This window comes from Sanguibacter sp. Leaf3 (assembly GCF_001425965.1).
GTDB classification, from domain to species: domain Bacteria; phylum Actinomycetota; class Actinomycetes; order Actinomycetales; family Cellulomonadaceae; genus Sanguibacter; species Sanguibacter inulinus.
In genome coordinates this window covers 796651-1027336 of record NZ_LMRH01000002.1, presented here as the reverse complement: position 1 = coordinate 1027336, position 230686 = coordinate 796651, and the positions used below count along the sequence as shown (strand labels likewise).

The window sequence follows — 230686 nt, the reverse complement described above, 5'->3', positions numbered from 1 at the left end:
CCAAACAGGGACCCTGCGCGGTCATCGAACTTGTTGGGCTGTTCTTTGTCCGCGAACGCCACCATCCAGAGGGCGATAAGCGGATCAGTGGAAACGTCAAGGAGAGGTGTCGCGGCGCCGTAGTGCTGAAGGTGAGCAAGGAGTGCTAGGTCGGGGAGGAGGGTCTCGCTCTGGCGATCGAGATGCGCGGTCCGCGCGTGGAGCAGGAGGTTGGCTGTTGCTGATTTTACTGTCTCCTCGGTCTGGTCAAAAGTTGATTTGCGGACCCGAGTATGGACTGACGGCTCAATTCCGTGAGTGTGATCGGCCTGCCCCCTCCATAGCCAAACTTCGTCCTGGAATGTTGTATGCATCCATGATGCGACGGAGAGAATCTTTCGAGCTTTGTGTTCCGCACTTCCTTTAGGGCTCCACGAAATCATCTAGCGACCTTCCCTGTTCTTTGGTGCGTTCGTACGGCCTGCGGGTCAGTCGTTCCCATACTCGTCACCCCAGTCCCGCGTGTCCTCCACCACGGTGAGGAAGGTCTCGGGGAGCCCCGCTTGGGTGATGTACATGGTCCCGTTGAGGACGAGTCGGCACGTCGGACAGCTGAAGTAGTCCGAAAATACCTCCAGGTTCACGAGGCCCTCGTACTCGTCGTATCCCGAATCGGGAGATCGAATCTCTGAATTCTCGACGTCGTCTCCTTCTATGGTCCCGATGGCTCCACAGGCAGGGCAAGTCTCGGTTTCGTTGTATGAGAGAGAGGCCGTGAGGTAGGCCGGACTGGAGAACTCGCGGGCGGTAGCCTCCGTCATCCTCCCCGACTTCTTCATCGCGAGGCGCTGTTGCGCGTGATTGATGAGCATCTCCACCCGATCGGCAACATTCTTCCGGTTCTTGTCGAGGTGGCTTTCAACCACGCTCTCCCGCTCGAATCCAACGAAGTCGTCGATGGTGCGGTCGAGTGCGTTGATCAGGATGAGTGCCTGTGCCCAGAACTTCGGCCACCAGGCTTCGGCCGGGATGGGGCTGAAGCGAGCTGAGGCGCCGTGGAGATAGTTGTTCCGCGCCCCGGTGATCGCCTTCGCCTCCTTCTCACTGAAGGGCTTGAAGGCCTTGCTGCATCGGCTGTATAGCGTGTGCGCTGGGATCGACTTGAACTGCGCGTCTCCCTCGATGAGGCCTGCGGCTGTGAGCAGGTTGTCCCCATCCTCGGAAGGTGTCGCGATGAGAAGTGGGGAGCGCTTCGACAGAGCAGCTTTCGCCAGCAGTTCGAGCGACAGGGAAGCCCAGAGCGCCTGCTCGTCGAAGGATCTAGGTTCATCATCCATCGCGTGGTTGATGAAGAGGCGCGCCTTCATCCAAAGCGCGTGGTGATCGTACGAGGCGATCATGATGTCTTCTCTACTCGATAGGCCAGCCGCGTGAGCGACCTACCTTCGTCCCCTGCCGCCACCGAGCCGCGCGCGTGAAGTGCGCGCTTGTTATCGATGAGCAGGACCAGATTCTCGGTGTCCCATGAGAACGGGTGGGCGTTCGCCAGCTGCTCCTCGAAGTACCTGGAGACTTCTCGGGCCCTCGCGTCGAGTGGTGTCATGCAGCCGGGGTCGTACCTCATGCGACCCCGGCTGAGGGCTGTGGTCAGAAAAGTGTCTTTCCCGGCATCGACCCGGAAGACGCCTGAGTAGATGCCCTTCGGGGTCGTGTCGTAGGTGACGTCCTTGAAGAGGTACGTAGGTGTTGAGGACGGTGCCTCGCCCATCAGCACGATGAGGTCTGGTGGCTCTGGGGTGTGAGCGCCGTCCGTGTGCAGCGGTTGGGCCCCGAGGCCGTACGTTGCGCTCATCGACGCCGGGTGCGCGTCTTCGGCGGACAGCGGCCGCAGAACCGTCTCCGGCGTGGTGTCGTCGCTTCGCTGCTTGATTGCGGTCCACCCCTGAGCGCGGGTCATCCAGGAGAGCTCTGCGAGAGTGCCGATGCTGCTCGACCACCCGTTCTTTCTCGCTTCCTTGTACATCACTGCAAGGTCCATCCGATGAACATATCGGCAGTCGCTCACGGTTTCGGCTGCACACGCTCCGCAGGGATCCACGCGAACCAGGTTTCACCCCAGCCGCCATCGTCGGGCTGCTCGACCAGGACCACCCTCGGGGCCGTGGCCACGACATCTACGTCGTACACGCGCACCACGCCGTCGAAGCACCCCGCCTCGGCGATGGCGGCACGCGGCGCGATCATCCGCCAGCGCCTCGGCGTCGGAGTGACTGGCCTCAGGAGGCGTCCGAAGTGACGTCCCGTGCCGGTGACGAACTCGCCCTCCATAGCCCTCCTTTCGAACGTGCGTTCGAACAGCCTACCGGCGCCAGTTCCCCATTCACGGTGGGGTGCTACCATGTAGTAGGTAATAGCCGTTGAGTAGTAGACCCGCCACCGGAGGAGACAGCATGACCGAGATCGAGACGACCCCGACAGCACCCGCACCCACTCGCCTTCAGGCGGACGGGAGGCCCATCATCCTGACCGTGACGTGGCTAGTCGGGCTCCTGGCTCTCGCGTCCTTCGCTGCGGGTGTACCGGGGCTGGTGGCGGTCGGCCGGTGGGCGCTGCTTCCTGGACCCATGGCTTTCCTCGTCCCGGTCCTCCTGGACGGCGGGATTCTGGTGATGTCTCTGGTTGCCACTGTGAACAGAGCGAGAGGAGACCGGAGTGCGTTCGCGTGGTCGGTCCTCGGGGCCTTGACCTTGGCTTCCATGGGGGCGCAGATCGCCCACGTTCTGAGCGAGCCGTCGGCGGGTCCATGGACGGCGATCGCTGGGGCAGCCCTCGCTGCGAGCTTCCCCGCTCTCGTCTTCGGATCCACGCACGCCCTCCTGCAGATCGCTCTGGCGCCAGCCCCGGCGAAGCGGAACGCTCGCCGCGCGAAGGCCACCAGCAAGGCCGTTCCTGCCCCTGCGGCGGCCCGGAAGCGCCCCGTCATGCGCGAGCCCGAGGCGGTCGGTCCAGCCCCGCTGCGGGCCGTCCGAACGCCTGCTCACGGGGTTCCCGCAGTGGTCGACGCGGACCGTGAGGCGCGACGCGAACGGGTTCGGGAGCTCAGGGATGCCGGTCGCTCGTTCTCGCAGATCAGCGTCGAAACAGGGATCCCCGCATCGACGGCTAAGAGGCTGGCGGCTGCTGCCTGACCCCGCTCGGCCGTCTGACTGAACCCCTGCACCGGCTCCTCCCGGTGCGGGGTTCTTTCGCGTTCGGAGGGGAGTTGGCATCGCATGCGACCCTGGTCAAGTCATGACATACAGCAGAGAACGTCTCAACCGGACCAAGTCGGACCGTGGCTTCACGCTGGCCGAATTGCTCGTCGCCATGGTAATTATGTCCGTCGTGGTCGCCATGGGGATCTCTCTTCTCTCGTCCACCTTCCGCGTCGCCGCGTCCACGCAGACCAGGGGTGACCTCTGGAGCTCGATGACGAATGCCAGCGTCCAGCTCATCCGCGATGTCAACGACGGGTCCAAGGTCACGATCAGCGAGCCTCGCCACCTGGCCGTCCAGGTCGTGCGCGACGGAAAGTGCCAGACGAGGGACTGGGAGGTCGTCGACAGCGAGCTCATCTCGACCACGACCTTCTACGACGCGACCTCCTGCGGCGGCGGCGGCTCGACCGAGCGCAAGGTCGTCGCCATCAAGGGCGGGCTCTCCCGGTTTGAGTTCACCTACTACTCGTCCGCGTCCATCGACAACGCGCTGCCCGCGCCCGTCTCGCCCGGCGTGGTCAACCGGGTCGGATGGTCGATGAGTGCGACCCCGGGCGACAGCACGGCCGTGCTGAAGCTAGAGAGCGGAGCGGCCTTCACCGGTCGTGGGGCCTCCACGGACGGCACCGGCAAGATCGGGGACCCTCTCGCGGGCTTCCTCTCGGTCATCACCAATGGCAGCGGGATCGAAGGCGTGTCTGCGCCCGTCCTCTCCTGGACTGACGCGACCCCCGAATTGACGCAGGGCTGGGCGGTCTACAGGACGTCCTACCCGGATGGGGCGGACGCTGCCAGCAGCGGCGGCTGGGTGCAGGTCGCCTACCTGCCTACCGCCACCCCCGCGCCGGGTGTCATGACGTACACGGACAGGACCTTGCCTCGCGGCTACACGGGCATTTACGTGGTGCGCGCGACCGTTCCTGACGGCTACGGCCCGACGTCGAACCAGAGGGCCACGGGCTTGCGCCCGTCTGCTGCTGCCGTCACCAGCGACGGCACACCGACATCCATCGATCTGGCATGGACGTCGGCAATCGGCTCCACTGGCTACGACATCTACCGCACCGACGGCGCGGGCACGGCCACGACCCCAGAGCTGTACCGCCGGTGGGACGACATCAAGTCGACGGCGACCAAGACTAGTTCGGGCGCTGCCCTGCGCTGGTCGTGGACGGATACGCTCCCTGCTGGCCGCGCCCACACCTACGCTGTCGTTCCCGTCAACAGGTGGGAGAGGGCGGCCACGACCTCGTCACAGACCGCCTCCTTGCCGACCGGAGAGGCCTTGACGAAGCAGTACGCCGGTGGCACGGGCACGACCCAGAGGGTCGTCCGTGACGTCTCCAACCTCACCAACAACTTCACCTCTCCGGCTGCTCCGACCATCGCCCTGACGGCGAACGCCGACTGGTCGAACGGCATCGCGTACACCCCAGCGCCTTGGTCAGGTGGCGGCGGCACGATCGTCACTGCGCCTACCCGAGCCGCTGATGCAGGAGCGCACCGCGACCGAGGCTGGGAGACGCAGGAGAAGCGCCGGTCTGGCGACGCCTGGGCGAACCTGTGGACTGGGGGAGCGGAGGTGCCGCGCGGCACTACGTCGAAGGTCGCGGCCTACACGCAGGCGGGCATCGGCGGGCAGTACCGCTTCTACCAGGCGCGCACGGTGAACACGTCCGGGCCGAGCACGTGGAGCGGTACCCAGAGCATCCTCCAGCGGCCTGCCGCCCCGTCGTGCGTGGCGACGCCGACCGGCCTCACAACACGCCAGATCACGGTGGTTGGCACACCTGCCCCCTCGGACGCACCGAGGCTCTCCTCGCGGACGTACAACAACGGCAGGGAAGGGGGCGCCTGGTACTCCTTCGAGGGCTCCGAGACGACGGTGGTCTTCGACCGTATGACGCACAACACGCTGCACGGGTTCCTGCAGAAGACGCGGAACGCCAGCCCTGCGAACGCGGGCTGGTCCGACCCTTCGGCGAAGTGTGACACCCGGACGGCCGAGCTGCGCGTGTGGCTCTCCGATGGGTCGTCGACGACCCGCTCGATCTCGGCTCGGCTCCACAACGCCGGGGGCAACTCCGCGAGTATCACTGTCGAGGGCTTCCAGACCCAGCCGTCCAGCGGTGGGGGACAGCTGCATAGCTTCGGCGAGAGCAACCCTGGACTGTCTGACGGCTCGACCTACACCCTCACCGCGCGCCTGACGGATGACTACAACGACGTCTCGTACCAGGACCGCATCGCTACCCGAGAACTCCCATCCCCGCGCCTGGGCTTCGACTCCATCACGACCCAGTCGATCCGAGCCTGGGTCGACTGCGGCGGAGCACCCGGATGCTCGGTCATCGGCCCTGACGGTCAGGAGCTCGGCTCGGGTACGACCTGGAGCCGGCTGAATCACAACCGAGCGCACTCCTTCCGAGGCCACTCGTCCGACGGGTGGAATCACCGATACTCGGACGCCCAGGCGCGCACCCCAGAGTTGACGGTGGCGACCCCGACCTGCTCCGTCAGCCGCGATGGCGTCTATGCCCCCACGACCGTTCGCTGGTCCTCCAGCGGCTCGCTCAGCCGGTCATCGGTCTACGCAGGCAGCCCTGGCTGGTACGAGGCCGCGGCGACCGCGACGCGCTCCGATGGCTGGAACGTGGTGCAGAGGGAGAACAGGTGCGGGACGACGGTGGCGCAGCGGCCGTATGTCAGTGGTGGCGCGACTGGTGGCACTCCAAGCGCGGTCTGCACTCAGTATCAGGGTGCGGGAGCGCACCTCTTTCGCTCCGCAGGCGGACCCCCTTCCGGGTACTCCTTCGGAGACTTGGTTCAGCAGTACGGCATCTACCGGGGAGGATCTGTCGGTACCAGCGACCTGAGTTGCAACTTCTTCCGTCAGTACCAACTTGTCGACCTGGACGGCTTCATCGGCGGCGAATGGGGACAGATGGTCTTCTGGTACCAGAGTGGATCCGGCGCCTCCTGACCGCGCAGGGGAGGACGACTCAGCTGGTGAGGTCGACCATCTGAATGCCCGGGTTCGAGTCGATCAGACCTTGGGCGGCGGCAATAGCGCCATCCCTGGTTGTCGAGCGAGTGTCACCAGCGGCTGCGGTGAAGTCTCGTGCGTTCGCCACATTGAAGGCTCGGACGACGTACTGGCTGCCGGTCAGCGAGCCGTCTGCGCCGTACTCACCTGCGTGGGTCAGGAAGAGGGCCGAAAGTCCGGCCTTCTCCATCTCCAGACGAAGCGCCGCCTCCTTCGTGGCCTGTGCGCTGAAAGCGCTCTTGTCGGCAGGCGCCGTCGGGGTGCTGTTCGCCTGGATGTCATTGACGACGATTTCGGGGAGAGCGACGCCCGGCTCGACGACCAGGCCCTCGCCGCCCGAGTTCGGGCTGACGTAGACAGACACCCCCTCAGCCCGGAGCTCTTCGACCGCGTCGGCCGGGACGGCGTCACCGGCGACCGGGGCTGGTGCCTCGACGGCAACCGGCTCGACGGTCGGTGCAGGCTCGGTTGGAGTCTCCATGGCCGAGACGGACGGCGTCGGCGCAACAGGCACAAGGGAGTCGGAGCTGCACCCCGAGACGAGAAGGCCGAGCGCGATCGCGCCGACGGTCGCGGCGGTCCTACAGTGTCGAGCCCTCATGGCATGTCCCCTGGCTAGTAGCTGGATCTGAGAACACTGTAGCATGCCGGGATTTGAATGTGGTAGGGTCCTATAGCGGCAAGATCTGCCGCATCCGGATTCTGGAGGCTGAGTATGTCGCTCCCCGCCATGACCACCTAGCTGGTGGCCCCATGCGGGCTCTGCCGTACGAGCCCCAGGACCGACATGCACGCCCAGGCCGACACCGCCCTCTCCACCCCGACCGACCTCCGAGGAGGTGGCCGCCATCCTCCGACAGCACCACGAGACGGTGCTGCGCGGCCTTCGCGCAGGACGCATCCCCGGGGTGAAGCTCGGCCGGTGGCTCACCCGCCGCGAGGACCTCGACGCCATGCTTGCGGACACGCAGTGGAGTAGGAACCGGCAGCGTCACAGCGCACCGACCGAGCCGACCCCCGTCAGGGCTCAGGCTTCTGGGCGGCGCCCCAGCTTCTGAGAGCACTTGACTCTCTGCCCCAAGGTCATGGGCTAGAGTCGGTCTATGCCTGCGCCGAGAGCCCCACGAAAGCCGACTTCGGAGGCCAAAGGGGTTTCGTGGGAGCCCGGACGGCAGCGCTGGGTTGCCGCGTTCATGCACGAGGGCAAGCGCGTCAGGAAGCGCTTCGTCGACGAGGAAGATGCGCGTAACTGGTACCGCGATCGCGTAGGGCAGGCGATCGGGTACGGCGCCGCACCCATCGACCCGATCCGCGAGCTCACCCTCACAGACTGGCTGCGTACCTGGATGCAGGCGGTCTATGACGATGTTGCCGCAGGGCGCCGAGCCCAGACCACAGCGGAGTTCTATGACGGTATGTGCCGTCTGCATATAGTGCCGTACCTCGGGCACCTCCGACTGACATCCATGACCGCCGAGAACATTCGGGCCTGGCTCCGGGATGACCTCCCGGCGGCGACCTTCACACGCGGCGCCAAGGGATCGTCCCGGCCGCTGTCCGAGGGTACGCAGGCCGGGGCCGCGAAGACGCTCCGCGCCGCGCTCGGGGCAGCGGTCAGAGAGAGTCGCGTGACGGGGCTTAAGGTCTCGCCGTTCACCGGTGTCTCGATCCCGAGTGTCCGAAGAGGGCGGTCGATCACCCCCGGCTCCTACCGGAGCAAAGCGATCCCGATTCGGGACCGAAAGAAGTTGCGGGACTTCGTGGTGGAGCGCGGCTGCTCTCATGGTGCCGGCTTCTGTGAGGCCCGGATCCGGCTCGGGCTGGAGGTGGGCCTGCGCCAGGGGGAAGTACTGGGGCTGCTCCTGACTGACATGAATCTGAAGTCGAGGAGGCTGGAGGTCGGGCATCACCTCCAGCGACAGACGTGGCGGCACGGCTGTGAGGACACGGCCGACGGGTGGTCTTGCGGTGAGGTGAAGGGCCTGACGTGTCCTCAGCGTCAGGATGGGGGACTCGTGCTGCTCCCGGGAACCAAGGCGGGCAGCGACGCGACGCGGTCGATGATCCTGCCCGTCTCGCTATGGGACGCGCTCGTCCGGCACCGGAAGGCGCTGCTTCAGGAGACGCGCGGGGTGCCAGATCCGGAGCAAGGAAAGCTCCTCTTCCGTACGACCTCGAACGAGGCGATCGGGAAGGAACGCGACTACGCAGGATTCGTGCGGCTATGCGAGGAAGCCGGAGTCGCGAGATACAACCCACACGCCATGCGGCACACAGCGGCTACGGTCCTCGCGGACACCGGCCAGCTCGACATCTCGGTAATCAGCGCTCTCCTGGGGCACGCCTCTATCGACGTGACCATGGGGTACGTGCACCCGGGAGCGCGTTCGGTCGAGCGCGCTCTCGCTGTCGGTGTCGGTGTCTGGGATGAGTTGAGCGAGAACGACCTGCCAGAGGACGTCGAAGAGGAGCCGTGGGCCGTCGATGAGCGAGACACCGACGACGAGCTCTGATCTGAGGGCATCACCCTCGCGAAGTCATGGGGTGTGGCGCATGGGGCACACGTGGGGGCAAAAGTGGGGCAGACGAGGGTTGGAGAGCGCTGGATGGTGTGGTGAGCCATCTCGGGCAACGGCCGTCATGAGTCGCTAACGGCGGACGTTTCTGCAGGTCACAGGACTCTTGACGGGGTGCGCGGCCGTGAGGGGACTGGGCTTGGGGATGCCCGAAACGCCCGGGCGCCATTACTGGGGGTCAGGGGGTCGCAGGTTCAAATCCTGTCAGCCCGACCAGTATCAACAAGGTTGAAAGAGACGGTTCCGGAGAAATCCGGGACCGTCTTTTTTGCACCCCGATGAACAGAGCAGACTTGCATCTCGGGAAGCGTGGGGGCGTTGAGGGTGACTCAGGATTGTTGAGGACCTAGTTTGGCAGGCGAGCCGAAGGCCTCCCGTGACCGACATAGAGGTTATGTGAGCTTAGTCGCTCATTTTCACCCTGAGTTCAACTGCCACATCAAGTCCAAACGATCAAAAACTGCGATCACTCTAGATAGAGTGACGATGTGCGCGACGGACGACGCATGGCTTGACGCGGGTCGATAGGAACTCCGCTCGCTAGTTTCTTAATGAACTTGGGGGAAGTTTGCATTCAGAAGCGCTATCGAGTGGCACTCCGACGCACATTGCTTATTTGACTAAAGCCGAAGAAGATCTAGAGTCGGTTGACGGAAAATCGATTGCCGTGTGGGATCTAAGGACGGAACTGCCCGACGCGGTTTTAAGTGACTGGGCAAGACACTTCAGGCAAAACTATTGCCTCGACAAGGATCTCGACGCGATGAGAGATGGCACCAAACTCTCCAGGGCGGAGTACCTCCGACAACTCCTATTCCCATCCGACGTTATTGCGCCAGGTCCCTCGGTCAGGTCGGGTGATTTCGCGGAACTTCTGATCTCCGACTTCCTGCAGTACGCACTTGGACATTGGGTGCCTAGGCTGAAGTACGCCGAAAAAGCCAGCCCAAACGAGTCCGTTAAGGGAATCGATGTTCTAGCGTTCGATCTGAAAAAGTCCGGAGAGTCTTGCGCAGAGGATCGAATAATAATGTTTGAAGTGAAGGCACACATGGCGGGCAAGTCGGCACCGGAGCAACTACAGGATGCGATTGACCACTCCAGTAAGGATTACCTTCGGTTGAGCTATACGCTCAACAAAGTCAAGCAGATGTATCGAGTGCGATCGGACTTCGGTGCTGTTCATACCGTATCTAGATTTCAGGCGAGGGCCGACAACCCTTTTGGCCTCACCTTCGGGGCGGTAGCTGTTTTGAGCGAGCACATTTACGACTCCGCGGTACTAGTGCAGGCCTCCTCGGTAGAACATTCAAACTCAAGCGACCTTGAACTAATGGTCGTTCGCGGGGCGGACCTCATGCGATTTGTTCACGAGATTTACCGAAGGGCGGCAGATGAGGCCTGAATCAAAGAGTCGCGAACTGTTCGCCGCCACTCGTGCACTCGGAAAGATGAATGAGCTTCGCATTGCGGATCCAACTCTTCAAGACGGCGTCCGAATGCTCGAGCCGGAGATGCTGCTGCTGTTGGCAGTTGGGACTCTCGGCGACGCGGCTTTCGAAATCAACGAAAAGAGCCAGCTATCCAGCGAGTTGCAGAAGGACCTTGAGTTCTCAGCAAGTTTTTTTGACGCTCTTATTGCGTCGAGAATCATTCCAGAGACTGAAGATGAAATCTTGCTCCTCGCGTCCTGCTCATACTACCTGGTTGACAGGCCAGGAAGCAGTCTTGTTATGTCAAAACTGCGGCGAAATGTCGAGACCGGAACAGAATTAGAGCGTCTTCTCGATTGGCTTCTCTTTGACGCAACTGAAGAATGGTCTGAAAGCCAGACCGGTGAACGCAGCCTAATCGGCAGCGTTGCTGACGCCACGCGAGAACACTTTCTGAACGGCGGCGATGCGAGTGAAGCAATTTCATTTGCGATGGACCTACGTCGGCGCACCTATGAGGGCTCTTCAGCTCGAGAGCTTCTACTTTCTGATTTAGTACTTGCGGTGCTGCAGAAGCGATTTGCCACATCAACCTGGATGACGCTTCCTTTGGCAAGTGGCTTGACAAAAGAAGACTGGCGATCGATCCTCCCCGACCCTGGATTTCCTAAGCAATTATGGCCAGCTCAACTTGAGATTGGCCGTCAAGGGGTTTTTCGGGGGCAGTCGGCAGTCGTCCAAATGCCTACAAGTTCAGGTAAAACTCGATCGCTCGAGATAATAATCCGAAGCGGTGTGCTCTCAGGAAGAATTCGTGTCGCGGTGATCGTTGCACCCTTCCGCGCTTTGAGTCATGAAATCGCTTCTTCGTTGCGTGCGAGTTTTCGACCCAGTAGCCGCATAGCAGTCAATGAGCTTTCGGATCTGCTCCAAGACGATTTCTCATACGAACTAGCGCGGTTGGTTGCACAGTTAGACTCTTCAAAAGCGATCGCGAGCATTCTCGTTCTAACGCCTGAGAAGTTGCAGTATGTACTCCGCCACAATGAGGCTTTGATGCGGAGGATCGATTTGCTAGTCTACGATGAGGCGCATCAGTTTGATTCTGGCCAACGCGGTGTTGTTTACGAGCTGCTGGTGACTGAAATTCGGGACCTACTTCCTGACCAAGCTCAGACAGTGGCGATATCAGCCGTGATGCCCAACGCGGACGACCTGAGTCGCTGGCTTCTCGGTGACAGTAGCCGAGTCGTTGATGGCAGTGGTCTTGCCCCGACTGCTAGGGCGACAGCTTTCGCGGGTTGGCTCGAGGGTGAGGGACAGCTAGAGTTCTATGAGTCTCTAGAGTTCCAGAGGCCAGATTACTCGCTGGGCAAAGTGATGGATGTGGTAAGTCTCGGCAAGCTTGGTAGTGAGCGAACCATCAGGCGCTTTCCTGATCTGTCAAAACAACTCATTGTTAGCGATACGGCGATTTCTCTCGGACTTCGATTCGTTAATCGTGGCTCAGTGGCCATCTTTGCGGGAACCAAGGCAACCGCGGCAAAAATTGTCCGACGAGTTTTGGAGGTCTTCGATAGAGGTCTTGCGATAGACTCGCCGGCGGAATTCTCGGATGGAAAGGAGGTTGAAGCGGTCGCGTACCTGACGGAGCTTCATTTTGGAGAGCGTGATTATGCATCGCGTGCGGCGCAACTTGGCGTTTTCGCCCACCACGGGAATACTCCAAACGGGCTCAGAGTGGCAATAGAGCACGCAATGCAGCGAGAATTGATCCGATTCGTGGTCTGCACATCCACGCTTGCTCAGGGTGTTAACCTTCCGATTCGATACCTTATCGTCTCGGGCACTCGCCAGGGGAAGGGGCAGATGAGTGTAAGAGATTTCCAGAATCTCCTGGGAAGGGCCGGGCGTGCAGGAATGCACACCGAGGGCTTGGTCGTTTTCGCCGACCCTAAGGCGCACTCAGGTCACACTGGCAACCGTTGGAAGAACTCAAGTGAAGTCCGACTTCTCGACCCGAAAAACTCCGAGCCAATGTCGAGTTCCATCCTCGGGTTGGTCAAGCCCTTCTCCTCAATTACTATGAGGCAAGATTCAAGTGCCGTCGACATTGTCCAAGTTCTCTTCGCATACCGGCGAGGCTTGGTCGATCGCTCGACTATTGGATCGGATGCGCTCAAAGAGCTCGAGGAGCGCCAGGCGATGGTGGCGGTAGTAGAGAGTTACCTCATGGCTAGCAGGTCCGACGTACCATTCGATTCATTCCGTGCTCACGTCGTCACCTTAAGTCGCGGTACGTTTGCCTACGACATCGCTTCAGAATCTGAGAAGCAGGCCCTCGAACAGCTCTTCTTGCTTGCTGCGGAAGACCTGGAAGCTCAAGTTCCAGAACTAGAAAAGCAGACCGCCTTCAGTCGCACCTTGCTCGGTGCCCGCGAGGCGAATTACGTCTATCAATGGGTGCAGAGCAATCGTTCCATGCTGCTCGAGGCGCAGACGCCTGCATCGATATTGAAGCTTGTTTGGCCGCTTTTTGCTGCGACTACGCATACCCTGTCTTTTCAGAATGTCGAGCCGGGTGAGGGGCTCATGGCTCTCTCAGTAGCGTGGGTAGAGGGGCGCAATTACGAGTCCATCTTCGAGCTGTCGTCGTCATTGGAGCTCACTAAACCATATGGTGATAAACGCCAGAGACTTTCTACGGCCGACATTACAAAGTTTCTACATTCGACGCTATCGTTCGATTTTACCTTAGTGCTTTCGGCGGTAATTCAATTTCTTGGAGACAGCGAGGTCCTCCCAGAGAATCCGTTGAGCCTAACTCTGTCCGCTATGAGATATGGCGTCCCCGATCCTTTGGCCGTCTCGGTCTACGATAGCGGGGTGCCGGACCGTGCCGTGGCGGTGATCATCAGCCAGAAACTCAGGGCTGATGGATATGACGGCTTGTCGTTCCGAGAGGCGCGGGTAGCGCACTGGGGTGCTATTGAGGATTTTGTGGCCCTCCTCCCGGAGTGTTTCCGAATTTCGTTTCGTTCGAGCGACGGACCTGAAGCTTGGGAGTTTCGGGGCTGAGAGCTAACTTCGGGCAAGACGAGCGGCTGGCCCGGTGAGAGCAGTGGCCAATGAGGGGCCAGCATCTCCGCTCACCCAAGGGGTGAGTGCCGTCGTGATGCCACCGTCGACCGCGCTCTCCGCACCGTGGACGTACCCGGCACGGTCGGAGAGCAACCACGCCACGGCATCGGCGACCTCCTCGGGCGTCCCAGGGCGCCCGGCCGGTGTCGGGGCAGTCATCGCGGCGATGACGTCGCCGTCGCTCGCATTGATCGGCGTCCGGGTCGCACCGAAGAGACCGTGTTGACCCGCACCCCGCGAGGCCCGAACTCTGCGGCCCAGCTGCGGGCGAGCTGGATCTCGGCGGCCTTGGTCGCGGAGTGCAGGCCGACGACGGGGTGCCCGATGTGGGCCATTCACGACCCGATGACGACGATCGCCCCGTGGCCGCGCTCGGCCATCGCCGGGGCGAGGGCAGCGGTGAGGACGTGGGGCGCACGGATGTTCACCGCGAGGGTGGCCTCGAGGTCGGCGTCGGTGAGGGAGACAGTGTCGACGGGTGGGCACAGGGCGGCGTTGTGCACGATCGCGTCGAGCCGCCCGCCGGCTGCCTCGGTGACCGCAGCGGCGAAGTCGCGCAGGACGTCGGGCGCGGCGGAAAGGTCGGAGGGGATAAAGACGGCCTTCGGGTTGTTGGAGGTGTCGCTGTGATCATTGCCGTCACCGGTCCAGGAGAACCCGTTGATCTCCGTGACGATCGCGTCACCGCGGGTCGTGTCGCGACCGGTGACGATCACGCGCCCGCCATGGGCGGCGAGGGTGCGGGCGGTCGCGGCGCCGATGCCGCTGGTGGAGCCTGTGACGAGGACGGTGCGGGTCTGCTCGGTGGTTGTCATGCATCCTAGTGGGCCCGGGCCCGCAGGCCCCGCACCAAGGTGCGTGCTGCCTGGTCACGGCGTGACCAGGTCCGCGGCACGCAGTGCTCCTACGCTAGGTCGGTGCCTGCTGACCGTGCTGCCCTCGGGGCCTTCCTGCGCTCTCGCCGTGACCGCCTCACGCCGTCGCAGGCAGGCATCACGGCGTTCCCGGGCCCGCGGCGCGTACCGGGGCTGCGCAAGGAGGAGCTGGCCGTGCTCGCCGGGCTGAGCCCGGACCACTACAGCCGCCTGGAGCAGGGACGCCAGCAGAACGTCACCGACGAGGTGGTCCGGGCCTTGTCGCAGGCGCTGCAGCTGGACGACGTCGAGCGTGCGCACCCGCGGGACCTCGCCGCCCCGACATCTCGGCGGCGATGGGCCGGGCCCGAAGCCGCGCAGCGCCCGGACCCGGGGATGCTGCGTCTGATGACGACGCTCGAGCACGTCCCCGTGCTGCTCCTGGGCCGCCGCTCGGAGGTGCTGGCGAGCAACAGGTTGCTGAGCAGTGTGCTGGGTACCGCGATGGAGCCGGGGATGTCGTTCGTGCGGTGGCTGTTCCTCGACCCGGACGCGCGGGCGAGGATCGTCAACTGGGCCGACTTCGCCGCGGCTGCGGTGGGGTCGTTGCGCTACGAGGTGGGTCGTCACCCCGACGACCGGCAGCTCGCCGATCTGGTGGAGGAGCTGCGTGCGGGCGACCCGGACGTGGAGCGCTGGTGGGACGACCAGCGGGTCACCTTCCGCACCTCGGTGACCAAGCACGTCGCCCACCCCACCGCCGGGCCGCTCGTCTTCGGCATCGAGTCTCTCGTGGGACCGCACGACCCCGAGCAGCGCCTCGTCGTTTACACCGTGGAGCCCGACTCGCCTACGGCGCGGGTGCTGCCGGTGCTGGCCAGCTGGTCGGAGGAGGTGCCCGACCGGAGCGGTGCTGACGGGCGTAGATGACCGAGGCTCACCGTCCCGTCGGCACACTCTCGACCAGCGCGCTCGAGAGCCAGGGGGCTGGCCAAGTCGGCAATGATGTCGTCTGGTGTCCCGGTCGCCACGACCCGCCTCCTGTCACATGTGGTTTAATTCGTCCATAAGTATGTTTAAACGATCGAATCGGGCGACGGGCGAGAGAGGTGATCGAGGTGCAGCCGAGCTTCGACTACCTCCGCACGTTCGTTGCAGTGTTCCGGATGGGGACGTTCACGTCCGCGGCGAAGTTCGTCGGGCTGAGTCAGCCTGCCGTCACGAGCCAGATGCAGGCGCTCGAACGTCAGCTCGGCTACCCGCTGTTCGAGCGTCACGGCCGGCGCATCGCGCCGACAGCGAGGGCGAAGGCGCTCGCTGAGGAGGTGGCCCCGCACATCGACAGCCTCGATGCCATCACCGACACAGACGAGAACCTTCCCTCCGAGCGGGCTCGTGTCATCCACATCGGTGGGCCCGCCGAGTACCTGTCTGTGCGGGTGATCCCGCTCTTGGCTCAGATGGCTGATCAGAACGTCGAGTTCAGGGTCACCTTCGGTCTGGCCGAGAAGCTGCTCGTCGATCTGTCCGTCGGAGCTCTCGACGTCGTCGTCAGCTCGATCCGTCCCCGGCTCCGTGGGGTCGCGAGCGTTGCTCTCATCGACGAGGAGTTCCTGCTCGTCGCCTCGCCACGATGGCGGGATCTCATCGGCGACGGTGAGACGGTCACCGCCGAATCCCTGCGTCACGTGCCGCTCGTCGCCTACTCCGAAGATCTCGCCATCATCCGCAGGTACTGGCGCTCTGTGCTCGGGCAACCTGCCGACGGGCTCAACCTCGCTGCGACGATCCCGAACCTTCGCGCGATCACGGATGCTGTCATCCACGGGCTGGGAATGTCGGTGCTACCTCGGTACCTGATCGAAGAGCACCTCCGGAGTGGGGCACTTGTCGTCGTGCTGGACCCTGAGATGGCACCGTTGAACACCCTGTATGTCGCGACGCAGCAGGGCATCCTGCACAAGAACCGCTCGGTGCGGCTCGTGCACGATGCCCTGCTGGCTGACGCTCAGCGCGCGGCCGGGACGTCTTAGCCGGCGGCGAGCAGGGCCACGACCTCACGTGCCACGCCCGTGGCCGACTGCGGGTTCTGCCCCGTCACCAGACGCTGGTCGACGACGACGTTCTCGGTGAAGTTGTCACCGGGCACGTGCGTGGCGCCCTTGCTTGCGAGCTCGTCGGCAAGGAGGAAGGGCACGACGCCCGTGAGCCCCACCGCGGCTTCTTCGTCGTTCGTGAAGCCGGCAACCCGCTTGCCGTCGACGAGGTGCTTCCCGTCCGTGAGCGTGATGTTCACCAGCGCCGCGGGACCGTGGCAGACCGCGGCCACCACTCCGCCGTTCTCGTAGACCTCTCGGCCGACACGGCTGACTCCCTCGCTGCCCGGGAAGTCCCACATCGATCCGTGGCCTCCCACGTAGAGCACGGCGTCGTAGGAGCCTGCGTCGACGTCTGCGAGGGCCGGCGTGCTGGCGAGCTGGCGCGAGACGTCGGGGTGGTTCAGGAACGCTTCCTGCTCGGTGTCACCCTCCTGGCGACCGTCCTGCGGGGCGACCCCTCCCTGGATCGAGGCGAAGTCAACGTGATAGCCCGCCTTCATGAACACCTTCCACGGGTGCGCCGCCTCGTCGATGTAGTACCCCGTGCTCCGGAGCCCCCCGAGGTCGTCATGGCTCGTCAGTACGAACAGAACCTTCTTGGCATCCTGCGTCATCGTCATCGCACCCTTCGGTCTGTAGTCAACACGACCTTCGACAAGCTACGCGGGCGATGTCGGCGCGAAAAATAGCTCTTTTGATGCTGCAGATCGAGGGTCCTGGGTCTGGGCGCGAGCGTCCGGCCAGCCGATCTTCACGGACATCTAGATCCCGAGAGTGGCATTCCGGGGATGGCGAACCACGAGTTCTCAGCTGCGTGCTCGCTCGGGGAGGTACCGAGCCGTCTGGCTCCCCGGGGTGCCTCTGACATCGTCTGGGCTGCCTGCTGCCACCACCTGCCCACCCGCATCTCCGCCCGACGGCCCCAGGTCCACGACCCAGTCCGCAGCTGCCACCACGTCCATGTCGTGCTCGACGATGACCACGCTGTCGCCTGAGTCGACGAGGGACTGCAGCTGTGCGAGCAGCAGCTGGACGTCGGCAGGGTGCAGACCTGTGGTCGGCTCGTCGAGCAGGTACAGCGTGTGACCGCGGCGGACGCGCTGGAGCTCGGTCGCGAGCTTGATGCGCTGGGCCTCACCGCCCGACAGCTCGGTGGCGGGCTGCCCGAGCCGCAGGTAGCCGAGCCCGACGTCGAGCAGCGTGCGCAGGCTGCGTGCTGCGGCGGGGATGCCGGAGAGCGCCTCGGCCGCGTCCTCGACGGTCAGTGCAAGGACGTCGGCGATGCTGCGACCCTGGTACGTGACCTCGAGGGTCTCCTCGTTGTACCGGGTGCCGTGGCACTCGGGGCAGGTGCCGTAGCTCCCGGGGAGGAACAGCAGCTCGACGGAGACGAAGCCCTCGCCGAGGCACGTCTCGCAGCGGCCACCGGTGACGTTGAAGGAGAACCGGCCGGCTGTGTAGCTGCGCTCGCGGGCGAGGTCGGTCGCCGCGAAGGCTGACCGCACGGCGTCGAACAGGCCTGTGTACGTCGCGAGGTTCGATCGCGGTGTGCGGCCGATGGGCTTCTGGTCGACCTGCACCAGCCGGTCGACGTGCTCGAGACCCGTGGCTTTGCGGACTGTGAGCAGGTCGGCACGAGCGTCGGGAAGCACTGCCTCGGACAGACCGGCATCGTCCGATTCTCCGGTCTCGCTCTCGGCCCCATCGACGTCGTCGTCCGCAACCGCCCCTCCAGGCAGCCCGGCACCGTTGAGGTGGTCGCGCACGACGTCACGCAGCACCCGGCTGACGAGCGTCGACTTGCCCGACCCGGACACCCCGGTGACGGCGACCAGCATCCCGAGCGGCACTGTTGCATCCAGGTTGTCGAGGTTGTGGACCGTCACACCCTCGACGGTCAACCAGCCCTTCGGCTCGCGGGCCTGGCGCTCGACCGCGACGGCATCCGCCTCGGTCTCCGGGAAGAGGAACGGTCGCGTCACCGACTTCTTCACGTCCGCCAGCCCAGCCACGGCCCCGCTGTACAGCACCTCGCCGCCACCGGTCCCCGCCGCTGGACCGACGTCCACCACCCAGTCGGCCTTCCGAACCAGGTCCATGTTGTGCTCGACGATGAACACCGAGTTCCCCGACGCCTTGAGCTGCTCGAGCACCTCCATGAGCGGCTCGGCGTCGGCGGGGTGCAGACCGGCAGACGGCTCGTCGAGGACGTACACGACCCCGAACAACCCGGACCGCAGCTGCGTCGCGAGCCGGAGCCGCTGCATCTCGCCGGGGGAAAGCGTCGTCGTGACCCGCCCGAGTCCGAGGTACCCGAGCCCGAGGTCGGTGAGGACACCGATCCGGCCCAGCAGGTCGGTCGTGATCGCGACGGCGACGTCGGTGTGCTCGCCGGACCGGTTCGTCGGCAGGGCCGGCGCAGCATCCTTCAGCTGTGTCGTCGGCCGGATGACCTCCGCGAGCTCGGTGAGCGGGAGCGCGTTCATCTCGGCGATCGTCCGGCCCGCGAAGGTCACCGCGAGCGCTTCCTGCCGCAGCCCCGTCCCGCCGCACACCGGGCACGGCCCGGACTTCACGAACTGCAGGACCTTGGCGCGCATCGTCTGGCTCGAGGAGTCCGCGAGGATGTGGAGGACGTATTTCTGCGCGCTCCAGAAGCGTCCGTTGTACGGCTTGGCTACGCGGTCGCGCTGCGGGGTGATCTGCACGACGGGCTGCTCGTCGGTGAACAGCAACCAGTCGCGGTCCTTCTTGGGTAGTTCGCGCCACGGGCGGTCGACGTCGTAACCGAGCGCGATGACGATGTCGCGCAGGTTCTTGCCCTGCCACGCTCCGGGCCACGCGGTGATCGCGCCGTCGCGGATGCTCAGCGACGGGTCGGCCACGAGCGTGTCCTCCGTGACCGTCCGGGCCACACCCACGCCGTGGCACTCGGGGCACGCACCGGCGACGGTGTTGGGGGAGAAAGCGTCCGAGTCCAGCCGCGTCGCGAAGCCCTCGGGGAAGGTCCCCGCGCGCGAGAACAGCATCCGCAGCGAGTTCGAGAGCGTCGTGACCGTCCCGACGCTCGAGCGTGAGCTCGGTGCTCCGCGTCGCTGCTGCAGTGCGACCGCCGGCGGCAGGCCGGTGATGGACTCGACGTGCGGGTCGTGCCCCTGCTGGATGAGGCGCCGCGCGTACGGCGCGACAGACTCCAGGTAGCGGCGTTGCGCCTCGGTGAAGATGGTCCCGAAGGCCAGCGACGACTTCCCCGACCCCGATACCCCGGTGAAGGCGACGATCGCGTCGCGCGGGACGTCGACGTCGACGTTGCGCAGGTTGTTCTCGTTGGCGCCGCGGACGCGGACGAAGGTATCGGGGGTGGTGGGGTTGTTGTCGAGCATCGGGCGACTGTAGGCCTGGCGACCGGTGGTCGCGACCTGGGTGCTCGCTTCGCGTCGAAGGTCACTCTGACCTGACGAGGTGGCTCTCGACCGTCGCGTCTTCGTCGGATCGACCTCAGCGCCGATCCCCACTCCCGTCGTGCCAGAGCACACCTCCTGGCATCATCTCCCTATGGCTCGCCGACGCACGACTCTTCCCAAGGACTTCGCTGACCTCTTGCGCTCGTCGTCGCTCGACGAGCTCGTCGCGGTCTTCGACCGCTGCGCGATCGACGCGACCGGCGGCTACACCAAGAGCACACCTCTCGGGTTCCTGGACTGCCCGGACGGGCTGGTCCGGTGGCTCGTCGACCAAGGGGCAGACGTCGACGCTGTCGACACCTACGGCGCGACACCGCTGTGGACCCGTGCCGCGAGGGGCAGGCACGAGCAGATCCCGCTGCTGCTCTCCCTCGGTGCAGACCGTGACCACGCGTGCCGGGGCGGCGTGACGCCCCTGCACGCGGCGGCCGAGAACCAGCGCGACGCCACGGTCGAGGCGCTCATCCGCGCCGGGGCGGACGTCCACGCGACGACCGACCGCGGTGACACCCCCCTCAAGCGCGGTCTGGCCAGCACGACCAACGCGTCGATCGCCGCGATGGCCGACGTCGCGAGACTGCTCGTCGGAGCGGGCGCGATGATCGACGACTCCATGCGCGCCCTGGTCGAGCGCATCGGGGAGCGCTTCGAGTTCCACCGCGCGGGCTTCAACGCCGACCTCTTGCCCGAGACCGATGCCGGCCTGCAGGAGCTGTACAGGCTGTTCGGTGCGACGCCGGCGCCGCAGCGCGTGGTGCACGACGGTGTCGGACCCATCCAGGTGCCCGCAGGCACCTGGCAGGCCCAGCACGCGGCCCTCTGGGAGCTGCTCGTCCCGTCCAAGGGAGCGGCGCAGACCGCGCAGGGGGAGGCGATCCGGATCACCGGCCGGGTCCACGACGAGGTGTTCCGCAACGGCGGCGGCAACTGGGACCGGGACTACCGCCGGATGCTCGACGTCCTGGTCGAGCTGTGCGGGTCCGGCACGCCGCTCGGCGCTCGGGACCTCGACGAGCTCGGGGCTCTCACGCACCAGTTCGTCCGGGGGAGCGCGGAGGACGAGGTGCTCGACAGGCTCGACGAGCTCGCGGTGCTGTGGGTCGCGCAGAACCCCACGCCGATCCCGTGCCCGCCGGTCCCCTACAAGCGCTGACCGGTCGGGAGGTGATGCTGCCGGCGTCCCTCCGAGTGCATCCCGGCGCACCCACCACGCAGGTCGCGGCCGTCCCGCGATAGATCTCCCCATCCAGGTGAGAGCGTCTTCCGCTACGTTGACCGGATGCGCGGACTCTATGCACTCAAACCCTGGTACACGAACCGTCTGGCGTCCGTCCTGCGGTTCGCCGTCGCCCGGGACATCTCGCCCGACGTGTTCACAGCAGTCGGTGTGGTCTCCGCCCTCGGTGCCGGGGTCGCGATCGCCTACGGCAGCTGGGTCCTCGCCTTCGTCCTGCTCGCCGGACGCCTCGCCGGGGCCAACCTGGACGGCGCCGTCGCGCGCGCCCAGGGTGTCAGCCGGCCATGGGGATTCGTGCTCAACGAGCTCGGCGACCGGGCCGGAGACTTCGCCATGTTCGCCGGGCTGGCCGTGCTCGCGACGCGGGACGGTGACATCGGCTGGGGGAGCGACTGGGCGACAGGGTGGGTGCTCGTGGCCACGATCTGCGCCACGCTGCCGACCTTCGTCTCCGTCTCCGGTGCTGGCGCCGGAGCGCAGCGGCTCAACGGCGGGCCCTTCGGCAAGACCGAGCGCTGCGCCGCCGTGATCCTCGCGACCGCCGTGCCCGCGTGGATCCCGGTGATCAGCATCGTCATCATCGCCGGGTCCGTGCTGACGGCAGGCACCAGGCTCCGGAGCATCCACGGGTCGCTCAGCGCGTCGCCCAGCGACCCTGCTGCGACGTCGGCAGGTCACCGGTGAACCCCTTCGGGTCGGGGGCCGACCCCGTCGCCGCGTGGTTCGGGCTCGACAGGTCGGCCTTCACGATCGACGTCGAGCTCGGGCCGTGGCACCTGTTCCTCGAGGGACGAGCGGTGTTCCTGCTGCTCGTCTCGGTGGTGATCATCGCCGTCGCGGCCGTCCCGGTGTTCCTCTCCGGGAAGATCGAGCTGCGCCGCCGCTGGACCACGTGGGCCTGCATCTTGCCGATCATCGGTGTGCCCATCTGGCTCGGGCCCGGCACCACAGCGGCCCTCGCCGCGGTGATCGGCATCCAGGCGGTCCGCGAGTTCGCGAGGCTGGCATCGCTGCCCAAGCCTGAGACGTGGATCTTGTTCGCGCTCGCGGTCGGGTACCCGGTCTCCGCGTGGCTGGACCCGAGCCTGCTCGCCCTCGTCCCGCTCATCGCCCTGCTCTGCGCAGCCCCAGCGCTGCTGAGCGCGGACACCACCGACGGTGTGCGGCGCGGCGCGATGACGGCCTTCGGGTCGATCTGGATCTGCTGGTCCCTGTCGAACCTCGTGCTCGTGTGGGGCGACGCCTACCTCATCTGCTTCGCGGCCGCGGCAGCCGACGTCGCCGCGTGGTGCGGGGGCAACGGGTTGCGGCGCTTCGGCTGGGCGCGGCGACCGCTGTCACCACTGAGCCCGAGCAAGACTGTCGGGGGAGTGGTCGGCGCGCTGGTCGGTACTGTCCTTGTCCTGGCCCTCCTCGGCTCTCTGTCGGTCGGGCTCGTCGTTGCTGTCGTCGTCGGAAGCGTAGGAGGAGACCTCTTGGAATCCATGGTCAAGCGTCACGCAGGGGTCAAAGACGCCGGGGACTGGCTCCCAGGCTTCGGCGGGATCCTCGACAGGGTCGACTCGTTGCTGCTCGTCCTGCCGCTCGCGGCGGTCCTCGCGTGAGCGCGCGTCGCCGGGTCGGCATCCCTCGCGGACGGAGCATCTCGGGGGCTGTGCGTCGCGGGATGTGGCGTCAGGTGTTCACGGCTGTCGGCGGGTACAGGGTGCGGGGGAGCGCGCCCTACGAGGCGATGGTCATCGTCGCCAACCACTCCTCCCACGCGGACACACCGGCACTGCTGGCGGCCTTCCCCTCGCCCTACAAGCCCGTGGTCGTCGCCGCTGACGACTACTGGTTCACCGGCTTCTGGCGCCGCGCGCTGCTGCACGTCGCGATCGGTGCGGTCCCCGTCCGACGCTCCGGGGGCGCCTACGACGACCTCGTCGAGAACGCGCAGAAGGTGCTCGGCACCGGGTCGAGCCTGCTGATCTTCCCCGAGGGCACCCGCAGCCGCGACGGTCAGCTCGGGGAGTTCCGCTCCGGTGCGCTGCGGATCGCCAAGGAGTTCGACGTGCCGCTGCTCCCCGTCGCGCTCGTCGGCACTCGGGACCTGCTGCCCAAGGGCGGGAAGCTCAACCCCGGACCGATCGAGGTGCGGCTCGGCGAGCCGATCCAGCCCGAGGACCTCGTCGACGGCGACATGAGCCCCGTGGTCGACCAGATCACCGACCTGCTGTCCCGTGGGGACGCGACAGCGCCCGACGACCCCGCGTGGGAGGCGCTGCACAGGCTCATGGAGTCCAAGGTCGGCATGGGGGCCGCCGCCGCGTGGGGCTTCGCCGAGGCGATCAGCTGGCCCGTGACCGCCGAGATGTTCCTCGCGGTCTTCGCCGCCGCGCACCCGCGCAAGGTGCTGCCCGCTGCCGGGTGGCTGGCCGTGGGCTCCGTGGCCGGTGTGGTCTTCACGGCGGTCTGCACCCGTGACGACCGCACGCCCCCGGCGCCGCTGACCACCGAGGGCATGCGGACGACGGCCGCCGAGCACATGGCTGCCGGCGCTGCGGGGATCTGGCGGCAGGCGCTCAACGGGATCCCTGTCAAGGTGTACGCCGCCGAGGCCGGGCGTCGGCGGATCCCGCTCGGACCGCTCGCCGCACACGCTCTCGGAGCTCGAGGGGCTAGGGCACTGGCGCTCGGGGCTGTCGTGGCCGGGGTGTCGTACAAGGCGCAGCCGATGCTGCGGCGGGCGTACCGGACCTACCTCGGGACGTCGGCTGTCGGGTATGTGGCGGGGTTGTCGCTCGTGATCCGGCGGTGGAGGTGACCTCGGGTTGAGCGCGGCGCTCGTGCGTGGTTCCTAGTGCGGGTCTGTCGCTGTCGCCAGCGCTAGCCGGCCTCGGACACCCCGCCCCACGACGACCGCGAGAACCACCACGAGAGACCCGAGCGCGAGCCCGGCGAGCACGTCGTGGGCGTAGTGCACGCCAGCGGCGACCCTGGCTGAGGCGACGAGGAGCGCGACAGGTCCAGCGACGACGAGCAGCCGCGGGACAGTCAGGACCACTGCGGTCGCCGCAGCTCCGGCGAGCGTGGCGTGGTTCGACGGCCACGACCAGTCGCCCTGGCCCGGGCAGGCGAGGACCGTGGCGAGGTCGTGCACGCTGCACGGTCGATCCTCCTCGACGAGCAGCTTGATGCCCTCGCTGAGCGCGTAGGTGGTGACGACGCCGACGCCTGCGGTCACGAGGGTCCAGAGTGCCGGGCGGTCCTGGACGAGCGCCCGCAGTCCGACGACGCCGACGAGGGCGACCAGGACGAGCAGCCCGTACTTTGCCGTGAGCATCACGGCTGGTTCGAGCGGGCTGCCCTCTGCTGCGCCTGCCAACCCGCGGAACAGCGGGTCGCGGAACGGGACGCTCGCCAGTGCGAGCACGGCGAGGACCCCGCCGATCCAGGTCATGACGGCGAGCGTGCGGTGAGCGGCTGAAAGGCGGGCTGGGGGAGCGGAGGCTGGGGTCGAGGTCATGCCGTCCAGGTTCGTCCGGCGCGTGCATCGAGCACCTCTGCCCGTGGGCCTCTGCACCTCTGACCAGGGGTGGAGATGTCGCAGCGGATCTCTGACCACGGTCTGATGTGCACCGCTGGCTCCGCGTCCAGGATGGACGGGTGAACCATGACCTCCGGTCCCGCACGCAGGCCGACCCGTCTCGCGCCCGACCGGACTCTCGAGTCGTCCTCCGTGACGCCTCGCTCGCCGTGGGCCTGGCGCTGCTCGCCCTCGTGCCCAGGCCGGGGATCGGCCTCGCGCTCGCGGTCCTCGTCGTCGCGCTCGTCGTGGGAGCCGGGGCCGGGGGTGTCCGGCGCGGCGCCCTGACGCTGGGAGCGATGGCCGTCTTCCAGGCATCCGCTGTCGTCCTCGACGCCTTGGGTGGTCCCGTCGCGCTCCCGCTCGCCGAGCTCCCCTTTGCCCTCGTCCGTGCAGGAGTGCCGTGGTTGGTCGCCGTTGCATGGACGCAGCAGGCACAGATCCGACGCAGCGCTCGGCTCACGGCAGCCGAGCACGAGCGACAGAGACACATCGATGCGGAGAGGGAACGGCAGGACGGGCGGATGGCGCTCGCGGAGGGGCTGCACGACGATCTCGGGCACGCGCTGAGTCTTGTCGCGCTCAACCTCGGGGCGCTCGAGGTGCGCCGTGACCTTGCACCCGAGGTCGTGGCGCAGGTCAGGACTTCTCGGGAGCAGGTGGGGACCGCGGTCGAGAGGCTCGGTGTCTCGGTCGCGACCTTGCGGACGGGGATTGGACTCCCGGCGCCGGGGGCGGCTGTCGGCGTCCTGCTTGACGGTGCGCGCCGCTCGGGGATGACGGTGACACTCGAGGGGGCTGACCTCGTGGCGGGGGACTGCAGCGGACTCGGTGGGGTGCTCGGTGCGCGGGTGCTGCAGGAAGCGCTGACCAACGCGGCCAAGCACGCGCCAGGGCAACCGGTCCGCGTGGTCGTCGAGACAGAATCTGGGGACCTGCTGCTCACGGTCTCCAACCCGAGATCGCGTCAGGACGGTGGACCGTCGGGTACGGGTACGGGCACGGGTACAGGCACAGGCACAGGCGCGGGGAAGGGAACCGGGTCCGGGACCGGGCTCGGCGCGCTCGCCCGCGAGGCTGCGCGACACGGTGGAATGGTCAGCTGGGACAAGGGTGCGGATGCCTTCGTCCTGTCGGCTCGTGTCCCGCGAGTGAGCAGCGCCGAGTCACCGACGACTCCACCTGCCGAAGAAGGCACCACCTCGGTCTTCGACCTGGCGTCTGCAGCACACCGTCGTGGCGTGATGGTGCTCGTCGGTGCGGCCGCCGTCATCGCCCTGGCGCTCGCAGCCGTCGAGCTGACCACGAGGGGACTCGGATGAGCGCCGCACGGCGGCTGCGCGTCCTGGTGGCGGACGACGAGCCGATGGTCCGGGTGGGGATCACCTCGATCCTCACGAGCGACGCGGACATCGAGGTGGTGGGCGAGGCCGGTGACGGACAGGTGGCGCTCGCTCTCGCCCGGTCGACGCACCTCGACGCGCTGGTCCTCGACATCCGGATGCCCGTGCTGTCGGGCCTGGACGTGCTCCGGGCGCTGCGCGCCGACGGGTCGTCCTTGCCCTGCGTGCTGGTGACGACCTTCGGGGAGGACGACTACGTCGCCGAGGCGCTCGCGCTCGACGCCGACGGGTTCGTCCTCAAGTCGGGCGACCCGCGTGAGCTCGTCCTCGCCGTGCACGCCGTCGCGACGGGTGGCGCGTTCTTCTCTCCGACGATCGCCCGCCGCATGCTCGGCCGACCTCTCGGGACGGATGCCATCCGGGTGTGGGAGGCCCGTCGGCGGTTCGCGGCGTTGACCCCGCGGGAGCAGGAGATCCTCAGGCTCGTCGGGCTCGGACGCTCCAACCCGGAGATCGCCGCGGAGCTGTTCCTCGCGCCGGGGACCGTGAAGACGCACATGACCTCGATCCTGCGGACGACCGGGGCACGCAACCGCGTGGAGGCGGCACTCGTCGCCGTCCATGCTCGTGAGGCGTGAGGCGTGAGGCGTGAGGCGTGAGGCGTGAGGCGTGAGGCGTGAGGCGTGAGGCGTGAGGCGTGAGGTGCGCCGGGCCGCGACGCATGGAGGATCGCGTGGACTTCTTACTCATCGTAAGTTACGGTCTGTAAGTAGAGGCGGCCGGGACGATCGGGCTGCCTGAGACCCGCTCACCATCAGGAGGACCATCGTGCCCGTCGACCCCGCAGCGCCTCCTCGCAAGCGCCTGTCCCGCGACGACCGCCACGCCCAGCTGCTCGAGGTCGCCCGCGACCTCATCCGCGACGACGGCACCGACGAGCTCACCCTCGCCCGGCTCGCCGACCGTGCCGGGGTGACCAAACCGTTGGTCTACGACCACTTCGGCGACAGGTCCGGGGTCCTCGCCGAGCTGTACCGAGCCTTCGAGGCACGTCAGCGTGACACGCTCGCCGCCGCCCTCGACGGTGCTGAACCTGCACTGCCTGCGGTGGCCTCGGTCGTCGCGAGCGCCTACGTCGACTGCTGCATCGCCGAGGGGCGTGAGCTTGCCGACGTCGTGTCGGCCCTCGCCGGGTCGCCGACCCTCGACGCTCTGCGTCAGGAGGCGCAGGACGAGTATCTCGGCATGTGCCGAGACGCCTTGACGCCGTATTCGCGCACCCTCGACGCCGCGGGGCTGGTGGGGATCGTCGGTGCAGGCGACGCCCTGGGGCGGGCCGCCATCACCGGCAGGATCAGTGCCGACCGAGCCCGCGCCGCTCTGACCAAGGTGGTCACGGCGCTGGCGGCCGCGGACGGCTCCGTCGCTGCTGGCGAGACCTCCATCGGGGCCATGCCTACGGCCTGAGACCCGTCGAACGCGTCACCGGAGAGCGCGACCGCCCGGCAGTACCGCGGTCCGCTCAGCTTCGCCGTGCCCAGAAGCTCCGCCCGCGGCCCCACCACGCAGCCCACGAGACCACCGACCGACCCGTCCCACCCCAGGAGACCCCCATGATCGAGAACCCGCCGACCCCAGGCACAGCCCTCTGGGTCCACGCCCACCCCCGCCAGCAGTCCCTCGGCAACCACCTGTTCCGTGCCGGGGCAGAGGCCCTCTCCGCCACCCACGAAGTCCTGACCTCCGACCTCTACGCCGAGGGTTTCGACCCTGTGCTGAGCGAGCGCGACCTCGGCGACCTCGCCGGCACGCCGGGCAACATCGCGGAGCAGGTCGGTGAGACTTTCGCCGCTGGCCAGCTCCCTCACGACGTCCGCGCCGAGCAGGCCAAGCTCGCCGCAGCCGAGCTGCTCGTCATCCAGTTCCCGCTCTGGTGGTACGGCCCGCCGGCGATCCTCAAGGGCTGGTTCGACCGCGTCCTCACCGCAGGCTTCGCCTACGGCGACATGGACCCCGAGCTCGGCGTCCCGCGCCGCTACGGCGACGGCGGTCTCACCGGCCGCAAAGCCCTCGTGGTCGTCACGGCGGGGGAGGACGAACGCACCATCGGGCCGCGCGGCATCAGCGGCGACATCGACTCGCTGCTGTTCCCGCTGACCCACGGCACGCTCTGGTACACCGGCATCGAGACTCTCGACCTGCACGTGATCACTGACGCTGACTCCCTCGACCGAGCGGCCGTCGAGCGCGAGACCGAACGGCTCCGCAGCAGGATCGCCTCGCTGAGAACCGAGACCGTCAGGCCGTACCGCCGACTGCGGGACGGCGACTACCAGGGGACACGTGCCCTGCGCGACGACCTCGCGCCGGGCCGCACCGACCTCGGCATCCACCGGGCAGACCGTCCACGAGCAGTCGCTACATCGCTGGGACTGGAGCGCCAGACTCAACAGTGACAGGCACACCAGTCGACTCTGAGAGACGGACCTCCATGGCGGCCAGCGACTGGTTGGACAGGCCGCCGTGCACGAAGGCGTCCAGCCCTGAGCCGTCGGGACGGACTGAGACCGCTCCGACGCCTGACGCCTCCTCGGTGATGAGCAGATCGCTCGCAAGGTCCTGCAGGTCGCGAGGGAGGTAGTCGGTGCCGTGCACCTCGACGACCACCTCGGGATAGGTCGCCGCCAACGCCGAGAGCTCCGAAGCAGGTTCCGGGCCGTACCAGTAGAGGACGAGCCCGGTCCCGGCCGGGTCGGTCGCCACGGACGCGAGCTCGGGCCGTCCGTGCAGCTTCCGGGAAAGGTCTGACGCGGCCAGTGTCGCGTCCGTCGTGGAGCTCGGTGTCGGCTCCGGGCTCGTCAGGACGAGCGACTGCGGAGTCGGCGCCGCTCCGGCAGGCGACTCCGGGGTCTGGGCCAGGCAACCCGCCGGGAGCAGAGCCGTGATGAGCACAGCAGCACCCAGTCTCCGCGTCATGTGAGTTGTCATCGCACGATCCCTCGCTCGAGCCTGCGTCGTGAGAACGTCTCATGAGTGGTGTGCACGACGGGGCCGACCAGGTGGGCCTGGGCAACTGCAGACTGCAAAGCCCCGTGTCGCCCAGACCGCTGCCTCACCAGGATCTCTCGACCGCAACTCCTTCGGTCGCGGCCCACACCGCGACCGCCGCCGCGGCCGCCCACGCCTGCGGGCGGCAGGAGGCCGGGTACGGGACAGGAGCGGTGGACTCGTGCGCCGGGTCGCCCCCGTGCAGCTCGGGCATCCGGTAGTCGAAGGACGGAGCCGCGGCCAGCAGCCCGTCGGCAAGGTGCTGCGCCTCGCGGGCAAAACCTGACCGGGCGAGGCCGGTGATCGCCACGGCCGTGTCGTGGGTCCACACCGTGCCGAGGTGATAGCCGAGCGGCCAGTACCCGGCAGCCGTCGTGCTCAGGGTGCGCAGCCCGAACCCGCTGGACAGCTCAGGGCTGACCAGCCGCGCGGCGACGAGGGCCTCCTCGTCGTGGGACAGCAGTCCCGTGCCGAGCAGGTGCCCGATGTTGCTCGTGACCGTGGTGACAGCCTTCTTCGACGCGTCGAGGGCGATCGCAGGGTAGGGGCCGGCGTCGTCCGTGGTCCAGAACGTGTCGCGGAAGACCCGCTGCAGCTGCTCGGCCCACCGGCGCCACTCGCCACCGCCAGGCCGGTCGAAGGCGTCGAGCAGGTCCGCGCCGTGCACAGCGGCCTCGTAGGCGTAGGCCTGGACCTCGCACAGCGCGATCGGTCCCTCGGCCAAGGTCCCGTCAACCCACTGGACGCTGTCGCCGGAGTCCTTCCACCCCTGGTTCGACAGCCCGTGGCCGGTCTCGTCGACGTACTCGAGCAGACCGTCCCCGTCGCTGTCGCCGTAGTCGCGGAGCCACGCGAGGGCACGCTCGAGGTGGGGGAGCAGCGCCGCGACCTCGTGGTCGGGCAGGCCGGCCTTCCACGCGTCGTGGAGCACGCAGACCCACAGGGCCGTCGCGTCGACCGTGCCGTAGTAGAGAGGGGAGAGGGTCACACCCTCGCCGTGGATCTCGAGCGGGTGCTGACGGAGCTCGTGCATGATCTTGCCGGGCTGCTCGGCGCTCGCAGCTACCTTCGAGGTGCCCTGCAACCGGGCCAGGGCACGCAGCGTGCCAGCGGCGACGGAGATGTCGAGCGGCAGCACGAACCTGGCGGCCCACAGGGAGTCCCGGCCGAACAGCGTGAAGAACCACGGGGCCCCGGCCGCGAAGAAGACGTCCTCGGGGTGCTCCGTGGTGGTCATCCGCAGGGCCGACAGGTCGTCGAGCGCTCGGTCGAGCCACCGGGCCAGCCGGTCGTCTGCAGGAGCCTCGCCCAGGGGCTTCCATGTCTGAGGTGTGGTCACCCCGGAGACGACTGCCCCTGCGAGCGCCGTGGTGATCGACCAGCTGGTGCTCGCGGACGCCCGCGCCGGGACGTGGAGCGGCAGCGAGACGCTGAGGTCGCTCCCAGAGAGGTCGACACGACCGTCGTGCGCCGTGAGGGTCGTGCTCGCGCCGCCACCGGACCACGTCGCGGCGTCACCACCGGCGCTGGTGCGCTCGGGTGCTGTCGCCGGGAGCCCGGCTTTCACGACCTCCATGGACGAGGCGTCAGGCGTGAGGGTCAGGGTGAGTCTCAGGTCCAGCGGCCGCTCGAGCCTCGAGGTGATGGTGAGGGTCTCCTGGGTGCCTGTGGTGCTTACCTCCCGCAGCAGGGACAGCCGGACGTCGGGGTCTGCGCCATGGTCGTCGAGACCGCGGAGCAGGTACTCGAAGCGCACGGTCGAGGCATCAGGCGCAGCCGTGGCGATGTGCTCGACCGACGTGCCGTCGACGCGGAGCGTGTGGCTGCGCAGGACACGGGTGTCGCCCGTCCACACGCCGTGGATGGGGGAGCTGCCCATCGCCCCGGCATGGTCGGACCATGCCTGGACCGGGGCGTGCAGGACCACGGTCTCGGCAGAGAGCAGAGGTTGGAAGACGGTGCTCGGGGTGGTCGAGGATGCGGGCGGGTGGGACGAGAGATCTGTCATGGGAAGGCAGGTCCTTGAGGTCGTGGGTGGGAGGTTGGGTGGCGCGTCATTCCTTCACGGCACCGTCGCTCGCGTTCATGATGTGGCGCTGGAAGAGGAAGAAGATCAGCGCGACGGGGATGGTCATCACCACGGCGGCGGCCAGCTTGACGGGGAACTGGTTGCCCTGGCTCAGCTGGCCCGAGGCGAGCCCGGCCACACCCTTGGTGAGCGTCGTCAGCTCGGGGGACTGGGTCGAGACGATGAAGTGGGAGAGCTCGTTCCAGGAGCCCTGGAAGGACAAGATGACGATGGTCACGAGCGCGGGGCGGGCCATCGGGAGCACGATCGACCAGAACAGCCGGAAGGTGCCGGCCCCGTCGATGCGGGCCTGCTCCTCGACGCTCGGGTGGATCGACTCGAAGAAGTTCTTCATGATGAACACCCCCGCCGCGTCGACGAGCAGGGGCAGCACCATGCCGAGGTAGGAGTCGTAGATCCCGAGCTGGTTGATGACCAGGAACTTCGGGATGAGCAGCACGACGCCCGGCACGGCCATGACCCCCACGAGCAGGGCGAAGACGACGCTCCTGCCCCGGAATCGCAGGCGGGCCAGGGCGTAGCCGGCGAGCGAGCCGAAGAAGACCCGCCCGACCGTGACGAAGACCGCGACGATGGCGCTGTTGGTCGCCCAGGTGGGGAAGTCGCTGTTGACGAACAACGTCTGGAAGGCGGCGGTGGTCCACGTCCCGGGGATGAGCGACAAGGGGTTGGCCGCGGCGTCGGCGTCGGTCTTGAAGGACGTGGCGACGCTCACCAGGAACGGCACGACGTACACGACGGCGAGGGCCACGATCATCGCGTAGAGGACTGAGCTCTTGACCGCCGTGCGTGCAGGCATGTGCGACCTGCGTCGACGAGCGTCGGGCGAGGTGCGAGGGGCGCTGCGCCCTGTGCGGGCTGGTGCGGTGGTGGTCATCGGAGGCGTCCCTTCGAGGAGCTGCGTCGGCGCTTCGAGTCGGATCTGTCCGCCAGGACGATGCGCTGGAGGATCGTCAGCACCACGATGATCGCGAAGAGCACGAAGGCGATCGCGGCTCCGCGTCCCCACTCCTGACCGGAGAAGGCCGACGTGTAGGAGAGGTAGGACGGGGTCAGGGTGGTCTGCGCAGGACCGCCCTGGGTGCCCGTGTAGATCTGGTCGAAGACCTGCCACGTCCCGATGAGCCCGAGGGTGAGGACCGTGAAGAGGGTAGGTCGCAGCTGAGGGAGGGTGATCTGCCAGAACCGCTGCCAAGGGCTCGCCCCGTCCATCATGGCCGCCTCGTCGACGTCGCCGCCGAGGTTCTGCAGGGCCGCGAGGAACAGCAGCATGAACGTGCCGCTGGTGGTGAACACCGCCATGAGCACGAAGGCGCTCATCGCGACGGACGGGCCGGCGAGCCAGTCCCACCAGGTGACGCCGAGCATCTCGTGCTCCGCGAGGACTGTCGGGGCGGTGATCCCGACGGCCCCGAGCACGTTGTGGACCACCCCTGACGGGTCCTGGAACCACGCAGGTCCCTGGACCCCGACGAAGGACAGCACCTTGTTCACGGCACCCGACTGGGTGAAGAGGAACAACCAGACGACCGTGATGGCGACCGAGCTGGTCACGGACGGGAAGTAGAAGGCCGTCCTGAAGAACCCGCGGCCCCGCAGCACCTTCTTGTTGACGAGGACGGCCAGGAACAGCGCGAGAGCGGTCTGCAGGGGGACGACGCACACCACGTACCAGGCGTTGTTGCGGAGCGAGATGCCGAAGTCCCGCGAGGCAAGACCGCCACCGTTGAAGAGGTCGTCGTAGTTCTGCAGACCGACGAAGCTCACGGAGGGTCCGAAGGGCGATCCACGCCCGCTCCAGTCCGAGACGCTCACCCACAGCGCCATCCCGACGGGCACCAGCAGGAAGAGACCGAGGATGACGATGGTCGGGGTGACGAACAGCCACCCCGAGACAGCCTCGCTCCGCGCGGCACGGCTGGTGGGTCGTCTGCCCCCGCCGCGACGCGGGGAGGTGCGCGCCGGTCCGGCTGGAGCCGCAGCGGCGCGGGGCGAGGCCGTGCTCACGGCAGGATCGCCGCGTAGTTGGTCTGGAAGGACTCGAGGAGCGCCTGCGGGTCGGCGTCTCGGAGACCCTCGAGCCTGGAGTTGAAGTCGGCGACCACGTCAGCCGCGCCGCTCTGGGTCGGGACTCCCTGGGCGTCGTCGGCCGAGTCGAGGAACGCGGCCATGTCAGGGTTGGCGTCCTTCCACTGGTCGGCGGCCGACTGCACGCTCGGCATCACGCCGAAGGCGTCGGCGAAGGCCAGCTGCTGCTCGGTGCTGGTGAGGTGCTCCACGAGGGCCAGCGCCGCTTCCTGGTTGGGGCTGTCTGCTGCGATGCCCCAGCAGTTGCTGAACTGCAGGGTCCCCGGTCCGCCGGGGCCCTCGGGCAGCTGCGCGACGGTGTACCCGACGTCGGGGTAGTCGGCGCTCAGCGCCCCGGCGATCCAGTTGCCCTCGACGGTCATGGCGGCCTTGCCGCTCCCGAAGGCCTCGCCGCCCCAGCCTGCTCCGAGGTCGCTCGAGTAGGCCGCGTCGCCGCTCGTGAGGAGCTCTTTGACGAAGGTCAGCCCGGCGAGGTTCTCGGGGGAGTCGACTGTCGCCTCGGTGCCGTCGGCGCTCGTGAGCGAGCCCCCGGCCTGCGCCATGAAAGCGCCCACCCGCGCGTACTCGGGGCTGAAGGTCAGCCCGACGTGCTCAGGGGTCGTCAGCCTGGCCGCGACGTCTTGGAGCTCGGCCCAGGTTGTGGGGATGTCGGCGTCGGTCAGGCTCGCCTCCTGCCACATCTGCGTGTTGATGACGAGCCCGAGGGTCGAGAAGTCCTTCGGTGCGCAGTAGAAGCTGCCGTCGTAGGTGAAGCTGTCGACGAGGGTCGGGAAGAAGTCGTCGGCGTTGCTCAGCTGGTCGCCGTAGGCGAGGAGGCTGCCGTTCTCGGCGAACCCCGCGAGAGCGTCTGTCGACAGGTAGAAGACGTCGGCTGGGGAGCCCGAGGCGAAACCCTGGCTGAGCTGCTGGGGAAGGTCGCTCGCGACCAGGACCTCGGCACCTGTCCCAGACTCGTCGGCCCAGGCGCCCACGGCGGCCTGCACGGCTGTCGCCTCGGCGTCCCCGCTCGCCGCGATGAGCACGGACAGCGAGTCGTCGCTCGAGGTGAGAGTGCCGTCGGAGGGTGAGGTGGAGCCTTCGGAGAAACCGGAGCCGGAGCCGCAGGCGGTCAGTGCGAGCCCGGTGACGGTCGCGAGAGCTCCGGCGACCGCTAGGCGGCCAACGCGTCGTTGCATGGGATGTCTCCTCGTCGAGAGTGTGCAGGGTCTGCCCGATTGGAACGATCAATACTGGGCGAGAGCAGAGTAGGCAGGGCCCGACGAGAGTGTCAATTGAACGGTCAAATCGTTGTACGGTGGTCCGCACGGCCTCCGGTGCAGTCGTCCTGGGGCTCCCGACATCAGGAGGAGGCTCATGCCGAGCAGCAGCACGTCCCGCCTACCGACGATCGTCGACGTCGCGCGGGCCGCGGGAGTCTCCCGACAGACCGTCTCGAACGTCCTCAACTCTCCGGACGTCGTCGCCCCCGCCACTCGGGCGCGGGTCGAGACCGCGATCAGCGACCTCAACTACCGTCCCCACGCCTCGGCGCGCAGGCTGCGGACCCGCAAGAGCTCGACGATCGGCGTCCGGCTCGACCCCATGCAGAACGGCATCTCCGGTGCTGTCCTGGACCGCTACCTCCACGCCCTCACCGAGCAGGCCGACCAGCGGGACCTGCGGATGCTCCTCTTCACCGCTGCTGACCCCCTCGACGAGATCGGGCACTTCCGCAGGCTCCTCGACGGGGCAGACGTCGACTCCTTCGTCCTCACCTCGACCTCCTACGACGACCCGCGGACCGACTGGCTGCTCGAGCACGGCGTCGACTTCGTCTCCTTCGGGCGGCCCTGGGGCCGCGACATGAGCGACCCGCAGCATCGGTGGGTCGACGTCGACGGGCACGACGGCGTCGCCCAGGCGACCCGTGCCCTGCTGGCCCAGGGGGCGAGCCGGATCGCCTTCCTCGGGTGGCCCGTCCCGTCGGGGATCGGCAACGAACGCCGCCGAGGGTGGCGCGAGACGATGCTCGAGCACGGGGTGCTCGACGGCACGGGGCTCGACGCCCTCGACCTGGTCGTCGAGGACTCTGTCGCGCTGGCCTCGGCACGCGTCCAGGGGCTGCTCGACCAGGGGGTGACCTTCGACGCGATCGTGTGCGCGAGCGACTCGTTGGCGCTGGGGGCCTTCATGGTGCTTGCGCAGAGCGTGCCGATCGTCGGCTTCGACGACACCCCGGTGGCGAAGGCCCTGGGGCTGTCGAGCGTGCGCCAGCCTGTCGGCGAGGTCGCCCGCGCCACCCTCGAGCTGCTGTGCGACCCGGCCGACGCCGAGTGGTCCGGGGAGGTCGGGTCTGCTGAGGACCCTCAGCACAGGCTCCTCGCCCCGAGCCTCATCCTCCGGTAGCGGGCTGCGTGACCTCTCCGCTCAGGAGAACCCTCAGAGCCTGGATGCGCGGTCACCGTCGACGCTAGCCTGACCCGGTGGACGATCACGCAGCAGCCGAGCACCCGGGGCCACGCCCCTCCGCCCCGCCGAGGACCGTCGAGGCCGGTGCCACCTCGTCCGCCGCGGACGAGGCCCGCGCAGGCCGGGTCACCCTCCGCACCGTCTACGGCGGCCCCACCCCTCAGGACGGGATCATCGAAGAGGTCGCCCGGATCCGGCGGGTCCTGCGAGACGAGCCGTTCTCCTACGACCTCGACCTCGTCCTGATGATCGGCGGTGACGTCACGCCTGGCTCCGGGCCCTCAGGTCTGCGGTCACCGCGGGTCTCCCTCGCGCGGCGGACCGCGACGGCACAGGTGCACGTCGCCCGAGACGAAGCGAACCACGCACCAGACCCGGTCGCCTTCCTCAGGGCGACGGTCCACGAGTCGCTCGTCCAGCTAGTCGCGCGGGTCGCGGCCCGCGACCCAGAGGTCGACGCCGCCACCGAGCGGGAAGGGCTCGCGTCTCTGGTCGCCGACGGCCCGGCGGCCTGAGCGCTGGGTCAGAGGCGGTCTCCGCCGGCGAGGTCCGGGGACTGGTGCACCCGCGCCCCACTACCCTGAGGGCGTGCGACTGACCGTGACCACCGACACCGGCCCCGTCGGCGACCTGCGAGCCCTGGCTGACGAGCTCGACGACCAGGCGGCGGCCTTCCACCTGCGGACCTCCGACGTCCCGGGGGTGCTCGGTGTCTGCCTGCGCTCCCTCCCGCAGGAGTGGGCGCGTCGATCGACGACGCGGTTCGTCCAGCGCGACGGGGCTCTGGACGTCGACCTGGTCGTCGCAGAGGAGCGTCTCGCCGGTGCGACGCTCGACGAGCAGCGCGAGGTCATCGGCGCCGGGCTCCGCGACCTGCTCCGTCGGGGCGTCGCCTCACGGACCGCCCCGTGGGACGCAGGACAGCGAGCCTTGATCATCGACGCGGCCGACGAGGCCCTGGGGCGTCTCGGCTGGATCGGCGGACGGCGCGCCCGAGCGCGGCAGATGCTGATGGCGGGGAGCCCTCTCGACGACGTCTCCGACGCGACCGGTCTACAGCTGACGGAGGTCGAGACCCTCTACGTCACGCTCTGCGCAGAGACCTGACGGCTCCGCACCCGGCGCGCCGGGCCGCTCCCTGAGCACCGCCCCTCGCTGGTGAGGAAGGTCGTGCGGGTGACCTGCCTCACCAGCGGGGCGACAGCCTCAGCTCAGGAGAACGCCGTCCGGACGAGCTCGCCGACCTTCGCGAGCGTCGCGTCGTCGATCTCGCTGAGGAACCACGCCGAGGGGTGCAGCGTCGTCCCCGGCTCGCGGGCGACTGTCGCCTTCTCGGAGAGCCCGAGCGACATGGTGTCGCCGTCGAGCCTGAAGAACACCACGACCGGAGCCGTCCGGCTGGTCGCGTAGCCCGGCATGCCGTACCAGATCCGCGGCTTGAGCTTCGGGCCTGCCGCGAGGATCGTCTCGTGCAGACGGGTGCCGATGGTCGCGTACGGCTCGGGCCATCCGGTGATCTTCGCGACGACGTCCTGGAGGTCCTGCGTCGCCTTGTCGGTCTTGCCTGTCGTGGTGGTGGACATGGTGTCCGCCCTTCGCTCGCGCCGCGCAGCGGCATGGTGATGACAACCTCCCCGGTCGGGTCGGTTGCGCAATCTCCACCGCGGACGTGTCCTGACCGGGGCCAGTCCTCTCTGCGGACGTGTCAGACGAGCACTTCGTCATCGACTGCGTGAGGGCACACGAGGTGCCACCACCACGATAGCAACGCGACCCTCTAGCCGGGACCGTCGACCGTCGGCCGCTCGGCGGTGACCTTGGTGACCTCTGCGACCTCGGTCCTCGACGAGCAGCGCGAGGTCGTCGGCACCGAGCTCCGCGACCTGCTCCGCCGGGGCGTCGCCTCACGGACCGCGCCGTGGAGCGCAGGCCAGCGAGCCCTGGTCATCGACGCGGCCGACGAGACCCTGGGGCGTCTCGGCTGGATCGGCGGACGGCGCGCCCGAGCGCGGCAGATGCTGATGGCGGGGACCCCTCTCGACGAGGTCTCCGACGCGACCGGTGTGCCGCTGGCGGAGGTCGAGGACCTCTACCTCGCGATTTGCCCAGAGGCTTGACGCCTCGGCACCCGGCACGCCCTCCTGCGGCCCCGAGCGCCACCCTCGCTGACGCCGCAGCGTCGCCGCCAGGCCCCTTCACGACGACCTGTGGAGCACAAGCCCTCCGGGTCGCGTCGGGCGCGACGTTCTCGCTGGTGAGCACGGTCGTGCAGGTGATCTGTCGCATCAGCCTGAGAGCGCCGCGGGCTACCATTGCCGCATGGTCCGCACGAAGGTCGAGCAGAAGATCTTCGTCGCCGCGCTCGAGATCCTCCGCAGCCGCGGTCCGCTCGCCGTGAGCGTCGAGTCGGTCGCTGCGGCGTCCGGCGTGGCGAAGACGACCATCTACCGTCGCTACGCCAATCGCGACGAGATGCTCACGGCCGCCGTCGCGTCGATCGCGTCGGAGACCGAGATCCCCGAGAGCCTCTCCGCGCACGACGCCATCCGGTGGGTGCTGCGGCACGCCACGGACACCATCGAGAACGTCGTCGGGCGCGGCACCGTCGCCGCGGTCCTCGTCGACGCCGACCCCGCCTTCACGACGCTGCTCCGCGGGCTCATCCGCACGTCGGCCAGCCCGTTCCGCGACGACCTCCGGGCCCGCTCCGAGCGCGGCGAGATCAGGCGGGACCTCGACATCGAGCTGGTCATCAGCATGCTGCTCGGTGCCGTGGTCGCCGAGCTCGTCCGTGGTCGCCCGACGGACGACGCCTGGGTCGAGAGCGTCCTCGCGCTCGTCTGGCCGTCGCTCCAGCCGTCTTGAGGGCCGGCCCTACGCAGATCAGGCCCGTCCCAGCCAGCCCGCCCGGCCGCGCACCGGAGCCGCGCACAGTTCCGCTGAGTGCGCGAGACCTCTCGGACCGCGCGCCCCGGCAGAGGTCCCCCTAGTCCGCGACCACCTTGTCGGGGTTGAAGTGCGCTCCCGGGTCCGCGCTCTCGAACAGCGCCGTCATGACCTTCACGCCTTCGGACGAGATGTCCTCTTCCAGCCACGGCGCGTGCTCTCGACCCACTCCGTGGTGGTGCGAGATGGTCGCGTCGTTGTCGACGAAGGCCTGCTGGATGGCGCTCTTGACGGTGTCGTACTCGGCGATCGGGTCGTCCTGGAACACGAAGGCGAAGGTGAAGTACAGGCACGCACCCGAGTGGTAGGAGTGCGAGAGGTGGGACATGATCCACCCCGTCACGCCGATCCCGGCGTAGGCCTTGTGCGCTGCGGCGTACACGGCGTCGTGCACCTGGAGCAGCTTCGACCACGGGGCCGCGGTCTCCGAGACGTCCCCGGCTGCTCCCATGTCGAGCAAGAAGTCGCGCAGGTACGGGGTGTCGAACTTCTTCTGGTCGTACAGCAGCCCGGGGCCCTCGCCGACCCCCATGCCGCCGTGCTTCTTGACGATCGCGTCGACCAGCTTCTTCTGGTGCTTGGCGTGGGCCGTGCTGCCCTCGTAGCCGATGAAGGACAGGCAGATCTTGTCGAGGTCCCAGCCCTTGGCCTTCATGATGCGGGGGAGCGCGGTCTCGGCGGTGAACTTCGAGAACCCGCTGCGGGTCTTGCTCGTCGCCATCGTGAAGCCGGTCTCGTGCGCATCCGAGACCCGGGTGATGGAGGGGCTCGCGTCGGACTCGGAGATCGCCTGCATCGCGGTGATGCCGGCCTCCCACGTGGGGAAGAAGTACGCGAAGATGTTCCGCTTCTCGGGCACCCTGTGCACCTGGACGGTCACCTCGGTGATGACCCCGAGGCGCCCCTCGCTGCCGAGGATCATCTCGCGGACGCTCGGCCCGCTCGACGTGCTGGGCAGCGGACGCAGCACGAGGACGTCGCCCGGGCGCACGACGCGCAGCCCGCGGGCGATGTCGGCGATGTCGCCGTACTTGTCGGACTGCATGCCGGTCGACCGGGTGGCGACCCAGCCGCCGACGGTCGAGTGGGTGAAGCTGTCGGGGAAGTGCCCGATGGTCCAGCCTTTGGCGTTGAGCTGGGCCTCGAGGTCGGGGCCCTGCGCACCGGCCTGGATGCGGGCGAGCCCGGAGTCGGTGTCGATGTCGACGACCGCGCGCATCCGACCGAGGTCGAGCGAGACGACCGTCCGCGTCTCGGCCGGCATCGGCTCGAGGCTCCCGGCGATGTTGCTGCCGCCGCCGAAGGGGATGATCACCGCGTCGGCCGCCACGGCCGCGTCGACGACCTGCTGCACCTCGGCCTCGTCGGCCGGGTAGACCACGACGTCGGGGGAGCGCAGGATCAGGTTCCCGCGGATGCGGACGAGGTCGCGCAGGCTCTTGCCGTACGTGTGGATGACGCGCACCAGGTCGTCGACGCTCACGTGGTCGTCGCCGACGATGCCTGCGAGCGCACTCACGAAGGCCTTGGGAGCGGTGCTCGCCGGGACGTCGAGGTCGTCGAAGGACGGCTCCACGGCGCGCTCTGCGGTGTGCAGGTCGAGGCCGACCTTCTCCGCGACGAAGGGAGCGAAGCCCGGCTTGTCCTCGTGGTGGAAGCCGACCCCGTCGTTCCCCCAGCCCCACCACTTCATGTGCTTGACGGTGTCGGTCATCGCGTTCCCTTCTGGACGTGCACCACGGCGCCAGAGGGCACGGAGGTGTGGAGTCGGACGATCTCGTCGGCGAGGCGCGCGGAGAACTCCGCCGGCGACTCGTCGGGCTCGGGGAGCATGGGGGCGCCGAACACGACGTCGACCGGGGGCCGACCGCGCTTGGGCCAGCTCACGCCGCTCGGCATCGCGGTCGACGTGCCGACGAGCGCGACGGGTACGCACGGCACCTCGGCTGCGATCGCCAGGGCCGCGGCACCGCGCTTGAAGGGACGGATGCCCCCGGACTTCGAGCGTCCGCCCTCGGGGAAGATCAACAGCGGCACACCGCGCTCGAGCAGCCTGCGGGAGGTCCCGCCGCGCTTGCGCTCGCCGTTGCGCTCGACGGCGAAGGCGCTGAAGAACAGCGTGGTGAGCCACTTGCGCCACCACACGTCGAAGAAGTAGTCCGCGGCTGCCCCGGCAGCGAGGTAGCGAGAGTGCTTGCGGGGCAGCCATCCGAGGATCAGCGGCGCGTCGAGGTGGCTCGCGTGGTTCGCGACGACGATGAACGGGGGCCGTAGCTGCTCCAGCCGCTCTTCGCCGTGGACCGACACCTTGACGGTCGAACGCACGACAGGCTTGAGGAACCCCCGCTGGGCGACGAACCGGACCGCTGCGACACCCTTGGAGCTGAAGCGGTCGACCATCAGTAGTCCTCGGTTCGTGCGGCGGGTGGGGCGGGGGGCTCGGGGGCAGGAGGGCCGGCGGGTGGGGCGTCGCGTCTGCTCGACGAGATCAGGCCCGAGACCTTCCGGACCGCTCCGCGGGGGAGGTGCCGGGCGAGCCAACCGATCGCCCGGTAGCGCCGGGTGGGGATGGAGACGGCCCGTCCGCGTTCGGAGTCGCGGAGCGCGGCGGCGACGACAGCCTCGGGCTCGGTCCAGAGCCACCCGGGGACCGAGGTCCGCCGGTCTCCGTCGCGCGCGTGCCACTCGGTGCGCACCCACCCGGGCAGGACGGCCGTCACGGTGACACCCGTGCCCTGCAGCTCGACGGACAGGCCCTGCGAGTACGACGTCACCCACGCCTTCATGGCCGCGTAGGAGCCTGTCGTGAACAGGCTCTGCAGGCTCGACACGTTGATGATGGCGCCCGAGCCGCGCGCAGCCATGGACCGCCCGGCGGCCCCGCCGAGCACCAGCACAGCCCGGCACATGACGTCCATGCCGAGGTCGTGCGACGCGACGTCGCGAGAGAGCAGGGAGGTACGCACACCGGAGCCGGCGTTGTTGACGAGGAGGTCGACCGGACGGCCTGCGTCGTCGAGCCGTGCTGCGACTCTCTCGACGTCAGCCCTGACGGAGAGGTCGGCGCTGAGGGTCTCGACGGCGACGCCCCGGGTGGCGGTGAGCCTCGCCGCGGAGCGTGCGAGGCGTCCTTCGTCCCGTGCCACGAGGACGAGGTCGACGCCACGGGCAGCCAGTGCCTCGGCGAACGCGGCGCCGATGCCTGACGTGCCGCCCGTGATGAGAGCAGTAGCCATGGCGGACAGCGTACGCTACGCAGACCGTAGCGATCGGGAGGTAGACTCCCCGCACATCTCTGCGCTGGCACCGGTGCGGACGACGAAAGGTGAAGGCATGCCGGACGACCTGGCGTCGTCGGTGGACCGTTCGCGGTTCCCCGCCCCGGACTTCGACGTGCGCGACTACGCCCGCACCGCCGCAGGCAGCCACCGAGACGATCTCGGTCTCTCCATCTACCGCGAGAGGCCCCTCTCCGCCGAGACGCTCCGGATCCTGCGCTACGTCCAGGTGGTCGAGCGCTCGACCATGACGCACCTGCGCACGGTGCTCGTGACGGCTACCCACAAAGACGCACGGATCACCGCGTTCTTGGTCACGTGGGCCTTCGAGAAGTTCTGGGTCGCCGACGCGCTCGAGCAGATCCTGCTCGCCCACGAGCCCGAGGGCACGGAGCCCGACAGGGGCGCGCTGCGCACTCCCGCCGAGCGCACCATCCGCGAGTCGGTCTACGCGAACATCGTGGGCGTCCCGATGATCGCCGTGCACATGACGCAGGGGACTGTCGACGAGTGGCTGACCCAGGCCGCCTACACCCGGACGGCCGAGCTCGACCCGCACCCGCAGCTCGTCGCGACCGTCGACAGGCTCCTCGGGATCAAGCGGCGTCAGCTGGGCTTCTTCGAGGCGCAGGCACGCTTCAGGCTGCAGGAGTCGCCGCGCGCCCGGAAGATCACCCGCAGACGTCTCGCGAAGACTCCGTGGCCGATCGGCGCCAAGGCCGAGCCGCGGAGCGAGACAGACTTCTACTTCTCCTACCTCTTCGGCGACGCACCAGACCGCCTCCGCGAGCTCGACTCCCGCATCTCCGCTCTCCCCGGTCAGACCGGGCTCGATCTCCTCCGAAAGGCAGCCCGCCTGTGACCCACGAGCACCCGTCTCTCACCACCGAGCACGTCTTCCTCACCGGGGGTACGGGGTTCGTCGGGCAGGCGATCCTCGAACGGCTGCTCACCAGCCACCCCGAGACCCGCATCACCGTGCTCGTCCGCGGCAAGGGCAGCCAGACTCCGCAAGAGCGCCTCACCGGCATGCTGCGCAAGCCGGTCTTCAAGGGGTGGCGCGAGCAGCTCGGCGACGACCAGGCGCGTGCCGAGTTCGCCCGCCGGGTCACCGCCCACGAAGGCTCCCTCGGTGATGTCGGCACACTCCCGACGGACATCGACGTGGTGCTGCACAGCGCTTCCACGGTCTCCTTCGACCCGCCGATCGACGAGGCCTTCGAGACGAACGTCGGCGGAGCCCGCGGTCTGTACGGCGCGCTGCTCGAGAGCGGGAGCGACCCCCACGTCGTGCACGTCTCGACCGCCTACGTCGGCGGCATCCGCAAGGGCGTGGCCCCCGAGGGCTCGCTCACCCACGAGGTCGACTGGCGCGCCGAGCACGACGCCGCGCTCTCGGCCCGCGTGCGCGTCGAGCTCGAGTCCCGTCAGCCTGAAGCCCTCCGTCAGCACCTGCACGCTGCGAAGGCCCAGCACGGCAAGGCCGGCCCGCAGCAGGTCGCCCGTCTCGCCGAGACCGCCCGCACCGAGTGGGTGCGCGAGCGCCTCGTCGACTACGGGCGTACCCGCGCCGAGAGCCTCGGCTGGACCGACGTGTACACCCTCACCAAGGCCTTCGCCGAGCGTGCCGCCGAAGAGATGTGGGCCCAGGCCGGCCACAGGCTCACGGTGCTGCGCCCCTCGATCATCGAGAGCGCCCTGCACCACCCCTTCCCCGGGTGGATCGACGGCTTCAAGGTCGCCGACCCGCTGATCATCGCCTACGGGCGTGGACAGCTGAAGGAGTTCCCGGGCCTGCCCGACTCGGTCCTCGACATCATCCCGGTCGACTTCGTCGTCAACGCGGCGCTCGCAGCAGCCTCACGGCCTTCACCGGCCGGGGAGCCGCAGTACTTCCAGGTGGTGTCCGGGGCGAGCAACCCGCTGCCCTTCCACCGCATGTACGAGAACGTCAACGCCTACTTCACCGCCAACCCGCTGCCGGACGAGAAGGGCGACATCGCGGTCCCGCTCTGGCGGTTCCCGGGTGGGGAGAAGGTCGAGCGGGTGCTGGCCCGCCGGGAACGCCAGATCGGCCACGCGGAGCGCGTCGTCGAGCGGCTCCCTGCGACGCCTCGCACGCGGCAGTGGTTGGAGACCGTGGGGAAGAACAAGCGCGGGCTGGGCCGGCTGCGGGTCTTCGCCGAGCTGTACCGCGCGTACGTCCAGACGGAGATCGTCTTCGACGACACGAACACCCGAGCACTGCTCGCGTCGATGCCCGAGGACGAGCGCAAGGACCAGGGCTTCGACGTCACGGAGATCGACTGGGAGCACTACTTCCAAGGGATCCACCTGCCGGCCATCACCGCGCTGACCCGGGCCTTCGGCAAACGGCCGCCAGCCCGCGAGAGGGTTGAGCGCGCGCTGCCGTCGCGCGAGGACGTCGTGGCGGTCTTCGACCTCGAGGGCACGGTCCTCGGCGCGAACCTCGTGCAGCAGTACCTGCGCCTGTGGACCAGGACCGTGCCGCGCGCACGGGTCGTCCACGACCTCGCGGACCTCGTGCTCTCCTCTCGCCGGTACTGGCGTGCCGAGCGTCGCGACCGTGGCGAGTTCATCCGGACCTTCATGCGTCGCTACGAAGGCTTCAGCGTCGACGAGATCGAGCGCGAGGTGCAGGGCCGCTTCGGCCGCGCGATGCTGCGGGCGGCGCTGCCTGACGCGCTCGAGCGCGTCAGGCAGCACCGGGCCGCGGGTCACCGCACCATCCTCGTGACCGGGACGATCGACCTCATGGTCGAGCCTTTCGTGCCGTACTTCGACGAGGTGGTCGCCGGTCGCATGCACGTGCGCGACGGCGTGCTGACCGGGTACCTCGCGGACCCGCCGCTCGTCGACGAGGCCCGTGCGGCGTGGTTGCGGCAGTACGCGGCCCAGCACGACCTCGACCTCGACGCGTCCTACGGGTACGGCGACAGCCACGCAGACCTCGTGTGGCTCGAGATGCTCGGGACGCCGACAGCGGTCAACCCCGACGTCCAGCTGTCCCGCTACGCGCGACAGAAGAAGTGGGCCGTGCTGGACTGGACCCGGCGAGCCCGTCCGTCGGCTCCGTCAGCAGGGTCCGACGACCAGCAGGTCACCCTCGCGGAAGGCGTGTGACATGGCATTCGACATCGACAGGTACACAGCGACATCGGTCAGCGTGAACTGGGACGACCTCGACTTCGAGGAGTTCTCACGCACGCCCCTGCCCGAGTCGACCCTGCGCAGCCTGCGGTACATGTGCGACATCGAGTACCACACGGTCTGCTACCTGCGGGACCTGCTCGTCACGCCGTCGCACAAGGAGGCCGACGTGAGCGCCTTCATGACCATGTGGAACCGGGAAGAGTTCTGGCACGGTGAGGCGCTCGCCGCGGTGCTCGGCGCCCACGGGATCACGGTCGACTTCGACCAGCTCAAGGCGACCCGCCTCAAGCTCGGCTGGAAAGATCGCCTGGACCCCATCAAGCAGTCGATGCTCGGCAACATCGTCGGCAAGGACTTCATCGCCGTGCACATGATCTGGGGTGCGGCCAACGAGTGGTCGGCCGTCGCCGCGTACAACAGGCTCGCCGACCTCGAGAAGCACCCGGTCCTCGCGGTGCTCCTGCGACGGATCGCCAAGCAGGAGGCCCGTCACGTCGCCTTCTACGCGACCCAGGCCCGCGAGCGTCTCGGGTCGAGCAAGAAGGCCCAGGTGCTGGCCCGGTTCGCGCTGAAGAACGCGTGGGCGCCGGTCGGCTCGAGCGTCATGGAGACCGAAGAGGTCACCCATGTCATGGGTCACCTGTTCTCGGGGGAGGACGGGCTGCGCGAGATCCGCAAGCTCGACGAGCACATCTCGCGGATGCCCGGTCTCGACGGCCTGAAGATCGTCGAGACCGCCATGATCAAGCACGGCGTCGAGGTGGCGGCCGCCTGAGGTCTGGGTCGGGCGCGCGCTCAGAACTTCTCGGGCGCCGTCCGCATGCCGCTCCGGAAGGCGCGCACGCCGTCCTCGAAGGTGAGCGACGAGCCGCTGTAGAGGACGGTCTGGTCGGGACCGACGAAGATCGTGCCGCCACCCCGCACCGCGCGCACGACGGCCACGCCGTCGTCGACGGGCACGAAGGTCAACGGGTCGGACATCCCCTGGCCGGTCTTCGTGGCGAGCTGCCTGAAGAGGCTCTCGCCGCGTGCCGCCAGCGGCTCGAGCGCGGGGGAGAGCCGGGACCTCTCGACGGGCACGGGGGACGGCACGGGACGGTCGGTCTGCGGGGTGCGCAGGTCACCGCGGACCGTGGGCACGCCTGCCATCTGCGCGATGATCGCGAGGTGCTCCCACAGGCCCATCCGCTGCAGGTTCGCGGCGACGGGAGCCCCGCCCATCGCCAGCATCGGCACGAAGCCGAGGACCTCGTCCATGCTGGGCACCCCGGTGCGCTGACCGGCCTCCAGGTAGGGGGACCACTCGAAGGAGAGATCGCGGGCGGCCGGGTCTTCCATGAGGCGCAGGAGGTCGGGGAAGCCTGTCCCCACGGGCGTCACGTCGATCACGCCCCAGCGGAACTTGACCACGAGGTACCGTCCGCCGAGGTGCACGACGAGGTCGCCGAGGGCTGTCGTGAACAGGACCGTCGACCCCTCGGGCAGGTTCATGGTGCCCTCGAGCATCTGTGCCGCGTGGCCCGGGTCGACGAACCTGAAGTACCCGTCCGACACGTAGCCCGACCCGTGCTCGCGCCACGCCGAGACCACCTCGGCGGGGACCGTGGGGGCGAACCGCGCGACGGTCTGCTCGTCGATCGGCGCGTGGGCCATGAAGTGGGTGAAGGTCGGCATCGGTGTCTCTCCCGGGGGCAGCGGCACGAGTGGGTCGGGTCGATCCCACCACCTCGGCCTCGGGAGGTCGATGGAGAGTTCTCTCCGTCGCCCCGGGAGGGCCGGTGGGCGGTCGCTGCCGGAACCTGAGAGACGCACCCTGGAAAAACACCTTTCGCTCGTTCAGTTGGGTATCGTGACGTGCGACGTCATCTCACGGGCGTCGCGGCCCGCGCACCAGACGGGTCCGCCGCCAGCATCCCCGACCACCAGGAGCCTCATCACATGAACACGCCGTCGGACACCCCCACCACGGAGCTCTCGGCCGGTGAGCAGGAGCTGGCGCAGGCGTCGACGAGCCTGGTCGACACCGACACCTGGGTCGACCCCGAGCTCGCCGCACTCTGCCGTGAGGCTGCCGCGGACGGCGCTGTCCTGCTGCGCAACGACGGCACGCTCCCGTTCGCACAGCGTGCGCGCGTGGCGCTGTTCTCCCGCGTGCAGGTCGACTACTTCACCGTGGGCTACGGCTCGGGTGGCGACGTGAACGCCCCGTACTCCTGGAACCTCCTCGACGCCCTGCGCGACGCGGCCGTCGTCGACGTCGACGCCGAGCTCGCCGACCTCTACACGCAGTGGTCCAAGGACAACCAGCCTGACGAGGGCACCTGGGGCAACTGGCCCCGGTACTTCGAGGAGATGCCGATCGAGCGCGAGACCGTCCGCGCCGCCGCGTCGCGCACCGACGCCGCTGTCGTCGTCATCGGCCGCGCCGCCGGCGAGGCCCGCGAGAACACCCTCGAGCCCGGCAGCTACTACCTCACCGACGACGAGCGTGCGCTCCTCGACTCCGTGACTGCTGAGTTCGAGCGCACAGTCGTGGTCCTCGACTGCGGCAACGTCATCGACCTCGCCTGGCTCGAGGAGTACGGCGACAAGATCTCCTCGGTGCTCTACGCGTGGCAGGGCGGCATGGAGGGTGCGCGGTCGGTCGCCGACGTGCTCACGGGCGTCCAGGTGCCCGGCGGGCGCCTGACCGACACGATCGCCCGTCACTACGAGGACTACCCGAGCGCACCGAACTTCGGCGGCCTCGAGCACAACGACTACGCCGAGGACATCTACGTCGGCTACCGCTACTTCGAGACCTTCGCCCCCGAGAAGGTGCTGTTCCCCTTCGGCTTCGGCCTCGGGTACACCACCTTCGACGTCGCGACGACGGTCGAGACGTCCGCGACCGACGTGACGGTCTCGGCTACCGTGACCAACACCGGGTCGGAGCACCCGGGAGCCGAGGTCGTCCAGGTCTACGTCCAGGCGCCCGACGGCCGCCTCGGCAAGCCGGCCCGCGTCCTCGCGTCCTTCGCGAAGTCCCGCCAGCTCGCCCCGGGTGAGGACGACACCGTCGACCTGTCCTTCCCGGTCGCCTCGCTCGCCTCCTACGACGACTCGGGCGTCACCGGTCACAGGTCCGCCTACGTCCTCGAGGCCGGTACCTACACGGTCTACATCGGGACCGACGTCCGCACGGCCACCGAGGCCGGGTCCTTCACCCTCGACGAGCAGCGCGTCGTCGAGCAGCTCGCCGAGGCCTGCGCCCCCGAGGCCGAGCACGCCTTCCAGCGGATGACCCTCGACCGTGACGCCGCAGGCCAGGCGGTCGTCGCCTGGCAGGACGTCCCGACCCGTCAGTCCTCGCGCCGTGAGCGCATCGAGGCCCGCCAGGTCCCCGCCGTCGAGCAGACCGGCGACCAGGGCATCACCCTGGCCGACGTGGCCGCGGGCACCGCGACCCTCGACGCCTTCGTCGCCCAGCTCACCGACGACGAGCTCGAGGCGCTCACCCGCGGAGACCGCGTCATGGGCAGCGAGCTCGGCGCCGCCGGCAATGCTGGCGTCTTCGCCGGGATCAGCGAGTCGCTGCGCGCCAAGGGCGTCCCGCCGGTCACCACGACCGACGGACCCTCCGGCATCCGCCTCTCCGCCTACGCGTCGCTGCTGCCCTCGGGTGCTGCGCTCGCCGCGACGTGGAACACCCCGCTCGTGCGCCGCCTCGCCGCAGCCCACGGCCAGGAGATGGTCCGCAAGAACACGCACGTGCTCCTCAGCCCGGGCATGAACATCCACCGCGACCCGCTGTGCGGACGCAACTTCGAGTACTTCTCCGAAGACCCGCTCGTCACGGGCCTGGTGGCCGCCGCCGTCATCGGGGGAGTCCAGGAGGCCGGTGTCGCTGCGTGCCCCAAGCACTTCGCGGCGAACAACCAGGAGACCAACCGCAACCTCAACGACTCGCGCGTCTCCGAGCGTGCGCTCCGTGAGATCTACCTGCGCGGGTTCCAGATCGCGATCACCGAGTCGGCGCCCCGCACGATCATGACGTCCTACAACAAGATCAACGGCGTCTGGTCGCACTACAACGACGAGCTCTGCACGCAGATCCTCCGCGACGAGTGGGGCTTCACCGGCACCGTCGTGACCGACTGGTGGATGCAGCACGACACCGACCCCGACTTCCCCGCAGTCACGGACGACGCGTACCGCGTCCGCGCGCAGGTCGACGTGTTCATGCCTGGTGGCTGGTTCGACCACATCACCGGCGAGTTCGACCAGGTCGCACAGGCGTCGCTGCTCACCTCGCTCGCGCAGCCTGACGGGATCTCGCTCGGCGAGGTCCAGCGGACGGCGCGCAACGTGCTGCAGCTGACCCTGGGTCTGGGGACGCTTCGCGACACGGTCACGGCGCTGTCGGCGGGACGCGACGAGGCGTGACCTGGGCCAGCGCCCGCAGTGCGGTCTGACCAGGGCCGAGCCTGAGCTCGGCGTCGGGCACAGCCAGCGATGCTCGAGCTTGAGATGACCTCAGACACGAGGCGCGTCGACCGGAGACTGTCGGCGCGCCTCGTGCGTCCTGTTCGGACGCTGTGGGCTGCCCGGTGGACGCAGTGGGCTGCCCGGCCGGGCGTCGGCTCACCGCCCTAGGATGCTGCGCATGAGGTCGAGCGAAGCCGCCGGAACCCTGCAGGTCGTGACCTACGACGGGCTGCCCGCAGCATCCGGGGGAGCGCACGCGCTCAGGGTGAAGAATCCCACGAGCGCCAAGGAGCGGGTAGAGCGGTTCCTCGATACCTGCACGCAGTCTGGAGGACCACCGACCTGGTCCTTCCAGGTCTCGACCGCTGGTGACGCAGCCCCGACCGACAGGCTCAGGGCTTTTGCGGCCGAGCGTCTCGGCGGACCGCGCCACCGCTCCCGGACGCACACCGAGTGGGCTGTCCGTAGCGACACGGTCGACGAGGTCCTCGCCGAGCTGGTCGACGTCGGACCGCAGACCACGCGGTACCGGGCACCGCTCGCCGTGCTCACGCACTCGCTCGCGGTCACCCTCGTCGACCCGGGCACGGGTGAGCCCTGGGCCGACATCGCCCCGGAGGTCTTCGGCGGCTTCGCGGTCGACGGTTACGGACGCCTCCTGGGCGCCTCAGGGGTTCGCGCGACCTACGGCACCTCGGGCTCGACGCTCTCGCTCTGGCTCAACCTGCCCGCAGACGAGCGCCTCGCCCCGGCTGCCCGCCACGTCCAGGAGCACGTCCCTGTCACGCTCTCGACCAAGCACTGGCGGCGCTGGCAGCCGACCCGGTCGGGTGACGGGTTCAGGTCGAGCAAGATCCCGTCGCCGCTCGCCTGAGCCTGAGGCTCGTCCCACGCTCGACAAACCTCTCGCCCATCGTCTGGTGCGTCACCGCGTCGGGGTGCAGGTTGTCGGGCAGGGGGTGATCGACAGCATCGGCCTCGGAGTAGAGCTCGCGGCCGTCGAGGTAGTGCAGGTTCAGGTCGTGGGCCTGGCGCTCGTGGACGATCCGCGCGAGCTCGTCGCGGATGACGGAGAGCGTGAGCCGACCGGTGGGGGCCTCGGTGGCCTCGGCCGGGTCACCTGTCGCCGCGAAGGCCATCCGTCCCTCGGCGAGGGCTGCGACGTCGAAGGCGCCGGGACCTGGGGTGGTCTCGTGGAGCGCGCAGTAGATCGGCGAGATCACGAGCAGCGGGGTCGTCGGGTGGCCGTCGCGGATGGTGTCGAGGTACCCGTGGACCGCGGGACCGAAGGCACGGCGCCGCATCAGGTCGGAGTTGACGAGGTTGATGCCGAGCTTGAGGCTGACCAGGTCGGCGGGGGTGTCGCGGATGGCGCGAGCCACGAAAGGGTCGAGGAGGGCGCTGCCCCCGAAGCCGAGGTTCACGAGGTCGACACCCGAGCGACGGGCCGCGACGACGGGCCAGATGCCCGTGGGGTGCGTGGCGTTGGAGCCGTGGCTGATCGAGCTGCCGTGGTGCACCCAGACCGGACGCCCGCTCGGGGTCGGCTCGACGGGAGCATCTGCCCGGAGGGCGAGGAGCTCGAGGGTCTCGCTGTGCGGGAGCCACAGCTCGACGTCCTTGGCGGTGCTCGGCAGGCCGTCGAACCGTGCCGTGAAGGCCGGACCGTCGGCGACGCTCGGGGTGCCGGTGGTCATGTCGACGGTGACAGTGGTGCCCCCCGAGGTGGTCGCCTGTGCGACGACCTCGCCGTCGACGGCCAGCTCGACGATCCCGTCGGGGCGCCCGGGCAGACCCGCGTAGACGGTGCGGGTCCTCATCAGGTCGAGCTCGAGGACGGTCGCCGTGGTGCGCAGGGCGATCCTGACGCCCGAGGCCTGCGCCTCGACCATCGCGAGCTGCGGGTCGGCGCACTGCGCCCGCGCCCAGGCCGGCAGACGGTGGATGCGCACGCCGCGGCCTGTCGGCTCGAGCTCGGCGGCGCCGCGGACCACGTCCTGGGTCAGCGGGATGGAGGTGAGGGCGGAGGTCATGCTGTGCTCGTCTCTGCTGGTGCTGGTGCTGGTGCTGGTGCTGGTGCTGGTGCTGGTGGGCAGTGGCGGGCCGACGGGGTCAGCGGGTCGGCCAGTCGGAGAGCAGGGCGTCGAGGGCGTCGATGATCTGCTCCCAGCTCTCGCCGGGGGCCGGGGAGCTGTGGTCGAAGCTGCCGCCTGCCTCGAGGGTGATGAACCCCCGGATCGTGCTGCCTAGCAGCCGGGTGGCGTGGACGTGGACGGCTCCGTCGAGCGCGTAGCCGCGCAGCACGGCCTCGATGAGGCGCGCGTGCCGTGGGCCGGCGCTCGCCCGGGCGGTCTCGGTGGACAGCGGGACGACTGTCGCTGCGAAGCGTCCGGGGTGCTCGCGGGCGTAGTCGCGGAAGGCGTCGGCCAGGCCGGCGAGGGCGTCGCGACGCGTACGTCCGAGGACGGCTGCCTCGGCACGGTCGGCGAGCTCGGCGAGGGCGAGCAGCGACACGCTCTCGCGCAGCGCTGGGGTCCCGGCCACGTGCGAGTACAGGCTCGCGGTCTGCACGCCGACGCGCCGCGCGACCTCGGCGGCCGTCACGTGCTCGAAGCCGGCCTCGTCAGCCAGCTCGGCGGCGGCCTCGGCGAGGCGAGCCGGGGTGATGCCTGCGCGTGCCATGTCGGTCCTCTCGAAGATCTCTTGTCCTACAGACCATAGCATCGAACCTAATGGCTGTAGGTAGCGAGGGGTGCGAAAGCGGGTAGGTATCCGCGAGAGACGAGGGAGGGCGGCTCCGGGACGCCTCGGTGCTGCCAGCCGAGAGCTTCGCTAGTCTGCTCCGATGAGCATCTCGACGACGCCCGGTCGTGCTGTCGGCCTGGGCGGTCCCACCTGCGGTGCGCGGTCTCGACGTCTCCGTCGGCCAGCCGTCCGAGCCCTGGCGCACACGACCACGCCTGCCCCCATGCCGAACCCGACCGGGGCCTCATGAGTCAGCGCTCGACGCTCCACCAGCTGGTCCTGTTCCTCACGGCGGACGACGAAGACCGGCTCGCCGAGGAGCTGCTGTCCCGCGTCCCCGAGCTGCGGTTCGTCGACACCGCCGACCAGGAGTCGACCCCGAGCCCACGGTTCCGCACCACGCTCCGGGAGTGCACGGGGCGGCACGTGACGATCGTCGACACGCGCGTCGTCTCCGAGGGCAGGTTCCACGAGGACTACGTCGTGCCCAACCCCTCCGGGCGGTACTGGGTCTACGCGATGGTCGGCAGCGGCCTGGCGAACCTCCTGCGGTGCGTCCCCACGGACGGAGGGCTGCTCAACGGCGAGCTGCGTGCCTCGGTGCCCACAGGGGACACCGAGACGGCTGCTGTCGTCGACGAGATCTTCGGCGCAGCGCGCGCCGGAGGGACGAGGGTCGTGCCTGTCGACGTCGAGACAGGCCAGGTCGGGAGCCGCAGCGACCGGAAGATCCTCGCCTGGCCCGACGCGGCAGGACGCTTCGACGGCGGTCCGTCGGGTGTGCTCGTGAACAGCGCGACGGCACGGTTCGTCGCGAGGCGCAGCCGACGTCAGGAGGCCGCGTCCCGCTGAGGGCGCCGCCGGCCGGTCGTCTGGCGGACCGACGCCGTGCTCACCACCGAGAGCACGGCTCGACGAGCGGTGGTGGAGAGTGCCGGTCGACTGCTGCCCCCGGCCTATGCTGGGCGGGTTCGCAGGTGAGCGGGCGAGATGCGTGGCTCACCGACGGGAGACGGGGGACAGGTGAGTCAGCGCGACGCGCAGCACGACGGTGGTGCTGACGGCTCGGCACCCGTGCCTGCCACGACCCCGGGCCGGACGACCCCGCCCGCCTCGTCTCGACCCGCCTCGTCCCCACCAGCCTCGTCGCCTCCCGGCACCGTCCGGTCTCGGCCTTCGATGGCCGACGTCGCAGCCCGCGCCGGTGTCTCACTCGGGACCGTCTCGCACGTCCTCAACCACCCCGAGCGCGTCACCGACGCCACCCGCGCGAAGGTCGAGGACGTCGTCGCTGCCCTCGGGTACCGGCCGAACCGGATGGCCCGGTCCCTCGCCGGAGGACGCAGCTCGGCCATCGGTCTGGCGATGACCGACCTCAGCAACTCGCTGTTCGTCGACATCGCGCGCGGTGCCGGTGAGCACGCCGAGTCCCTCGGGATGAGCGTCCTGCTCGCCGACGGCGACAACGAGCTCGGTCGCGAGGTCCGCAACCTCGAGCTCTTCGACGAGCTGAGCGTCGCCGGCAGCATGATCACGCTGAGCGACGAAGAGCACATGGCGGCCCTGGTCGGAGCGCGCTCAGGCGGGCGCCCGCTCGTCCTGCTCAACTTCTCGGCCCCCGAGGCCTGGTTCTGCAGCGTGGCCGTCGACAACGAGCTCGGCGGGCACATCGCGACCGAGCACCTGCTCGGCACGGGTCGCACGCGTCTCGTCTTCGTCGGCGGGCCCGAGGTCCTGCGACCGGTCCACGACCGCCGTGACGGCTTCAGGCGTGCGCTCGCGGGCGCTGGTCTGGTCGCAGTCGACGAGCTCCGACCGGACGCGATCAACCGTGAGGACGGTGTCCAGATCGGCCGACGCCTCGTCGCCGACGTCCGGGCCGGGCGGGTCGACGGGATCGTCGCAGCCTCGGACCTGCTCGCGGCCGGCATCGTGCAGGTGCTCCTCGCCGAGGGGATCTCTGTGCCCTCGGACGTGGCGGTGGTCGGCTACGACAACAACCAGGCTGTCTGGGACCTCCCCGTCCCGCTGACCACCGTCGCGCAGCCCGGAGAGGAGATGGGTCGACGCGGTGCGCGCCTGGTCATCGACGAGGCGCGCACCGCGGGGCACGTCCACCAGGCTGTGCTGCTCCAGCCGCACCTCGTGGTGCGCGCGTCAGCGCCTCACGCGGGGGCCCGCACCTCGTAGGTCCCGTGCCCGACCTCGACGGGGTCGACCCCGAGGACGTCCACCTCGGCTGTCGCTCCGACGGGGACCGTGAACCTGACGACCAGCTCGTCGCCGCTGATCTCCCAGCTCACCGAGGCCTCACCGTACGGCGTGATCTGGCGTGACGCTGCCGAGGTGAGCCCGCCTCCGGGACGCGGCGCGACCCGGATCCGCCGGTATCCAGGCTCGACGGCCTCGAGTCCTGCGACCACCCTGTGCATCCAGTCAGCGACGGACCCGAGGGCGTAGTGGTTGAAGGAGGTCATGTCACCGGGGTTCACGGTGCCGTCGGGCAGCATCGAGTCCCAGCGCTCCCAGATGGTCGTCGCCCCGAGGTCGACCGTCGCGAGCCACGAGGGCGAGGTGCGCCCGAGCAGCAGCTCGTAGGCGACGTCCGTCTGGCCCGTCGAGCTGAGCGCGTCGGTGAGGACAGGCGTCCCGGCAAAACCGGTCCCGATGGTCCCACCGCCTGCCCGGACGAGCTCCGCGAGGCGCGCTCCGGCGCTGAGCCGGGCGTCGTCGTCGGGCAGGAGGTCGAAGGCGATCGCGAGAGCGTGGGCGGTCTGGGTGTCGTGCATCGGGTCCTCGCCCAGGTAGCGGCCTCGATAGGCGGCACGGACCTCGGCGGCGAGGGCGTCGTAGCGCTGCGCGTCGTCGACCCGGCCGAGGATCTCGGCCGTGCGGGCCACGGCCCAGGCCGACCTGGCGAAGTACGCCGTCGCGACCAGGTGCGGGTCGGTCTGCGCCCTGATGGGGTCTTCGGGTGGTGCGGTCGGGTCGAGCCAGTCGCCGAGCTGGAGCCCCGTGACCCACAGCCGGTCAGGTCCGGCGAGCCCGGCCACCAGGTCGACCCAGGAGGTCGCGCTCGGGTACTGCCGCTCGAGCAGCGCGTGGTCTGCCGAGCGTCCGTAGAGGGCGAGCGGCGTGAGGGAGGCGACGTCACCCCAGGCGGCGATCGCCTGCTGAGGGCTCCAGAAAGATCGCGCAGGGACCCAGGGCGCGTAGACCGGGGCGACTCCACCGAAGCGTTCCTGCTCCGACGCGAGGGTCCGCAGCCAGTCGGCCAGGAAGCCGTGCACGTCGTACAGGGTGGCGGCAGTGGGGGCGAACACCTGGATGTCCCCGGTCCAGCCGAGGCGTTCGTCGCGCTGGGGGCAGTCCGTGGGGATGTCGACGACGTTCGACCGCAGGCTCCACACGACGTTCTCGTGGAGGCGTTCGACGTCGGGGTCAGAGCAGCGGAACCAGCCCGTGCGCTCCATGTCGGAGTGGATCACGCGAGACACGACGGCGCCGGGCGCGAGGTCGCCCGGCCAGCCGGAGACCTCGGCGTAGCGGTAGCCGTGGACAGTGAACCGTGGCTCCCACTCGACGGCGTCGCCGGCCGTGACGATCTCGTCGGTCGACGCCGCCTCCCGCAACGTCCGGGTGTAGATCGCGCCGTCCTGCAGCACCTCCGCATGGCGGACCCGCACGACCGTCCCTGCGGGTGCTGCGGGGATCCGCAGCCTCGGGCGCCCCGAGTGGTTCTGCCCGTAGTCGAGCAGGTAGGTGCCCGGCCCTGTGCAGGTGACGGAGACAGGGGCGATCTCCTCGACGCACCGCACCGGCGGGCCGTCCGGGGCACCGAGCACCCCGTGGTCGAGCGCGTGCTCGACCACGGGGTGCCAGGTGGAGTCGTCGAAGCCTGGCTCGGACCAGCCCGTCGGGTGGAGCCGCGCGTCGTAGGTCTCGCCGTCGTAGAGGCTCGACCGGGTGAGCGGACCTGGGGTGCTGCGCCAGGAGCCGTCCGTGACGACTGTCGTGGTGCCCTCGGCCGTGGTCACCTCGAGCTGGGCGAGCAGTCCGACGTGCGAGCCGTAGACGTCCCAGGACCCACCCTCGAAGCCGAGGCGACCACGGAACCAGCCGTCGGCGAGCCATGCACCGATCGCGTTGTCGCCGGGCACCACGAGATCGGTCACGTCGTAGGTGAGCACACGCAGCCGGTCCTGGTACGGCGTCCAGCCGGGGATCAGCTCGTCTGCGCCGACGCGCACCCCGTTGATCTCGACCTCGGCGACGCCGTGGGCGGTGACGCTCAGGCGGGCTCTGCGGACCTCGCCGGAGCCGGCCGCCTCGGTCGAGCTGGCGGCCTCCGCAGGGCTCGCGTCCTCCGCTGGGCTCGCGGCCCCGACAGAGCCGGCGGCCTCGACCGGGCGGTCCGAGACGACTGGGCCAGGGGGCAGCGTGAACTCGCGGCGCAGCAGAGGGGCGCGACGGTCGAGCCCTCGGCCCTCGTCGTAGCCCGGGCCGACGAGCCGCGCCTGCCAGCCGGCGGGGGAGAGGCCACGCTCGGCGACCACGGGATCGCTCAGCGGTCCCCAGACGCCAGAGTCAGCGTCGCGGGTGCGCACCCGGACCACGGCCCGCTCTCGCGGGGCGAGCGAAGGACCGGGCCAGGCGACGAGCACCTGCTCGTCGGTCTCGACGACGGCCCTCGCGGCGTTGACCACCGTGCCGTCGGGCGCGGTGATCTCCCACGACACCTCGGCGGCCCCCTGCCCGTAGCCGGCAGGCGCCTCGGCGAGCGACCAGGAGAGCCGAGGTCGTTCTTCGTCGATGCCGAGGGCAGGCTGCGGGTGGTGCTCGATGCGGACCGTGGGTGCTGCGAGGGACGTCATGCGGGGCCTCCAGGTGCTGCGGGTGCGGAACTGCGGGACTGCGGGTGCGGGGGACTACCGGGCTGCGGGTGCGGCGGAGACCTCCTCGACCTCGTCGTCGGCCACGCGGGGATACCTGTTGATCCAGAAGATCCCGATCAGCGCTCCGCAGGCGATGCACGCGGCGACGAAGAAGAACAGCAGGCTCGGGCTGGAGTCGAGGAGCGTCGGTGTCCACAGCGCGACGACCGCGGCGACCACCCGGGTGATCGCGATCATCACACCCTGGGCTGTGCTGCGGTAGACGGTCGGGAACAGCTCTTGCGCCCAGATCTTGAACATCGGCTCACCGGCGATGGCTCCGGCGATCGAGCCGACGACCCCCATGGTGACGAGCGTCCAGAGGTGCACGCCCAGGATCGCCGGGACCAGGTAGCCCGCCGTGTAGAAGACGGCCATCACGGTGAACCACCGCATCCGGTTGCTGCCGTCGACGATCCGCATGAGCAGGTACGTGGCACCGAAGGCGATGCCGAAGGTGATGAAGGAGACCGTCGAGGCGAGCTGCACAGTCGACCCGGCGAGGTTCACGTACATGTAGGTGTTGAACTGTCCGCCGGTGTTCGCGCCGATGTTGACGAGCGCGTAGAAGAGGGCGACGGCGAGCATCGGGGCGAGGAACGGCCCGCGGAGCAGCTGCTTGAGGGTGCCGAGGTCGACCGAGTCGCCCGGCGCGGCCTGACCCGGCCCACCACCGGTGGCTGCAGGGGCCAGAGCCGGGTCGCCCTGGTGGGCGGCGGCCCACAGGTGGGACTCGGGCAGGCGGGCGCGCAGCACCATGGTGACGATGGCGACGACGGTGAGGTGCACGTAGAGCGCGCGGCCTCCGGTCTGGCCCATGTTCCCGACGATGATCCCGAGCAGCTGGGCGGCGAGGATCCCGACGAGCCAGAGGATGTGCGAGAACGAGACGAGTCTGCCGCGGGCCCCTTCGGGAGCCTCTTCGGCGATCATCGCCAAGGAGACCGGGAGGTCTGCGCCGACGGCGATACCGAGCAGGACGACGCCGACGTAGAGGAGTGCCGGTCCGCCCGCCACGACCATGAGGGCCGCGCCCACGGTGTAGAGCGCCATCGTGACCATGAAGACGCGCTTGCGACCGTAGAGGTCTCCGAGCCGGCCGCCGATCAGTGCGCCCACGGCGATCATGAAGGTCAGGAGCGCAGACAGCCGGCCGATGTCGCCGGTGGTGAGCCCGAGAGGCTCTTGGTAGAGCACGAGGGCCGTGCCCGTGCTGATGATGGCCGCGGCGTCCAGGTACGACGCCATGCCGGCCACCGAGGTGCGGAACCACACCTGTCCGGGGATGCGGGGCTCTGCGGCCCGTGAGGTCTCCATCGAGCTCAAGTCTCCTTCGTCGATCGGCGGTGATCGTGCGGGGGCTCCCGCGGCTTCGTCCGTCTCAACCTTGAAACGTTTCAAATGAAGCGCTTCAAAGTGTGCTCCGATTCGGGCGGGGTGTCAACGCCGACGAGCGGCGGGGTGAGGCGGGTGGCAGGGTGTGCTCTGCACAGCGTCGGACCGCCCCGTGCTCTGCACGGCGACCGGCTCCCACCACAGAACGAGGCCCTCTCATGACCAGCACAGTCCTCGTCGCCGGGGCGACAGGCGACCTCGGTCGCCGGATCGTCCGCGAGCTCCTCGGCCTCGACGCCCAGGTCCGCGTCCTGACCCGCCAGGGCAGCAGCGCCGCGGACGACCTCTTCGGCGGCGACGGGCGTGTCGAGGTCGCCGCTGCGGCCTACTCGGACCACGCGGCCCTGACCGCAGCTCTCGCAGGTGCCGATGTCGTCGTCTCGGCTGTCAGCGGCACCCGCCCGGTGATCGTCGACGCCCAGCGGGCCCTGCTGCGCGCTGCGGTCGCCGCAGGTGTCCCGAGGTTCGTCCCCTCGGACTACTCGGCCGACTACAGGCGGATCTCGCCCGGGAGCAACCGCAACTTCGAGCTGCGGCGCGAGCTCGCCGCGGAGGTCGACGCCGCGCCGGTCCGTGCGACGTCTGTCCTCAACGGCATGTTCGCCGAGCTGCTGCTCGACGAGGCGCCGATGATCCTCTTCGGACGGCGACGCGTGCTGTTCTGGTCCTCGGCCGACCAGGTCCTCGACTTCACCACGAAGGACGACGTGGCGCGCGCGACAGCGCTCACGGCCCTCGACGACGACGCTCCGAGGGTCCTCGAGATCGCCGGGTCCAGCATCTCGGCCAGGGACCTCGCGCAGACGCTGTCAGAGCTGACGGGGACCCCTTTCCGGCTGCAGTGGGCCGGGACGACGCGGACTCTGTCGGCGATGGCCGCCGTGGGGCGGCGGCTGTCGAGGGGTCCCGAGGAGACCTTCCCGGCCTGGCAGGGGATGCAGTACTTCGTGAGCATGTTCAGCGGCGAGGCACAGCTGAGGCACGTCGACAACGAACGCTTCGGCCCGCACGACTGGACGACGGTCCGCGACGTCCTCGCGGCGCACCTCGCCTGATCGCCCGTGCTGCACGTCGGTCCTGGACGGTCGTCCGGCTGACGCAGGTGCGGGCGCAGAGTCATCTGTCCCGGACGCGACGCTGCAGCATCGTCAAGACCTTGATCAGGCGGGGGATCGCCAGGCCGACGGCGAGCGGGACGACCACGGCGGTGAGCACGGCTGCTCGGAGCACGGGGTGCCACGCTTGTGCCAGCGGCGTCATGGCGATCTGGCCCAGGGCGACGAGGGGGAAGATGACCAACCACGTGGCGAGGATGCGCACGGGCAGGCTGGGTGGGGTGATCTGAGGCATAGGGGCTCCAATTCCAACTACGTGGTTGGGTAGAAGGTATGCCGCGACGGATCAGATGGCAACTGTCTGGTTGGCACGTAGCATGGCCGGATGGTCAGAGATTCCGGACGCACAAAACGGCTCCTCCTCGACGCGGCGACTGAGGAGTTCGCCCAGCACGGCCTCGCCGGCGCCCGGGTGGACCGGGTCGCGGCCGCGGCAGGGGTCAACAAGGAGCGCATCTACCAGTACTACGGCAGCAAGGACTCGCTCTTCGGTACGGTTCTCGAGCACCACCTGGCCGCGGTCATGGATGCCGTGCCCCTCGAGGGAGAGGGCCCGGAGGCGATCCTCGACTACGCAGGCAGGGTCTTCGACCACCACGCCGCGAACCAGACGCTGGCTCGGCTGACCTTCTGGGAGGGGCTCGAGCGGGAGTCGCACGTCGCCGAGGCTGCTCGGCGTGAGCACTCCGAGCGCAAGGTCGACGCTGTCGTGCGCGCGTACCCGGCGCTCGGGCGCGAGGGCGCTCAAGACCTGCTGCTCACCGTCGTGACGCTGTGCAACGCCTGGCCTGTGCTCCGCGGGACCGACACCCTCTTCGGCTCAGCCTCGAAGGACCCCGCACGGACGGCGCGGCGCCGGCGTGCCGTGATCGCTGCGGTGCAGGGCACGCTCGACGCCGTCGGCGACAGCTGACCCGGAGCCCGCTCCGCGGCGCCCAGGGGAGGGGCGAGCAGCACGGGACGGACTGAGGGGGTTCGGACAGTACCCCCTTCCCCGGTGGCGGACCGGGGGCTCGGCACTGCACGATGGACGCAGGTTCGACGACGCGGCCCAGTCCCGTCGGCCTGACCCACCCCCACCTCATCACCGGATGGAGCACCCATGCCCACCACAGTCTCCGCTTACGCAGCGACAGCCCCCGACCAGCCGCTCGAGCTCACCACCATCGAGCGCCGCGACGTCGGGCCGCTCGACGTCCGCATCGACATCAAGTTCGCCGGCATCTGCCACTCTGACATCCACACCGCCCGCGGTGAGTGGGGCGGCGTCCAGTACCCGATCGTCGTCGGCCACGAGATCGCCGGTGTCGTCGCCGAGATCGGCTCCGACGTCACGAAGTTCTCCGTCGGCGACCGCGTCGGCGTCGGCTGCATGGTCAACTCCTGCGGCGAGTGCGCCCAGTGCCAGAAGGGCCTCGAGCAGTACTGCCTCAAGGGCAACATCGGCACCTACGCCGGGACCGACGTCGACGGCACGCCCACCCAGGGTGGGTACTCGCAGCAGATCGTCGTGACCGAGAAGTTCGTGCTCAACATCCCGGACGGCCTCGAGCTCGACGTCGCCGCCCCGCTGCTCTGCGCCGGTATCACCACCTACTCGCCCCTGCACCACTGGGGTGCTGGTCCTGGCAAGAAGGTCGCCGTCGTCGGCATGGGTGGGCTCGGCCACATGGCCGTCAAGCTCGCGCACGCCCTCGGCGCTGACGTGACCGTGCTCTCGCAGTCCCTCAAGAAGCAGGAAGACGGGCTGCGCCTCGGCGCCGACCGCTACTTCGCGACGAGCGACCCTGAGACCTTCACCGAGCTCGCGAGCTCCTTCGACCTCATCATCAACACCGTGAGCGCCGAGATCGACCTCAACGCCTACCTCGGCCTCCTCGCCGTGGACGGCACGATGGTCAACGTGGGTGCCCCGCCCACCCCGCTGCCCGTCCAGGTGTTCTCGCTCATCCCGTCGCGCCGCTCCTTCGCAGGCTCGGCCATCGGGTCGATCGGCGAGACCCAGGAGATGCTCGACTTCTGCGCCGAGCACGGCATCGGCGCCGAGATCGAGGTCATCTCGGCCGACAAGGTCAACGAGGCCTGGGAGCGCGTGCTCGCCTCGGACGTGCGCTACAGGTTCGTCATCGACACGTCGACGCTGGCCTGAGGCCTGCTCGATCCGTCAGCACGGTGCGTGGTGCGCGCCGAGTGCACGCCAGCGAGGCCCGGGACGCGTCCAGCGTCCCGGGCCTCGCCCGTGCGGGGCACAGTGTCGAGACCGGGTCGAGACAGACAGCATGGCGTCATAGCTGGGCCGGGCTCGACCATGCCGGGCTCGACCATGCCGGGCTCGACCGTGCCGGGGTCGAACGGGCGTGGCGTGAACCGATCGGGGTAGGTGCCGTCTCGTCGATGAGCAGCCGTTGGACGGGGACCTCAGCGCCCCATCCTCGACGGGTGCTCCGCGAGGAGTGCAGCCTCTTCGCCCAGCGTCAGGCCTGACCGACGCTCGCGGTCGAGGCCACGGTGCCGCTCGTCGTCGAGCACACGCCGGATCGTCTCCTGGAGCGGGCAGACAGCCCCGCCGCTCGCCCTGTACGCGCGGTTGCTGCGCCGTGAGAAGCCGGAATCCTCGACGGGGATCCACAGCGGCAGCGACCTGGGCCCTGCCCACCACCGGACGTCGCGGACGAGCAGCCAGGCGTCGTCGCCCTCGACGATGTCGCTGGTGGACCCGGTGACAGCCTGCGCCTGCACCACGAAGTCGGCGAAGGTGTGCGTGTCTCCGACAGCGTTGATCGTCCCTGTCGTCCCAGCAGCACCCGCACGGACGACCCAGGCGGCGAGGTCAGCCACGTCGATCACCTGGACGAACCGTCCGGCAGCGGTCGGTGCGAGGACAGGTCCGCCGTGGGCCAGGCGCGCGGGCCAGTAGCCGAAGCGGTCGCTCGGGTCGCCAGCTCCGACGATCAGACCAGGGCGGGCGACCAGCAGCCTGTCGCCGACGTGCTCGGCAGTCGCACGTTCTGCGGCCACCTTGGCCTGCCCGTAGTCGGTCAGGTCGACAGGGTCGACGACAGCGGCTGACTCGTCCGCGCCGGGCTCGTCGTTCGTCGCGTACACCGAGACCGTCGAGACGAGCGTCCAGTGGCGCGCTCGCCCGGCCAGCGCCTCGAGCGCGGGGACGACGAGCTTGAGGTCGTAGGAAAGCTCTACGACGTCGTCCCACTCGCCCGTGAGCGCGTCGTACGCGCCGGGCGCTGTGCGGTCCGCGGTGACCAGCCGCACGCCCGCAGGGACCGCCCCGGACTCTCCGCGGGCCAGGCAGACCACCTCGGCGCCGTCGTCGAGGGCCGCCCGAGCGATCTTGTGGCCGAGCCAGGCCGTCCCACCGAGGACCAGGATGCGTCGCATGCCTCCAGTAGACAGGATGCGTTCAGGCCTGAGGCAGAGATCTGCTCAGAGCAGACGGCGCACCGGGCGCAGTCACCATCGGTACGGCTCGGCCACGGTGGGCCCCGTCTCGGGAGTCTGGACACGCTGCGCCCACTCACGGGCGCGCTCACGTCTCCGTCGGGCGAGCACTCCCGTGACGACAGCCTCGAGCATGTGCCCGCCGACCACGAAGACCAGCAGAGCCGTCAGGCGCGGCCAGCCTGCGGCATGCACCACGATCTCGGCGACACCGATGAGCGTGAGCATGACGACCAGCGACCTGACGGTCTCTCGGACAGGTGGACGGGGCATGGACCTCGGCTCCTTCGGCGGGGGACGTGTCGATCCGACGGACGCTAGCACGCTGCTCTGCTGGGGGAGAGGTGACGACTGGGCCTCGGTGGCGGTCCAGCGTGCTGCCGCTCGTGCGCTGACGTGACGTGACCGGGCGGACGGGTGCACACCGTGGCACGATCGCTCAGCGGCCGGGCCGGCACCGGGAGCCGCGAAGAGGACTGGCGTCGCAGGCAGACGTCGACGACGAGAGGACGCCTGACCAGATGACGACGACCCTGACGATCGACGGATCGGCGGTCCACGACATCCCGTCGCTCTACGCCGAGCTGAACCGTGTGCTCATGCCGGACGAGGAGTGGACGCTGGGGGAGAGCCTCGACGCTCTCGACGACCTGCTGTACGGCGGGTTCGGGGTGCTCGACGGCTCAGCGCCCGTGAGCATCTGCTGGCAGGACCACAGCAGTGCGCGTGACGCGCTCGGCCTCGAGGCCACCCTCGCCTACTACCAGGCGAAGCTGGCACGGCCGGAGGTGTACTCGGTCTCGGTGGCGGAGGCCGCGATCACGGCCCTGCGTGCAGGCACGGGTCCGACGTACTTCGAGCTGGTCCTCCAGGTGTTCGAGAGCCACACGAACATCGACCTGACTCTCGTCTGAGCCCAGCGTGGCCTCGCCCGCAGCGGTGTGCAGGCGCCGCGATGCAGCGCGCACCTCACCGAGCGGGGCGGACTCGTCAGAGAGCACAGAGCAGGGCGTCGCGTCCTGACCTCGGGAAGGTCAGGACGCGACGCCGTGAGGGGCGGTCGGCTGCGGTGCGGCTTACCGCTGCTTGGTCTTGCTGGCCAGGGCCATCAGCCCGCCGCCGATACCGAGGGCTGCTGCTGCGGCGAGGAGCGACTTCGCCCCGGCACCGAGGCCGGTGACGGCGAGAGCTCCAGGCGTAGCGGTCTCTGCATCGGTTGCAGCCGTGGCAGTCGTGTCAGCTGCAGGAACGCTCTCGCTCGCGGTGCTGAGCGGGACCTCCGCGACGGGGAGGGTGCTCTCCGGCACCTCGGTCGATGCGTCAGGTCCGGCAGGGGTCACCGGCTCCGCGGGGGTCTGCGGCTGGTCCGGCACGTCAGGGCTGTCTGGCGTGCTGGGCGTGTCGGGCTCGACAGGCTGGTCGGGGTCTCCCGGCACGTCTGGCACGTCCGGCTCGTCGGGGTCTGGCACGTCAGGCTGGTCCGGCTCGTCAGGGTCTGGCGCGTCAGGCTGGTCGGGCTCGTCGGGGTCCGGGACGACAGGCTCGTCGGGGTCGGTCGAGCCGGGGACGCAGAACTCCCAGTCTTTCTCGTCGACGCCGCCCCGGCCGGAGTTGTCCTCGCCGAAGTGGTAGCTGAACCCGTTGGACTCGGTCCAGGAGATGCACATCCCGGGCTGCAGGTTGAAGTACGACCACGGGATGAAGGTCTGGCCGATGAGCTCGCGGTGGCTGTCGATGCTGACGTTGTCCGCGCCCGGCACGTTGATGTTGACGTAGCCGTTGGCGGGGATCGGGTCGCGGAAGTGCAGCCCGTCCTCAGCCCACCAGAACGGCCTGTCGTAGCCGTCCTCCTGGTAGCCAGGAGCCACGACCAGACGCGGGGTGACGTCGGCCTGCTCCGCCACCTCGCCGTCCGCCGACTCGGCGGCGGGCTCCACGGGTGCCGTCACAGCCTCAGCCGGGTCTGCCGAGCCTGCCAGCTCGTCGACTCCTGCCAGCTCCTCTAGGTCGCCCGCGACCTCGGTCGCGTCGTCGACGGCCTCGTCGGTCGTCGTGCTCTCGTCGGTGACGACCGCTCCAGGGGTGGTCTCGGTACCGGTTCCCTCCTCGGTGGTGTCTTCTGCGACGTCGGCGCCGGAGACGCCCACCTCGGTGCTCGGCCCAGAGCCGGTCTCGGTCTCTTCTGCGGGGGCCTCGTCGACGGCCGGGCTGCTGGCGTCAGGTGTGCCGGTGTCCGTCGTGCTCGACGCGGTCGAGCCGACGCCGACGGCTGTCACGTCGTCAGGTGCTGCGGGCGTGATCGGGACGACGTCGGTCGCGGTCGTCGGTGCCGGGTCCGGGACGTCTGCGTCGAGCGGCTGTCCCGCTGCGGGGACTGTGGCGAGCAGCAGCGCCAGGGCTGCGGCCGTCACTGTCGGCGTGGTCATGGTCTCCTCCTCGGGTGTCGGGTGGTGCGCTGGATCAGCGACACCTCCATGACACCTCTGAGAGGACTGTGCTCAGGCGGTCTGCGAGCAGCAGTGAGCCTCGGCCAGAGCACCGTTGAGCACACCCCGGCGCACGGTGAGCACCCGTCTGAGGACAGCCGTCAGAGCAGCGCGGCGACCTCGTTGCGCGACCGGATGCCGAGCTTGCGGAAGATCCTGTAGACGTGGTTGTCGACGGTCCGCTCGCTCACCACGAGCCTGTCGGCGACCTCCCGGTTGCTCAGCCCCTCGGCCACCAGACGGGCCACCTCGAGCTCGCGCCCCGTCAGGCTCAGGGCAGGTGCCAGAGACGGGACGACGAGGCTGAGCTCTTCGCCGGCCTGCTCGACCGCCGCACGCAGCCGAGCGCGTTCTTCGGCCGCCCGTCCGGAGCGACCCTCGCGGCTCAGCAGGGTGACGGCTCGGGCGTGGGCGGAGGTCGCGTGGAGCACCAGGCCGTGCGAGCGGAGGTCGGCGGCGGCGACCAGCAGACCGTCGGGGGCGCCGTCTGCGGCAGCACGCAGATACCTGCCGAGGGCCGGCAGCACGGCTCCCTGCGCTGTCAGGGCGAGGTCGGCCACAGCCGTCGCACGCTCTTCGTCGACCCACAGGTCGACCAGAGTCGTCCCGTCGGTCACCGCCGCGAGCACGGCTCCACGCTCGACCAGTGCCGCGACGTCGTCCCAGGCCTCGCGGGTGGCCTGGCGTGGGTCTGCTCCTGTCGCGACGTCGAGGGCGGCCCGGCGAGGTCCGGGGCGGGCCGCCGGGGTGAACATCGCGGCGAGGTCCATCTCCTCGAGGCGGGCGAGCGAGGACCGCGCGCTCGCGAGATTCCCCTCGAGGAGCGCGAGCGAGACCGAGAGCGACAGCAGACCAGCCCGGGTGGTCGTGCGCAGCGGAGCCGGCGACCCGAGTGCGAAGAGGCTCGTCAGGTGCTCGCGCAGCGTCGTGAGGCGGCCTGCCACGTAGAGACCGAGGGCGACGACGTAGCCGTGAGGCTCGATCTCACCCTGGGCGAGGGTGCCCCGGGCCTCGCCCAGAGACCGCATGGCGCTCCGGGTCGCGGTGTCGATGTCTCCGGAGAGCAGGACAGCCTGGTCGACGAGGGAGATGGCGTCGTGCCGCGGTGCGTGCGCGGGCAGCACACCGCCGACGAGCTCTGCGTGGGCGTCGACCGGCAGCCCGCGGGCGAGCAGCACCTCGCCGCGCACGAGCCTGACGAGGGCGTTGGTCGGACGGCCGGTGTCGTCGGGCAGGTCGGCGGGAGGTGGCAGGGTCGCCGGAGCCGGCGTCTCGGTCGGAGCGGGCTCGTGGGGGTCTCCGGTGGTGAGCCGCAGGTGCTGACGGACGGCGTCGGAGGTCGCGCGGACCCGGGGGTCGTCGTCCGCGTCGAGGTCGGCGAGGAGCGCGTACGCCCCGGTCACGTCGTGGAGCACGTGGGCTCGGTAGACCGCGTGCCAGGCCACCACGAACCCTCGGTGCTCGTGGGCGGCCGGGCGGAGCCTGCGCAGAGCCACGCCTACGGCGTCCTCGATCACGTCCACCTCCGCACGGCTGGCGAGCAGGGCGTCGAGGTAGAGCACGGTGCTGTGGACCGTGGGGTCGCGCTCCCACGTGTCGTGCGTGACCAGCAGGTGCGCGGACGCCCTGTCCTCGAGCCGCCGGCCGAGGATCGCTGCCGACTCGGGGGAGCTCGACCAGGAGGGCGTGGTCCGCGGTCGCCGTCGTGATCCCTGGCCCGGCGCAGAGCCCGCGAGGGTCTCGGTGATCCTCTCGGCGACCCGCAGCCCGCGGGCGTCCTGGGTGAGGTGGAGGAGGTGCTCGGTGAGCATGGGAGGGAAGAGCGCGACGATGATCTCGCCGTCGTCCTCGACCATCCGCAGGAGCCCGTGGTCGTCGAGGGTCTCCACGACCGACCACGGCACGAGGCGTCGGACCTCGGCCGTCGGTGCTGGGCCCAAGGCCGCGAGCGTCCGGAGCCCGTCACGGGCAGAGTCGCCGAGACCGGCGAGCAGGCGGTCGACGACCACGGCCCACCCGGGCGTCCACGACCAGTGCTCCGCCCCGGGATGCCGGCCGGGCTCGGCGAGGTCTGCAGACCGCCGTGCTTCTCGGGCGATCGCCCGGGTCAGGCCGGGCATCCCGCCGGAGAGCGCGTACAGACGCCCGGCGGTGTCGGGGTCGACGTCGGCGCGCAAGATCTCTGCGACGGTGCGGTGCAGCTCGTCGAAGGGGAGCGCGGGCATGGTCAGGACCGTCGAGTCGGGGCCCGCCAGGAGACGGGCGACGGCGGTGCCCGAGGCGGGCGGGCGTGCTGAGGCGAGCACCCGTGCACCTGTGCGAGCCACGACGGTCGCGAGGACCGAGGCCGACGCGTCGTCGAGCTGGTCGGCGTCGTCGACGACGACCAGGACGCGTCGGTCTGCGGACGACCGCCGGGCTCCTCCGGCAGCGACGGTGACGCCCTCGAGCGCGGCAGCGAGCGCACCCAGCGTGCCCGTGGGGCCTGTCGTGAGGCCCGCGAGCACGAGCGCCTCGAGCGGGCGATCACCAGCGCCACCGCTGGTGCCGGCTCCGGTGCCGCGCAGCGTCACGACGGTCCAGCCGTCGTCGTCGGCCTCGACCTGGGCACCTGCCAGGACCGTGCTGCGACCCGATCCGGGCAACCCGACGAGCAGCACCGACGTCCCCGAGGCGAGGGTCTGGACGACCGTGCGCACGAAGGTCGGGCGAGGCGTGGGAGCGCTCATCTGCCCACCCTAGGGAGCGGTGCCTCTTCACGCCTCTTGTCGTCGTGCGTCCCCAGCGCCCGAGGTGCGGGAGGCAGGGTGCGGTCGCAGGATCGGAGCATGACAAGATTCGGCTACACCCTCATGACAGAGCAGTCCGGTCCGAAGGCACTCGTGGACTACGCGGTGGCGGGGGAGCGGGTCGGCTTCGACTTCGAGGTCTCCTCCGACCACTACTTCCCGTGGTTGACGAGCCAAGGGCACGCCTCGTACGCGTGGACGATGCTCGGCGCCGTCGCCCACGCGACCGAGCGCGTGGACCTCATGACCTACGTGACCTGCCCGACCGTGCGCTACCACCCGGCCGTCGTCGCGCAGAAGGCCGCGACGATGGGGATCCTCTCCGACGGCAGGTTCACCCTCGGGCTGGGCTCGGGAGAGAACCTCAACGAGCACGTGGTCGGGCGCGGGTGGCCCGCGGTCGACGAGCGTCACAGCATGCTCGTCGAGGCCGTCGAGATCATCACCGAGCTGTTCTCCGGCGACCTGCTGTCCTACCGTGGCGAGCACTTCCAGGTGGACTCCGCGAAGCTCTGGGACCTGCCCGACCTGCCCGTCGAGATCGGTGTCGCCGTCTCGGGTCGTCAGTCTGTCGAGACCTTCGCGCCGCTCGTCGACCACCTGGTCGCGACCGAGCCGAAGGCCGAGCTGGTGAGCGCCTGGGACGCGGCGCGCACCGAGGCCGACAGGCCCGGGTCGCGCAAGATCGGCCAGATCCCCATCTGCTGGGACACCGACGTCGACCGTGCGGTCGCGCGGGCGCACGACCAGTTCCGCTGGTCCGGGCTCGGGTGGCCTGTCAACGCGAACCTGCCCACGACCGAGGGCTTCGCCAGCGCCACGTCCTTCGTCCGGCCCGAGGACGTCGCGGAGTCGGTCCCGTGCGGTCCGGACCTCGACGCGATCGTCGAGGCCGTCTCGGCCTACTGGGAGGCGGGGTTCACCGACATCGCTCTCGTGCAGGTGGGCGACGAGGGTCAGCAGGAGTTCCTGGACACTGCGGCCGGGCCGCTGCTGGAGAAGCTGCGCGCGGCCGCGCCGAAGGGCTGAGCCTCCTGGAGGGCTGGAGGGCTGGAGGGCTGGAGGGCTGGAGGGCTGGGCGACTGGTCAGGCTAGAGCTCGGCGAGGGGGCGCTCGACGAGCACGAGGCCGCCCCGGCGCGCGACCTCGAGGAAGCCGTTGGCAGCCAGGACACGCCTCGAGGCGAGGTTGTCCGCCTCGGTGTCCGCGGCGGCCACGGTCGCCCCGGCGTCCCGGGCCATCCGCAGCGCCAGCCCTACGGCCTCCCTCGCGAGCCCGGCGCCTCGGGCGCCCGGCACGAGGCCGTACCCGAGCTCGACCCGGCCGCTCGAGTCCGGGGGCCCGAAGAATCCCCGCCCGCCGACGGCCAGACCGTCTGAAGACCGCCGCACGAGGTACATCGTGAAGACCGGGTGCGGGGCGGTCGACCGGGCGAGCGAGCGCAGCGGGTCGAGCTCGTCGACGAAGGGGTACTCGGGGTGCCAGTCGTCGCCCGGGATCTCGGTGCGGTCGACGATGCGCTGCGCGAGCGCCGGCGAGATCGGTTCGAGGGTCACGCGAGGGTGGTCGTGAGTCATCGGACGAGCATCGCACGGGTCGCGTCGGGTCGGGTCGGGTCGGGTCGGGTCGGGTCGACTCACGACACGTCACCTCATCGCCGGGCGTAGCCGTCGGCCAGGAGGTGCGGTTCGACGTCTGTCGTCTGCTCGGCGGTCGACGCGGCAGTCGCCGTCAGGCTCCAGACGAGCAGCAGCGGGAGCGAGGCGGCAGCAGCAGCCGTGAGCCCGGCAGACAAGGTCAGGCAGCCGACCCCGGACAGGACCAGGCTGACCACCGCGAAACAGCTGACGACAGTGAGTGTGTGGCCTCGGTGCACCGCCCCCCGCCAGACCGACGCCACCAGAGCGGCCAGGACGAGCATCTTCGCTCCGTCGACGCGGCTGAGCATCTCCCCCAGCGCGACGCCGCCGGCGCGGTGCGGGTCAAGGGCGAGAGCGACCTCGCCGGCCAGCTGGTCGATCGAGAGCACGGCGGCGATCGAGGCGAGGGCCACGGTCGTGCGCCGCGTGAGGCCCGAGCCCAGCGCGAGCCCGAGGAGGACGAGCAGGATGCCTGCCGCTCCGTGCACGAGGACCGAGGACGCGACGGCCCGGTGGTGGCCAGAGAACGCCTGACCTGCGCCACTCGGGCTGGCCTCCGTCCCGAGGTCCGGGCCGGCGACGACCAGCCCGAGCACCCAGCACGCGACGAAGGCCGTCGCGACGGCCCACCGCGCGCGAGCTGACCAGAACCGCGTCTCCGGGGTCATGCGCCAGACGCTAGCGGCCCGAGGTGAACAGCAGGGGACATTCCGGGGAGAGCAGGACGACGTCCTGTCGCCAGGACCGAGGTGGTCGCTCGGGTCCTCGGGATCGAGGGCCCTTCGACGATCGCTGCGGGCGAGCACCTCACGTCCGAGCGCGCACTCCTCGAAGGGCCTGCTCGACGAGACGACCATCGACAGCCCAGCCTGTCGGTCGGCACCGAGGGTGGGCCGCCGAGACTAGGCCACGTCGATGGTGGTCATCATGCCGCCGTCCTCGTGGTCGAGGATGTGGCAGTGGGCCATCCAGGTACCGGGCTCGTCGAAGGTGATCGCCACGTCGACGTACGTCCCAGCAGGGATGGACACCGTGTCCTTCCAGATCTCCTCAGACACAGGGGAACCACTCTCGGTCAGGAGGCGGAAATGTGTCCCGTGGATGTGCATGGGGTGGTCGAGCTGGTAGACGTCGCTGTTGCGGAACCGCATCACGTAGGTCGTGCCGAGCTCGAGGTCGAAGGTCTCGGCGTCGGGGAAGGTCTCGCCGTTGATGGTCCACGCGACCCCGGAGCTGCCCATCGTGCTCGACAGCGTCATCTCCACGTCAGGGGTCCGGGTGAGGAGCTCGGGGTCGAGCGGGGTGGGCTCGGGTGCCACGAAGGGTGACGCGGCGGCCGTCGCGTCGGCGGCCGTGTACCTCACCGGGATGACCATCCCCTCGTCACGTTCGTTGGTGATCGTGACGGTCTCGTCCGTGCCGCCGGTCGGGGCGAGCTCGACGTCGTAGCGCCCCCCGGGCGCGATGGCCAGCTCTCGGGTGGTGTACGGCTCGACCAGGGGCGCGCCGTCGGTGTGGGTGACGCGCACGTCGACCGGGAAGCTCATCTGCTGCGTCCTGGCGGTCGAGGCGTTGATGAGCCGGAGCTTGGCGATCTCCCCACCGGTGATCTCGATCGGGGAGATGTCGTCGCCGGTGCGCCCGTTGACGGTGTCGACCTCGCCGACGGCCTCCGTGCGGCCCGTGGCGCCGGCCACCATCCAGTCGTCCAGCACGAGGACCTGGTCCAGGTCGTACGAGGCGTCGATCGGGTCTCGGACGATGATGGGTGCGTACATCCCCTCGTCGACCTGGTCACGCACGGGCCGTTCGTGGGAGTGGTACCAGTACGTGCCCGGGCTCGTGGCGGTGAACTCGTAGTCGTGGGAGGCCCCGGGCTCGATGCGGATCCCCGGACCGTCCTGGTCGTTGGGCACGTTCATGCCGTGCCAGTGGATGTTGGTCGGGGTGTCTGTGGCGTTGCTCGCGGTCAGTCGTACGGTGTCCCCGGCGTCGACCACGATCGGACGACCCGCGCCGTAGACGGCGTCGTCCCCGGCGACCGTGTACAGGTACCGGTCCAGCGCCCCGCCACCGAGGTTCATGGTGGTCTGCGTGATGTCCAGTGCCATGTCGCTCACCGAGGGGGTCTCGGTGATGTCGTACACGTCGACGACGGGCAGGTCGCCGGTCGCGGGAGGTTGCCCCTGGGAGGTGTCGTCGCCCGCAGGGCTGCACGCGGAGAGGACTGCGACCAGCACGAGCCCGGAGGCTGCGGCGATCGTCGTGTTCATCGTCGTGTTCATGGGTCGGGCTGCTCCGTCGCTGAGTCGTCTGGGAGCGCGGGGACGGAGCCGGGCAGCGCCCGGCCTGGTCGCACGGCGCTTAAAGGGTGGGCGAGGGCGAGGCCTTGCCCGGTGGCCAGCGCACCTGACAGCCCTCGCCACCAGGCGAAGGACTGGTGACGGCGCGCCGACGATGTCATCCAGGTCACGCTAGCCAGCGAATCCGGGAACGAACCGGGACGAAAGGCTTCGAGGTCTGGGGGTGTCGTCGATGCTGGCCCGCTCTGAGGGCCCGACTCTCAGTGAGCTGCCGAGGGAGACCCGTGACGGGTCAGTTCATCCGCTGCGGGTAGATCCCGTTCACGCAGATCCACGGGGTCAGGTCGTTGGGTGTCACAGGCAGGAGGTTGGGTAACGCGAAGGTGGTCCGTTCGTCTCCGCCGTAGGTGCTCCCGAGGAGGGAGTAGAGCGCTGTGTACTCGTTGATGCGCAGGATCCGTCCGTCGGCGATCATCCCCGGGGCCACGCCACCTGCGGTGAAGGCCACGGAGCCCATGGTGCAGTCTGCGCCCTGCCCGTCGGCGGCCCTGCTGGTGCGCTGCCCGAAGCGTGGCTCCAGGGTGGACACGGACGCCGGTCCTGGGATGCCCTGGGGGCCAGCAGGTCCGGTGGCGCCGGTCTGCCCGGCGGGGCCTGCTGCTCCTGTCGCACCGGTCTGGCCGACGGGGCCGGGGGCGCCCTCTGGCCCAGCGGGCCCCGTCGGCCCTGCGGGGCCGGCTGCACCGTCGAGACCGTCAGCACCCACGGGTCCGGTCGCACCTGTCGCGCCGATGTCTCCGGGCGCGCCTGGAGCACCCTCGGCCCCCACGGGTCCAGGGGCCCCGGCCTCGCCGGGGTCACCCTTGTCACCCTTCACCCCGGGGGCTGCGATCTGCGCCCACGCTGTGCTCGTGCCGGGCTGCTGCGCGACGTTCGACTCGACCGCGAGGAAGGTCCCTCCGGCGAAGGTGACGATCGACGAGGGCGGGCCGGCGGTGTACGTCGCGGTGGCGCTCCACGCGGAGAGGGTCGACCAGGCGGCGACGCCGTCGGCACCGGCCGCACCGTCGGCACCGTCGGCACCAGCCGCTCCGGTCAGTCCGGTGGCGCCTGTCGGGCCTGCTGCGCCGGTGGCGCCCTGAGCCCCGGGTGCTCCGGCGGCACCGGTCGCGCCGACAGCACCGGTCGCGCCCGTGGCACCTGTCGCACCCGTGGCCCCTGTGGCACCGGTCTGGCCGACAGGCCCAGCGGCTCCGACAGCGCCTGTCGCGCCTGCGGGTCCGACCGCGCCGTCGGTCCCGGGTGCACCGGGGGCTCCAGGAGCGCCGTCGGCTCCGGCCGTCCCTGTCGTCCCGGTCGCCCCTGTCGCGCCTGCCGGTCCGCTGGGGCCGGTCAGCCCGGTCGGACCTGTCGCACCTGTCAGACCGACCGGTCCTGGCGCGCCGGGCGCTCCGTCCTGGCCGTCCGTGCCCGCGGTCCCGGGTGCGCCTGCCAGCCCGTCGGCGCCGTCGTCGCCTGAGGCTCCGTCATCGCCGTCAGTCCCGTCGGAGCCGTCCGTCGCGTCGGACGGGTCGGCCGTCTGCCAGACGACGGGGACCGTCCCCGCACCGCAGCTGTCGCCGACAGGGACGAGCGTGAGGCCCTGGGTGCCGGCGTCGTAGCAGCCGAAGGAGGCGCCGTCGGGGGTCGAGGACTCCGCGCAGGCTGTGAGCCCGCCGAGGAGGAGCGTCGCAGCGCTCAGGAGCCCGAGAGCGCGGAACGGGGTCGAGACAGTCACGGGGTCAGCTTTCGAGAGGGTCGGGCACCGGGCCCGTCGTGATGACCCCGTGGATGCTGACCGGGACCGTTGTCGTGAGGGATCGTACTGACACAGTGTCAGGAGGGGAAGAGCATCTCGACCTGCAGCGCCGTCGCCTGTCGCGCGGAGCGACCCCTGGTCGTGACAAGGTTGACGTCATGGTGCCTGTCCGATGACCCTGCTCGCGCTCGTCGCCGCGGGCTTCGCCTGCGCTGTCGCGACCCGTCTGTGGTTCCCGGCGCGCCTGCTGCTCAGCACGGCCGCCACGACCATCTCCTGCCTGGCCGTGACCGTCGTCGTCGGTCTGGTCGTCAACGGGTTCGTGGACAATGCCGCCGGTGCTGTCGCCGCGGTCGTGGTCGGCCCCGCAGCGGGGCTGTGGGTCACGCACGTCGCGGCGCGGGCCGTCGCCGCGGGGCGGGAGAGGCGCCGTCGCCGCGGTCCGAGCGACCGGCGGCCCGTCTTCCAGCGGGTCGAAGACTTCGCCGAACGTCATCCCGTCTCCGTGGGCCGCTACAACGTGCCGTTGCTCGTGGTGCGGTGCGCCCGGCGGATCGCCGACGTCCGCGTGACAGGCCTCGCAGCAGAGATGACGTACTACGCGCTCATCTCGATCTTGCCGCTCGTCACAGCCTTCGGGGCGGCGCTCGGCTCGCTCGAACGTTTCGTCGGTGCCGAGCGGGTCGAGCAGATCCAGTCCTCGGTCGTCGACCAGGTGGTGCGGGTCTTCGACCACCAGATCGGTGCCGAGGTGCTCGCCCCGCTCGTCGAGGGGCTGCTCGGGCAGGAACGGGCGGGCATCGCGATCGGCGGTACTGTCGTCGCGCTGTGGCTGGCGAGCCGCATGTTCCGCGCGGCCATCCGCTCGCTCGACGACGCGTACACGGTCGAGGAGCGCCGGAGCTTCTTCCAGCAGGTGCTGCTCGGGCTGGCCCTGGCCCTCGGCGCGGTGCTGACCCTCGTGGTGCTGCTGAGCATGCTCGTGGTCGGGCCGCTGCTCGGTGGCGGGGAGGAGATCGCGGACCTCTTCGGGCTGGGCGCGGTGTTCACGTCGGTGTGGGAGCTGGTCCGCTGGCCCGCCGTGGTGGTCCTCGCCGGGGGGTTCCTCACGCTGCTCTACAGGTACGGTCCCAACGTCGCGACCACCTGGCGGCGCTGCCTGCCAGGCGCGGTGCTCGGCACCGTGGGTCTGCTGGTCGTCGCCCTGGGGTTCCAGGTCTACCTCGGTGCCGCGGGCTCGAGCGTCCCGGGCGAGGACGCCGCGACACAGACCGTGGCCATCGCCGCGCAGACCATCGGCGCGATCCTCGCCGCCGTGCTGTGGTTGTGGGTGAGCAGCATCGTCATCCTCGCCGGTGGTGTGCTCAACGCCGAGGTGCAGCGCATGCAGGGTGTCGAGGTCGTGCCGTCGGGAGCAGACGAGGCCCGGTCGACGGGCGACGCCCGATCAGCCGACGCGGCCCGGTCGACGGATGCCGCCCGGTCGACCGGCGAGGCACCGGCGACGCACGGCACCGAGACGTCCACCCAGGTCCAGACCTCGGACGACCCCTCGCCCCGTGTCCCCGCCCCTCGCTAGGGTGACCGCATGACACCCCAGGACGCTCACGCCACCTCCGGCCAGCGCGGATGGCTGGCTGCTGACGGGACGCGGGACGAGACCTCCCCGCTTCCCGAGCAGTGGGTGATGGCCGCCTCGGACTCCACGCCGCTGGGCCAGGCGATCGAGGCCTTCATCGCGCTGGACGCCCCGCCCGACGAGGAGCGCGACGCCGCCGTCAGGTCCTTGCGCGTACGAGGAGACATCGGGGCCTACGTCACCGAGGTGCCCCGACGCCTCGACAGGTTCCCGAACCTCACCGAGCTCTCGCTGGGTGCGGGCGTCGCCCCCACGATCGTCTCGACCATGACCGACGGTGCGATCCCGGAGACCGTGACGACGCTCGAGGTCTGGACCGGCGGCGCCCCGACACGGTGGCCACGCGGGATGGTGCTGCCCTCGGTGCGCAGGCTGCAGACCGACGGCCCGACGACCTTCACCGCTCAGACCTTCCCGAACCTTGAGCACGCCCACCTCGCGCCGACCAAGACCTCCTTCGAGGCCCTGCTCGCCCTGCCGAGGCTCGCCGCCCTGCAGCTGCGGACCGTGCCGCACCCGGCCCCGGAGATCTTCGAGAAGATCGCGCACCTGCCGCTCGTCGACCTCGGTCTGCTGGGCGGCCGCAAGATCACCGACCTGCGGGGCATCGAGCTGCTGCCTGGCCTGCGCCGGCTCCGGTTGCAGAGCCTGCCGGTCCTCACCTCGATCGCCGCCCTCGAGGGGCTCGAGCACCTCGAGGAGCTGCTGATCCTCTACTGCTCGCGGATCGAGGACATCGAGACCGTCACGAAGATCTCGTCGCTCGGCAGGTTCGACGCCTACGGCTGCACGGGCATCGGGCTCGAGGCCCTCGAGTCGTTCCTCGACGAGCACTCCGCGCACCGCACGCACCGTCGACCGGAAACGTCGACCGCCTGACCGGAGGGACACCGCAGCTCCCTGCACCTCGTACGTCGCCCCCTGCGCCTCGCACCCCGCACCCAGAACCACACACCCCGCACGAGTCTCGGTGCGGTGTCCGCCTCCCTCGCACCCTGAGATCCAGCCCAGACCCATCCACCCTGCTCCAGGCTCCGAACCCCTCGTGACGCTCCTCCCGGGGCGTCCACGAGACCGCACCGAAGGAGCACCTCATGGACATCTGGACCGCACTGATCGAAGGCCCGCTCATCCAGGGACCGCTGATCGACATCGGCGGCATCCTCAACTTCCTGCAGATCGGGCAGTTCCAGTAAGCCCTGCGGAACCCCGAGGAACGTCGGGACGACCGACGCAGCGACACGAGGCCTCGCCCCAGGGCGGGGCCTCGTCTGTGAGGAGAGCGACGCGTGACGAAGAACGAGCAGCACCACCAGGCCCAGGACCCCGAGACCACCGAGACGCCGGCCGACCTGCGCCTCCGGCTGACCCCAGCGCAGCGCGGCATCTGGTACGCCCAGCAGCTCGACCCCGAGAACGCGACGTACCAGATCGGCCAGTACCTCGACGTGCAAGGTGACGTCGACCCGCGGCTGCTGAGCATCGCGCTCACCAAGATCGTGCGGGACATCGACTCGATCAGCATGCGGTTCCGCGCCGACGACGACGGTCCCCACGCGGTCCGCCGCCGCCCCGAGCCGACCGACGACCTGCTCGAGGTCGTCGACCTGCGCAGCGAGGACGTCGTGGCAGCCTTCGACACCGCGCGCACCCGCATGGACGCCGAGATGACCACCCCGCGCGACATCGAGGGAGACGAGCTCTTCGGCGCGATCCTCTTCAGGCTCGCGGGGGACAGGTCGCTGTTCTTCCAGCGCGTCCACCACATCATGCTCGACGGCTATTCCGCCGTGATCGCCCTGCACTATCTGGCCCGTGTGTACACAGAGCTCGACAAGCGCGCCCCGACAGGGCTGCTGCTGCGACCTCTCGCTGGACGCGTGGCGCGCACGGCCGCGAAGACCCCCTCGCCGTTCCCGAGCCACCACGAGCTCCTCGACGCCCTCGAGGAGTACCGCACCTCCGAGGACCACAACGCCGACGAGGCGTTCTGGCGCGAGACCTTCGAGGAGGAGACCACGGTCGACGGCCTCGAGGGGACCACGGGGCGTGCCGCGACCCGCGTGGTGCGGGTCGCCGTGCCGCTGACCGACGAGCAGGCCGCGCCGCTCGCAGCCCTCGGCCGGGACCTGCCCAAGACGATGGTCGGGCTCATCGCCCTCTACCTCGCGAAGATCACCGGCCAGGAGACCGTCTCCCTCGGTCTCCCGGTGACCGCGCGACGCGGCAAGGTCGCGAAGTCGACCCCCTCGATGCTCTCGAGCATCTTGCCCGTCCGCGTCGACGTGTCCCCGACGGCGACGGTCGCACAGACCGTCGCGCACGCCGGCGACGTGCTGCGCGGTGTGGTCAAGCACCAGCGCTTCCGCACCGAAGACCTCCCGAGCGCCCCGTCGCAGGCGGGTCCCTCGGTCAACCTGCTGCCCGTGATCGACGCGCTGCGCTTCGGCTCGGCGACCGGTGAGGTCCGGATCCTGTCGACAGGGCCCGTGCACGACCTCTCCTTCGTGGTCTCCGGCCTCGAGTCGAGCGCGGCCGTCCCGACCCTCCAGCTCGAGGGTGACGCCGACCTGCACACCGTCGAGAGCCTCACCGGGCACGCCGAGCGACTGCTGGCCCTCGTCGCCCAGGTGATCGACGAGCCTTCCGACGTCGCGGTGACCGACGCGCGCGTGGTCGCCGACGACGAGGTCGCCGGACTCCTCGAGCAGGGCGCCGGCCCCGAGCTGCCCATCGAGAGCGAGACAGTCCTCGAGGCCTTCGCTGCCGCAGCCGCGCGCCGCGGCGAGGACACCGCTGTCGTGGCGACCGACGGCACCTTCACCTTCGCCGAGCTCGACGCCGCGTCGACCCGGATGGCGCACCACCTCATCACCCAGGGCGTGGTCCCCGGGCGGTGCGTCGCGGTGCGCATCGAGCGCAGCAAGCACCTGCCGCTGCTCGTCCTCGCCGTGCTCAAGGCCGGCGGCGTCTACGTGCCGCTCGACCCCGAGTACCCGATCGACCGCGTCGCCGGGATGATCGAGGACTCCGAGCCCGCGCTGCTGCTCACCAGCCACCGCCAGGCCGAGCGCGACCGCGCCGCCGGTGCGTCGTGGGACGTGCCCTCGATCGCCGTCGACTCCGACACTGCCGCCGGCTGGCGCAGGTGCAGCGACGACGCGTCGGGCCTCCCGCAGCTCTCGGGCTCCGACCTCGCCTACGTCGTCTTCACCTCGGGCAGCACAGGCCGTCCCAAGGGTGTGGGCGTCGAGCGTGTCGCGCTCCGCAACCTCTTCCAGCACCACAGGACCGACCTCTTCGACCCCGCCGCCGAGCGTCTGGGCCGTCCCGTGCGCGTCGCGCACACCGCCGGGCTGTCCTTCGACGCGGCGTGGGACCCGTTGCTCTGGCTGTTCGCCGGGCACGAGCTCCACATGGTCGACGACGAGGTGCGCCGCGACCCGCAGCGCCTCGCCGACTATCTCTCCGAGGAGGGCATCGACTCGATCGAGACGACCCCGTCTTTCGCCGAGGCGCTGCTGGCCGCCGGTCTGTTCGACCGCGACCCGCACCCGACCGTCGTGGCCCTCGGCGGGGAAGAGGTCGGCCCGTCGCTCTGGGACACCCTCGGAGCCCTCGACGACGTGCACGCCGTGAACTTCTACGGCCCGACCGAGGTGACCGTCGACAGCCTCGTCGCGACCATCACCGCGGGCGCGCCGCACATCGGCTCGTCGGTGCGCAACAGCCGCCACTACGTGCTCGACGCGAGCCTGAGCCCGGTGCCCGACCGCGCCGTCGGCGAGCTGTACCTCGCGGGCGTCAACGTCGCCCGCGGGTACGTGGGCCAGCCCGGCCTGAGCGCCGAGCGCTTCGTCGCCGACCCCTTCGCGAGCGACGGTTCCCGCATGTACCGCACGGGTGACGTGGTGCGCCGCCGCCACGACGGCTCGCTGCGGTTCCTCGGTCGCATCGACGACCAGGTGAAGATCCGCGGCTACCGCGTGGAGCTCAGCGAGATCGAGGCCGCGATGCGCCGCCAGGACGGGGTCGTCGGCGCCGCCGCGATCGTCCAGGGCGAGGGCCCCGCTGCCCGCCTCGTCGGCTACGTCACCGGTGAGGGCGCACCCGACACCCGGCTCGGCGCCCAGGTGCGGGCCGCGCTGCGCGCCGACCTGCCCGACTACATGGTGCCGAGCGCGATCATGACGCTCTCCGACCTGCCGCTCACCCCCAACGGCAAGCTCGACCGCCGGGCCCTGCCCAGCCCCGAGCGCAGCACCGACGACTCCGCCCAGCAGCCGCGCACAGCGGTCCAGCGGACCGTCGCGACGGCCTTCGCCGAGGTCCTCGGCGTCGACTCGGTCGGCATCGAGGAGGACTTCTTCGCAGCCGGCGGGCACTCCTTGCTGGCCACGCGCCTCGCCGCGACCCTGACCACGGCCCTCGACCGGACCGTCACGGTCCGCGACATCTTCGAGAAGCCCACGGTCGCCCAGCTCGCAGGGCTGGCCGAGGATGCCACGGACGACGAGGGTGCTGCAGGTGCCGGGCGACCCGTGCGCCTGGCACCCGCCGCGCGCCCGGACCGTCTCCCGGTCTCGCTCGCCCAGCGCCGCCTGTGGTTCCTCAACCGCCTCGAGCCCGGTTCCGCCGCGTACAACATCCCTGTCGTGCTGCACCTCGAGGGTCCCCTCGACGTGGCTGCGCTGCGCGCCGCCTTCGGTGACGTCGCCGCCCGGCACGAGCCCTTGCGCACGGTGTTCCCCTACGTCGACGGCGAGCCCGTCCAGGTGGTCCTCGACGGTGACGCCGCGGCCGTCCCGTTCACCTCGGTCGACGTGCCCGCCTCCCAGGTGGACGCCGTCGTCGAGCAGGAGGCGCTGCGGCCCTTCGACGTGACCGAGCAGACCCCGTTGCGTGCTGTCCTGCTGCGCACAGCGCCCGACTCCCACGTGCTCGTCGCCACGATGCACCACATCGCCTCTGACGGCTGGTCCCTCGCGCCCTTCGCCCGGGACCTCTCGGTCGCCTACGCCGCCCGCGTCGAGGGCCGCGCCCCCGAGCAGGCCGCGCTGCCCGTCACCTACACCGACTTCACGCTCTGGCAGCGCGAGCACCTCGGCGACCCCGCCGACGAGTCGAGCGTCCTGGCCGAGCAGCTCACCTACTGGCAGCGTGCCCTGGCCGGCGCCCCGGACGAGATCTCGCTGCCGCGCGACAGGTCCCGCGGGGCTGCTGACCCGACCGACTCCACCCAGCAGGGGGTCGGCGAGCTGGCCCTCGAGCTCGACGCCGAGCGGCACGCCGCCGTCCGCGCGCTGGCCGCCGAGCACCGCACGAGCGTGTTCATCGTCCTGCACGCAGCGCTCGCGGTCGCCCTCGAGCAGCAGGGCGCGGGGGAGGACGTGGTCCTCGGCACACCCGTGGCCGGGCGCACCGACCCCCAGCTCGACGAGCTCGTCGGGTTCTTCGTCACCACGGTCGTCCTGCGCACCTCCTTGGCGCAGGACCCCACCCTCGCCGAGGTCCTCGGGCGGGTCCGTGCGGGCAACACCGAGGCCTACGCCCACCAGGACGTGCCCTTCGACTCCCTCGTCGACGCGCTGCGTCCGCCGCGCGTGGCCGACAGGCACCCGCTGTTCCAGGTGCTGCTCACGCTGCAGAGCAACGAGCCCGCCCAGATCGACCTCGCGGGTCTGACCGTGACGGTCCCCGGGCAGGTGACCAGCGCCGGCGTCAAGACCGACCTGCTCGTCGACTTCCAGGCCCCGTCGGGTGACGACGGTCCGCTGGTCGGCACGCTCGGCTACGACCGCGCGCTCTTCGACGCCTCGACCGCCGAGCGCCTGCGCGACGCCGTCGACCGCGTGCTCACGGCCTTCGTCACGTCGACGGACAGCCGGATCTCGGACCTGCCCTCGGTCGACCCGCAGACCGCAGAGCTCCTCGAGGCGCAGAGCACCGGGCGCGAGCTGGCGACCAGGGGGACGGTCCTCGACCGTCTCGACGCGACTGTCGCCGCGCACGGCGACACCCCGGCCCTCGCCGACTCCCACGGATCGCTGAGCTTCTCGGCGCTCGACGAGCGGATCACCCGCGGTGCCCACGCGCTCGCCGCGCTCGGTGTGGTCCGCGGGGACAGGGTCGCCGTGGCACTGCCGCGGACGACCGACGCCGTCGTGACGGTCCTGGCCGCCCTGCGTGCCGGTGCCGTCGCCGTCCCGGTCGACGTCTCCTACCCGGCTGCGCGGATCAGCCAGATCCTCGTGGACAGCGAGGCCTCGGTGCTCGTCTCGGACGAGTCGCTCGCGAGCATGCTCGCCGCAGGGACGGAGACCCCGGGGGCTGGCACAGCCGGACAGCTGCCGCCCGACCTCATCGAGGAGCTCGTGACCCTCGCACCGGCTCAGCTGTTCGACGCGGCGCCATCGGGTGAGTCCTTCCGTCTGCGGCCGGTCCGCAGCGACGACGTCGCGTACCTCGTCTACACCTCGGGGACCACGGGGACACCCAAGGGTGTCCAGGTGCCGCACTCGGCCCTCGCCAACGTGCTCGCCCAGCACGAGGACACCCTCGTCGGGCCGCTCCGCGAGCAGCTCGCGGCGGTCGGCGGCGGAGACGAGACGACAGAGCCGCGCCTGCCGCGCATGCTCCACCTGTCGGGTCTCGGCTTCGACGCTGCCTGGGACCCGATCCTGTGGCTCGTCGCCGGGACCACCCTGCACATGGCCGACGACGTGACCCGCACGGACGCCGAGGCCGTGGTCCAGGCTGTGTCCGAGCTCGGCATCGACGTCCTCGAGACGACACCGTCCTACGCCCAGCAGCTCGTGACTGTCGGTCTGCTCGACGGCGCAGCCGACCGCGAGGTCCCGCTGCTGGTCGCCGTGGGAGGCGAGGCCGTGCCCGGGACGCTCTGGGACCGGCTCGCCGACGCCCCCGGTGTCGCAGGCTGGAACCTCTACGGCCCGAGCGAGTTCACCGTGGACTCCGTCCTCGCCCCCGTCCGGCCCGGCCGGGTGACCATCGGCGGACCGATCGCCAACGTCACCGCCCGCGTCCTCGACGCGACGCTCAGCGCTGTCCCGCCGGGCGTCGAGGGGGAGCTGTACCTGTCGGGGCTCTCCGAGGCTCACGGCTACCGTGGCCGCTCGGCCGAGACCGCCGCACGGTTCGTCGCCGACCCGCGCGGCGACGGCACCCGGATGTACCGCACGGGTGACGTCGTCCGGCGACGCCTGACGGGTGAGCTCGAGTTCGTCCGCCGCGACGACGACCAGGTCAAGCTGCGCGGGTACCGCATCGAGGTCGAAGACGTCGAGCGCACCCTCGAGCGTGCTCCTGGTGTGCGCACAGCGGTCGCCCGTGTGGTGACGCCCGGGGGCCCAGACACGGCGCGTCTGGTCGCCTGGGTCGTGCCCGACGCCTCCAGCGACGCCGCCTCCGACGACACCACCTCGACCGACGGCTCCGCGGTCCGCACCTTCGCGGCCTCCGAGCTGCCGGACTACATGGTCCCGACTTCCGTCACCGTGATCGAGGCGGTGCCCCTGACGCCGAACGGCAAGGTCGACGTCGCGGCCCTCCCAGAGCCCGGTGACCGTGGACCCTCGCGTGCTCCGCAGACCGACGACGAGCGGGCGCTCTGCGCGATCGTCGGGGAGGTCCTCGGGGTCCGCGACGTCGGTCTCGACGACGACTTCTTCGCCCTCGGCGGCCACTCGCTGCTCGCCGTGGCCCTCGCCGGACGGGTCCGCGACGAGCTCGGCGCGACCCTCCCGCTGCGCGCGGTCTTCGACGCCCCGACACCCGCGGCGCTGCTCGCGGCGATCGGACGCGGTGCGACGGCTGCCTCCGTGACCGGCTCCGGCGCGGCAGGTGGGACGAGCAGCACCACGGGTGCCCCGTCCACCAGCCCGGTCGACGGCCCCGTGCAGGGTCTTCGCTCCTGGGTCGCCGACCACCCGCGCCAGGACGGCGAGGAGATCCCGCTGTCCTCCGGTCAGGCCCGCCTGTGGTTCCTCAACAGGCTCGACCCGACGTCGGCCGAGTACTCGGTCGTCCTCCAGGTCGCGCTCTCCGGCGACCTCGACACCGCAGCCCTGGCCGGTGCAGTCGACGACCTCGTGGCCCGCCACGAGGTGCTGCGCACGACGTACCCGGAGGTCGACGGGCGCCCGGTCCAGCGCATCCACGACGCGCCGACCGGGATCGCCACCACTGAGCCCGTCGACACGACCACCGGCTTCGACCTCACCGTCGACCAGCCGCTGCGCGCGGCGATCGTCGAGACCGGCGCCGACAGGTGGCGCCTCGACCTGGTGATCCACCACATCGCGACCGACGGCGCCTCCCTGGCACCCCTGGTCCGCGACCTCGCGGCCTCGTACTCGGCACGTCGCAGCGGTTCGGCCAAGCTGCAGCGCCCTCTCGAGGTGCAGTACGCCGACGTCGCACGACGCCAGCGTGCCCTCGAGGCGGACCCCGCCGGCACTGCCACGGCTGCCGACGGTTCCTCCTCGCAGGACCCGCTGCTCGACGCGTGGATCGAGGCGCTCGCCGGCGCCCCGACCGAGCTCGAGCTGCCCGCTGACGGGCGCCGCCCCGACACCGCCGCGCAGCCTGCGGCGCTCCTCGAGTTCGAGATCCCCGCAGACGTTGCCCAGAAGGTCACCGCTGTCGCGGCCCGCCAGTCGGCGAGCGGATTCCACGGATGGCTCGCCGGTCTTGCCGGCTATCTGCACCGCACGGGGGCGGGGGACGACGTGGTCGTCGGGTCGCCCTCGGCGGGCCGGACCGACCCTGACGTGGCCGACCTCGTCGGGTTCTTCGTCAACACGCTGCCGCTGCGGGTCGACCTCAGCGACGGTGCACCGACCCTCGCTGACGCGATCAGCCGTGCCCGCACGGCGACCCTGACCGCGATCGACCACGAGTCTGTGCCCTTCGAGCGGATCGTCGAGGCGGTCGCCCCCGAGCGTCGTCTCGGACGGCACCCGATCTTCCAGACCATGCTGTCCGTGGAGGAGCCGACAGGGCTGACCCTCGACCTCCCCGGTGTCCAGGCCCAGCCTGTCGCACCGGGGACGACAGGCTCGGCCAAGGTCGACCTGTCCTTCACCCTGCGCCCCCGTGGCCGGGGCCAGGCCGGTGCAGGTGGCCGCGACCAGGACGGGACCGTCGACGGGGTGCTCGAGTACAACTCCGCGATGTTCAGCGTCCACGCGGCCCGTGGGCTCGTCGACAGGTGGGTGGACTTCCTCCGCGAGGTCGCCGACGCCCCCGACGCGCCGATGCTCGACGTGACGCTCGCCCAGGGTTCTCTCGCGCCCCTCGACGCCTGGGCCTCGGTCCGCGAGCCCAGGCTCGTGCTCGACACCTTCGACGAGTCCGTCCGCAGGTTCGGCGAGCAGACCGCGATCGTCGGCACAGGCCACGAGACCGGCGCGAGCCGGGTCCCGGGGGCCCAGGACCACGCCTTCGACGTGTTCCCCGCTGACGACGGGTCGCCCGAGAGTGCCGCCCGGTCCGAGGACAGGGTGCTGTCGGAGAGCACCGACGCGCAGACCGAGGACGCGGACTCCGAGACCGCGGGTGTGCCGTCGCTCGACTTCATCGGGCTCGACGCCCGCGTCTCGGCCCTCGCCGCGGGCCTCACCGCCCACGGCGTGCGCCCGGGCGAGGTCGTCGCGCTGCGTCTGCCGCGCTCGATCGACACCGTCGCAGCCCTGCTCGCCGTGTGGCGGGCGGGCGCCGTGGTCGCCCCTGTCGACGACGAGCTCCCTGCCGAGCGCGTCGCGAGCATGCTGGCGACCGCGAGCGCACGCCTCGTCGTGCACGCCCCGAGCGAGGACGACGCAGACAGCGACGCCTTGCTCACGCACCAGGCGGCAGAGACAGCCGGGATCGCGCCCGAGCGTGTGGTGACGATCAGCGACCTGCTGACCGCGCGCGCCTCTCACGCGACGTCCGACGGGCTGACCTCGTCCGCCGAGGCGACCCCGGACGGTCTGCGGTCTGCCGATGGTCTGCGCTCCACCCGACCCTCCGTGACCGCCGACGACCCCGCCTATCTGATCTTCACGTCGGGGACGACGGGGGAGCCCAAGGCCGTCCAGGTGCCGCACGGCGCGCTCGCGAGCCTGCTCGTCTCGCACTGCGCGACGCTCATGCCCGACCCTGCCGCGGGCCGGGTGCGCCTGGCGCACACCACGGGTGTCGGCTTCGACGCCGCGATGGACCCTGTCCTGTGGCTGGTGGCCGGGCACGAGGTGCACGTCGTCGCCGACGAGGTGCGCCGCGACCCGCAGGCGCTCGTCGCGCTCTTCGCCCAGCGTGGCATCGGTGCGTGGGAGACCACCCCGAGCTATGTGTCGGCCCTCGCCGGGCAGACCAGCCTCACGACGCTGCTCGACGACCGTCCGAGCGACGCGCCGTTCACGATGCTGCTCGGCGGCGAGGCCTTCGACGCCGGGCTGTGGGCCTGGCTGCGCGAGCGCCCCGCGGTCGAGGCGTGGAATCTCTACGGCCCGACCGAGGTCGGGGTCGACTCGCTCGTCGCCCGGGTGGGTGACTCCCAGACCCCTGAGCTCGGTGCGACCACCCCGCACACCATCGGTTACGTGCTCGACGAGCGCCTGCGTCCTGCGCTGCCTGGCAGCGTCGGGGAGCTGTGGCTCGCAGGCGACCAGCTGGCCCACGGCTACGCCGGACGCTCCGGGGCGACGGCGGACCGTTTTGTCGCGGACCCCTTCGCGGCCGACGGCAGCCGGATGTACAGGACCGGTGACCTCGTCGTCGTGCACGGCCGAGGCACCGGGGCTCGACCGAGCGTGGTGTCCCTGGGCCGCAGCGACGGCCAGGTGAAGATCCGCGGACACCGTGTGGAACCCGGAGAGGTCGAGGCGCTGCTGCGCGCCGCCGCCGCCGTCGCCCAGGCCGTGGTCCGCCCTGTCGAGACAGGACGTGGCACGAGCCTCGGTGCCTGGGTGGTCCTGACCGACGCTGCTGCTCACACGGCTGAGGTCACCGACTCCCTGCTCGCCGGGCTGCGCTCGCGGGTGCCCGACTACATGGTGCCCGTGGCCGTGCAGGTCCTCGACGAGGTGCCGCTCACCCCGAACGGCAAGGTCGACGCCCGGGCGCTGCCCGAGCTCCAGACCGCCGGGACGGGCGGCCGACCGCCCCAGACCGCTGCCGAGCGTGCCGTCGCCGCGGCTTACGAGAGCGTGCTCGACGTCACCGGTGTCACGGCCGACGACTCGTTCTTCGAGCTCGGCGGGCACTCCTTCGTCGCCCAGCCGACCATCGCCGCCGTGAACTCCGCCCTGGGCACCTCGCTGCCCGTCCAGGCGCTGTTCCAGGCCCCGACCGTCGCTGCTCTCGCGGCGCTGTCGGGCACGGGTGACGTCGACATCACGGACAGCCTGCGGACGATCCTGCCGCTGCGCGCCGAGGGGACAGGTGCACCGGTCTTCGTGGTGCACCCCGCCACGGGGGTGAGCTGGAAGTACGGGGCGCTGCTCGGGCACCTCGAGAGCCGGCGCCCGGTCGTCGGCCTCCAGATGCCGGGCCTCGCCCCGGACGAGCCCGAGCCCGAGGCCGCCGGCACGCTCGACGAGATGCTCGACGTCTACCTCGACGCCGTCCGCGAGGTCCAGCCCGAGGGGCCGTACCACCTCGTCGGCTGGTCCTTCGGCGGTCGTCTCGCGCAGCACCTCGCCGCGCGGCTGCGGTCGCAGGGTGACGAGGTCGGTCTGCTCGTCCTCCTGGACGCCTACCCGACCCAGGAGTCGGCCCTGGCCGGGGTCGCCGCGGGTGACGCCATGTGGCGCGGGTTCCTCGACGCCAACGGCATCGCTGCACCCGACGACGTCGAGCTCGACGTCGACCAGGTGCTCGCGGCTCTCGCTGAGGCAGGCAACCCCCTCGCCGACGTCCCCGTCGAGTCCATCGGGCGGATGGTGCGCAGGTTCGTCCGCACGGGTGAGCTCTTCGACGCCACCCCCGTGCCGGTCTTCGACGGGGACCTGCACGTCGTCGAGGCCACCAGCGAGGTGCCGGCCGGACGGCCGGCCCCGCAGGCCTGGGAGCCGCACGTGACGGGGGAGGTCACGACGAGCACGGTCGCCGTGCGCCACTCCGACATGCTCTCGGACGAGGCGATGGGCGAGCTCGCGCCCATCCTCGACAGGCTGCTCGGACAAGGCTGAGCTGCGCCGGCCCAGCGCCGTCTCGGCGCTGTCCCGGCACCGTCTCCGCGGTGGCTCGTGCTGTCCCTGCGGCGTCCCGGCGCCGCCACCAGCACGTCTGTCGTGGAGTCCTGGTCGACCTGGATGGGTCCGGATCTCGGTCCGGACCCATCCGCACGCCCGACGGCGGCGAACCACTCTCGACGACAGCCGACACGACGAGAGGAAAGTCGATGACGAACCCCTTCGACGACAACGACGCACGCTTCCGGGTCCTCGTGAACAGCGTCAACCAGCACTCCCTGTGGCCCGAGTTCGCCGACGTCCCCCAGGGATGGGTGGCCGTCTTCGGCCCCGCCGTGAAGGACGAGGCCCTGGGCTACGTGACCGAGCACTGGCAGGACATCACCCCGGTGCTCGACCGGGAGCGCGTCGCCTCGTGATCTCCATCCACGGACTGACCAAGCGCTTCGGCGACTTCCAGGCGCTCGCCGGTGTGGAGCTCGACGTCCCCGAGGGGACCGTCCAGGGGCTCCTCGGGCCGAACGGTGCCGGCAAGACGACCACGGTGCGGGTCTTGACGACCCTCCTCGCCCCCGACTCGGGTGACGTGCGGGTCGCCGGGCACTCCGTCCAGACCGACGGGCACCTCGTCCGTCGCAGCCTCGGGGTCTCCGGCCAGTACGCCGCCGTCGATGAGAAGCTCAGCGGGTTCGAGAACCTCACGATGGTCGGCGAGCTCTACGGCATGCGCCGCTCCGACGCCAAGGCCCGGGCCCGCGAGCTGCTCCGCGACTTCCGCCTCGACGGGGTCTCCGACTCCCAGCAGGCCGGGTCGTACTCTGGCGGCATGAAGCGACGGCTCGACCTCGCCGGCGCCATCGTCGCCCGGCCCCCTGTCGTTATCCTCGACGAGCCGACGACGGGCCTCGACCCCCGCGGGCGCCGCGACACCTGGGACGCGATCGAGTCCCTCGCGACTGCCGGCACCACCGTCCTGCTCACCACGCAGTACCTCGAAGAGGCCGACCAGCTCGCCGACTCGATCGCCGTGATCGACTCTGGCGCGATCATCGCCGAGGGGACCGCGACCGAGCTCAAGGCACAGGCCGGCGGCGCGTGGATCGACATCGTGCTCGCCCCTGGCGCAGACCTCGGCGCGGCCCTGGCCGCAGCCCGCCGCACGGCCGACGACGCCCTCCTCGACGAGAGGTCGCGGCGCCTGACAGCGCGCGCGACAGGGGGCAGCGACGCGTTCCGCACCGTGCTCTCCGCGCTCGCGGACGCTCACGTCGAGGTCGCCGAGGCCGCCCTGCGCCAGCCGACCCTCGACGAGGTCTTCCTGCGTCTGACAGGCAGCCCCGCAGAGTCCCTGGACGCTGACGAGACCGCCGACGCTGACGACTCTGCCCATGCCCCGACCGGAGAGGTGGTGAGCGCATGAGCACCGCGACGACGTCCGAGAGCACCAGCAGCACCCACTCCTCCAGCAGCTCCAGCAGCTCCGGCCGCTCCAGCGCCGCCGGTGCTGTCGCGACCCGCCAGACCGCCGGGGTGTCCCCGGGTGGGCCGATCGAGATCCCGCCGCCGCGCGGGGGAGCCTTCGCCCCGCTCGTCTCTGCAGTCCGTGACGGCTGGGTCGTGGCCCGCCGCAACGTGGTCAACGTGCGCCGGACCCCCGGCGCGCTGGTCACCGGGGTCGCCCAGCCGATCATCTTCGTGCTGATCCTCGCCTTCGTCTTCGGCGGGGCGCTGGGCGGCGACGCCTACCGCGAGTTCCTCATCGGAGGCATCCTCGCGCAGACCCTCACCTTCAACTCCTCCTTCACGGCCGTGTACCTGGCCAAGGATTTGCAGTCTGGTCTCATCGACCGTTTCAGGGCCCTGCCGATGTCGCGGGTCGGTGTGATCCTCGGTCGCACCACCTCCGACCTCGTGACGAGCGGCATCTCGATCGTCGTGATCGTCGCGTGCGGGCTGGCCATCGGCTGGCGTGTGCACACAGGGGTCGGGCAGGTCCTCGTGACCTTCGTGCTGCTCGTCCTGTTCGCCTTCGCGACGTCGTGGATCGGTGCGGCCATCGCGCTCACGGCCCGCAGCGTCGAGGTCGCCCAGAGCCTCGGGCTCCTGTGGTTGTTCCCCGTGTGCTTCATCTCGGGTGCCTTCGTCTCGGCCGACACCCTCCCGGGCGTCCTGCGGACGATCGCCGAGTGGAACCCGGTGACCGCTGTGGCGACAGCGGTCCGGCAGGGCTTCGGCAACGCGCCGCCCGCGGGTTTTGAGGTCGCTGGCGGGTGGCCCGCCGAGCATGCGACGCTGTACGCGTTCGTGTGCTGCATCGCCATCATCGCCGTCTTCGCCCCTGTCGCGGTCGGCCAGTACCGGAGGATCAGCAAGCGATGATCACACTGCTCAGCGCGACGGTCGACGAGATCCTCGCTGTCTGCACCACCGTCGGAGGAGACTCCGACGGTGGTGCCGTCGTCGACCCCGGGGCTCAGACAGCGGTTGCCCATGGCGGGCCGGCCGTCCAGGGAGAGCTCGCGTCTGCAGGTCTGCGGACCGGTGACGTGCTCGCCGTCGGGACAGGTCCGGACCGCGGCCGTGCGCACGGTCTCGAGGCGGCGCTGGGTCTGGTCGACGACGTCGACAGGGCGGCCGTCGCCGCCAAGCAGCGGCCCTCCGACGCCCGCCGGACCCTGGCAGGCCGCGCGGCCCTGCGGCTGCTCGTCGCCGCGCGGGTCGGGGCCCCGGCCACCAGCGCCGCCGACATCGTCGTGGACCGCACCTGCCTCACCTGCGGCGAGCAGCACGGCCGGCCACGTGTCGACGGTCTCTCGGTGAGCACGTCGAGCGCTGGAGACCGGGTGCTCGTCGCTGTCGCCGACGCGAAGGTCGAGGTGGGCGTCGACGTCGAGCTCGTCCCCGACGTGCTCTTCGAGGGCTTCGACGACTTCGCCCTGCACCCCGCTGAGCGTCGCTCCTTGCCCCAGGGCCCGGGGATGATCTTGGGCCGCATCGGCAGCTGGGTCGAGAAGGAGGCTGTGCTCAAGGCCGCGGGCATCGGTCTGACGACCCCGCTCGAAGACCTGCTCGTGTCTGCCGCCCCTGAGGACAGGGTGGTGCCGTCCTCGGTCGAGATGATCGGGGCGTGGGAGTGGCGACCCGTCGTCCAGACGGCGTCGCGCCAGCTGCTCGGGCTCTCGGTCACGGCGCTGCCGAGCCCCGAGGGCTACAGGTGCGCGATCGCCGCCCGCGAGCCGCGCCGCATCCGCTCGGTCCCGGTGGGGTCTCTCGCCGGTGAGCACCCGACGCCGCCGCCGTCGAGCACCCAGCGCGCCGCCGCGCTCGCGTCGTCGTCCCGCATGGCTGCGGCCGTGGCCGCCTTCCGCGGGCTGGCATCCTGACCGTCGTCGCTGTGAGGACGACCCCGACGCTGACCCGTCAGACACTCTGGTGAGCTGCGTCAGACCGAGGGCCGCTGTCTGTCTGAGGCAGGGGCCCTCGGTCTGGTCTCATGGTCGGGACGCGCCCGACCTCAGTCTGACGACGCCCGACCTCAGTCCGACGACGGCCGTCGACCGGCCCGGCGCAGGCCGGTGACGGTCGCACCGAGGCCCAGGGCTGCCACGCCGGCCAGGAGCACGACGAGCGAGGTCCCCGTGCTCGCGAGCCCGCCCGCAGACCGTCGGTCGGGACCCGACGACGCACCGGCGCCCGGCTGCGGCCCGGACCCACCAGCCGCACCAGGAGCCGGGGTGGGTGTCGGGTCTCCGGGGACCGGGACGACAGGCCCAGGGTCGACGGGCCCAGGGTCGACGGGCTCAGGGTCGACGGGGTCCGGGTCGACCGGACCTGGGTCGACCGGCCCAGGCCCGTCGGTCTCGGAGACCACGACCCGCACCTCGACCCGCTCGAGCCCGGCCGGCAGCTGCTCCTCGGGTGTCATGGCGAGCACGGGCAGCCCGTCGACGTCCCAGTGGACTGTCGCCGCCCGGGTGTGACGACGCGGGTCGAAGAGCCCCGCGTCGGTCGACTCGCCGGGGTTGGAGCTGTCGCCCACGGTCCGGGAGTGGAAGACGATGACGGGGTTGCCGAGCTCGTCGACCGTGAACGAGTTGTGCCCGGGTCCGACCTGCCCCGGGACGTCGTCCGTGGTGAGCAGGGGGTACGGGTTCTTGGTCCAGGATGCCGGGTCCATCGGGTCCGCACCGACGGGCATCGTCAGCATCCCGACGCTGTACCTGTCGTCGACCGTGGCGGCCGAGTAGGCCAGGATGATCCGCCCGTCGTGCTCGATCACCGCGGGGCCCTCGTTGATCGACTGGCCGTCGTTCGACTCCCACGCGTAGGTCGGCGTCGAGAGCAGGACCGACCGGGTGACGAGCCTGCTGGGGTCGGCAGGGTCGATCTGCGCGATGCGCAGGTCGGAGGCGCCGGGCTTCTCCGCCCAGACCAGGTAGTGCTTGCCACCGGTCTCGAGGTGGGTCATGTCGAGGGAGAAGTGCGTGAAGGCCTCGGTGTCCCCGGGGACGGCCTGCACCTGCCCGAGGCTGGTCCAGGACGTCGGGTCGAGGGTCGCCTCACCGGCGAAGGAGTCTCCGGTGAACTCGAGCATGACGGGTCTGATGTCCCAGACGCCACCACCCCGTGCCGCTGTGAAGAGCACGTACCAGCGGTCTCCGATCTTCTCGAGCTCGGGTGCCCAGACGTACCTGTTGAGCGTCGGGTCCTGCGCCTCGTGCCAGATCGTCACCTCGGGGGCGTCGGCGAGACCGGCGATGGTCTGCGCGCGGCGCAGCACGACCCTGTCGTAGCCCGTCGGGTCGTCGGGGCGGGTCATCGGGTAGGAGGCCGTGAAGTAGTACCAGCCGTCGTCGCCGAGAGTGACGTCGGGGTCGGCGCGACGCTCGACGAGGGGGTCGGCGTAGACGGTCGGTGTCACGGTCCCACCGACCGTGTAGGTACCCGGGGTGGTGGTGTCGACTGCCGCGAGGTCGTCGGCGTCCCACAGCACGGGTGCCGTGGCGTCGTAGCCGCTGCTGTAGGTGATGCTCGCCGCGGCGGGGAGCTCGAGACCCGAGCCTGCGGCGGCGTCAGGAGCGGTGAGGCCTGACGCGTCCTCGGCACCGTCCGGCGTGACCTCGACGCGGACGTCTGCGAAGGGCTCGACCCCCGTGGCGACGACCCTCCCGAGCTTCGACGTGACCCTGTCGAGCTCGCTCGCCGTCACCGCGATGCTCGTGGTCTGCGCTGCTGCGGCCGGGAAGGCGGCGTCCTGCCCGTCGACGGGCGCGGCGTCGGCGACGACTACCGGCGAGGTGAAGGTCGTGAGGTCCCTCGAGTGCGTCTCGTAGGTGACCCCGTCGGTCCCGACGACCGTCAGCCTGTAGGCGCCGATGCCGTTGTCGTGGACGACGTCCACGCTCGCCGGCACGACGGGCAGGGTCACGAGGCGTTCACCCGTGTACGTCACGAGGTCGGCCGAGTCGTAGACGAGCACCTGCGCCGACGCTGTCGCCTGGGTCGCGAGGAGGCCGAAGCCGCCGGCGGGTGTGCGGAACAGCGACGGTGCGCCGATGCGGGCGGAGCCGAGGGTCGGGTAGAGGATGCCGCGCCCTGAGAGCACAGGGGAGTAGGCGGCGTCTGCTGAGTCGGCATCCGGGGAGCCGAGGGTCGCCAGGTGCAGGACGTCGGTGCGGGTCGTCCCGCCGGTCACGGTGTACGCGCCGACCCGGCCGACGTCGGCGGCCAGGACGGTCACCTCGTAGAGGCGGTCGGTGGTCAGCCCGTCGAGCGCGAAGGTCGCGGTCAGGGTGACCTGCTGCTCGGTGGCACCCCGGGTCACCGTCCCGTCGGGTGCGACCGCGGCGGCATCAGAGGAGGACCAGGTGACGTCCGTGCCGTCGACCTCGGTCCGCAGGACGACGTCGCCCGAGAGGTGCGTGGTCCCGAGGTCGAAGCGGTCCGCGACGAGCTCGAGGCTGCGGCTGGGTGAGTCGGCCGCGACGGTCACCGTGATGCTGCGCTCGACCGAGATCCCGGCTGCGGTGACCGTCGCGGTGAGGACGACCTCCACGTCGTCGTCGGCGGGCCTGTCGACGACGCCCTCGGCGCTGACGTGCTGCGGGTCGGAGCTCTGCCACGTGACGGTCGACCCGCGGCTCCCGGTCGTCGGGAGTCTGAGGTCAGCGGTCACGGGGGAGGGCCCGAGGTCGATCTCAGCGGCGTCGGCCTCGAGCGCCGCGCGGACCGTCGCCTCGTCGTCGACGCCCTCGAGGTAGTCGCGGGCCACCTGGTCGGCCGTGGGGGCCGAGGTCGAGACCGTGAGGTCACGCACCTGGCCGCGCCAGTACGGGTCGGCGTAGGAGGACCGTCCGACGTAGCCGACGAGGTCCGTCCCGAGGTCGGCGACGGTCCGCGTGACCGGGACCGACCCGGCAGCAGCCCCGTCGAGGTAGGTGGTGATGCTGCCGGGCTGGATCACCGTCGTGACGAGCATCCAGCCGTCGCCTGTCGTCGGCCCGGGGACGCCCTGCCCGGCGTTCGTCGGTGAGAGGCCGACCTCCGTGCCCCACGGCGCCGTGGTCGACAGGGTCCCGGTGATGACGGACTTGAGCCGCCCGGCGGGGTTCTTCGCGTTGAGCAGCCAGTACTGGTGCGGGGTGCTCTCACGGGTGCCGAAGAACATCGCGGCGTGGTTGCCCGCGGCGGTCTCGTTGCGCAACCACACGGAGACCGTGAGCGTGGTCTGCCCGTCGACGAGCCCGGCAGGGAGCTCGACGTAGGCGGCGCCGCTCGAGCTCGTACCGCCGGGCAGCGTGAGACCACCGTCGGCTGACGTCGCCCCTGCGCCGCGGAGCACGGCGTCGTTGCCGCTCCCCGAGACGTCGGCGACCACGTCACCGGCGACGGGCGCCGCCGCGAGGTTCTCGAAGTCGTAGTGGGCGAGGACGTCGTCGACGTCGGCCGCACCTGCGAGCTGGCCCGCGACCGAGCGTGTCGTGGTCGCCGAGGCCACCGACGGTGCGAGGGCCAGGGCGGGGAGAGACAGGGCGAGAGCTGTGAGTACGGCTGCGCTGCGTCTGAGCATGATCACTCCGTCGTGGTCGTGGTCGTGGTCGTGGTCGTGGTCGTGGTCGTGAGGGTGAGGGTGAGGGTGTGGGTGCTGCCGGGCTGTGGGAGCACCCAGGCAGGGGCTGCGGGCGGGACGCACTGCGGGCGGGGAGCGTGCTGCTCCCCGCCCGCAGCAGGTGGTCAGGCTGCGCCGTCTCCCCGCGCCGAGCGTCGCCGCGCGAGCGCGACGGTCCCGGCGGTGAGCAGGACGAGTGCCAGCAGGCTCCACACCAGCACCCCGTCGGTCCCGCTGGCCGCGAGCCCACCAGCCTCTGTCGTGGACGACCCACCGGTGCCAGACGTCGGCGAGCCGGTCCCGTCTGTGCCGCCGGCCCCGCCCCCGGGCTGCCCCGGAGTCGCCGGACCTGTCGGCTGCCCAGGCTGCCCAGGCTCACCGGGCTGACCGGGTTCACCCGGCTCACCAGGCTCGCCAGGCTCTGTCGGCTCCGTGGGTTCAGTAGGCTCCGTCGGCTCACCCGGGACAGCCACGTCGACCGACACGCTGCTCCCGGCGATCTCCGCAGTCCCCGCGAAGGTCGCCGTCACAGTCGTCGTCTCCGCGAGCGCAGCCGGCTCTGCCACCTCTGCCAGCTCTTCTGCCCGAGCAGCTGCCGCCCGAGCAGCAGCCGTCGGCAGCGTGACAGTCGCCGTCCACGCCCCGTCGGTCTCGGTGATGGTCGCGGTCTGCTCCCAGCCCTCGCCCGTGAAGCTCACCTCTCCGCCGACCTCGAAGCCGTCGGCCGCGGTGACGGTCGCCGTGAGCGTCCCGTCCTCGCCCGCCGCGAGGGTCGTCGTCGACGCGGTGACGCTCGGCGCCGTCCCGGTGAGCGAGGCCCACTGGTTCTGCGTCACGGGCACCACGGTCCCGTGGCGCGAGGCCGGCAGGCTGCCGTCGACCCGGGTCCACACGGGGGAGTCGAGGTCGTCGGTCCCGAGCGGGAAGTACCCGCTGCCGCCGTAGTTGTCGAGGTAGAGGTAGTAGTCGAAGGGGCTGGTGTCACCGGGGTTCGCCTTGAACACCGTCGGCCCCTCGACCGCACCGGAGAACCCAGAGGCCCGCGCGATGCACGACGCGACCGAGGTCCAGCCCTCACCCGCCGCCACGCTCGCGGCTGTCGTGACGTCGGTCAGGCTGCTGCTCTTCTCCGCGATGATGTCTGTGCAGCCGGTCTGACCGCCCTCGTCCTTGGTGAAGCGGTAATAGCTCTCACCGTCCTTGATCACCGTCGAGTCGATGCGAGCCGCCCCGGTGTCCTGCCAGATCTTCGGGTCGGAGAAGGTGATGAAGTCCTTGGTCGTGGAGTACATCATCCGGGCGTAGCACCCGGCCCCGCTGTCTGTCGTGATGCAGGTGGTGCGGCTGTCGTCGGTGAACAGGCGCGAGGCCCAGAACACCACGTACTCCCCGCGCTCGTCGTCGTAGTACGCCTCGGGCGCCCACGTCATGCCGGCGGTGTCGGGGGAGACCTTCACGTGCCGCTGCTCCGACCACGTGACGAGGTCGGTCGACTCCCAGATCTCCACGTACTGGCTGCCGTCGGTCTGCGCCCGGTTCCAGTCGCCGTCCCGCCCGATCGAGAGGTCTGTCGCGATGAGGTAGAAGGTGTCGCCCTCGACCGAGCGGATGATGTAGGGGTCACGCAGACCCTTCTCGCCGAAGGTCGAGGTGAGGACGGGCTCCCCGCCGTTGACCTCCTGCCAGGACAGCGCGTCGTTGCCCTGCGAGGCCGCGAGGTAGATGTTCTCCCCGGCGACGGTGTTCGCCGTGAAGTACGCGAAGGCGTAGGCCTCGTCGTCGACCGCGCGGGGCAGCGGGGCGACGGTCACGGGTACGTCGACCGTGACCTCGGTGGTCCCGGACGTCACCGTCGCGGTGAGCGTCGCCGACGCCGCGGCGTGCCCGTAGGCGGGCCGGACGGGGTCTGCGTAGGTGGTGCCCTCGCTCGTCACGAGGTCGAGGGCATCGCCCGACGCGGCCCAGGTGACCGTCGACCCGTGCAGCGGCCCGCTGCCCGGCAGCGTGACGACGGTCCGCAGCGCGTCAGCGCCGTGGACCGCGAGGGCCGCCGCGTCGGCCGCGGCCTTGTCGTCCTCCGACAGCTCGGCGAGGACCGTCACGGTCAGCTCGTGCGTGAACACCTGACCGCCACGCGTCAGCTCAGCTCTCAGCAGCACCTGCGCGTCCGCCTCACCCGGGGCGGGACGGTGCACAGTGCCGTCGGGGGCGACCACGTCCGGTGCGCTCGACGTCCACGTCACCAGCGGGGCGCCCGGCAGGACCACGTCAGCCGTCACGGCGTCGGCGTCGCCCACGTCGATCGCGCCGACCAGCTGGTCCCAGGCGTGCTGCGCGCCGACCCGGGCGAGGGCCGAGGCCTCGGAGTCGCTCACAGCGGTCCTGTACACCTTGAGGTCCCTGTACTCGGAGGGCACGTTGTAGAACGCCGTCGCGTCACGGTTGAGCCGCAGCACGGTCCCACCCAGCTGCTGCGCCGTCGTGGTCACCCCGGTGGCCCGGCCAGCCAGGGCACCGTTCTCGTAGAGGGACACCGTGTCGCTGCCCGCGTCCAGCACGACGACGACGTTGACCCACGTGCCGCGAACCTGCGCGTGGTCGCTCTCGGCGACAGCCACCTGGACCCCGTCGACAGTCACCACGACGGCGCTCGAGCCAGGCGTGTAGAACGGCCTGTACGAGATGTTCGTGCGGGTGGGCGACGACCCGTAGGTGAGCAGCGTGCTGCTCGACGCCCCTGTCGCGCTCGCGGACACCCGCACGTCGAAGGACATCGCGAGGGACTCCCCGTCGAGGGTGAAGCCCGAGAAGGCGTTGTTGGCGACGTACCCGCCGGCCGTGGCCATGTCGAGGTGCGTCGGGGTCCACGTGACTCCTGTGGCCCCGCCGATGCTCACGGCCCGGGTGGTCGAGGTGTCCTGGAAGGCGCTCGTGAGCGGGAAGTGCGCGACGAGCGCGGAGGCCGGGGGCAGCGGCGTCTCGCCCTGCCCGAGGGCCGGGACCGTCACGGTGATGTCCCGCGTGACCACGGCGCCGCGCACGGTGACTGTCGCCGTGAGCACCGCCGAGGCGTCGGCCGAGCCTTCGGCGGGCCGCGTCACCGCGCCGCCGGCTGTGACCACCGAGGTGTCGCTCGTGGTCCAGGTGGCGCTCTGCGGGAGGACGAGGTCGGACGTGACAGCGGCGGTGTCGCCGAGGTCGATCGCCGCGGCGACGGCCTCTGCGGTGGACTGGGCGTCCTCGTCGGCGACGGCGCGCACCTCGGCGGCGTCGAGCGCGGCCGAGTACACGCGCAGCTCGGCGACCTCCCCGGCGAAGCTGTTGTCGCTGCCGTAGGCGGACCCGCCGAGCCGGTTCGTGGTGTGCGCGGCCAGGTCGGACGGGTCGAGGGTCACGCCGGTGTTCTGGGCGACCTGGGTCCCGTCGACGTAGAGGGTCATGGTCGACGTGCCGTCGCCGTCGTCGGCGAGCGTGGTCGTGACGTTCTGCCACACGCCGGCGGTGAGGTTGCGCCCGGTCCATGCCGCGTTCTGCTCGCCCGACCAGTTCGACGGGGTGATCGTGGAGCGCAGCGTCCCGTTGGTCGAGGTGAACCACGACCCGGTGTCCGAGGTGCCGCCGAGGTTCCACAGGAAGGACGGTCGGCTCAGGGCCGACGCGTCAGGCTTGACCTCGACGCTGACGCTCGCCTCGGTGGCCCCGGTGAGCAGACCGTCGGGCAGGCGCACGTAGGCCGCGTTGTTCGGCCCACCTGGCAGGTCGACGGCTGCGCCGGTCCAGGTGGCGGCGCCGACGACCACGCCGTCGCGACCGTTCCCGGAGGAGTCCGCGGCCACGGTGCCGGAGGTCTCGGTGAGCCCGTAGTGCAGGAGGAGGTCGTCGGGGGCGACAGCCGTGGCTGCGGGCAGGGCACCGGGCAGCGCCGCGAGCGGGACCGCGGCGGACGCTCTGTCAGGAACTGCGGCGCCAGCGGCACCGGCTCCCACCAGGGACGTGGAGAGCAGGGCGAGCGCGGCCAGCGCGCCGCCCAGGGGTCGGGGAATCATCGTCGATCACCGTTTCGTCAGGGATGGTCCCCGGCCCCAGGGCGCGCACGACCTGGGACCGGGGGGCGCGGGCCCGTGCCACGGTGCACGGGCCCGACGAGGGGACAGGTACTGCTTCTCGTGATGGTGCGGGACTGCGGTGGTGCAGGACTGCTGTGGAGCGGAGCTGCTGTGGTGCGGGGATGGCAGCGGAGCGGCAGGGCTGTCGTGCTGGTCGTGCTGGTGGGGCAGTCGAGCGGGCAGGGCGGTCGGAGAGCGGTCGGAGGGGGTGGCGCTGACGGGCTCGGGACGTCGTCGTCCCGGTCAGGTCCGTCTGCGGGCGTGCGTCACCGCGCGCTGCAGGATCACGAAGGCGAGCAGCACGACGCCGGTGATGATGGTCGTCGCCTCTGCGGGGATGCTGCCGTCGCGGGTGATGAGCACGTTCATCAGGCCGAGCACCAGCGCACCGACCACGGACCCGAGCACGTACCCGGCGCCGCCGGTGAGCAGCGTCCCGCCGATCACCGTCGCGGCGATCGCGTCGAGCTCCCAGCCTGTCCCGGTGATGTTCTGCGCGATGCCGAGCTTGGAGGTGTAGACGACGGCGGCGAGCCCGGCGCAGGTGCCGCTCACCACGTAGATCCACACCTTGGTGCGGGCCACCGGGAGCCCCATGAGCGTCGCGGACTGCTCAGAGCCGCCGATCGCGTACACGGTCCGGCCGAAGCGGGTCCTGTGCAGCAGCACGAAGCCAGCGCCGGCGACCAGCAGAGCGATGACCACGTTGGGGGTGACGACGAGGTCGTTGAGCTTGGGCCCGTCGATGAGCTTGATCTCGTCGGAGAGCGTCCGGAAGCCGGAGTCGTCGGCCAGGCGCTCGGGCGCCGTGCTGAGGATCGACGCGAGACCGCGGGCCAAGAACATCATCGCGAGCGTGGCGATGAAGGGCTGCACGTTGAAGTACTGCACGAGCACCCCGGACATCAGCCCGAAGACGGCCCCGATCGCGACCATCGCGACCATCGCCAGGACCGACGGCACACCTGCGTTGACGAGCATCACCCCGGAGACCGAGGCGAAGGCCACGACGGCCCCGACGGACAGGTCGATGCCCCCGGCGAGGATCACGAAGGTGAGCCCGACGGCCAGGATGATGAGGTAGGAGTTCGAGATGAACAGGTTGGACAGCGTGTTGAGCTGGAAGATCTTGCCGTAGGCGAGCTCGCCGTACACGAGCATGATCGCGAGGATCACCACGGCGGCGACCGTGGGCAACGCCGCGAGGTTGAGGCGTGGACGCAGCCGCGGGCTGCGGGTGGGGCGCTCGACGTCGAGGGTGGTGCTCATGCGACGACCTCCTCGAGGGTCTGCGTGGGGTTCTGGGCCGGCGGCGCGGGCGGTCTGGGTCGTCGGTGGGTGAACAGCGCCCGGACCCGCTCGGACTGCAGCAGGCAGATGATGACGATCACCACAGCCTTGAAGGCGGGGGTCGCCGCGGACGGGATCGACAAGAAGGTGATCGTCTTGTCGAGGGTGACGATGAGCAGCGCGCCGATCACCGAGCCGCCGAGGGAGAACTTGCCGCCGGCCAGCGAGGTCCCGCCGATGACGACGGCGAGGATCGCGTCGAGCTCCATGTTCATGCCGGTCTTGGCCACCTCGACGGTCATGACGTTGGCCGTCGTGAACACCCCGGCCATCCCGGCGAGCAGCCCGGAGACCGCGTAGACGGTGAAGAGGATGTTCCGCGGCCGGATCCCCGCCATGCGGGAGGCCTTCGGGTTGATGCCGACAGACTCGATCATCAGACCGAGGGCCGTGCGGCGGACCACGAGGGCGAGCGCCGCGACCACGACCAGCGCGATGAGGAAGGCGACCGGGAAGCCGAGCACGTAGCCGTTGGAGATCCACCGGAAGGGGGCGCTCGTGGCCGTGGTGTTCTGCCCGGCGGTGATGACCTTCGCGATCCCGCGCCCGGCGAGCATCATGATGAGCGTCGTGATGAAGGGCTGCAGGCCCAGGACCGAGACGAAGAACCCGTTGACCATGCCGAGCACGAGGCTCAGCCCGAGGGCCAGACCGAGCGCCGAGAGCACCGAGGTCATCGACCCGGGGTCGGAGACGTTCGCGAGGAACTCCATGGAGACAGCGCCCGCCACGCACATCACGGCGCCGACCGAGAGGTCGATGCCGCCTGTCGCGATGACGAGCGTCATGCCCGTGGCGATCATGAGCACAGGCGCGCTGGCCCGCAGGATGTCGATGAGCGACCCGTAGAGGTTGCCGTCGTTGATGGTGATCTGCACGAAGCTCGGGTCTTTGACGACGTTGACGCCGACGAGCAGGACGAGGGCGACGACGCCCCAGAAGTACTGGCTGCGCAGTGCTGACCTCATGCTGCGTCACCTTCCCTGGCGATGATGCCGACGATGGTGTCGGCGGTGACTGTCGGTCCGTTGACGATCGTCTCGACCTCGCGTCTGTCGCGGAGCACCACGATCGTGTCGCTGAGCCGCACGACCTCGTCGAGCTCGGAGGAGATGAACACGACGCCCATGCCCTCGGCGGCCAGGGCGACCACGGCTTCCTGGATCTCGGCCTTGGCGCCGACGTCGATGCCGCGGGTGGGTTCGTCGAGGATCAGCAGCCTGGGTGCTGTGGCGAGCCAGCGGGCGAGGAGCACCTTCTGCTGGTTGCCGCCGGACAGGTTCTTGATGGGGCGCTCGGCGTCGGCCGGGCGGATGTTGAGCTCGGCGATGTACCGCGCGCACAGCTCGTCCTGCTCCTTGCGTGGGATCGGTCGCATCCAGCCGCGCTTGGCCTGGACGGCCAGGACGAGGTTCTCGCGGACCGAGAGGTCTGCGACGATCCCCTCGTCGCGGCGGTTCTCGGTCGAGAAGGCGACCCGCTCGGCGATCGCCGCCACCGGAGACCCGAACGACGTCCGCCGCCCGTCGACGCGGATCTCGCCCGTGTCCGGGCGGTCGGCGCCGTAGAGCAGACGTGCGAGCTCGGTGCGCCCGGAGCCGAGCAGGCCGGCGAAGCCGACGACCTCACCGGCGTGCACCTCGACGTCGGAGGGATGGATCGAGCCCTTGCGTCCGATGCCCCGTGCCTCCAGGACGGGGACGGCACCGGGGTCGGTGACCCGCGCCGCCCGCTCGGAGCCGAGCGACGTCAGCGTCGCGACGTCTTTGCCGATCATCGCCGAGACGAGGTCGCCGCGGGACAGGTCCCGGGTGAGGTGCTCGCTCACGAGGCGTCCGTTGCGCAGGACGGTCAGCCTGTCGGTGATCTCGTAGACCTGGTCGAGGAAGTGCGAGACGAAGAGGATCGCGACCCCGGAGTCGCGCAGCCTGCGCATCACCGTGAAGAGGTTCGCGACCTCGTGGGCGTCCAGGCTCGACGTGGGCTCGTCGAGGATGAGCACCTTGCAGTCGACGACCATCGCCCGGGAGATCGCGACGAGCTGCTGGAGGGCGATCGACAGCGACGAGAGCGGTGCGTGGGTGTCGAGGTCGTCGAGGCCGAGACGGGCGAGCGCCGCCCGCGCCTGGGCGTGGGTGCGGCGCCAGCTGACCCCGAGGGGCCCGCGGGCCTCGTGGCCGAGCATGACGTTCTCGCCGATCGACAGGTTGGTGCAGAGGTTGACCTCTTGGTAGACGGTCGCGATGCCGGCGTCCTGCGCGTCGGCCGTGCCGCGCAGGTCGCGCTGCTGGCCGTCGACGACGATCGTGCCGGCGTCGACGGTGTAGACGCCTGTGAGCGCCTTGATGAGTGTCGACTTGCCGGCGCCGTTCTCACCCATGAGGGCGTGGACCTCGCCCGGGTAGAGACGCAGGGCGACGTCGTCGAGGGCCTTGACGCCGGGGAACTCGATGGAGATCCCCGTCATCTCGACCACGGGTGCCGGTGGTTTCATGTCTTCGCCTCGTCGTTCGTGCTCGTCGTTCGTGGCTCGGGTGCGGGTGCGGGTGCAGCGGTGCCGCTGTGCCGCGCTGTGCAGCGGTGCCGCAGTGCAGCTGTGCAGCAGTGCCGCACCGGCACCACGACCCGAGGGCCTGGTGCCGGTGCGGCGTGCCTGCGGTCAGTACGCGCGGGTCGGGAGCGCCTCTTCGGCGGCCTCGGGGGAGTCGAAGGTCACCGAGTCGATGACGTACTCGGACTCGACAGACTCACCGGCGAGCAGCGAGTTGACGACCTCGACGGCCGTCTCGCCGAAGAGCGGGTTGTACTCGGCGACGAAGCTCAGCTGACCGTCGACGAGACCCTGGAGCGCGGCCTTGGTGCCGTCGATCGTGATGATCTTGACGTCTTCGCCCGGGGTGAGCCCGGCGGCCTCGACGGCCTGCGCGGCCCCCAGGCCCATCTCGTCGTTCTGCGCGAAGACGAGCTGTACGTCGTTGTTGTGGGACTTGAGCATGGTCTCGAAGACGCTCTTGGCCTGGTCGGTCGACCAGTTCGCGTCCTGGCTCTCGAGCTTGGTGAAGCCCGTGGCGTCGGCCATCGTGTCGTCCCAGCCCTTGTTGCGCTCGTTGACGACCGAGAGACCCGCAGGGCCCTCGAGGACGACGTAGCTGGCGCCCTCGGGGAAGGTCTCCTGGGCCCACTCGGCGGCCGAGACGCTGATCGAGTAGTTGTCCGGGCCGATGTGCGCCGCGTAGAGGTCGGTGTTGTCGGGCTCGATGCCGCGGTCGAGCAGCACCACGGGGATCTCGGCTTCCTGGGCCTTGCCCAGCACGTCCTCCCAGCCTGTCGCTTCGGTCGCGGACAGCAGGATCACGTCGACCTCTTCGTCGATGAACGACGTGAAGGCGGTGATCTGGGAGTTCTGCGACCCGTCGGAGGCCGGGGAGTACTTGAGGTCGAAGCCGTTCTCGGCGCTGAACGCCTCTTTGATGTTGTTCTCGTTCGCCGTGCGCCAGCCGCCCTCGGGGCCGACGGCCACGAAGCCGACGGTGACGACGTCGTCGCCCCCGCCGGACCCTCCTGCGGAGGAGTCGTCGTCGGACCCGCAGGCGGCGAGACCCAGGGTGAGGCCGGAGATGGCGAGGACTGCGAAGCCTGTGCGGAAGCTCTTCATGAGGGTGCGTCTCCTTCGACGGTCCAGACGGCGCGCTGCGGTGCGCGTTCCCGTCCGGGCTCTGCTTGGGGGACCGAGCGTCGGTGCGCGGTCCCGGTGGGGCTGGGTGTGGCTGAGGTGGTGTGAGCGCTCACATCGAACGTCACGCCCGGTCCCGACGGTGATCGGGGAGTGGGGTTGCCGGCCCTGCGATGTCTATTGTTAGCGCTCACGGCGGCGAGGGCAAGACCCTCTGGTCACGTTCGGGTCACGAAATGTGAGCGCTCACAGTTGCGTTCCTCAGAGGGCCCAGGAGGGTCAGGGTCGGGCGTGCCGGGGGCTCGCTGTCGACTGACGGACGACCAGCTCAGGGGTCACGTGGTCGACCGCGGCTGAGCCGTCCGCCTCGATCGCGGCGAGCAGGCGCCGCACGAGCAGCGTGCCGAGCGCCTCGAAGTCCTGACGGACCGTGGTGAGCGGCGGTCTGTAGTGCGCGGCCTCCGGCAGGTCGTCGAAACCCACGACGCTCATGTCGTCAGGGACGCGCAGACCCCTGTCGCCGAGGGCGTGCACGAGGCCCAGGGCCATCGAGTCGTTCGAGGCGAAGACGGCCGTGCACGAGGCGTCGACGTCGAGGTCGAGCCCGTAGGCGTACCCGCTCGCGGGGCTCCAGTCGCCGTGGGCCAGGCCTGTCGCGGGCAGGCCCGCTGCGGTGAGGGCCGACTGCCATCCCCGCACCCGTTCGAGGGAGTCGGGAGACGTCGCCGGGCCGGCCAGGTGGGCGATCGCCGTGTGGCCCAGGGAGATCAGGTGCTCGGTCGCGAGCCTGGCGCCCTCGTGCTGGTCGATCGCGACAGACTCGCCGGCCGCCGAGCGGGTCGCGTCGACGGTCACGACGGGGACGGCCGACTCGATCTCGTAGCTCGCGCCGACCACGGCGCGGTCGGCTGCCACGAGCACGATCCCCTCGACGCTCTGGCGCACGAGGGACTCGATCGCCTGGCGGACCTCGGTCACGTCGGGGGCGAGCATCGAGATGGTCAGCACGGAGTAGCGGGCCCGCCGGGCCGCCTCGTTGACGTGCAGGGCGATCGACGACGGCCCGTAGTCCACGCCTGCGGTGACCACGAGGCCCACGAGCCTGGACCGCTTGGTCACGAGGGCGCGGGCGGCGGGGGAGGGCGCGTAGCGCAGCTGGGTGATGGCCTGCTGGACCCTGTCGCGGGTGGACGCCCGGACGTTCGGCATGTCGTTGAGGACGCGTGAGACCGTCTGGTGCGAGACTCCGGCGAGCCGGGCGACGTCGAAGATCGTGGCCGAGCGCGTGGTCTTGTCCTTCTCGTTCAAGAGGTCCGTTCCGTCCGGCACCGGGTCGCGGTGCCATCGATCGTCGCCGGGCCAGCCGTGGCGTCGCGCGGGCGCGTCCAGCCGGGTCTGGTCATCGAGGAGCCCTGTCGCCGTAGGCGATGAGGGCGAGCACAGAGTCCAGGGTAAGGCCATCGTTCGTGACGTCGGCGACCAGCACGCCGTCGCGCATCACGACGATCCTGTCGCTCATCCGCAGCCCCTCCTCGAGCTCGGCCGAGACGAAGACGACAGACATGCCGTTGTCGGCCAGGTCGGTGACGAGCTTCTGCAGCTCGACCTTCGCGCCGATGTCGATGCCGCGGGTCGGCTCGTCGAGGACGAGCAGGCGGGGCGCTGTCGCGAGCCACCGGGCCAGCAAGACCTTCTGCTGGTTGCCGCCGGACAGCGTGCCGGCCCGGACGCTCGGGTCGGTCGGGCGGATGTCGAGGGACTCGACGTAGCTCGTGACGAGCTCGTCGCGGTGCTCGCGGGACAGCGGTCGGTGCCAGCCGCGCTGCGCCTGGAGGGCCAGCACGATGTTGTCGGCCACGCTGAGGTCGTCGATGATCCCGTCGTGCCGGCGGTCTTCGGAGGAGTAGACCACCGCCGAGCGGATCGCGTCGCGGGGGCTGCGGAACTGGACCGGCACGCCGTAGACGTCGAGGGTCCCGGTGTCGGGGCGGTCGGTCCCCGTGAGCAGCCGCACCATCTCGGTGCGCCCGGAGCCGAGGAGCCCGGCGACACCGATCACCTCGCCCTCGCGCACGTCGAGGTCGAAGGGGGCGACGGCACCCTTGCGCCCGAGCCCGCGGGCTCGGACGAGCGCCGGACCGTCGTCGACGTCGCGCGCCTCGACCTGCGCCGCGACCTGGGCAAGTGCTTTCGCCCCGGTGCCGACCATCTTGTGGACGAGGTCGACCCGGAGGATCTCCTGCGGCAGGTACTCCCCGACGAGGCGGCCGTCGCGCAGCACGGTGAGCCTGTCGGAGATCTCGTAGACCTGCTCCATGAAGTGCGAGACGAAGACCACGGCGATCCCCGCGTCGCGCAGCCGGCGGACCGTCCTGAACAGGGTCGTCACCTCGCCGGGGTCCAGGCTCGACGTCGGCTCGTCGAGCACGACCACGCGAGGCTGGACGGCTGTCGCGCGGGCGATCGCGACGAGCTGCTGGACGGCAAGCGGGAGGTTGCCCAGGCGCGCACGGGTGTCGAGGTCGACCTCGAGGGCGTCGAGGGCCGCACGGGCGCTCGTGTGCATCGCGCGGGTGGACAGCAGGCCGAGCCGGCTGGGCTCCTGGCCGAGCATGATGTTCTCGCCGACCGACAGGTTGGGCAGCAGCTCGAGCTCTTGGTAGACCGTGCGGATGCCGAGGCGGATCGCGTCGGCCGGTCGGGTGATCTCGGCCGGTGCCCCGTCCACGGTCACCGAGCCGGAGTCTGCGGGACGCACCCCCGTGAGCACCTTGAGCAGCGTCGACTTCCCGGCGCCGTTCTCGCCGAGGAGGGAGTGCACCTCGCCGGGGAACAGCCGCAGCGAGACGTTGTCGAGCGCGAGGGTCCCCGGGAACGCCACGGTCACATCGCGCATCTCGACGATCGGTGCGGGTGTCATCTCGGGTCCCTTCTCGCCTCGGGGCGCCGTCGCACCGATCTGCTGTCGGTCCAGGGGGTTGGCCCGGCGTCGTCGCCGCGCGTCCGTCCGTGCGCAGACCTGGAGCGCGGAGGTGCTGGTCATCGTATACGGAGCGGTCCCGAGGTCGACAGCCTGCGGTGCGGTAGGTGGGGTGGCTCTGGTCGGGCGCTCACCAGCCTCTTGTGCGTGACGCACGTCACGCGTAACGTACAACTTTATGGTTGTAGATCAATGGAGTGATGCAGAGGTCGACAGGGTGTTCCAGGCCCTGGCCGACGCCACCCGTCGGGACATCATGACGCGGGTCGTCGAGCACGGGCAGTCGGTGTCGGTGCTCGCACGGGACTACGACATGAGCTTTGCGGCCGTGCAGAAGCACGTCGCCGTGCTCGAGCGCGCGACGCTCGTGACCAAGCAGCGCAACGGACGGGAGCAGATCGTGCACGGGAACCTCGACGCGATCCGCCGGGCAGCACGTCTGCTCGAGGGCTACGAGCAGATCTGGCGCCTGCGCGCCGACAGGATCGACGACCTGCTCGCGGAGTAGGCCGAGCAGCAGCACATCACCACCACCACCACCGCACGACGACCGAGAGAAGGACGCACCATGCCTGTCATCAGCAGCCACAAGGACCCCTCAGCGCTCACCCTCACCATCGTCTCGGAGCACGACGCGGACGTCGCGCGCGTGTGGCAGATCTGGGAGGACCCCCGCCAGCTCGAGCGCTGGTGGGGACCGCCTACCTGGCCCGCGACCTTCGACCAGCACGAGCTCGTGCCGGGCGGGCGGTCGACGTATTACATGACAGGTCCCGAGGGCGAGAAGGCCGGCGGATGGTGGAAGATCCTCTCCGTCGACGCGCCGCGGACCTTCGAGTTCGAAGACGGCTTCGCCGACGACGGCCAGGGCGTGCCGACGACGGACACCACCCGTGCCGTGGTCACCCTCGAGGAGGCAGACGGCGGTGACGGCCGCACCCGCATGACCATCGTGACGACCTTCGCGAGCCTCGAGCACCTCGATGCGCTGATCGCCATGGGCATGGAAGAGGGCATGAGCCTCGCCATGGGCCAGATCGACGGAGTCCTCGCGGACAGCTGACCCCGGTCGACCGTGTGCTGCTGGGCTGTCCGTGGTCTGGAGGCAGATCCCGACCTGAGGTCGCTCAGAGGCCCCGTGACGTCGCACGCACCAGCTCGAGGTCGCACGCGGTACGCCGAGGTCGCACGCGGTGCCCCGAGGTCGCACGCGGTGCCCCGAGGTCGTGCAGACACGCCGAGATCGAAGCCTGTGCTCGTCGGTCCGGCGTGTCTGCACGACCTCGGCCTTCGCGGACGACTTCGCGGTCAGCGGTGCGGCCTCGGCCTACGCTGCGCGACCTCGGTCCTCGCAGGGCGACCTCGGTCCGCGGGGCGGCAGTCGATGAGGGGTGCTCAGCCCCGAGGCGTGACCGTCACGTGGTGCCGACCGATCGGCAGCATGAGGGGCTTGCCCGACGTCGGGTCGACGATGACCTGGTTGTCGAGGCCGAAGACCGTCTTCACGGTGCTCTCGGTGAGCACCTCGGCAGGTGTCCCGGCGGCGTGGACGCGTCCGTCGGCGAGGGCGACGAGGTGGTCGGCGTAGCGCGCGGCGAGGTTGAGGTCGTGCAGGACCATGACGATCGTGGTGCCACGCGCGTGGTTGAGGTCGGTGAGCAGGTCGAGCACCTCGACCTGGTGGCTGACGTCGAGGAAGGTCGTGGGCTCGTCGAGCAGCAGCACGTCGGTCTGCTGGGCGAGGGCCATCGCGATCCACACCCGCTGGCGCTGACCGCCCGAGAGCTCGTCGACGGGCCTGTCGGCCAGACCAGCCGTCTCAGTCGCGTCGAGGGCCTCGGCGACGGCCGCGTCGTCGGCAGCGCTCCAGCGCGAGAGCATGCCCTGGTGCGGGTGCCGCCCGCGCCCGACGAGGTCGGCCACGGTGATGCCCTCGGGGGCGACTGGGGACTGGGGCAGCAGACCGAGGGTGCGGGCCAGCTGCTTGGCCGGGGTCTTGTGCACCTGCTTGCCGTCGAGCAGCACCTGCCCGCCGCGCGGGCTGAGCAGCCTGGACATCGAGCGCAGGAGCGTGGACTTGCCGCAGGCGTTGGCACCGACGATCGCGGTCACCTGCCCCGGTGGCACGAGGAGGTCGAGCCCGTCGATCACCGTGCGGTCGCCGTAGCCGAGGACGAGATCCTCGGCGACGAGGGTGTGGGTGGTGGTCACAGTGAGCTCCCGGCGCGGTTCGTGCGGACGATGAGGTAGACGAGGTACGGCGCACCGAGCACCCCGGTGACGACCCCCACGGGGAACCGCGTGCCGAGGGCGTACTGGCCGACGAGGTCGGCCACGAGCACGAGGAGCGCCCCGACGAGCCCGGCGGGGATCAGCAGCGACCCACCAGGCCCGACGAGCCGCGCGGCGATCGGCCCCGACAGGAACGCGACGAAGGCGATCGGCCCCGCAGCGGCTGTCGCGAAGGCGATGAGGCCCACGGCCGCGACGATCACCACCAGCCGGGTCCTGTCGACGCGGACGCCCAGCGCCGCGGCGGTGTCGTCGCCGAGCTGGGTGACCGAGAGGTTCCGCGACTGGCTCAGCAGCACCGGGGTGAGCACGACGAGGGCGACGAGGACCGGCACGGCCTGCGCCCAGCCGGCACCGTTGAGGCTGCCGGTGAGCCAGCGCTGCGCGGCCTGCAGGTCCCACTCGGCCGCGCGGGAGAGCACGTAGGCTGTCAGGCTGTCGAGCATCGCGGCGACACCGATCCCGATGAGGATCAGCCGGGTCCCGGCGACCCCGCCCTTGTAGGACAAGAGGTAGATGAGGACCGCGACCGCGAGCCCAGCGAGGATCGCGATGATCGACACCGCTCGGGACCCGAGGGAGAGCGTGACGATCGCGAAGGCCGCTGCTGCGCTGGCTCCCGAGCTGATGCCGATGATGTCGGGGCTGGCGAGCGGGTTGCGGAGCATGGTCTGGAAGGTGACGCCACCGAGCCCGAAGCACAGCCCGGCGAGCACGGCCAGGCTCGCCCGGGGCAGCCGCAGACGCCCGACCGTGAAGCTCGCCCCGGCGACGTCGTCGCCGGCGACGACCCGCAGCACGTCGGACACCGGGTAGAAGGTCTTGCCGATCATCAGCGAGGCGAGGTAGACGACCACGACGAGCGCAGCGAGCACCAGCATGACGACGAGGCGCCGCCGTGCACGACGCCTGCGCCCGCGGGCGACAGCCTCGCCGGTGGTCGCGGGAGCCTTCGTGAGGATCGACGGTGGGGTCTCAGGAGACTCAGGAGACTCAGGAGACTCAGGGGTCTCTGCGGTCTCTGCAGACGCGAGGCTTCCCGTGGCGCCGTCGGTCGACCGGGTCGTGCTCACAGTGCGCGCACCTTCTGCCGGCGGACGATGTAGATGAAGAACGGGGCACCGACGAGCGCGGTGACGATCCCGACGTCGACCTCGCTGGGCCGGGTCGCGATGCGACCCAGGACGTCCGCGCCGGTGAGCAGCGCCGCTCCGACGAGGGCCGAGAAGGGCAGCAGCCACCGGTGGTCGACGCCGACCAGCAGGCGGCACGCGTGCGGCACGACGAGGCCGACGAAGCCGATCGGCCCGGTGACGGCTGTCGCGGCTCCGCAGAGCACGACGGCGCTGAGCGCCGCGACGCCGCGGGCGATCGCGACCCGCTCGCCGAGCCCGGCGGCGAGGTCGTCGCCGAGGGCGAGGGAGTTGAGGCTGCGGGCCGAGGCGAGCGCGAGGACGAAGCCCACGACGAGGAAGGGCGCGACCTGGCTGATGCTGTCGTAGGTGCCTCCGCCGACCCCGCCGATCTGCCAGGAGCGCACACCCCCGGCCACGTCGTTGCGACCCAGGACCACGGCGCTGACGAAGGAGGCCAGCGCTGCCGAGGTCGCGGCCCCGGCGAGGGCGAGCTTGAGCGGGGTGGCCCCGCCGCGCCCGAGCGAGCCGACGGTGTAGACGAACACTGCCGTGACGGCGGCTCCGCCGATCGCGAGCCAGACGTAGCTCGACGCGGCCGTGAGCCCGAAATACGCCAGACCCGTGACCACGGCCAGCGACGCGCCCATGTTGATCCCGAGGATCCCGGGGTCGGCGAGGGGGTTGCGGGTGACGCCCTGCATGAGCGCCCCGGAGACGCCGAGGGCAGCGCCGGCGACGACGGCGAGCAGCGTGCGGGGGATGCGCTTGGCGACTGCAGCCCTGTCGAAGCCCTCGGTCGACCCGCCGAGGGCGGCGATCGCGTCAGACCAGCCCACCCCGCGCGAGCCGACCATGACGGAGGCGACCACGAGCAGCAGCAGGACGGCGAGCACGACGAGCAGCCAGAGGGCGCGGACGCGCCTCGGGCGCCGCAGTGCTGCGGCGCCCGAGGCTGTCGGCCCGGCGGGCGTCGACGGCACGGTGGCCGCCGACGCTGCCGGGCTGGGGGGTGCTGGTGTCACTTGGCGTTGTCGGCCGCTGCGGCGAGCAGCTCGAGGTAGTCGTCGAGGATCCAGGAGATCGACAGCGGGGTCGGGTTGGCCGCGGTGCCGAGCGGGCTGGTGCCGGGCAGGTTGACGATCGAGCCGTTGGCCACGGCGGGCACCTGGGACAGGATCGGGTCGGCCTCGAGGGCTGTCACGAGCTCGTCGCCGCCGTAGGTGACGATCACGTCGACGTCGGAGAAGGCGTCGGCCTGCTCGGCGCTCTGCGTGAGCGAGAAGACGTCGGTCGTGGCCGAGGCCGTCGCGATGCTCTCGGGCGTGGTCATCCCCATGTCCTCGAAGAACATGGCGCGGGTGTCGTGCGAGGTGTAGAAGCTGACCTGGCTGAGGTCGGTCGTGTCGACGTGCGTGAGGAACATCGCGGAGGTGCCTTCGAGCTGCGGGTAGGCCGCGACCTTGTCGGCGATCTCGGTCTCGAGGTCGGAGATCAGCTGCTCGCCCTCGTCGGCCATGCCGATGGCCTCGCTGTTGAGGGTGATCATGTCGCGCCACGAGGTGCCCCACGCAGTCTCGGGGTAGGCGACGACGGGGGCGATCTCGGAGAGCGTGTCGTAGTCCTCCTGCGTGAGGCCCGAGTACGCGGCGAGGATCACGTCAGGGTTGGTGTCGGCGACGGCCTCGAAGTCGATGCCGTCGGTCTCGTCGAAGAGTACGGGCGTCTCGGCGCCGAGCTCGTCGAGCTTCTCGTCGACCCAGGGGAGCAGACCGTCGCCGTTGTCGTCGCCGAAGTTCGCGGCGGCCATGCCGACGGGGACGACACCGAGGGCGAGGGGGACCTCGTGGTTGGCCCAGTTGACCGTCGCGACGCGCTCCGGCTTGGTCTCGATCGTCGTGGTGCCCAGAGCGTGCTCGATCGTGATCGGCTCGAAGCCGGAGGCGCTCGTCGACTCGGCAGCGGGGGAGTCGGAGGAGCAGGCCGCGAGGCCGACGGTGAGCAGCGCGGCGGTCGAGAGCGCGATCAGGCGGGGAGAGCGGGACATGGTGGCCTTCCGGTGGCTGTGCAGCACCCGGCGGTGAGCCGCAGGTGCGTGCAGTCAGGAGCAGACAGGTGCTGGTCGACCAGGACCTGCCACCGCGGTCTGCTGTCGACGCTCGGGCCGCCGCGCGGGGCGCGGGCCAGGCTGTCGACGGCGTCCGGGGGGCGGCACCTGGTCGGGTGGAGCAGACCTAGAACCGCGTCGTCGACAGCGGGCTAAGGATTGCCTAACCGAAGATAGTGTCACCTGACCTGGAAGGCAATCGAGCAGTTGAGACGCCCGATTGCTCGATACGGACAGCAGCGGTGACGACTGTGGCGACTGGGGCGCAGCGAAGACGGCGGCGACGATGACTGTGATGGTGGCAGCGGAGACGCCAGCAGAGCGCCTCCTCGTCACAGCGCGCGGAACCGCCCAGGGCTCACACCCGTGACCCTGCGGAACGCTGTCCCGAAGGCGCTCGCCGAGCCGTAGCCGACAGCGCGGGCGACGTCGTCGATCTCCTCGTCCCGCGCGAGCATCGCGATCGCGTGCTGGGCCCGCGCCGTCGCGACCCACTGGGAGAACCCGAGCCCGGTCTCGGTGACGAAGGTCCGTGTCACCGTCCGGCTGCTCACCCCCAGACGTGCGGCCCAGCCCGCCAGGGTCGTCTGGTCGGCGGGGTCGTCGCGCAGCACCTCGACCACGGGTGCGAGCAGCGGCGAGGTGGGGACCTGGAGGAGCAGCTGGGCCTGTGCCGGGGCGAGGACGTCGAGGACCATCGCCTCGGTCGTCGCCCGCGAGGCGTCGGAGAGGCCTTCCTCGCTCAGCCTGTCGAGCAGCAGGCTGAGCAGCACCGTCAGGTCGACGGCGACGGGCTCGGCCGAGATCGAGGGCACGGCGTGCGAGCTGAACTGCGCGGCCCGCTGCCAGGTGCCGGCCGGTGTCCACCCCGTGTGCCGGACGCCGGCTGGGACCCACAGCCCGACGCTGGGTGTGACGGTCCACGTCCGTGTGCCGACCGTCGCGGTCGAGGCCCCTCGCTCGTTCCACAGCAGCTCGTGGGTGGGGTGGGAGTGCTCGTCCCACCACGTGTCGCGGGTGATCACCTCCGCGGCGCCCTGGATGACGTACGGCACCTCGACGGACCCGGCGTCGTAGAGCGGCAGCTGCCGGCTCTCGCTCGCCCGGGCCCTGGCGTGGTGGCGCGGCCCGACCGTGCGGGGGCGGTGGTCCTGCGTCGTCATGGCCCACAGAGTACGTGGACACCAGGACGTGCCCGGGCTCGCAGTCCTCTGCCACGATTTCGCAGCGTCGCAGCGTCGCAGCGTCCTGCCACGACTGCACAGTGCCGCGCCCCGCTGCCACGACCGCACAGCATCGCGGCCCGCCGTCTGCGACGACGGCAGACCGCCCGCATCGTCGCCCCCGCTACTCGTCCCGCGAGGACAGCACGCAGAACTCGTTGCCGTCAGGGTCGGCGAGCACCTCCCACGTGACCTCGGGTCCTTGCCCGACGTCGACCCGGGTCGCCCCGATCGACAGCAGCCGGGCGATCTCGGCGTCGCGGTCGTCGCTCGTGTGCGGTGCGAGGTCGAGGTGCAGCCGGTTCTTGCCGGACTTCGGGTGCTCGACCGGGACGAAGACGAGCCCGGGCGGCACCTGCTCGAAGGGCAGCCGGCCACCGAGCTCCTCGGCCCACGGCGGCACGAGCGAGACCTCGTCGTCCGACTCGTACGTCACGGTCCAGCCCAGTGCCTCTGCCCACCAGGCGGCCAGCGCCCGGTGGTCGTGCGACTCGACCACGGTCGAGTACCAGCGCAGTGCCATGTCAGATCCCCTCGTCGACGGATGTCAGCCTCGGACCACCGTGGCACGAGCCTGTGACAGCTGCCACCAGAAGCTGTGACCGTCAGGGGGCCTCAACCCTCAGGTCGCTCGACCACCACGTGCCCGCGCGCGTGCGCGACGGCAGCGTCGAGATCTGTGTGCAGGTGGTCCGGGTGGCGGGAGGCTGTGACGTCGAGCCTCTCGAGCAGCGCAGCGTGCTCAGCACGGACTCCCTTGACGATCACCGTGGTCCCGTCGCGCTCGATCGTCTCGACGAGCCCTGCGAGAGCCCGCGCCCCTGTCGCGTCGAGCAGCCGCAGGTGCGACAGGCGCAGCACGACGACGTCGACCTGGCCGAGCTGCGTGATCTCGTCGACGAGGCGGTCCGACGCCCCGAAGAAGAGCGCGCCGTCCACGCGGACGAGGGCGATGCGCTCGTCCCCGGGCTGTGCCGGTCCGGGGAGGACATCGCGGGTGACCGCCGCCGTCCTGCTGAGGTTGCGCAGGGCGAAGAAGGCGGCCGCGGCGAGGCCGACCAGGACGGCGACCACGAGGTCGACGGCGACCGTGACCACCGCCGTGACGACGAAGACCGCGGCGTCGGCGCGGGTCGAGGTGAGCACGGCCCGCACGACCGTCGGGCTGACCATCCGGGCAGCCGTGGCCAGCAGGACCCCGGCGAGCGCGGCGAGCGGGATGTGGCTGACCACCTGGGCGGCGAGGTACACGATCGCGAGCAGCGCGAGAGCGTGGACCACGGCTGCGGCACGGGTGCGCGCGCCGGCGCGGACGTTGACGGCGGTCCGCGCGATGGCCCCGGTCGCGGGCATCCCCCCGAACAGGCCCGAGGCGACCGACGCGAGCCCCTGACCGACGAGCTCGCGGTCGGCGTCGACCCGCGGCCCGCCGGACATCGTGGTGGCGACCCGGGCCGAGAGCAGTGACTCGATCGCCGCGAGCGCGGCGACGGCCAGCGCGGGTCCGAGGAGCGCGACGGCGCCGGAGAGTTCGGGGAGCGTCGGGGCGGGCAGCGAGGACGGGATCGCGCCGATGGTCTGGACGTCGGCTCCCGTCCAGGTGCACAGAGCCGTCGCCGCGGCGATGGCCACGAAGGACGCGGGTGCCCGGGGCGCGAGCCTGTGCAGAACGAGCATGAGGGTGATCACGCCGAGCGCCACCCCGACCGGGAGCAGGGCCGCGGGCCAGACGGCACCGGTCACGGCGTCCGCGGCTGCGACCGCGGCGTTCGTGCTGCGGGAGCCCCCGTGCGACCCGACAGCTGCCGGGACCTGCTGGAGCGCGATGATCACACCGATCCCGACGGTGAAGCCTTCGATCACCGGCCACGGGATGAACCCGACGGTGCGGCCCAGCTGGAAGACCCCGGCGAGGACGACGAGCACCCCCGCGACGACGCTCACCGCGGCGACTGCCCCGACCCCGTGGGTGGCCACGATCGGCGCGAGGACGACGACCATCGCCCCGGTCGGCCCCGACACCTGCACGGGCGAACCGCCGAAGACCGCAGCGACCAGGCCGGCCACGATGGCCGTGACGAGCCCCGCCTGCGCGCCGACGCCCGAGCTCGCCCCGAAGGCGAGGGCGAGCGGGAGGGCGACCACGCCGACCGTGATGCCGGCGAGCAGGTCCGCCCTCCAGGAGGTCCGCAGGTCGCGGTAGTCGTCCAGGCTCGGCAGCAGGCGCCGGAACGAGCCCCTCACGGTCGCACGTCGGGTGCAGGTGCTGCTGCCGCTGCGGCGATCTCGTCGGCGAGGGGGATGTTCGACGTCGACGTGTCCAGCACCTTGCGCAGCAGGACCCGGGCGACGGCGAGCAGCTCGGCGACCTCGCCGAACTCGAGCCTGTAGTAGACGATGCTCGCGCGACGCTCCGAGGTGACCAGGTGGTAGCGGCGCAGGACTGAGAGGTGCTGCGAGAGGTGCGAGGCCTGCAGCCCGGTCTGCTCGAGCATCTGCGCGACCGAGACCTCGTCGGCCGACGCCAAGATCTCCAGGACCCGGATGCGCAACGGGTGGGCCAGGCCCTTGAAGAGGTTCGCCTTGATCTCGTAGACCGGCCGGTGCGCGTCCCCGATTCCTGAATTCATGGATCCATCATATCGACGGGGCCTGGAGGTCTGTAGGACCCTCGGTCCGAGCGCACCGTCGCCGGAGAAGGTCGGGCGCTCAGACCACCGGGAGCCACCACCGGTCGACCGCCACGGCTCCGACCACGAGGACATGGACGACGACGGTTCCCCAGAACGCCGCCTGGAAGCTCCGTTTGACGGTCTTGTGGCGCAGCGTCTCCTGGGCGACGACAGCTCCCGGCCAGCCGCCGACGAGCCCGAGGAGCAGGAGCGTCGACTCTGGCGTGCGCCACCGGCGGGCCACCGCCGCCCGCTTGTCCCGCCAGTACGCGACGAAGGTCACGAGGCTCGCAGCACCGTAGGCCCCGAGGACCCAGACAGGCAGGTCTCCTGCGGTGCTGGCCAGCGCGAGCCCAGCGCACCACAGGGCGACGAGCCCCCACGGCCACCCTCGCCGCCGGGGTCCACGGCGTCCGCGAGGTGGCGGACCGTCGAGCCGCACGGTTGTCGCCTGCTCCCGGCCGTCACGGCCGGGGCCGGTCTCGAAGGTGACCCGAGACCCGACCTGCGGCCGTCCGGACCTGCGGTCGTACTCCGAGATGTGCAGGAAGAACCTGTGCCCGCCCGGGTCAGACTCGACGAAGCCGAAGCCGCGCTCGTCGTCCCAGGTGGTCAGGCGTCCTGACCTGCGCTGATGTGAGGACATCGGACGATGGTAGCGACGCGCGGCTCCACCCCGGCGGCCCGGCGACCAGGTTCACCTGGAGCTTCACCCGGTCGCTCTGCCTCGTGCCGCTGCCTCACACCCGCACCCCGTCCGGGATCCCCGTCCTCGACGACACCCCGGTCCGTTCGAGCTTGTTCCACCGCGACGGACGCCTGCGGACCTGCTGGACGATCGCCGTGATCATCACGGCGTTCATGACCGTCGAGTAGACCGGCATGACCACGAGCACGTAGAAGAACCGCAGGTCGCGCAAGGACCCGTTGAGGGCTGCGGAGACGACGACGGACAGCACGGGGTAGAGCAGCAGGACCCAGGCGAGCATGCTCGCGGGTGTCCCGTACAGGGTCGTCGAGTCGTCGAGCGCCATCCCGACGATGACGACGAGCGCGACCATCTGCAGGACCGGTGCGACGACCATCGACAGCGCGTTGACGGCCAGGTAGGGCCCGACGATCCCGTGCCGCGTCCGACCGATCATGTCGCGGTGGATCCACAGCGTCTGCAGGTACCCGCGCGCCCAGCGCACACGCTGGCGCCACAGCGGACGGATGCCCGCAGGGACCTCGGCGTAGACGATGGCCTCGGGCTGGAAGGACACCCTGTAGCCGGCGCGCCTGACCCGCCAGGTGAGCTCGAGGTCCTCGCCGAGGAGGCCCTCGGTGAAGCCGCCGATCTCGTCGACCACGTCGCGGCGGACTGCTCCGCAGTTGCCGGAGACGATCGTCAGGCAGTTCACCTGCGCGAGCGCCCGGCGGACCATCGCGGTCACGTGGGTGAGCAGCGTCAGCAGCCGTGGTTGCAGCCTGTCGAGGTTGACGGGTGCGTCGTTGCCGCAGACCGCACCGACCCGTGGGTCGTCGAAGCCTCGCAGCATCCCGCGGATGGTCCACCCGGAGAACACGCCGTCGGCGTCGACGAACATGAGGATGCTGCCGTGGCTGCGCGCGATACCGCGGTTGAGCGCGGCCGCCTTCCCGGCGTTCGCCTGCGACACGACCACGACCCCGGGGCGCCCAGCGAAGGACTGCATGACCTCCCACGTGTCGTCGCGAGACCCGTCGTCGACGAGCACCACCTCTTTGTGGAGGTACCTGTCGGCGAGGATCGACTCGACGCAGCGCCTCAGCACCTTGCCCTCGTCGAAGGCCGGCACGATGACCGACACGAAGGGGTTGGCCGGGACCCGCAGCGGGTCGGGTGGTCGGTGCGCGTGCGCGACGAGTGCCAGCGGCAGGTAGGCCGACTCGACGAGCGAGAGCACGACCGCCGGCAGCACGAGGAGCTGGAGCACCAGCGTCCAGCCGCTCACCGGGTGGCCAGGACGCGGTAGTGGTCGAGGATCCCCGTGCAGATCTCGGGCACGTGGGCGCTGTGCGCCCCGAGTCGCGCGTTGATCTCCAGGACCACGACGCTGCCGTCGTGGCGGCGGCGCACGTCGACGTCGGCGGGACCGGTGAGCCCGATCGCCAGGACGGCGTCGGAGGCAGCAGCGACCACGTCGGCCGGTTGCCCGGGCGCGAGCCGGCGGACCGACGTCCCGTTGCCGACGTCGCCCTGGGCGAGCGCGGTCTTCTCGAGGACCGCGACGACGTCGACCGTCCCCCAGTGCGAGGAGACGAGCAGGTCGACCGCGTACTCGGTCCCGGGGGCGAACTCCTGCACGATGCTGTCCGACGTCAGTCCGAGCGGCTCCGGGTGCGGGTGCACGACGACCCCGCGGCCACCGCGGCCGTGGCGCGGCTTGGAGACGAGCGGCCCGTCGTAGCCGGCCAGTGCACCTGCCGCGGCCGGCCAGCCCGAGGACCCGAGGGTGCTGGCGGGCACCGGGACCCCGGCCTCGAGCAGCACCCTGTAGGTGGACCACTTGTCGCTCGCGATCGACACGGCGCTCCTGGGCCCGATGACGACGGACCACTCGCGGGAGGTCTCCTGGAGGGCGGGCAGCGTGAGCTCTTCGCTGACCGTCGGGATGATGAGGTCGGCCGACCAGCAGTGCGCTGCGGCGAACAGCGCGTCGGGGTAGGTGGGGTCGAGGGACGGCGGGACGCGCAGCACCTGGAAGGGGCCGTCGCCTGCGGGGTTCATGTCGACCCCGAGGACGTCGTGCCCGCGCTCGACGAGCTGCCGGGCGACGCTCGCCCCGGCCGGCCCGCGGGCGCCGGTGACCACGACGCGCCTCACGGGAGCACCGTCGTCATCGAGGCGAGCACGCGGACGGGTTCGTAGCCCTCGGCGTGACGCACCTTGGCCTGCCCGCCACGGTAGGAGGCTGTCGCCCGGATGCGTTCTCCGGTCATGTACGGCTTGTCGCTCTGGTCGCGGTGCGTCGCGATCGCGAGGACCTTGACGTCCACGTAGCCGCCGACGTCGACGAAGACCGTCGGGCGGAACCGGGTGGTGGCCGACGGGCTCTCGTAGCAGAGCAGCGTGGTGTGGAAGCGCGCGGCCCGCAGCGTCGCCAGGTGCACGGCCTTGTGGTCCTGGTGGGAGTCGTTGGAGGAGTGCGTGAGGATGATGTCGGGCTGCAGCCTGGACACGAGCTCTTCGATCGCCACGACCATGTCGCTGCTCGTGTCGGAGAGCCGGGTGTCGGGGAAGTTGAGGACGGTGACGGACTTCGCGCCGAGGAAGCTGCCTGCGGAGATGGCCTCGGAGGGTCGGACGCCGGTGCCGCCGCGCTCGCCGTTGGACATGACCAGACCGTGCACCTCGTACCCGGCGTCGATCCAGCGGGCCAGGGTCGCGCCGCAGCCCAGCTCGAGGTCGTCGGGGTGCGCCCCGACGGCCAGCACGCGGCGCGGGCGGGCCGTGACCTCGTCGTCGGGCGGGGAGATCATCGTGCCGCGCACGACGACCAGCAGCAGGATGATGCTCGCCCACCCGAAGACCTGGACGACCATCGAGGTCGGTCCGGTGAGCGCGGAGTGGTGCCAGACGGTGCACAGGGTCGCGGCGGGGACGAGGATCGCGGCCGAGGCGAAGGCCGTGCGCCGGACGATGTCGGGGTGGGTGGTGTGGCGGCGGAGCCAGCGCGCGCTGAGGAGCGCGCCGGCGGCCGTCCCGAGCAGGGCGAAGCAGAGGAGGGTATGGGCGAAGAGCACCATCGTCGGTGTCCTTTCGGGGCCGGTGCACCGTCTCAGGGCGCGCCGGAGGAGGGGAGGTGGGGTGGCGGCCACGGCACGACGGGGGAGGGGGCACGTGGTCCGGCCGGAGAGGTCACCTGGGTGACCCACGACGGTTCGTCAGGGAGGGTGAGGGCTGCGCAGCTGCGGTGCTGCGTGCGGTCTCCGGGGAGGGAGGTTCACGCCGTGGGGAGGACGAGGGCGCGGGCTCGTGGGGGTGCTGACCTAGGTGCGGTCGTCGTCGCTGAAGGGGTTGGAGCCCTGCGCTGCGAGCACGAACCAGGCTGTCGTGCCTGTGTGCAGGGCGTCGTAGATGGTGCTGTCGCCGCCGGCGGTCCCGTCCTGCGTGGCTGCGGGGATGCCGCGGGGCGTGCCGTCAGGGCCGTCGGCCTGGGCTGAGGTCACCGTCGTGAGGAGCTCCTCGGAGAGCGCGGCGTCGCGTTCGAGGTCGCGGACCCGCAGCGCGCACGCCAGGTGGGCGGTGCCCTCGAGCCACACGGTGCCGCTCGGGTCGGCGCCGTCGCCGACCGTGGCCCCGCGCTGGCCGTCGTCGCCGACGAGCAGGTTCTCGGTCGCCCAGTCGAGCGCGCGGGAGGCGTCGTCGCCGGGGAGCACGAGGGAGGCCCACGCCTGGACGTCCTCGGGGACGTAGTCGTCGGTGTTGGTGGTCTCGCCGTCGGTCTCGGTCCCGACCCAGAAGTGACCGGTGCTCGGGTCCTGCAGGCTGGTCACGACGGCGAGGGCGGAGGAGGCCCGGGTGCCCCAGACCGGATCGCCTGTGGCCTGGGCGAGCATGAGGAAGAAGGCGGCGACGTCGATGTTGTGCTCGGACGACTTCCACAGGACCGGGTCGCCGTCGTCGTCGAGCCCGCCGGTGTACCCGCCGGCGCCGCGGTCGTCTGCGGTCACGGTGTGGATCCAGGTGCCCAGGCGCACCGCTGCCTCGAGGGTGGCGGGGTCGTCCTCGGCCGCGTGCACCTGCAGCAGGGCGAGCCCGGCCCAGGCCATGTTGCCGGTGCTCGTCGCGTCGGTGAGCGACCCGGGCTCGCCGCCGGACGGTGCCGTGCAGGCGTAGGCGTTGCGCAGCCGGCCGTCGGCGTCGGGGTCGGACTGCTGGAGGGAGACGAGCGACGCGGCGAGGGTCGTCGCCCGGGCCAGGTCGTCGCGGGTGCCGCGGGCCGTGTAGGCGATGGTCGTGACGGCCACGTCGTAGACGTAGGACGCGCCGGGGGAGTCGTCGGCCGGGACACCGCTGAGATAGCTCGGCGGCAGGCGGAGCTCGTCGCCGGTCCCGCACCTGTCCATCGCGTCGTCGAGGAAGGCGTAGGCGTCGGTGACGTCGGCCGACGGGGCGCTGCACGAGGAGACCGAGGAGGCCAGGACGACCGAGGTCACGGCGGCGATCCAGTGGCTCGCCGTGCGCGCCGACGGTCGCGTGCTCGCGCTCGTCGGGGTCGCCATACTCGTCACAGTAACCAGCGACTGTGACCTGCGCCACAAAATCTCACGTCGGCACCGGGTGGAAAATCTGGTGAGCCACGACCGCGACCCGGCCGAGGTCATGCGGGGCTGTCGGTGACCCGGCCCGCGTCGACCGACCACCGGCGGTCCACGCGCACGGCGTCGAGCATCCGGCGGTCGTGCGTGACGAGCAGCAGCGTGCCGTCGTAGGAGTCGAGGGCCTCCTCCAGCTGCTCGATCGCCGGCAGGTCGAGGTGGTTCGTCGGCTCGTCGAGAACGAGCAGGTTCACACCCCGAGCCTGCAGCAGGGCGAGGGCAGCCCTCGTCCGCTCCCCAGGGGACAACGACGCCACAGGACGGCCGACGTGGTCCCCGCGCAGACCGAACTTGGCCAGCAGCGTCCGGACCTCGGCCTCGGGCCAGTCGGGCACCTGACGGGAGAAGGCGAGGGCGAGAGGACCGTCGTCCCCGAGCTGCGAGCGCGCCTGGTCGATCTCCCCGACCGCGACGCTCGTGCCGAGGGACGCCGTGCCCTCGTCGAGCGGTACCCGGCCGAGCAGCACACCCAGCAGCGTGGACTTGCCGGCGCCGTTGGCCCCGGTGATCGCGATCCGCTCACCAGACTCGACAGCCAGCGTCACCGGACCGAGCGTGAAGCCGCCGCCCTCGACGCCGCCCTCGACGCCCGGCGTCCCGAGGTGCACCACGGCTCCGGCGAGCGAGGCGACCACGCGCGAGCCCCGCGGGGCCGCCAAGATCTCGTAGCGCAGCTCCCACTCCTTGCGCGGCTCGACGACCTCCTCGAGGCGCTCGATCATCTTGTCGGTCTGGCGCGCCTTCGACGCCTGCTTCTCCGAGCCCTCGCGGTGCGCGGCCCGGATGAACTTGTCGGGGTCGGACTTGCGGGCAGCGTTGCGCACGCCCTTGGCCATCCAGCCCCGCTGCATCCGGGCACGCGCCTCGAGTCCGGACTTCTTGTCGGCGTACTCGTCGTACTCCTCACGGGCGTGGCGGCGCGCTGTCGCACGTTCCTCGAGGTACGCCTCGTAGCCACCCGAGTAGACGGACACCTGCTGCTGCGCGAGGTCGAGCTCGACCACCCGGGTGACGCACCGGGCGAGGAACTCGCGGTCGTGGCTGACCACCACCACCGCGGCCCGCTGGGAGGCGACGAACTCTTCGAGCCTGCGCAGCCCGTCGAGGTCGAGGTCGTTGGTCGGCTCGTCGAGCAGCAGGACGTCGAAGCGTGAGAGCAGCAGCGCGGCCAGGCCCACCCGGGCGGCCTGACCACCCGAGAGACCCGTCATGAGGTGCTCAGGGTCGACGTCGAGACCGAGGTCCGCGAGGACGGCCCCGAGCCTGTCGTCGAGGTCCGCGGCGCCGATCGCCATCCAGCGGTCGAAGGCCACGGCGTAGGCGTCGTCGGCTCCGGGCTCCCCGGCACCGAGCGCCTCGGTCGTCTGCTCGAAGGCCGCCTGAGCCTCGGCGACCCCGGTGCGGCGCGCCAGGTGAGCGCGGACCGTCTCGCCCGCGACGCGCTCGACCTCCTGCGGCAACCACCCCACGATCGCGTCGGCGGGGGAGAGCGACACCGACCCAGCCTCCGGCTGCGCGGCACCCGCGAGCAGACGCAGCAGCGTCGACTTCCCGGCACCGTTGGCCCCCACCAGCCCCACCACGTCCCCGGGGCTCACGACGAGGTCGAGCCCCGAGAACAGGGTGCGGTCAGCGTGCGCGGCACCGAGCCCGCGGGCGACGAGAGAGGCAGTCATGGGGTGAATCCTCTCATCGCCCGGGGATCACCCGCTGCGCGTCTGCGTCCCCGTCACGGGCCGCCGGGACGACCTCGGCCCGGGCTCGCCGTAGCCGAGCTGGACGAGCATCTGCGGGGCACCGACGAGCCCGAGCGAGCGGACCACCTCGTGCCGGGTCGTCGGGTTCTCCAGGACAGTCGTCGCGAAGGACGCCGCCAGCCCGTGGACCGAGGCTGTGAGCAGCATGCGGCTCAGCGCCCTGCCCGCCACCAGCCAGTCCTGGGCGGTGTCCGCGGGCGTCGTGAGCAGCGCCAGGACAGCACCGTGCTCCTGCGCGTCCGCGCTGCCCCGACCCTGCGCGCCCGCGCTGCCGTGCTCCTGCGCGTCCGGACTGGCCCGGAACCGGTCGGTCAGACGCCGCGACCCCGCTCGTGCCTCGCGTGCCGGGCGGTTCTCCCACCCGTCCGCGACAGGTACCCCGTCCTCACGCCCCTGCGCAGGACCCGACCACACGGCCTCCTCGGTGGTCCCTACCTCGTCCTCCGAGGCCAGACGCTCAGCCCGCTCGACCTCCCTCAGCACGATGCCGCGCGCCGCGCTCGAGGCCGGCAGCAGCACCAGATGAGCCTGCGCGTCGGCGACGACAGCCTGGAGCGACTGCGCGACCGCACCATCGACGGCCAGGTCGTCGAGCAGCGTACGGCTCGTCCGCCTGTGCACAGCAGCCACCGACAGCTCGAGCTCAGACGCGCTCGGTGCAGGGCCCTGAGACAGCACGATCCGCGCCAGCCGCCCCTCAGGCCCGTCGGGCAGCAAGACCACCTGCGCGTCGAGCCCCTCCCGGCGGGCAGCCACGACAGCGTGGTCGACGAGCGCCCCACAGCTGATCGTCGCCTCACGCCCCTGCGGGTCCGTATGACGCAGGGTGCGGGCCGGGTCGGCCCGCACCTCGATCGCGTCACCACGCACCGTCACCTGCCACGGCTGCGTGTTGTGCACGCTCGGCGCCCGCACAGCAGTCGCCAGCACCCGTTCGATCACCTCGGTCGAGAGCATCGTCGCTCCTCCTCCGCTCGTTCTCCCCTGTCCGCCGAGCGTCCCACCGGTCACAGGGGCTCGACAGTGCCGAAGGTCCCTCTCGCAGGTCAGCGGCACCACACTCGACTGCGCACAGGAGAGAATGCTCCTGTGCCCGCCGACCCGATCGCCCGACTGCTCGCCGACCCACCCGACCTCCCCGTCCGGTCCACGCTGCCCGCCCTGGCAGAGGCTGTGCGGAGCAGCGGAGCCGTCGTCGTGCAGGCACCGCCCGGGACCGGCAAGACGACCCTGGTCCCGCCCGCGCTCGCGGACCTGCTCGGTCCCGGTCGGGTGGTCGTCACACAACCTCGCCGGGTCGCGGCCCGCGCAGCTGCGCGCCGCCTCGCCCAGCTGCTCGGCGAACCTCTCGGCCAGACCGTCGGCTACTCGGTGCGCGGGGAGTCGACGACGAGCGCCTCGACCCGTGTCGAGGTGGTCACCACGGGAGTGCTGCTTCGGCGCCTCCAGCGCGACCCTGGCCTGGACGGGGTGACCGCGGTCGTCCTCGACGAGTGCCACGAGCGTCAGCTCGACGCCGACCTCGCGCTCGCCCTCCTCGTCGACGTGCGCGCGAACCTGCGCGAGGACCTCGTGCTCGTGGCGATGTCGGCGACGGTCGAGGCCGAGCGCACGGCCGCCGTCGTGGGTGGAGCAGGGCCGGCTGTCCCCGTGGTCACCGTGCCGGGGGCGCTCCACCCGGTCGCCCAGGTGTGGGCCCCGCCGCCGTCCCGCGTGGTGGCCCTCGACGACCGCGGCGTCACACCAGCCTTCCTCGACCACGTGGCCGCGACGACCCGGCGTGCGCTCGACGAGCGTGAGGGTGACGTCCTGGTCTTCGTGCCCGGAGCGCGGGAGGTCGACGTCGTCTCGCGGCGGCTCGCCGGTGTTGATGCTGACGTCCGTCCGCTGCACGGCAGGCTGCCCACAGCCCAGCAGGACCTGGCGCTCAGCGCCGGACCGCGCCGACGGGTGGTCGTCTCGACGGTCGTCGCCGAGTCGTCGCTCACGGTCCCCGGTGTGCGGGTCGTCGTCGACGCAGGGCTGTCCAGAGAGCCGCGGGTCGACCACCGGCGTGGGCTCTCGGGACTGGTCACGGTCCGCGTCAGCCGGGCCTCGGCCGAGCAGCGCGCCGGTCGTGCCGGTCGTGAAGGGCCGGGTGCCGTCTACAGGTGCTGGACGGAGGCCGACCACGTGCGGCTCCCGGCGCACCCTGTCCCGGAGATCCTCACGGCCGACCTCACGTCTTTCGCGCTCGAGCTGTCGTGCTGGGGATCGCCCGACGGGTCGGCCCTCGCCCTCATGGACCCACCGCCGCCCGCGGCGAGCGCCGTCGCACGCCAGACCCTGGTCGGGCTCGGCGCGGTCGAGGAGGACGGCACCGTCACGGCGCGCGGTCGACGGATCGCCGGTGTCCCGGTCGACCCGAGGCTGGCCCGCGCTCTGCTCGACGGCTCGGACGTCGTCGGCCCGCGCGCCGCAGCCGAGGTCGTCGCGCTCTTGTCCGAGGACGTCCGTGCGCCGGGCGGCGACCTCGTCGCCGCGGTCCGCGGGCTGCGGGCGGGGTCTGTGCCGTCGCCGACGTGGCGCGGTCAGGTCTCCAGGCTCGAGTCGCTCGCTCGCCGGTCCTCGGGCGGGGCGGCGCGTACCCGCTCGCTCAGCCTCGACCTCACGGTCGGTCTCGTCGTCGCCCTCGCGCACCCGGACAGGATCGCGCGGCGACGTCCGAACGGCTCGACGTACCTCATGGTCTCGGGCACCGGTGCGGCCCTCGCCCCGGGGTCGGCGCTCAGCGGGTACGACTGGATCGCGGTCGCCGACGCCGACCGTGGCGCAGGCCGCCGCGACGCGACGGTCCGCTCTGCCGCGCCCCTCGACGAAGACCTCGCCCTCGACGCGGCGTCCTCGTCCCTGCACGACGACGAGTCCGTCACCTGGACGTCCGGCCGCGTCGTCGCCCGGCGCACCACGTCGCTCGGCGCGATCGAGCTGACCTCCGACAGGCTGACCGACCCGCCGCGTGAGCGGGTGGTCGCCGCGGTCCGCGATGGTCTCGCCCGCGACGGCCTGGGCGCCCTCCCGTGGAAGGACTCGGCTGTTGCGCTCAGGGCCCGCCTGGCGTTCCTGCACGGCGCGCTTGGAGACCCGTGGCCTGACATGAGCGACGAGGCCCTGCTCGACGGGCTCGACGGGTGGCTGGGGACCGACCTCGCCCGGGTGCGACGCGCCGACGACCTGCGCCGCATCGACGTGACGTCAGCCCTGCGACGGCTGCTCCCGTGGCCCGAGGCCGGGCGCCTCGACGAGCTCGCACCCGAGCGGGTGCCCCTGCCCGGCGGGGGCAGCGTCAAGGTCGACTACTCCGCAGACCAGCCCGTCGCCGCGCTCAAGGTCCAAGAGGCCTTCGGGTGGCGCGAGGCACCACTCCTGGCTGGCGGGCGGGTCCCGCTCCTGCTCCACCTGCTGTCCCCGGCGCGGAGACCGGCCGCGGTGACCGCTGACCTGGCGTCGTTCTGGGCGACGGGCTATCCGCAGGTCCGCGCCGAGCTGCGCCGCCGGTACCCCAAGCACTCCTGGCCCGAAGACCCCTTCGCGCCAGGCGTCGTCGCTGCGCAGCCCCGTAGGCCAGGGCGGGGCGGGTAGTCGGGCACCCGTCGGACGGCCCGACGAGTGCGGGGGACGACGCTGCTCCGTGTCTACCCCCCGAGCCCGCCGAGCCACAGGCCGAGGCCGGCTGCGGCGACGGACGCGGCGAGCATCCCGAGGCCGGCGAGCAGGGACGCGGCGTAGCGGCCGGCCTGGAGCAGTCGGACTGTCTCCATGCTGGCTGTCGAGAACGTGGTGTACCCCCCGAGCAGGCCTGTCCCCAGGACGAGGACGAGCTCGTCGGAGGCGAGGTGGGTGAGGCCGAGGCCCGTGAGCAGCCCGAGGAGCAACGAGCCCGTGACGTTGATGATCATCGTCCCCAGCGGATAGTCACCGGAGGTCTGTGACCTCACGAGCCCGTCGAGGACGAAGCGGCAGGCTGCGCCGAGCCCTCCTGCGAGCGCGACGGCGAGGAAGAGGAGTGGGCTGACCTCGCTCATGCAGACCTCCGGCTGCGCCTCGGTCGTCGGAGCCAGGAGGCCAGGGCGATGCCGGTCCAGGTCGCGAGGGCGCCGAGCAGCAGCGTCCCGAGGGAGTAGAGCACGGCCAGCCCAGCCTGACCGTCGCCCACGAGGCGAGCTGTCTGCGTCGCGAGGGTGCTGTACGTCGTGTAGCCGCCGAGGACACCGGTGCCCAGCAGCAGACGCAGGTGACGACGGCGGTCGTCCTCAGGACCGCTGCGCACGAGGGACTCGAGGAGGACACCGAGGGCGAGGGCCCCGCTGAGGTTGATGCAGAAGATCACCACGTCGAGGCTGCCGGTGACAGGGAACGCGAGGACGAGGAGCTCACGCAGCGCCGCGCCGAGCGTCCCGCCGACGGCGACGAGCGCGACGCTGGACCAGCGCAGGTGCTGGGGGACTGCCCGGGCGGCCGCGTCTGTCGCATCCGTGTCGAGATCGGGGTCGACGGGCCGGTCGTGCGTCACGTCCGACCTCCTCGATCCTGTCCGGTGACTCCTGGCGCGAGTGCGGCGTGCGTACGCGCGCAGCCGCCCGAGTGTAGCGCCGACCCCTGTCGTCTGCTCACGTGTCCGCGTGGTCCTGCTCCGGCGGCAGCCGTGAGCCGGGCGAGCCCAACGACAGAGCCGTAGATGTCGCGAGTGAGGCGATGCTCACGTACTCTCCGCATGCCGCTCGGAGCCTGAACCCCTAGGGTTCACGCCATGGAAGGTACGAGCAAGAACGGAATCCACCGGGCGGTGTTCTGGCCCGCGGCCATCATCGTCCTCGTCTTCGCGGCGCTCGCGATCATCGCACCTGAGGCCTCAGAGCGAGCCTTCGCCTCGGTGCAGGGCACGATCGTCGCCAACTTCAACTGGTACTACGTCCTCATCGCTGCGGCCTTCGTGGTCTTCTGCCTGTGGATGGGCTTCAGCCGATTCGGCGACATCAAGCTGGGTCGTGACGACGACGAGCCGGAGTTCTCGGTCCTGTCGTGGTTCTCCCTGCTGTTCGCCGCTGGCATGGGCATCGGTCTGGTGTTCTACGGCGTCAGCGAGCCGCTGAGCCACTTCGTCTCCCCGCGCCCCGGCGTCGAGGGGACACCGGCGCAGCTCGCACAGCAGGCGATGTCGCAGACGTTCCTGCACTGGGGTGTGCACGCCTGGTCGATCTACGTGGTCATCGGGCTCGCCCTGGCCTACGCGATCCACCGCCGGCGCCGCCCCATCTCGATCCGCTGGACCCTCGAGCCGCTGCTCGGACGCCGTGTCCGCGGTCGCTGGGGTGACGCGATCGACGTCATCGCCCTCGTCGGCACGCTCTTCGGCGTGGCGACCTCGCTCGGTCTCGGGGTCTTGCAGATCAGCGCGGGTCTGGACAGCGCCGGCATCGTCGAGCCGACGCAGACGATGGACGTCATCCTCATCCTCATCATCACCTGCTTCGTGCTGTTCTCGGTCGTCTCGGGCGTCACCAAGGGCATGAAGTGGCTCTCGAACGCCAACCTCATGCTCGCGGCCGTGATCCTGGCCTTCGTGCTCTTCGCCGGGCCGACGCAGTTCCTGCTCCGTGAGTTCGTCCAGTCGATCGGCACCTACCTCCAGGGGTTCATCGGCGCGTCGCTCAACGTCAGTGCCTTCGCCGGCGCGGACGGCGAGGCCTGGCAGGCCAGCTGGACGACGTTCTACTGGGGCTGGTGGATCTCGTGGGCGCCCTTCGTCGGTGTCTTCATCGCGCGGATCTCGCGTGGTCGGACGGTCCGTCAGTTCGTCGCGGGTGTCATCCTCGTGCCGACGATGATCACCGCCCTGTGGTTCGCGGTCCTCGGCGGTGCCGCGCTCAAGATGGAGCTCGACAACCCCGGCAGCCTCACCGAGGGTGGCCAGGTCAACATCGAGGGTGCGCTCTTCTCCCTCCTCGACCAGCTGCCCGGCGGCTCGGTCCTGACGATCGGTGCGCTCGTCCTCATCGCGATCTTCTTCGTCACCTCGGCGGACTCGGGCTCGCTCGTCATGGGCATGCTCGCCTCGGGCGGCGACCCGGAACCGCGCCGCTGGGTCCGGGTGTTCTTCGCCTGCGCGACGTCGCTCCTGGCCATCGCGCTGCTGCTCTCGGGTGGTCTCGAGGCGCTCAAGACCGCGGCGATCATCATCGCGCTGCCGTTCTCGGTGATCATGATCGGCATCTGCTGGTCGACGTACATCGCGTTCTCCCGTGAAGACCGGGCGTACGCGAAGGCTCGCCGGGCGGCGTTCCTCAGCCACATCGGCGACTACTACGGTCTCGAGGTCGACGCACCGCTCGAGCGTCCTGCGGTGTCGCCCTTCGCGAACATCATCGCGAAGGTCAAGGCGACCACGCACCGCAGCCACGAGCCACGGGCCGGCGGGGACACGAAGACCCGCAGCCGTGACGGGGTCCCGGCCGGCCAGGCCGAGGCGCTGCGCACGACTCCCGTCGCGGACATCGCGATCGAGCCCGACCCCGGCGCGCCGGCGATCGAGGACCTCCGCGGCCCCGACGGGGACTCGACCAGCGACAAGTCCTGACACGACGGTCGACGCCCGAGGGCGACGACCCGACCCGGTCCTCGACCGGTGACAGCATCACAGACGCCCTGCGACCAGACCGGTCGCAGGGCGTCTGTCGTCTCTGCAGCGCGTGGCTGTCGGGGAACCTCACGCGAACGGCTCGCTGCAGGCTCGCGCAGCAGGGTCTAGCCCTCTGTCGGCTGCCCGATGACCGAGAGGATGTTCCCGGCCGGGTCGGTGAACCACGCGATGTCCGGTCCGCGCCCGCGCATGATCCCGCGGTCGTCGACGCCCTCGTAGCGGATGAACGTCACCCCCCGCCCGAGGAGGTCGTCGACGGCGCTGTCGATGTCCTCCACGGGGAAGTTGAGGATGGTGTGCTCGGCGGGGTGGTGGGTGTCCTTGGGGTACACGAGGACGTGGGCGCCGCTTCCCAGGTGGAGCTCGAGCATGCCGTGGTCGTCGCCGGTGACCTCGATCCCGAGGACGTCGGAGTAGAAGCTGCGGGCTGCAGCGGTGTCGTCGACGGCGAACCCGCAGAACGCCTGGTCTGCACTGAACATGGTGGTCCTCTCGGTGGTGCCTCGTCCGAGGTGTCTGGGGGGCGCGGACGAGCCCCTGAGGTCGAGGCTAGCCCTTGCTAGCCCTTGCTAGCCCTTGCTAGCCCTTGCTAGCCCTTGCTAGCCCTTGCTAGCCCTTGCTAGCCCTTGCGACCTCGGAGCGCCGGTGGTGTGGCAGGCTGTCCCGGTGCCTGCACCGACCACACCGCCCGTTCCTGCGCCGCTACGTCCTGTGCCGCCCCGTCCTGTGCGCTACGTCCTGTTCCCCGGGCGTCACCACCTCGTGACGTCCTTCCAGGTCGACTACCTCACGGCGCTCGTCGCTGGGCAGGTCTCGGACACCGTGGGGGTGCCGGTGGTCTGCGCTCCCGACGTCCAGGTCGTCTGGGCCGTGACCTCGGCGACCCACAGCGGGACGCGCCGCAACCCTGTCCCCGCGCACCGCCGCGAGGCGATGGTCGAGCGGGTGACGACTGTCGCCGGTCTGCCCTCGCTCGTCGTTCCTGTCGCCGACGTCCCGCAGAGCCCGCGCTTCGCGCACACCGTCGTCGCGACGGTCGAGGCGGGACTCGGTGTGCTGCTGGCTCCCGAGGACACCGTGGTCGCGTGCTCGACCCCGGCGGTCGCCGAGCAGTACGCGGCCGAGGGTTTCCGCATCGCGGCCGTCGAGGCCGGCGACCCGGGTGACCCGGCACGCCCGTGGGACGTCCTGGAGATGCTCGCGACGGGCGACCCTCGCTGGCGGGACCTCGCCCACCCGCAGGCCGTGGAGGTCGTCGACAGGTACCACCTCGACGAGCTGGTCCGGCGTGTGCACGACGACCCGACGGTCTCGGCCGAGGGTGACCTCACCGCCACCCGGGACTACGGCACGTACACGGCCGACTTCGACGCCGGCTCGGACCGCAAGTGGGCGCAGGTCGGGCCCTACGTGCAGCCCGGACGGGTCGTCGACCTGGGGTGCGCGGCCGGTGGGCTGCTCGAGCGTGCGGCGCGCGACCCGCGCCTGGGGGAGTCCGACCTCTACGGGGTCGACGTCTCGCGTCATCTCGTCGCCGAGGCCGAGCACCGCAAGGCGCAGGGTGTCTTCGAGAACCCCAACGTGCTCTTCGCCCAGCGCAACCTGCTCAGCGGCGCCGTGTTCGCGCCGGCGAGCGTCGACACCACGCTGACTGTCGCGCTCACCCACGAGATCTCGAGCTACGGAGCCGGGACAGATGACCTGCACCTGCTCGCCGACCGCATCTTCGAGCACACGGTCCCCGGGGGTGTCTGGGTCTGCTCGGACGTGCTCGGCCCCGCTGACGGCGACCGCCTGGTGCGGCTGACCTTCGAGGGAGCCGGAGCCGGAGCCGGGCTGGAAGACACGTCTGCTGCCCGTGACGGGACGACTCCGGCAGGGGACACCAGTCCAGACCTGACTGTCGACCTCACGGGCCGTGACGCCGACGACGTGCGGGCCTATCTCGCGTCGCTGAGCCCGGCGGGGCGTCTTCGCCAGTTCGCCCGGGACTTCCCGGCGCTCTCGGGCGGTGCCTGCGACGTGACGTGGCTGAGCCCGACGGTCGCCGAGCTCACGCTGCGCGCGGCCGCGGAGTTCCTCTATACCCGCGACTACACAGACTCCTACCTGTCCGAGTGCCACGAGAGGTTCTGCGACCTGACCTTCGACGACTGGACGGCGCTGCTCACAGGCGCCGGCTTCGAGGTCGACCCGGTGAGCCACCCGTGGCGCAACGACTGGCTGGTCGAGAACCGGTTGAGCGTCGGGGTGACCCTGACCGACGCCGAGACCGGCTCGCAGGTCGACTGGCCCGACACCCACGTGCTGCTCGTCGCGCGGCGCCCGCTGCACGCGGCTGGCTGAGCAGGGTCACGGGCCTGACGACGGGCGGCGAGGCGCGTTCTCGGTGCCTGCGACCGTCCTCCAGCCGTCGCCATCCCACCAGAACGCTCGTGCGCTCTCACCTGGCACGACGTCTGGGGCGACCCTAGGGTGATCGCATGCTCGCCACGCTGAGGTCGCTCGTGCTGTCCAGCCACCCCGGGCCGACGGCCACAGTCACGGTCCTCGCGGTCGTGCTCGCGGTCGGGTCGGGTCTGCCGGCCTGGACCGTCGTGCTGGTGGGTGTCGCCTTCTTGTGCGGGCAGCTGTCGATCGGGTTCTCCAACGACTGGGTCGACGCGGCCCGCGACCGCGCAGTGGCCCGCGCGGACAAGCCCGTCGCCCGCGGCGACGTCTCGGTCCAGACCGTGCGGGCCGCAGCGTGGGTGACCGCTGCGCTCACCGTCCCCGCGTCCTTCGCGCTCGGCTGGCAGGCAGCCCTCGCCCACCTGGTGCTCGTCGCCTCAGGCTGGGCCTACAACCTGGGCCTCAAGTGCACAGCCTTCTCGGTAGCACCGTTCATCTTGAGCTTTGGGCTGCTGCCCGCCGTGGTGACGCTCTCGGCCGACCCACCGGCGATGGCTGCTGGGTGGGCCCTCGCCGTGGGCGGGGTCTTCGGGGTCGCGATCCACTTCACCAACGTGCTGCCCGACCTCGACGACGACGCCAGCACAGGCGTCGACGGCCTGCCGCACAGGCTCGGGCGCGTGCCGTCGGGGATCGTCGCCTTCGTCGCGCTCGCCGTGGCGGCCGTGCTCGTGGCCGTCGGTCCGGTCCTGGCGGGGTCGGTCGAGAGTCCAGGTGTCGTCGCGATCGTGGCGCTCGTGGTGTGCGTCGGGATCGCCGTCTGGGGTGTGGTGCTCGTGGTGACCCGCCCGCCGGGGCGTCTGCTGTTCCAGCTGATCATCGTCGCGTCCCTCGTGGTCGCAGCACAGCTCGCGCTGTCAGGCACCGCGCTGACGGCGTGAGGGCGTGACTGCGTGAGGGCGTGACTGCGTGAGGGTGTGACGGCGTGACGGCGTGACTGCGGGACGGCCTGACTGCGTGACTTCCTGACGACGTGACGTCTGGCTGGCCGACCGTCTCCGGACGACCGCCTGACCCTGCGGCTGGCCGCGCTAGTGCCGGCCGCGGTCCGCGAGGCTCAGCGCAGCATCCGCGAGTCTCAGCGCAGCATCCGCATCGCGTAGACCGAGGCGAGAGCCCCACGGGCCGGGCTGCGCAGGGCTCCGGTGAGGAGCGCGTCCCGGACCGACGCCGCAGTCCCAGACGTCGGCCGTCCGAGCGCCATGTTGGCCTCCGCCTGCCGCGCGGCCCAGCGAGCACGGCGACGTCGTGCCGCGTCGAAGCGTGCGAGCGCCTCGCTCGGGACTGCGCCGGTCCGGGCGGCAGGGATCAGGACCTGGGCGAGCCGACCGGCGTCGAGCCAGCCGAGGTTCATCCCCTGCCCGCCGATGGGGCTGATCTCGTGGGCGGCGTCACCGAGCAGGATCGTCCGGCCCTGCACTGTCCTGTCTGCGAGCCTGCGCCTGACCGCGAAGGAGCTGATCATGCTGCACGTGCTCGGGTCGACGGCCACACCTGTGCGGTGCTCGACGACGGCGGCGAGCTGCTCGGGCGTCGGGTCGACGACCCTGGCGTCGGTGCGCACGACCCAGCGCCGCAGCCCGCCGGGCAGCGGGAAGGACTCGACGACCCCGTCGCGCTCGAGGTGGATGACGGCGTCGGGCCCCGCGCCTGTCGTGTCGAGCAGGTCTGCCATGACGTAGGTGTCGGGGTAGCTGCGCAGGGGAGCGGTGATGCCGAGCAGGTCCCGGACCGTGCTGCGAGACCCGTCCGCCGCGACGACGAAGCGTGCCGTCTCCTCGACGGCGCTGGTCGAGGTGCGGGCAGGAGCGCCGGTGCTGGGGGTACCTGCGGCACCGACAGCACCTGACCTGTCGAGAGCCCCGGAGATCCCGGTTGCACCAGGCTCGTCGACGACCCCGGTCACCCGCACGCCGTCACTCTCCTCGACGAGCGAGAGCAGCGTGGTCCCACGTCGTACGCTCCCCGGGCTCAGCGCCTCGACCCGGGCGTGCAGGATCTCCTCGGTCCGGGCCTGGGGCAGGGTCGCGACGAAGGGGAACCGTGGTGAGACCCCGTCGAAGGGCACGACGCCGAGGACCCTGTCCCGGGTGCGGGCGATGCCCCGGCGCACGAGCACGGCCTCGTCGACGACCTGCTCCGCGACGCCGGCCTCGGCGAGCACGTCGAGCGCGGGGGCGTGGATCCCGATGGCCCTGGACAGCCCGGTCGGTGCGGGGCGTCGCTCCCAGAGGACCACGTCGAGCCCGGCGTCGAGCAGCCGTGCAGCCAGCGCGAGCCCGACCGCCCCGGCCCCGACGATCAGCACGTCACGCACGGTCGGCTCCGTCGGGCGTCGTCACGGCAGTCTCGCCCCGCACGGACGTGGTGCTCTCGCTCCGCACGGCTGCTGCGCTCGCGTCGGGTGGTGTCTTGGCATCCTGTGCGACGTCCAGCACAGCGAGCACCCGGAACGGTGCCCGCCCCACGGTCCACCCCGCCGGCAGCACGGCTGCGAGCTCGTCCGGGGTGTAGCTGCGGCGGATCGAGAGCAGCCCGTCGTCGCGCACGAAGGACGCGTGCGGGCGACCTCGCCTGTGCAGCGGCAGAGTCCCGACCCAGTATCCGAGCGCGGCGAGGGGGCTGCGGGCGATGTCGTCGTGCACCACGAGGCGGCGTGCGAGGTCTGTGCTGTCGGCGAGCAGGCCGTCGAGCTGCTGCGGGCCCAGGTGGTGCAGCACGTGGTTGGAGGTGACGATGTCGAAGCGCGCCCCCTCGCGGACGAGGTCGGAGCTGAAGCACTGCCGGAACGTCAGGTTCGGCACCGGCGGCAGGCTGGTGGCGTAGGCGGTCGCCCTGTCGTCGGGGTCGATCGCGGTGATCTCGAGCCGCAGGCCGTCGCGCGTTGCCCAGCCGGCGAGCGCCCGGGGGACGTCGCCCCCGCCCGACCCGATGTCGAGGAGCGTGGTCGTGCGCTCGGCCGACAGCAACGGCCGCAGCCTGCGCACGTAGACCCCGCGCCACCCGGAGACCAGGCGGTTGACGACGACGAACTGCCTGTAGGTGCGCTGCAGCCCTTCGAGGTCGCAGTCGGGGTCGTCCATGATCTCTTCGGCGTCGAGCTCACGGTCGGCGAGGCTGTGGCCGAGGACCGCCTGGGCGAGGCTGTCGAGGGAGCGGTTCAGCACGACGCCCCGCTCGCTCGCCCGGCGCTGTCAGCTCGCCCGGGGCCGTCTGCTCGCTGGTCGCGGATCCTGTGCTGCTCCCCGCTCCTGTGCTGCTCCCCGCTCACTGCTCGTCCCCGCTCACGCGGTCGTCGCCGTCCGAGCGTCGCAGCGTGAGCAGCGCCGACTCGACGGTGAGCCCCGGCCCGAAGGCCATCGCGCACACCTGCTGCGACTCTCCAGGGGCCGGGCTGTCAGCAGCGTAGCGGAGCATCCGGGCGAGGATGAACAAGATCGTCGCGCTCGACATGTTGCCGTGCTCGCGGAGCACGTCGCGCGAGGGTGCCATCTGGGCGTCGTCGAGGGCGAGGGCGTCCTGGACCTTGTCGAGCACGGACCGTCCGCCGGGGTGCACGGCCCAGCGGGGGACCTCGGCGTGGGCGGTCGCGGTGCCGGTGCCGATCTCGGCCAGGACGGGGTCGAGGGCGCCGCGGATGTGCTCGGAGATGATCGAGGGCACGTACCTGGACAAGACCATCTCGAAGCCGTGGTCGCCGATCGTCCAGGCCATGTCCTGCTCGCCGACGGGCGTGAGCGTGGTGCGCAGCGTGTCGAGGTCGAGCACGAGGTGCCCGGCAGGTGCGGGACGCCCGGTGACGACTGCGGCGGCGGCACCGTCGGCGAAGACCGAGGACGCGACGATGACGTCGGGATCGTCGGAGGCCTCCAGGTGCAGGGAGCACAGCTCGACGCAGACGACGAGCACGACCGCGTCGGGGTCTTCGACGCAGATGGACCTCGCGGCCGAGAGCGCGGGGAAGGCGGCGTAGCAGCCCATGAACCCCACGTGCAGACGCCGGGTGGTCGCGGGGAGACCGAGGTCGCGGACGAGGACGTAGTCCGGTCCCGGGGCGAAGAACCCTGTGCAGGAGGCCGTGACGACGTGCGTGACGTCAGCCGTCCCGAGACCGCCGGATGCGGCGAGCGCGCCGCGGGCGGCGTCGAGGATCAGCCCGGGCACCTCGGCGACGTACCTGTCGTTGCGGGGACGCGTGGTCGGGGAGAGCACGTGACCGTCGGCGGGGTCGACGAAGAACGGGGCTGCGACACCGTCGGCTCCCGGGTCGAGCCGTTCGGGGCTGTCGGGGGCGAGGTCGGAGACCACGGTGTGCCGGGTGTCGATGGCCGAGGCGTCGAAGGCCGCGGAGATCAGCCGACGGGCGAGGCGGCTGCGCTCGGGCTGGGCGAGGAGCAGGTCACGCATGTCGGCCTGCTGGATGACTGTGGGAGGGACTGCCGTCGAGATGGACCGCACGCTGATGGTCATAGGCGACTGTAACTCTCGTCCCAGGTCAGCGCAGGGGGACGGGGCGTGGACGGCCTGCATGACCGACGCCCGGCAGACGTACGAGGCCCCGCACCCCCGGTGAGGGTGCGGGGCCTCGTACGAGCCAGCAGGTTCAGCCCCGGGGCGCCGGCGCCGCCCCGGTCGCCGAGAGCCACCCGACGAGCGCGTCCGGACGGTCGGTGATGATCCCGTCCACGCGGGCCTCGACGAGCGCCGCCCAGTGCTCGGGCTCGTTGGCGGTCCACACCATGACAGCGATGCCGGCCGCCTGCAGGCGTTCGAGCAGCGTCGGGTCGTCGAGCAGCAGACCACCGTGGGGGTTGCACGCCATGACGCCGAGCTCGGCGCACACGTCGAGCAGCGTGTGGTCGACCCCGAAGACGAGCAGACCACGGCGCATCTCGGGGGCGACGTCGCGCAGCGCGGCGACGGTCTCCCGGGAGAAGCTCTGCGCCACGACGCGGTCCACCAGACCCGCGGCACGGATCGCGTCGACGGCCACCTGCACGCCTGCGGCGTCCCAGTCGCCCTTGAGCTCGAGCAGCAGCTCGATGCCCGGACGGGCCACGAGGAGACGGAGCACCTCGTCGAAGGTCGGGATCTTCTGACCCGCGTACGCGGGGGAGAACCACGACCCGGCGTCGAGACGGCGCAGCTCGTCGGAGTGCATCTGCGCGACAGCACCCGACCCGTCGGTCGTCGCGTCGACGGTGTCGTCGTGGATCACCACGGGCACGTTGTCGGCGTCGAGCTGGATGTCGATCTCGATGCTGTCCGCGCCGCTGCGCCACGCCGACTCGAAGGCCGCGAGGGTGTTCTGCGGGGCCAGGGACGAGCTCCCGCGGTGCGCGATCACCAGAGGCCGGGTGCTGCGCTGGGCGGGGAGGGGGACAGGGAGGGTGGTGGTCACAGGTAGGGCTCCACGTTCTCGGAGAACGCCTTCTCCAGTCGGGGCGTGATCGCAGCCCACGCCTCGGCGGCCGGGGTGTTCTTGAGCACCATCTGCTCGATGCCGTCGGTGATGATCTGGTCACCGCCGGGCACGAACACCCGGACCCAGTCCTGGGTCCGTGTCTTCGTCTCGAGCTGGTCGATCGCCGTGCGGAACTGCGGGGTGGTCTCGTAGATCGCAGCCATCGTCTCACCCTCCTGCGCGGAGGTACGAACCGGCATGTATCCGGTGTTCGCCGAGAAGTACGCGGTGTTCTCCGCGTCGGTGATGAAGGCGAGGAACATCGCTGCGGCGAGCTGCTGCTCGGGGCTGCGCGAGGACGGGATCGCCAGACCGGTACCACCGGTCGGAACGCCCGAGCCCGAGGGGCCGTCGGGCAGGAAGGCCGTGCCGATCTCGAAGTCGGCCGCGTCGAGCAGCCCCTTGAGCGAACCCGTCGACCCGACGAAGGAGCCGAAGATCCCGGCGGCGAAGTTCGCCTGCGTGTCGGTGCCGACACCGGCGACCTTCGAGTCGTTGAACAGCCCACGCACGAACTCGCCCGCAGCCTCGGCCTCGGGGGTGTCCAGGGTGACGGTCCACTCGTCGGAGTACGCCGCGCCCTGACCCCAGAGGATGTTCTCCATCCACCAGCCGGCCCACGAGGTCCCGGTGCCCAGGCCCAGCGGTGCACCGTCGGCGGGCACCTGCTCGCGGATCGCCGGAGCCCACTCCTCGAGCTCTGCCCACGTCTTCGGGCCACGGTCGGGCAGGCCAGCAGCCGCCCACACCGTCTTGTTGTAGTAGAACAGCGGCGTCGAGCGCGCGTACGGCGCAGCCCAGTGCTTGGAGTCGAACTCGTAGTCCGAGTACAGCGTCGTGTTGAAGTCTTCGGTGTCCACGTCGAGGTGGCTGAACACCTCGTCGAGGGCCATGATCTGGCCGTTGAGGAAGTACCGGAACCACCACACGTCCGAGGAGATGACCAGGTCGGGCAGGTTCGACGTCGAGGACGCCGCCTGGAAGCGCTGGGCGACCTCGTCGTAGTTGGCGCCCGCCGTCACGAGCTTCACGGCGATGTCGGGGTGGACCTCGTTGAAGCGCTTGATGAGCTCTTCTTCGATCTCCTTGGAGGCACCCGGGTGGTTGCTCCACCAGGTGATCTCCTTGGCGGGGGTGACCGTGGACCAGTCGGTCGCCGGCTGACCGTCGGCGCGGGCGCTGCCCTCGCTGACGGACGGGCCGCTGCACGCGGCCAGGAAGAGCCCGACGGCTCCGAGACCGCCGAGCTGCAGGACGTTGCGTCGGCTGGGGATCCAGCCAGAGTCCGCAGAGAAGACGTTGGTCGAGTTCGACACGAGAGGTGCTCCTTGAATGTGGTGCTACGAGGACGTGAAGAAGGACAAGAAGAGAGATGCAGGTGAGACGAGAGGGGCCGGCAGGTCAGGCAGGAGCCGACGGGCACTGGCCCGTGTAGATCGGACGGAGGACCGGGCCTCAGCCCGTCACGGCGCCGGCCGTCAGGCCAGCCACCAGACGACGCTGCAGGACGAGGAACACAGCGAGGATCGGTGCGGTCACCAGCACCGTGGCGGCCATCAGGACACCCCAGTTGTTGAGACCGTCGACGTTCTGCAGCAGCGTCAGACCGACCGGGAGCGTCATGAGCTCCGCGTTGTCGACCACGAGGAACGGCCACAGGTACTCGTTCCACTCCGCGACCATCGAGACCAGCCCGACAGCGGCGATGGTCGGCAGCGACATGGGGAGCACGAAGCCCCACAGCCGGCGCCAGTGCCCAGCACCGTCGAGCGCCGCAGCCTCGAGGATCGACACCGGCAGCGTGAGGAAGTGCTGACGGAACAAGAAGGTCCCGAAGGCGCTCGCCAGACCAGGTACCAAGATCCCCTGGTACGTGTTGAGCCACCCGAGCGAGGCCACCAGCGTGTAGTTCGGGATGATCGTGATCTGCTGCGGGATCAGCAGCGCGAAGATCACCACACCGAAGACGATCTTCTTCCCCGGGAACTCCAAGAACACCAGCGCGTAGGCGCAGCACAGACCCAGCAGCATCTTCAGACCCGACCCGACGATCGTCAGACCGAGGCTGTTGAGGAACAACCGCCCGATCGGCAGAGTGTCCGCCACCTGGGCGTAGTTGTCGGGGGCAAAGCTCCCGGGCAACCACTGCAGGGGGATCGAGTAGATCTCGTCAGGCTGCTTGAAGCTCGCGAAGAGCATCCACACCAGCGGCACGGACATCACCGCGACAGCCACGACCATCGTCACGTACGAGGCCACGGTGCCCGGCAGGGCACCGCTGCGACGCTCAGGGCGCTCGCGGCCCTCGCCACGACCACGGGGCGTGCGGGGCGGGGTGGCGGCGCTCGCGGTCTTCTGGTGGTCGGCGCGGGTAGGCAGGTCGAGGCTCATCAGTAGTGCACCTTCCGCTCGACGAACTTCAGCTGGACGAGTGTGATGACCAGCAAGATGCCGAAGAGGATCGTGGCGACGGCGGAGGCGTACCCGGCGCGGCCGGACACGAAGCTCTCCTGGTAGATCTGGTACATGAGTGTGGTGGTGCTGCCGAGCGGGCCGCCCTTGGTCATCGCGTGGATGATGTCGAAGGACTGCAGCGAGCTGAGCAGCGTGGTGACCGAGAGGAAGAACGTCGTCGGTCCCAGGAGCGGCAGCACGATCGAGACGAGGGTGCGCCGTGACGACGCGCCGTCGAGGGCCGCGGCGTCGCGCAGGTCCTGCGGCACAGCCTGGAGGCCGGCCAGGTAGATGAGGGCGACGTAGCCGATGTTCTTCCACAGGTAGACGATGATGACCATCGCGAGGGCCCAGGGGCCGTCGTTGTACCAGTCGGGGGAGTTGAGGCCGATCCACGCGAGGACCGTGGACATCAGGCCGTAGCGCGGGTCGAAGATGAACAGCCACAGCATGCCGACGGCGATGCCCGAGAGCACGTAGGGCGCGAAGGCCACGGTGCGGGCGATGCCGCGACCGGCGAGCCGCTGGTTGAGCAGCAGGGCCAGCAGCAGACCGAGGACGAGCGAGCCGCCGACCGTCGTGACGGTGAAGATGGCCGTCGTGGTGAGGATCTCCGGTGTGCGGGGGTCCTGGAACCAGTCGACGTAGTTGCCCAGGCCCACAGAGCGGGCTGTCGGCGACCCGATGTTCCACTGCAGCGTCGAGTACTGGAAGCTCTGCACGAGAGGCTTGTAGACGAAGACGACGAGCAGGGCGACGTTCGGGCCCGCGAGGGCGATGAAGGTGAGGTACGACATCCACCGGCGGGCGCGTGGGCGCCGGCGAGCAGGTGGTGGTCCGGAGGGTGCGGGGCTGCCTGGGGCAGTCAGATCAGGGGGTGCGTCCAAGGCCGCGGAGGTCATCGCGTGACTCCAGTCAGGATCGGGGGAACGCGCCAAGACTATGGAGCGATCTGGTGCCTGATCTGCGATAACGCTCGAGTTCGGGGACTGTTCCCCGACAGTTCACCGGCCCGGTGGGCTGTGCTCACCTGCGGCCGTCGGACGACACCTGGTGGTCGTCCGACGGCCACCGCGGGGCTGCCTGCTCGTCGCCGTGGGGACATGCTGGGTGCCCGAGGTCGACCGGCCGGCTCCCCGCGTGCGGGGTCTCTGGGACGGCGGGACCAGCTGGTCCTGCGCTCGTCGCCGCCGTCCGCGAAGATGCTCCGCTGGGGTTCTCGCCTCAGCCCACGATCGCCCACGGGCGTTCGAGCAGCCCGACGAGGGTCTGCAGGAAGGCCGCTGCGCCTGCGCCGTCGACGGCACGGTGGTCGACCGAGACCGTGAGCGACATCCGCGCCCTGACGACGACCTCGCCGCCCGCGACAGCAGGTTCGTGCCGCACCGCCCCGACGGCGAGGATCGCGGCCTCGGGCGGGTTGACGATCGCGCGGAAGTGCTCGACGCCGAGCATGCCGAGGTTGGAGACCGTGAAGGTCCCGCCCTGCATCTGCTCGACCGTGAGGCGGCGGGCGTGCGCGGCTGCCGCGAGACCGGCGACCGCGTCGTGCACCCCGGACACCGGCAGCGTGTCGGCGTCGCGGACCACCGGGACGACGAGCCCGTGCTCGGTCGCGACGGCGACCCCGACGTTGACCCGTGCGTGGCGCAGCAGCACAGGACCGCTCGGGCCCACCTCGTAGGAGGAGTTCACGTCGGGGTGGGCCCGCAGCGCCAGGGCGCTGGCCCGCACGACCAGGTCGTTCATGCTGACCTTCGGCCGACCTGCGGCGACCAGCTCGGAGACCAGCGTGGAGCGCAGGGCGACGAGCTCGGTGACGTCGGCGGTCGCCGTGACCGAGAACTGGGGGACGGTCGAGGTGCTCTGCGTCAGACGCTCGGCGGAGATCCGCTGGGCCGCGGTCGTCGGGTGCTCGACGGATCCGCGGGCGAGGTCCGCAGCGCCTGCGGACCTGGAGGTCGGCTCTGCGGGTGCTGTCGTCTGCGTGGAGGGGCCACCGGCCGTGCGACGCTGGTCCGCGTCGGCGAGCGGGTGGGGCGACGTGTCGTCCGAGAGCTGGCGTGCTGTCCCGTCGTCGAGCGCCGCCTCCAGGTCTCGCCGCACGATCCGCCCGCCCGGACCCGTGCCGCGCACGCTCGACAGGTCGAGGCCGTGCTCCCGTGCGAGGCGCCGCACGAGCGGTGACGAGGTGAGTCTGGGCCCGTCGCCGGCTGCGCGGCCGGGCGGCCCGTCGACGTCGTCAGGTGCGGCGTCGTCAGGTCGGCTATCCGGGGCGTCGTCTCCCGGGGCGTCGCCACGGAGCCCCTCTGCGGCGGATGATCCCGTCGGTGTCGGTGTCGGTGTCGGTGTCGGTGTCGGTGCCGGTGCCGGGGTCTCCAGGTCATCAGGCCCGTCGAGCACCGCGATGACCTCGCCGATCCTGGCCGTCCCGCCGGCTGGCACGAGGATGTGGGTGAGCGTGCCGGACTCGAAGGCCTCCTGCTCCATGACGGCCTTGTCCGTCTCGATCTCGACCAGCACGTCGCCTGCGGTGACGGTGCTCCCGATCGTGGTGGTCCAGCTGGTGATGGTGCCCTCTTCCATGGTGTCGGAGAGGCGGGGCATGCGGATCTCGATCATGAGCGGGTCTCCGGGGTAGGCAGGGCGGGGGCGGACCAGCCGACGGCGTCGAGAGTCTCGCGGACTGCCCGCGCGACGTCGTGGGCGGAGGGCAGCGCGGCGGTCTCGAGGGGTTTGGCGTAGGGCAGCGGGACCTCGGCCATCGCGACCCGCCGGACAGGTGCGTCGAGGTCGTCGAAGGCGCCGTCGGAGATCGTCGCGGCGATCTCGGCGCCGATCCCGTAGGTGAGCCAGTCGTCTTCGACGACCACGGCGCACCCGGTCTTGCGGACCGAGGCGACGATCGTCTCGCGGTCGAGGGGACGCAGGCTGCGCAGGTCGACCACCTCGACGTCGATCCCGTCGGTGCGGGCCATGTCGTCCGCGACGGCGAGGGCGACCGTGGCCATCCGGGAGTACCCGATGAGCGTGATGTCAGCGCCTTCACGGGTCACGGCTGCTCGACCGATCTCGGCGGGTGTGTTGTCGTCAGGCACCTCCCCGCGGGTGTTGTAGAGGGCGAGGTTCTCGAGGAACAGCACGGGGTCGTCGTCGCGGATCGCGGCGAGCAGCAGGGCCTTGGCGTCGGCCGGGGTGCTGGGGGCGACGACCTTCATGCCGGGGACGAAGGCGTAGAACAGCTCGATGTTCTGGGAGTGGGTCGCGCCGAGCTGCTGCCCGCCGCCCCCAGGGGTCCGGATGACGAGGGGGACCGAGGTCTGCCCGCCGAACATGCCGTAGATCTTCGCGGCGTGGTTGATGATCTGGTCGAGGGCCAGCAACGAGAAGTTGATGGTCATGATCTCCACGACAGGACGCAGCCCGAGCATCGCCGCGCCGACGGCCGCCCCTGTGAAGCCCTCTTCGGCGATCGGGGTGTCGCGCACGCGCTTCTCCCCGAACTCGGCGAGCAGCCCCGCGGTGATCTTGTAGGACCCTTCGAAGACGCCGATCTCCTCGCCGAGGAGCAGGACGTCGGGGTCGCGGCGCATCTCTGACTGCAGGGTGTCGTGCACGGCCTGGCGGTAGGTCATCATGCTCATGCGTGGGCTCCTGTGTGCTGGGTGACGGACGAGGCGCCGAGCCCCGCGGGTGGTGCTGGTCGTGCGACCTGTCCTGAGGACGTGGTGCCCTGGGTCCTGCCGGCTGGTCTCGGCGCGGCCGGGTAGAGCGCGTCTCCGGGTAGGCGCCTGGAGTCATTCGGGACCGGTGTGGCGTACGTGTGGTCGAAGAGCGTCGAGGGGTCGGGGTGCTCGCTCGCCTCGGCGAAGGCCACGGCCTCCGCGACGTCTGCCAGGACCTGGGTGTCGATCTCGGCGAGGGCCTTCTCGTCGACGCCGTCGGCGAGCAGTGCGGCGGCGAGCAGCGCGACAGGGTCGGCGGCCCGGACGGCGGCGACGGTCTCGGGGGAGCGGTAGGCCGCGGGGTCGACCACGGAGTGCCCGCGCAGGCGCTCGCTCGTCGCCTCCAGCAGGTACGGCCGCCCTGAGCGCGCGACGGCGACAGCCTCGGCGGCAGCGCGCTCGACCGCGACAGGGTCGGTCCCGTCGACGCGGGCCGAGGCCATCCTGTACGAGGCGGCGCGCCGGAAGATCTCGGGCTCGGCCGAGGACTGCTCGACAGTCGTGCCCATGCCTGTGCCGTTGTTGATGACGACGTAGACGACCGGAAGACCCCACAGCGCCGCGATGTTGAGGGACTCGTGGAAGGCGCCGATGTTGGTGGTGCCCTCGCCCATGAGGCACATGACGACCTCGGAGCCGGACCTGTAGTCGACGGCCAGGGCTGCGCCGGTCGCGAGAGGCAGCTGTCCGCCGACGATGCCGTAACCGCCGAGCAGGCGCGACTGCGCGTCGAAGAGATGCATCGACCCGCCCCATCCGCCCGACACACCGTCGCGACGGCCGTAGAGCTCGGCCATGATGCGCCCCGGGCTGATGCCGCGGCAGAGGGCGTAGCCGTGCTCGCGGTAGTTGGTGAACAGGTAGTCGGTCGGCTCGAGGGCGGCCATGAGGCCGACGACCGTCGCCTCCTCGCCGAGGTTGAGGTGGCAGTAGCCGCCGACCTCGGCCTCGGTGTAGGCGCGCGCCGCGCGCTCTTCGAAGCGACGGATCAGCAGCATCTGCTGGTACCGGGCGAGCTGGTCTTCGCGGGAGGGCGGGGTGGTAGAGGTGGTCGTGTCGTGTGAGGGGAGTGGTGCGGCCCGGCTCATGGGGCTCCTTCGCTCGGCGGGGGACCGGCCGCAGCCGGTGCATGACTAGCCGCTGACGAGGGTGGAGAGCGCACCCTCTTAATGAAACGGCGACGTGTCATTATGTGACGGCACGGAGAGTGGATTCAAATGAAACGCTCTGGTTTCATAGTGATGGTCGCCACGCCAGCTGCTGCCGAGGAGCGATCCGCAGGCAGCGCACGAGCCCGCTCGCTGGGTGTGCCGCTCACATCTGCGCCGCGGCGTGCTCGCCCGACCGCACCACGCACCGACCCACCGACCCACCGCACCGCCGATCCACCGCACCGCCGGAAGCCCGCCCCGAGATCGAGGAGCCCCATGGCCGACGCCTCACCGGCTGGAGCGAGCGCACCAGCCCCCGTCGCTCGCAAGCGCGGACGCCCAGCCGCCCACGAGCGCGAGACCCGTCGCAGCGACATCCTCCGCGCAGCGACGGAGACCTTCCTCGCCCACGGGTACTCGGCAACCACGCTCGACCAGATCGCCGCAGCCGGACAGGTGACCAAGCGCACCGTCTACACCTACGTCGGCGACAAGGCAGCAGTCTTCACGGCTGTCGTTGACCAGCTCCACCACGACGTCGTCGCCCAGGCCGGGGCGACCGACGCATCAGACCTGCTCGGACTCAGCACCCGCATCGTCCGCACCCTGCTCTCCGACGAGGGGGTCGGTCTCCACAGGCTCGTCATCGCCGAGGCGCCGAGCTTCCGGGACCTCGCTGCGACCTTCTATGCCACGGGACCGCGTCAGTACGTGGTCGCGCTCGCAGACGCGATCTCGTCGCAGGGTGCTGTTGATGGAGGCGGCTCGGGAGAGGCCGCTGCCAGGTTGGACGAGGCGGAGCAGCTCTTCGGCCTGCTGCTCGGTGAGGCACACCGCCGCCGTCTCCTCGGCCTCGAACCCGCCCCCGACCTGGAGCGGGCGCAGACGCACGCTCGGGCTGCGCTGGCTGCGCTGGGGCTGCTGCGGGAGACCGCCTGATCCGGATATGCCGAGTCCGGGTGCGGTCCGCGGGATCGGGAGGTGCCGAATCCAGGTGTCAGCCGCGCGATCGCGAGGTGCTCATCCCGATGTCAGAGGCAAACAGTAGATTTGCCGCATGTCGACCGAAACCTCCACGAGCAGCGATCTGGCGCTGCCGCGCGCCGGAGCTCTGGCTGCGGAGTCTCATCAGGCTCGTGACGCTGCGGGTCTGCCCAGCGTCGTCGGTCACCTGTCCGGGCCCGCAGGCACTGGGCACCTCTCCGGTCGCGAAGCACGCCGATCGGGCAGTGCCGGGCACGCGGTGCTCCCACCTCCCCGTACACCTCCTTTCTCACCGCGTCGCTCGACCGACCGTTCACCAGATTCGACCCTGTCTGACTCGGCCCCCGCGTTGACTGCTGCGGCCGCGCCGGCGACTGCTCTGTCCGCGCCGTCGACCACTGCGCCCGCGCCGGCGACCGCTGCGCCCGCGCCGGCGACTGCTGCATCTCCGGTCTCTGCCGCTGCTCCCGTCGACCCTTCGAACGGAAGTTCCCGCCCACTGCCGACGACCTACGCCGAGGCCGACGAGTTCCTGGGCGTGCTGCTCGACGCGGTGGTCGCTGCCGACCGTGAGCTCGCCGTGGCGGCGGCGCGTCGTGCGGAGCTGGTCGACCAGGTGCGGACGTGGTCGAGGGACTCGGTCGACGCCCTGGCGCGGGCCCGGGGCAAGAGCCGAGGGTCGAGGGACGACCACATGATCGCGGCGCGCTCGACGACCGCCGAGCTGGCGTGCGCGCTCCGCGTGCCCGAGGGAGCGGTGATGGCACTCCTGGTCGAGTCCGAGGCCTTGGTGCACGAGCTCCCCGCCACGATGACGGCCTTGCGCGACGGGGCGTTGTCCTACAGGCACGCTCAGGTCGTCATGTCGGCGACGGCCGCACTGGACGAGGCGCCGAGACTGACCCTCGACGCGATGCTCGCTGAGCGAGCGGCGACCACCACGGTGGCGAACCTGGGCCGGGTCGCCCGGCGTGCTCGTGAACGTCACGATCCACGACCCCTGGTGGACCGTCACACGGCGGCCCTCGTCGAGCGCCACGTCGAGCTGGAGGTTGCCCGTGACGGCATGGCGTGGCTGCACCAGCTGTTGCCCGCTGTGCAGGCCTCGGCGATCTTCCACAGACTCTCGGACCTCGCAGCAGCGTGCCAGGGACCTGACGAGCCGCGAACCCTGGCACAGCTGCGCGCGGACGCCTGCGTCGAGCTGCTCCTGGACGACGATGCCCGCAGCGCCACGACCGCCGACTCGGTCTGGAGCACCCGGACCGAGGTCGACACGTCTCGTCGTACCCGCTCAGGGCGCGGCGACACCGACCCGGGCTCTCTCCCTGTGTCGATGCGCGGCATCCGACCCGTCGTCGCGGTCACCGTGCCCGTCATGACGCTCCTCGGGCGCTCCGACGAGCCCGGCGACCTCGCCGGCTACGGCCCCATCGACGCGGTGACGGCACGCCACCTCGCGGCTCACGCGCCGTCATTCCTCAGGCTGCTCACCCACCCCGAGACCGGCGCCGTCCTCTCGGTCGGCCGAGACAGGTACACGGTCCCTGCGGACCTCAGGTCGTGGCTGAAGATCCGTGACGAGACGTGCCGCTTCCCAGGGTGCTCGCGTCGTGCCGAGCGCTGCGACGTCGACCACGTCGAGGACTGGGCGCACGGTGGAACCACCTCGTACGACAACCTGATCCATCTGTGCAGGAAGCACCACCGGCTCAAGCACACCTCTCGGTGGAGACCACGGACAGGTGGTGCTCCAGCAGGACGCGGTAGCTCCGGAGACGTGCACGTCGGTAGCTCGGCCGACAGGGGCACGAGAGGTGCGGAGGGCACAGGAGGCGCGGAAGGCACGGACAGCTCGTCGCGCCCGGACACCGCACATGGCACGGACGACTCGCCGGGCTCCGACAGGTCGGGGCGCCCGGACGGGTCCATCGTCTCCTGGGACGCGCCATCGGGCCGTTCGTACGTCGACCACGCGGCAGTCTCCCTGCAGACCCCACGGAGGAATACCGGCGAGACGACCTCTCGAGTCGCGCGAGCCGACAGGCACGCAGGAGCCGCCATGGCTGCTGGCGTGTCGACGACCGAGGGGTCGACATTCGACGGCCCACCACCGTTCTGAGAGGGCAGGAGGTCCCGCCGGGTCAGGTTCGATAGGGCCCGCGTCGAGCCCAACCTGCCCGGCCCAGCCTCGCCTGACCACGAACCGGTCCGCCCGGCCCAGCTTCGCCTCAGCCCTGCCCGGCCCAGCTTCGCCTGACCACGAACCGGTCCGCCCGGCCCAGCTTCGCCTGACCCCGAACCGATCCACCCGGCCCAGCTTCGCCTCAGCCCAGCCCAGCCCGCCGCAGCCTCAGGCCTTCCGGCTCATCCTGTCGAGCCTGTACTCCTCCACGTCGAAGACGCTCTGCGCCTTCTGGATCGCCTTCGAGCTGTGCGCTCCGATCGCACGCGCGTCCAGCAGCTCGTTCCTCGCGGCCTCGAGCATGCGCCGCTCGAGGACGATCTGCTGCGTCCGCGCGTTGGCCCGCCGTGGGTCACGCGTCTTCGTGGCGACCTCGCCGACCCTCGTGTGGTTCTTCCGAACATGCTCGACCACCTCCGGCGCGACCTCGACCCCGTCGATGCGGATCCCCTCAGGGTCGTCGAGCACCGACAGCGCGGCGTCGTTGGCCTGCTGGAGGAGCGACCGGACCTCGGTGCGGTGCACGTCTCGGTCGTCACCCTGAATCTTGCTGAGCCGGATGATCAGTGGCAGCGACCCGCCGAGCCCCAGGAGCGTCACGACGGCGACCGTGAACGCGACCAGGATCAGCAGCGCGCGGTTGGGGATGTCCGACGGCAGCGACTGCGCAGCAGCCAGCGTGACCACGCCGCGCATCCCGGCCCACCCGATGATGACGCTGCCCTTGAGCGAGAGTCCCTGCTTCTCGACGAAGGCGAGATCGGCCGACCTCTGCGCGATGCCCCGCTGAGCCCGCGACTTGCGGCGCGCCATCCGGGCGTCCGACGGCGCATACGCGTCGATCTTGGCGCGTGCCTCGTCGAGGACCTCCTGCCGGCCGAGCTGTCTGCGCTCGTCCCGCCGGATCAGGGCCATCTGCGGGATCACGAAGGCGAAGCGCAGCACGACGACCAGCACCGTCAGCAGGAGCCCGATGAGCACGGCCTGGTCGAGCCCGCCACCTTCGTTCGACGCCTCCTGGACGAGCCCGCGGATCTCGAGCCCCATGAGCAGGAACACCCCGTGCTCGAGCACGAACTGCACGGTCATCCAGTTCGTGTGCTCGCTGATCCGCTCGGTCGCGGCAAGCTGCCGCGCGCCGCGGTGTCCCGTGACGAGCCCCGCCACGACCACGGCCAGCACCCCCGATGCCCCGATCTCCTCGGCGGGGATGAACGCGATGAACGGCACGATGAACGAGACCGTCGTGGTGAGCACCGGATCGTTGAGCCGGGCGCGCACCGTCACCGAGACCCAGCCGATGACCAGGCCGACCAGCACGGCGGCGGCGACCGCGTACAGGAAGTCACCAGCCACGGCCAGCAGGCTGACAGACCCCGCCGTGGCGGCGACGGCCGAGCGCAGCAGCACGAGAGCCGACGCGTCGTTGACGAGGCTCTCGCCCTCGAGGACCGTGACGAGCCGCGACGGCAGCCCGAGCCGCTTCCCGATCGAGGTCGCCGCGACGGCGTCCGTCGGGCTGATGACCGCGCCCAGCGCGATCGACGCCGCGAGGTTGAGGTCGGGGATCAACCAGTAGATGACGTAGCCGGTCGCGACAGACGTGAGGAGCACGAGCGTGACGGACAGGCCCGCGATCGGCTTGAGGTTGCGTCTCAGGTCCATGACCGGCACGTTGACGGCCGCCGAGTAGAGCAACGGCGGCAGCACCCCCGCGAGGATCCACTCGGGGTCCACCTCGAAGTCCGGGACGATCGGCGTGTAGCTGATCGCGATCCCGACGAGCAGCAAGATGAGAGGAGAGGCGATCCCGGTCCTCCGCGAGAACACCGCACACGCGACGATGAGCGCCACCGCGCCCAGGACCAGCACCATCGGTTCCATCAGGTCGTTCCTCCGCGTCCCACGACTGTCGGGGCTGCGCACCCCGGGGCAACCCTAGAACACTGCCTTTCGTGACACCCTGCGCTGGTACTGTCCTGGACCCATGAGCACCAGCCCGCACGGACCCCGCCCAGAGCACCACGACGAGGCGACGCTCGTCGTCACGGGCGCCCAGGTGATGGACCGTGACGGGACGTTCTCCCCGGCGACGGTGACCGTCGTCGGGGGGACGATCGTCGCGGTCGAGCGCGGCGGCACGGGAGTCGACGGCAGGCCGACCGGGTGCGCGGGCCACGGTGACGAGCGAGTGCCCGGCACGCTTCGGCATGACGTGCACGGTGGTGGCGCGACCTTGGACGACGTGCAGGGCGAAGGTGCGCGCCTCGGCATCAGTCGAGGTGCGAGTGACGGTGGTCCGCCGCAGGATGCTGCGGACAGGCGAAGGTCCGGAACCGTCCGTCACCTCGACGCCTCCGGCCGTTGGCTCATGCCCGGCGTGGTCGACTGCCACACCCATCTGGGGTGGACCACCTTCCTCCCCGAAGACGAAGACGAAGACGACGACGACAGAGACGAAGACGGAGCCGGGGGCTCCGCCGCGGATCACCCCATGGCTTCCGCCGCCGCCCGCGCCGACGCCGCGCTCCTCGCACGCGCCGCCCCAGGTCTTGCCGCCACCCTGCGCGCGGGGGTCACCTCGGTCCGAGACGCGGGTGGTGCTGCGTCCGCGATCCGCGACGCCCTCGTCGCCGGTCGTCTCGTGGGCCCGCAGATGCAGACGGCCGTCGCGACGATCACCGACGAGCTGGCCCGCGACCCCGCGGCGCTCCGTGCCCGGGTGCGCTCTCTCGTGGCGGAGGGCGCCGACTGGATCAAGGTGGTCGCGACCGGGGGAGTGATGGCCGCCGACGGCTCCGAGGACGAGTCGCCCTTCGACGAGCGGGACCTCCGGGCCGTCGTCGACGAGGCTGCCGGGCTCGGCGTGCGGGTCATGGTGCACGCGTGGGGCGGCGACGCCCTGACGCACTCGGTCGCCGCCGGGGTGGCCTCCGTCGAGCACGGCATGTTCCTCACCGAGCGCCAGGCAGACGCCGGGGCGGCTCGTGGTGTCGTGCTCGTCCCGACGCTCGCGATCTACAGCGAGGTCGCCGAGATGGCCCGCAGAGGAGAGCTGCCCGAGAGGGTCCGCGCCCGAGCATCCCGAGTCGTCGAGGCGCACCCGCGGGCGGTCCGTCGTGCGGTCGAGGCAGGCATGACCGTCGCGATGGGCAGCGACTTCGGCACGACAGACCAGCACGGCCGCAACCTCACGGAGATCGACCACCTGGCGGCTGCTGGTCTGGGAGCAGCCGGCGCGCTCGTGGCAGCCACGCAGGCAGGCGCACGGCTCCTCGGTCGCGGGACCGGGGTGCTCGAGCCAGGCCAGGTCTTCGACGCCGTGCTGCTCACGAGCGACCCGACCGACACTGCGGTGCTGCGCGACAGGCAGGCCGCCGAGACCGTGTTCCTCGCCGGGGCTGCTGTGGTCTGACTGCGGGTGCTGGTGGTCCTCGCGGGCCGTCAGGTGGCAGAGCTCGCTCCCCGCCGTCCCCGCCGTGTGCGCGGTGCTGCCCCCGCTCGAAACCTCCTCGTCGGCTGCTCTGCCCGCTGCGACGGCGACGCCCTCGGCGCTCGCCTCGGCCGACGCCTGCTGACCCCGTCGCCCTACCGCGCGCCCACCCTTCCCGTCATGTGGGACGATGCTGTCCACGCCGTCCGAAGCGTGAAATCGTCGGACGAGCACCCCGCGTACGCTGCCCCTTCCCGGGTGGCAGTCCTCCGCGCGCGGGCCCCGCCGAGAACCCTCGGCTGACACGACAGGAAGCACCGACGTGAACATCACGCGCCCCCGGACCATGACACGCACGACGACGACGCGGACCGCCTCCGCGGTCGCCCTGTCGGCAGCCCTGGCCGTCGCGCTCTGTTCGTGCTCCTCGGGCTCAGGGGACGCAGGCTCGGGAGGCTCGGCGACCACCCCCTCGACGGGTGCCTCGACCGAGACCACCTCCGCCGAGCCCCAGCCCGGCGGCACCCTGACCTTCGCCCGCACGCAGTCACCGACGTCGCTCGACCTGCACCGCGAGATCACCGCGAACAACGCCTTCGCGATCGACAAGGTCTTCGAGCCCCTGCTCGCCTTCGACGCCGAGGGGCAGATCGAGCCGTGGCTCGCGAGCGAGTACTCCTCGAGCGACGACGGCCTCGTCTGGACCTTCACGCTGCGTGACGGCGTCACCTTCTCCGACGGCACGCCGCTCACCCCGGCCGACGTCGTCTTCTCCCTCCAGCGCCACCTCGACATCGGCGGGCCGCTGCCGCTCGGGGCCCCGATCACCTCGATCGAGGCCCAGGGCGAGAACACCGTCGTCATCACGCTCTCTGCCCCGTACACCCCCTTCGCGGCCGAGCTCGCCGGGTTCGCCAACGGCATCCTGCCGAAGGACCTCGGCGGCGTCGACGAGGCCACGTTCTTCAAGAACCCTGTCGGCACAGGCCCTTTCGTCGTCGACGAGTGGACCGAGGGCGGCGACATCTCGTTCACGGCCAACGAGAGCTACTGGCAGGACGGCAAGCCGTACCTCGACGAGGTCGTCTACAGGCTCGTCCAGGACGACAACCAGCTCGTCGCGCAGCTCCAGGCCGGTCAGGTCGACGTCATCGACTCCGTGTCGAGCGCCAACGTCGCCACGCTCCAGTCGAACACCTCCCTCGCCGTGAGCATCACGCCCGGGTGGCAGGTCGAAGAGCTGTTCTTCAACACCCTCGACGAGCACTTCAAGGACCGCGACGTGCGTCGCGCGGTCTCCTACGCCCTCGACCGGGAGGGCATCGTCCAGGCGACGAGCTTCGGCACCGCCGAGGTCGCCGGCTCGGTCCTGCCGCCGTCGATCCCCGGCTACGACGACTCGATCACCACCCTCGACTACGACGTCGAGGCAGCCAAGGACGCGATCGCCGACTCTGCCTACCCCGACGGGTTCAGCACCTCGCTGCTCATCGCCTCGGGCAACGACCTGCGCGCTCAGGAGGCGCAGATCATCCAGGCGCAGCTCGCCGAGATCGGCATCACGGTCCAGATCGAGTCGATCGACCTCGCGGCCTTCCGTGAGCGTTTCCGTGCCTTCGACTACTCCTTCATGCTCAACGGTGCGACGAGCGACGCCGCCGACCCGAACGGCATCGTCACCTTCCAGGCCGACCCCGACGGCGGGACCAACGGCTACTGGACGCACTACTCCAACGACGAGGTCACCCAGCTCATCACCGAAGGTCGCACGCTGCCCGACGGGGACGAGCGCACGCAGGTCTACTCGCAGATCCAGCAGCTGATCGCCGACGACGCTCCCTTCATCCCGCTGTCCTACCCGTCGAACATCAAGGCCTCGTCGGCCAAGGTCCAGGGCCTCACGGTCCTGCCCAACGGCAGCGTCCGCCTCCAGGACACCTGGCTCGAGCAGTAGATGACCCGGGGTTCGCTCCGGTGGCTGCGGCGCACCGCCCTCACGGTGGTCCCCGTGGTCGTCGGGGTGGTCCTGGCCACCTTCTTCCTCCTGCGGCTCGTCCCGGGCGGTCCGGCCGCGGCGATCCTCGGCGACCAGGCGACCGACCAGGCCGTCGCCGACCTCGAGGCCGAGCTCGGCCTGGACCATCCGCTGCTCGCCCAGCTGTGGAGCTTCGTCGTGAGCGTCGTGGTCCACGGCGACTCGGGGACCTCGCTGCTCTACGGGGTCCCCACCCGTGAGCTGATCCTCGACAGGGTCGGGGTGAGCCTGGAGATCGTGGCGCTCTCGGTCGTCTTCACGGTCGTCCTCGTCGTGCCGCTCGCGCTGCTCGCGGCCCTGCACAAAGACCGCGCGATCGACCACGTGATCCGCGTGGTCCCCGCGGTCGGGCTCGCCATGCCGACGTTCTGGGTCGGTCTCCTGCTGATCCTCGTCTTCGCCGTCAACCTCGGCTGGTTGCCCGCAGGCGGCGGTGACCAGGGGATCCGCAGCCTCGTGCTGCCAGCAGCAGCCGTCGCCGTCTCGCTCACCCCGGTCCTGGTCCGCACGCTGCGGGCACAGCTGCTCGAGGTGCTCGACGCCGACTTCGTCGCCACCCTCACGGCCGCGGGACTCCCGCGACGGAGGGTCCTGGTGCACGTGCTGCGCAACGCGGCCCTGCCGACGGTGACCCTGTTCGGCCTCAACATCGCCTACATGATCGGAGGGACCCTCGTGGTCGAGCGCGTCTTCGCGATCAACGGGCTCGGCGCCCTGATGTTCGACTCGATCGGCAGCCGGGACTTCCCGGTCGTCCAGGGTGTCGCCCTGTTCTGCGCGGTGCTGGTCGTCCTGGTGACGGTGCTGACCGACCTCGTCGTCAACCGTCTCGACCCACGCACCCGGATCGCGGCATGAGCGCCGACCTCGTCGCGGCCGCCGCCGAGCCCCCCGCAGACCGGCCGGGCCGGTCCGACCGCCCAGACGTCGTGGTCGAGCCAGCGGGCACCGGCGAGACGGACCCGCGCGACGGACGAGAGCGCATCGCCCGCCGCGCCGACCCGACGTGGCGCCGCGCGCTGCGCACCCCCGCCTTCGTCGCGGGCGTCGTCGTCACGGCATCGATCGTCGTCGCTGCCGTCTTCGCCCCGCTGCTCGCGACCCACGACCCGGCCGCCCAAGACCTGCTCAACGGTCTCCAGGGACCGTCAGCCGCGCACTGGCTCGGGACCGACCAGCTCGGCCGCGACCTCTACTCACGCCTGCTCTACGGGGCGCGGACCGATCTGCGGATCGCGGGGCTCGCCGTCGTCGTGCCCTTCGTGACGGGGGTGCTGCTCGGCACCGTCGCCGGCTACGTCGGCGGCCGGTTCGACTGGGTCGTCGCCCGGGTGGTCGACACCGTCGTGGCCTTCCCCTTCTACGTGATCGTCGTCGCGGTGGTCTTCGCCGTCGGCGCGGGGGAGAAGGGCATCTACGTGGCGCTCGCCCTGGTCGGGTGGGTCACCTACGCACGGGTGCTTCGCAACACGACCGCCGTCTACAGGGCGTCCCCCTGGGTGGTCGCAGCACGGGGTGGAGGCCTGTCCCACGGCAGGGTGGTCGTGCGGCACATCCTGCCGAACACCCTCACCCAGGCCGTGGTCCTGCTGATGAACGACGTGGTCTTCGTCATCGTCGCGGTCGTCACGCTCAGCTACCTCGGTCTCGGTGTCCAGCCGCCGACCCCGGACTGGGGGACCATGATCACCGACGGCAAGGCCTTCATCTCCACGCAGTGGTGGCTGTCGGTGGCCCCCGGGGCGCTCGTCGTCTACACGGGCATCGGGCTGTCCCTCCTCGGCGACGGCATCGCCGACGTCTGGAGAGCCGAGTGATCGGGAGCGCTGCGCGGCCAGGACCGCCGCACGACCAGGACAGCCGCACGACCAGGACAGCCGCACGACCAGGACAGCCTCGTGACCAGGACAGCCTCATGACCAGGACAGCGACATGACCAGGACCGCCGCAGCACCCGGCCACGCCGTCACCGTCCGCGGCCTGACCATCGCCTCACGGGCGGGCACGCTCGTGCACGGCGTCGACCTCGACGTCCCGGCAGGCGCCGCCGTCGGGCTGGTCGGGGAGTCCGGCTCGGGCAAGAGCCTCACGCTGCGCTCCGTGATCGGTCTGCTGCCCCGCGGCGTCGAGATCACGGGCGGGAGCATCGGCGTCACGGGCCGGCTCGGCATGGTCTTCCAGGACCCGTCGAGCGCCCTCGACCCCCTCGTCACCGTCGGCAGCCAGGTCATGGAGGTCTGCCGTCACGTCCGGGGGATGACCAAGGCGGCTGCACGCTGCCGCGCCGTCGAGCTGTTCGAGGAGGTCGGCATCCCCGACCCCGAGCGTCGGCTGCGCTCCTACCCGCACGAGCTGTCCGGCGGCCAGCGCCAGCGCGTCGTGCTCGCCGTCGCCCTGGCCGCCGAACCCGACATCCTGCTCTGCGACGAGCCCACCACGGCGCTCGACGTCACCGTCCAGGCGCAGGTTCTCGCGCTGATCGAGAGGCTGCGGGTCGACCGCGGCCTCACGGTGGTGTTCGTGAGCCACGACCTCGCTGTCGTCAGCCAGGTCTGCAGCACTGTCTCGGTGATGCAGGCCGGCCGGGTCGTCGAGTCCGGGACGATCGACCAGGTGGTCGGCGCGCCGCAGCACCCGTACACGCGCACGCTGCTCGACGCCGTGCTCGAGATCCCCGAGGCAGGAGCGCCGTGAGCAGACCAGAGCACCGCGAGCACCACGAGCAGCAGGGGACGACGGGAGCTCGACATGCCCAGGCCTCCGCAGGGCCCGAAGCCCTTCGCTCACCGGGTCCTCGCCCCCCGCGTCTCGAGCTGCGCGACCTCGAGATCGCCTACGGAAGCACCCGGGTGGTCCACGGTGTCAGCCTGAGCGTCGAGGCCGGCAGCGTCCTCGGGATCGTGGGCGAGTCCGGCTCTGGCAAGACCTCGGTGGCCCGGGCCGTGGCCGGAGAGCTCGCCCCGGCCGGGGGGCAGGTGCTGCTCGACGGCGAGGTGCTCACCGGCACGTCCCGCACCATCGCGCAGCGGCGCGCCGTGCAGGTCGTCTACCAGGACCCCTACGCCTCGCTCAACCCGCGCATGACGGTCGGCCAGGTGCTGCGCGAGCTCCTCTCCGTCCACTCGATCGTGCCGCGCGGACAGGTGCGGAGCCGCAGCGTCGAGCTCGTCGAGCTCGTGCGGCTCCCGCCCGAGGTGCTCGACGCCCGCCCGCGCCAGCTCTCCGGTGGTCAGCGGCAACGGGTCGCGATCGCGCGGGCCCTCGCCCTCGAACCTCAGGTGCTCGTCGCCGACGAGCCCACCTCGGCCCTCGACGTCTCCGTCCAGCGCACGGTGCTCGACCTCCTGGCCGACCTGCGCGAGAGGCTCGGGCTGACCGTCGTGCTCATCTCCCACGACCTCGCGGTCGTGCGCCGGCTCTGCGACGCGGTGGTCGTCATGCGCGACGGCGTGATCGTCGAAGACGCGCCTGCCGACGCCTTCTTCCGAAGCCCCCAGCACCCCTACAGCCGCGCCCTGCTCGCCGCTGCACCGCGCCTGCGCCAGGCAGACCGGCTCCCCGAGACGACAGAGGACCTGCCGTGACGCACGTCGCCCACCCTGACCGCCCCGCCCACCCCGACGCCTACCTGCTCGACCCCGCGCCTCTCCTGCCGTCGACGCTCGCAGGCATCGAGCAGCAGCTCGCCCGGCTCCTCGGCTCCGACGACCCGGTCGTGGTGTTCCAGGCCGAGGCGATCCTCGCCCTCGAGGCTGTCGCGACAGCCCTCGCGGCACCAGGCCGGGTGACGATCAACGTGGCGACGGGACCGTACGGCGTGATCTTCGGCGACTGGATGCGCCGCGCGGGCGCGAGCGTGGTCGACGTCGAGAGCGCGCTCGACTCCGTCGCGACGGTCGAGCAGGTCGTTGCGGCCCTCGACGCCCACCCGGACGTGTCGGTGCTCGCCCTCGCCCACGCCGAGGCCGCGACAGGCGGGTCGAACCCCGTCGCCGAGATCGTGCGGGCCGCCCGCGAGCGGGGCGTCGTCACGGTCGTCGACGCCGTCGCCTCGGTCGGGGCCGAACCCGTCGACCCGACCGCCTGGGGCGCCGACGTCTGCGTGATCGGACCGCAGAAGGCCCTCGCCGGGCCCGCCGGCATCAGTGCCGCGACGGTGTCGGACCGTGCGTGGGACCTCGCGGAGTCGCACCCGGCCCCGCTGCGGAGCTCGTCGCTCTCGCTGCTCGACTGGCGGGACGGCTGGTTGCGGACGGACCGTTCGGTCATCCCGGGGACCCCGTCGGTCCTCGAGACCCGTGCACTGGGTGCTGCGCTCGACAGGGTCGAGACCGAAGGGCTGGCGGCTGTCGTGGCACGTCACGAGGCTGCGGCGTCGCGGGCACGTGCGGGTCTGGTGGATCTCGGGCTCAGGCCCTGGCAGCGCGGACCGCAGGGATACGCGTCGGTCGTCACGACTGTCGCCGTGCCTGAGGTCGTCGACCCTCGAGCCTTCACCGAGGCTGCCGTGGCCGCAGGCCGAGGTCTGGTCGTCGCCGGCCCCGGCTCGCTCGGCGGTCGGCTCGTGCGGATCAACCACACCGGACGCAGCGCGACGGCCGAGGCTGTCGACCTGGCGCTCGAGGCCCTCGCGACGGCGCGCGCCACGGCGGGCCGCAGGACCAGGTGAGCGGCGTCGCTCGGCCGGCCAGTAGCCAGTGCCGCCTCGTGCCTCGTGCCTGAGCGTGCGACGTCACCAAGATCTCGTGTGACAGCATCCGGGGTGTTCTCCCCATGCCCGCACCAGGCATCTGCCCAGCGCAGGGGGTTACGATGCGACGGGTCCTGCGGCGTCGCCGCAGCGACAGCATCGCGGGCGAGAGCCCACGTCACCACCTACGCGGAGGACATCCATGGCGTTCTGGGACCAGCTCAAGACGAAGACCTCGGAGATGAGCGAGCAGCTCTCGACGAAGACCAAGCAGTTCAAGAACAAGGACTTCGCCAACGGCAGCATGGCGATGTGCGCGCTCATCGCCGCCGCCGACGGCTCGATCGACCCCGCCGAGCGTCAGAAGACTGCCGCGCTCATCATGAGCAACGACGTGCTCGCCGTCTTCCCGCCGGCTGAGCTCAAGGAGAAGTTCGACCACTTCTGCGACCGTCTCGAGCGCGACTACGACTTCGGCAAGGTCGAGGCCATCAGCGCGATCTCCAAGCTCAAGCCGAAGCAGGACCAGGCACGCGCCGTCCTGCAGATCGGCGTGATCATCGGCGGGGCCGACGGCACCTTCGACGAGCACGAGCGACTGGCCGTCCGGGAAGCGTGCTTCGCCGTCGGGATCGCTCCGACCGAGTTCGACCTCTGAGGCTGAGCACGAAGATCTGGACGAGCGGCGTCGGGGTGAGTGATGTCCGGGCGAGCGTCCTCTGGACGAGCGACACCTAGACCAGCAACACCTAGACGCTGCACGACGACGGCGGCTCCTTCTCGACGAGGGAGCCGCCGTCGGCGTGAGGAGGCTCAGACGACGTCAGTGCTCGAGACGACGTCAGTGCTCGAGACGACGTCAGTGCTCGAGACGACGGCAGTGCTCGAGACGACGGCAGCCCTGCCTCAGACGATGTCCGCGAGCGTCCGACCCGTGACGAGAGGCTCGGCCGTGCGCAGCGGGTTGAGGTTCGTCACGGGGGCCTCGACGGCTGCGGGCAGCGAGACCACGGTGTCGACGGACACGAAGGAGTGCCCGAGCTGCGGCTCGAGGACGGGGTACGTGCCGTCCGTCGCGAGCCTCACGGCGGCCCACGGCAGGTTGAGCCCGGTGAGCGAGGCGGCGTACAGCCCGCCTGACGGTCGGGTGTTCACCTCGAGGAGCGCGAGCTCTCCCCGCCACCAGCGCAGCTGCGTGTTGGTCAGGTACGCGAGCTGGTAGGAGTCGACCATCCTGTGGGCGATCTCCACGGCGCGCGGCTCGTCGTCGAGGAAGGTGCGCTTGCGCCCGGACTTGGCACGCGGCAGCGCCGCGAGGGTCTCGCCGAAGGGCGTCGAGAGGCAGTCGACGCTGATCTCCGGGGACGCCATGTACGGCAGCACCATGAAGGTCGGCAGCTCGCGGCCGGCTGCTGCGGCACGCTCGAGGGCGAAGGCGACCTCGTCGGTGCGGATCTTGTGCGCGGGGGCGGCGAGCAGGTCGTCGAGGGAGGCGACCGAGTCGTCGAGGATGCGGAAGCCCTCGGCGCCGACACCCTGGAGCGGCTTGATGCAGACGACCTCGTCGGCCTCGAGCTCGGCACGCAGCGACGCGACGGCGTCGACGAAGGCGTCCGCCCCCTGGGCCGTGCGCCACGGCGGCACGGGCACCCCGAGCGCAGACGCCGACGCGTAGGTCGCGTCCTTGTCGTCGAGCAGCGCGATCGACGCCGCAGGGGAGGCGAGCACGTGCACACCGATCGCGGCGAACTCGGCCGTGCGCTGCGCGATCGCGAGCATCTCCTTGCCGGGCAGCAGCACGTCGATCGCGTGCTGCTGGCAGAAGGCCAGCGCCCAGTCGACGTAGGCGTCACCGGAGAGGCGCGGCTCGATCTGGGTGACGTCAGCTGCCTGGAGGACAGGAGAGGTCTCGTCGGTGTGGGTGGCGAAGAGCCGGACGGGCGTGTTGTCCGGGTTGGAGCGGAGCATCTGCAGGAACCAGTAGTTGGTCGCGTAGGTGCGGTTGAGCCAGATGTTCAGTGTCACGGAGTCCCTGCTCGACAGCGGTAGGAGAGGTGGAGGACCTGGTGCGTCGTCGAACCTCGCCTCGACGCACAAGTTTACGCTGGTCGCGAACTTCGCGGTACCACGCCCCGCAGTCTGCTGAGTCACGTCTGCGACGGGTCGACCAGGGGCGACCAGGGTCAGGCAGGAATGTCAGGCGGCCCCGGTAGCTCAGGCGCCACCGGCGAGCTGCTGCTCGAAGGGCACGAGACCTGCCAGGAGATCAGGGACTGCGGACGTCGGCTCGTGGGCGGCCACGAGAGCCGCCAGCTCTCCGGCGCCTCGGGTGATGCGCGACGCCAGCTCGCCTGTCGAGGCGTCGCCGGAGCCCCAGTCCTCGGAGGCCGCGAACACTGCGGTCGGTGCCACGACGGCCCGCAGGTACGCGAAGAGCGGCCGCAGCGCGTGGTCGAGGGCGAGGGAGTGACGGGCGGTCCCAGCAGTCGCCCCGAGCAGGACGGGAGTCCCGACGAGCGCCTTGGAGTCCAGGATGTCCACGAAGCTCTTGAACAGGCCCGAGTACGACGCCGTGAAGATCGGCGTGACCGCGATGACCCCGTCGGCGTGCTCGACAGCCTCGACGACCTCCTTGAGGCGCGGAGACGGGAAGCCTGTCAGCAGGTTGTCGGTGATGTCGTGCGCGAGGTCGCGCAGGTCGACCGTCCGGAGCTCGACGGCGACACCGCGCCCCTCGAGGTCGGTGACGGTGTCGGCCACGAGACGGTCGGCGAGCAGGCGGGTGGAGGACGGCTGGCTCAGGCCTGCCGAGATGGCGACGAGTGTGCGGGTGTTCATGGTGGCTCCTGCGGGTGCGTGAAGGATCGTGAAGATGCCGTGGTGGTGCGAGGTGGTGCGTGTCGTGCGAGGCGGTGCGTGTCGTGCGAGGCGGTGCGTGTCGTGCGAGACGGACGAGGTGGTGCGGGCTCGTGCCTGCTGGTGCGGGCTGGTGACTGCGTTCGCTGCGGATGGTGACCGGCGGCAGTCCGTGACAGCAAGGCTGCCGTCACGGCCCTGCCCTCAGTCGGGGATCGAGTCCTGGGCGGTCCGCAGCGTGGTGCAGAGCTCGAGCAGCATCGTCAGCTGCTGCTCGTCGAGTGCGGGCTCGAGGTACTTGCGGATGCTGCGCACGTGCCGGCGCCCGATCTCCTTCTGGAGCGCGGCACCCTCGTCCGTGAGACGGATGAGGGTGCCGCGCCGGTCGCCCTCAGCAGCGCAGCGCGTGACGAGCCCCTTGGACTCGAGGCGTTCGACCATCCGGCTCAGGGACGGCTGGGTGACGAGCACCTCGCGGTTCAGCTCGTTGAGACGCAGACCCGCCGGTGCTGAGGTCAGGGTGAACAGCACGTCGTACTCGCGCATGCTCACCGGGTGCCAGATGTCGTCGGCGGAGAACCTGCGCATGAGCGCGACCTGAGCCCGGAACAGCGCCTCCCACGACGCTGCCGCGAGACGGCCGTCGACTGAGGGCCTGGTCGCGGGCGACGAGCCTGAGGTCGACGAGCCCGCGACCGACGAGCCCGCAGCTGACGGACCTTCGACTGACGAGCCCTCGACTGACTGGCCCGCGGCCGCCCGGCCCGGAGACCGGACGACCTCGGTCGTGGTCATCGTGCGGCGACGGGCGAGGCGCCCGTGACGTCGTCTGCGGGTGCGTAGACCGTGGAGTCGTGCGCCCCGCCGGCCTTCGCCACGAGGGAGGCGTGGGTCGGGGCGTCCGGGACGTGCGCCGGGCGTCCGACGGCCAGCTCCTTGCGGAGCACGGGCACGACCTCTTCGCCGAGCAGGTCGAGCTGCTCGAGGACCGTCTTGAGCGGCAGTCCTGCGTGGTCCATGAGGAACAGCTGGCGCTGGTAGTCGCCGACGTGGTCGCGCATGGCGGCGTAGCGGTCGATGACCTCCTGCGGGCTGCCGACGGTCAGCGGGGTCTGAGCCGTGAAGTCCTCCATCGACGGGCCGTGGCCGTAGACCGGGGCGTTGTCGAAGTACGGGCGGAACTCGCGGCGCGCGTCCTGGGAGTTCTTGCGCATGAAGACCTGACCGCCGAGCCCGACGATCGCCTGGTCGGCCGTGCCGTGGCCGTAGTGCTCGAAGCGCTGACGGTAGAGCGAGACCATCTGCTTCGTGTGCTCGATCGGCCAGAAGATGTTGTTGTGGAAATAGCCGTCGCCGTAGTACGCGGCCTGCTCGGCGATCTCCGGGGTCCGGATCGACCCGTGCCAGACGAAGGGCGCCACGCCGTCGAGGGGGCGCGGGGTCGAGGTGAAGCTCTGCAGGGGGGTGCGGAACTTCCCCTCCCAGTCGACGACGTCCTCACGCCACAGGCGGTGCAGCAGCGCGTAGTTCTCGATCGCGAGGTTGATGCCCTGACGGATGTCCTTGCCGAACCACGGGTAGACGGGCCCGGTGTTGCCGCGGCCCATCATGAGGTCCATCCGGCCGTCGGCGAGGTGCTGGAGGGTTGCGTAGTCCTCGGCGATCTTCACGGGGTCGTTCGTCGTGATGAGCGTCGTGGACGTCGAGAGCAGGATGCGCTCGGTCTGCGCCGCGATGAAGGCGAGGGTGGTCGTGGGGGAGGAGGGCACGAAGGGCGGGTTGTGGTGCTCGCCCGTCGCGAAGACGTCGAGCCCGACCTCTTCGGCCTTGCGGGCGATCGCGATCGTCGCCTTGATGCGCTCGTTCTCGGTGGGGGTGCGGCCTGTGGTCGGGTCGGGGGTGACGTCGCCGACCGTGAAGATCCCGAACTGCATCATGGTGCCCAGCTCCTTAGATGTATGCGTTTGCATGTAGTTTACGCCTCAACTATCGAGGTGTGGGAGGTATTCCCGCTCGGACGTCCGTGAGGTGCGACACCTGAAGGCCTCGAAGAAAAAGTGTGCCAAGCGCACCGCGCGCCCTGGTGGCAACCACGCCCAGACCGCACCACCCGCCAAGCAGCCCATATCGGAATCCACGGCGGAAGATCAAGGCCCTAAGGCCCCCTTCGAGTGACCCACGTCACGCCTACGCTGCTGGAGGCGTTGGCACAGAGCCCGCGCACCCCCGGCACCCGGCCAGGCCGCTCGGTCTGACCGACCTGCGAGGACAGATGTGAGGAACCACGGTGAACCAGCTCTTGAGCACGGTGATCTTGCCCGCGGAGGTGCGCGCTGCACTGGAGTCAGCCCCGGACGTCTTCGTCCCGACGACCCGCAGCGACCTGCTCGACCGCGCGACAGGGGCAGGCGCACCGCCCACCTTTGACGTCGTCTACGACGTCCAGGGGAGGGGGCCCGTCAAGGAGGCCGACGTGGTCCGGTGCAAGAACGGGATCGTCGTCAACTACCCCGAGGACTACCTGCGTCGGCGTGACCCGGACTGCATGCGCATCGCCGACGACCTGCCGACAGACAAGCCTCGGTACCGCGACACCTTCGGGGCCGAGTTCGCCCCGGTCCGCCAGGAGACCCTCGACTGGCTCGCCTCGCAAGAGCTCCTCGTCGTGCCCTTCCGCGCGGGCGGGCTCACCTACGGCACGCCGTCCCTCGCGATCGTGCCGGCCAACGCAGCGTTCTTCGCGACGGCCCTCGTCGACCTCCAGGGCTTCGTCGACCTGGCCGAGTCCGAGCCCTTCGCGCCCCGGTCGATCATCTACGTCGCGCCTCCGTTCCGGCACACGCACTTCGACGGGCGGCAGGTGGTCGTGCACGACCGCTCGGAGACGCTCCACGAGATCTTCTCCTACAACCTCTACCCGGGTCCCTCCGCCAAGAAGGGCGTCTTCTCGGTCCTGCTCGACATCGGTGAGCAGGAGGGCTGGGTCACCGCCCACGCGTCTGCCGTCCGTGTGACCACGCCCTACGAGAACGAGACCGTGATCATGCACGAGGGCGCATCGGGCGGAGGCAAGTCCGAGATGCTCGAAGAGCTGCACCGTGAAGACGACGGCCGCATCCTGCTCGGTGTCAACGTCGTCTCCGACGAGCCCTACTACATGTCGCTCAGCGAGGTCTCGACCCTCAGCCCGGTCACCGACGACATGACGCTCTGCCACCCCTCGATCCAGAACGACTCGGGCAGGCTCGTGGTGACGGACGCCGAAGACGGCTGGTTCCTGCGGACCGACAGCATGACGTCCTACGGCTCCGACCCGAACCTCGAGTCGGTGACTGTCCACCCCGACGAACCGCTCGTGTTCTTCAACATGCAGGGAGTCCCCGGGGCGACCTGTCTCATCTGGGAGCACACCCTCGACTCCGACGGGACCCCGTGCCCGAACCCGCGCGTCGTCGTGCCCCGCCGGATGATCAAGAAGATCGTGCTCGACGCCGCCGAGGAGGTCGACGTCCGCAGCTTCGGCGTCCGGATGCCGCCGGCGACCCGCGACGACCCCAGCTACGGGATCATGGGGATGCTCCAGGTGATCCCGCCCTCGCTCGCCTGGTTGTGGCGTCTCATCGCACCGCGTGGGCACAAGAACCCGTCGATCATCGAGACCCAGGCCTCTGTCGAGGCGACCAAGCACCGCATGGTCGCCGAGGGGGTCGGCTCGTACTGGCCGTTCTCGACAGGCACCAAGGTCGCTGCCGCGAACCTGCTGCTGCGGCAGATCGTCGACGCGCCGCGTACCCGGTACGTCCTCGTCCCCAACCAGCACATCGGGGCCTACAAGGTCGGCTTCACGGCAGAGTGGCTGACCCGCGAGTACCTGGCTCGTCGCGGTGGTGCGACCTTCAGGCCTGACCACCTCACGCCGGCCCGCTGCCCGCTCTTCGGCTATGCGCTGACCGAGATGAAGATCGACGGACAGCTCGTCCGCCCGACGTTCTTGCAGCCCGAGAACCAGTCCCAGGTCGGGGAGGAGGCCTACGACACCGGCGCGAAGATCCTCACGGACTTCTTCAAGAGCGAGCTCCCGCAGTTCCTCACCGACGACCTCGACCCCCTGGGCCGCGCGATCATCGAGACGTGCCTGGCGGACGGGAGCGTCGAGCAGTACGCCGCGCTCACCCCGAGCGTCTAGCGGGTCGATGCGGTCGAGGTGCGACCAGGCCGGAGACGCTGCAGCAGCAGGTAGAGCTCGCAGCCGAGGCAGAGGTCGAAGGCAGCGTTGAGGAAGGCTGCCACGAGGGCGACCGCAGCACTGACAGGAACAGCCGCAGCGACACCGAGCACCCCGAGGAGCAGACCCACCGCGGTGACTCCCAGTCCGACCCCCTGGGCGAACCGCGGTGGGCGAGGGTCTTCGAGCTCGGCCGGCGCAGACAGGCGCGGGCGCACCCAGCGCCGGAAGATGGCGCCCTGGAGCGTCCCCTGCGAACCGCGCACCGTGCCGACGGCGAAGAGCAGCACGGCGACCCCGAGCAGCACGAAGGCAGCCGTCGACGTGCCGAGCAGGACGACGACAGCCAGCAAGATCGCCGTCAGTGCCGCCCCGAAGCGCGGGCCTCGGGGGTCGATGCCCGCAGGAGCGCCGGCTGTCGGTGTCGGGGAGGTGGTCTCGGTCATGCTCGTCTCGTCTCTGATCGTGCCGGGCGCTGAGCCTCCGGGACCACGTCGAGAGCCACGAGCGCCTGGGTGGGGGTCATCGCACCGGAGCTCCGTCCTCGCTCCAGGCCCGCGCCGTCGAGCACGATGACCGTCGGTGTCCTCAGCACCCGGAGCGTCCGCACCAGCTCCGGGTGCTGCGCCGCGTCCAGCTCGACGTGCGCGACCCCCGGTGCGTCCTCGACCAGGCGGCTGAGGACAGCGGCCGTGCGACGGCACGGTGTGCAGACCTCGGAGGAGAGCTGGACGAAGGTCGCCCGGCGCCCGAGCGTCGCACCCGCAGCCTGCACGGCATCGAGGAGCAGCTGGTCGGCCGGGGGAGCGGAGTCCCGCGAGGGGCGCACGGACCGCACGGTCCCGGAGCGCTGAGCCCGGAACCACCAGGCGGCCGAGACGATCCCGAGCAGCACGACCAGCAGGACGGCGCGTCCGCCGGTCGTCGTGAGGAGAGAGGTCATGAGCTCCTGCGATCGTGGCGGTCCGACGGGTCGGTGCAGTGAAGCACGTCAGGACGACGATCGGTGCAGTTGGGTCCCCACATCTCACCAGTCGAACCTGATCTGCGGTTCCTGATATAAATAGTGTGCCAAGCGCATACCGCTAGCCGGGAGACCACCGAAATGCCCTCACCACCCACACCAGCACGGATCAGATACCCACGGCCGCCCGTCACCCTCCACGAGGCGGAGACCGTCTGGCGTGACCTCGCGAGCGCTGCCACGGCCGACGGGGCGAGACCGGAGACCGTGCGCCTCGCCGTCATCGTGGGGCTCGTCCGGTGCACAGGTGCCCGCTATTCCGACCTGCTGCGCTGCACGGTCGACTCCTTCGACCTCGAGGAGGGGAGCGTGGCGGTGCAGCACGGCAAGCACCGGGTCGTCCACGAGCACCTGCTCGACGACAGCGCCCTCGTCGTGCTGCGACGCTGGCTCGTCGTGCGAGACGAGCTGTGCGTCGAGCTGGAGGGGTCGGTCCCGCGCGCGCTCCTGCTCACCGTCCACCACACCCACGACAACGGGGTCACTGTCGCTGCGGGGCTGCCCATCACCCGGCAGGGGCTCGTGCTCTCGTGGCGGCGGTTCGTCCAGCGCACCAACGCACGGCACGCAGGGGTGCGGCCGCCGCTGCCGACACGCTTCGAGCAGGTGCGCAGGGCCTGGGCGGCGACCGACGAACCCTGAGCCGGACCAGAGAGGTCTGAGAGGACCACGACGGGCACCTACGATCGTCTGATGCCCTCGTACCGCGTGGTCCTGACCGTCGGAGCCCTTGCACAGGGCGTCGCCGCACCTGATGTGCTGCCGGCAGCAGCCCAGGCGGCACGAGACCTCGTGACCGTCGAGGCCTACGACGTCGGCGTCGTCTCCGGCGAAGCTCGTCTCACCGTGAGGTTCACCGCCGACGACGACGCGTCGGCCTGGCGTGTCTACGACCACGTCTGCTCGACCACAGGAGTCCTCGTCGACGTCCCGGCGGCGCGGCTCACCCAGCGCTACGGACCCAGGTGGCACCCGGTCCGTCGGGGCTGAGCTGTCGGGGCTGAGCTGTCGGAACCGTCTCACCGGACCGTCTCACCGGAACCCCTCTCCGCGGCACCCGTGGCGCTCGGTGCGACGGCGTCCTAGTCTGGTGCTCTCCTCATCGGCGAGGGCGGGACCATGGTGTGGATCGTGCTTCTGGTGGCTCTGCTCGTCGGCGTGCTCGCGGCCTGGGTGCTCCTCCGGCGGGCTCGCTCGTTCCCGCGCGCCCGTCCCTCGTCGAAGCCTGCGGCACCTGAGATCGACCCCTTCGAGATCCTCGCCCTGCAGCTGCGCCTCTCGACTCTCGCCACGCAGATCCAGCGCATCGAGCACGACGAGACCTCTCTGGCCCGGGCCCACCACCTGCGGGCCACCCAGTACGCCTACGACGCGATCCTGCGTCAGGCGTGCCTGCTCGTCGGGCTCGACGACCAGTCTCGGTCACCGGCGACAGACGAGCTGGTCAGCGACACCTGGGTGGTCGACGAAGACGAACGGATGCGGCAAGAGCTCGAGCTCTGCGCAAGAGGCTGGTCGTGGTGACAGCCACCCGCCTGGGTGCCGTCACGCAGGGATGTCGCTGACCTGCCAGCCCCGCACGACGGGTACTGCCCCGCCGGCTGTCTCAGACGCGACCAGCTGGTCGTAGGAGGCGAGGTCCCGCGGACGCAGCAGCACGGCCAGCTCGACGCCCGTCCCGTACGCAGGCGTCGCGAAGACCGCCCTGTGCACGTGGCACCATTCCCGCAGGACGTTCTCGAGGCGCCCCGCCGACGCGTGGTCCGTCTCGAGAACGACCTCGACCCGGGGCTCGCGAGCAACGACGGTCGCCCTGTCGAGCACCTCGCTCACCGACGACGAGTAGGCCCGGACGAGGCCACCAGCCCCGAGCAGGACGCCGCCGAAGTACCGGGTGACCACCACGACCACGTCGGTGAGCCCGCGGTGCCGCAGGACCTCGAGCATGGGCACACCGGCGGTGCCCGACGGCTCGCCGTCGTCCGACGAGCGCTGCCTGTCGGCGCGCTGCCCGACGACCAGCGCCACACAGCTGTGCCGGGCGTCCCAGAGCTCCTTGCGGACAGCCGCGACGACAGCGTCAGCCTCCTCGACCGACTCCACGTGCGTGGCCCGGGCGATGAACCGCGACTTCTTGATGACGAGCTCGTGGACCGTCGTGCCCTCGACGGTCGACGGCAGCACGAGGTCTGCCGGAAGGTCTGCGGGCAGCTCGAGGCGAGGGGTCGGGTCCACCGGGCGAGCCTACGCGGGCTCGCGCAGGCCCGTGCAGGACCGGGTGGCCCCGGGTGCGCCATCCACGGGCTCGTCCGAGACTGGAGTGGACCCATCCACCGGCGGAAGGAGCACACAGTGCCACGCGAAGACCCAGGACCGAGCGTGAAGGACCCCGAGCTCTACGAGAAGCTCCGCGACGAGGGCAGCTCGAAGGGCAAGGCCGCAAGGATCGCCAACGCGGCCGCGCGAGACTCGCGGTCGCAGGTCGGCAAGCGGGGCGGCGACTCTCCGCCCTACGACGAGTGGACCGTCGCAGAGCTCCGCGGCCGTGCGAAGGAGATCGGGCTGACCGGGTACTCCTCGATGCGCAAGGCCGAGCTGATCGAGGCCCTGCGCAGCTGAGGGCCAGCTGAGGACGCTGCTGCACCGTTGAGCTGAGACTGCGTTCAGCTGAGACTGCGTTCAGCTGAGTCTGCGTTCAGCTGAGTCTGCGTTCGGCTGCCGCACCGTTTGGCTGCCGCACCGTTCAGCTGCACCTCCGCGCAGCCGGATGACCGCCGTGGCTCCCCGCAGCTGTCTTCCGTCCAGCCCTCCGCAGCCCTCGACGGACGCGTCCACCACCCAGACGCGACGAAGGCTCCGACCGTCTCGGTCGGAGCCTTCGTCGTCAGGGGGGTCTGTGACCCTTCACTCCCGGGTCAGGAGGACTTCTTGGCCTTCTCGTCAGCCTTCTCGGCTGCACCGACCTCGGTCGTCTCGTCGGCGGTGCTCAGCGAACCACCCGAGGACTCCAGGTGGGCGCGCACGAACCAGTGGAACAGCTCGAGCTCGTGCAGGTGACCGATGAGCAGGTCGTTCGTGACGTCGTCGAGCTCTTCGACGTCGGTCGCTGCCTTGCGGTGGTCGGTGATGACGCCCTGGTACACCTCGTCGAGGGCACCGAGGTGCGCGATCGTCGTGGCACGGCCGAGGGAGTAGTCGTCCCAGGAGCGTTCCGACACGATCACTCCGGGCGTCCCTCGGGGGGCGACACCGAGGGTCGCGATGCGCTCGGCTGTCGCGTCGACCATGAGGCGGACGGCGTCGACCTGCGGGTCGAGCATCTCGTGGACCGCGATGAAGTGCGGGCCCACGACGTTCCAGTGGATGTGCTTGAGCGTCAGCGCCAGGTCGTTCAGGGCGGTGAGACGGAGCTGCAGGATCCGGGCGACCTCCTGGCCCTGCTCAGGCGTGAGCGAGGGGACGGTGTACTTGGGCAGTTGCTTGCGAGCCATCATGTTCGCAGTCCTCCAGACGTGATCCGATGGGTGGTGAACCACCTGTCTCCATCGTGCACCTGGACGGCGGACTTCGCAGAAGTTAGGCGCGCTGCCCTGACGCATCGTGGCCGGTGGGGAGCCCGTTCCGCAGCAGCAGGGCCAGCGAGAGAGCGGCGACAGCCCCCAGCACGGCGAACCACGGCCAGGTCATCGACGACGTCGAGCCGGACACTGCCGTGAGCGCACCAGCCAGCAGCGCGACCAGCTGGCCGACGAGATTCAGCACGGCCGCCCGGCGCCCCTCCGTGACGAGGACCGCGGCCTCGACCTGGGTCCGAGGAGCAGCGACGGTGGCGAACCAGCTGAGCCTGAGGACCGCATGGACGAGGACCATCAGCACCGGCGTCCGCCACGTGTAGCCCGCGGGAGCGGTCAGCACGAAGGGGAGCAGCATCAGCCCGACGGCGATGGCCCCGAGCCCGTAGCCCGGTCGCCGGGCGTTGGCGACGGTCCCGGCTGCGAGCCCGAGTGCCGCAACCGTGACGAGCGCAGCCGAGACCTCGCTGCCGGCCATGCCGACGAGCAGCCCGGTCAGGACAGCGACCCCGAGCGCGACGTGGAGAGCCCAGCCGGGCACAGATCGACCGATCTCGATCTCTGCGCCCTTGCGTGTGCGCGGGGCGGGTGCGGAGCTGGTGCCCGTCATGGCCGCGGTCTTCTCGGTCCCCTCCGACCGCCGGCTCACGAGTGCCCCCGCACGGCCCTGGCACGGGCCCGCAGCGCGATTGACGGATCACCCGACGCCCACCGCAGCACCGTGACCCCAGACCTCGAGAGCTCGAACAGCCTGTCGCGTCGAGCGATGTCGGTCAGGCGCCACGCGTGCACCTCGCGACGGTCGAGCCCACGCAAGATCTCCTCCGGGAGGGTGTCGACGGCGACCACCTCGTGCCCCTGCGCGCTCCACCGGAGCGCGATCTGCGAGGCCGAGTCGTCGAGGAAGGTCGAGAACAGGTAGACCATGGAGCCCGTGGGGATCTGCGGGGGTCGCTCACGATGCCGAGGCGCCCCGGCCGGCCTGGCCAGCGCGAGGGCGTGCACCACCCGCTGCAGATGACGCTTGCCGCCCGACATCGGGACAGGGGTGTGGAGACGACCGAGGTCTTCGAAGCCCAGCCTGTCGCCGCCGTCCACGACGACAGTGGCGATGGTCGCGGCAGCCTCACGGGCGATGTCGAGAGACGTCTGCACGTCCGGGGCGGTCTCGCGGTACCCGCCCCAGGTCGCGACCTCCGGGCCCACGTCGTCACGCGAGTCGACGACGATCACCACGGAGGCCTCCGAGGCCGCGAAGGTCCGCCGGACGTAGAGCTCGCTCACCTCGGGGGAGCGACGCGCGGTCGTGCGCCAGTCGACACGGCGGACCGAGTCCCCGGGACGGAACAGGGCGATGTCTCGCAGCTGAGACCCGTCACCAGGGCGCCGCGAGCTGTGCGGCCCCGTGAGACCACGCAGCTGGGACCTCACCGGGACGACGTCGAGCCTGCGCACGCGCGGCAGCACGAGCACGTGGTCCGGTGCGACGTGCGAGGCGTCGAGGAACCAGCCGCCCTCGTCTGCCAGCGGCACGGCGTCGATGCTGAACAGCTCACGAGGTCCCGTCCGGACCGACGGCGTCGTCAGGTCGACCGTCCGCGCGCCGCCGGGAACAGCGACGAGCGCGTCGAGCGGTTCGTTGCCCGGGCTCGAGGCCTGCACCCTGACGACAGAGGCACCGTCCGGGACCTCGAGGGTCAGCGCGACGACCAGCTCGCGGTCGCGCACCGCGGTCCCACCGGCGACAGTCGTCACCCGGACCGGGCCCGTCGGGCGGTTCGCCGCGGCCCAGACCGCCGAGAGCACGAGGGGCACGGCGAGGGCGACGACCTGAGGCCGCCCGAAGACGAGGCCCACGCAGACGAGTACCAGGCCGGTGAGAGCACTCACGACCACCACGGCGTCGCGCTCCCACCGGGCCGGCGCAGAAGAGCGGGCGGCTGCGGCCTGCTCGGCCCCGCCCCTCGTCATCACCCCGCCGCTCGTCATGGCCCCGCTGCTCGTCACGGCCGTACGGACGCGCTGTCCGCCCCGGCCACGGTCGCAGGACCCGCGACCTGGTCGAGCAGGCTGATGACGAGGGTCTCGGTGCTCGTCCCCGCAGCCCACGCAGCAGGGCTGAGCGTCAGGCGGTGCGCGAGGACGGGGACGGCGACGGCCTTGACGTCCTCGGGGAGCACGTAGTCACGTCCGTCGATGACTGCCAGGGCGCGGGCGACGAGCATGAGCGTCTGCGAGCCTCGCGGCGAGGCCCCGACCTCGAGGTCGGACAACGAGCGCGTCGCGGCAGCCAGGTCCACGCAGTAGCGGATCACGTCGGGGTCGAGCGTGACGTCTTCGACGCCCGACTGCATGGCGAGCAGCGTCTCGGGCGAGACGACGGCCTGGACCGGGCTGAACTCCTGGCGACGGTCGAGCCTGCGGTTCAGCACGTCGAACTCGGCCTCGCGGTCCGGGTAGCCGACGGCGAGCCGCACCATGAACCTGTCGAGCTGGGCCTCGGGGAGCGGGTACGTGCCCTCGTACTCGACAGGGTTCGACGTCGCCATGACGTGGAACGGCAGGGTGAGGGGGTACGTCGTCCCGTCGATCGTCACCTGGCGCTCAGCCATGGCCTCGAGCAGCGCCGACTGCGTCTTGGGGGCGGTGCGGTTGATCTCGTCCGCGAGGAACAGACCGGTGAAGACCGGGCCCGGCCTGAAGACGAACTCGCGCGTCGCCGGGTCGTAGACCGTCGAGCCCGTGATGTCGGCCGGCAGCAGGTCCGGCGTGCACTGGAGGCGTGCGAAGTCGAGACCGAGGGCCGACGCCAGGCTGCGGGCCGCGAGCGTCTTGCCGAGGCCTGGCACGTCCTCGAAGAGCACGTGCCCGCCTGCCAGGATCGCCGCGAGGGCTGTCCGCAGCGGCTTCTCCATCCCGACGACCACGGTCCCGACCTCGGCGAGGACCCGGGCAGACAGCTCGGAGATCTCGGAGACCTGGAGGGAGGTGGGGGCAGGTGCGGAGGTCATGCGGCGCTCCTCGTGAGGGTGGGGGTGCTGGGGTGGGGAAGACGGTGTGCTGCGGGCTGTGCTGGTGAGGCCTGCTGGGGTGTCGAGGCTCGCCGGGCTGTGCGACGGTCGTGACACATCAGGTCGACCTCGGTGGTGCGGTGCCTGCTGGGTCGATCTCCGTCAGCCGGTCGATCGCTCGCAGCAGGTGGGGGAGCGTCGGCTTGTCGAGGGAAGACTCGACGAAGGCGTACGTCTCGTCGCCCAGCAGCCTCCGCGCGGCGGGTGCGTCGGCGGGGTCGTCGAGGTCGACACCGAGCAGCCGGAGCCTGGTGCTCGCCGTCGCACGGACCGCGCGCACAGCCCGTGGCGAGACGGCGTCGTCCTTCGACAGCAGCGTCCAGGACAGGTTGGAGACGTCGTCGCGTGCGCCGTCCTTGACCGAGACCTCGGTGCGGGGCCATCGCGGCGACCGCGGCTCGGGCTGCCCGACCACGAAGACCGTGACCGCGACGGCTGCGAGGAAGGCCATGAGGGTGTGCGCCAGGTCGGTCCCCGCGGCGAGCAGCAGCATCGCCGCGACTGCGGCCTCGATCGCCACGTAGACGGCCAGGCGGATCATGCGCCGTCCTCCGTCGATCGGCGAGCCGGCAGCTGGCCCCCCGGAGCGGGTCGTCGCGCCGGACGGCCAGGACCGCCTGCGCCACCAGGTCCGGCAGGCCCACCAGCTCCAGCCTGGCCGCCCGGACCTCCGTTCTCCGCAGATCCCGACGACCGGAGGTCCTCCACGAGTCGCTCGAGAGCATCGGCAGCCGTCGCACCCTCGGCAGGGGTGATGCGGTGCTCGGTGAACCTCGCGCGGTGGTACAGCCGGAGCAGCGTCTGGACGTCCGCAGGCCTCGCGGACGTCGTCCCGAGGACCGCGACGGTGAACTCTGTCGGTGTCTGGGCGGGCGTCCGGGCTGTCCCGCTCTCCTCAGCGGCGCGCTCGAGCGCGACCCAGGCTGCCACCACGTCGTCGGTGGGGTCGGTCGAGGCGCGCAGCCGCTGGGCGGCGAGCCCGGCCGCCTCTTCGAGGGCGGCGACGGGGACGACGGCAATGATCGCCGACGCGCCGTCTCCGACGACAGGGTCGGGTTCTCTCTCGCCCCGGTGCCACGGCGGCAGCCGGCGCCGGACGACCTTGCGGACAGCCGCGACGATCGCGGCGAGGAGCAATATCCCGAGGATGACCATGAGGACCGTGCTCGCGCCGTCGCCCTGGTTCTCCCGCTCTTGCAGGAAGTCCTCTGGGGTCGGTTCCGGAGAAGGTGTCGCGGTGATCTCCTCGAGCGGCGCCATCGTCACCGGGACGGGGTCAGGCTCGGTGACCTGCCACGGACCGCTGAGCGCAGACCCGACCACGACCAGCAGCAGGAGCAGGGCCGCGAGCGCTGCGGCGGTCGCGGGACCACGGCGCGGCCGACTGGCACCGGGCCGTGGTGCTCGCGCCTGCGCGAGGAGGCTGCTCGCAGGCGCTGAGGTGCGGTTCTGCTGGTGTGGTGACGTCATCGTGGCGCCCACCTTAACGTGCTACGGGCCACAGGGCTGGAGGCCGGAGACGGCGTGGGGGTCCTCCCCGGTCGCTGCCCCGAGCGGAGGCCGGTGCTGCGCTCGGCCGCGTGGCGGTGTCACGAGCGCTTGCGTCCTAGGACGAAGGCGCGCATCCGTTCTCTGCCGACCGTGGCGATCGCGGACAGCGGTATCCCGGCCGGGCAGACGATCGCGCACTCGCCGAAGGTGGAGCAGGGCCCGAAGCTGCGCTCGGCCTCGTCGATCATCGCGACGGCTCGTGAGGATCGTTCCTGCTGGGCCTGCGGCAGGAGCGCGAGGTGCTGGAGCCGTGCCCCTGTGAAGAGCTGGGCGGAGCCGTTGGGGCAGGCTGAGACGCACGCGCCGCAGCCCGTGCAGGCGGCGAAGTCGAGTGCGGTCTCGGCGGTCGCCGTGGTCACGGGCAGCGCGTCGGCGTCGGGCGCGGTGCCTGCGTCGACCGAGACGTACCCGCCCGCCTGGATGACCCGGTCGAGGGCGGACCTGTCGACCACGAGGTCTCGGACGACCGGGAAGCCTGCGGAGCGGAACGGTTCGAGGACGATGGTGTCTCCGTCGGCGAAGGACCGCACGTGCTGCTCGCAGGCAGGGGTGTTGTCGAGGGGGCCGTGCGGGGAGCCGTCGACGTCGATCCCGCAGCAGCCGCAGATCCCCTCGCGGCAGTCGGAGTCGAAGGCCACGGGTTCGAGGCCCTGGGTCACGAGCTGGTCGTTGAGCCGGTCCAGGAGCTCGAGGAGCGTCATCTCAGGGGTCGCGTCCGTGACGAGGTAGGTCTCGAAGGATCCACGGGCGCGTGCCGACTGCTGGCGCCAGACCCTGAGTGTGAGCCTCACGTGTAGCTCCTCGTCTGCAGCGGGACGGCGGTGAAGGTCAGCGGTTCGTCGTGGCGCACGAACCGTCCGCCGTCCTCGGGTGGTGTGGTGGGTGACTCCCAGCCGGAGACCAGGCACCAGGCGTCGTCGTCGCGGCGGGCCTCGCCGTGGTCGGTCACGTGGTCGGCGCGGAAGTGGGCTCCGCAGGACTCGTCCCGGTCGAGGGCGTCGAGGCACAGCAGCTCTGCCATCTCGAGGTAGTCGGCGACCCGGCCTGCGCGCTCGAGCTCTTGGTTGAGCTGGTCGCCCGCGCCCATGACCCGCACGTCGCGCCAGAACTCGGCGCGCAGCGCGCGGATCTCCTCGATGCCCCGTGAGAGCCCTTCGGGGGTGCGGGTGACGCCTGCACTTCTGTAGAGGATCTCGCCCAGCTGCTGGTGGAACCTGTCTGGTCCCCGGGTGCCCGTGCTCTCGAGGAGGCGGGCGATGCGTTCTTCGACGGTCCGCAGCGCGTCGGTCACGGCGTCGTCGTCGTGCGGCAGGACCGGGGTGCCGAGCAGGGGTGCGAGATAGCTGGGCACCGAGTAGGGGAGCGTGAACCATCCGTCGACGCAGGCTGACAGGAGGGAGTTCGCGCCGAGCCGGTTCGCACCGTGGTAGCCCCAGCCGGCCTCGCCGCCGACGAAGAGACCTGGGACCGACGTCATCATGTCGTAGTCAGACCACAGGCCGCCCATCGCGAAGTGGGCACCGGGCGCGATCCGCATCGGTGTCTCGAAGGGGTCGTCGCCGGTCGCGCTCTGGTACATGTCGAAGAGGTTCGAGTAGCGCGCGTGGACGACGTCCCGTCCGAGGCGTGCGAGGGCGTCCGAGAAGTCGAGGTACACGGAGTTCGCGAGCGGGCCGACACCGAAGCCGGCGTCGATGCGTTCCCGTGCCGCCCTGGAGGCGACGTCGCGGGGGGTGAGGTTGCCGTAGGTGGGGTAGCGACGCTCGAGGTAGTAGTCCCGCTCGGCCTCGGGGATCTCTCCGGGCGCACGGGGGTCGCCGGCGACGAGAGGGACCCAGATGCGTCCGTCGTTGCGCAGCGACTCTGACATGAGGATCGTCTTGGACTGCCACTCGCCCGAGAGCGGCAGCGCGGTGGGGTGGAACTGGACGAAGCAGAGGTTGGAGACGAGGGCGCCGCGCTTGTGCGCGCGCCACACGGCCGTCGCGTTGGAGCTCTTGGCCAGGGTGCTCTTGTGGAAGATGTTCCCGTACCCACCCGTGGCGAGCACGACGGCGTGCGCCGTGACCGCTCGGACCGCGCCTGTCACGAGGTCTCGCACGACGATCCCCTGGGCGCGGCCGTCCGCGACGACGAGGTCGAGCATCTCGTGGCGGGTGTGCAGCGCGACCGTCCCACGGTCCACCTGTCGCAGCAGAGCGGCAGCGCCGGCGACCTGGAGCTGCTGGCCGGTCTGGCCTCGTGTGTAGTAGGTGCGGGAGACCTGGACGCCCCCGAAGGAGCGGGTGGCCAGGCTGCCGCCGTACTCCCGGGCGAAGGGGGCACCGATCGCCGTCATGTGGTCGACGACCCGGACCGACTCTTGCCCGAGCCTGAAGGCGTCTGCCTCGCGGCCGCGGAAGTCACCGCCCTTGATGGTGTCCTTGACGAACCTGGAGACCGAGTCGTTGTCGACCGAGCGCGCCCGCGCCGCGTTGATGCCGCCCTGGGCGGCGACGGAGTGCGCCCGCCGCGGGGCGTCGTGGTAGGTGAAGCTCTCGACGTCGTACCCGAGCTCCCCGAGTGCCGCGGCTGCGCCCGCGCCGGCCAGGCCGGTGCCGACGACGATGATCTTCAGCCGGCGGCGGTTGCTGGGGCTGACGAGGTTGTAGTGCAGCCGTCGGTCGTCCCAGGCACGCTCGGGCTGGGTACGCGGGACGTTGCCGTCGATCGCGTCCCCGATGATCCGGAGCGTGTCGACGTCGAGGACACCGTCTCCGGTCTTCTCGTGCGTGGTCATGAGACGGCTCCTGTCAGGACGGCGAGCGGGATGAGTGCGTTGCCGAGCAGCAGCGCGAGACCGACGACGCCGGCGAGCGCTGCGGCCACCGCACGCAGACGCCGGCCCGTCCCGCCGAGGTCGTTGACGACGCTCCACAGGCCGTGGGCGACGTGGAGCAGGAGCACGACCATCGCGGCGACGTAGAAGAGGGCGACGACCGGTCGCTCGAAGCTGTGGACGAGGTTGTCGTAGGCGTTGCCGTGCTCGAAGCGGTCGCTGGCCACCGGTGCTGCTCCGACGGTGAGGTCCAGGACGTGGAAGACGACGAAGAGCAGCAGGACCGTGCCCGTGACCATCATGGAGCGGGCCTGGAACGCCCGGACTCCTCGGAGCCGCCTGCGCGGGTAAGGACCGCGGGCACGACGGGCACGGCCCCGGACGACGACGGCCGCGCAGACGTGCACGACGAGGCAGAGCGTGAGGACAGCCCGGAAGATCCACACGAACCAGCCCTCGGGCACGAGGGGCGCGAGCAGGTCGCGCTGCAACCAGAAGGCGTAGTGGTTGAGCTCATCCTTGCCGAGGAACACCTTGAGGTTGCCGAAGAGGTGGAACACGGCGAAGGCGACGAAGACCGTGCCTGTCACGGCGAGCGCCACCTTGAGCACCCAGGTGGGGGGGAGAGGCTGACGGGAGGTGACAGGACGAGCTGAGGAGCGCGCCCGTCGGTCGACGGTTCTGACGGGGTGGCTCACGCAGCAGGACCTCCTGGTCGGCGAGCCGCCCGTCCGGAATGTGACGTGGCTCCCGGTCAGCGTAGGAGTGGCGTGACCTGCAGCAGTGGGACGAGAGTCCTGGTGCGCGGTGGTGCGGGGTGGTGCGCGGTGCGGTGCTGTGCGGTGCTGAGCGCCGCCTCCAGCTACGCCAGCAGCGACACGGCGTGCTGCCCGGCGACCGCCGCGGCCAAGAAGGCCGCAGGGTCCTGAGCCGTCCCACGCCCCATCGTCGACAGGCGGACCGGTGAGCCCTCGAGGGCGTCTGCGAGCGCCTGGGTCGCCTCGACGTCGACGAGGGTGTGCCGGGCTGTCGCGCTGGCGAGGGTGAGCGCCTGCTCGCGGACCCTCGCCTCGAGCGCGCGCGGGTCGTGGCCGGTCTCGGCGAAGCTGTCGGCGACCTGGCTGAAGCCCGGGACGGGGACGTCGGCCCTGAGCAGCGCGACCCGTCCGTAGGCGGTGAGGGAGTGGTGGGAGATCCCCTGGTGGCGGGGGCGGGGGTCGGCCCCGGACACCCGCAGGGAGGCGACGGGGCGTCCGCCGAGGGTGGCTGCTGCGTTGACGGCCTCGCCCGCGGCGACGCCGGAGAACCCCCAGCGGGTGCCTGTCCCGAGGTTCCCCGGTCCCTGGGCGACGACGGCGAGGTCGGCGTCGAGGACGTGGCGGGCGGCGAGGAGCCCGGTGTGGACAGTCACGGCCTCGTGGTCGCCGCCGTAGGCCTGGCCGACGGTGACGGTGGCGTCGGTCCATCCTGCCTGGCGCAGGGTCGAGACCGTGCGGGAGAACCAGGCGGGGAGCGCGCCGCCGTCGGTCATGACGTAGACGATGCGCGGCTGCGTGCGTCCGAGGACCTCGGCGTGGTGGCGGGCGCCGGCGATGATCGCGGGGAGCGCGGAGTGGAGGTCGGCGACGACCACGGGCATGGCGTCGAGGTCGTCGGCGTCCTCGAGCGTCTCGTGGTGGGGCGACTCCTGCTCGTCGATGCCGAGCACCATGGTCTGGTGGGGTGTGTAGCGGGCCTTGACGAGGTGTCCGGGCCCGTCGGGAACCGATGCGCGGGCCACCTGCTGGTCGTCGCTCGGCAGGACGGCGACGACGAGGGCGTAGCCACCGGTGCCCAGGCCCCGGTCGAGGGCCGTGGTGTTGAGCAGGACGTGGTCGCCGACCGTGGTGGGTCCGACGAGGGCCGGGTAGGCGAGCGCACGGAGGGTGCGGGGCGCCTCGGTCGAGCCGTCGGGCGCGGTGCTCGGGTCTGTGGTGACGGTGAGCTCGAGCGCCCCGTCCCAGCTGTTGCCTGTCGAGAGGATGCGTGCACCGCGCCAAGTCATCACGGGTCAGACGCTACTCGACGTCGCGGGAGGCCGGTGGTCCACAGCCTCCCTCTGGTCTCCTCACCCACCACGGCCGTCTCGTGTCGGGCGTTGTGGGCGCGTGGCGGGCGCTAGCGTAGGGGCGTGCCTGCGACCACCCCACCTGCTGCCCGACTCCTGAACCTCGTCATCGCGCTCATGAACACGCCGTTGCGCATGACCAAGGACGACGTCCGCGCATCCGTGGCGGGCTACGACGAGGCGGCGACGACCGAGGCCTTCGAGCGGATGTTCGAGCGTGACAAGGACTCCCTGCGTGCCCTCGGCGTCCCGATCGTCACGGTCGACTCGGGCGGGCACGCGCAGGACGTGGGGTACAGGATCGACAAGGACGCGTACGCCCTCGAGGAGGTCGACCTCACCCCGGCCGAGCTCGGTGTGCTCTCCCTCGCCGCCCAGTTCTGGCAGGACAGCGCTGTCGCGGTCGACACGACGAGGGCGCTGACCAAGCTGCGGTCGGCGGGGGAGTCGGCCGAGCTCGGCGAGGCCGCGGACGCCGTGGCGGGTCTGGCGCCGCAGGTCCGCTCTGTCTCCGACGCCTACGAGACGCTGCTCGACGCCGTCGTCGAGCGTCGCGCGGTCACCTTCACCTACAGGGCCGCGAGCACTGGGCAGGTGCTGCGCCGCACCGTCGAGCCGTGGCGTGTGGTCGTCCGTGACGGCGGCTGGTACCTCCTCGGGCACGACCAGGACCGGCGCGCTGCACGCGCCTTCAAGCTGACCCGCGTCGAGGGGCCGGTGCGGGCCACCGGACCGGCCGGCGCCTTCGACATCCCCGCTGACCTCGACGCCGACGCGCTCATCGGGCTGCGCCGTCCGGCGCCGCTGCGCTCGGCCGTCCTCGCGCTGCGGCCCGAGCGTGCCGGTGCGCTGCGTGCCCGTGCGCGGGTCCACGGCGACGAGACCGTTGGTGCGGTGCCAGGCCGGGACGTCGTCGTGGTGGACTTCACGTCGGTGAGGACGATCGCGGACGAGGTCGCCGGGTACGGTGACGCTGTCGTCGTGCTCGACCCCCCGGACGTGCGTGCCGCCGTGATCGACAGGCTGCTCGCCGCGACCAGACTCACCGGACCGACCGAAGGAGCGCACCGTGGCTGAGCGGGCGACAGAACGCTTCGTGCGCCTCGTCGGTCTGGTCTCCTTCCTCGAGGCCTCGGGCCCCGTCCCCGTGGACGAGCTCGCGCGGCACTTCGGTGTCACCGCGAAGCAGATCCTCGCCGACGTCGACACCCTGTGGGTGTCGGGGACCCCGGGCTACTGGCCGGACGACCTCATCGACTTCGACGCCGACTCCTACGACCGCGGCGTCGTGCACCTCACCGAGGCCCGCGGCATGACCCGCCCGCTGCGGCTCGGCACCCGGGAGGGCATCGCCCTCATCGCCGCGCTCCGGGCGCTGCGCGAGGCCGTGTCGGCCTCGGGCGACGACGAGCAGGCGCGGGTGGTCGAGTCGGCCCTGACCAAGCTGACCGTCGCCACGGGGGACGCGGCGTCAGCGCTCGACGTCCGCGTGACGGTCGACGCGTCGCAGGAGGTCCTCGCGGCGATCCGGTCTGCCACGACCACGGGCCGCAGGCTCCGGATCGACTACGTCGACGCCTCAGACGTGACGACCCGACGTGTCGTCGAGCCCTTCCGCCTGGTCCCCTCGGACGACGTGACGTACCTGCACGCGTGGTGCCTGGACGCCCAGGGGGAGCGGACCTTCCGCACCGACAGGATCCTCGCGGCCGAGGTGGTCGACGAACCTGTCACGCACACCGCCGGCCGGTCCGAGGGGACCCGCGCCTACAGGCCCGCAGGAGACACCGTCGTCGAGCTCGTGCTCTCGGCCCAGGCGCGGTGGATCGCCGAGCAGGTCCCCGTCGAGTCCGTGACGAACATCGACGAGACCCGCTTCGCCGTGACGCTGCGCGTCGCGAACCCGTCGTGGTTGCGCCTCTTCCTCCTGCGCAACGCCCCGCGGCTCATCGCGGTCGGGCCCGACGAGGTCCGCGAAGACGTCGCGGTCGCCGCACGACTGGCCCTCGCGGAGTACGAGGCGCTCGGGTTGCACGGGGACGAGAGCGCCGAGGGTGGCGAGAGCGCTGGCGTTACGCAGGGCACAGCCCGCGTCGAGGGTGCTGCCGGTGCCGACGGCCTCGACGGTGCCAGCAGGACAGACGGGGCCGCTCAGGACGTGCAGCCCCCCGTCGGGGCCTAGGCTGGCTCGCATGTGGTTCTGGATCTGGTTCGTCCTCGTGGTCGCCGCCCTCGCGGGTGCGGTCCTGCTCGCGCGCTCCCTCTGGCGGCGCCTGCGCCGCACGGCACGTACAGGCGGTGAGGCCCTGTCCACCCTCGAGAGGTTCGCCGAACGGGTCGAGGCCCTCGAGGGCATCCCGGTCGGGCCAGAGCCGCGAGGCGTCGACGTCTTCGCCGACGCGGCCGCCCGCCACGACCTCGCCGAGCTCGTCGCGGACCGCCGTGCGCGGCGTCGCAGCCGGCGCCGCGCACGCTACGCCGCAGACGCGGACCGCTACGAGACGTGGCGCACCATCGACCTCTGACGATGTGCCAGCGGCATTGAGCACGGGCCTCGCGTGGTGCAGACTGAGTGAAGCGCTTCGACGAAGAAGCGCCTGCACCAGGCAGATACTTCGGGCAGGTACCCTTCGCAGTGCGTCACCGGATCTACGATGGAACGACCACGCCCACACCAGGAGGCACCCATGTTTGGGAACGCTGTCAAGCCCACGCACCTGCTCATCTTGCTCATCATCATCGTGCTGCTCTTCGGGGCGAAGAAGCTCCCGGACCTCGCCAAGAGCGTCGGCCAGTCCCTGAAGATCTTCAAGAAGGAGATGAAGGAGCTGACCGAGGACGACGACAAGCCCGCGCCGACAGTCCAGGTCGTCACCCCTGAGCAGGGCGCAGCCACACCCCCTGTCACCCCCGTGGACGTCACCGCCAACCCGCCGCGGACACCGTCCGGGAGCACCACCCCGCCGCAGGCGTGAGCGTGGCGCAAGGCTCCCGCCGGTCTGAGGAGCGCGCCGAGAAGCTGGCCGCGAAGGGCAAGATGCCCCTGCGCGGCCATCTCCTCGAGCTCCGCCGGCGACTCTTCCTCGCCGCCCTCGGCATCGTCGTCGGTGCCGTCGGCGGCTGGTTCTTGTACGACCCTGTGTTCAACCTGCTGCAAGAGCCTCTTCTCGACGCTGCCGCGCGCCTCAACCAGCCGATCAACATCAACTTCGGCGGCATGGCCACGGCCCTCGACATGAAGATCAAGATCTCGCTGTTCATCGGCGTGATCATCACCAGCCCGTGGTGGCTGTTCCAGCTGTGGTCCTTCATCACCCCGGGGCTGACCAGCAAGGAGAAGCGCTACACCTTCGGCTTCCTCGGCTCGGCGGTCCCGCTCTTCCTCGCCGGCGCCTTCATGGCCTGGATGATCCTGCCGCACGCCGTGAAGATCCTCACCGACTTCCTCCCCGAGGGTGCGACGAACTTCCAGGACGCGCAGACGTACCTGAGCTTTGTCATGCGTCTGCTGCTCGCCTTCGGCCTGGCCTTCGTGCTGCCCGTCGTCATGGTCGCCCTGACCTTCGCGGGTCTGGTCCGAGCCGAGACCTGGGCGAGGGGGTGGCGATGGGCCATCGTCATCGCCTTCACCTTCGCCGCCGTCATGACCCCGACCCCCGACGCGCTCACCATGATCCTCGTGGCGCTGCCCATCGTGATCTTGTACTTCGCGGCCCTCGGGGTCTGCGTCCTGCGAGACCGCGCGGTCGACAAGCGCACGGCTGAGCGCGACGCCGAGATCGACGCGTACGACGTCTGACCGTGCACCTGTGACCACGACCCCCGCACGAGGCGGGCCGGTCGCCAGAGCCTCGACGGGCGACGGTGACCGGCCCCCGGCCCGCCGCACCGTCGGGCTCGTCGTCAACCCGACCGCGGGGCACGGCCGCGGACGCGAGGCCGGGCTGCTGGCCTCACAGCTCCTCACCCGAGCCGGTATCGAGGTCCTCGACGTCTCGGGAGCCTCGGTCGCCGACGCCGTCGCCCGTGCCCGCGCAGCGGCCCTCGACGGGCTCGACGCGCTCGTCGTCGTCGGGGGAGACGGCATGGTGCACCTCGGCGTCAACGCGACGGTCGAGACACCCACACCGCTCGCCGTCGTGGCCACGGGGTCGGGCAACGACTTCGCGCAGGTCCTCGGGCTCCCCGTCCACGACGTCGCCGCCTCGGTCGCCCAGGTCGTCGCCGCCCTCGAGCGGCCAGCGCGAGCCGTCGACGCCGTGCACGTCGAAGCCGTCGTGCCGGGCGGTCGGCCGCACGACCCCGCCCACGGCGACGACGCCTGGGGCGGACGCTGGTACGCAGGGGTCCTGTCCCTCGGGCTCGACGCCGACGTCAACGCCCGCGCCAACACCTACAGCTGGCCCTCGGGCCACGGCCGCTATGTGCGGGCGGTCTTCGCCTGCCTCGCCGGGTTCTCGCCCTACGGGTACAGGCTCACGACCGACGCCGGGACGCAGACCTTCCGCGGGACGCTCGTCGCCGTCGCCAGCTCCCCGCAGATCGGCGGCGGGCTGCGCATAGCCCCCGACGCCGCTGTCGACGACGGGCTCCTCGACGTCGTCTACGCGACCGAGCTCTCGCGCCGCGGCATCCTGCGGCTCTTCCCCCGGCTGTACAAGGGCACCCACCTGAGCCACCCGGCCGTGCACGTGGTCCGCACGAGGAGCGTCGTCATCGAGGCCAGCGGCGACGGCCGCGTGCCCCCGGTGGCCTTCGCCGACGGCGAGGTCGTCGGGCCTGTGCCGCTGCGCGCCCAGGTGCACCCCGGGGCGCTGCGCGTGCTGGCCTGAGGAGCAGACCGAGACAACAGGTCAGGGAAGCCTGCCGCCGCCGGCCTCCAGACCGCGGACCCGCCGACAGCGACCTAGGCTGGACGCATGGCACCCCCTTCACGACGCCGCAGGTCCGCACCCACCCCGCAGACCAGCACCCGGTCCACCTCGAGCGGGCCGAGCCCCGCCGAGCGCTACCAGCAGTACCGCCAGCGGGCCGAGCTCGAGTCCCGCGAGGTCACCGCCTTCCGTCAGACCCTCGACTTCGAGCTCGACGACTTCCAGCTCGAGGCCTGCGCAGCGCTCGAGCGCGGCCACGGTGTGCTGGTCGCAGCCCCCACAGGCGCCGGCAAGACGATCGTCGGAGAGTTCGCGATCCACCTCGCCGTCACCGGTGGTCGCAAGGCGTTCTACACGACCCCCATCAAGGCGCTCAGCAACCAGAAGTACGCCGACCTCGTCGCCCGCTACGGAGCCGACAAGGTCGGTCTGCTGACCGGTGACACCACCATCAACGGTGAGGCACCCGTCGTCATCATGACGACCGAGGTGCTGCGCAACATGCTCTACGCGGGCTCGCCGACCCTCGACAACCTCGGGTACGTCGTCATGGACGAGGTGCACTACCTCGCCGACAGGTTCCGCGGGTCGGTCTGGGAAGAGGTCATCATCCACCTCGCCGCCGACGTCCAGCTCGTGTCGCTGTCGGCGACGGTCTCGAACGCCGAAGAGTTCGGCGACTGGCTCGAGATGGTCCGCGGCGACACGACAGTCGTGGTGAGCGAGCACAGGCCCGTCCCGCTGAGCCAGCACGTCGTGGCCGCCCGCCGCGGTGCCGCACCGGGTGGGCTCTTCGACCTCTACGCGCACACCGTCGACCCGACGGCCCCGGGCCCCAACCCGCCGATCAACCCCGACCTGCTCGCCCTCATGCGCCAGGGCGACTCCTTCCGCGGAGGCGGCGGCCGGGGCCGCGGGTACCGCAGCGCCCGCGGTCAGGGCGGACCCGGCGCGCGGGGCAAGGACAGTGCGCGCGGCTCCGCAGGGACCACCGGACGACGCGGACCGGCACGGTTCACCGTGGTCGACGAGCTCGACCGTGCCCGGCTGCTCCCGGCCATCTACTTCATCTTCTCCCGCGCGGGCTGCGAAGGAGCCGTCGCGCAGTGCGTCGGTTCCGGGCTGCGCCTGACCACCCCCGAGCAAGAGCTCACCATCCGCGGGATCGTCGAGGCCCGCTGCGCGAACATCCCCTCCGAGGACCTCGCCGTCCTCGGGTACTGGGGCTGGCTCGACGCCCTGACCCGTGGGATCGCCGCGCACCACGCCGGCATGCTCCCGCTGTTCAAGGAGACCGTCGAAGAGCTCTTCAGCGCCGGTCTGGTCAAGATCGTCTTTGCGACCGAGACCCTCGCCCTCGGCATCAACATGCCGGCGCGCTCTGTGGTCCTCGAGAAGCTCGTCAAGTGGGACGGTTCCTCCCACGTCGACCTCACGCCGGGGGAGTACACCCAGCTCACCGGACGTGCCGGGCGACGCGGCATCGACGTGGAGGGTCACGCGATCGTCGTCGACCACCCCGGTCTCGACCCCGTCGTCCTGGCAGGGCTCGCCTCCAAGCGGCTCTACCCGCTCAAGTCGAGCTTCGCCCCGACGTACAACATGGCCGTCAACCTCGTGTCCCAGGTGGGCCGCGAGCGCGCCCGCGAGATCCTCGAGACGTCCTTCGCGCAGTTCCAGGCCGACCGCGGTGTCGTCGGCCTGGCGAAGCAGGCTGCTGCGAGCTCGGAGGCCCTCGACGGGTACGCCGAGGCGATGCTGTGCGAGCAGGGAGACTTCCGGGAGTACATGCGGCTGCGCAAGGCGCTCTCGGCACGGGAGACCGAGCTGTCGAAGCGGGCGACCAACGAGCGGCGCAGCGAGGTGGTCCGGGCGCTGGAGGCCTTGCAGCGGGGCGACCTCGTCGAGATCCCGTCGGGTCGCCGCGCGGGCTACGCCCTCGTGCTCGACCCCGGGGCGGACGGTGGCTTCGACGGTCCGCGCCCGACGATCCTCAGCACGGACAGGCAGGTCAAGAAGCTCACGGTCGCCGACGTGCCGCAGGGGTTGCGGGTGGTCGGCGAGGTGCGGATCCCGAAGACCTTCAACCCGCGCAACCCCGGGTCGCGGCGGGACCTCGTCTCGTCGATGAACACCCGTCTGGGGGCCTTCGCGGACACCGCCGACGGGCAGGTGCCCGGTCGTCGCTCGACACGCCGTGGTGCCGGTGACGATGCAGAGCTCGCCCGGCTCCAGGCGGCGCTCCGTGCGCACCCCTGCCACTCGTGCCCCGACCGCGAGACGCACGCGCGCTGGGCGTTGCGGTGGGAGTCCCTCGACAAGGAGCACAAGGCCCTGCTGCGACGCATCGAGGGGCGGACCGGCTCGATCGCCAAGGTCTTCGACCGCATCTGCGACGTGCTGCGCACCCTGGAGTACCTGGAGCGCGACGAGCACGGCGCGCTCGTGGTCACCCGGGCGGGGGAGAGCCTCAAGCGGCTCTACGCCGAGAGCGACCTGCTGCTCGCCGAGTGCCTGCGTCGAGGGGTCTGGGACGACCTCGACCCTGCAGGGCTGGCGGCGGCGGTCTCGACAGTCGTGTACTCGGCGCGCCGCGACGACCGCGAGGACGAGCCGCACGTCCCCGGCGGGCCCGACGGTCGCCTGGCGCTGGCCCTCGACTCGACGGTGCGCATCTGGTCGGCGCTCGACGACCTCGAGGACGCCCACAGGCTCGAGGCCACCGGCCCCCTCGACATGGGTCTGGTCGAGGCCGTGCACAGGTGGGCGTCGGGACGCAGCCTCGACGTGGTGCTCAAGGGGACCGACCTGGCCGCCGGCGACTTTGTCAGGTGGTGCAAGCAGATCATCGACGTCCTCGGCCAGCTGACCAAGGCCTCGCCTCAGGACCACGTGAGGGTGACGGCGAACAAGGCCATCGACGCGATCCGGCGCGGGGTGGTGGCGTACTCGAGCGTGTGACCGGTGGGCGCGCGCGTCGCCCGGGGGCGCAGGCGGTGTCTGCGCCCCCGGTGGACCACCTGAGCCCACAGGTGGCCTATCGTGGTTCGTCGTGACTTCCATCGTGCTCCGTGGCGGCATCATCCACTCTCCGGCAGACCCCTTCGCCGAGGCGATCCTCGTCGACGACGGGGTGGTGACCTGGATCGGCGCGAACGACACCGCCGACGGCCTCGCCGCCCGGGCCGACCGGGTGATCGAGCTCGACGGGGCGCTCGTGGCACCCGGCTTCGTCGACGCGCACGTGCACGTCGTCGAAGAGGCGCTCGCGCGGGCAGGGGTCGACCTCAGCGCAGTGACGTCCCGCGCCGCGGCCCTCGAGGCGATCGCCGAGCGCAGCCGGGCGCACTCAGCGGCCGACGGTCCGCTGCTCGCCCACGGCTGGGACGAGAGCCGGTGGGACGACTCCCGTCCGCCCACGGCCGCCGAGATCGACACCATGACCGGCGGCGCAGCCGTGTACGCGTCGCGGGCCGACGTGCACTGCGCTGTCGTCTCCAGCAGGCTCGCCGACGAGGCCGGGCTGCGGGGTCTGCCCGGCTGGCGTGAGGACGGCTTCGTCACTGGGGAGGCGCACGTCGCAGCGCGAGGTGTCGCGCGAGCGCTGTCACCGCAGGCCCGGGACAGGCTCGTCGAGGCGGGCCTGCGTGCAGCCGCGGCCAGGGGTGTGGTCAGCGTGCACGAGAACAGCGCACCAGGCCTGGACACCCGCGAGGGCCTCGCCTCGCTCCTGGCGCTCACGGCGTCAGACGACTCGGGCCTGCCGCTCGTCATCGGATATCGCGGTGAGCTGTGCCGCACGGCCGACGAGGCTCGGGAGATCGCGAGCCAGATCCCCGGCCTGCGAGGTCTGGCAGGTGACCTCAACGTCGACGGGTCGATCGGTGCGCGCACGGCCGCGCTCCGGGCCCCGTACGCCGACGCGCCCGGGCACGCCGGTGCGCTCTCCCTCGACGCCGAGCAGGTGCGCGACCACGTGCTCGCCGTGACCGAGGCGGGTCTCCAGGCCGGTTTCCACGTCATCGGCGACCTCGCGATGGACACGGCGCTCGCCGGGCTCGCGGCGGCTGCCGAGACGGCGCGCAGCGCCATGCGCAAGATCGGGCACAGGCTCGAGCACGCGCTGCTCCTCGACGACGCGGCCCTGCAGGCCCTCGTTCCCCTCGGTGTGGGTCTGAGCATGCAACCGGGCTTCGACGCCGCCTGGGGAGGCCCTGGAGGCCTCTACGAGGCACGCCTGGGCAACGAGCGGGCGGCGGGCATGAACCGCCTCGCCGCGATCGCGTCGGCGGGCATCCCGACGGCCTTCGGCTCTGACGCGCCCGTCACGCCGCTGCATCCCTGGGCGGCAGTCCGTGCAGCCGTGTTCCACCACACCGCCGACCAGCGCATCTCCGCGCGGGCCGCGTTCCGTTCGTCGACGCGCGGCGGCTGGCGCCTGGCGGGGCTCGACCACACCGGCGCCGGTGAGATCCGGGTCGGCGCGCCCGCGCACCTGGCGGTCTGGCGGGCCGAGCAGGTCACCGTGCAGTCCGAGGCCGCCGGGCTGTCGTCCTGGAGCACGGACGCACGGTCGGGTACCCCGCTGCTGCCGGACCTCACCGATCCCGCAGCCACCCCGACCTGCGTCATGACGCTGCGTGCCGGGCGGGCCATCTACGACACCCTCGGCTGAGGCTGGGGCTGGGTCTGGGCCTTCGGTCGCAGGGTGAGGCTGACGCTGGGTCTGGGCCTGAGGCGTGAAGGGCTCGTGAATCCACCCTTGACACGACTCCGAGGGGGACGAGTAGGTTCGTCTGGTGCGCGAGCGCGGCGCTCCGGCGTCCAGGGGTCAGAACCTCTCTCTGCGGGCACCAGACCAGCGACGTCGTCGCAGTTCTGGGTGGGTCCGCGCGTCCAGTAGAAAACGACGTCCTCGGACGTCGGCCCGAAGGACGCGCGGGCCGCCCGCCCACCACAGGCGACCACCAGCCTGTCCCCACCTCGGTGACGTACCCTGCACGGGTGCCCGCCCGACCTGTACCCCGCCTGCTCGCCCTCCTCCTCGCCGCCGCCGGTGGCCTGGTCACGGATCTCGCCTTCCCCGACACCGGCATCTGGGTGCTCGCACCCGTCGGCGTCGCGATGCTGTTCCTCGCCGGGAACCGCGACGCACCGTGGTGGAACGCCCTGCTCGGGGTGGTGTGGGGGGTCACCTTCTTCCTCAGGCACATCCAGTGGGCGCAGTACGCGGTCGGTGACGTCCCCTGGATCGCGCTGAGCGTCCTCGAGGCGCTCTTCATCGGGGTGGTCATGCTCGTGTGGACGTGGGTGCGGCGCGTCCCGCGCATCGGGCGGAGCGTCCTGCTGCAGGTGCTCTCGTTCTCGACTCTGTTCGTCGCGGGGGAGGTCGCCCGGTCGGCGGTGCCCTTCGGAGGGTTCCCGTGGGGTCGGCTCGCCTTCTCCCAGGCCGAGTCGGCCCTCGGCAGGCTGGCCTGGGTGGCCGGGGCGCCGCTCGTCTCCTTCGCCGTCGCGGCGGCCGGTGCGCTGCTCGCCGTCGCCGTGCTCGCCATGCTCCGCGTCCAGCTCATCACTGTCGGGGCGTCGCTGATCGCCGCCGTCGCGATCCTCGCGGTCGGCCTCGCGGTGCCTCTCGGCACGCAGGCAGAGTCCGGCACGCTCGCCGTCGGCGCCGTCCAGGGCAACGTGTCCAAGCCCGGCCTAGACGCCTTCGAGAACCGCCGAGAGGTGCTCACCAACCACGTCGACGGGACGTACTCGCTGCTCGACTCGGTCGACCAGGGCGACCTGGACATCGTGCTCTGGCCCGAGAACGGCAGCGACTACGACCCCCAGGTCGACGCCGAGGCCGCGCGCGACATCGACGACGCGGCCGCGGCTGTCGGAGCACCCATCCTCGTCGGCGCGCAGGAGTTCCCCGAGAGCGGCGGCCGGTACAACGTCGGGCTGCTCTGGGAGCCCGGGGTCGGCGTCGTCGACAGGTACGCCAAGCAGCACCCGGCGCCCTTCGCCGAGTACATCCCGATCCGTGAGCTCGTCCGGCCGTTCTCGTCGGCCGTCGACCTCGTGACGAACGACATGATCGCCGGGACCGAGGTCGGCGTCGTCGACCTCGACTCGGAGCGCCTGGGCCGGACGGTCTCGATCGGTGACGTCATCTGCTTCGAGATCGCCTACGACGGCCTCGTGCGCGACTCCGTGGCAGCCGGCGCCGAGATGCTCGTCGTGCAGACCAACAACGCGAGCTTCGGCCCCACGGCCGAGTCCACCCAGCAGCTCGCCATGTCCCAGATCCGGGCGATGGAGACGGGCCGCGCGACAGTCCAGATCTCGACCGTCGGAGTCAGCGCCGTGATCGCCCCGAACGGGACGATCGTCTCGCGCACGGGTCTGTTCACCCACGAGCAGATGATCGAGGACGTCGCTCTGCGGACCTCGACGACGCCCGCCGTCGCCATCGGTCCTGCGGTCCCGTGGGTCGTGCTCGCCGCGACGCTGGCACTCCTCGTGGCCGCGGTCGGTGCCGGTGCCCAGCGCCGCCGCGAGCGGGCCGCCGAGGTCACCGGCCGAGGAGCTCCGCGGTCTCGCCCGTCCGCAGGCCGCTCGGCTCCGAAGAAGTAGTGACAGGGACGACTCGCGGCCGGCGGGCGCGCGAGGGCGCACCCCCGGCTACAGTCCTGGGGGTGCGCACAGCGCGCACGGCCTCGGGAGCGTCACCGAGCACGACCGAGAGCCGGCACGGCGAGCAGGGAGCAGGATGGATCCGCAGGTAGACCGCGTCCTCGTGGTCGTCCCCACGTACGACGAAGCACTCACGGTTCCCACGCTCCTCGCAGGGATCCGCGAGCACGCACCCGGCGTCGACGTGCTCGTCGTCGACGACGCGAGCCCCGACGGGACAGGGGACATCGCCGAGGCCCTCGCAGCGCAGCGCACGGCCGACATCGCGGCGGCCGACCTCACGTCCGAGGGGTCGCTCGGTGCCGTCCACGTCCTGCACAGGCAGGGCAAGCAAGGACTCGGGACCGCGTACATCGCCGGGTTCCGCTGGGGCCTCGAACGCGGGTACGACGTCGTCTGCGAGATGGACGCCGACGGGTCGCACCGCCCCGAAGACCTCCCACGGCTGCTCGCGGCGTCGTCCGCCCAGCCGCACCCTGCCCTGGTGCTCGGGTCACGCTGGGTGCCGGGCGGGTCGGTCGTCAACTGGCCGCGGCACCGCGAGGTGCTCTCGCGCGGCGGCAACACCTACGTGAGGGTTGCGCTCGGGCTCCGCCTCGGCGACGCCACAGGCGGCTTCCGCGCCTACAGGGCCGAGACCTTGCGAGGACTCGACCTCGGCTCCGTCGCGTCGCAGGGGTACTGCTTCCAGGTCGACATGGCGTGGCGGGTCGCCCAAGCCGGCGGCCGCGTCGTCGAGGTGCCCATCACCTTCGTCGAACGGACGGCGGGGGAGTCGAAGATGAGCCGCGGGATCGTCCAGGAAGCACTGCTGAAGGTCACCGTGTGGGGTGTCGCGCACCGCGCGCAGCAGCTCCGCGGGCTCGTCACCGGACGCCGACGCAGCAGGTGAGGCGTGGCGGCAGGTGAGACGACCGCCTACGCCGCGTCTCCCGGCGGCGTCAGTGCGGGACGCCGCCGGGACGTGCGCCGTCAGCTCGTGAGGGCTGCGCGCACCTTCTGCGACAGGGCCTTGCCGTCGACACGGCCGAGCCCGGCTGCGGCCGCCTGCACGGCCTTCATGACTGTGCCCATGTCCTTGGGGCCGCTCGCCCCGGTCGACGCGATGGCGTCGACCACGAGGGCGTCGACCTGCTCGGGGGAGAGCGAGGCGGGCAGGTAGCCCTCGATGAGGTCTGCCTCGGCAGTCTCGTTGGCGGCGCGGTCGTCAGCCTTGGCGTCGGCGAAGATCTGCGCGCTCTCGCGGCGCTTCTTGACCTCCGAGGTGAGGACGGCCTGCACCTCCTCGTCGGAGAACTCCCGTGCCACGGAACCCGACTTCTCAGCGGTCCGGACGGCTCCGATGATCTGGCGGAGGGTGCCCGTCGTGAACGTGTCACGGGCCTTCATGGCGGTGGTCAGGTCTGAGGTGAGGCGCTCGAGCGTGGTCATGTGACTATCATGCCCGGCTGCGGCAGCACCGCACGACGAAGGCCGCACCCTCACATGTCGTGACGGTGCGGCCTTCGTCGTGCGGTGCTGCCGGCCAGCGCTCTCGACGACTGCTCTCGAACGACGCTGCCGACCTCGGCTGGTGCCTGGTGCTCAGGCGCTGCGGCGGAGCTTGCCAGCGCGCAGCAGTGCGAGACGCTCGTCGAGGAGCTCCTCGAGCTCCTTCATCGAGCGACGCTCCAGCAGCATGTCCCAGTGGGTGCGCGGCGGCTTGCCGGACTTCGCCTCAGGCCTGTCGGCGTCGCGGAGCAGAGCCTCTTCGCCGCACCGGCACTCCCAGACGACCGGGACCTCAGCCTCGGTCGAGAACGGGAGGATGATGGTGTGCCCGTTCGGGCAGTCGTAGTGGGCCTGGAACCGCGGGGCGAAGTCGACGCCCTCGTCAGATTCCATGCTCTTGGCGCCGATGCTCATGCCGCGCAGCGAGCGGTCTGCCATGTGTCCTCCAGATGTCTGCGGTCCCGGTCGTGCAGCTGACGGGTCAGCGTGCGTCCGGGCGGGTGTCCTGCTGAGTAGAACGGGTCGTGTGGTCGAGATGTTCCTGACGCGCGTGAAGGTCTCGTGAACCAGCAGACTGTGCAGCAGCGAGGCTGCGAGCCGGTGGGAGAGAGACCAGGACGACGCCGAGGTCAGCGTGCGGGCCTGGGCTCCTGGTGCGGCGTCGCGCGACTCGCGCCCGCCTGGCACTCAGGTCTCAGAACCGAACCACTGTACCGTGCCTGCGGTCGCTCCCGCATGCTGGGAGCGAGTCGCACCGGTCACAGGGTCGGCCCGGTCACGGTGTCGGCCCGGCGCAGCGCCGGCTCGATCGCAGCATCCGCTCAGGCAGAGTCCCAGCTCATGGTGCCGACCGACCGCTCGTCATCGGTCGCAGCTCGCCCGGTCGAGCGGCACGGCGCGGTCGCTCCCGACCGCGGCCACGAGGTCGACCGTCCAGCCGGCGTCGTCGGCGACCTTCCACAGGGCCCTCGCCCACCGCTTCTCGAAGGCTCCGAGCCCACCACCCGAGGGTCGGCTGATCGCGACCAGGACTATCAGACCGTCGGGGTGCTGGGCGAGGACCGTCGAGACGACGTCGACGATCTCGGCGACGGGTCCCGACGAGGGCAGCCCGGGGAGGCCGTCGAAGGGGATCGCGAGAGGGACGACCTGCCGCGCCCCGTCGAGGAAGGTGAACCACAGCACCGGTGACGAGGACAGTCGCGGTCCGACCAGACCGACCAGGTGGTCGAGGACCTCTCTCCCGGTGATCAGCGTCGTCCCCGGCTGGCAGGGAACCTCTGGCCTCGGCCGGGTCAGCAGATCGGTGCTCTGGGTCGCAGGGAGCCGTGCGTCGTAGCCGGTGTCGTGGATGGGACGTGCGTCGTCGTGTGTCATGCGGTCGACCCTGCTGTGGTCGGGCCCTCCGGGACCACGACGAGTCGGCCCCCTGTGTAAGGACACCTCCGTCCACAGCTCTCGCGCGACCAGAATTGCCTGGAACCCGCCGGAGCAGAGGTGGCCAGCGTCCGGACGCTGGTCAGGCACTGCGTACGATGGAGCGCCCACCCCGCACCACCCAGGAGACGCTGACCCATGACCGAAAGCAGCGGCGAGTCCGCTCTCGCACGGTCTTTCAAGGCCCTCTCCGACCCGAGCAGGCTCCGGCTGCTCTCGCTCGTCGCCGCTCACGACGGGGGAGAGGCGACTGTCGTCGACCTCACCGAGCCGCTCGGGCTCAGCCAGCCGACGGTGTCCCACCACCTGAAGATCCTCGTCGAGGCCGGGCTGCTGACCCGCGAGAAGCGCAGCGTGTGGTCGTACTACGCGCTCGTCCCGGGCGCGCTGGGCACGCTCGGGCGGTATCTGCGGGACGCGGACGCCGCCTGGTCGCCTGCCGAGAACGGCTGAGCCACCCGGCACAGGGCTGACCTCTGCGGCACGAGATTGAGCTCTGCGGCACACGGCCGATCCCTCGGGCCGCCCGACCACCGCTCCGACCGCGCGCCTCCGACGCAGCGCGGAGACCGCTCGGCCGGTCGACCGCCTCCCTCGAAGACCTGCGCCGCCCTCGTCAGCTGCCGTCGCGCAGGTCGGCGAGCCTGTCTTCGCTGTAGACGATCTCGTCGAAGCGCGCGACGCACCGCTCACCCATCGGGGCCTGAGACAAGAACCCGACAGTCGGGACCTGGGGCGAGCCGATGCGGAACACGCGGACGAAGTCCCACCTCGTCCCGTCGACCGAGGAGTGGAAGGCCCAGGCCTCGCCGACACGGCTGAGCCGCAGGTAGACCTCACCACCGGTGACGACCACGGAGTTGCAGTCGTCGGAGTACCCGTCGGTCACGACGCTGACGACCATCACGTCGCCCTGCGGCGACCGCTCGAAGCAGAGCTTCGCCCAGTGGTCGGCGTCGATCCACAGGCACAGCGCACCGGCGTCGAAGGTCGACCGGGGCGCGTCGACCCGGACCCTCGCCGAGAGCGTGAGGTCGCCGGTCGGCTGGAAGCCGAGCGCGGCCGCCCGGTGCTGCTGCGGTCCTCCAGTCGGGTCGTTGCTCCAGTCGACCCCCGCCGCGGCGGTCAGGACGAGGGTGCCGTCGTCGTCGAGGTGGGCGTCACCCTCGAGGGGTGCCCAGGAGAGCGGCGGGAGGCCGGGGATGTGGAGTGCCACGGTGCAGTCCTTCGTACGGTCCGGTGATCGGTGCGGCGCGACCGCGTGCGGGTCGACGCCTAGAGGATGCTAGCGAGCGAGGCCAGTGCCTGGACAGGGGCATCCCCGACGGGCTGCAGGACCACGCAGTCAGCCCCCGCCGCACGCATCCGGGCGAGCGACGCCCTGGCGTCGTCCCTGGTCCCGCTGACCGTCAGGGCGTCGACCCACGCGTCGGGGAGCGCGGCGACGAACTCTGCCCGGGAGCCAGAGCGAGCCCGCAGCGCGACGATCTCGTCGGCGAAGGGCAACGGCCGCAGGTGGGCTTCCCAGCCCGGCTCGCCGATCCACTCGAGCCCTGGACGGACCGCCTGACGGGCAGCGTGGGCGTCGACGTCGACAGCGGCTGCGTTGTACGCGACGACGCGGTGCTCAGCCGTGCCGATCTGCTGGCGGGCCTGGGCGATGTACTCGGGAGCCGACGGCTCGGCGAGCACGGTCCCGTCAGCCACCCGTCCGGCGAGCGCGAGGGAACGGGGACCACGGACCCCGGCGAGAATCGGCGGCGCCGTCCGCGGGCCGCCTTCGAGCTGGACCGCATCCAGGTGCACGTAGCGTCCGTCGACACTCACCGACTCGCCGGAGAGCAGGGCGCGCAGCGCGGTGACGTGCTCCTCGAAGGAGGTGAGGATGCTCTCGGGCCAGGCGCCGACGCTCTGCATCCACGCAGGCATGCCGTGCCCGATCCCGAGGTGCAGGCGGTCGCCGAAGAGGTCGACGAGCGTCGCTGCCTCCATCGCCGTGAAGGCGACGTTGCGCGCGGAGGCCGGCAGGATCCCGACCCCGACCCGGATGCGTGAGGTGACCGCGAGCGCGGCCGAGGCCTGCGCGATCCCGCCGCGGAACCCGAGGTCTTCGACGACCCAGAGCTCGTCGAAGCCTGCGTCGTCTGCGGCGCGGGCGAAGTCGAGGATCTGGTGGGCCGGGAGGTCCCGGGGGAGCATGATGCCGATCTCAGGGAGTGCGCTGTCCGGGGTCGCGTCGTCACGAGTCATGGGTACTACCGTACACATCACCGTCGAACCGCACAGCACCGTTGAGTCGCACGCCATGTCGCCAGCTCAGCGAGACGTGACGGCCGGCCAGGACTCGGATCTCGGCAGGATCCCTGCCACGGCTGGCCGTCATGCTCTCAGCCGGGCTGGTCTCCACTCTCGGCAGAGGCGACGGCCGCTCCGGGAGGCACCGGCGCCCCGTCCGACGTCGCCCGGCCCCGAGGCCTCGCGGCCGACGTGAGCAGCGAGGCGAGGGCCACGACGACGAGCACGACGACCATCGCCCCACGGAGCCCGTAGTGCTCTCCGAGGAAGCCGAGCAGGGGTGGGCCGACCAGGAAGGCGACGTAACCGGCCGTCGCGACGGCGGCGACCGAGGAGGTCGGGTCGTCGCTGTCGCCTGCGGCCGAGAGCGTCACGGGGAACCCGAGCGCGGCACCGAGGCCCCAGAGGATCACGGCGCAGCCTGCGACGACCACGTTGTCGGCGAACACCACGAGGGCGATGCCGGCGGCCGAGACGAGGGCGCTGACGCGCAGGACCGCGACGTTGCCGAAGCGGGCGAGCAGCGGCTCGCCCGAGAACCGGCCGATGGTCATGGCGGCCGCGAAACCCGTGAAGATGACGGACCCGAGGGTCTCGGACATGCCGTGGCCGTCGACCATGAGCAGCGGCAGCCAGTCGCTCGCCGAGCCCTCGGCGAGGGCGAGGGCGAGGACGATCAGCCCGAGCATGAGGATGCGGCTCTGCTTCCAGACGGAGAGTTGCTCACGCCAGGTGGACGAGGCTTCTGTGCCCTTGCGGGCGAGCCCCGTCGTGGCCGGTACGGTCGGAACGGCCCACAGGGCGGCCGCGGCGCCTGCCACAGCGATCGCGGTGAGGTGCCAGACGACCGGGAAGTCGACAGCGGTGAGACCGATGCCGACGGTGGCCCCGACCACCGTGCCGAGGCTGTAGCACCCGTGCAGCATCGGCAGGACAGACCGGCCCGAGGCGTTCTCGATGTCGGCACCCTCGATGTTGATCGCGATCTCGGACATCCCCACGCCACCGCCGACGAGGGCGAGGCCGACGAAGACGCCCGCCGTGAGACCCAGGCCTGACGCGATGCCCACGAGCGCGAGCCCCACGACGAGGCTGGTGCCCCCGATCGCGATGGTCCGCCGGGCGCCGTGCGCCCTGACGACGGAGGCAGAGGACAGGACACCCGTCATCGAGCCGACCGAGAGCCCGAAGAGCACGAGGCCCATCTGCCCGGTCGAGGCGTCGAGCAGGTCGCGCACGGCCGGGGTGCGGACGACCCAGGAGGCCATCGAGACGCCGACGACGAGCATGAACACGAAGACGGCCGTCCGTCGACGGCGGAGCTCGGGGCTGAACGGCGGGCGGGTGCCGACGGGGGTGCTGTGCATGTGTACGAGCGTACCGCTGAGGTCGTGGCGCCCAGGGCGGGTCTGAGAGGATGGCCCGATGGCCAGGCGATTCGACCCCACACGACGAGACCGGATCGTCGACGTGACCATCGAGGCCGTCGCCGAGCTCGGGGTCGCCGGCATCTCGGCGAGGCGCATCGCCGCCCGCGCGGACGTCCCCCTCGGGTCGATGACCTACCACTTCACCGACATGGACGAGCTGCTGCACGAGGCGTTCACGCGGTTCTCGCTGTCTGTCGCGACCCGCTTCGAGGCTCGGCTCGTGGCCGCGACCACCGTCGACGAGGCGAAGCAGGCCGTCGCGACGCTCGTCCTCGACGACCTGGCGCAGTCGCCGCGCGAGCTGGTGCTGACCCACGAGCTCTACACGCTGGCCGCCCGGGACGCGAGGTACCGGAGCATCACGCGCGAGTGGATGCGCCGCAGCCGCTCGGCGCTCGAGCGGCACTTCAGCCCGGACGTCTCGCGCCAGCTCGACGCCCTGATCGAGGGGCTGACCATCCACCAGGCTCTCGACACCGAGCCGCACGACCCTCGGGTCACCGTCTCGGCGATCGACGCGATCTGCCGCGGAGCCTGACGGGCCGGTCCTTCCCGCCGCCACCTCGGACGTGGCACGATCGGTGCCGTGACAGCCAGGGCATCGGGCGAAGACCAGCTGCGCGACCTGGCGCGGCTGCGGCGGGTGCGCGACAGGATCGACCGCGACTACGCCCAGCCCCTCGACGTCGAGGCGCTGGCACGTGGCGCGAGCATGTCGGCAGGTCATCTCAGCCGCCAGTTCCGCGCGGCCTACGGGGAGTCGCCCTACTCCTACCTTATGACCCGGCGGATCGAGCGGGCGATGGCCCTGCTGCGGCGCGGGGAGATGAGCGTGACCGACGTCTGCTTCGCCGTCGGCAGCTCGTCCCTGGGGACCTTCAGCACCCGGTTCACCGAGCTCGTGGGCATGCCCCCGAGCGCCTACAGGAAGCAGGCGGCATCTGCGGCGGGCCTGGTCGCCGGCGAGCTCCCACCGTGCATCGCCAAGCAGATCACCCGACCCGTCAGGAATCGAGAAGCACCGACCGTCGCGGCAGACCTAGCGTGAGCCGCATGGACCTCATCATCCACTGGACCTTCCTCAACCACGACGACGCCGACGCGGCCCTGGCCTTCTACCGCGACGCCCTCGGTTTCGAGCTGCGCAACGACGTCGGCTACGGCGGCATGCGGTGGCTCACCGTCGGCCCTCCCGGGCAGCCGGAGACCTCGGTCGTCCTGACCCCACCAGCCGCGGACCCGGGCATCACCGACGACGAGCGCCGCACGATCACCGAGATGATGGCGAAGGGGACCTTCGGGCACCTCGTGCTCGCCTCCTCCGACATGGACGCGGCCTTCGCCCAGGTCCAGGCCAGCGGCGCCGAGGTGGTCCAGGAGCCGACCGACCAGCCCTACGGGGTCCGCGACTGCGCCTTCCGTGACCCCGCAGGCAACCTCATCCGCATCAACCAGCTCGGCTGAGGGTCGGTGCCGCACCGGCACCTCACCGGCACCTCACCAGCACCGTCGGAGCACTCCTGACGAGACTGACCTGGCCCGATGCACAGCCCTCACGACGGGTGTTCCGCCTGGGGGCACAATCAGACATACTTCTCAGTCAGGGTCCGGCGCATCGCTCGGACCTGGTCAGCACGCTCGAACCTGGCGAGCACCGAGAGACCACCCAGCGGGCGTCCGTCGGGTACGCCAGCGGAGCGCCACAGCCGCCGCGGCCGCCCGAGGCACCGCCGATCCACTCCACAGACAGGGACACGATGGCCACGAGCACGACGACAGGGACCGCCCCCGGCACGCAGCCGCACGCGGCTGACACCCACGACCTCATCAGGGTCCGGGGTGCCCGCGAGAACAACCTGCAGGACGTGAGCCTCGACCTGCCCAAGCGCCGGTTGTCGGTCTTCACAGGGGTGTCAGGGTCAGGGAAGAGCTCGCTGGTCTTCGCCACGATCGCCGCCGAGTCGCAGCGGATGATCAACGAGACGTACAGCGCGTTCCTCCAGGGGTTCATGCCCAGCCAGGCCCGACCCGACGTCGACCTGCTCGAAGGGCTGACCACCGCGATCATCGTCGACCAGGAGCGCATGGGCGCGAACTCGCGCTCGACGGTCGGGACCGCGACGGACGTCAACGCCATGCTCCGCATCGTGTTCAGCCGGCTGGGCCAGCCCCACGTCGGCTCGCCCCAGGCCTTCTCCTTCAACGTCGCCTCGATCAGCGGCGCCGGCGCCGTGACCATCGAGCGTGGCGGGTCGACCGTCAAGGAGCGGCGCAGCTTCAGCATCACCGGAGGCATGTGCCCCCGGTGCGAAGGCATGGGGACAGTCAACGACATCGACCTCACCCAGCTCTTCGACGACTCGAAGTCGCTCAACGAGGGGGCGCTGACCATCCCCGGCTACACGGCCGACGGCTGGGGGGTCAAGATCTTCACGGGCTCAGGCTTCCTCGACCCCGACAAGGCGATCCGCGACTACACGAAGAAGGAACGGGCGGACTTCCTCTACAAGGAGCCCGTCAAGGTCAAGGTCGGCGACATCAACATGACCTACGAGGGCCTGATCCCCAAGGTGCAGAAGTCGTTCTTGTCCAAGGACCGCGAGGCGATGCAGCCGCACATCCGTGCCTTCGTCGACCGTGCGGTCACCTTCACCACCTGCCCGGACTGCGACGGCACCCGCCTCAACGAGGGGGCGCGGTCGTCCAAGGTCGCCGGGCTGAACATCGCCGAGGCGTGCTCGATGCAGATCAGCGACCTCGCGACCTGGGTCCGGGAGCTCCACGAGCCGTCGATGACACCGCTGCTCGACGCGCTGCGCGACACCCTCGACTCCTTCGTCGAGATCGGTCTCGGGTACCTGTCGCTCGACCGGCCCGCCGGGACGCTGTCCGGGGGAGAGGCCCAGCGCACCAAGATGATCCGCCACCTCGGGTCGTCGCTCACCGACGTCACCTACGTCTTCGACGAGCCGACGATCGGGCTGCACCCGCACGACATCCAGCGGATGAACCGCCTCCTGCTCCAGCTGCGGGACAAGGGCAACACCGTCCTGGTGGTCGAGCACAAGCCTGAGATGATCACCATCGCGGACCACGTGGTCGACCTCGGTCCCGGCGCAGGGACCGCCGGCGGCCAGATCTGCTACGAGGGCACCGTCGACGGTCTGCGCGAGAGCGACACCCTCTCCGGACGGCACCTCGACGACAGGTCGCGCGTCAAGGAGACGGTCCGCCCGCACCGCGGCGCGATCGAGATCCGCGGCGCGAGCGCGAACAACCTCCGCGACGTCGACGTCGACATCCCGCTCGGTGTCCTCGTCGTCCTCACCGGCGTCGCCGGGTCGGGCAAGAGCTCTCTCGTGCACGGCTCGATCCCCGCGGGCGCCGGCGTGGTCTCGATCGACCAGACCGCGATCCGCGGGTCCCGCCGGAGCAACCCGGCCACCTACACAGGGCTCCTCGAGCCGATCCGCAAGGCCTTCGCCAAGACGAACGGCGTCAAGCCTGCGCTGTTCAGCGCCAACTCCGAGGGCGCGTGCCCGGTGTGCAACGGCGCCGGTGTCATCTACACCGACCTCGGCGTCATGGCGAGCGTCGCGTCACCCTGCGAGGTCTGCGAGGGGAAGCGGTTCCAGGCCTCGGTCCTCGAGTACCACCTCGGCGGACGCGACATCTCCGAGGTGCTCGCGATGTCCGTCGCCGAGGCCGAGCAGTTCTTCGGCGCGGGGGAGGCGCGCACCCCTGCCGCGCACGCGATCCTGGTCCGTCTGGTCGACGTCGGGCTCGGGTACCTGCGTCTCGGGCAGCCGCTGACCACGCTCTCGGGTGGTGAGCGCCAGCGTCTCAAGCTCGCCACGCACATGGCCGAGAAGGGCGACGTCTACGTGCTCGACGAGCCGACGACGGGCCTGCACCTCGCCGACGTCGAACAGCTCCTCGGGCTCCTGGACAGGCTCGTCGACTCCGGGAGGTCGGTCATCGTGGTCGAGCACCACCAGGCCGTCATGGCGCACGCCGACTGGATCATCGACCTCGGACCGGGAGCCGGTCACGACGGCGGCAGGGTCGTCTTCGAAGGAACCCCCGCCGACCTCGTCGCCCAGCGGTCGACACTCACCGGGGAGCACCTAGCCGACTACGTGAAGAGCTGACCTGAGGCACGAAAGTCCGCCTAGAACCACCTGAGGCGGACTTTCGTCCCGGGGAAGAGCGCCCTTCGACCAGCAGGATGCAAACGTGTGCATCGACAGATGCCCATGAGTGCAGACCTACGAGTCGCGGACCGAGGACGTTCTATGACACCCCAAGCCCAGATGCCCCAGAGCAGCACCGCAGCACCAGCACCGCTCACGCTCCACCCCGACAGGGCGCTCCCGACAGACCCGCGCCAGCGCGACGTCGCCCGGCAGATCTACGCGGAGACCCGTTCCCTCCCGATCATCTCGATGCACGGCCACGTCGAGGTCGAGGCCTTCGCAGACAACCTGCCCTTCGCCGACCCGGCCCAGCTGCTCGTGGTCCCCGACCACTACGTCACCCGCATGCTCGTCTCGCAGGGGGCAGCCCCTGAGTCCCTGGGCGTCCCGCGGGTCGACGGCGGCCCTGTCGAGACCGACAGCCGGGAGATCTTCCGCAGGTTCTGCGCGGGCTGGCACCTCTACAGGGGGACACCCTCCAGGTACTGGCTCGAGCACGAGCTCGTCGAGGTCTTCGGGATCGACCAGGTGCCCTCGGCGGCCACGGCAGACACGATCTTCGACACGATCGCCGCGCGCCTCGCCGAGCCCGACTTCCGGCCGCGCCAGCTGCTCGACAGGTTCGGCATCGAGCTCATCGCGACGACCGACGCCGCGACGAGCACGCTCGAGCACCACGCCCGGCTCGCGGCAGAAGGCCTGGGGGACCGGGTGGTCCCGACCTTCCGTCCCGACGCCGTCGTCTACCTGGACCGCCCGACCTGGCGCGCAGACATCGACGAGCTCGGCACGGTCTCCGGGATCGACACCGGGCACTACGCCGGCTACCTCGCCGCCCTGCGCCAGCGCCGTGAGGCCTTCGTCGCCGCAGGCGCGCTGGCCAGCGACCACGGGCACCTGAGCGCCGACACCACGCCGCTCTCCGACACCGTCGCCGCCGAGATCTACGCCCGCGCGCTCGAGGGCGCCGTCGAGCCCGCAGAGGTGCAGGCCTTCGCCGCCCACATGCTCTTCCAGATGGCCGCGATGGCCGCCGAGGACGGGCTGGTCATGCAGATCCACCCCGGGGTCCTGCGCGACCACCACGACGCCGTCTACCAGGCGCACGGTCAGGACAAGGGCTTCGACATCCCCGTCGCCACGGAGTACACCCGTGCTCTGCGGCCGATGCTGCAGGCCTTCGGCACGCACCCCGGCTTCCGCGCGATCCTCTTCACCGTCGACGAGACCGTCTACAGCCGCGAGCTCGCGCCGCTCGCCGGCGCCTACCCGTCCCTGCGCCTCGGCGCCCCGTGGTGGTTCCTCGACTCGCCCGAGGGGATGCGCAGGTTCCGCGAGACCGCGACCGAGACAGCGGGCTTCTGGAACACCTCGGGCTTCGTGGACGACACCCGGGCCTACGTCTCGATCCCGGCTCGGCACGACCTCTCCCGCCGCATCGACGCCGGGTTCCTCAGCAGGCTCGTGACCGAGCACAGGCTGACGCACGACGAGGCCGTCGAGACCGCGGTGGTCCTCGCCCACACGCTGCCGCAGACCTCGTACGCCAGGCGTCCCTGACGCCTGTCCCGGGTCGTCGGCCACAGCGTCGACGGCCCGGGAACCGCACTGCACCCCGCGAATCCCCCCTCGAAGCCCCCTTCCTAGCACCCAAGGACCCCCATGACCTCCGCACCTGAGGCAGCGCCGCCCAGCTCGCGTCCCGCAGCCGACCTGCACGGCAAGCTCTCGCTCCGCTCAAAGCTCGCCTACGGCCTCGGCGACATGGGCAACGGCTTCATGTTCGACCTCGGACAGGCCTATCTGCTCAAGTTCTACACCGACGTCGCCGGCATCCACCCGGCCGCAGCGGCCGGCGTCTTCGTCTTCACCAAGATCTTCGACGCCTTCATGGACCCCGTCGCCGGGATCTTCGTCGACCAGCGCAAGGGCGGCGGCCGCCACGGGCGCTTCAAGCCCGTGATGATGTACTCCTCGATCGCGCTCGCCATCCTCACCGTCGTCACGTTCCTCACGCCCGGCGGCACCGACGGCGTCAACCTCGTCTACGCCTACGGGTCGTACATGGCGTGGGGCGTCCTGTACTCCTTCACCAACGTGCCCTACGGCTCGCTCGCCTCCGTGATGACACAGGATCCCGAGCAGCGCGCCCAGCTGGCCTCGTTCCGCCAAGCAGGCTCGGTCACCGCCCTGCTCGTCACCGGCATCGCCTTCATGCCGATCGTGCACGCCTTCGACAACGAGCGCGTCGGCTTCGCGACCGCCGCCGGGGCGATGGCTGTCGTAGGGATCATGGGCTTCTACGCGACCTTCCGCGGCACCCGCGAGGTGGTCCCCGTCGCACGGTCGACCGAGAAGATCACGCTCCGGGGCTTCGCGACCACCATCGGCCAGAACCGGGCGCTCCTCGTCCTCATCCTCATGACGGTGTTCTCCATCTCGGCGTACAACATCAAGCCCGCGATGATCGTCTACTTCACCGACTACAACCTGCAGAACCAGGACCTGCTGTCTGTCGTGAACTTCTTCGGCATCGGCTCGTCGATCCTCGCCATCCTCACGATCCCCTTCCTGGTCAAGCGCTTCGGCAAGAAGCAGGTGGCGATCTCCGGCTTCGCGCTGGCTGCGGTCGCCGACGGACTCAACTTCCTGCTGCCGACCAACACCGTGGTGTTCACCATCCTGTACAGCCTCTCCTTCGTCGGGATCGCCCTGCCCAACGGGATCACCTGGGCTCTCGTCTCCGATGCGATCGACTACGGGCACTGGCGCTCCGGCGTCCGCCGCGAGGGCATCACGTACTCGATGTTCAACTTCTCCCGGAAGATCGCCCAGGCCGTCGCCGGCGGCGCCGCAGGGTTCGGGCTGTCCCTCATCGGCTACGTCCCGAAGTTCACCTCCGACCCGGCGATGGCGGACCAGGCTGACGGCATCCTCCAGGGGATCAAGTCGCTCCAGACGCTCTACCCGTGCATCGCGCTGACCATCGCCGGCGCCGTGCTGTTCTTCCTCTACCCGTTGACCGACAAGCGCATCACCGAGCTCGTCGCCGAGACCCGCGAGCGCGAGGCAGCGACCGCGGTCTCCGACGAGCCAGGTGCCCGCTGACGCGCGAGGAGCGCGTGAGGCCTCAGGCGAACCAGCCCACCCATCCCGAGCACAGGAGCTCTCCGTGACAAGCACCACCCCCGCACCAGAACCCGCAGCCCCCGACGTCATCGCCCACGCCGGCGGCACCCACGACATGGGCACCCCCACCGGCTCGACCGGGACCAGCGTTCTCGGCGACGACGGCCCGTCGCGCCTGACCAGCAGCACCCTCGCCCTAGCCGACTGCACCCTGCGCCTGGCGGAGGGAGACGAGGTCGTCGTGGCGATCCGCGACCTCCCCGCAGGGACGCGACTCACCGCTGGCGACGACACCCTGGTCCTGCGGTCCGACGTCCCGCGCGGCCACAAGCTCGCGGTGCAGGACGTCCCCGCCGGCGGGCAGGTCCACAAGTACGGCCAGTCGATCGGCCGGGCGACGGCACCTGTCGTCGTGGGTGACCACGTCCACGTCCACAACCTCGGCATGGACGCCGCCGCCGCGGAGCACGAGCTCGCGACGGTCCACACCGAGCTGCCCGTCCCGACAGGCCCGACCCGGACCTTCGACGGGTACCACCGCGCCGACGGTCGTGTCGGCACCCGCAGCTACGTCGCGATCCTCACCTCCGTCAACTGCTCGGCCTCGACAGCCCGGATGATCGCGGACAAGGTCACCCCGCTGCTCGTGGACTACCCGAACATCGACGGAGTCGTCGCGCTGACCCACCAGAGCGGCTGCGGCATGATCCCGGCGTCGTCGGGCGGGACGATGTTCCAGCGGACCCTGCACGGCTACGCCGCGCACCCCAACGTCAGCGGGCTGCTGGTCCTCGGGCTCGGCTGCGAGATGATCCAGGTCCAGTCGATCACCGACACGCTGCCCATCGCCACAGACACCCTCGTGGAGTCCCTCACCATCCAGGACCAGGGCGGCATCCGCGCGACGGTCGAGGCCGGGGTCAAGGCTGTCGCGGCGATGCTGCCGATCCTCGACACACGTCGTCGCGCGCCCGCGCCGATCTCCGAGCTCGTGCTCGGTCTCAACTGCGGCGGCTCGGACGGCTACTCGGGGATCACCGCGAACCCGGCCCTCGGGTACGCCTCAGACCTCCTGGTCGCGGCTGGGGCCACCTCGGTCCTCGCCGAGACCCCCGAGGTCTACGGGGCCGAGCACCTCCTCACGCGGCGGGCCGTGTCCGAAGACGTCGCCCGGACGCTCCTCGAGCGGATCAGCTGGTGGGAGAAGTACGCCGAGGAGGGCGGCGGCAGCCTGGACAACAACCCGTCGCCCGGGAACAAGGAGGGCGGTCTGACGACCATCCTCGAGAAGTCTCTCGGTGCTGTCGCCAAGGCCGGTCACGCCGACCTCTCAGCCGTCTACCAGTACGCCGAGCCGATGACGACCCGCGGCCTCGGCTTCATGGACACCCCCGGGTACGACCCCGTGTCGGTGACGGGCCTGGTCGCCGGGGGAGCGACGGTCGTCTGCTTCACCACGGGCCGTGGGTCCGTCCTCGGCTCCCGTCCGGCACCGACCATCAAGCTCGCGACGAACACGGAGATGTTCGAGCGGATGTCGGACGACATGGACCTCAACTGCGGTCGCATCGTCGACGGCACCTCGACCCTCGCGGAGGTCGGGCTGGAGATCTTCGAGTGGATCATCGCCGTGGCCTCGGGCCGCACGACGGCGAGCGAAGAGCTCGGGCTCGGTCAGGACGAGTTCGTGCCGTGGCAGCTCGGCACCGTCACGTGAGCACCCGCAGGGCTGAACCGACGACCCAGGCGCCCGGGACCACAGCCGCGCCCGGCTCCCGCACGCCATCGACCGACGACCCAGAGGACACACCCATGCAGCCGCTCGACAGCACCACGGTCCGCCGCACAGCCCGACCTGTCACCGTGCTCCAGATGGGCGGCGGGAACTTCCTGCGCGGCTTCGTCGACTGGATGATCCACGTCGCCGACGAGGCTGGCGTCATGGACGCCGGTGTCGCAGTCGTCCACGTGACAGACCGGCCCGACCCCGCCTTCGAGCTGCTGCGAGCGCAGGACGGGCTCTTCCACGTCACGCTCGAGGGCATCAAGGACGGGCAGCCTGTCCGCGAGATCACCCGGGTCGAGTGCGTCCAGGAGGTCGTCGCCGCGCACACCGAGTTCGAGCGCTACAGGGACCTCTACCTGGGCGCGGACCTGCGGGTGCTGGTGTCGAACACGACCGAGGCGGGGATCGTCTGGGTCGAGGACGACGACATCACCGCCCGTCCGCCAGCCTCCTTCCCGCTCAAGGTCACGGCCCTGCTGCACGACAGGTTCGAGCACTTCGGTGGTGACCCCACCAAGGGGCTCGCGATCGTCCCGTGCGAGCTCATCGAGGACAACGGGTCGACCCTGCGGGAGTACGTGCTGCGGCACGCGGCCGCCGCCGGTCTGTCCGAGGAGTTCCAGCAGTGGGTCCGAGAGTGCTGCACCTTCAGCGACACCCTCGTCGACCGCATCGTCCCGGGCTTCCCGCGTGACGGCATCGCCCGTATCCAGGCCGAGACAGGCTTCGACGACCAGGTCGTCGTCAAGGGTGAGTACTTCCACGTGTGGGCGATCAGCGGGGGAGAGGCTGTGCGTGAGGTGCTGCCCCTCGACAAGGCCGGGCTCGACGTGCGGTTCATGGAGGACATCGCGCCGTTCCGCGCCCAGAAGGTCCGGGTGCTCAACGGCTCTCACACTGCCCTCAGCGCCGTCGGGCTCCAGCTGGGACACGAGAGCGTGCGAGAGGCCTTCGAGGACCCGGCTGTCCGGCGCTACGTCGACGAGCTCGTGGCCGACGAGGTCCTGCCGACCATCGACGGGGAGCCTGAGGTGCTCCGGGGTTTCGCGGCCGGGATCCTCGAGCGTTTTGGCAACCCGTTCTTGCACCACCGACTGGCGGACATCGCGCTCAACGCCGTCTCGAAGTGGCGCACCCGGAACCTCCCGGTCTACGTCGACAGGGTCCGGGCGGGGGAGAGCGCACAGCTCACCGTGCTCTCGCTCGCCGCTGTGCTGCTGCTGCAGTCCGGGGCGGCCGCCGTCCCGGGCTTCGTCCCCGTGGACGACGCCGGTGCACTGGCGCTGCTCGCCGGCGGACCCGGTGCCGGTGGGGACGGAGGCGCCGGGGACGGAGCTGACGAGGCTGCCGTGTGGGTCGGGCGAGCTGTCCGTGGTCTCGACCTTGCCGCAGGGCTCGACCCGGTCGAGGCTGACGTGCTGATCGCTCGCACCGCAGAGATGGTCGAGTCGCTCACGACCGAGGGTGCACGCGCCACCCTCGCCAGGGTGCTCGCCGAGACCACCGTCGGCTGACGGGGCTGGCCCCACCCGCGATCGACCGCGGTCTCACGCTCCGGCGTGAGGCCGCGGTCCTGTGCTCTCCCTGACCACCAGAGACGTGGGGATGTCGAGCGGCGGGCCCTGGGGCCTCTCCCCGGACAGGTGCGCGTGCAGCCGGTCGACCGCGACGGCACCCGCGTGCCGCAAGGGGATCGCCACCGATGTGAGGGCGGGGGTGATCAGGCCGGCCATGACGATGTCGTCAAAACCGACCACGCTGATCTCACCCGGGACGTCGACACCCTGCCGGACGAGCCGGGCCAGCAGGCCCACCGCCATGACGTCGCTGGACACGAGGACTGCGCTCACGCCGGAGCGCATCGTGGCGTCAGCGGCGCTCGCTCCACCGTCGACGGTGGGCGCGAAGGTGCCGATCTCGACGCCGGACAGGCCGTGCTCGTGCGTCGCGACGTGGAAGGCCTGACGACGGTCTGCGTTGGACCGGCTGCTCCCTGTCGCCGAGACGAACCCGATGTCGCGGTGCCCGAGCCCATGGAGGTGCTCTACGGCCTGCCGCACGCCGCCCGCGTTGTCGAAGGTCACGGGTGGCACGGCGCCCGGCGCGTCGGCACCGGAGCCGCGGTTGACCAGGACCATCGGTTGCAGCCTGGCGGCTGCAGCGAGCTCGGTGTCGCTCATGCGGGGCGAGCACAGCACGAGGGCGTCGACGTTCCGCGCGAGGGTCGTCACCAGCTCGACCTCGGTCGTCGGGTCTTCGTCGCTGTCCGCGAGCAGGACGGAGTACCCGACGTCACGGGCGCGGTGCTGCACGCCGCGGACGATGTCGGAGAAGAACGGGTTCGACAGGTCGGGGACGACGATGCCGAGCGCGCCGGTGCGCCCGGTCTTGAGCGTGCGGGCTGCCCTGCTCGGCACGTAGCCGATCTGCTCGGCGAGCGTCAGGATGCGGTCGCGTGTCGTCTCGTCGACCTTCTCCGGCCTGGAGAACGCCCGCGAGATGGTGGACGGGGAGACCCCGGCGAGGGCGGCCAGGTCACGGATCGTCGCTGCCATGACCTGCGTGCTCCTCGCGTCCGGGCAGTCCTGGGCGGCCTGCGACTCACCACATCGTAGGGGGAGCGGCGGGCCGTCTGGTCCAGGTCAGCCGGGCGCCGTGACGAAGACGTCGAAGAGCTCCGGGTGGTGGGCGTGCACGAGGACACCGAAGACGACGAGGTCGAAGAGGAGGTGCACCGCCACGACGTAGGTCAGCGACGCGCTCTTGGCGAAGATCCAGCCCTGCACGAGCGCGAAGGGCACAGTCAGCAACGGGCCCCACTCGCGGTAGCCGAGCTCCCACAGGAACGAGACGAAGACGACCGACTGCAGGATGTTCGCGGTCCAGAGCCCGAAGTGCGCGCGCAGCAGGGCGAAGACCGTGCAGATGAAGAACAGCTCGTCCCAGATCCCCACGGCGTTGACACCGAGGAACAGCCGGGCGATGTCCTGGTCGCCGTCGAGGTCGGGCCAGTTCTGGTACGCCCCCGACCCGATGAAGTACGGCGGGAGGATGAGATAGCCGATGACGACCACAGCGACCAGGTAGCCGATCTGCAGCCGGGTCCAGCGTCGCCCTGTCGCCACGGGGAAGGTAATCGTCCGCTGCCCGAAGACCCAGCGCGAGAGCGCCCACGGCACGAGCACGGCGAGGGACAGCGCGACCGTGAAGCGCAGCATCCCGGCGTCAGAGAGGTCTGCCTGGAGGGAGATCGCGGAGATGATCGCCATGCCGAGGGCGATCAGCGCGAGGTCGCGTCCGAGCCGGCGGTCCACGGCGAGCGCGAGCGCGATGCCCAAGACGAGCGGGACGAAGCCGAGAGGTCTGACGTGCACGGCGAAGATCAGGACGGCCGAGCCGCAGACGAGCGCTGCGGCGAGCAGCCTGGCTGGGGAGCCCACGGACCATGGACCGAGCTGGACCTGGGCGGGCGCTGTGGGCGTCGTCGTCACCCCGCCCAGGGTGCCACGGGGCCACGGACGTCGCGCGTCGGACCTGGCTCGGTGCCCCCAGTGCGGGGTGCCCGGTGCTCGCCGGGCTGGACCGGGCAGCCTGCCTCGCGGCCGATGACGGGCCGTGGCCGTGGCCGTGGTCGTACGCTCGCACCATGGAGTACGACGTCCGCGGGACGAGGGTGCACTACGTCGAGCGCGGCCAGGGTCGGCCCGTGCTCGTGCTGCACGGCGCGGGCGTCGACCACCGCGAGACTCTCGCGGCCTTCGAGCCTACGCTCGCTCGGCACGGTGGGCTCCGTCGGCTGTACCCGGACCTGCCCGGCTCAGGGCGGACACAGACCGCCGAGACCGTGAGCAGCGCCGAAGACGTCCTCGGCGTCCTGACCACGCTGGTCGACGAGATCGTGGGGGACAGGCCGCTGATCCTCGTAGGCCACTCCGCCGGTGCCTATTGCGCCCGCGCCCTCGCCGACCGGGCGCCCCAGCGTGTCGCCGGTCTCGTGCTCGTGTGCCCGCTGCTGCCAGGCAGGCACGACGTCCCGCCGCTCCAGCCCGTCGTGGCTGACGACGACCTGGGTGACGCCGATTTCCGCGCGTACTTCGTGGTCCAGACCCCGGCCATGCTCGCGCGGTACAGGGAGGTCGTCGCACCTGGGGTTGCCGCGGTCGACGCCCCCACGGCCGAGCGCATCGGAGCGCGCTGGGAGCTGGCGACCAGCGACGAGACCTACGCAGGTCCGGTGCTCGTCGTCGCAGGGCGCCAGGACTCGACCGTCGGCTACGCCTCGGCGATCGACCTGCTGGGCCGGTATCCCCGCGCGACGCTCGTGGTGGTCGACGGTGCCGGGCACGCGCTGCCCCACGAAGCGCCCTCGGTGCTGGGTGGGATCCTCGACGGCTGGCTCACCGATGCCGTCGAGCACCATGGCTGAGCCTGTGACCCATCCCGAACGTGACCCACTGGAGGAGACACCATGACCACGCCGACGATCGACCCTGAGCTCGACCTCACCATCGAACGTGTGATCCACGGCCCACGGTCCAGCGTGTGGCGCGCCTGGACGGAGCCCGCACTGCTGGAACGCTGGTGGATCCCTGCACCGATGGTCACGCACGTCGACACCCTGGACGTGCGCCCGGGCGGCGGCTTCGTCACCCAGATGAGCGAGGACGGGGCGACCTTCGTCCCGCACACCGACACGGTGTTCCTGGTCGTCGACGAGGGTCACCGGCTGGTCTTCACGAACGCCGTCAACAGCTCGTGGCGCCCGACCCGGCCCGAGCCTGTCTCGATGACCGCAGAGATCATCCTGGTCGACCACCCCGAAGGGACCGCCTACACGGCCGTCGTGCGGCACGGCGACCCTGCACAGCGCCGCCTGCACGAAGACCTCGGGTTCTTCGACGGCTGGGGCACTGTCACCGCGGCGCTCGCGACCCTCGTCGAGCAGGGCGGGGCCGTCGAGCAGGGCGGGGCAGCCTGACCGCGACGGCCCAGCGGGGGAGTCGCAAGCACGCAGCAGGGGAGTCGCGCCGTTCTTCTGCTCGCGAGAACGCCGTCAGTCCTTGCGGACGGCGTAGCGGAGCCAGACCACCCCGCTGTCGAAGCGGTGGTCGTCGAGCAGGTCGAGGTTCAGCGGCAGGTCAGCGGGCAAGAACCGCAGACCGTCGCCGACCGACACGGGGGAGACGTAGGGCTGGACCTCGTCGACGATCCCAGCGCGCAGGGCGTGGGCCGCGAGCGTCGGGCCTTCGATGGTGACGTCGTGGTCGAGGGCGTCGACCATCGCCCGCACAGCCTGGGGGTCGAACGTCCGTTCGAGGGTCGTCTTGGCCGTCGAGGTGGAGTCGAGCGTCGTCGAGTAGACGATCTTCTCGGCGCTCTGCCACACCGTCGCGAAGCGCCTGACGAAGTCTGGGTGCGACGGGTCGTCGAGCGCCCTCTCCCAGAACGTCATCATCTCGTAGATGCGCCGGCCGTACAGATACGTGGTCGCAGACGCGAACTTCTCCGCGATGAAGTCGTGCAGCTGCTCGTCGGTGCTGGCGCCCCAGTCGGTGTTGCCCGAGGCGTCCGACGCATACCCGTCGAGCGACGAGATCATGGAGTAGATCAACCGTCCCATGAGGTTCACTGTAGGGAGCCGCGTCAGTACGGTCTAGAGGCATGGTCAAGGTCATCGTCGAAGCTTCGGACCGCCACGAGAACGGCCTGAACAGAGCCCCTCTCGGCCACTTCCCCGTAACGCCGATAATGTACGTTATGACATTATGGCGATCATCTGGCCTCCACGACCCTCTCCGGAGAGCCGATCCGGCGAGATCTTGCCGGGTCGACCCTCCGACAGATGTCGACGACAGCCGCCGCCTCACGACGAAGACGAGTCCAGAACCAGCACGCCTGCGTCATCGGCAGCGAACCCCCAAGACGTCAGCCATTCGGGACCGTGATGCGCGACAACTGTTGACCAGCCCAGATCTTCCACAGCATGCACAGCGTCCATCAGCAACGCTCGTGTGACTTCGTGGGTGACGCCGGACGCGACGTCAAAGCTGCACACGGCGGGCGGATCTCCAGACTCTACGGATATCGCTCCGAGAATGTGGCCCGACTGGTCCGTGGAGATCGCGTATCGCCACAGGAGCAGCCTCCCCTCCTCCCGGACGGTCTGAGGCCTCGCGGCCTCAAAGCCCGCTGCCTGGAGTCTCCGCGTGTCCGAGTCACCAGGTTCAACGTCACGGATGTGGAACGCAGCGGTGGCGGGATCCTCCTTCAGGTCAAGCCAAGTCACTCCCTCGCTCCTGCTCCGAGGCGCTCTCCGTGTAAGGCCTGTCAGCAGCTCCTCCATGACGGTGACGCGAACTGCGTATTCGACCCACTCGTCAATCGTCCCGGGGTCCCATCGAGTCCAGATGGGATCCCTCGACGAGTTCGGTATGGCAAGCTTCACCCCGAAGATCGTCGGATTGTGTTCCCACCAGAAAGTGATCTGAAGCTCGCCAGCTTCCGCAACCACGGATCTCAATCGGAATTCCACCCCAGCCCCGGGATGCTCCAGCTTCTCCTTCGCCAGGGAGAGCACCTCTCTCACATCGATCGACTCGTCCACGGCTTTCAATCCAATCTTGAGAGTTCAACGAACGAGAGAGACGCACGCCGCTACCCTGCGTTGACTCCCCCCTTGACCCAGTCAGGACACCACGTGACGCCTTCGTAGTAGGTCGCCATGACACCCTTCGGGCCCCCAATGACATTGTGGCGATATGGAGAGGCCAGGCTCGACCTCAGTCGCCCTCTCCCGGAAGCTCTGCGTCACGGTCGACGAGCAGCACCTCGAAGCTGGCCTCACGCAAGCGATCGACCAGGTCCGTGCTGCACGAGATGTACAGCGAGTCGTGGTAGATCGGGCAGGCCAGCAAGAATGACCCGTCGTCCGGCCACACGAACACCGGCAGCCTCAGGTGCTCGTCGTCCGCGGTCCGGGCGCCGAGCCACGAGACCGGTGCTCGGTGCGGCACCAACCCTCCAGACCGTCGAGCCAACCCGGTGAGCCACGGCGGACAGCCGGTGTCGAGCCCGTCGGTCTCTCCGGCGTAGCCCTCCCACAGGAAGAACCAGCACTCGTCCGGAGTCGCGGTGTGCTCGCCGAGGACAGCGGCGAGCGCGACAGAGAACACCCGTCCGGGCGTGGCGTACGCCATCCTCAGACCGGTGCGCCCCACCGACTCCAGGCAACGCTCGAGATCTGACCACCGCACGTCTGGCGTCAGCACGCTGTCGGCCGCGCCCGTCGTCTCGTCGTGAGCGACGTCGAGCGCGGCGACCTGCGCGGCGACCTGGGCGACGAGCCCCTCCCAGGGCCACCGGCTGTCGCCCGGGCCGTGCAGAGGGAGGAAGATCCGTGCCGCGACCTCGTGCGTGGACGTCGTGAAGGCACTCACCCGCAGGTCCTCGGGCCCCAGGCTAGGGACGACGCCCATCTGCCCCCACCCCCTCCCCTGCGACCACGACGCGCGCCCGTCCGTGGTGCGCTCCAGCCCATGCTAGACGAGCGCTACGGCGCGGATCAGCGCGTCACCAGGCCGAACGCCCCGCCGCCGTCTAAGGTCGTCGGTGTGGACGACCTCGAGCACACAGCCATCCGATTTGCGCAGAAGACGCTCAAGCGAGCCATCGTCCTGTCCGCCGTCACACCCTTCGTGGTCGCCGGCGGCGTCGTGGCGCTCGACCACTGGTCCAAGCGCAAGAAGTCGCGCAAGGCGGTCTTCCCGCACTCGAGGCCCGTGAGCTCGACGGTCGAGACGACAGGGACCACGATCTACACCTTCGGTGAAGACGTCTACGCCGCCATGCTCGAGGCGATCGAGGGCGCGACCGAGCGCATCTTCATCGAGACGTACATCTGGAAGGGCGACGAGGTCGGCCGCCAGTTCAAGGACGCGCTCATCGCGGCGCACGAGCGTGGCGTCGAGGTCTTCGTGGTCTACGACGGCTTCGCCAACGCCGTGGTCCCCCGGTCGTTCTTCAGGTTCCCCGAGGGCATCCACGTCTTGGAGTACCCGATCTTCCGCCCGCAGGTGCTGCTCATGGACCTCAAGCACACCGGCCGAGACCACCGCAAGATCTTGGTCGTCGACGACGAGGTCGGGTTCGTCGGCGGGTACAACATCGGCACGCTCTACGCGACGCAGTGGCGCGACACGCACCTGCGGGTCACCGGGACGGCGGTGTGGGAGCTCTCGAGCGCCTTCGTCGACTTCTGGAACCTCAACCGCAAGGACAAGCACCCGGCGATCGACTCCCCCGGCACCATCACGTGGGTCCCGGGCTTCCAGGCTGCGCGCAACGCGCCGGCCCGTCGGGTCTACCCGATCCGCAACCTGTACCTCGAGGCCTTCCGCAGGGCGACGAGCCACATCTACCTCACGCAGGCGTACTTCATCCCCGACCGTGAGCTGCTCGAGGTCCTCGTCGCCGCGGCGCGCCGCGGGGTCGACGTGAGGCTCATCGTCCCCGAGGCGTCGAACCACGTGCTCACCGACTGGCTGTCCCGCGGGCTCTACTCCCAGCTGCTCCGCGCCGGTGTGACCATCTGGTTGTTCCGCAACGCGATGGTCCACGCGAAGACCGCGACAGTCGACGGGCGCTGGACGACCATCGGCACGGCGAACATCGACAGGCTCAGCCTCACCGGCAACTACGAGATCAACATGGCGATCTACGACACGGGGATCGCCGCGCAGATGGAAGACATCTTCGCCCTCGACCTCACCAACTGCCGCGAGCTGCAGCTCGACGCGTGGGAGGCCCGCTCCCCCGTCGCGAAGATCGGCGAGCTGCTGCTCACCCCGCTCAGCCCTCTGCTGTGAGCACCCGCTCCATGGTGTCGAAGAACCCCCGGTAGCCCTCGGCGAGCTGGGCGTACTGCTCGTCGGTGAACCCGCTGTTCATCTGGGTGAAGATCATCTCGGTCCCGCCCTCGACCGCGACGAGGTCGACGGTCAGCGGCGCCCCGGGATCGGTGCCCGGCGAGTCGGTCATGGTCAGGACCAGCCGGTTCGGCGGGTCGACCTCGACGAACGAGCCTTCCCAGTGGATCTGGTGCCCGTCGGGCAGGTGCATGACCGCGCTCCACGCGCCGCCGGGGCGCACGTCCATCGAGAGGGTGTCGAGCGGGACGTCCACGGCGTCGGTGCCGAACCACACCGAGAACACCTCGGGCATCGTCCAGGCCGCGAACACGCTCTCCGGGGTGACGGGGAAGGTCCGGGTGATCGTCAGGCCGTCAGTCATGGTGCACTCCTCGGAGGGTGTGATGGTGCGGTCAGGTGGTCGTCAGACCCTGTCGGCGTCGGCGATCTCTTCCTCAGGACGCGGCGGGACCGTCTCGTCGGCCTCGATGACGGGCACCTCGTCGTACTCCGGGTGCTCGTCGCGGATGGCCTCGGCGGCAGCCTGCAGGCTGTCGGTCTCGCTCGCGGGGGTGGCGCTCGGCTCGGGGACTGTGCTCTCGCTCATGATGCTCTCCTCAGCTGGTGGGACAGACCTTCACGCTAGGCACCCCTGCTCACCTGCGCCACCGCGCACGCGGGGACAGCCCCCCGCGCCACCGCGATGCGAGACCGCACCTGCTCGTCAGCCGACGACGAGCACGAGGTCGCCGCCCTCGAGCTGCTGCACCCCACCGATCGCCAGCCGCTGGACGACGCCCTCGACGGGGGTGGTGATCGCAGCCTCCATCTTCATCGCCTCGACCGTCGCCACGGTCTGGCCGGCCTCGACCCTGTCTCCCTCGGCGACCACGGGGGTCACGGCCCCCGCGAAGGGCGCTCCGATCTGCCCGGGGACCTGTGGGTCTGCCTTGTCTGCCACGGACCCGGAGACCTCGATGCTGCGGTCACGCACCGGGATCGGACGGATCTGCCCGTTGAGCGTGAACATCACGCTGCGGATCCCGCGCAGGTCGGGTTCGCCCACGGCCTCGAGCCCGACCAGCAGCCGGACCCCACGGGCGAGGGCGATCTCGACCTCTTCGCCGCGCTGCAGCCCGTACAGGTAGGTGCTCGTCTCGAAGACGCTCACGTCGCCGTAGGCGGCGCGCGTCGCGCGGAAGTCCTTCGTCGGACCGGCGAAGAGCAGCTGGTTGAGCCGGTCCCGACGCTGCGCCGAGTCTCCCGCCAGGGCCGCGAGATCCTCGTCAGAGAGCGGGGTGACACCGGCCCGGACCGTCCGCCCGGCGAGTGCGCGCGTCCGGAAGGGCTCGGGCCAGCCACCGGGCGGGTCGCCGAGCTCGCCGCCGAGGAAGGCGATCACCGAGTCGGGGATGTCGTAGTCCTGAGGGTTCTCCGCGAAGTCCGCAGGGTCCGCGCCGCGAGCGACGAGCTGGAGCGCGAGGTCCCCGACCACCTTCGACGACGGGGTCACCTTGACGAGCCGCCCGAGGATGCGGTCGGCCGCGGCGTAGGTCGACTCGATCTGCTCGAACCTGTCGCCCAGACCCAGCGCGATCGCCTGCTGACGCAGGTTCGACAGCTGGCCACCGGGGATCTCGTGCGTGTACACACGTCCGGTCGGGCCCGTCAGCCCCGACTCGAAGGGGCTGTACAGGCGGCGCACGGCCTCCCAGTACGGCTCGAGGTCGCAGACCGCGGCCAGGGACAGCCCCGTGTCGCGCGGGGTGTGCTCGAGCCCGGCGACGAGCGCCGACATCGACGGCTGGCTCGTGGTGCCGGCCATCGCGGCGCTCGCCACGTCGACGGCGTCGACACCTGCCTCGACCGCGGCCAGCAGCGTGGCCATCTGCCCGCCGCTCGTGTCGTGGGTGTGCAGGTGGACGGGCAGGTCGAAGCGCTCGCGGAGCGCCGTCACGAGACGCGTGGCCGCGGCCGGGCGGAGCAGACCGGCCATGTCCTTGATCGCGAGGACGTGCGCACCGGCCGCGACGATCTTGTCGGCCAGAGCGAGGTAGTAGTCGAGGGTGTAGAGCGTCTCGTCCGGGTCCAGCAGGTTGCCCGTGTAGCAGAGCGCGACCTCCGCGACGGCGGTCCCGGTCGCCCGGACGGCGGCGATCGCCGGGGCCATCTGCTCGACGTCGTTGAGGGCGTCGAAGATGCGGAAGATGTCCACGCCCGTCGCCGCAGCCTCCTTGACGAAGGCCTCCGTCACCTCGGTCGGGTACGGGGTGTACCCGACGGTGTTCCGGCCGCGCAGCAGCATCTGGATCGCGACGTTCGGCAGCGCCGCACGGAGCTTCGCGAGCCGCACCCAGGGGTCTTCGCCGAGGAACCGCAGCGCGACGTCGTAGGTCGCCCCGCCCCAGGCCTCGACCGAGAGCAGCTCGGGGGTGAGCCGTGCCACGTAGGGCGCGACGACCTCGAGGTCGTGCGTGCGGACGCGGGTCGCCAGCAGCGACTGGTGCGCGTCACGGAAGGTCGTGTCGGTGACCGCCACCGCCGTCTGATCGCGCAGTGCGCGGGCGAATCCCTCGGGACCGAGCTCGAGCAGGCGCTGCCTGCTGCCCGGGACGGCAGGCTCGGTCACGTCGACGGCCGGGAGCTTGTGCTTCGGCTCGATCGCGCCCGTCGAGGCACCGTTCGGCTGGTTGACCACGACGTCGCCGAGGAAGGCGAGCAGACGGGTCCCACGGTCGGCGCTCTCCCGCGCGGCGAGGAGCTCCGGACGCTCGTCGATGAACGACGTCGAGACGTCGCCCTCGACGAAGGCCTCGTCGGCCAGCACGGCCTGGAGGAAGGGGATGTTCGTGCGGATGCCGCGGATGCGGAACTCGGCGAGGGCACGCCGAGCACGTCGCACGGCCGTCGGGTAGTCGCGGCCGCGGCAGGTGAGCTTGACGAGCATCGAGTCGAAGTGCCCGGAGATCTCAGACCCGGCCGTGGCCGTGGCCCCGTCGAGGCGCACACCTGCGCCGCCCGGGGACCTGTAGGCGACGATGCGCCCGGTGTCCGGCCGGAAGCCGTTCGCCGGGTCTTCTGTCGTGATGCGCGTCTGCAGGGCCGCGCCGTTGACCCTGACGTCCTCCTGCCGGATGCCGAGGTCTGCGAGGCTCTCCCCTGCGGCGATCCGCATCTGCGACGAGACGAGGTCGATGTCGGTGACCTCTTCGGTCACCGTGTGCTCGACCTGGATGCGCGGGTTCATCTCGATGAACACGTGCTGACCGGCCCGCTCCCCCACGGTGTCGACCAGGAACTCGACGGTCCCGGCGTTCTGGTAGCCGATGGCGCGGGCGAACTTCACGGCGTCGGCGCAGAGCGCGTCGCGGATCGCGGGGTCGAGGTTCGGTGCCGGGGCGATCTCGATGACCTTCTGGTGCCGGCGCTGGACCGAGCAGTCGCGCTCGAAGAGGTGCACCACCTCGCCGCTGCCGTCCGCGAGGATCTGCACCTCGATGTGGCGCGGGCGCAGCACGGCCTGCTCGAGGAACATCGTCGGGTCGCCGAAGGCGCTGTCGGCCTCCCGCATCGCCGCCTGGAGCGCCTCGCGCAGGTCTTCGGGGCGGTCGACGCGGCGCATGCCACGGCCACCACCACCGGCGACGGCCTTGGCGAAGATCGGGAAGCCGATGCGCTCGGCCGCTGCGACGAGCTCGTCGAGGTCGGCCGAGGGCTCGCTCGACTCGAGGACGGGGATGCCCGCCTCCCGTGCGGCTCGCAGCGCGCGGACCTTGTTGCCGGCGAGCTCGAGCACCTCGGCGGGTGGACCGATGAAGGTCAGCCCGGCGTCGACGCAGGCACGGGCCAGGTCAGGGTTCTCGGACAAGAACCCGTAGCCGGGGTACACGGCGTCGGCGCCAGCACCCTTCGCGACCCGGATGATCTCGTCGATGTCGAGATACGCGCGGACGGGGTGCCCCTCGTCGCCGATGAGGTACGACTCGTCGGCCTTGAGGCGGTGCTCGGAGTTGCGGTCCTCCTGCGGGAACACCGCGACGGTGCGCGCACCCATCTCGTAGGCGGCACGGAAGGCGCGCACGGCGATCTCCGCTCGGTTGGCGACCAGCACCTTGGTGAACACGCAGACATCCCATCGTTCGGGGGCTCGACAGCCTGGACGGCTGGCCCGATCCTCCCACGGACAGTCCCGAGGTGGGTGAAGCCTTCCGACCCACGGACGGTGATCGCCGGGAAGCCCCCGATCACCCCTGGTCGCAGGGCTCTGGGCCCTTTCGTCCCACCACCTCGCACGGCTACAGTTGCCGCGTGCCAGTGCTAGGTGTCTGCAGTCTGAAGGGCGGCGTCGGCAAGACGTCCGTCACCCTGGGTCTCGCCTCCGCCGCAGTGGCTGCGGAGATGCGCACCCTGGTCGTCGACCTCGACCCCCAGGCGGACACGACCCTCGCCCTGGGCGCGACAGGTGCCGCGGCACAGGACGTCGCAGCCGTCCTGGACAACCCGGCCCGGTACGTCGTCGACTCGGCGATCGCCTCGTCAGCCTGGGACCCCGACCTGCTCGACGTCCTCGTGGGGTCCTCGGACTCGGTCCGTCACGACGGTCCGACCTACGAGCACAGGCTCCAGAACCTCTCGAACGCGCTGAGCCCCCTCGACGAGTACGACCTGGTCCTCGTCGACTGCCCGCCCTCGCTCGGTGGCCTGACCCGGCAGGGACTCACGGCGTGCACCCGCGCCCTCGTGGTGACCGAGCCCGGGCTCTTCTCCGTCACGGCTGCGGCGCGCGCCTTCCAGGCGATCGACGCCCTGCGACGTGGCCCGGCGCCCGGGCTCCAGCCGCTCGGCGTGGTCGTCAACAGGGTGCGGGCGCGCTCCTCCGAGCAGACGTACCGCCAGCAGGAGCTCGACGGCATGTTCGGGCCGCTGATCCTCTCCCCCGCGATCCCCGAGCGCGCAGCCATGCAGCAGGCGCAAGGGGCTGGTCGGGCGATCCACGACTGGCCCGGCACCTCGGCGAGCGAGCTCGCGCAGGGCTTCGACGCTCTGCTGGCCCGGGCTGTGCGCGCGATGTCGGAGGTCTGAGACGCTCCACGCCTGAGCCGCCATGCGCCGATCAGTCGGGCGCCGAGACGGACGCTGCGACCGTGGCCCCAGTGCCGACCTGGTCCGGCCAGGGCCTCTGGGGTGCTCGGTCAGCCAGCCCCTGTCAGCCGGCGGTGCGGGCCTGGCGGCGTGCCGACAGCTCGTCGGGGACTGCTGCAGCCGGCTCGAGGCGCTCTGTCGGCAGGGTCGCGAGGGTGCCCTCGACCTCACGCCACACACGGCCGACGGCGATCCCGAAGACCCCCTGGCCGCCCTGCACGAGGTCGATGACCTCGTCGGCCGAGGTGCACTCGTAGACCGAGGCGCCGTCGCTCATCAGGGTGATCTGCGCGAGGTCGTCGACCCCGCGCTCACGCAGGTGCATCACTGCGGTGCGGATCTGCTGGAGCGAGACCCCGGTGTCGAGCAGACGCTTGACGACCTTGAGGACGAGGACGTCCCGGAAGCTGTACAGACGGTGGGTGCCAGAACCTGTCGCGGGACGGACCGTGGGCTCGACCAGACCGGTACGGGCCCAGTAGTCGAGCTGGCGGTAGGTGATGCCAGCAGCACGGCACGCGGTCGGACCGCGGTAGCCGATGGACTCGTCCAGGTCAGGGAGGTCCTCGTCGAAGAGGAGTCCCTGCGTGCGTCGGGGAGCGGGCGTCCCACCAGGGACGCCGTCACGACCGGTTCCGCTCACAGCTGCCTCCGTCTCGATGCCTCCACCTGGACCGCGCCGCAGGCTGCTGCCCGACGCCGTGCGTCGGTGCGCCTGCCGCTGTGCGACGGACCCCAGGTCGCGTCGGCGGGACGTGCCCGCCGAGCACCCGGTTCGTGGATGACCATGCTCACGCTAGGGGTCCGCGGTCACCGGGTCAACGACCGTCGGCGGACGACTTCTGGCGTGTCGGCCAGCGTCAGCGCGGGAGCTCGTCGATCCCCTGGCGGACCCACACCGTGTGCAGGCGCGCCATGAGCTCACCGAGCTCGGACGCCGTCGCCGCAGCCTGTCCCCGGGCGGCCGGTGACTGCTGACCGCGCAACGGCGAGACGACCTGGTCGACGAGGGTCACGTGCCTGTCGGCAGCCGACCGGAGCGTGCGCAGGTGCCGCGCCTCGATGCCGTAGACGCCGAGCTGGGCGGCCGTCTCGACGACGTCGCGCGCGAAGGCGTCAAAACGACCGCCGGCGTCAGGACGCAGCACACCGGCGTTGACGAGCTCTTCGACGAGCGCCACCGGCACCCCGCACTCGGCGGCGAGCAGGTCGGAGCTCGACGGCCCACGACCAGTCGTCGCGGTCTGGCCACCTCGTGCGACGAGCCGCGGGATGAGCGGCCTGTCGCTGCTCGCCACACCCTCGTCGAGGGCGCTCAGCTTGTCCTTGATGACCTTGAGCGGCAGGTACCTGTCGCGCTGCTCGATGAGCACGAAGCGCAGTCGCTCGACGTCGGCAGGGCTGTACTTGCGGTACCCGGACGAGGTCCGGACCGGCTCGACGAGCCCCTGCTCCTCGAGGAACCTCAGCTTCGAGTGGCTGATCGCCGGGAACTCCAGGCGCAGGCTGGCCAGCACGTCGGAGATCCGCATCGTCGCCTCGCGCGAGATGCCGTGGGGCCAGGTGTCGACGACCTCGGGAGCGGCTGCGTCGTCGCCCTGGTCCCTCGTCGGGTCGTGCGTGGGGCGCGCTGCGGTCACTCGGCGGCCGGCCCGTCGCTGGTCGCCTCGTGCTGGCGGGGGCTCGGGTAGAAGAGCATCCGGTACTTGCCGATCTGCACCTCGTCCCCGGCCTTCAGGAGTGCCGAGTCGATGCGCTCACGGTTGACGTACGTCCCGTTGAGCGACCCGATGTCCCGGACCCTGAAGTCGTCGAGCTCGCGGACGAACTCGGCGTGCTTGCGCGAGACCGTGACGTCGTCGAGGAAGATGTCCGACTTCTCGCTGCGGCCCGCGACGGTCTTGTCGTCGTCGAGGAGGAACCTCGACCCGCCGCTCTGGCCACGGCGCATCACCAGGAGCGCTGACGTGCGCGGCAGGGCGGCCACGGCCGCCTGCTCCTCGGCAGTGAGGCCTGGTGCTGCGGAGACGTCGTCCTGCAGACCGCTTCCGAAGCTGATCGTCGTGTCTCCGAGAGCCCTCTGGGCGGCAGCACGCGACTGGTCCGGCTGGCCCCCGGGGACTTCAGTGCTGCTACTCATGTCGCCTCCTGATCATGCGGTCCCGCGGTCGTCCACGGGTCTCTCTCGGCACTGACTGCGCTACCGGTCCGGCAGGCATCTGATCTGCACAACCTTAGATGGTCCGTCTAGGTGACGAAACCACCTCGACCCGCCCGTCTCACCCGTGCCGACCTGCTGGAGAGCACCGACGGGGCAGATCTCACCCGTCTGTCGCGGGCTTCGCGAACTGGGGGTCGGCCGGGTCGCGGACCGACCGGATCTGCACGAGCTCTTTCTGGGCGATCGTCGTGCGGCCACCGCTCGTGGTGATCGAGGCCATCGCCCCGCCCGGGATCGCCATCGCCGGCTCGAGGGTCTGCGGGTCGCCGATGACCGTCCAGCGGTAGGGCGGGGCCACGACGATCCCGTCGACCGAGACCCCCGAGGCTGTGTCCTCGAAATAGCTGCTGGTCACCATGCGGATCCCGTTGACGTCGATCGCCTCGGCGCCGGCGTTGCGCAGCTCTTCGAGGACGTTGAACAGGCGCGCAGCCGAGATCGGCGAGTCACCCTGCACGATCTGGATCTCGAGACCCGGGCCCTCGGCCGGCAGACGACCGGAGAGGATCCCCTGGATCTCGGCGTTCTTCTCGGCGAGCTCGACGGCCGCCTGCTGGGAGTCCGAGCCGGACCTCAGCTCGAACTCGGTCTCGCGCAGCGACGACGCCTCGCGCTCGAGGCTGTCGGATCGCTTGCTCACGTCGTCGAGGATCCGCACGAGGTCGGACTGGCGCAGGCCGGAGAACTCGTCCTGCTGGTTCTGCTGCAGCTGGACGACGAGCGCGAAGCCGAGGACTGCGCAGAGGACCGCTGCGAGCACCTGCGCCCGCGTCATCCGGGGACGGAAGGCCGACCGGAGACGGCTGCCCGGGGTCATCGCGGCGCGGGCGGCGCGACGCGCCTCCTCCGGGCTCTGCGGAGCCTGCTCGGAGCCCGACTCAGACGGGTCGGGACTCGGCGCGGCGGTCGTCGAGGGCCTCGCTGCTGATCCGCTGGCAGCAGGGCGCGGGGCTGGCGACGCGGCGGCCGGACGACCAGGGCGTGCGGCCGCGGCAGGCGTCGAGGATCCCGCCTTCTTGACGGGTGGTGGCCGCATGGCCGTCTCGCCGTCGTGCGCAGGGTTGGGCACGACCCTGACGACGCTCAGCGGGAGGACGACCTCGATCTCGTCGGTGTCCGGGTGGGTCTCCGCCCGGCTGCGGGGCGCGGTCGCCCCGACGGGGATCGAGGGCGGAGGCGTCGCGGCGGCGGGAGTCTCGGCGGCGGGCGTCTCGGCGGCGGCTGGCTCGGTCTCACCGGCAGCAGTCTCGGTCTCGCGGGCGACGTCGGGCTGCACGTGCGCGTCGGACGTGGCCTCGGGAGTGTCACGCGTGCCCTCGTCGGGGCCTCCGGTCGGCGTGCTCATGCCTTGAACAGGTGACGGCGGATGGCCGCAGCGTTGGAGAAGATGCGGATGCCGAGCACGACCACCACGCCTGTCGAGAGCTGCGTGCCGACGCCGAGCTGGTCACCGAGGAACACGATGAGCGCGGCGACCACCACGTTCGACAAGAAGGACACGAGGAAGACCTTGTCGTCGAACATGCCGTCGAGCAGCGCGCGCAACCCGCCGAAGAGCGCGTCGAGCGCAGCCACGACGGCGATGGGCAGGTACGGCTGGAGGTACACGGGCACCGTGGGCTCGAGGAGCAGCCCGGCGACCACCCCGATCAGCAGACCGAAGACCGGAATCACGTGTCACTCCCCCACCCAGTAGTTCCTGACGCCTCGGTCAGCATGTCAACCCTCGTCATTATCCTTGCCGACGGGGCCTGCGTAGAACAGCACGCGTGTCGGCCCCGCAGGCACTGTGAGCTCGTCGCTCGACGAGACGTTCGTCTTGATCCCGTACTGCGACCCGAGAGCGCTCAGCTGCCGGGCCGCGGAAGAGCGCGCCAGGCCGGTCTCCAGGTCGTTCGTGCCACCGATGGCGACCACCTCGTACGGGGCGCTCACACCGACCAGGTCGACGAGGATCGCGCTCCCGGCGCTGCGGATCGCCGTCGTGGACGTGAGGCGCTGGTCGTTGACGGCGATCGCCTCCGCGCCGGAGGCCCAGAGGGCGTTGACCAGCATCTGCAGGTCCGAGTCCTGCACGAGCGCCGCCGGCTCGTCGGCCGCGTTGGGCCCGTTCTCGACGGTGACCACGATGCCCTGGCCGCGGGCCGCGATCGTCCCGTTGGAGAGCCCGTCCTGCGTGAGCTGCTCGACAGCCTCCGGGTCGGAGGACGACAGCGCGGCGTCCCGCAGCTCGTCGATCGACGCCTGGAGGTCGGTGTTCGTCTGCGTCCGCTCGGCGAGCTGCGCACGACGGCTCGTGATCTCCTCGACGAGGAGCTCGCGCGCCGCGACCACCCCGGGTTGGGGTGCACGCAGCTGCTGGGCCGCGCTCGCCGTCGAGAAGCCGAGCACGACAGCCAGGACGAGCAGCCAGATCACGGTCCGGTTCCGGCGCGGCGGCGCCTCGCCCCGCGCCTTGCGACGTGCTGCCTCCGCGTAGCCCGCGTCGAGCGGTCGGTGCATCACCTCGTTGAGGAGGGTCATCGAGGCGTCGACGGGTGGGCGCTTCGCCAGGCTCGGGTCGTCCACGTGGTGGCCCGGCGTCACGACGGTGCCCCTGCGGCAGCGCGGTGCTCGGCGACGAGCTCGCGGGCCTGCACCACGTAGAGCGCACCCGAGGCCCAGTAGAGACCCACGCCCCACCACGCGAAGGCCCACCCTGCGGCGTGCGCGACTGCGCCGAGCGTCCCTGACGACTCCGCGAGCAGCAGCAGCGGGAAGGCGTAGAGCAGGGCGAAGGTCGCCGCCTTGCCGAGGAAGTTCACCGGCAGCGGCCCGTAGCCGAGGCGCGTGAGCGTCGGCAGGAGGCAGGCCATGAGGACGTCCCTGGACAAGATCACGACGAGCAGCCACAGCGGGACGACGTCGCGCCACGCGAGGGCGACCAGCGTGACGAGGATGAACAGGCGGTCGGCGGCAGGGTCCAGCACCTGGCCGAGCTTCGACACCTGGTCGAGCCGGCGGGCCACGGCGCCGTCGAGCCAGTCGGTGAACCCGGAGAAGGCGAGCACGAGCAGGGCGGCGACGTCGTGGGAGGTGATGATGAGGACGGCGAACACCGGCACGAGGGCCAGGCGCAGCATGCTGATGAGGTTGGGGACCGTGAGCACGCGTGTGCTCACCTGCTGCTCGTTCACCTCGGCCACCGCTGCCTGCCCCTCACCGTGCGCGTCCCTGCTGTGCTGTCATCTTAGGGGGCGGCACCGTCACGCCCTCCCCTGCTGCGTGCGCGACCAGCACCTTGTGGTCGAGGTCACCGCGCCCGACGCTGGTCTGCGACACCCTCCAGGGCGTACTGTGGAGCCATCCCTCGGAGTTTGTCGCGGGTCCCGCGTGTGCGTGTGTCAGTGGCCGGTCACGGCCCAGTGTGTGTGTTTCGGGATTGCGACTCCAGATCGACAGGTCGAGCTGACCTCCGCTTCCCCCACACCACTGAACGGTTGTAGTCCTCCATGACGTCTTCTGACACCTCTGCGCCCGAGAGCGCCCTCACCACCCCCACGCCTGCTGCTGAGGCAGTCACCTTCGCGGACCTCGGCCTCCCCGCCGAGCTGCTCTCCGCGGTGCTGGACCTCGGGTTCACCATCCCGTCGACCATCCAGGAGAAGGCCATCCCGGCCCTCCTCGCCGGCAACGACATCACCGGTGTCGCCCAGACGGGTACGGGCAAGACCGCGGCCTTCGGACTCCCGATGCTCGCCGCAGTCGACCCCGAGCTGCGTCGCACCCAGGCCCTCGTCCTGGCCCCGACTCGCGAGCTCGCCATGCAGGTCGCCGAGGCCATCGAGACCTTCGCCAAGCACCTCCCCGGCATCGAGGTCGTCCCCGTCTACGGTGGCTCCCCCTACCCGCCCCAGGCTCGTGCGCTCTCCCGCGGCGCGCAGATCGTCGTCGGTACCCCCGGTCGTGTGATCGACCACCTCGAGCGTGGCACGCTCAAGCTCGGTGACATCCGCTTCCTCGTCCTCGACGAGGCCGACGAGATGCTCCGCATGGGCTTCGCCGAGGACGTCGAGAAGATCTTCGGCGCCGCTCCGGTCGAGCGTCAGGTCGCCCTGTTCTCCGCGACGATGCCCCCGCAGATCCGCCGCGTCGCGCAGCACCACATGCGCCAGCCCGTCGAGATCGCCGTGTCGCGCCAGTCGTCGACCGTCACCTCGGTCACCCAGCAGTACGCGGTCGTGCCCTTCCGTCACAAGGTCGGCTCGCTGACCCGCGTGCTCGCCACCTCCGACGCCGACGCGGCGATCGTCTTCTGCCGCACCCGTGGCGCAGCAGAAGAGGTCGGCTCCGCCCTCATCGAGCGTGGCATCTCCGCCGCGACCATCTCCGGTGACGTGGCGCAGAAGGACCGCGAGAAGATCGTCGAGCGCCTCCGCGCCGGCGCCCTCGACGTCCTCGTCGCGACCGACGTCGCGGCCCGTGGCCTCGACGTCGACCGTATCGGTCTCGTCGTGAACTTCGACATCCCCGGTGAGCCCGAGGCCTACGTCCACCGCATCGGCCGTACGGGCCGTGCCGGACGCACGGGTGTCGCGCTCTCCTTCGTCACCCCGAACGAGCGCGGTCGCCTCAAGCAGATCGAGCGCACGATCCGTCAGCAGCTCGTCGAGATCGAGATCCCGTCGCCCGCCGACGTGTCGGCCCACAAGGTCGCCACGCTCCTCGGACGCGTGGACGCCCGTCGTGACGCCGGCCGCCTCTCGATGTACAGCGACCTCATCCGCACGCACATCGACACCCACGGCACCGACCCGGCCGAGCTCGCCGCGATCCTCGCAGCCCTGGCCGTCGGCGACGACGGCCCCCAGGCTCGCGAGGAAGAGGCAGCCTTCGAGGCGCAGCGCGCCGAGGCCCGTGACGCCCGCAAGCGTCGTGACGACGACCGCGCCCCGCGCGAGCGCCGTGACAACGACCGTCCGTCGCGCGGTGTCCGCCGCGAGTCGACCGGCACCCGGTACCGCCTCTCCGTCGGTCACACGCACGGCGCCCAGCCGAGCGGCATCGTCGGCGCGCTGACCAACGAGGGTGGCCTCTCGGGCAAGGACCTCGGCAAGATCGACATCTTCCCGTCCTTCTCGCTCGTCGACATCAGCGCCCCGCTCGACTCCGAGACGATCGACAAGATCTCCCGGGCCCGCGTCGCCGGCAAGGCGCTGCGCATCAAGCTGGACGACGGCCCCGCGCCGACCCGTCCCGCTGCTGGCGGCCCGCGCAACAGCGCACCGTCCGGCCGTCGCGAAGAGCGTTTCGACCGCAAGCCGCGCACGGACGCCCGCTACTGAGGCGCTGCTGACCGGTCGTCCCTGCGGGGACGACCGGTCGTAGGCACTGCGCACAGCACGACAAGAACCCCCTGCCTCTCGAAGCAGGGGGTTCTTGTCGTCTCGCTGACGGGCGGGGCTGACCGGCCTGCGGGGCCGAGCGCGTGCTGGTGTCAGACCGTGGGGCCCGAGCCGTCCTGCTCCTGGCCCTCGCCGTGGCGGACCACGAGGGCTGCGAGGCGCCGGGCCTCGCGCACCGCGTACTCGCCGTCGGCTCGTTGGACGGCCATGACCGGCCAGGTCGTGCCGTCGGAGATCTCGAGGAGCACCCACGGGTCGCCCGAGCCGAACCGCACTGCGAGGACCTGCGTCCACTCGAGGGTGCGCACTCGCAGGAGGTTGCGGACCGTGACGCCGTGCTCGTCCACGCGGGCGCGGACCGTGGCCTGACGCCAGAGGAAGACGCACCCGGCGACCAGGACCACCGAGGTGCCGAGGGCGTCGGCGGGCTCGTAGCCACGGCCGTCTGTGCCAGGAGCCTGCCAGAGGACGAGGAGTCCCCCGAGCACGATCACGACGATCGCACCGCAGGCCACGTAGCGGACGAACCGTGGCCTGAGGTCTGCGTAGACGTCACGTGCCATGGGCACTCCTCTCCGACCGGTCAGACGGCCGGGACCGTCAGAGCCTGCAGGCGTGGATCGAGGTCACCAGGATCGCACGGGCACCGACGTCGTACAGGGCGTCCATCACCTGGTTGGTCTCGGCGCGGCGGACCATCGCGCGGACGGCAGCCCAGTCGCGGTCGTGCAGCGGGGAGACCGTCGGCGACTCGAGGCCCGGGGTGATCGCCACGGCGGCGTCGACGAGAGACGCGGGGACGTCGTAGTCCATGAGGACGTACTCGTGCGCGGTGAGCACACCCTGGAGACGACGCGTCAGCGTGTCGAGACCGGCGGGCGACTCGACACCCTTGCGGCGGATGAGCACAGCCTCAGACCTGAGGATCGGGTCTCCGAAGATCTCGAGCCCGGCGGCGCGCAGCGTGGTGCCGGTCTCGACGACGTCGGCGATGACCTCGGCGACACCGAGACGCACCGAGCTCTCGACGGCACCGTCGAGGTGCACGATCGCTGTCGGGGTGATGCCGTGCTCGGCCAGGTACTGGCCGACGAGCACCGAGTACGAGGTCGCGACGCGGCGTCCTTCGATCTGCGCGATGTCGGTGATCTCACCGGTCGGCGCGGCGAAGCGGAAGGTCGAGCGGGCAAAACCGAGCGGGAGGTGCTCCTCGGCGTCGGCGGCCGAGTCGAGCATGAGGTCGCGGCCGGTGATCCCGGCGTCGACGGTCCCGGCACCCACGTACACGGCGACGTCACGCGGGCGGAGGAAGAAGAACTCCACGTCGTTGTCGGGGTCGGCGAGCACGAGCTCGCGGGTGTCACGACGCTGGCGGTAGCCAGCCTCGCGCAGCATCTCGGAGGCGGGCTCGGACAGGGACCCCTTGTTGGGGACGGCAATACGCAGCACAGGAGGAC

The 230686-nt window shown here is 70.6% G+C and carries 194 protein-coding genes and 1 pseudogene (1 of these 195 cut by a window edge); 85 read left to right on the top strand and 110 right to left on the bottom strand.

Features of this window, described 5'->3' with window-relative positions:
* From ASG53_RS19515 to ASG53_RS11940, 4 genes are all read right to left on the bottom strand, one after another.
* On the bottom strand, positions 1 to 353 hold the start of the coding sequence (locus ASG53_RS19515; protein WP_162246149.1) for an FRG domain-containing protein. The gene continues 613 nt to the left of window position 1, outside the view; 353 of the gene's 966 nt are visible here — the first part of the coding sequence; the start codon lies at positions 351 to 353; its stop codon lies beyond the left edge, outside the window.
* 114 nt (positions 354 to 467) lie between these two features.
* On the bottom strand, positions 468 to 1379 hold the full coding sequence (locus ASG53_RS11950) for a hypothetical protein (RefSeq protein ID WP_056133166.1): 912 nt from the start codon (positions 1377 to 1379) through the stop codon (positions 468 to 470).
* Entirely contained in the window at positions 1376 to 2017 is a 642-nt protein-coding gene (locus ASG53_RS11945) for a hypothetical protein (protein WP_156382766.1), read from the bottom strand. The genes ASG53_RS11950 and ASG53_RS11945 overlap by 4 nt, the downstream gene beginning before the upstream one ends.
* Positions 2018 to 2040: 23 nt before the next feature.
* On the bottom strand, positions 2041 to 2307 hold the full coding sequence (locus tag ASG53_RS11940) for a hypothetical protein (RefSeq protein WP_056133161.1): 267 nt from the start codon (positions 2305 to 2307) through the stop codon (positions 2041 to 2043).
* 122 nt (positions 2308 to 2429) lie between these two features.
* Here ASG53_RS11940 and ASG53_RS11935 point away from each other — a divergent pair, with 122 nt between their 5' ends.
* Positions 2430 to 3167, top strand: a complete 738-nt coding sequence (locus ASG53_RS11935; RefSeq protein WP_056133159.1) for a hypothetical protein — start codon at positions 2430 to 2432, stop codon at positions 3165 to 3167.
* 103 nt (positions 3168 to 3270) lie between these two features.
* Positions 3271 to 6219 carry a prepilin-type N-terminal cleavage/methylation domain-containing protein gene (locus ASG53_RS11930; RefSeq protein WP_082543998.1) on the top strand — a complete coding sequence of 983 codons (2949 nt, stop codon included), beginning with the start codon at positions 3271 to 3273 and terminating at the stop codon, positions 6217 to 6219.
* Positions 6220 to 6238: 19 nt separating this feature from the next.
* On the opposite strand, the gene ASG53_RS11925 is transcribed toward ASG53_RS11930, so the two are convergent.
* Positions 6239 to 6883, bottom strand: coding sequence for a hypothetical protein (locus tag ASG53_RS11925; protein ID WP_156382765.1), 645 nt, complete (start codon positions 6881 to 6883; stop codon positions 6239 to 6241).
* Between the two features lie 238 nt (positions 6884 to 7121).
* On the opposite strand from ASG53_RS11925, the gene ASG53_RS20680 reads away from it, so the two are divergent.
* The 4 genes from ASG53_RS20680 (at position 7122) to ASG53_RS19510 (ending at position 13369) form a co-directional block, all read left to right on the top strand.
* The gene (locus ASG53_RS20680; RefSeq protein WP_056133152.1) at positions 7122 to 7340 is read left to right on the top strand and encodes a helix-turn-helix domain-containing protein; all 219 of its coding nucleotides are present in this window, start codon (positions 7122 to 7124) and stop codon (positions 7338 to 7340) included.
* A gap of 135 nt (positions 7341 to 7475) precedes the next feature.
* Positions 7476 to 8795: a tyrosine-type recombinase/integrase gene (locus ASG53_RS11915; protein ID WP_056133149.1), complete on the top strand. Its 1320-nt coding sequence runs from the start codon at positions 7476 to 7478 to the stop codon at positions 8793 to 8795.
* A 679-nt stretch (positions 8796 to 9474) separates the two neighbouring features.
* Positions 9475 to 10263, top strand: coding sequence for a Hachiman antiphage defense system protein HamA (locus ASG53_RS19875; RefSeq protein ID WP_156382764.1), 789 nt, complete (start codon positions 9475 to 9477; stop codon positions 10261 to 10263).
* 46 nt (positions 10264 to 10309) lie between these two features.
* Positions 10310 to 13369 (top strand): DEAD/DEAH box helicase, encoded by a 3060-nt coding sequence (locus ASG53_RS19510; protein ID WP_162246148.1) that lies wholly within the window; start codon positions 10310 to 10312, stop codon positions 13367 to 13369.
* A gap of 3 nt (positions 13370 to 13372) precedes the next feature.
* Here the strand turns inward: ASG53_RS19510 and ASG53_RS20525 are convergent, their stop codons facing one another.
* Positions 13373 to 13591, bottom strand: a complete 219-nt coding sequence (locus ASG53_RS20525; protein ID WP_268793425.1) for an SDR family oxidoreductase — start codon at positions 13589 to 13591, stop codon at positions 13373 to 13375.
* Positions 13588 to 14247: pseudogene (locus ASG53_RS11905) on the bottom strand (SDR family NAD(P)-dependent oxidoreductase). Before ASG53_RS11905 ends, ASG53_RS20525 begins: the two are co-directional and overlap by 4 nt.
* Positions 14248 to 14349: 102 nt before the next feature.
* Between ASG53_RS11905 and ASG53_RS11900 the strand changes: the two are divergent.
* Together ASG53_RS11900 and ASG53_RS11895 are read left to right on the top strand one after the other, a co-directional pair.
* Positions 14350 to 15216: a helix-turn-helix transcriptional regulator gene (locus tag ASG53_RS11900; RefSeq protein ID WP_056133143.1), complete on the top strand. Its 867-nt coding sequence runs from the start codon at positions 14350 to 14352 to the stop codon at positions 15214 to 15216.
* A 179-nt stretch (positions 15217 to 15395) separates the two neighbouring features.
* The gene (locus ASG53_RS11895; protein ID WP_082543995.1) at positions 15396 to 16319 is read left to right on the top strand and encodes a LysR family transcriptional regulator; all 924 of its coding nucleotides are present in this window, start codon (positions 15396 to 15398) and stop codon (positions 16317 to 16319) included.
* Here ASG53_RS11895 and ASG53_RS11890 read toward each other — a convergent pair.
* Together ASG53_RS11890 and ASG53_RS11885 are read right to left on the bottom strand one after the other, a co-directional pair.
* The gene (locus ASG53_RS11890) at positions 16316 to 17005 is read right to left on the bottom strand and encodes a type 1 glutamine amidotransferase domain-containing protein (protein WP_156382763.1); all 690 of its coding nucleotides are present in this window, start codon (positions 17003 to 17005) and stop codon (positions 16316 to 16318) included. The two genes, ASG53_RS11895 and ASG53_RS11890, sit on opposite strands and share 4 nt — an antisense overlap.
* A gap of 186 nt (positions 17006 to 17191) precedes the next feature.
* Positions 17192 to 19768 (bottom strand): excinuclease ABC subunit UvrA, encoded by a 2577-nt coding sequence (locus ASG53_RS11885; RefSeq protein ID WP_056134223.1) that lies wholly within the window; start codon positions 19766 to 19768, stop codon positions 17192 to 17194.
* A 172-nt stretch (positions 19769 to 19940) separates the two neighbouring features.
* Here ASG53_RS11885 and ASG53_RS11880 point away from each other — a divergent pair, with 172 nt between their 5' ends.
* From ASG53_RS11880 to ASG53_RS11865, 4 genes are all read left to right on the top strand, one after another.
* Positions 19941 to 21002: an ankyrin repeat domain-containing protein gene (locus tag ASG53_RS11880; protein ID WP_056133140.1), complete on the top strand. Its 1062-nt coding sequence runs from the start codon at positions 19941 to 19943 to the stop codon at positions 21000 to 21002.
* Positions 21003 to 21128: 126 nt separating this feature from the next.
* Complete coding sequence (locus ASG53_RS11875) at positions 21129 to 21770, top strand: CDP-alcohol phosphatidyltransferase family protein (RefSeq protein ID WP_056133137.1); 642 nt, start codon at positions 21129 to 21131, stop codon at positions 21768 to 21770.
* Positions 21767 to 22690, top strand: coding sequence for a phosphatidate cytidylyltransferase (locus ASG53_RS11870; RefSeq protein WP_056133134.1), 924 nt, complete (start codon positions 21767 to 21769; stop codon positions 22688 to 22690). Before ASG53_RS11875 ends, ASG53_RS11870 begins: the two co-directional genes overlap by 4 nt.
* A complete protein-coding gene (locus ASG53_RS11865) occupies positions 22687 to 23892 on the top strand; it encodes a lysophospholipid acyltransferase family protein (RefSeq protein ID WP_056133131.1) in 1206 nt (401 codons plus the stop codon). Before ASG53_RS11870 ends, ASG53_RS11865 begins: the two co-directional genes overlap by 4 nt.
* Positions 23893 to 23925: 33 nt before the next feature.
* Here the strand turns inward: ASG53_RS11865 and ASG53_RS19870 are convergent, their stop codons facing one another.
* On the bottom strand, positions 23926 to 24528 hold the full coding sequence (locus tag ASG53_RS19870) for a phosphatase PAP2 family protein (RefSeq protein ID WP_156382762.1): 603 nt from the start codon (positions 24526 to 24528) through the stop codon (positions 23926 to 23928).
* A 206-nt stretch (positions 24529 to 24734) separates the two neighbouring features.
* Between ASG53_RS19870 and ASG53_RS11855 the strand changes: the two genes are divergently transcribed.
* The 4 genes from ASG53_RS11855 (at position 24735) to ASG53_RS11840 (ending at position 28453) form a co-directional block, all read left to right on the top strand.
* Positions 24735 to 25976, top strand: coding sequence for a sensor histidine kinase (locus ASG53_RS11855; RefSeq protein ID WP_056133125.1), 1242 nt, complete (start codon positions 24735 to 24737; stop codon positions 25974 to 25976).
* Positions 25973 to 26635, top strand: a complete 663-nt coding sequence (locus tag ASG53_RS11850; RefSeq protein WP_056133122.1) for a response regulator — start codon at positions 25973 to 25975, stop codon at positions 26633 to 26635. The genes ASG53_RS11855 and ASG53_RS11850 overlap by 4 nt, the downstream gene beginning before the upstream one ends.
* Positions 26636 to 26825: 190 nt before the next feature.
* A complete protein-coding gene (locus ASG53_RS11845; RefSeq protein WP_200945490.1) occupies positions 26826 to 27464 on the top strand; it encodes a TetR/AcrR family transcriptional regulator in 639 nt (212 codons plus the stop codon).
* Between the two features lie 146 nt (positions 27465 to 27610).
* A complete protein-coding gene (locus ASG53_RS11840; protein ID WP_056133119.1) occupies positions 27611 to 28453 on the top strand; it encodes an NAD(P)H-dependent oxidoreductase in 843 nt (280 codons plus the stop codon).
* Here the strand turns inward: ASG53_RS11840 and ASG53_RS11835 are convergent.
* From ASG53_RS11835 to ASG53_RS11815, 5 genes are all read right to left on the bottom strand, one after another.
* Entirely contained in the window at positions 28416 to 28985 is a 570-nt protein-coding gene (locus ASG53_RS11835; RefSeq protein WP_156382761.1) for a hypothetical protein, read from the bottom strand. The two genes, ASG53_RS11840 and ASG53_RS11835, sit on opposite strands and share 38 nt — an antisense overlap.
* A gap of 124 nt (positions 28986 to 29109) precedes the next feature.
* The gene (locus tag ASG53_RS11830) at positions 29110 to 31053 is read right to left on the bottom strand and encodes a glycogen debranching N-terminal domain-containing protein (protein WP_056133113.1); all 1944 of its coding nucleotides are present in this window, start codon (positions 31051 to 31053) and stop codon (positions 29110 to 29112) included.
* 46 nt (positions 31054 to 31099) lie between these two features.
* Complete coding sequence (locus ASG53_RS11825) at positions 31100 to 31933, bottom strand: carbohydrate ABC transporter permease (RefSeq protein WP_235533910.1); 834 nt, start codon at positions 31931 to 31933, stop codon at positions 31100 to 31102.
* A 74-nt stretch (positions 31934 to 32007) separates the two neighbouring features.
* Positions 32008 to 33141: a carbohydrate ABC transporter permease gene (locus ASG53_RS11820; protein ID WP_056133107.1), complete on the bottom strand. Its 1134-nt coding sequence runs from the start codon at positions 33139 to 33141 to the stop codon at positions 32008 to 32010.
* On the bottom strand, positions 33138 to 34397 hold the full coding sequence (locus tag ASG53_RS11815; RefSeq protein WP_056133104.1) for a sugar ABC transporter substrate-binding protein: 1260 nt from the start codon (positions 34395 to 34397) through the stop codon (positions 33138 to 33140). The genes ASG53_RS11820 and ASG53_RS11815 overlap by 4 nt, the downstream gene beginning before the upstream one ends.
* Before the next feature lie 178 nt (positions 34398 to 34575).
* Here ASG53_RS11815 and ASG53_RS11810 point away from each other — a divergent pair, with 178 nt between their 5' ends.
* The 3 genes from ASG53_RS11810 (at position 34576) to ASG53_RS11800 (ending at position 36777) form a co-directional block, all read left to right on the top strand.
* A complete protein-coding gene (locus tag ASG53_RS11810) occupies positions 34576 to 35607 on the top strand; it encodes a LacI family DNA-binding transcriptional regulator (RefSeq protein WP_056133101.1) in 1032 nt (343 codons plus the stop codon).
* A 77-nt stretch (positions 35608 to 35684) separates the two neighbouring features.
* Entirely contained in the window at positions 35685 to 36185 is a 501-nt protein-coding gene (locus ASG53_RS11805) for a hypothetical protein (protein ID WP_082543994.1), read from the top strand.
* Between the two features lie 73 nt (positions 36186 to 36258).
* The gene (locus ASG53_RS11800; protein WP_056133098.1) at positions 36259 to 36777 is read left to right on the top strand and encodes a hypothetical protein; all 519 of its coding nucleotides are present in this window, start codon (positions 36259 to 36261) and stop codon (positions 36775 to 36777) included.
* Between the two features lie 104 nt (positions 36778 to 36881).
* On the opposite strand, the gene ASG53_RS11795 is transcribed toward ASG53_RS11800, so the two are convergent.
* Positions 36882 to 37253, bottom strand: a complete 372-nt coding sequence (locus ASG53_RS11795; RefSeq protein ID WP_056133095.1) for a hypothetical protein — start codon at positions 37251 to 37253, stop codon at positions 36882 to 36884.
* A 237-nt stretch (positions 37254 to 37490) separates the two neighbouring features.
* Between ASG53_RS11795 and ASG53_RS11790 the strand changes: the two genes are divergently transcribed.
* Both ASG53_RS11790 and ASG53_RS11785 read left to right on the top strand, forming a co-directional pair.
* Complete coding sequence (locus tag ASG53_RS11790; protein ID WP_056133092.1) at positions 37491 to 37787, top strand: hypothetical protein; 297 nt, start codon at positions 37491 to 37493, stop codon at positions 37785 to 37787.
* Positions 37788 to 37989: 202 nt separating this feature from the next.
* Positions 37990 to 38535 carry a TetR/AcrR family transcriptional regulator gene (locus tag ASG53_RS11785; RefSeq protein ID WP_056133090.1) on the top strand — a complete coding sequence of 182 codons (546 nt, stop codon included), beginning with the start codon at positions 37990 to 37992 and terminating at the stop codon, positions 38533 to 38535.
* A gap of 121 nt (positions 38536 to 38656) precedes the next feature.
* On the opposite strand, the gene ASG53_RS11780 is transcribed toward ASG53_RS11785, so the two are convergent.
* The 3 genes from ASG53_RS11780 to ASG53_RS11770 are packed head-to-tail and all read right to left on the bottom strand — an operon-like array spanning position 38657 to position 41852.
* A complete protein-coding gene (locus ASG53_RS11780; RefSeq protein ID WP_056133086.1) occupies positions 38657 to 40330 on the bottom strand; it encodes an FAD-binding oxidoreductase in 1674 nt (557 codons plus the stop codon).
* Entirely contained in the window at positions 40327 to 41016 is a 690-nt protein-coding gene (locus tag ASG53_RS11775; protein WP_056133084.1) for a lysophospholipid acyltransferase family protein, read from the bottom strand. Before ASG53_RS11775 ends, ASG53_RS11780 begins: the two co-directional genes overlap by 4 nt.
* The gene (locus ASG53_RS11770; protein WP_056133082.1) at positions 41016 to 41852 is read right to left on the bottom strand and encodes an SDR family NAD(P)-dependent oxidoreductase; all 837 of its coding nucleotides are present in this window, start codon (positions 41850 to 41852) and stop codon (positions 41016 to 41018) included. The genes ASG53_RS11775 and ASG53_RS11770 overlap by 1 nt, the downstream gene beginning before the upstream one ends.
* A gap of 97 nt (positions 41853 to 41949) precedes the next feature.
* Between ASG53_RS11770 and ASG53_RS11765 the strand changes: the two genes are divergently transcribed.
* From ASG53_RS11765 to ASG53_RS11755, 3 genes are read left to right on the top strand one after another with little or no spacing between them, the layout of a single operon-like run.
* Positions 41950 to 42756: a hypothetical protein gene (locus ASG53_RS11765; protein WP_056133078.1), complete on the top strand. Its 807-nt coding sequence runs from the start codon at positions 41950 to 41952 to the stop codon at positions 42754 to 42756.
* Positions 42753 to 45038: an HAD-IB family phosphatase gene (locus tag ASG53_RS11760; RefSeq protein WP_056133075.1), complete on the top strand. Its 2286-nt coding sequence runs from the start codon at positions 42753 to 42755 to the stop codon at positions 45036 to 45038. The genes ASG53_RS11765 and ASG53_RS11760 overlap by 4 nt, the downstream gene beginning before the upstream one ends.
* A 1-nt stretch (position 45039) precedes the next feature.
* The gene (locus tag ASG53_RS11755; protein WP_056133072.1) at positions 45040 to 45843 is read left to right on the top strand and encodes a ferritin-like domain-containing protein; all 804 of its coding nucleotides are present in this window, start codon (positions 45040 to 45042) and stop codon (positions 45841 to 45843) included.
* Between the two features lie 20 nt (positions 45844 to 45863).
* Here the strand turns inward: ASG53_RS11755 and ASG53_RS11750 are convergent, their stop codons facing one another.
* Positions 45864 to 46742, bottom strand: a complete 879-nt coding sequence (locus ASG53_RS11750) for a T6SS immunity protein Tdi1 domain-containing protein (RefSeq protein ID WP_156382760.1) — start codon at positions 46740 to 46742, stop codon at positions 45864 to 45866.
* A 264-nt stretch (positions 46743 to 47006) separates the two neighbouring features.
* Here ASG53_RS11750 and ASG53_RS11745 point away from each other — a divergent pair, with 264 nt between their 5' ends.
* Complete coding sequence (locus ASG53_RS11745; protein ID WP_056133066.1) at positions 47007 to 49493, top strand: beta-glucosidase; 2487 nt, start codon at positions 47007 to 47009, stop codon at positions 49491 to 49493.
* 220 nt (positions 49494 to 49713) lie between these two features.
* Entirely contained in the window at positions 49714 to 50409 is a 696-nt protein-coding gene (locus ASG53_RS11740) for a hypothetical protein (RefSeq protein WP_056133064.1), read from the top strand.
* Here ASG53_RS11740 and ASG53_RS11735 read toward each other — a convergent pair.
* Together ASG53_RS11735 and ASG53_RS11730 are read right to left on the bottom strand one after the other, a co-directional pair.
* Positions 50375 to 51568 (bottom strand): SGNH/GDSL hydrolase family protein, encoded by a 1194-nt coding sequence (locus tag ASG53_RS11735; protein ID WP_056133061.1) that lies wholly within the window; start codon positions 51566 to 51568, stop codon positions 50375 to 50377. The genes ASG53_RS11740 and ASG53_RS11735 overlap by 35 nt on opposite strands.
* 79 nt (positions 51569 to 51647) lie before the next feature.
* Positions 51648 to 52217, bottom strand: coding sequence for a TetR-like C-terminal domain-containing protein (locus ASG53_RS11730; protein WP_056133058.1), 570 nt, complete (start codon positions 52215 to 52217; stop codon positions 51648 to 51650).
* Positions 52218 to 52526: 309 nt separating this feature from the next.
* Between ASG53_RS11730 and ASG53_RS11725 the strand changes: the two genes are divergently transcribed.
* Both ASG53_RS11725 and ASG53_RS11720 read left to right on the top strand, forming a co-directional pair.
* Entirely contained in the window at positions 52527 to 53132 is a 606-nt protein-coding gene (locus tag ASG53_RS11725; protein WP_056133055.1) for a hypothetical protein, read from the top strand.
* A gap of 327 nt (positions 53133 to 53459) precedes the next feature.
* Positions 53460 to 54470, top strand: a complete 1011-nt coding sequence (locus ASG53_RS11720; RefSeq protein ID WP_056133052.1) for a LacI family DNA-binding transcriptional regulator — start codon at positions 53460 to 53462, stop codon at positions 54468 to 54470.
* Here the strand turns inward: ASG53_RS11720 and ASG53_RS11715 are convergent.
* Together ASG53_RS11715 and ASG53_RS11710 are read right to left on the bottom strand one after the other, a co-directional pair.
* The gene (locus tag ASG53_RS11715) at positions 54446 to 57154 is read right to left on the bottom strand and encodes an alpha-L-rhamnosidase (protein WP_056133049.1); all 2709 of its coding nucleotides are present in this window, start codon (positions 57152 to 57154) and stop codon (positions 54446 to 54448) included. The genes ASG53_RS11720 and ASG53_RS11715 overlap by 25 nt on opposite strands.
* Positions 57155 to 57208: 54 nt before the next feature.
* Positions 57209 to 58531 (bottom strand): MFS transporter, encoded by a 1323-nt coding sequence (locus tag ASG53_RS11710; RefSeq protein ID WP_056133047.1) that lies wholly within the window; start codon positions 58529 to 58531, stop codon positions 57209 to 57211.
* A 236-nt stretch (positions 58532 to 58767) separates the two neighbouring features.
* On the opposite strand from ASG53_RS11710, the gene ASG53_RS11705 reads away from it, so the two are divergent.
* The gene (locus tag ASG53_RS11705; RefSeq protein WP_056133044.1) at positions 58768 to 59664 is read left to right on the top strand and encodes an NmrA family NAD(P)-binding protein; all 897 of its coding nucleotides are present in this window, start codon (positions 58768 to 58770) and stop codon (positions 59662 to 59664) included.
* Between the two features lie 61 nt (positions 59665 to 59725).
* Here the strand turns inward: ASG53_RS11705 and ASG53_RS11700 are convergent, their stop codons facing one another.
* The gene (locus ASG53_RS11700; RefSeq protein WP_056133041.1) at positions 59726 to 59959 is read right to left on the bottom strand and encodes a hypothetical protein; all 234 of its coding nucleotides are present in this window, start codon (positions 59957 to 59959) and stop codon (positions 59726 to 59728) included.
* A 90-nt stretch (positions 59960 to 60049) separates the two neighbouring features.
* On the opposite strand from ASG53_RS11700, the gene ASG53_RS11695 reads away from it, so the two are divergent.
* Both ASG53_RS11695 and ASG53_RS11690 read left to right on the top strand, forming a co-directional pair.
* Positions 60050 to 60637, top strand: a complete 588-nt coding sequence (locus ASG53_RS11695) for a TetR/AcrR family transcriptional regulator (protein WP_056133038.1) — start codon at positions 60050 to 60052, stop codon at positions 60635 to 60637.
* Positions 60638 to 60826: 189 nt separating this feature from the next.
* Complete coding sequence (locus ASG53_RS11690) at positions 60827 to 61873, top strand: NAD(P)-dependent alcohol dehydrogenase (RefSeq protein WP_056133036.1); 1047 nt, start codon at positions 60827 to 60829, stop codon at positions 61871 to 61873.
* A gap of 269 nt (positions 61874 to 62142) precedes the next feature.
* Here the strand turns inward: ASG53_RS11690 and ASG53_RS11685 are convergent, their stop codons facing one another.
* Together ASG53_RS11685 and ASG53_RS11680 are read right to left on the bottom strand one after the other, a co-directional pair.
* Positions 62143 to 63120: an NAD-dependent epimerase/dehydratase family protein gene (locus ASG53_RS11685; protein WP_056133032.1), complete on the bottom strand. Its 978-nt coding sequence runs from the start codon at positions 63118 to 63120 to the stop codon at positions 62143 to 62145.
* Between the two features lie 72 nt (positions 63121 to 63192).
* Positions 63193 to 63453, bottom strand: coding sequence for a hypothetical protein (locus ASG53_RS11680; RefSeq protein ID WP_056133029.1), 261 nt, complete (start codon positions 63451 to 63453; stop codon positions 63193 to 63195).
* 248 nt (positions 63454 to 63701) lie between these two features.
* On the opposite strand from ASG53_RS11680, the gene ASG53_RS11675 reads away from it, so the two are divergent.
* On the top strand, positions 63702 to 64094 hold the full coding sequence (locus tag ASG53_RS11675; RefSeq protein ID WP_056133027.1) for a barstar family protein: 393 nt from the start codon (positions 63702 to 63704) through the stop codon (positions 64092 to 64094).
* A gap of 162 nt (positions 64095 to 64256) precedes the next feature.
* On the opposite strand, the gene ASG53_RS20350 is transcribed toward ASG53_RS11675, so the two are convergent.
* On the bottom strand, positions 64257 to 65606 hold the full coding sequence (locus tag ASG53_RS20350; RefSeq protein WP_056133025.1) for a hypothetical protein: 1350 nt from the start codon (positions 65604 to 65606) through the stop codon (positions 64257 to 64259).
* 161 nt (positions 65607 to 65767) lie between these two features.
* Positions 65768 to 68395: a helix-turn-helix transcriptional regulator gene (locus ASG53_RS11665; protein WP_056133022.1), complete on the bottom strand. Its 2628-nt coding sequence runs from the start codon at positions 68393 to 68395 to the stop codon at positions 65768 to 65770.
* A gap of 99 nt (positions 68396 to 68494) precedes the next feature.
* Between ASG53_RS11665 and ASG53_RS11660 the strand changes: the two genes are divergently transcribed.
* Positions 68495 to 69484, top strand: a complete 990-nt coding sequence (locus ASG53_RS11660; protein ID WP_056133019.1) for a TIGR03557 family F420-dependent LLM class oxidoreductase — start codon at positions 68495 to 68497, stop codon at positions 69482 to 69484.
* A gap of 62 nt (positions 69485 to 69546) precedes the next feature.
* Here ASG53_RS11660 and ASG53_RS11655 read toward each other — a convergent pair whose 3' ends face one another.
* The 4 genes from ASG53_RS11655 to ASG53_RS20615 all read right to left on the bottom strand — a co-directional run bounded on the left by ASG53_RS11655 (position 69547) and on the right by ASG53_RS20615 (position 74175).
* Positions 69547 to 70032 (bottom strand): GNAT family N-acetyltransferase, encoded by a 486-nt coding sequence (locus ASG53_RS11655; RefSeq protein WP_056133013.1) that lies wholly within the window; start codon positions 70030 to 70032, stop codon positions 69547 to 69549.
* Between the two features lie 74 nt (positions 70033 to 70106).
* Entirely contained in the window at positions 70107 to 70763 is a 657-nt protein-coding gene (locus tag ASG53_RS11650; RefSeq protein ID WP_056133010.1) for a hypothetical protein, read from the bottom strand.
* A 234-nt stretch (positions 70764 to 70997) separates the two neighbouring features.
* The gene (locus tag ASG53_RS11645; protein WP_056133007.1) at positions 70998 to 72380 is read right to left on the bottom strand and encodes a multicopper oxidase family protein; all 1383 of its coding nucleotides are present in this window, start codon (positions 72378 to 72380) and stop codon (positions 70998 to 71000) included.
* 310 nt (positions 72381 to 72690) lie between these two features.
* On the bottom strand, positions 72691 to 74175 hold the full coding sequence (locus ASG53_RS20615; RefSeq protein WP_056133004.1) for a tail fiber protein: 1485 nt from the start codon (positions 74173 to 74175) through the stop codon (positions 72691 to 72693).
* 193 nt (positions 74176 to 74368) lie between these two features.
* Between ASG53_RS20615 and ASG53_RS11635 the strand changes: the two genes are divergently transcribed.
* From ASG53_RS11635 to ASG53_RS11605, 7 genes are all read left to right on the top strand, one after another.
* Positions 74369 to 75775 carry a YihY/virulence factor BrkB family protein gene (locus ASG53_RS11635; protein ID WP_056133001.1) on the top strand — a complete coding sequence of 469 codons (1407 nt, stop codon included), beginning with the start codon at positions 74369 to 74371 and terminating at the stop codon, positions 75773 to 75775.
* 9 nt (positions 75776 to 75784) lie between these two features.
* Positions 75785 to 76714 carry a hypothetical protein gene (locus tag ASG53_RS11630; RefSeq protein WP_156382759.1) on the top strand — a complete coding sequence of 310 codons (930 nt, stop codon included), beginning with the start codon at positions 75785 to 75787 and terminating at the stop codon, positions 76712 to 76714.
* Between the two features lie 410 nt (positions 76715 to 77124).
* Positions 77125 to 88032, top strand: a complete 10908-nt coding sequence (locus tag ASG53_RS11625; protein WP_056132995.1) for a non-ribosomal peptide synthetase — start codon at positions 77125 to 77127, stop codon at positions 88030 to 88032.
* A 212-nt stretch (positions 88033 to 88244) separates the two neighbouring features.
* Positions 88245 to 88454 (top strand): MbtH family protein, encoded by a 210-nt coding sequence (locus ASG53_RS11620; RefSeq protein WP_056132991.1) that lies wholly within the window; start codon positions 88245 to 88247, stop codon positions 88452 to 88454.
* Positions 88451 to 89455 carry an ATP-binding cassette domain-containing protein gene (locus ASG53_RS11615; RefSeq protein WP_056132988.1) on the top strand — a complete coding sequence of 335 codons (1005 nt, stop codon included), beginning with the start codon at positions 88451 to 88453 and terminating at the stop codon, positions 89453 to 89455. Before ASG53_RS11620 ends, ASG53_RS11615 begins: the two co-directional genes overlap by 4 nt.
* Positions 89452 to 90414 (top strand): ABC transporter permease, encoded by a 963-nt coding sequence (locus tag ASG53_RS11610; RefSeq protein WP_082543992.1) that lies wholly within the window; start codon positions 89452 to 89454, stop codon positions 90412 to 90414. The genes ASG53_RS11615 and ASG53_RS11610 overlap by 4 nt, the downstream gene beginning before the upstream one ends.
* Complete coding sequence (locus ASG53_RS11605) at positions 90411 to 91418, top strand: 4'-phosphopantetheinyl transferase family protein (RefSeq protein ID WP_056132986.1); 1008 nt, start codon at positions 90411 to 90413, stop codon at positions 91416 to 91418. Before ASG53_RS11610 ends, ASG53_RS11605 begins: the two co-directional genes overlap by 4 nt.
* 152 nt (positions 91419 to 91570) lie before the next feature.
* On the opposite strand, the gene ASG53_RS11600 is transcribed toward ASG53_RS11605, so the two are convergent.
* The 8 genes from ASG53_RS11600 to ASG53_RS11565 form a co-directional block, all read right to left on the bottom strand.
* Positions 91571 to 95104: a family 43 glycosylhydrolase gene (locus ASG53_RS11600; protein WP_156382758.1), complete on the bottom strand. Its 3534-nt coding sequence runs from the start codon at positions 95102 to 95104 to the stop codon at positions 91571 to 91573.
* A 164-nt stretch (positions 95105 to 95268) separates the two neighbouring features.
* Positions 95269 to 99189: an immunoglobulin-like domain-containing protein gene (locus ASG53_RS11595; RefSeq protein ID WP_056132980.1), complete on the bottom strand. Its 3921-nt coding sequence runs from the start codon at positions 99187 to 99189 to the stop codon at positions 95269 to 95271.
* 303 nt (positions 99190 to 99492) lie between these two features.
* Positions 99493 to 100518, bottom strand: coding sequence for an ABC transporter permease (locus tag ASG53_RS11590; RefSeq protein WP_056132976.1), 1026 nt, complete (start codon positions 100516 to 100518; stop codon positions 99493 to 99495).
* Entirely contained in the window at positions 100515 to 101567 is a 1053-nt protein-coding gene (locus ASG53_RS11585) for an ABC transporter permease (RefSeq protein ID WP_056132973.1), read from the bottom strand. The genes ASG53_RS11590 and ASG53_RS11585 overlap by 4 nt, the downstream gene beginning before the upstream one ends.
* Positions 101564 to 103093: a sugar ABC transporter ATP-binding protein gene (locus ASG53_RS11580; protein ID WP_056132971.1), complete on the bottom strand. Its 1530-nt coding sequence runs from the start codon at positions 103091 to 103093 to the stop codon at positions 101564 to 101566. Before ASG53_RS11580 ends, ASG53_RS11585 begins: the two co-directional genes overlap by 4 nt.
* Positions 103094 to 103258: 165 nt before the next feature.
* Positions 103259 to 104254, bottom strand: a complete 996-nt coding sequence (locus ASG53_RS11575; protein WP_056132968.1) for an ABC transporter substrate-binding protein — start codon at positions 104252 to 104254, stop codon at positions 103259 to 103261.
* A gap of 297 nt (positions 104255 to 104551) precedes the next feature.
* Entirely contained in the window at positions 104552 to 105580 is a 1029-nt protein-coding gene (locus ASG53_RS11570; RefSeq protein ID WP_056134211.1) for a LacI family DNA-binding transcriptional regulator, read from the bottom strand.
* Positions 105581 to 105671: 91 nt separating this feature from the next.
* Complete coding sequence (locus tag ASG53_RS11565) at positions 105672 to 107192, bottom strand: sugar ABC transporter ATP-binding protein (RefSeq protein ID WP_056134208.1); 1521 nt, start codon at positions 107190 to 107192, stop codon at positions 105672 to 105674.
* A 238-nt stretch (positions 107193 to 107430) separates the two neighbouring features.
* Here ASG53_RS11565 and ASG53_RS11560 point away from each other — a divergent pair, with 238 nt between their 5' ends.
* Positions 107431 to 107760: an ArsR/SmtB family transcription factor gene (locus tag ASG53_RS11560; RefSeq protein WP_056132965.1), complete on the top strand. Its 330-nt coding sequence runs from the start codon at positions 107431 to 107433 to the stop codon at positions 107758 to 107760.
* A gap of 60 nt (positions 107761 to 107820) precedes the next feature.
* A complete protein-coding gene (locus ASG53_RS11555) occupies positions 107821 to 108315 on the top strand; it encodes an SRPBCC family protein (protein WP_056132961.1) in 495 nt (164 codons plus the stop codon).
* A gap of 332 nt (positions 108316 to 108647) precedes the next feature.
* Here the strand turns inward: ASG53_RS11555 and ASG53_RS11550 are convergent, their stop codons facing one another.
* From ASG53_RS11550 to ASG53_RS11480, 15 genes are all read right to left on the bottom strand, one after another.
* Entirely contained in the window at positions 108648 to 109463 is an 816-nt protein-coding gene (locus tag ASG53_RS11550; RefSeq protein ID WP_056132958.1) for an ABC transporter ATP-binding protein, read from the bottom strand.
* Complete coding sequence (locus tag ASG53_RS11545; protein ID WP_056134205.1) at positions 109460 to 110506, bottom strand: FecCD family ABC transporter permease; 1047 nt, start codon at positions 110504 to 110506, stop codon at positions 109460 to 109462. The genes ASG53_RS11550 and ASG53_RS11545 overlap by 4 nt, the downstream gene beginning before the upstream one ends.
* 107 nt (positions 110507 to 110613) lie before the next feature.
* Entirely contained in the window at positions 110614 to 111702 is a 1089-nt protein-coding gene (locus ASG53_RS11540; RefSeq protein ID WP_235533909.1) for a FecCD family ABC transporter permease, read from the bottom strand.
* The gene (locus tag ASG53_RS11535) at positions 111699 to 112724 is read right to left on the bottom strand and encodes an iron-siderophore ABC transporter substrate-binding protein (RefSeq protein WP_056134196.1); all 1026 of its coding nucleotides are present in this window, start codon (positions 112722 to 112724) and stop codon (positions 111699 to 111701) included. Before ASG53_RS11535 ends, ASG53_RS11540 begins: the two co-directional genes overlap by 4 nt.
* A 392-nt stretch (positions 112725 to 113116) precedes the next feature.
* Positions 113117 to 113947 carry an AraC family transcriptional regulator gene (locus ASG53_RS11530; protein WP_056132956.1) on the bottom strand — a complete coding sequence of 277 codons (831 nt, stop codon included), beginning with the start codon at positions 113945 to 113947 and terminating at the stop codon, positions 113117 to 113119.
* A 184-nt stretch (positions 113948 to 114131) separates the two neighbouring features.
* Entirely contained in the window at positions 114132 to 114530 is a 399-nt protein-coding gene (locus tag ASG53_RS11525) for a VOC family protein (RefSeq protein WP_056132954.1), read from the bottom strand.
* A gap of 92 nt (positions 114531 to 114622) precedes the next feature.
* Positions 114623 to 116251, bottom strand: coding sequence for a SulP family inorganic anion transporter (locus tag ASG53_RS11520; RefSeq protein ID WP_056132951.1), 1629 nt, complete (start codon positions 116249 to 116251; stop codon positions 114623 to 114625).
* Positions 116248 to 116637, bottom strand: a complete 390-nt coding sequence (locus ASG53_RS11515) for an ArsR/SmtB family transcription factor (RefSeq protein ID WP_056132948.1) — start codon at positions 116635 to 116637, stop codon at positions 116248 to 116250. The genes ASG53_RS11520 and ASG53_RS11515 overlap by 4 nt, the downstream gene beginning before the upstream one ends.
* A 79-nt stretch (positions 116638 to 116716) precedes the next feature.
* Positions 116717 to 117325 carry a DUF1294 domain-containing protein gene (locus tag ASG53_RS11510; RefSeq protein WP_056132945.1) on the bottom strand — a complete coding sequence of 203 codons (609 nt, stop codon included), beginning with the start codon at positions 117323 to 117325 and terminating at the stop codon, positions 116717 to 116719.
* A gap of 94 nt (positions 117326 to 117419) precedes the next feature.
* Positions 117420 to 118655, bottom strand: coding sequence for a glycosyltransferase (locus ASG53_RS11505; RefSeq protein WP_056132943.1), 1236 nt, complete (start codon positions 118653 to 118655; stop codon positions 117420 to 117422).
* Positions 118652 to 119527: an ATP-grasp domain-containing protein gene (locus ASG53_RS11500; protein WP_056132940.1), complete on the bottom strand. Its 876-nt coding sequence runs from the start codon at positions 119525 to 119527 to the stop codon at positions 118652 to 118654. Before ASG53_RS11500 ends, ASG53_RS11505 begins: the two co-directional genes overlap by 4 nt.
* Positions 119524 to 120450: a PIG-L deacetylase family protein gene (locus ASG53_RS11495; RefSeq protein ID WP_056132937.1), complete on the bottom strand. Its 927-nt coding sequence runs from the start codon at positions 120448 to 120450 to the stop codon at positions 119524 to 119526. Before ASG53_RS11495 ends, ASG53_RS11500 begins: the two co-directional genes overlap by 4 nt.
* Before the next feature lie 243 nt (positions 120451 to 120693).
* On the bottom strand, positions 120694 to 121929 hold the full coding sequence (locus ASG53_RS11490) for a hypothetical protein (protein ID WP_056132935.1): 1236 nt from the start codon (positions 121927 to 121929) through the stop codon (positions 120694 to 120696).
* A gap of 98 nt (positions 121930 to 122027) precedes the next feature.
* Positions 122028 to 123701 (bottom strand): ABC-F family ATP-binding cassette domain-containing protein, encoded by a 1674-nt coding sequence (locus tag ASG53_RS11485; protein WP_056132932.1) that lies wholly within the window; start codon positions 123699 to 123701, stop codon positions 122028 to 122030.
* A gap of 27 nt (positions 123702 to 123728) precedes the next feature.
* Positions 123729 to 124739 (bottom strand): Acg family FMN-binding oxidoreductase, encoded by a 1011-nt coding sequence (locus ASG53_RS11480; RefSeq protein WP_056132929.1) that lies wholly within the window; start codon positions 124737 to 124739, stop codon positions 123729 to 123731.
* 132 nt (positions 124740 to 124871) lie between these two features.
* Here ASG53_RS11480 and hrpB point away from each other — a divergent pair, with 132 nt between their 5' ends.
* Positions 124872 to 127403 carry an ATP-dependent helicase HrpB gene (gene hrpB / locus ASG53_RS11475; protein ID WP_200945489.1) on the top strand — a complete coding sequence of 844 codons (2532 nt, stop codon included), beginning with the start codon at positions 124872 to 124874 and terminating at the stop codon, positions 127401 to 127403.
* A gap of 53 nt (positions 127404 to 127456) precedes the next feature.
* Here hrpB and crcB read toward each other — a convergent pair whose 3' ends face one another.
* Positions 127457 to 127846 (bottom strand): fluoride efflux transporter CrcB, encoded by a 390-nt coding sequence (gene crcB / locus ASG53_RS11470; RefSeq protein ID WP_056132928.1) that lies wholly within the window; start codon positions 127844 to 127846, stop codon positions 127457 to 127459.
* Positions 127843 to 128334 carry a fluoride efflux transporter FluC gene (locus tag ASG53_RS11465; protein ID WP_082543990.1) on the bottom strand — a complete coding sequence of 164 codons (492 nt, stop codon included), beginning with the start codon at positions 128332 to 128334 and terminating at the stop codon, positions 127843 to 127845. The genes crcB and ASG53_RS11465 overlap by 4 nt, the downstream gene beginning before the upstream one ends.
* 237 nt (positions 128335 to 128571) lie before the next feature.
* Between ASG53_RS11465 and ASG53_RS11460 the strand changes: the two genes are divergently transcribed.
* Positions 128572 to 130398, top strand: a complete 1827-nt coding sequence (locus ASG53_RS11460) for a BCCT family transporter (RefSeq protein WP_056132924.1) — start codon at positions 128572 to 128574, stop codon at positions 130396 to 130398.
* A 167-nt stretch (positions 130399 to 130565) separates the two neighbouring features.
* Here the strand turns inward: ASG53_RS11460 and ASG53_RS11455 are convergent, their stop codons facing one another.
* Positions 130566 to 130943 carry a VOC family protein gene (locus ASG53_RS11455; RefSeq protein ID WP_056132921.1) on the bottom strand — a complete coding sequence of 126 codons (378 nt, stop codon included), beginning with the start codon at positions 130941 to 130943 and terminating at the stop codon, positions 130566 to 130568.
* A 229-nt stretch (positions 130944 to 131172) separates the two neighbouring features.
* On the opposite strand from ASG53_RS11455, the gene ASG53_RS11450 reads away from it, so the two are divergent.
* Positions 131173 to 132807: a methyltransferase domain-containing protein gene (locus ASG53_RS11450; protein ID WP_056132918.1), complete on the top strand. Its 1635-nt coding sequence runs from the start codon at positions 131173 to 131175 to the stop codon at positions 132805 to 132807.
* A gap of 137 nt (positions 132808 to 132944) precedes the next feature.
* Complete coding sequence (locus ASG53_RS11445) at positions 132945 to 133793, top strand: UbiA family prenyltransferase (RefSeq protein ID WP_056132914.1); 849 nt, start codon at positions 132945 to 132947, stop codon at positions 133791 to 133793.
* A 197-nt stretch (positions 133794 to 133990) separates the two neighbouring features.
* Here the strand turns inward: ASG53_RS11445 and ASG53_RS11440 are convergent, their stop codons facing one another.
* From ASG53_RS11440 to pdhA, 10 genes are all read right to left on the bottom strand, one after another.
* On the bottom strand, positions 133991 to 135229 hold the full coding sequence (locus ASG53_RS11440) for an FAD-dependent oxidoreductase (protein WP_056132911.1): 1239 nt from the start codon (positions 135227 to 135229) through the stop codon (positions 133991 to 133993).
* On the bottom strand, positions 135222 to 136079 hold the full coding sequence (locus ASG53_RS11435) for a class I SAM-dependent methyltransferase (protein ID WP_082543989.1): 858 nt from the start codon (positions 136077 to 136079) through the stop codon (positions 135222 to 135224). Before ASG53_RS11435 ends, ASG53_RS11440 begins: the two co-directional genes overlap by 8 nt.
* Before the next feature lie 100 nt (positions 136080 to 136179).
* The gene (locus ASG53_RS11430; RefSeq protein ID WP_056132908.1) at positions 136180 to 137382 is read right to left on the bottom strand and encodes a type III polyketide synthase; all 1203 of its coding nucleotides are present in this window, start codon (positions 137380 to 137382) and stop codon (positions 136180 to 136182) included.
* A 133-nt stretch (positions 137383 to 137515) separates the two neighbouring features.
* On the bottom strand, positions 137516 to 138313 hold the full coding sequence (locus tag ASG53_RS11425) for a glycerophosphodiester phosphodiesterase (RefSeq protein ID WP_056132906.1): 798 nt from the start codon (positions 138311 to 138313) through the stop codon (positions 137516 to 137518).
* Positions 138310 to 139692 carry an ABC transporter substrate-binding protein gene (locus ASG53_RS11420; protein WP_056132904.1) on the bottom strand — a complete coding sequence of 461 codons (1383 nt, stop codon included), beginning with the start codon at positions 139690 to 139692 and terminating at the stop codon, positions 138310 to 138312. Before ASG53_RS11420 ends, ASG53_RS11425 begins: the two co-directional genes overlap by 4 nt.
* Positions 139693 to 139831: 139 nt before the next feature.
* Positions 139832 to 140767 carry a carbohydrate ABC transporter permease gene (locus ASG53_RS11415; protein ID WP_056132901.1) on the bottom strand — a complete coding sequence of 312 codons (936 nt, stop codon included), beginning with the start codon at positions 140765 to 140767 and terminating at the stop codon, positions 139832 to 139834.
* Positions 140767 to 141732, bottom strand: coding sequence for a carbohydrate ABC transporter permease (locus ASG53_RS11410; RefSeq protein WP_082543988.1), 966 nt, complete (start codon positions 141730 to 141732; stop codon positions 140767 to 140769). The genes ASG53_RS11415 and ASG53_RS11410 overlap by 1 nt, the downstream gene beginning before the upstream one ends.
* Positions 141733 to 142054: 322 nt before the next feature.
* A complete protein-coding gene (locus ASG53_RS11405) occupies positions 142055 to 143452 on the bottom strand; it encodes a dihydrolipoamide acetyltransferase family protein (protein WP_056132896.1) in 1398 nt (465 codons plus the stop codon).
* Entirely contained in the window at positions 143449 to 144474 is a 1026-nt protein-coding gene (locus ASG53_RS11400; protein ID WP_056132894.1) for an alpha-ketoacid dehydrogenase subunit beta, read from the bottom strand. The genes ASG53_RS11405 and ASG53_RS11400 overlap by 4 nt, the downstream gene beginning before the upstream one ends.
* The gene (gene pdhA, locus ASG53_RS11395; protein WP_056132891.1) at positions 144471 to 145643 is read right to left on the bottom strand and encodes a pyruvate dehydrogenase (acetyl-transferring) E1 component subunit alpha; all 1173 of its coding nucleotides are present in this window, start codon (positions 145641 to 145643) and stop codon (positions 144471 to 144473) included. Before pdhA ends, ASG53_RS11400 begins: the two co-directional genes overlap by 4 nt.
* Before the next feature lie 339 nt (positions 145644 to 145982).
* Between pdhA and ASG53_RS11390 the strand changes: the two genes are divergently transcribed.
* Positions 145983 to 146645 carry a TetR/AcrR family transcriptional regulator gene (locus ASG53_RS11390; protein ID WP_056132888.1) on the top strand — a complete coding sequence of 221 codons (663 nt, stop codon included), beginning with the start codon at positions 145983 to 145985 and terminating at the stop codon, positions 146643 to 146645.
* A gap of 583 nt (positions 146646 to 147228) precedes the next feature.
* Positions 147229 to 148812: an HNH endonuclease signature motif containing protein gene (locus tag ASG53_RS11385; protein ID WP_056132885.1), complete on the top strand. Its 1584-nt coding sequence runs from the start codon at positions 147229 to 147231 to the stop codon at positions 148810 to 148812.
* A gap of 231 nt (positions 148813 to 149043) precedes the next feature.
* Here the strand turns inward: ASG53_RS11385 and ASG53_RS11380 are convergent, their stop codons facing one another.
* Positions 149044 to 150759 carry a cation:proton antiporter gene (locus ASG53_RS11380; protein ID WP_056132883.1) on the bottom strand — a complete coding sequence of 572 codons (1716 nt, stop codon included), beginning with the start codon at positions 150757 to 150759 and terminating at the stop codon, positions 149044 to 149046.
* A gap of 103 nt (positions 150760 to 150862) precedes the next feature.
* Here ASG53_RS11380 and ASG53_RS11375 point away from each other — a divergent pair, with 103 nt between their 5' ends.
* The 8 genes from ASG53_RS11375 to ASG53_RS11340 all read left to right on the top strand — a co-directional run bounded on the left by ASG53_RS11375 (position 150863) and on the right by ASG53_RS11340 (position 159691).
* Entirely contained in the window at positions 150863 to 152290 is a 1428-nt protein-coding gene (locus tag ASG53_RS11375; protein WP_056132880.1) for an amidohydrolase family protein, read from the top strand.
* 340 nt (positions 152291 to 152630) lie between these two features.
* Positions 152631 to 154262, top strand: coding sequence for an ABC transporter substrate-binding protein (locus ASG53_RS11370; RefSeq protein ID WP_082543986.1), 1632 nt, complete (start codon positions 152631 to 152633; stop codon positions 154260 to 154262).
* Positions 154263 to 155201 (top strand): ABC transporter permease, encoded by a 939-nt coding sequence (locus tag ASG53_RS11365; protein WP_056132878.1) that lies wholly within the window; start codon positions 154263 to 154265, stop codon positions 155199 to 155201.
* Positions 155198 to 156160 carry an ABC transporter permease gene (locus tag ASG53_RS11360; RefSeq protein WP_082543985.1) on the top strand — a complete coding sequence of 321 codons (963 nt, stop codon included), beginning with the start codon at positions 155198 to 155200 and terminating at the stop codon, positions 156158 to 156160. Before ASG53_RS11365 ends, ASG53_RS11360 begins: the two co-directional genes overlap by 4 nt.
* A 115-nt stretch (positions 156161 to 156275) precedes the next feature.
* On the top strand, positions 156276 to 157037 hold the full coding sequence (locus tag ASG53_RS11355; RefSeq protein ID WP_056132875.1) for an ABC transporter ATP-binding protein: 762 nt from the start codon (positions 156276 to 156278) through the stop codon (positions 157035 to 157037).
* Positions 157034 to 157927 carry an ABC transporter ATP-binding protein gene (locus tag ASG53_RS11350; RefSeq protein ID WP_082543984.1) on the top strand — a complete coding sequence of 298 codons (894 nt, stop codon included), beginning with the start codon at positions 157034 to 157036 and terminating at the stop codon, positions 157925 to 157927. Before ASG53_RS11355 ends, ASG53_RS11350 begins: the two co-directional genes overlap by 4 nt.
* The gene (locus ASG53_RS11345; RefSeq protein ID WP_082543983.1) at positions 157924 to 159012 is read left to right on the top strand and encodes a pyridoxal-phosphate-dependent aminotransferase family protein; all 1089 of its coding nucleotides are present in this window, start codon (positions 157924 to 157926) and stop codon (positions 159010 to 159012) included. Before ASG53_RS11350 ends, ASG53_RS11345 begins: the two co-directional genes overlap by 4 nt.
* A gap of 223 nt (positions 159013 to 159235) precedes the next feature.
* Positions 159236 to 159691, top strand: coding sequence for a tellurite resistance TerB family protein (locus tag ASG53_RS11340; protein ID WP_056132874.1), 456 nt, complete (start codon positions 159236 to 159238; stop codon positions 159689 to 159691).
* A 248-nt stretch (positions 159692 to 159939) separates the two neighbouring features.
* Here ASG53_RS11340 and ASG53_RS11335 read toward each other — a convergent pair whose 3' ends face one another.
* From ASG53_RS11335 to ASG53_RS11320, 4 genes are all read right to left on the bottom strand, one after another.
* Positions 159940 to 161058, bottom strand: a complete 1119-nt coding sequence (locus ASG53_RS11335) for an ATP-grasp domain-containing protein (RefSeq protein WP_056132871.1) — start codon at positions 161056 to 161058, stop codon at positions 159940 to 159942.
* Between the two features lie 189 nt (positions 161059 to 161247).
* Positions 161248 to 161871 (bottom strand): FMN reductase, encoded by a 624-nt coding sequence (locus tag ASG53_RS11330; protein WP_056132868.1) that lies wholly within the window; start codon positions 161869 to 161871, stop codon positions 161248 to 161250.
* Positions 161872 to 162093: 222 nt separating this feature from the next.
* Positions 162094 to 162684, bottom strand: coding sequence for a MarR family winged helix-turn-helix transcriptional regulator (locus ASG53_RS11325; RefSeq protein WP_327286732.1), 591 nt, complete (start codon positions 162682 to 162684; stop codon positions 162094 to 162096).
* A complete protein-coding gene (locus ASG53_RS11320; protein WP_056134174.1) occupies positions 162681 to 163823 on the bottom strand; it encodes an LLM class flavin-dependent oxidoreductase in 1143 nt (380 codons plus the stop codon). The genes ASG53_RS11325 and ASG53_RS11320 overlap by 4 nt, the downstream gene beginning before the upstream one ends.
* A 353-nt stretch (positions 163824 to 164176) precedes the next feature.
* On the opposite strand from ASG53_RS11320, the gene ASG53_RS11315 reads away from it, so the two are divergent.
* The gene (locus tag ASG53_RS11315) at positions 164177 to 166075 is read left to right on the top strand and encodes a DUF4914 family protein (RefSeq protein ID WP_056132865.1); all 1899 of its coding nucleotides are present in this window, start codon (positions 164177 to 164179) and stop codon (positions 166073 to 166075) included.
* Here the strand turns inward: ASG53_RS11315 and ASG53_RS11310 are convergent.
* On the bottom strand, positions 166072 to 166560 hold the full coding sequence (locus tag ASG53_RS11310; RefSeq protein ID WP_056132863.1) for a DUF4395 domain-containing protein: 489 nt from the start codon (positions 166558 to 166560) through the stop codon (positions 166072 to 166074). The genes ASG53_RS11315 and ASG53_RS11310 overlap by 4 nt on opposite strands.
* The gene (locus tag ASG53_RS11305) at positions 166557 to 167057 is read right to left on the bottom strand and encodes a thioredoxin family protein (RefSeq protein WP_156382757.1); all 501 of its coding nucleotides are present in this window, start codon (positions 167055 to 167057) and stop codon (positions 166557 to 166559) included. The genes ASG53_RS11310 and ASG53_RS11305 overlap by 4 nt, the downstream gene beginning before the upstream one ends.
* 162 nt (positions 167058 to 167219) lie before the next feature.
* Here ASG53_RS11305 and ASG53_RS11300 point away from each other — a divergent pair, with 162 nt between their 5' ends.
* From ASG53_RS11300 to ASG53_RS11290, 3 genes are all read left to right on the top strand, one after another.
* On the top strand, positions 167220 to 167780 hold the full coding sequence (locus ASG53_RS11300) for a tyrosine-type recombinase/integrase (RefSeq protein WP_056132858.1): 561 nt from the start codon (positions 167220 to 167222) through the stop codon (positions 167778 to 167780).
* A 51-nt stretch (positions 167781 to 167831) separates the two neighbouring features.
* Complete coding sequence (locus ASG53_RS11295) at positions 167832 to 168128, top strand: hypothetical protein (protein ID WP_056132856.1); 297 nt, start codon at positions 167832 to 167834, stop codon at positions 168126 to 168128.
* A 141-nt stretch (positions 168129 to 168269) separates the two neighbouring features.
* Positions 168270 to 168662 carry a hypothetical protein gene (locus ASG53_RS11290; RefSeq protein ID WP_156382756.1) on the top strand — a complete coding sequence of 131 codons (393 nt, stop codon included), beginning with the start codon at positions 168270 to 168272 and terminating at the stop codon, positions 168660 to 168662.
* Positions 168663 to 168683: 21 nt separating this feature from the next.
* Here ASG53_RS11290 and ASG53_RS11285 read toward each other — a convergent pair whose 3' ends face one another.
* On the bottom strand, positions 168684 to 169373 hold the full coding sequence (locus ASG53_RS11285) for a YigZ family protein (RefSeq protein WP_056132849.1): 690 nt from the start codon (positions 169371 to 169373) through the stop codon (positions 168684 to 168686).
* A 117-nt stretch (positions 169374 to 169490) separates the two neighbouring features.
* Here ASG53_RS11285 and ASG53_RS11280 point away from each other — a divergent pair, with 117 nt between their 5' ends.
* A complete protein-coding gene (locus tag ASG53_RS11280) occupies positions 169491 to 169757 on the top strand; it encodes a DUF7218 family protein (RefSeq protein ID WP_056132846.1) in 267 nt (88 codons plus the stop codon).
* A 296-nt stretch (positions 169758 to 170053) separates the two neighbouring features.
* Here ASG53_RS11280 and ASG53_RS11275 read toward each other — a convergent pair whose 3' ends face one another.
* The 10 genes from ASG53_RS11275 to ASG53_RS11230 all read right to left on the bottom strand — a co-directional run bounded on the left by ASG53_RS11275 (position 170054) and on the right by ASG53_RS11230 (position 180197).
* The gene (locus tag ASG53_RS11275) at positions 170054 to 170629 is read right to left on the bottom strand and encodes a Dps family protein (protein WP_056134170.1); all 576 of its coding nucleotides are present in this window, start codon (positions 170627 to 170629) and stop codon (positions 170054 to 170056) included.
* A gap of 85 nt (positions 170630 to 170714) precedes the next feature.
* Positions 170715 to 171320 carry a hypothetical protein gene (locus ASG53_RS11270; protein ID WP_056132843.1) on the bottom strand — a complete coding sequence of 202 codons (606 nt, stop codon included), beginning with the start codon at positions 171318 to 171320 and terminating at the stop codon, positions 170715 to 170717.
* A 35-nt stretch (positions 171321 to 171355) separates the two neighbouring features.
* Positions 171356 to 172699, bottom strand: coding sequence for a DUF58 domain-containing protein (locus ASG53_RS11265; protein WP_082543981.1), 1344 nt, complete (start codon positions 172697 to 172699; stop codon positions 171356 to 171358).
* A gap of 14 nt (positions 172700 to 172713) precedes the next feature.
* Positions 172714 to 173721, bottom strand: a complete 1008-nt coding sequence (locus ASG53_RS11260) for an AAA family ATPase (RefSeq protein WP_056132841.1) — start codon at positions 173719 to 173721, stop codon at positions 172714 to 172716.
* A gap of 118 nt (positions 173722 to 173839) precedes the next feature.
* On the bottom strand, positions 173840 to 174322 hold the full coding sequence (locus ASG53_RS11255; protein ID WP_056132838.1) for a hypothetical protein: 483 nt from the start codon (positions 174320 to 174322) through the stop codon (positions 173840 to 173842).
* Positions 174319 to 175251 (bottom strand): DUF4129 domain-containing protein, encoded by a 933-nt coding sequence (locus ASG53_RS11250; protein ID WP_056132834.1) that lies wholly within the window; start codon positions 175249 to 175251, stop codon positions 174319 to 174321. Before ASG53_RS11250 ends, ASG53_RS11255 begins: the two co-directional genes overlap by 4 nt.
* Before the next feature lie 119 nt (positions 175252 to 175370).
* A complete protein-coding gene (locus tag ASG53_RS11245) occupies positions 175371 to 176123 on the bottom strand; it encodes a succinate dehydrogenase/fumarate reductase iron-sulfur subunit (protein WP_056132831.1) in 753 nt (250 codons plus the stop codon).
* The gene (locus ASG53_RS11240) at positions 176120 to 178111 is read right to left on the bottom strand and encodes a fumarate reductase/succinate dehydrogenase flavoprotein subunit (RefSeq protein ID WP_056132829.1); all 1992 of its coding nucleotides are present in this window, start codon (positions 178109 to 178111) and stop codon (positions 176120 to 176122) included. Before ASG53_RS11240 ends, ASG53_RS11245 begins: the two co-directional genes overlap by 4 nt.
* Positions 178108 to 178740 carry a succinate dehydrogenase gene (locus ASG53_RS11235; protein ID WP_235533908.1) on the bottom strand — a complete coding sequence of 211 codons (633 nt, stop codon included), beginning with the start codon at positions 178738 to 178740 and terminating at the stop codon, positions 178108 to 178110. The genes ASG53_RS11240 and ASG53_RS11235 overlap by 4 nt, the downstream gene beginning before the upstream one ends.
* 272 nt (positions 178741 to 179012) lie before the next feature.
* Positions 179013 to 180197, bottom strand: coding sequence for a DUF3866 family protein (locus tag ASG53_RS11230; RefSeq protein ID WP_056132823.1), 1185 nt, complete (start codon positions 180195 to 180197; stop codon positions 179013 to 179015).
* 123 nt (positions 180198 to 180320) lie between these two features.
* Here ASG53_RS11230 and ASG53_RS11225 point away from each other — a divergent pair, with 123 nt between their 5' ends.
* From ASG53_RS11225 to ASG53_RS11180, 10 genes are all read left to right on the top strand, one after another.
* A complete protein-coding gene (locus tag ASG53_RS11225) occupies positions 180321 to 181334 on the top strand; it encodes a helix-turn-helix transcriptional regulator (protein WP_056132820.1) in 1014 nt (337 codons plus the stop codon).
* A complete protein-coding gene (locus ASG53_RS11220) occupies positions 181327 to 182439 on the top strand; it encodes a helix-turn-helix transcriptional regulator (protein WP_235533907.1) in 1113 nt (370 codons plus the stop codon). The genes ASG53_RS11225 and ASG53_RS11220 overlap by 8 nt, the downstream gene beginning before the upstream one ends.
* A gap of 10 nt (positions 182440 to 182449) precedes the next feature.
* Complete coding sequence (locus ASG53_RS11215) at positions 182450 to 182782, top strand: hypothetical protein (protein ID WP_056132819.1); 333 nt, start codon at positions 182450 to 182452, stop codon at positions 182780 to 182782.
* A gap of 162 nt (positions 182783 to 182944) precedes the next feature.
* Positions 182945 to 183232, top strand: a complete 288-nt coding sequence (gene tatA, locus ASG53_RS11210) for a Sec-independent protein translocase subunit TatA (RefSeq protein ID WP_056132815.1) — start codon at positions 182945 to 182947, stop codon at positions 183230 to 183232.
* Between the two features lie 62 nt (positions 183233 to 183294).
* A complete protein-coding gene (tatC, locus tag ASG53_RS11205; RefSeq protein WP_056134162.1) occupies positions 183295 to 184056 on the top strand; it encodes a twin-arginine translocase subunit TatC in 762 nt (253 codons plus the stop codon).
* Positions 184057 to 184066: 10 nt separating this feature from the next.
* Positions 184067 to 185089, top strand: coding sequence for a diacylglycerol/lipid kinase family protein (locus ASG53_RS11200; protein WP_082543978.1), 1023 nt, complete (start codon positions 184067 to 184069; stop codon positions 185087 to 185089).
* Positions 185090 to 185176: 87 nt separating this feature from the next.
* A complete protein-coding gene (locus ASG53_RS11195; RefSeq protein ID WP_056132812.1) occupies positions 185177 to 188092 on the top strand; it encodes a DEAD/DEAH box helicase in 2916 nt (971 codons plus the stop codon).
* Positions 188093 to 188183: 91 nt separating this feature from the next.
* On the top strand, positions 188184 to 189806 hold the full coding sequence (locus tag ASG53_RS11190; protein WP_056132808.1) for an amidohydrolase: 1623 nt from the start codon (positions 188184 to 188186) through the stop codon (positions 189804 to 189806).
* A 329-nt stretch (positions 189807 to 190135) separates the two neighbouring features.
* A complete protein-coding gene (gene lnt / locus ASG53_RS11185; RefSeq protein WP_056134156.1) occupies positions 190136 to 191752 on the top strand; it encodes an apolipoprotein N-acyltransferase in 1617 nt (538 codons plus the stop codon).
* Between the two features lie 136 nt (positions 191753 to 191888).
* Positions 191889 to 192704 (top strand): polyprenol monophosphomannose synthase, encoded by an 816-nt coding sequence (locus ASG53_RS11180; protein WP_056132805.1) that lies wholly within the window; start codon positions 191889 to 191891, stop codon positions 192702 to 192704.
* An 80-nt stretch (positions 192705 to 192784) separates the two neighbouring features.
* Here the strand turns inward: ASG53_RS11180 and ASG53_RS11175 are convergent, their stop codons facing one another.
* From ASG53_RS11175 to ASG53_RS11165, 3 genes are all read right to left on the bottom strand, one after another.
* Positions 192785 to 193243 carry a GatB/YqeY domain-containing protein gene (locus ASG53_RS11175; RefSeq protein WP_056132802.1) on the bottom strand — a complete coding sequence of 153 codons (459 nt, stop codon included), beginning with the start codon at positions 193241 to 193243 and terminating at the stop codon, positions 192785 to 192787.
* A gap of 153 nt (positions 193244 to 193396) precedes the next feature.
* Positions 193397 to 193741 carry an RNA polymerase-binding protein RbpA gene (locus ASG53_RS11170; RefSeq protein WP_056132797.1) on the bottom strand — a complete coding sequence of 115 codons (345 nt, stop codon included), beginning with the start codon at positions 193739 to 193741 and terminating at the stop codon, positions 193397 to 193399.
* A 423-nt stretch (positions 193742 to 194164) separates the two neighbouring features.
* Positions 194165 to 194680, bottom strand: a complete 516-nt coding sequence (locus ASG53_RS11165; protein ID WP_056132794.1) for a hypothetical protein — start codon at positions 194678 to 194680, stop codon at positions 194165 to 194167.
* Between the two features lie 198 nt (positions 194681 to 194878).
* On the opposite strand from ASG53_RS11165, the gene ASG53_RS11160 reads away from it, so the two are divergent.
* Positions 194879 to 195193 carry an ArsR/SmtB family transcription factor gene (locus ASG53_RS11160; RefSeq protein WP_056132791.1) on the top strand — a complete coding sequence of 105 codons (315 nt, stop codon included), beginning with the start codon at positions 194879 to 194881 and terminating at the stop codon, positions 195191 to 195193.
* A 163-nt stretch (positions 195194 to 195356) separates the two neighbouring features.
* Here the strand turns inward: ASG53_RS11160 and ASG53_RS11155 are convergent, their stop codons facing one another.
* From ASG53_RS11155 to ASG53_RS11145, 3 genes are all read right to left on the bottom strand, one after another.
* Entirely contained in the window at positions 195357 to 195956 is a 600-nt protein-coding gene (locus ASG53_RS11155; RefSeq protein WP_056132787.1) for a DUF1349 domain-containing protein, read from the bottom strand.
* A 59-nt stretch (positions 195957 to 196015) separates the two neighbouring features.
* Positions 196016 to 196990 (bottom strand): LLM class flavin-dependent oxidoreductase, encoded by a 975-nt coding sequence (locus ASG53_RS11150; RefSeq protein ID WP_056132784.1) that lies wholly within the window; start codon positions 196988 to 196990, stop codon positions 196016 to 196018.
* Between the two features lie 137 nt (positions 196991 to 197127).
* The gene (locus tag ASG53_RS11145) at positions 197128 to 198402 is read right to left on the bottom strand and encodes an MFS transporter (RefSeq protein ID WP_056132782.1); all 1275 of its coding nucleotides are present in this window, start codon (positions 198400 to 198402) and stop codon (positions 197128 to 197130) included.
* Between the two features lie 58 nt (positions 198403 to 198460).
* Between ASG53_RS11145 and ASG53_RS11140 the strand changes: the two genes are divergently transcribed.
* From ASG53_RS11140 to ASG53_RS11105, 8 genes are all read left to right on the top strand, one after another.
* A complete protein-coding gene (locus ASG53_RS11140; RefSeq protein ID WP_056132777.1) occupies positions 198461 to 199003 on the top strand; it encodes a TetR/AcrR family transcriptional regulator in 543 nt (180 codons plus the stop codon).
* A 48-nt stretch (positions 199004 to 199051) separates the two neighbouring features.
* Positions 199052 to 199513, top strand: a complete 462-nt coding sequence (locus ASG53_RS11135) for a helix-turn-helix transcriptional regulator (RefSeq protein ID WP_056132774.1) — start codon at positions 199052 to 199054, stop codon at positions 199511 to 199513.
* Positions 199514 to 199518: 5 nt separating this feature from the next.
* Positions 199519 to 199929, top strand: coding sequence for a VOC family protein (locus ASG53_RS11130; protein ID WP_056132771.1), 411 nt, complete (start codon positions 199519 to 199521; stop codon positions 199927 to 199929).
* 293 nt (positions 199930 to 200222) lie between these two features.
* Complete coding sequence (locus ASG53_RS11125; protein WP_056132768.1) at positions 200223 to 202616, top strand: ATP-binding cassette domain-containing protein; 2394 nt, start codon at positions 200223 to 200225, stop codon at positions 202614 to 202616.
* Between the two features lie 144 nt (positions 202617 to 202760).
* Positions 202761 to 204221 (top strand): glucuronate isomerase, encoded by a 1461-nt coding sequence (gene uxaC / locus ASG53_RS11120; RefSeq protein ID WP_228086965.1) that lies wholly within the window; start codon positions 202761 to 202763, stop codon positions 204219 to 204221.
* 102 nt (positions 204222 to 204323) lie between these two features.
* Complete coding sequence (locus ASG53_RS11115) at positions 204324 to 205769, top strand: MFS transporter (protein WP_056132764.1); 1446 nt, start codon at positions 204324 to 204326, stop codon at positions 205767 to 205769.
* Between the two features lie 64 nt (positions 205770 to 205833).
* Positions 205834 to 207507, top strand: a complete 1674-nt coding sequence (locus ASG53_RS11110; protein WP_235533906.1) for a UxaA family hydrolase — start codon at positions 205834 to 205836, stop codon at positions 207505 to 207507.
* Positions 207508 to 207602: 95 nt separating this feature from the next.
* On the top strand, positions 207603 to 209090 hold the full coding sequence (locus ASG53_RS11105; protein ID WP_056132759.1) for a tagaturonate reductase: 1488 nt from the start codon (positions 207603 to 207605) through the stop codon (positions 209088 to 209090).
* 33 nt (positions 209091 to 209123) lie between these two features.
* Here the strand turns inward: ASG53_RS11105 and ASG53_RS11100 are convergent, their stop codons facing one another.
* The gene (locus ASG53_RS11100; protein WP_056132756.1) at positions 209124 to 210131 is read right to left on the bottom strand and encodes a LacI family DNA-binding transcriptional regulator; all 1008 of its coding nucleotides are present in this window, start codon (positions 210129 to 210131) and stop codon (positions 209124 to 209126) included.
* Between the two features lie 87 nt (positions 210132 to 210218).
* On the bottom strand, positions 210219 to 211016 hold the full coding sequence (locus ASG53_RS11095; RefSeq protein ID WP_056134145.1) for a CPBP family intramembrane glutamic endopeptidase: 798 nt from the start codon (positions 211014 to 211016) through the stop codon (positions 210219 to 210221).
* Between the two features lie 206 nt (positions 211017 to 211222).
* Between ASG53_RS11095 and ASG53_RS11090 the strand changes: the two genes are divergently transcribed.
* Both ASG53_RS11090 and ASG53_RS11085 read left to right on the top strand, forming a co-directional pair.
* The gene (locus ASG53_RS11090) at positions 211223 to 212002 is read left to right on the top strand and encodes an alpha/beta fold hydrolase (protein ID WP_056132753.1); all 780 of its coding nucleotides are present in this window, start codon (positions 211223 to 211225) and stop codon (positions 212000 to 212002) included.
* Positions 212003 to 212044: 42 nt separating this feature from the next.
* Complete coding sequence (locus ASG53_RS11085) at positions 212045 to 212554, top strand: SRPBCC domain-containing protein (RefSeq protein WP_056132750.1); 510 nt, start codon at positions 212045 to 212047, stop codon at positions 212552 to 212554.
* A gap of 75 nt (positions 212555 to 212629) precedes the next feature.
* On the opposite strand, the gene ASG53_RS11080 is transcribed toward ASG53_RS11085, so the two are convergent.
* The 3 genes from ASG53_RS11080 to ASG53_RS11070 form a co-directional block, all read right to left on the bottom strand.
* Positions 212630 to 213196 (bottom strand): dihydrofolate reductase family protein, encoded by a 567-nt coding sequence (locus ASG53_RS11080; RefSeq protein WP_056134140.1) that lies wholly within the window; start codon positions 213194 to 213196, stop codon positions 212630 to 212632.
* A gap of 243 nt (positions 213197 to 213439) precedes the next feature.
* Positions 213440 to 214180 (bottom strand): hypothetical protein, encoded by a 741-nt coding sequence (locus ASG53_RS11075; protein WP_056132747.1) that lies wholly within the window; start codon positions 214178 to 214180, stop codon positions 213440 to 213442.
* Positions 214181 to 214355: 175 nt separating this feature from the next.
* Positions 214356 to 215012: a hypothetical protein gene (locus tag ASG53_RS11070; protein WP_056132743.1), complete on the bottom strand. Its 657-nt coding sequence runs from the start codon at positions 215010 to 215012 to the stop codon at positions 214356 to 214358.
* 174 nt (positions 215013 to 215186) lie between these two features.
* Here ASG53_RS11070 and ASG53_RS11065 point away from each other — a divergent pair, with 174 nt between their 5' ends.
* Positions 215187 to 216440, top strand: coding sequence for a phospholipase D-like domain-containing protein (locus ASG53_RS11065; protein ID WP_082543977.1), 1254 nt, complete (start codon positions 215187 to 215189; stop codon positions 216438 to 216440).
* Here ASG53_RS11065 and ASG53_RS11060 read toward each other — a convergent pair.
* The 3 genes from ASG53_RS11060 to ASG53_RS11050 all read right to left on the bottom strand — a co-directional run bounded on the left by ASG53_RS11060 (position 216424) and on the right by ASG53_RS11050 (position 220605).
* Complete coding sequence (locus ASG53_RS11060; RefSeq protein WP_056132740.1) at positions 216424 to 216864, bottom strand: SRPBCC family protein; 441 nt, start codon at positions 216862 to 216864, stop codon at positions 216424 to 216426. The two genes, ASG53_RS11065 and ASG53_RS11060, sit on opposite strands and share 17 nt — an antisense overlap.
* Before the next feature lie 42 nt (positions 216865 to 216906).
* Positions 216907 to 217089 carry a hypothetical protein gene (locus ASG53_RS11055; protein ID WP_056132738.1) on the bottom strand — a complete coding sequence of 61 codons (183 nt, stop codon included), beginning with the start codon at positions 217087 to 217089 and terminating at the stop codon, positions 216907 to 216909.
* A 117-nt stretch (positions 217090 to 217206) separates the two neighbouring features.
* Positions 217207 to 220605, bottom strand: coding sequence for a pyruvate carboxylase (locus ASG53_RS11050; protein WP_056132735.1), 3399 nt, complete (start codon positions 220603 to 220605; stop codon positions 217207 to 217209).
* Between the two features lie 185 nt (positions 220606 to 220790).
* On the opposite strand from ASG53_RS11050, the gene ASG53_RS11045 reads away from it, so the two are divergent.
* The gene (locus tag ASG53_RS11045; RefSeq protein ID WP_056132732.1) at positions 220791 to 221564 is read left to right on the top strand and encodes a ParA family protein; all 774 of its coding nucleotides are present in this window, start codon (positions 220791 to 220793) and stop codon (positions 221562 to 221564) included.
* A gap of 124 nt (positions 221565 to 221688) precedes the next feature.
* On the opposite strand, the gene ASG53_RS11040 is transcribed toward ASG53_RS11045, so the two are convergent.
* From ASG53_RS11040 to ASG53_RS11010, 7 genes are all read right to left on the bottom strand, one after another.
* A complete protein-coding gene (locus ASG53_RS11040) occupies positions 221689 to 222267 on the bottom strand; it encodes a MerR family transcriptional regulator (RefSeq protein ID WP_056132729.1) in 579 nt (192 codons plus the stop codon).
* A 217-nt stretch (positions 222268 to 222484) separates the two neighbouring features.
* Entirely contained in the window at positions 222485 to 223264 is a 780-nt protein-coding gene (gene ftsR / locus ASG53_RS11035; RefSeq protein ID WP_056132726.1) for a transcriptional regulator FtsR, read from the bottom strand.
* Positions 223261 to 223764 carry an FHA domain-containing protein gene (locus ASG53_RS11030; RefSeq protein WP_056132722.1) on the bottom strand — a complete coding sequence of 168 codons (504 nt, stop codon included), beginning with the start codon at positions 223762 to 223764 and terminating at the stop codon, positions 223261 to 223263. The genes ftsR and ASG53_RS11030 overlap by 4 nt, the downstream gene beginning before the upstream one ends.
* Positions 223765 to 223945: 181 nt before the next feature.
* A complete protein-coding gene (locus ASG53_RS11025) occupies positions 223946 to 225190 on the bottom strand; it encodes a DUF881 domain-containing protein (protein ID WP_056132719.1) in 1245 nt (414 codons plus the stop codon).
* Positions 225187 to 225519: a small basic family protein gene (locus ASG53_RS11020; protein ID WP_012866819.1), complete on the bottom strand. Its 333-nt coding sequence runs from the start codon at positions 225517 to 225519 to the stop codon at positions 225187 to 225189. Before ASG53_RS11020 ends, ASG53_RS11025 begins: the two co-directional genes overlap by 4 nt.
* Before the next feature lie 45 nt (positions 225520 to 225564).
* Positions 225565 to 226431 (bottom strand): DUF881 domain-containing protein, encoded by an 867-nt coding sequence (locus tag ASG53_RS11015; RefSeq protein WP_056132717.1) that lies wholly within the window; start codon positions 226429 to 226431, stop codon positions 225565 to 225567.
* Positions 226428 to 227006: a CDP-alcohol phosphatidyltransferase family protein gene (locus tag ASG53_RS11010; protein WP_268793423.1), complete on the bottom strand. Its 579-nt coding sequence runs from the start codon at positions 227004 to 227006 to the stop codon at positions 226428 to 226430. The genes ASG53_RS11015 and ASG53_RS11010 overlap by 4 nt, the downstream gene beginning before the upstream one ends.
* Positions 227007 to 227336: 330 nt before the next feature.
* Between ASG53_RS11010 and ASG53_RS11005 the strand changes: the two genes are divergently transcribed.
* The gene (locus ASG53_RS11005; RefSeq protein WP_056132713.1) at positions 227337 to 229169 is read left to right on the top strand and encodes a DEAD/DEAH box helicase; all 1833 of its coding nucleotides are present in this window, start codon (positions 227337 to 227339) and stop codon (positions 229167 to 229169) included.
* 152 nt (positions 229170 to 229321) lie between these two features.
* Here the strand turns inward: ASG53_RS11005 and ASG53_RS11000 are convergent, their stop codons facing one another.
* Entirely contained in the window at positions 229322 to 229792 is a 471-nt protein-coding gene (locus tag ASG53_RS11000) for a PH domain-containing protein (protein ID WP_056132711.1), read from the bottom strand.
* A 37-nt stretch (positions 229793 to 229829) separates the two neighbouring features.
* Entirely contained in the window at positions 229830 to 230678 is an 849-nt protein-coding gene (gene hisG / locus ASG53_RS10995) for an ATP phosphoribosyltransferase (protein WP_056132708.1), read from the bottom strand.
* Positions 230679 to 230686: the final 8 nt, after the last annotated feature.

What these genes read in the sequence shown, in the direction of transcription:
- ASG53_RS11950 (WP_056133166.1), bottom strand. Translation starts at nt 1,379, where the DNA reads ATGATCGCCTCGTACGATCACCACGCGCTTTGGATGAAGGCGCGCCTC.
- ASG53_RS11945 (WP_156382766.1), bottom strand. Translation starts at nt 2,017, where the DNA reads ATGGACCTTGCAGTGATGTACAAGGAAGCGAGAAAGAACGGGTGGTCG.
- ASG53_RS11940 (WP_056133161.1), bottom strand. Translation starts at nt 2,307, where the DNA reads ATGGAGGGCGAGTTCGTCACCGGCACGGGACGTCACTTCGGACGCCTC.
- ASG53_RS11935 (WP_056133159.1), top strand. Translation starts at nt 2,430, where the DNA reads ATGACCGAGATCGAGACGACCCCGACAGCACCCGCACCCACTCGCCTT.
- ASG53_RS11930 (WP_082543998.1), top strand. Translation starts at nt 3,271, where the DNA reads ATGACATACAGCAGAGAACGTCTCAACCGGACCAAGTCGGACCGTGGC.
- ASG53_RS11925 (WP_156382765.1), bottom strand. Translation starts at nt 6,883, where the DNA reads ATGAGGGCTCGACACTGTAGGACCGCCGCGACCGTCGGCGCGATCGCG.
- ASG53_RS11915 (WP_056133149.1), top strand. Translation starts at nt 7,476, where the DNA reads ATGCACGAGGGCAAGCGCGTCAGGAAGCGCTTCGTCGACGAGGAAGAT.
- ASG53_RS19510 (WP_162246148.1), top strand. Translation starts at nt 10,310, where the DNA reads ATGAATGAGCTTCGCATTGCGGATCCAACTCTTCAAGACGGCGTCCGA.
- ASG53_RS20525 (WP_268793425.1), bottom strand. Translation starts at nt 13,591, where the DNA reads ATGACTGCCCCGACACCGGCCGGGCGCCCTGGGACGCCCGAGGAGGTC.
- ASG53_RS11890 (WP_156382763.1), bottom strand. Translation starts at nt 17,005, where the DNA reads ATGACGATGACGCAGGATGCCAAGAAGGTTCTGTTCGTACTGACGAGC.
- ASG53_RS11885 (WP_056134223.1), bottom strand. Translation starts at nt 19,768, where the DNA reads ATGCTCGACAACAACCCCACCACCCCCGATACCTTCGTCCGCGTCCGC.
- ASG53_RS11880 (WP_056133140.1), top strand. Translation starts at nt 19,941, where the DNA reads ATGGCTCGCCGACGCACGACTCTTCCCAAGGACTTCGCTGACCTCTTG.
- ASG53_RS11875 (WP_056133137.1), top strand. Translation starts at nt 21,129, where the DNA reads ATGCGCGGACTCTATGCACTCAAACCCTGGTACACGAACCGTCTGGCG.
- ASG53_RS19870 (WP_156382762.1), bottom strand. Translation starts at nt 24,528, where the DNA reads ATGACCTGGATCGGCGGGGTCCTCGCCGTGCTCGCACTGGCGAGCGTC.
- ASG53_RS11850 (WP_056133122.1), top strand. Translation starts at nt 25,973, where the DNA reads ATGAGCGCCGCACGGCGGCTGCGCGTCCTGGTGGCGGACGACGAGCCG.
- ASG53_RS11840 (WP_056133119.1), top strand. Translation starts at nt 27,611, where the DNA reads ATGATCGAGAACCCGCCGACCCCAGGCACAGCCCTCTGGGTCCACGCC.
- ASG53_RS11835 (WP_156382761.1), bottom strand. Translation starts at nt 28,985, where the DNA reads ATGACAACTCACATGACGCGGAGACTGGGTGCTGCTGTGCTCATCACG.
- ASG53_RS11830 (WP_056133113.1), bottom strand. Translation starts at nt 31,053, where the DNA reads ATGACAGATCTCTCGTCCCACCCGCCCGCATCCTCGACCACCCCGAGC.
- ASG53_RS11825 (WP_235533910.1), bottom strand. Translation starts at nt 31,933, where the DNA reads ATGCCTGCACGCACGGCGGTCAAGAGCTCAGTCCTCTACGCGATGATC.
- ASG53_RS11815 (WP_056133104.1), bottom strand. Translation starts at nt 34,397, where the DNA reads ATGCAACGACGCGTTGGCCGCCTAGCGGTCGCCGGAGCTCTCGCGACC.
- ASG53_RS11810 (WP_056133101.1), top strand. Translation starts at nt 34,576, where the DNA reads ATGCCGAGCAGCAGCACGTCCCGCCTACCGACGATCGTCGACGTCGCG.
- ASG53_RS11795 (WP_056133095.1), bottom strand. Translation starts at nt 37,253, where the DNA reads ATGTCCACCACCACGACAGGCAAGACCGACAAGGCGACGCAGGACCTC.
- ASG53_RS11785 (WP_056133090.1), top strand. Translation starts at nt 37,990, where the DNA reads ATGGTCCGCACGAAGGTCGAGCAGAAGATCTTCGTCGCCGCGCTCGAG.
- ASG53_RS11780 (WP_056133086.1), bottom strand. Translation starts at nt 40,330, where the DNA reads ATGACCGACACCGTCAAGCACATGAAGTGGTGGGGCTGGGGGAACGAC.
- ASG53_RS11775 (WP_056133084.1), bottom strand. Translation starts at nt 41,016, where the DNA reads ATGGTCGACCGCTTCAGCTCCAAGGGTGTCGCAGCGGTCCGGTTCGTC.
- ASG53_RS11770 (WP_056133082.1), bottom strand. Translation starts at nt 41,852, where the DNA reads ATGGCTACTGCTCTCATCACGGGCGGCACGTCAGGCATCGGCGCCGCG.
- ASG53_RS11765 (WP_056133078.1), top strand. Translation starts at nt 41,950, where the DNA reads ATGCCGGACGACCTGGCGTCGTCGGTGGACCGTTCGCGGTTCCCCGCC.
- ASG53_RS11755 (WP_056133072.1), top strand. Translation starts at nt 45,040, where the DNA reads ATGGCATTCGACATCGACAGGTACACAGCGACATCGGTCAGCGTGAAC.
- ASG53_RS11750 (WP_156382760.1), bottom strand. Translation starts at nt 46,742, where the DNA reads ATGCCGACCTTCACCCACTTCATGGCCCACGCGCCGATCGACGAGCAG.
- ASG53_RS11745 (WP_056133066.1), top strand. Translation starts at nt 47,007, where the DNA reads ATGAACACGCCGTCGGACACCCCCACCACGGAGCTCTCGGCCGGTGAG.
- ASG53_RS11740 (WP_056133064.1), top strand. Translation starts at nt 49,714, where the DNA reads ATGAGGTCGAGCGAAGCCGCCGGAACCCTGCAGGTCGTGACCTACGAC.
- ASG53_RS11735 (WP_056133061.1), bottom strand. Translation starts at nt 51,568, where the DNA reads ATGACCTCCGCCCTCACCTCCATCCCGCTGACCCAGGACGTGGTCCGC.
- ASG53_RS11730 (WP_056133058.1), bottom strand. Translation starts at nt 52,217, where the DNA reads ATGGCACGCGCAGGCATCACCCCGGCTCGCCTCGCCGAGGCCGCCGCC.
- ASG53_RS11725 (WP_056133055.1), top strand. Translation starts at nt 52,527, where the DNA reads ATGAGTCAGCGCTCGACGCTCCACCAGCTGGTCCTGTTCCTCACGGCG.
- ASG53_RS11720 (WP_056133052.1), top strand. Translation starts at nt 53,460, where the DNA reads ATGGCCGACGTCGCAGCCCGCGCCGGTGTCTCACTCGGGACCGTCTCG.
- ASG53_RS11715 (WP_056133049.1), bottom strand. Translation starts at nt 57,154, where the DNA reads ATGACGTCCCTCGCAGCACCCACGGTCCGCATCGAGCACCACCCGCAG.
- ASG53_RS11710 (WP_056133047.1), bottom strand. Translation starts at nt 58,531, where the DNA reads ATGGAGACCTCACGGGCCGCAGAGCCCCGCATCCCCGGACAGGTGTGG.
- ASG53_RS11705 (WP_056133044.1), top strand. Translation starts at nt 58,768, where the DNA reads ATGACCAGCACAGTCCTCGTCGCCGGGGCGACAGGCGACCTCGGTCGC.
- ASG53_RS11700 (WP_056133041.1), bottom strand. Translation starts at nt 59,959, where the DNA reads ATGCCTCAGATCACCCCACCCAGCCTGCCCGTGCGCATCCTCGCCACG.
- ASG53_RS11695 (WP_056133038.1), top strand. Translation starts at nt 60,050, where the DNA reads ATGGTCAGAGATTCCGGACGCACAAAACGGCTCCTCCTCGACGCGGCG.
- ASG53_RS11690 (WP_056133036.1), top strand. Translation starts at nt 60,827, where the DNA reads ATGCCCACCACAGTCTCCGCTTACGCAGCGACAGCCCCCGACCAGCCG.
- ASG53_RS11685 (WP_056133032.1), bottom strand. Translation starts at nt 63,120, where the DNA reads ATGCGACGCATCCTGGTCCTCGGTGGGACGGCCTGGCTCGGCCACAAG.
- ASG53_RS11680 (WP_056133029.1), bottom strand. Translation starts at nt 63,453, where the DNA reads ATGCCCCGTCCACCTGTCCGAGAGACCGTCAGGTCGCTGGTCGTCATG.
- ASG53_RS11675 (WP_056133027.1), top strand. Translation starts at nt 63,702, where the DNA reads ATGACGACGACCCTGACGATCGACGGATCGGCGGTCCACGACATCCCG.
- ASG53_RS20350 (WP_056133025.1), bottom strand. Translation starts at nt 65,606, where the DNA reads ATGACCACGCCGACAGTGACGGCCGCAGCCCTGGCGCTGCTGCTCGCC.
- ASG53_RS11665 (WP_056133022.1), bottom strand. Translation starts at nt 68,395, where the DNA reads ATGAGCGCTCCCACGCCTCGCCCGACCTTCGTGCGCACGGTCGTCCAG.
- ASG53_RS11660 (WP_056133019.1), top strand. Translation starts at nt 68,495, where the DNA reads ATGACAAGATTCGGCTACACCCTCATGACAGAGCAGTCCGGTCCGAAG.
- ASG53_RS11655 (WP_056133013.1), bottom strand. Translation starts at nt 70,032, where the DNA reads ATGACTCACGACCACCCTCGCGTGACCCTCGAACCGATCTCGCCGGCG.
- ASG53_RS11650 (WP_056133010.1), bottom strand. Translation starts at nt 70,763, where the DNA reads ATGACCCCGGAGACGCGGTTCTGGTCAGCTCGCGCGCGGTGGGCCGTC.
- ASG53_RS11645 (WP_056133007.1), bottom strand. Translation starts at nt 72,380, where the DNA reads ATGAACACGACGATGAACACGACGATCGCCGCAGCCTCCGGGCTCGTG.
- ASG53_RS11635 (WP_056133001.1), top strand. Translation starts at nt 74,369, where the DNA reads ATGACCCTGCTCGCGCTCGTCGCCGCGGGCTTCGCCTGCGCTGTCGCG.
- ASG53_RS11630 (WP_156382759.1), top strand. Translation starts at nt 75,785, where the DNA reads ATGACACCCCAGGACGCTCACGCCACCTCCGGCCAGCGCGGATGGCTG.
- ASG53_RS11620 (WP_056132991.1), top strand. Translation starts at nt 88,245, where the DNA reads ATGACGAACCCCTTCGACGACAACGACGCACGCTTCCGGGTCCTCGTG.
- ASG53_RS11610 (WP_082543992.1), top strand. Translation starts at nt 89,452, where the DNA reads ATGAGCACCGCGACGACGTCCGAGAGCACCAGCAGCACCCACTCCTCC.
- ASG53_RS11605 (WP_056132986.1), top strand. Translation starts at nt 90,411, where the DNA reads ATGATCACACTGCTCAGCGCGACGGTCGACGAGATCCTCGCTGTCTGC.
- ASG53_RS11600 (WP_156382758.1), bottom strand. Translation starts at nt 95,104, where the DNA reads ATGCTCAGACGCAGCGCAGCCGTACTCACAGCTCTCGCCCTGTCTCTC.
- ASG53_RS11595 (WP_056132980.1), bottom strand. Translation starts at nt 99,189, where the DNA reads ATGATTCCCCGACCCCTGGGCGGCGCGCTGGCCGCGCTCGCCCTGCTC.
- ASG53_RS11590 (WP_056132976.1), bottom strand. Translation starts at nt 100,518, where the DNA reads ATGAGCACCACCCTCGACGTCGAGCGCCCCACCCGCAGCCCGCGGCTG.
- ASG53_RS11585 (WP_056132973.1), bottom strand. Translation starts at nt 101,567, where the DNA reads ATGAGGTCAGCACTGCGCAGCCAGTACTTCTGGGGCGTCGTCGCCCTC.
- ASG53_RS11580 (WP_056132971.1), bottom strand. Translation starts at nt 103,093, where the DNA reads ATGAAACCACCGGCACCCGTGGTCGAGATGACGGGGATCTCCATCGAG.
- ASG53_RS11575 (WP_056132968.1), bottom strand. Translation starts at nt 104,254, where the DNA reads ATGAAGAGCTTCCGCACAGGCTTCGCAGTCCTCGCCATCTCCGGCCTC.
- ASG53_RS11565 (WP_056134208.1), bottom strand. Translation starts at nt 107,192, where the DNA reads ATGACACCCGCACCGATCGTCGAGATGCGCGATGTGACCGTGGCGTTC.
- ASG53_RS11560 (WP_056132965.1), top strand. Translation starts at nt 107,431, where the DNA reads ATGGTTGTAGATCAATGGAGTGATGCAGAGGTCGACAGGGTGTTCCAG.
- ASG53_RS11555 (WP_056132961.1), top strand. Translation starts at nt 107,821, where the DNA reads ATGCCTGTCATCAGCAGCCACAAGGACCCCTCAGCGCTCACCCTCACC.
- ASG53_RS11535 (WP_056134196.1), bottom strand. Translation starts at nt 112,724, where the DNA reads ATGTCCCGCTCTCCCCGCCTGATCGCGCTCTCGACCGCCGCGCTGCTC.
- ASG53_RS11530 (WP_056132956.1), bottom strand. Translation starts at nt 113,947, where the DNA reads ATGACGACGCAGGACCACCGCCCCCGCACGGTCGGGCCGCGCCACCAC.
- ASG53_RS11525 (WP_056132954.1), bottom strand. Translation starts at nt 114,530, where the DNA reads ATGGCACTGCGCTGGTACTCGACCGTGGTCGAGTCGCACGACCACCGG.
- ASG53_RS11515 (WP_056132948.1), bottom strand. Translation starts at nt 116,637, where the DNA reads ATGAATTCAGGAATCGGGGACGCGCACCGGCCGGTCTACGAGATCAAG.
- ASG53_RS11510 (WP_056132945.1), bottom strand. Translation starts at nt 117,325, where the DNA reads ATGTCCTCACATCAGCGCAGGTCAGGACGCCTGACCACCTGGGACGAC.
- ASG53_RS11495 (WP_056132937.1), bottom strand. Translation starts at nt 120,450, where the DNA reads ATGGTGCTCTTCGCCCATACCCTCCTCTGCTTCGCCCTGCTCGGGACG.
- ASG53_RS11490 (WP_056132935.1), bottom strand. Translation starts at nt 121,929, where the DNA reads ATGGCGACCCCGACGAGCGCGAGCACGCGACCGTCGGCGCGCACGGCG.
- ASG53_RS11485 (WP_056132932.1), bottom strand. Translation starts at nt 123,701, where the DNA reads ATGACTGCCTCTCTCGTCGCCCGCGGGCTCGGTGCCGCGCACGCTGAC.
- ASG53_RS11480 (WP_056132929.1), bottom strand. Translation starts at nt 124,739, where the DNA reads ATGCTCTCGACCGAGGTGATCGAACGGGTGCTGGCGACTGCTGTGCGG.
- crcB (WP_056132928.1), bottom strand. Translation starts at nt 127,846, where the DNA reads ATGAGCGAGGTCAGCCCACTCCTCTTCCTCGCCGTCGCGCTCGCAGGA.
- ASG53_RS11460 (WP_056132924.1), top strand. Translation starts at nt 128,572, where the DNA reads ATGGAAGGTACGAGCAAGAACGGAATCCACCGGGCGGTGTTCTGGCCC.
- ASG53_RS11455 (WP_056132921.1), bottom strand. Translation starts at nt 130,943, where the DNA reads ATGTTCAGTGCAGACCAGGCGTTCTGCGGGTTCGCCGTCGACGACACC.
- ASG53_RS11445 (WP_056132914.1), top strand. Translation starts at nt 132,945, where the DNA reads ATGCTCGCCACGCTGAGGTCGCTCGTGCTGTCCAGCCACCCCGGGCCG.
- ASG53_RS11430 (WP_056132908.1), bottom strand. Translation starts at nt 137,382, where the DNA reads ATGACCATCAGCGTGCGGTCCATCTCGACGGCAGTCCCTCCCACAGTC.
- ASG53_RS11415 (WP_056132901.1), bottom strand. Translation starts at nt 140,767, where the DNA reads ATGAGCCTCGACCTGCCTACCCGCGCCGACCACCAGAAGACCGCGAGC.
- ASG53_RS11410 (WP_082543988.1), bottom strand. Translation starts at nt 141,732, where the DNA reads ATGACCTCCGCGGCCTTGGACGCACCCCCTGATCTGACTGCCCCAGGC.
- ASG53_RS11405 (WP_056132896.1), bottom strand. Translation starts at nt 143,452, where the DNA reads ATGATCGAGATCCGCATGCCCCGCCTCTCCGACACCATGGAAGAGGGC.
- ASG53_RS11400 (WP_056132894.1), bottom strand. Translation starts at nt 144,474, where the DNA reads ATGAGCATGATGACCTACCGCCAGGCCGTGCACGACACCCTGCAGTCA.
- pdhA (WP_056132891.1), bottom strand. Translation starts at nt 145,643, where the DNA reads ATGAGCCGGGCCGCACCACTCCCCTCACACGACACGACCACCTCTACC.
- ASG53_RS11390 (WP_056132888.1), top strand. Translation starts at nt 145,983, where the DNA reads ATGGCCGACGCCTCACCGGCTGGAGCGAGCGCACCAGCCCCCGTCGCT.
- ASG53_RS11380 (WP_056132883.1), bottom strand. Translation starts at nt 150,759, where the DNA reads ATGGAACCGATGGTGCTGGTCCTGGGCGCGGTGGCGCTCATCGTCGCG.
- ASG53_RS11375 (WP_056132880.1), top strand. Translation starts at nt 150,863, where the DNA reads ATGAGCACCAGCCCGCACGGACCCCGCCCAGAGCACCACGACGAGGCG.
- ASG53_RS11365 (WP_056132878.1), top strand. Translation starts at nt 154,263, where the DNA reads ATGACCCGGGGTTCGCTCCGGTGGCTGCGGCGCACCGCCCTCACGGTG.
- ASG53_RS11360 (WP_082543985.1), top strand. Translation starts at nt 155,198, where the DNA reads ATGAGCGCCGACCTCGTCGCGGCCGCCGCCGAGCCCCCCGCAGACCGG.
- ASG53_RS11355 (WP_056132875.1), top strand. Translation starts at nt 156,276, where the DNA reads ATGACCAGGACCGCCGCAGCACCCGGCCACGCCGTCACCGTCCGCGGC.
- ASG53_RS11340 (WP_056132874.1), top strand. Translation starts at nt 159,236, where the DNA reads ATGGCGTTCTGGGACCAGCTCAAGACGAAGACCTCGGAGATGAGCGAG.
- ASG53_RS11330 (WP_056132868.1), bottom strand. Translation starts at nt 161,871, where the DNA reads ATGAACACCCGCACACTCGTCGCCATCTCGGCAGGCCTGAGCCAGCCG.
- ASG53_RS11325 (WP_327286732.1), bottom strand. Translation starts at nt 162,684, where the DNA reads ATGACCACGACCGAGGTCGTCCGGTCTCCGGGCCGGGCGGCCGCGGGC.
- ASG53_RS11320 (WP_056134174.1), bottom strand. Translation starts at nt 163,823, where the DNA reads ATGCAGTTCGGGATCTTCACGGTCGGCGACGTCACCCCCGACCCGACC.
- ASG53_RS11310 (WP_056132863.1), bottom strand. Translation starts at nt 166,560, where the DNA reads ATGACCGAGACCACCTCCCCGACACCGACAGCCGGCGCTCCTGCGGGC.
- ASG53_RS11305 (WP_156382757.1), bottom strand. Translation starts at nt 167,057, where the DNA reads ATGACCTCTCTCCTCACGACGACCGGCGGACGCGCCGTCCTGCTGGTC.
- ASG53_RS11300 (WP_056132858.1), top strand. Translation starts at nt 167,220, where the DNA reads ATGCCCTCACCACCCACACCAGCACGGATCAGATACCCACGGCCGCCC.
- ASG53_RS11295 (WP_056132856.1), top strand. Translation starts at nt 167,832, where the DNA reads ATGCCCTCGTACCGCGTGGTCCTGACCGTCGGAGCCCTTGCACAGGGC.
- ASG53_RS11275 (WP_056134170.1), bottom strand. Translation starts at nt 170,629, where the DNA reads ATGGCTCGCAAGCAACTGCCCAAGTACACCGTCCCCTCGCTCACGCCT.
- ASG53_RS11270 (WP_056132843.1), bottom strand. Translation starts at nt 171,320, where the DNA reads ATGACGGGCACCAGCTCCGCACCCGCCCCGCGCACACGCAAGGGCGCA.
- ASG53_RS11265 (WP_082543981.1), bottom strand. Translation starts at nt 172,699, where the DNA reads ATGACGAGCGGCGGGGTGATGACGAGGGGCGGGGCCGAGCAGGCCGCA.
- ASG53_RS11260 (WP_056132841.1), bottom strand. Translation starts at nt 173,721, where the DNA reads ATGACCTCCGCACCTGCCCCCACCTCCCTCCAGGTCTCCGAGATCTCC.
- ASG53_RS11255 (WP_056132838.1), bottom strand. Translation starts at nt 174,322, where the DNA reads ATGATCCGCCTGGCCGTCTACGTGGCGATCGAGGCCGCAGTCGCGGCG.
- ASG53_RS11250 (WP_056132834.1), bottom strand. Translation starts at nt 175,251, where the DNA reads ATGACGTCACCACACCAGCAGAACCGCACCTCAGCGCCTGCGAGCAGC.
- ASG53_RS11240 (WP_056132829.1), bottom strand. Translation starts at nt 178,111, where the DNA reads ATGACCACGCACGAGAAGACCGGAGACGGTGTCCTCGACGTCGACACG.
- ASG53_RS11215 (WP_056132819.1), top strand. Translation starts at nt 182,450, where the DNA reads ATGTGGTTCTGGATCTGGTTCGTCCTCGTGGTCGCCGCCCTCGCGGGT.
- tatA (WP_056132815.1), top strand. Translation starts at nt 182,945, where the DNA reads ATGTTTGGGAACGCTGTCAAGCCCACGCACCTGCTCATCTTGCTCATC.
- tatC (WP_056134162.1), top strand. Translation starts at nt 183,295, where the DNA reads ATGCCCCTGCGCGGCCATCTCCTCGAGCTCCGCCGGCGACTCTTCCTC.
- ASG53_RS11195 (WP_056132812.1), top strand. Translation starts at nt 185,177, where the DNA reads ATGGCACCCCCTTCACGACGCCGCAGGTCCGCACCCACCCCGCAGACC.
- ASG53_RS11180 (WP_056132805.1), top strand. Translation starts at nt 191,889, where the DNA reads ATGGATCCGCAGGTAGACCGCGTCCTCGTGGTCGTCCCCACGTACGAC.
- ASG53_RS11175 (WP_056132802.1), bottom strand. Translation starts at nt 193,243, where the DNA reads ATGACCACGCTCGAGCGCCTCACCTCAGACCTGACCACCGCCATGAAG.
- ASG53_RS11170 (WP_056132797.1), bottom strand. Translation starts at nt 193,741, where the DNA reads ATGGCAGACCGCTCGCTGCGCGGCATGAGCATCGGCGCCAAGAGCATG.
- ASG53_RS11165 (WP_056132794.1), bottom strand. Translation starts at nt 194,680, where the DNA reads ATGACACACGACGACGCACGTCCCATCCACGACACCGGCTACGACGCA.
- ASG53_RS11160 (WP_056132791.1), top strand. Translation starts at nt 194,879, where the DNA reads ATGACCGAAAGCAGCGGCGAGTCCGCTCTCGCACGGTCTTTCAAGGCC.
- ASG53_RS11150 (WP_056132784.1), bottom strand. Translation starts at nt 196,990, where the DNA reads ATGACTCGTGACGACGCGACCCCGGACAGCGCACTCCCTGAGATCGGC.
- ASG53_RS11145 (WP_056132782.1), bottom strand. Translation starts at nt 198,402, where the DNA reads ATGCACAGCACCCCCGTCGGCACCCGCCCGCCGTTCAGCCCCGAGCTC.
- ASG53_RS11140 (WP_056132777.1), top strand. Translation starts at nt 198,461, where the DNA reads ATGGCCAGGCGATTCGACCCCACACGACGAGACCGGATCGTCGACGTG.
- ASG53_RS11130 (WP_056132771.1), top strand. Translation starts at nt 199,519, where the DNA reads ATGGACCTCATCATCCACTGGACCTTCCTCAACCACGACGACGCCGAC.
- ASG53_RS11125 (WP_056132768.1), top strand. Translation starts at nt 200,223, where the DNA reads ATGGCCACGAGCACGACGACAGGGACCGCCCCCGGCACGCAGCCGCAC.
- uxaC (WP_228086965.1), top strand. Translation starts at nt 202,761, where the DNA reads ATGACACCCCAAGCCCAGATGCCCCAGAGCAGCACCGCAGCACCAGCA.
- ASG53_RS11115 (WP_056132764.1), top strand. Translation starts at nt 204,324, where the DNA reads ATGACCTCCGCACCTGAGGCAGCGCCGCCCAGCTCGCGTCCCGCAGCC.
- ASG53_RS11105 (WP_056132759.1), top strand. Translation starts at nt 207,603, where the DNA reads ATGCAGCCGCTCGACAGCACCACGGTCCGCCGCACAGCCCGACCTGTC.
- ASG53_RS11100 (WP_056132756.1), bottom strand. Translation starts at nt 210,131, where the DNA reads ATGGCAGCGACGATCCGTGACCTGGCCGCCCTCGCCGGGGTCTCCCCG.
- ASG53_RS11090 (WP_056132753.1), top strand. Translation starts at nt 211,223, where the DNA reads ATGGAGTACGACGTCCGCGGGACGAGGGTGCACTACGTCGAGCGCGGC.
- ASG53_RS11085 (WP_056132750.1), top strand. Translation starts at nt 212,045, where the DNA reads ATGACCACGCCGACGATCGACCCTGAGCTCGACCTCACCATCGAACGT.
- ASG53_RS11080 (WP_056134140.1), bottom strand. Translation starts at nt 213,196, where the DNA reads ATGGGACGGTTGATCTACTCCATGATCTCGTCGCTCGACGGGTATGCG.
- ASG53_RS11060 (WP_056132740.1), bottom strand. Translation starts at nt 216,864, where the DNA reads ATGACTGACGGCCTGACGATCACCCGGACCTTCCCCGTCACCCCGGAG.
- ASG53_RS11055 (WP_056132738.1), bottom strand. Translation starts at nt 217,089, where the DNA reads ATGAGCGAGAGCACAGTCCCCGAGCCGAGCGCCACCCCCGCGAGCGAG.
- ASG53_RS11030 (WP_056132722.1), bottom strand. Translation starts at nt 223,764, where the DNA reads ATGAGTAGCAGCACTGAAGTCCCCGGGGGCCAGCCGGACCAGTCGCGT.
- ASG53_RS11025 (WP_056132719.1), bottom strand. Translation starts at nt 225,190, where the DNA reads ATGAGCACGCCGACCGGAGGCCCCGACGAGGGCACGCGTGACACTCCC.
- ASG53_RS11005 (WP_056132713.1), top strand. Translation starts at nt 227,337, where the DNA reads ATGACGTCTTCTGACACCTCTGCGCCCGAGAGCGCCCTCACCACCCCC.
- ASG53_RS11000 (WP_056132711.1), bottom strand. Translation starts at nt 229,792, where the DNA reads ATGGCACGTGACGTCTACGCAGACCTCAGGCCACGGTTCGTCCGCTAC.